This window comes from Rubrivirga sp. SAORIC476 (assembly GCF_002283555.1).
GTDB lineage: Bacteria > Bacteroidota > Rhodothermia > Rhodothermales > Rubricoccaceae > Rubrivirga.
The window spans coordinates 681950-912635 of record NZ_MVOI01000006.1; the positions used below are offsets into that span (position 1 = coordinate 681950).

General features: G+C 71.3%; 185 protein-coding genes and 1 tRNA gene (2 of these 186 cut by a window edge). 99 read left to right on the top strand and 87 right to left on the bottom strand.

What is annotated here, in order from left to right:
* A protein-coding gene (locus B1759_RS14445; RefSeq protein ID WP_095515761.1) for a BamA/TamA family outer membrane protein crosses the window boundary here: on the bottom strand, positions 1–418 show its 5' portion. 3341 nt of this gene lie to the left of the window's left edge; 418 of the gene's 3759 nt are visible here — the first part of the coding sequence; its start codon is at positions 416–418; the stop codon falls past the left edge of the window.
* Between the two features lie 5 nt (positions 419–423).
* The gene (locus tag B1759_RS14450) at positions 424–1251 is read right to left on the bottom strand and encodes an SdiA-regulated domain-containing protein (RefSeq protein ID WP_095515762.1); all 828 of its coding nucleotides are present in this window, start codon (positions 1249–1251) and stop codon (positions 424–426) included.
* 234 nt (positions 1252–1485) lie between these two features.
* On the opposite strand from B1759_RS14450, the gene B1759_RS14455 reads away from it, so the two are divergent.
* From B1759_RS14455 to B1759_RS14465, 3 genes are read left to right on the top strand one after another with little or no spacing between them, the layout of a single operon-like run.
* Complete coding sequence (locus tag B1759_RS14455; protein ID WP_095515763.1) at positions 1486–2265, top strand: YebC/PmpR family DNA-binding transcriptional regulator; 780 nt, start codon at positions 1486–1488, stop codon at positions 2263–2265.
* Between the two features lie 42 nt (positions 2266–2307).
* Complete coding sequence (gene ruvC / locus B1759_RS14460) at positions 2308–2859, top strand: crossover junction endodeoxyribonuclease RuvC (protein WP_158225279.1); 552 nt, start codon at positions 2308–2310, stop codon at positions 2857–2859.
* A gap of 4 nt (positions 2860–2863) precedes the next feature.
* Positions 2864–3394, top strand: coding sequence for a DinB family protein (locus B1759_RS14465; RefSeq protein WP_198948899.1), 531 nt, complete (start codon positions 2864–2866; stop codon positions 3392–3394).
* A 2-nt stretch (positions 3395–3396) separates the two neighbouring features.
* Here the strand turns inward: B1759_RS14465 and B1759_RS14470 are convergent, their stop codons facing one another.
* Entirely contained in the window at positions 3397–3678 is a 282-nt protein-coding gene (locus tag B1759_RS14470) for a DUF4290 domain-containing protein (RefSeq protein ID WP_095515765.1), read from the bottom strand.
* 91 nt (positions 3679–3769) lie between these two features.
* On the opposite strand from B1759_RS14470, the gene B1759_RS14475 reads away from it, so the two are divergent.
* Entirely contained in the window at positions 3770–4063 is a 294-nt protein-coding gene (locus B1759_RS14475; protein WP_095515766.1) for a hypothetical protein, read from the top strand.
* 28 nt (positions 4064–4091) lie between these two features.
* Here B1759_RS14475 and B1759_RS14480 read toward each other — a convergent pair whose 3' ends face one another.
* Positions 4092–4667, bottom strand: a complete 576-nt coding sequence (locus B1759_RS14480) for a hypothetical protein (protein ID WP_095515767.1) — start codon at positions 4665–4667, stop codon at positions 4092–4094.
* Positions 4668–4767: 100 nt separating this feature from the next.
* On the opposite strand from B1759_RS14480, the gene B1759_RS14485 reads away from it, so the two are divergent.
* From B1759_RS14485 to B1759_RS14515, 7 genes are all read left to right on the top strand, one after another.
* Positions 4768–5703, top strand: coding sequence for an ABC transporter ATP-binding protein (locus B1759_RS14485; protein ID WP_095515768.1), 936 nt, complete (start codon positions 4768–4770; stop codon positions 5701–5703).
* 82 nt (positions 5704–5785) lie between these two features.
* Entirely contained in the window at positions 5786–7057 is a 1272-nt protein-coding gene (locus B1759_RS14490; protein ID WP_095515769.1) for an ABC transporter permease, read from the top strand.
* Between the two features lie 235 nt (positions 7058–7292).
* Positions 7293–8258: a hypothetical protein gene (locus tag B1759_RS14495; protein WP_143537402.1), complete on the top strand. Its 966-nt coding sequence runs from the start codon at positions 7293–7295 to the stop codon at positions 8256–8258.
* A gap of 160 nt (positions 8259–8418) precedes the next feature.
* A complete protein-coding gene (locus B1759_RS14500; RefSeq protein ID WP_095515771.1) occupies positions 8419–12240 on the top strand; it encodes a multifunctional oxoglutarate decarboxylase/oxoglutarate dehydrogenase thiamine pyrophosphate-binding subunit/dihydrolipoyllysine-residue succinyltransferase subunit in 3822 nt (1273 codons plus the stop codon).
* A 5-nt stretch (positions 12241–12245) separates the two neighbouring features.
* Complete coding sequence (locus B1759_RS14505) at positions 12246–12785, top strand: hypothetical protein (RefSeq protein ID WP_095515772.1); 540 nt, start codon at positions 12246–12248, stop codon at positions 12783–12785.
* A gap of 16 nt (positions 12786–12801) precedes the next feature.
* Positions 12802–13911, top strand: coding sequence for a glutamate 5-kinase (proB, locus tag B1759_RS14510; RefSeq protein WP_095516005.1), 1110 nt, complete (start codon positions 12802–12804; stop codon positions 13909–13911).
* Complete coding sequence (locus B1759_RS14515) at positions 13911–15197, top strand: glutamate-5-semialdehyde dehydrogenase (RefSeq protein WP_095515773.1); 1287 nt, start codon at positions 13911–13913, stop codon at positions 15195–15197. The genes proB and B1759_RS14515 overlap by 1 nt, the downstream gene beginning before the upstream one ends.
* Before the next feature lie 96 nt (positions 15198–15293).
* Here the strand turns inward: B1759_RS14515 and rpsU are convergent, their stop codons facing one another.
* Positions 15294–15485 carry a 30S ribosomal protein S21 gene (gene rpsU, locus B1759_RS14520; protein WP_233134428.1) on the bottom strand — a complete coding sequence of 64 codons (192 nt, stop codon included), beginning with the start codon at positions 15483–15485 and terminating at the stop codon, positions 15294–15296.
* Positions 15486–15701: 216 nt separating this feature from the next.
* Between rpsU and rdgB the strand changes: the two genes are divergently transcribed.
* The 8 genes from rdgB to atpG all read left to right on the top strand — a co-directional run bounded on the left by rdgB (position 15702) and on the right by atpG (position 22253).
* Positions 15702–16298, top strand: a complete 597-nt coding sequence (rdgB, locus tag B1759_RS14525) for an RdgB/HAM1 family non-canonical purine NTP pyrophosphatase (protein WP_095515775.1) — start codon at positions 15702–15704, stop codon at positions 16296–16298.
* A gap of 170 nt (positions 16299–16468) precedes the next feature.
* Positions 16469–16777, top strand: coding sequence for an ATP synthase subunit I (locus B1759_RS19375; RefSeq protein ID WP_143537403.1), 309 nt, complete (start codon positions 16469–16471; stop codon positions 16775–16777).
* A gap of 5 nt (positions 16778–16782) precedes the next feature.
* Positions 16783–18027, top strand: coding sequence for a F0F1 ATP synthase subunit A (atpB, locus tag B1759_RS14530; protein ID WP_143537404.1), 1245 nt, complete (start codon positions 16783–16785; stop codon positions 18025–18027).
* A gap of 91 nt (positions 18028–18118) precedes the next feature.
* On the top strand, positions 18119–18346 hold the full coding sequence (gene atpE / locus B1759_RS14535) for an ATP synthase F0 subunit C (RefSeq protein ID WP_095515777.1): 228 nt from the start codon (positions 18119–18121) through the stop codon (positions 18344–18346).
* Between the two features lie 113 nt (positions 18347–18459).
* Complete coding sequence (atpF, locus tag B1759_RS14540; protein WP_095515778.1) at positions 18460–18969, top strand: F0F1 ATP synthase subunit B; 510 nt, start codon at positions 18460–18462, stop codon at positions 18967–18969.
* Positions 18970–19044: 75 nt separating this feature from the next.
* Positions 19045–19596 (top strand): ATP synthase F1 subunit delta, encoded by a 552-nt coding sequence (gene atpH, locus B1759_RS14545; protein ID WP_095515779.1) that lies wholly within the window; start codon positions 19045–19047, stop codon positions 19594–19596.
* Between the two features lie 85 nt (positions 19597–19681).
* Entirely contained in the window at positions 19682–21274 is a 1593-nt protein-coding gene (atpA, locus tag B1759_RS14550; RefSeq protein ID WP_095515780.1) for a F0F1 ATP synthase subunit alpha, read from the top strand.
* A 55-nt stretch (positions 21275–21329) separates the two neighbouring features.
* The gene (gene atpG, locus B1759_RS14555; protein ID WP_095515781.1) at positions 21330–22253 is read left to right on the top strand and encodes an ATP synthase F1 subunit gamma; all 924 of its coding nucleotides are present in this window, start codon (positions 21330–21332) and stop codon (positions 22251–22253) included.
* A gap of 114 nt (positions 22254–22367) precedes the next feature.
* Here atpG and B1759_RS14560 read toward each other — a convergent pair whose 3' ends face one another.
* The 3 genes from B1759_RS14560 to B1759_RS14570 form a co-directional block, all read right to left on the bottom strand.
* Positions 22368–24206 carry an ankyrin repeat domain-containing protein gene (locus B1759_RS14560; protein ID WP_095515782.1) on the bottom strand — a complete coding sequence of 613 codons (1839 nt, stop codon included), beginning with the start codon at positions 24204–24206 and terminating at the stop codon, positions 22368–22370.
* 23 nt (positions 24207–24229) lie between these two features.
* Entirely contained in the window at positions 24230–25123 is an 894-nt protein-coding gene (locus B1759_RS14565) for an ankyrin repeat domain-containing protein (RefSeq protein WP_095515783.1), read from the bottom strand.
* A gap of 105 nt (positions 25124–25228) precedes the next feature.
* Positions 25229–26518, bottom strand: coding sequence for a Xaa-Pro peptidase family protein (locus B1759_RS14570; RefSeq protein WP_095516006.1), 1290 nt, complete (start codon positions 26516–26518; stop codon positions 25229–25231).
* A gap of 157 nt (positions 26519–26675) precedes the next feature.
* On the opposite strand from B1759_RS14570, the gene B1759_RS14575 reads away from it, so the two are divergent.
* Positions 26676–29957: an amidohydrolase family protein gene (locus B1759_RS14575; protein WP_158225280.1), complete on the top strand. Its 3282-nt coding sequence runs from the start codon at positions 26676–26678 to the stop codon at positions 29955–29957.
* 11 nt (positions 29958–29968) lie between these two features.
* Here the strand turns inward: B1759_RS14575 and B1759_RS14580 are convergent, their stop codons facing one another.
* Both B1759_RS14580 and B1759_RS14585 read right to left on the bottom strand, forming a co-directional pair.
* Positions 29969–31708: a T9SS type A sorting domain-containing protein gene (locus B1759_RS14580; protein ID WP_095515785.1), complete on the bottom strand. Its 1740-nt coding sequence runs from the start codon at positions 31706–31708 to the stop codon at positions 29969–29971.
* Between the two features lie 75 nt (positions 31709–31783).
* Positions 31784–32686: an MORN repeat-containing protein gene (locus B1759_RS14585; protein WP_095515786.1), complete on the bottom strand. Its 903-nt coding sequence runs from the start codon at positions 32684–32686 to the stop codon at positions 31784–31786.
* 156 nt (positions 32687–32842) lie between these two features.
* On the opposite strand from B1759_RS14585, the gene B1759_RS14590 reads away from it, so the two are divergent.
* The 5 genes from B1759_RS14590 (at position 32843) to B1759_RS14605 (ending at position 35457) form a co-directional block, all read left to right on the top strand.
* Positions 32843–32931: transfer RNA gene (locus B1759_RS14590), tRNA-Ser, on the top strand.
* Positions 32932–33151: 220 nt separating this feature from the next.
* Positions 33152–33586 carry a hypothetical protein gene (locus B1759_RS14595; RefSeq protein ID WP_095515787.1) on the top strand — a complete coding sequence of 145 codons (435 nt, stop codon included), beginning with the start codon at positions 33152–33154 and terminating at the stop codon, positions 33584–33586.
* Between the two features lie 75 nt (positions 33587–33661).
* Complete coding sequence (locus B1759_RS14600) at positions 33662–33991, top strand: hypothetical protein (RefSeq protein ID WP_143537406.1); 330 nt, start codon at positions 33662–33664, stop codon at positions 33989–33991.
* A gap of 91 nt (positions 33992–34082) precedes the next feature.
* Complete coding sequence (locus B1759_RS19790) at positions 34083–34229, top strand: hypothetical protein (RefSeq protein ID WP_158225281.1); 147 nt, start codon at positions 34083–34085, stop codon at positions 34227–34229.
* Positions 34230–34416: 187 nt separating this feature from the next.
* Positions 34417–35457, top strand: a complete 1041-nt coding sequence (locus B1759_RS14605) for a YbaY family lipoprotein (protein WP_095515789.1) — start codon at positions 34417–34419, stop codon at positions 35455–35457.
* A gap of 55 nt (positions 35458–35512) precedes the next feature.
* On the opposite strand, the gene B1759_RS14610 is transcribed toward B1759_RS14605, so the two are convergent.
* Positions 35513–36115: an MSMEG_1061 family FMN-dependent PPOX-type flavoprotein gene (locus B1759_RS14610; protein WP_095515790.1), complete on the bottom strand. Its 603-nt coding sequence runs from the start codon at positions 36113–36115 to the stop codon at positions 35513–35515.
* A gap of 185 nt (positions 36116–36300) precedes the next feature.
* Between B1759_RS14610 and B1759_RS14615 the strand changes: the two genes are divergently transcribed.
* Positions 36301–36654, top strand: a complete 354-nt coding sequence (locus B1759_RS14615; protein WP_095515791.1) for a hypothetical protein — start codon at positions 36301–36303, stop codon at positions 36652–36654.
* Between the two features lie 15 nt (positions 36655–36669).
* Here the strand turns inward: B1759_RS14615 and B1759_RS14620 are convergent, their stop codons facing one another.
* Entirely contained in the window at positions 36670–37608 is a 939-nt protein-coding gene (locus tag B1759_RS14620) for a DUF5996 family protein (protein WP_095515792.1), read from the bottom strand.
* 70 nt (positions 37609–37678) lie between these two features.
* Entirely contained in the window at positions 37679–38926 is a 1248-nt protein-coding gene (locus B1759_RS14625) for an aminoacetone oxidase family FAD-binding enzyme (protein ID WP_095515793.1), read from the bottom strand.
* 296 nt (positions 38927–39222) lie between these two features.
* On the opposite strand from B1759_RS14625, the gene B1759_RS14630 reads away from it, so the two are divergent.
* From B1759_RS14630 to B1759_RS14700, 16 genes are all read left to right on the top strand, one after another.
* Entirely contained in the window at positions 39223–40185 is a 963-nt protein-coding gene (locus tag B1759_RS14630) for a LacI family DNA-binding transcriptional regulator (protein WP_198948901.1), read from the top strand.
* Positions 40186–40241: 56 nt separating this feature from the next.
* Positions 40242–42200 (top strand): T9SS type A sorting domain-containing protein, encoded by a 1959-nt coding sequence (locus B1759_RS14635; RefSeq protein ID WP_095515795.1) that lies wholly within the window; start codon positions 40242–40244, stop codon positions 42198–42200.
* Positions 42201–42301: 101 nt separating this feature from the next.
* A complete protein-coding gene (locus B1759_RS14640; protein WP_095515796.1) occupies positions 42302–45061 on the top strand; it encodes a TonB-dependent receptor in 2760 nt (919 codons plus the stop codon).
* 79 nt (positions 45062–45140) lie between these two features.
* A complete protein-coding gene (locus B1759_RS14645) occupies positions 45141–48407 on the top strand; it encodes a hypothetical protein (protein WP_095515797.1) in 3267 nt (1088 codons plus the stop codon).
* A 5-nt stretch (positions 48408–48412) separates the two neighbouring features.
* Positions 48413–49414 (top strand): PorV/PorQ family protein, encoded by a 1002-nt coding sequence (locus tag B1759_RS14650; RefSeq protein ID WP_095515798.1) that lies wholly within the window; start codon positions 48413–48415, stop codon positions 49412–49414.
* A 131-nt stretch (positions 49415–49545) separates the two neighbouring features.
* A complete protein-coding gene (locus B1759_RS14655) occupies positions 49546–52374 on the top strand; it encodes a glucoamylase family protein (protein WP_158225282.1) in 2829 nt (942 codons plus the stop codon).
* Entirely contained in the window at positions 52374–54695 is a 2322-nt protein-coding gene (gene bglX, locus B1759_RS14660) for a beta-glucosidase BglX (RefSeq protein WP_095515799.1), read from the top strand. The genes B1759_RS14655 and bglX overlap by 1 nt, the downstream gene beginning before the upstream one ends.
* A 22-nt stretch (positions 54696–54717) precedes the next feature.
* Positions 54718–54861, top strand: coding sequence for a hypothetical protein (locus B1759_RS19795; RefSeq protein WP_158225283.1), 144 nt, complete (start codon positions 54718–54720; stop codon positions 54859–54861).
* Positions 54858–56393, top strand: a complete 1536-nt coding sequence (locus tag B1759_RS14665) for a sulfatase (protein WP_095515800.1) — start codon at positions 54858–54860, stop codon at positions 56391–56393. The genes B1759_RS19795 and B1759_RS14665 overlap by 4 nt, the downstream gene beginning before the upstream one ends.
* Before the next feature lie 80 nt (positions 56394–56473).
* Complete coding sequence (locus B1759_RS14670) at positions 56474–59032, top strand: glycoside hydrolase family 2 TIM barrel-domain containing protein (RefSeq protein ID WP_158225284.1); 2559 nt, start codon at positions 56474–56476, stop codon at positions 59030–59032.
* Positions 59033–59034: 2 nt separating this feature from the next.
* Entirely contained in the window at positions 59035–61182 is a 2148-nt protein-coding gene (locus B1759_RS14675) for a glucoamylase family protein (RefSeq protein ID WP_158225285.1), read from the top strand.
* A gap of 48 nt (positions 61183–61230) precedes the next feature.
* Positions 61231–62508, top strand: a complete 1278-nt coding sequence (locus B1759_RS14680) for a sugar ABC transporter substrate-binding protein (protein ID WP_095515802.1) — start codon at positions 61231–61233, stop codon at positions 62506–62508.
* Positions 62509–62603: 95 nt separating this feature from the next.
* Positions 62604–63485 (top strand): carbohydrate ABC transporter permease, encoded by an 882-nt coding sequence (locus tag B1759_RS14685; protein ID WP_095515803.1) that lies wholly within the window; start codon positions 62604–62606, stop codon positions 63483–63485.
* A 52-nt stretch (positions 63486–63537) separates the two neighbouring features.
* A complete protein-coding gene (locus B1759_RS14690) occupies positions 63538–64359 on the top strand; it encodes a carbohydrate ABC transporter permease (protein ID WP_095515804.1) in 822 nt (273 codons plus the stop codon).
* Between the two features lie 75 nt (positions 64360–64434).
* Complete coding sequence (locus B1759_RS14695; protein WP_095515805.1) at positions 64435–68190, top strand: GH36-type glycosyl hydrolase domain-containing protein; 3756 nt, start codon at positions 64435–64437, stop codon at positions 68188–68190.
* 48 nt (positions 68191–68238) lie between these two features.
* Positions 68239–69030 carry an endonuclease/exonuclease/phosphatase family protein gene (locus B1759_RS14700; RefSeq protein WP_095515806.1) on the top strand — a complete coding sequence of 264 codons (792 nt, stop codon included), beginning with the start codon at positions 68239–68241 and terminating at the stop codon, positions 69028–69030.
* 52 nt (positions 69031–69082) lie between these two features.
* On the opposite strand, the gene B1759_RS14705 is transcribed toward B1759_RS14700, so the two are convergent.
* The 3 genes from B1759_RS14705 to B1759_RS14715 all read right to left on the bottom strand — a co-directional run bounded on the left by B1759_RS14705 (position 69083) and on the right by B1759_RS14715 (position 71790).
* Positions 69083–69862 carry a hypothetical protein gene (locus B1759_RS14705; RefSeq protein ID WP_095515807.1) on the bottom strand — a complete coding sequence of 260 codons (780 nt, stop codon included), beginning with the start codon at positions 69860–69862 and terminating at the stop codon, positions 69083–69085.
* 64 nt (positions 69863–69926) lie between these two features.
* Positions 69927–70358, bottom strand: a complete 432-nt coding sequence (locus tag B1759_RS14710; protein WP_158225286.1) for a DUF2262 domain-containing protein — start codon at positions 70356–70358, stop codon at positions 69927–69929.
* 4 nt (positions 70359–70362) lie between these two features.
* Positions 70363–71790, bottom strand: coding sequence for a GH1 family beta-glucosidase (locus B1759_RS14715; protein ID WP_095515809.1), 1428 nt, complete (start codon positions 71788–71790; stop codon positions 70363–70365).
* Between the two features lie 196 nt (positions 71791–71986).
* Here B1759_RS14715 and B1759_RS14720 point away from each other — a divergent pair, with 196 nt between their 5' ends.
* The 3 genes from B1759_RS14720 to B1759_RS14730 all read left to right on the top strand — a co-directional run bounded on the left by B1759_RS14720 (position 71987) and on the right by B1759_RS14730 (position 75004).
* Positions 71987–73795 (top strand): hypothetical protein, encoded by a 1809-nt coding sequence (locus B1759_RS14720; protein ID WP_095515810.1) that lies wholly within the window; start codon positions 71987–71989, stop codon positions 73793–73795.
* A 143-nt stretch (positions 73796–73938) separates the two neighbouring features.
* Positions 73939–74637 carry an SDR family oxidoreductase gene (locus tag B1759_RS14725; protein WP_095515811.1) on the top strand — a complete coding sequence of 233 codons (699 nt, stop codon included), beginning with the start codon at positions 73939–73941 and terminating at the stop codon, positions 74635–74637.
* Between the two features lie 91 nt (positions 74638–74728).
* Positions 74729–75004, top strand: a complete 276-nt coding sequence (locus tag B1759_RS14730) for a GNAT family N-acetyltransferase (RefSeq protein ID WP_095515812.1) — start codon at positions 74729–74731, stop codon at positions 75002–75004.
* A gap of 33 nt (positions 75005–75037) precedes the next feature.
* Here the strand turns inward: B1759_RS14730 and B1759_RS14735 are convergent, their stop codons facing one another.
* Both B1759_RS14735 and B1759_RS14740 read right to left on the bottom strand, forming a co-directional pair.
* Positions 75038–75358, bottom strand: a complete 321-nt coding sequence (locus B1759_RS14735) for a hypothetical protein (protein WP_095515813.1) — start codon at positions 75356–75358, stop codon at positions 75038–75040.
* Between the two features lie 145 nt (positions 75359–75503).
* Complete coding sequence (locus tag B1759_RS14740) at positions 75504–77345, bottom strand: CocE/NonD family hydrolase (RefSeq protein ID WP_095515814.1); 1842 nt, start codon at positions 77343–77345, stop codon at positions 75504–75506.
* Positions 77346–77533: 188 nt separating this feature from the next.
* On the opposite strand from B1759_RS14740, the gene B1759_RS14745 reads away from it, so the two are divergent.
* The gene (locus tag B1759_RS14745; protein ID WP_095515815.1) at positions 77534–77746 is read left to right on the top strand and encodes a hypothetical protein; all 213 of its coding nucleotides are present in this window, start codon (positions 77534–77536) and stop codon (positions 77744–77746) included.
* Positions 77747–77830: 84 nt separating this feature from the next.
* A complete protein-coding gene (locus B1759_RS14750) occupies positions 77831–79210 on the top strand; it encodes an AAA family ATPase (protein ID WP_095515816.1) in 1380 nt (459 codons plus the stop codon).
* Between the two features lie 37 nt (positions 79211–79247).
* On the opposite strand, the gene B1759_RS14755 is transcribed toward B1759_RS14750, so the two are convergent.
* The 3 genes from B1759_RS14755 to B1759_RS14765 form a co-directional block, all read right to left on the bottom strand.
* Positions 79248–81056: a histidine kinase N-terminal 7TM domain-containing protein gene (locus B1759_RS14755; RefSeq protein ID WP_095515817.1), complete on the bottom strand. Its 1809-nt coding sequence runs from the start codon at positions 81054–81056 to the stop codon at positions 79248–79250.
* A 124-nt stretch (positions 81057–81180) separates the two neighbouring features.
* The gene (locus tag B1759_RS14760) at positions 81181–82953 is read right to left on the bottom strand and encodes a histidine kinase N-terminal 7TM domain-containing protein (RefSeq protein ID WP_095515818.1); all 1773 of its coding nucleotides are present in this window, start codon (positions 82951–82953) and stop codon (positions 81181–81183) included.
* Between the two features lie 92 nt (positions 82954–83045).
* The gene (locus tag B1759_RS14765; RefSeq protein ID WP_095515819.1) at positions 83046–83627 is read right to left on the bottom strand and encodes a DUF4126 domain-containing protein; all 582 of its coding nucleotides are present in this window, start codon (positions 83625–83627) and stop codon (positions 83046–83048) included.
* Positions 83628–83774: 147 nt separating this feature from the next.
* Between B1759_RS14765 and B1759_RS14770 the strand changes: the two genes are divergently transcribed.
* Positions 83775–84944 carry an AraC family transcriptional regulator gene (locus tag B1759_RS14770; RefSeq protein ID WP_095515820.1) on the top strand — a complete coding sequence of 390 codons (1170 nt, stop codon included), beginning with the start codon at positions 83775–83777 and terminating at the stop codon, positions 84942–84944.
* 135 nt (positions 84945–85079) lie between these two features.
* Positions 85080–87416, top strand: a complete 2337-nt coding sequence (locus B1759_RS14775; RefSeq protein WP_095515821.1) for a TonB-dependent receptor — start codon at positions 85080–85082, stop codon at positions 87414–87416.
* Positions 87417–87446: 30 nt separating this feature from the next.
* On the opposite strand, the gene B1759_RS14780 is transcribed toward B1759_RS14775, so the two are convergent.
* On the bottom strand, positions 87447–88610 hold the full coding sequence (locus B1759_RS14780) for an aromatic ring-hydroxylating dioxygenase subunit alpha (RefSeq protein ID WP_198948905.1): 1164 nt from the start codon (positions 88608–88610) through the stop codon (positions 87447–87449).
* Positions 88611–88844: 234 nt separating this feature from the next.
* On the opposite strand from B1759_RS14780, the gene B1759_RS19800 reads away from it, so the two are divergent.
* Positions 88845–88991, top strand: coding sequence for a hypothetical protein (locus B1759_RS19800; RefSeq protein ID WP_158225287.1), 147 nt, complete (start codon positions 88845–88847; stop codon positions 88989–88991).
* 69 nt (positions 88992–89060) lie between these two features.
* Here B1759_RS19800 and B1759_RS14785 read toward each other — a convergent pair whose 3' ends face one another.
* A complete protein-coding gene (locus B1759_RS14785; RefSeq protein ID WP_095515822.1) occupies positions 89061–90236 on the bottom strand; it encodes a zinc-dependent alcohol dehydrogenase in 1176 nt (391 codons plus the stop codon).
* Between the two features lie 158 nt (positions 90237–90394).
* Entirely contained in the window at positions 90395–92257 is a 1863-nt protein-coding gene (locus B1759_RS14790; RefSeq protein WP_095515823.1) for a T9SS type A sorting domain-containing protein, read from the bottom strand.
* A 214-nt stretch (positions 92258–92471) separates the two neighbouring features.
* Between B1759_RS14790 and B1759_RS14795 the strand changes: the two genes are divergently transcribed.
* From B1759_RS14795 to B1759_RS14805, 3 genes are all read left to right on the top strand, one after another.
* Entirely contained in the window at positions 92472–93398 is a 927-nt protein-coding gene (locus B1759_RS14795) for an MBL fold metallo-hydrolase (RefSeq protein WP_095515824.1), read from the top strand.
* A gap of 227 nt (positions 93399–93625) precedes the next feature.
* Positions 93626–97264, top strand: a complete 3639-nt coding sequence (locus tag B1759_RS14800; protein ID WP_095515825.1) for a S8 family serine peptidase — start codon at positions 93626–93628, stop codon at positions 97262–97264.
* 257 nt (positions 97265–97521) lie between these two features.
* Positions 97522–98148 carry a YbhB/YbcL family Raf kinase inhibitor-like protein gene (locus B1759_RS14805; protein ID WP_095515826.1) on the top strand — a complete coding sequence of 209 codons (627 nt, stop codon included), beginning with the start codon at positions 97522–97524 and terminating at the stop codon, positions 98146–98148.
* Between the two features lie 64 nt (positions 98149–98212).
* On the opposite strand, the gene B1759_RS14810 is transcribed toward B1759_RS14805, so the two are convergent.
* Positions 98213–100330: an amino acid permease gene (locus tag B1759_RS14810; protein WP_095515827.1), complete on the bottom strand. Its 2118-nt coding sequence runs from the start codon at positions 100328–100330 to the stop codon at positions 98213–98215.
* A 131-nt stretch (positions 100331–100461) separates the two neighbouring features.
* On the opposite strand from B1759_RS14810, the gene B1759_RS20030 reads away from it, so the two are divergent.
* A complete protein-coding gene (locus B1759_RS20030; protein WP_095515828.1) occupies positions 100462–102090 on the top strand; it encodes a T9SS type A sorting domain-containing protein in 1629 nt (542 codons plus the stop codon).
* Between the two features lie 178 nt (positions 102091–102268).
* On the opposite strand, the gene B1759_RS14820 is transcribed toward B1759_RS20030, so the two are convergent.
* Positions 102269–103009, bottom strand: coding sequence for a hypothetical protein (locus tag B1759_RS14820; protein ID WP_095515829.1), 741 nt, complete (start codon positions 103007–103009; stop codon positions 102269–102271).
* A gap of 193 nt (positions 103010–103202) precedes the next feature.
* On the opposite strand from B1759_RS14820, the gene B1759_RS14825 reads away from it, so the two are divergent.
* Together B1759_RS14825 and B1759_RS14830 are read left to right on the top strand one after the other, a co-directional pair.
* Positions 103203–106133 carry an FAD-binding and (Fe-S)-binding domain-containing protein gene (locus tag B1759_RS14825; RefSeq protein WP_095515830.1) on the top strand — a complete coding sequence of 977 codons (2931 nt, stop codon included), beginning with the start codon at positions 103203–103205 and terminating at the stop codon, positions 106131–106133.
* 116 nt (positions 106134–106249) lie between these two features.
* Entirely contained in the window at positions 106250–107299 is a 1050-nt protein-coding gene (locus B1759_RS14830; protein ID WP_095515831.1) for an endonuclease/exonuclease/phosphatase family protein, read from the top strand.
* 87 nt (positions 107300–107386) lie between these two features.
* On the opposite strand, the gene cysS is transcribed toward B1759_RS14830, so the two are convergent.
* Together cysS and B1759_RS14840 are read right to left on the bottom strand one after the other, a co-directional pair.
* The gene (gene cysS, locus B1759_RS14835) at positions 107387–108940 is read right to left on the bottom strand and encodes a cysteine--tRNA ligase (protein WP_095515832.1); all 1554 of its coding nucleotides are present in this window, start codon (positions 108938–108940) and stop codon (positions 107387–107389) included.
* A gap of 76 nt (positions 108941–109016) precedes the next feature.
* Positions 109017–109691 carry a hypothetical protein gene (locus B1759_RS14840; protein WP_143537407.1) on the bottom strand — a complete coding sequence of 225 codons (675 nt, stop codon included), beginning with the start codon at positions 109689–109691 and terminating at the stop codon, positions 109017–109019.
* A 167-nt stretch (positions 109692–109858) separates the two neighbouring features.
* Here B1759_RS14840 and B1759_RS14845 point away from each other — a divergent pair, with 167 nt between their 5' ends.
* Positions 109859–110863 (top strand): DNA topoisomerase IB, encoded by a 1005-nt coding sequence (locus B1759_RS14845; RefSeq protein WP_095515834.1) that lies wholly within the window; start codon positions 109859–109861, stop codon positions 110861–110863.
* Between the two features lie 4 nt (positions 110864–110867).
* On the opposite strand, the gene dxs is transcribed toward B1759_RS14845, so the two are convergent.
* Complete coding sequence (dxs, locus tag B1759_RS14850; RefSeq protein WP_095515835.1) at positions 110868–112808, bottom strand: 1-deoxy-D-xylulose-5-phosphate synthase; 1941 nt, start codon at positions 112806–112808, stop codon at positions 110868–110870.
* A 401-nt stretch (positions 112809–113209) separates the two neighbouring features.
* On the bottom strand, positions 113210–113473 hold the full coding sequence (locus tag B1759_RS14855; RefSeq protein ID WP_095515836.1) for a hypothetical protein: 264 nt from the start codon (positions 113471–113473) through the stop codon (positions 113210–113212).
* A 126-nt stretch (positions 113474–113599) separates the two neighbouring features.
* On the opposite strand from B1759_RS14855, the gene B1759_RS14860 reads away from it, so the two are divergent.
* Positions 113600–114157 carry a hypothetical protein gene (locus tag B1759_RS14860; RefSeq protein WP_095515837.1) on the top strand — a complete coding sequence of 186 codons (558 nt, stop codon included), beginning with the start codon at positions 113600–113602 and terminating at the stop codon, positions 114155–114157.
* A 65-nt stretch (positions 114158–114222) separates the two neighbouring features.
* The gene (locus B1759_RS14865; RefSeq protein ID WP_095516008.1) at positions 114223–114498 is read left to right on the top strand and encodes a hypothetical protein; all 276 of its coding nucleotides are present in this window, start codon (positions 114223–114225) and stop codon (positions 114496–114498) included.
* A 154-nt stretch (positions 114499–114652) separates the two neighbouring features.
* Here the strand turns inward: B1759_RS14865 and B1759_RS14870 are convergent, their stop codons facing one another.
* From B1759_RS14870 to B1759_RS20545, 30 genes are all read right to left on the bottom strand, one after another.
* On the bottom strand, positions 114653–114904 hold the full coding sequence (locus B1759_RS14870) for a hypothetical protein (RefSeq protein WP_095515838.1): 252 nt from the start codon (positions 114902–114904) through the stop codon (positions 114653–114655).
* A 35-nt stretch (positions 114905–114939) separates the two neighbouring features.
* Positions 114940–115086, bottom strand: a complete 147-nt coding sequence (locus tag B1759_RS19805) for a hypothetical protein (RefSeq protein ID WP_158225288.1) — start codon at positions 115084–115086, stop codon at positions 114940–114942.
* A 155-nt stretch (positions 115087–115241) separates the two neighbouring features.
* Positions 115242–117647 (bottom strand): hypothetical protein, encoded by a 2406-nt coding sequence (locus B1759_RS14880; RefSeq protein ID WP_095515840.1) that lies wholly within the window; start codon positions 117645–117647, stop codon positions 115242–115244.
* The gene (locus B1759_RS14885) at positions 117647–120316 is read right to left on the bottom strand and encodes a hypothetical protein (protein WP_095515841.1); all 2670 of its coding nucleotides are present in this window, start codon (positions 120314–120316) and stop codon (positions 117647–117649) included. Before B1759_RS14885 ends, B1759_RS14880 begins: the two co-directional genes overlap by 1 nt.
* A complete protein-coding gene (locus tag B1759_RS14890) occupies positions 120313–122640 on the bottom strand; it encodes a phage tail length tape measure family protein (RefSeq protein WP_095515842.1) in 2328 nt (775 codons plus the stop codon). Before B1759_RS14890 ends, B1759_RS14885 begins: the two co-directional genes overlap by 4 nt.
* Before the next feature lie 3 nt (positions 122641–122643).
* Positions 122644–122925 carry a hypothetical protein gene (locus tag B1759_RS14895; protein ID WP_095515843.1) on the bottom strand — a complete coding sequence of 94 codons (282 nt, stop codon included), beginning with the start codon at positions 122923–122925 and terminating at the stop codon, positions 122644–122646.
* Between the two features lie 32 nt (positions 122926–122957).
* Positions 122958–123380 carry a hypothetical protein gene (locus B1759_RS14900; protein WP_095515844.1) on the bottom strand — a complete coding sequence of 141 codons (423 nt, stop codon included), beginning with the start codon at positions 123378–123380 and terminating at the stop codon, positions 122958–122960.
* Positions 123381–123426: 46 nt separating this feature from the next.
* A complete protein-coding gene (locus B1759_RS14905; RefSeq protein WP_095515845.1) occupies positions 123427–124269 on the bottom strand; it encodes a hypothetical protein in 843 nt (280 codons plus the stop codon).
* A 2-nt stretch (positions 124270–124271) separates the two neighbouring features.
* A complete protein-coding gene (locus B1759_RS14910) occupies positions 124272–124745 on the bottom strand; it encodes a hypothetical protein (protein WP_095515846.1) in 474 nt (157 codons plus the stop codon).
* Positions 124742–125098, bottom strand: a complete 357-nt coding sequence (locus tag B1759_RS14915; RefSeq protein ID WP_095515847.1) for an HK97-gp10 family putative phage morphogenesis protein — start codon at positions 125096–125098, stop codon at positions 124742–124744. The genes B1759_RS14910 and B1759_RS14915 overlap by 4 nt, the downstream gene beginning before the upstream one ends.
* 4 nt (positions 125099–125102) lie before the next feature.
* Positions 125103–125435 (bottom strand): phage head closure protein, encoded by a 333-nt coding sequence (locus B1759_RS14920; protein ID WP_095515848.1) that lies wholly within the window; start codon positions 125433–125435, stop codon positions 125103–125105.
* Positions 125432–126016, bottom strand: coding sequence for a phage head-tail connector protein (locus B1759_RS14925; RefSeq protein WP_095515849.1), 585 nt, complete (start codon positions 126014–126016; stop codon positions 125432–125434). Before B1759_RS14925 ends, B1759_RS14920 begins: the two co-directional genes overlap by 4 nt.
* Positions 126016–126321, bottom strand: a complete 306-nt coding sequence (locus B1759_RS14930; RefSeq protein WP_095515850.1) for a hypothetical protein — start codon at positions 126319–126321, stop codon at positions 126016–126018. Before B1759_RS14930 ends, B1759_RS14925 begins: the two co-directional genes overlap by 1 nt.
* An 11-nt stretch (positions 126322–126332) precedes the next feature.
* Positions 126333–126734: a hypothetical protein gene (locus tag B1759_RS14935; protein ID WP_095515851.1), complete on the bottom strand. Its 402-nt coding sequence runs from the start codon at positions 126732–126734 to the stop codon at positions 126333–126335.
* 66 nt (positions 126735–126800) lie between these two features.
* On the bottom strand, positions 126801–128423 hold the full coding sequence (locus tag B1759_RS14940) for a phage major capsid protein (RefSeq protein ID WP_095515852.1): 1623 nt from the start codon (positions 128421–128423) through the stop codon (positions 126801–126803).
* Between the two features lie 52 nt (positions 128424–128475).
* Positions 128476–129201: an HK97 family phage prohead protease gene (locus tag B1759_RS14945; protein ID WP_198948907.1), complete on the bottom strand. Its 726-nt coding sequence runs from the start codon at positions 129199–129201 to the stop codon at positions 128476–128478.
* A 69-nt stretch (positions 129202–129270) separates the two neighbouring features.
* The gene (locus B1759_RS14950; RefSeq protein WP_095515853.1) at positions 129271–131592 is read right to left on the bottom strand and encodes a phage portal protein; all 2322 of its coding nucleotides are present in this window, start codon (positions 131590–131592) and stop codon (positions 129271–129273) included.
* On the bottom strand, positions 131589–133310 hold the full coding sequence (locus B1759_RS14955) for a terminase large subunit (RefSeq protein WP_095515854.1): 1722 nt from the start codon (positions 133308–133310) through the stop codon (positions 131589–131591). Before B1759_RS14955 ends, B1759_RS14950 begins: the two co-directional genes overlap by 4 nt.
* Positions 133303–133776 (bottom strand): phage terminase small subunit P27 family, encoded by a 474-nt coding sequence (locus B1759_RS14960; RefSeq protein WP_095515855.1) that lies wholly within the window; start codon positions 133774–133776, stop codon positions 133303–133305. The genes B1759_RS14955 and B1759_RS14960 overlap by 8 nt, the downstream gene beginning before the upstream one ends.
* Positions 133769–134419: a hypothetical protein gene (locus B1759_RS14965; RefSeq protein WP_095515856.1), complete on the bottom strand. Its 651-nt coding sequence runs from the start codon at positions 134417–134419 to the stop codon at positions 133769–133771. Before B1759_RS14965 ends, B1759_RS14960 begins: the two co-directional genes overlap by 8 nt.
* Complete coding sequence (locus B1759_RS14970; RefSeq protein ID WP_095515857.1) at positions 134395–134679, bottom strand: hypothetical protein; 285 nt, start codon at positions 134677–134679, stop codon at positions 134395–134397. Before B1759_RS14970 ends, B1759_RS14965 begins: the two co-directional genes overlap by 25 nt.
* A gap of 68 nt (positions 134680–134747) precedes the next feature.
* Positions 134748–135125 (bottom strand): HNH endonuclease signature motif containing protein, encoded by a 378-nt coding sequence (locus B1759_RS14975; protein WP_143537408.1) that lies wholly within the window; start codon positions 135123–135125, stop codon positions 134748–134750.
* Positions 135126–135221: 96 nt separating this feature from the next.
* Positions 135222–135467: a hypothetical protein gene (locus B1759_RS14980; RefSeq protein WP_233134423.1), complete on the bottom strand. Its 246-nt coding sequence runs from the start codon at positions 135465–135467 to the stop codon at positions 135222–135224.
* 130 nt (positions 135468–135597) lie between these two features.
* Entirely contained in the window at positions 135598–136038 is a 441-nt protein-coding gene (locus tag B1759_RS14985; RefSeq protein ID WP_095515860.1) for a cupin domain-containing protein, read from the bottom strand.
* A complete protein-coding gene (locus B1759_RS14990; protein ID WP_095515861.1) occupies positions 136035–136373 on the bottom strand; it encodes a hypothetical protein in 339 nt (112 codons plus the stop codon). Before B1759_RS14990 ends, B1759_RS14985 begins: the two co-directional genes overlap by 4 nt.
* Complete coding sequence (locus B1759_RS14995; protein ID WP_095515862.1) at positions 136373–137155, bottom strand: D-Ala-D-Ala carboxypeptidase family metallohydrolase; 783 nt, start codon at positions 137153–137155, stop codon at positions 136373–136375. The genes B1759_RS14990 and B1759_RS14995 overlap by 1 nt, the downstream gene beginning before the upstream one ends.
* A 176-nt stretch (positions 137156–137331) precedes the next feature.
* The gene (locus tag B1759_RS15000) at positions 137332–137523 is read right to left on the bottom strand and encodes a hypothetical protein (protein ID WP_095515863.1); all 192 of its coding nucleotides are present in this window, start codon (positions 137521–137523) and stop codon (positions 137332–137334) included.
* Between the two features lie 93 nt (positions 137524–137616).
* On the bottom strand, positions 137617–138339 hold the full coding sequence (locus B1759_RS15005) for an ion transporter (protein WP_095515864.1): 723 nt from the start codon (positions 138337–138339) through the stop codon (positions 137617–137619).
* Positions 138340–138344: 5 nt separating this feature from the next.
* Positions 138345–139289 (bottom strand): hypothetical protein, encoded by a 945-nt coding sequence (locus tag B1759_RS15010; RefSeq protein WP_143537409.1) that lies wholly within the window; start codon positions 139287–139289, stop codon positions 138345–138347.
* Between the two features lie 177 nt (positions 139290–139466).
* Positions 139467–140285 carry an SH3 domain-containing protein gene (locus B1759_RS20545; protein WP_095515866.1) on the bottom strand — a complete coding sequence of 273 codons (819 nt, stop codon included), beginning with the start codon at positions 140283–140285 and terminating at the stop codon, positions 139467–139469.
* A 694-nt stretch (positions 140286–140979) separates the two neighbouring features.
* Between B1759_RS20545 and B1759_RS15020 the strand changes: the two genes are divergently transcribed.
* From B1759_RS15020 to B1759_RS15085, 16 genes are all read left to right on the top strand, one after another.
* On the top strand, positions 140980–141312 hold the full coding sequence (locus tag B1759_RS15020) for a hypothetical protein (RefSeq protein ID WP_095515867.1): 333 nt from the start codon (positions 140980–140982) through the stop codon (positions 141310–141312).
* Positions 141313–141841: 529 nt separating this feature from the next.
* Entirely contained in the window at positions 141842–142096 is a 255-nt protein-coding gene (locus B1759_RS15025; RefSeq protein WP_095515868.1) for a hypothetical protein, read from the top strand.
* Positions 142093–142317, top strand: a complete 225-nt coding sequence (locus B1759_RS15030) for a hypothetical protein (protein WP_095515869.1) — start codon at positions 142093–142095, stop codon at positions 142315–142317. Before B1759_RS15025 ends, B1759_RS15030 begins: the two co-directional genes overlap by 4 nt.
* Complete coding sequence (locus tag B1759_RS15035; RefSeq protein WP_095515870.1) at positions 142314–142514, top strand: hypothetical protein; 201 nt, start codon at positions 142314–142316, stop codon at positions 142512–142514. The genes B1759_RS15030 and B1759_RS15035 overlap by 4 nt, the downstream gene beginning before the upstream one ends.
* 15 nt (positions 142515–142529) lie before the next feature.
* Positions 142530–142778 carry a hypothetical protein gene (locus B1759_RS15040; protein WP_095515871.1) on the top strand — a complete coding sequence of 83 codons (249 nt, stop codon included), beginning with the start codon at positions 142530–142532 and terminating at the stop codon, positions 142776–142778.
* The gene (locus tag B1759_RS19810) at positions 142775–142951 is read left to right on the top strand and encodes a hypothetical protein (RefSeq protein ID WP_158225291.1); all 177 of its coding nucleotides are present in this window, start codon (positions 142775–142777) and stop codon (positions 142949–142951) included. Before B1759_RS15040 ends, B1759_RS19810 begins: the two co-directional genes overlap by 4 nt.
* On the top strand, positions 142948–143187 hold the full coding sequence (locus B1759_RS15045) for a hypothetical protein (RefSeq protein ID WP_095515872.1): 240 nt from the start codon (positions 142948–142950) through the stop codon (positions 143185–143187). The genes B1759_RS19810 and B1759_RS15045 overlap by 4 nt, the downstream gene beginning before the upstream one ends.
* Positions 143184–144155, top strand: coding sequence for a hypothetical protein (locus B1759_RS15050; protein ID WP_095515873.1), 972 nt, complete (start codon positions 143184–143186; stop codon positions 144153–144155). Before B1759_RS15045 ends, B1759_RS15050 begins: the two co-directional genes overlap by 4 nt.
* A gap of 13 nt (positions 144156–144168) precedes the next feature.
* On the top strand, positions 144169–146976 hold the full coding sequence (locus B1759_RS15055; RefSeq protein WP_095515874.1) for a hypothetical protein: 2808 nt from the start codon (positions 144169–144171) through the stop codon (positions 146974–146976).
* Positions 146969–147436, top strand: a complete 468-nt coding sequence (locus B1759_RS15060; protein ID WP_095515875.1) for a DUF6884 domain-containing protein — start codon at positions 146969–146971, stop codon at positions 147434–147436. Before B1759_RS15055 ends, B1759_RS15060 begins: the two co-directional genes overlap by 8 nt.
* Positions 147433–147807: a hypothetical protein gene (locus tag B1759_RS15065; RefSeq protein WP_095515876.1), complete on the top strand. Its 375-nt coding sequence runs from the start codon at positions 147433–147435 to the stop codon at positions 147805–147807. Before B1759_RS15060 ends, B1759_RS15065 begins: the two co-directional genes overlap by 4 nt.
* Positions 147808–147810: 3 nt before the next feature.
* The gene (locus B1759_RS19385; RefSeq protein ID WP_143537410.1) at positions 147811–147990 is read left to right on the top strand and encodes a hypothetical protein; all 180 of its coding nucleotides are present in this window, start codon (positions 147811–147813) and stop codon (positions 147988–147990) included.
* Positions 147991–147993: 3 nt separating this feature from the next.
* Positions 147994–148344 carry a hypothetical protein gene (locus B1759_RS15070; RefSeq protein ID WP_095515877.1) on the top strand — a complete coding sequence of 117 codons (351 nt, stop codon included), beginning with the start codon at positions 147994–147996 and terminating at the stop codon, positions 148342–148344.
* 37 nt (positions 148345–148381) lie between these two features.
* On the top strand, positions 148382–149641 hold the full coding sequence (locus B1759_RS15075) for a site-specific integrase (protein ID WP_095515878.1): 1260 nt from the start codon (positions 148382–148384) through the stop codon (positions 149639–149641).
* Between the two features lie 120 nt (positions 149642–149761).
* A complete protein-coding gene (locus tag B1759_RS15080; RefSeq protein WP_198948909.1) occupies positions 149762–150256 on the top strand; it encodes a low molecular weight protein-tyrosine-phosphatase in 495 nt (164 codons plus the stop codon).
* Positions 150256–150864: a hypothetical protein gene (locus tag B1759_RS15085; RefSeq protein ID WP_095515879.1), complete on the top strand. Its 609-nt coding sequence runs from the start codon at positions 150256–150258 to the stop codon at positions 150862–150864. The genes B1759_RS15080 and B1759_RS15085 overlap by 1 nt, the downstream gene beginning before the upstream one ends.
* A 6-nt stretch (positions 150865–150870) precedes the next feature.
* On the opposite strand, the gene B1759_RS15090 is transcribed toward B1759_RS15085, so the two are convergent.
* A complete protein-coding gene (locus B1759_RS15090; protein ID WP_095515880.1) occupies positions 150871–152832 on the bottom strand; it encodes a sensor histidine kinase in 1962 nt (653 codons plus the stop codon).
* A 180-nt stretch (positions 152833–153012) separates the two neighbouring features.
* Here B1759_RS15090 and B1759_RS15095 point away from each other — a divergent pair, with 180 nt between their 5' ends.
* The 6 genes from B1759_RS15095 (at position 153013) to B1759_RS15120 (ending at position 161746) form a co-directional block, all read left to right on the top strand.
* The gene (locus B1759_RS15095) at positions 153013–153918 is read left to right on the top strand and encodes a fructosamine kinase family protein (RefSeq protein ID WP_095515881.1); all 906 of its coding nucleotides are present in this window, start codon (positions 153013–153015) and stop codon (positions 153916–153918) included.
* A 91-nt stretch (positions 153919–154009) separates the two neighbouring features.
* Complete coding sequence (locus tag B1759_RS15100) at positions 154010–155032, top strand: endonuclease (RefSeq protein WP_095515882.1); 1023 nt, start codon at positions 154010–154012, stop codon at positions 155030–155032.
* A 25-nt stretch (positions 155033–155057) separates the two neighbouring features.
* Positions 155058–156599, top strand: a complete 1542-nt coding sequence (locus B1759_RS15105; protein WP_095515883.1) for a hypothetical protein — start codon at positions 155058–155060, stop codon at positions 156597–156599.
* 191 nt (positions 156600–156790) lie between these two features.
* Positions 156791–158311: a hypothetical protein gene (locus B1759_RS15110; RefSeq protein ID WP_095515884.1), complete on the top strand. Its 1521-nt coding sequence runs from the start codon at positions 156791–156793 to the stop codon at positions 158309–158311.
* Positions 158312–158396: 85 nt separating this feature from the next.
* A complete protein-coding gene (locus B1759_RS15115) occupies positions 158397–160007 on the top strand; it encodes a hypothetical protein (protein WP_095515885.1) in 1611 nt (536 codons plus the stop codon).
* 212 nt (positions 160008–160219) lie between these two features.
* Complete coding sequence (locus B1759_RS15120) at positions 160220–161746, top strand: hypothetical protein (protein ID WP_095515886.1); 1527 nt, start codon at positions 160220–160222, stop codon at positions 161744–161746.
* A gap of 3 nt (positions 161747–161749) precedes the next feature.
* Here the strand turns inward: B1759_RS15120 and B1759_RS15125 are convergent, their stop codons facing one another.
* Positions 161750–162430, bottom strand: coding sequence for an HAD hydrolase-like protein (locus tag B1759_RS15125; RefSeq protein WP_158225293.1), 681 nt, complete (start codon positions 162428–162430; stop codon positions 161750–161752).
* Positions 162431–162637: 207 nt separating this feature from the next.
* Here B1759_RS15125 and B1759_RS15130 point away from each other — a divergent pair, with 207 nt between their 5' ends.
* Together B1759_RS15130 and B1759_RS15135 are read left to right on the top strand one after the other, a co-directional pair.
* Complete coding sequence (locus tag B1759_RS15130) at positions 162638–165820, top strand: DNA polymerase I (protein ID WP_095515888.1); 3183 nt, start codon at positions 162638–162640, stop codon at positions 165818–165820.
* Positions 165821–165924: 104 nt separating this feature from the next.
* Positions 165925–166638 carry a hypothetical protein gene (locus tag B1759_RS15135; protein WP_095515889.1) on the top strand — a complete coding sequence of 238 codons (714 nt, stop codon included), beginning with the start codon at positions 165925–165927 and terminating at the stop codon, positions 166636–166638.
* Between the two features lie 25 nt (positions 166639–166663).
* On the opposite strand, the gene B1759_RS15140 is transcribed toward B1759_RS15135, so the two are convergent.
* Positions 166664–169675, bottom strand: a complete 3012-nt coding sequence (locus B1759_RS15140) for a response regulator (RefSeq protein WP_143537411.1) — start codon at positions 169673–169675, stop codon at positions 166664–166666.
* 155 nt (positions 169676–169830) lie between these two features.
* Between B1759_RS15140 and B1759_RS15145 the strand changes: the two genes are divergently transcribed.
* The 3 genes from B1759_RS15145 (at position 169831) to B1759_RS15155 (ending at position 172851) form a co-directional block, all read left to right on the top strand.
* Positions 169831–171291: a M28 family metallopeptidase gene (locus B1759_RS15145; RefSeq protein WP_095515891.1), complete on the top strand. Its 1461-nt coding sequence runs from the start codon at positions 169831–169833 to the stop codon at positions 171289–171291.
* Between the two features lie 114 nt (positions 171292–171405).
* Positions 171406–171861 (top strand): hypothetical protein, encoded by a 456-nt coding sequence (locus tag B1759_RS15150; protein ID WP_095515892.1) that lies wholly within the window; start codon positions 171406–171408, stop codon positions 171859–171861.
* 3 nt (positions 171862–171864) lie between these two features.
* Entirely contained in the window at positions 171865–172851 is a 987-nt protein-coding gene (locus tag B1759_RS15155; protein WP_095515893.1) for an NAD(P)-dependent oxidoreductase, read from the top strand.
* 44 nt (positions 172852–172895) lie between these two features.
* On the opposite strand, the gene B1759_RS15160 is transcribed toward B1759_RS15155, so the two are convergent.
* From B1759_RS15160 to B1759_RS15170, 3 genes are all read right to left on the bottom strand, one after another.
* On the bottom strand, positions 172896–173945 hold the full coding sequence (locus B1759_RS15160) for an isoaspartyl peptidase/L-asparaginase (protein ID WP_095515894.1): 1050 nt from the start codon (positions 173943–173945) through the stop codon (positions 172896–172898).
* Positions 173946–173987: 42 nt separating this feature from the next.
* The gene (locus tag B1759_RS15165) at positions 173988–174845 is read right to left on the bottom strand and encodes a M15 family metallopeptidase (protein ID WP_095515895.1); all 858 of its coding nucleotides are present in this window, start codon (positions 174843–174845) and stop codon (positions 173988–173990) included.
* 88 nt (positions 174846–174933) lie between these two features.
* Positions 174934–175494, bottom strand: coding sequence for a hypothetical protein (locus tag B1759_RS15170; RefSeq protein ID WP_095515896.1), 561 nt, complete (start codon positions 175492–175494; stop codon positions 174934–174936).
* Positions 175495–175593: 99 nt separating this feature from the next.
* On the opposite strand from B1759_RS15170, the gene B1759_RS15175 reads away from it, so the two are divergent.
* The 3 genes from B1759_RS15175 (at position 175594) to B1759_RS15185 (ending at position 180769) form a co-directional block, all read left to right on the top strand.
* Positions 175594–177558, top strand: a complete 1965-nt coding sequence (locus B1759_RS15175; protein WP_095516011.1) for a sodium:proton antiporter — start codon at positions 175594–175596, stop codon at positions 177556–177558.
* Positions 177559–177643: 85 nt separating this feature from the next.
* On the top strand, positions 177644–178936 hold the full coding sequence (locus B1759_RS15180) for a DUF4010 domain-containing protein (RefSeq protein ID WP_095515897.1): 1293 nt from the start codon (positions 177644–177646) through the stop codon (positions 178934–178936).
* 153 nt (positions 178937–179089) lie between these two features.
* Positions 179090–180769 (top strand): NAD+ synthase, encoded by a 1680-nt coding sequence (locus tag B1759_RS15185; RefSeq protein ID WP_095515898.1) that lies wholly within the window; start codon positions 179090–179092, stop codon positions 180767–180769.
* A gap of 50 nt (positions 180770–180819) precedes the next feature.
* On the opposite strand, the gene arsS is transcribed toward B1759_RS15185, so the two are convergent.
* Positions 180820–181980 (bottom strand): arsenosugar biosynthesis radical SAM (seleno)protein ArsS, encoded by a 1161-nt coding sequence (gene arsS, locus B1759_RS15190; RefSeq protein WP_198948911.1) that lies wholly within the window; start codon positions 181978–181980, stop codon positions 180820–180822.
* A gap of 128 nt (positions 181981–182108) precedes the next feature.
* Positions 182109–182441, bottom strand: a complete 333-nt coding sequence (locus tag B1759_RS15195; RefSeq protein WP_095515899.1) for an arsenosugar biosynthesis-associated peroxidase-like protein — start codon at positions 182439–182441, stop codon at positions 182109–182111.
* A gap of 156 nt (positions 182442–182597) precedes the next feature.
* On the opposite strand from B1759_RS15195, the gene B1759_RS15200 reads away from it, so the two are divergent.
* From B1759_RS15200 to B1759_RS15240, 9 genes are all read left to right on the top strand, one after another.
* Positions 182598–183770: a hypothetical protein gene (locus B1759_RS15200; protein ID WP_095515900.1), complete on the top strand. Its 1173-nt coding sequence runs from the start codon at positions 182598–182600 to the stop codon at positions 183768–183770.
* 103 nt (positions 183771–183873) lie between these two features.
* Positions 183874–185094 carry an acetate/propionate family kinase gene (locus B1759_RS15205; protein ID WP_095515901.1) on the top strand — a complete coding sequence of 407 codons (1221 nt, stop codon included), beginning with the start codon at positions 183874–183876 and terminating at the stop codon, positions 185092–185094.
* Between the two features lie 74 nt (positions 185095–185168).
* A complete protein-coding gene (locus B1759_RS15210; RefSeq protein WP_143537413.1) occupies positions 185169–185948 on the top strand; it encodes a DUF6503 family protein in 780 nt (259 codons plus the stop codon).
* 120 nt (positions 185949–186068) lie between these two features.
* Positions 186069–188324: a PAS domain S-box protein gene (locus B1759_RS15215; protein ID WP_095515903.1), complete on the top strand. Its 2256-nt coding sequence runs from the start codon at positions 186069–186071 to the stop codon at positions 188322–188324.
* A 75-nt stretch (positions 188325–188399) separates the two neighbouring features.
* A complete protein-coding gene (locus B1759_RS15220) occupies positions 188400–189767 on the top strand; it encodes an acyclic terpene utilization AtuA family protein (RefSeq protein ID WP_095515904.1) in 1368 nt (455 codons plus the stop codon).
* Between the two features lie 223 nt (positions 189768–189990).
* A complete protein-coding gene (locus B1759_RS15225) occupies positions 189991–190746 on the top strand; it encodes a response regulator (protein WP_095515905.1) in 756 nt (251 codons plus the stop codon).
* Positions 190747–190877: 131 nt separating this feature from the next.
* Positions 190878–192692, top strand: a complete 1815-nt coding sequence (locus B1759_RS15230; protein WP_095515906.1) for an ABC transporter ATP-binding protein — start codon at positions 190878–190880, stop codon at positions 192690–192692.
* Positions 192693–192825: 133 nt separating this feature from the next.
* Positions 192826–193767, top strand: coding sequence for a PD40 domain-containing protein (locus tag B1759_RS15235; protein WP_158225294.1), 942 nt, complete (start codon positions 192826–192828; stop codon positions 193765–193767).
* A gap of 8 nt (positions 193768–193775) precedes the next feature.
* A complete protein-coding gene (locus B1759_RS15240; protein ID WP_095515908.1) occupies positions 193776–196313 on the top strand; it encodes an Ig-like domain-containing protein in 2538 nt (845 codons plus the stop codon).
* A gap of 77 nt (positions 196314–196390) precedes the next feature.
* Here B1759_RS15240 and B1759_RS15245 read toward each other — a convergent pair whose 3' ends face one another.
* The 8 genes from B1759_RS15245 to nagB all read right to left on the bottom strand — a co-directional run bounded on the left by B1759_RS15245 (position 196391) and on the right by nagB (position 209725).
* Entirely contained in the window at positions 196391–198202 is a 1812-nt protein-coding gene (locus B1759_RS15245) for a family 10 glycosylhydrolase (RefSeq protein WP_158225295.1), read from the bottom strand.
* Between the two features lie 78 nt (positions 198203–198280).
* On the bottom strand, positions 198281–199678 hold the full coding sequence (locus B1759_RS15250; RefSeq protein WP_095515910.1) for a T9SS type A sorting domain-containing protein: 1398 nt from the start codon (positions 199676–199678) through the stop codon (positions 198281–198283).
* 76 nt (positions 199679–199754) lie between these two features.
* Positions 199755–201020: an IPT/TIG domain-containing protein gene (locus B1759_RS15255; RefSeq protein WP_095515911.1), complete on the bottom strand. Its 1266-nt coding sequence runs from the start codon at positions 201018–201020 to the stop codon at positions 199755–199757.
* A 50-nt stretch (positions 201021–201070) separates the two neighbouring features.
* Positions 201071–201886, bottom strand: coding sequence for a PorV/PorQ family protein (locus tag B1759_RS15260; protein WP_143537414.1), 816 nt, complete (start codon positions 201884–201886; stop codon positions 201071–201073).
* A 12-nt stretch (positions 201887–201898) separates the two neighbouring features.
* Positions 201899–202105: a hypothetical protein gene (locus B1759_RS15265; protein WP_095515913.1), complete on the bottom strand. Its 207-nt coding sequence runs from the start codon at positions 202103–202105 to the stop codon at positions 201899–201901.
* A gap of 22 nt (positions 202106–202127) precedes the next feature.
* The gene (locus B1759_RS15270; protein WP_143537415.1) at positions 202128–204305 is read right to left on the bottom strand and encodes a hypothetical protein; all 2178 of its coding nucleotides are present in this window, start codon (positions 204303–204305) and stop codon (positions 202128–202130) included.
* Between the two features lie 43 nt (positions 204306–204348).
* Positions 204349–207564 carry a TonB-dependent receptor gene (locus B1759_RS15275; RefSeq protein ID WP_095515915.1) on the bottom strand — a complete coding sequence of 1072 codons (3216 nt, stop codon included), beginning with the start codon at positions 207562–207564 and terminating at the stop codon, positions 204349–204351.
* Between the two features lie 166 nt (positions 207565–207730).
* Positions 207731–209725, bottom strand: a complete 1995-nt coding sequence (nagB, locus tag B1759_RS15280; protein WP_095515916.1) for a glucosamine-6-phosphate deaminase — start codon at positions 209723–209725, stop codon at positions 207731–207733.
* 291 nt (positions 209726–210016) lie between these two features.
* Here nagB and B1759_RS15285 point away from each other — a divergent pair, with 291 nt between their 5' ends.
* Positions 210017–212959 (top strand): xanthan lyase, encoded by a 2943-nt coding sequence (locus B1759_RS15285; protein WP_095515917.1) that lies wholly within the window; start codon positions 210017–210019, stop codon positions 212957–212959.
* A 61-nt stretch (positions 212960–213020) separates the two neighbouring features.
* Here the strand turns inward: B1759_RS15285 and B1759_RS15290 are convergent, their stop codons facing one another.
* The 11 genes from B1759_RS15290 to B1759_RS15340 all read right to left on the bottom strand — a co-directional run.
* A complete protein-coding gene (locus tag B1759_RS15290) occupies positions 213021–213923 on the bottom strand; it encodes a GNAT family N-acetyltransferase (RefSeq protein WP_095515918.1) in 903 nt (300 codons plus the stop codon).
* Between the two features lie 74 nt (positions 213924–213997).
* The gene (locus B1759_RS20035) at positions 213998–216217 is read right to left on the bottom strand and encodes a hypothetical protein (RefSeq protein WP_198948913.1); all 2220 of its coding nucleotides are present in this window, start codon (positions 216215–216217) and stop codon (positions 213998–214000) included.
* Between the two features lie 145 nt (positions 216218–216362).
* Positions 216363–217970 carry a glycoside hydrolase family 10 protein gene (locus B1759_RS15300; RefSeq protein ID WP_198948915.1) on the bottom strand — a complete coding sequence of 536 codons (1608 nt, stop codon included), beginning with the start codon at positions 217968–217970 and terminating at the stop codon, positions 216363–216365.
* Positions 217971–218144: 174 nt separating this feature from the next.
* Complete coding sequence (locus B1759_RS15305) at positions 218145–219053, bottom strand: serine hydrolase (protein ID WP_095515920.1); 909 nt, start codon at positions 219051–219053, stop codon at positions 218145–218147.
* Between the two features lie 55 nt (positions 219054–219108).
* The gene (locus tag B1759_RS15310; protein WP_095515921.1) at positions 219109–219477 is read right to left on the bottom strand and encodes a hypothetical protein; all 369 of its coding nucleotides are present in this window, start codon (positions 219475–219477) and stop codon (positions 219109–219111) included.
* Between the two features lie 59 nt (positions 219478–219536).
* Positions 219537–220388, bottom strand: a complete 852-nt coding sequence (arsN2, locus tag B1759_RS15315; protein ID WP_095515922.1) for an arsenic resistance N-acetyltransferase ArsN2 — start codon at positions 220386–220388, stop codon at positions 219537–219539.
* The gene (locus tag B1759_RS15320) at positions 220372–220707 is read right to left on the bottom strand and encodes a helix-turn-helix transcriptional regulator (protein ID WP_095515923.1); all 336 of its coding nucleotides are present in this window, start codon (positions 220705–220707) and stop codon (positions 220372–220374) included. Before B1759_RS15320 ends, arsN2 begins: the two co-directional genes overlap by 17 nt.
* 294 nt (positions 220708–221001) lie before the next feature.
* A complete protein-coding gene (locus B1759_RS15325; protein WP_095515924.1) occupies positions 221002–223779 on the bottom strand; it encodes a T9SS type A sorting domain-containing protein in 2778 nt (925 codons plus the stop codon).
* Between the two features lie 137 nt (positions 223780–223916).
* A complete protein-coding gene (locus B1759_RS15330; protein ID WP_143537418.1) occupies positions 223917–226889 on the bottom strand; it encodes a choice-of-anchor Q domain-containing protein in 2973 nt (990 codons plus the stop codon).
* A 220-nt stretch (positions 226890–227109) separates the two neighbouring features.
* Entirely contained in the window at positions 227110–230100 is a 2991-nt protein-coding gene (locus B1759_RS15335; RefSeq protein ID WP_095515926.1) for a choice-of-anchor Q domain-containing protein, read from the bottom strand.
* A 303-nt stretch (positions 230101–230403) separates the two neighbouring features.
* A protein-coding gene (locus B1759_RS15340) for an ABC transporter ATP-binding protein (RefSeq protein ID WP_095515927.1) crosses the window boundary here: on the bottom strand, positions 230404–230686 show its end. It continues 1610 nt past the right edge of the window; only the last 283 of its 1893 coding nucleotides appear in the window; its start codon lies beyond the right edge, outside the window — the gene reads right to left on this strand; its stop codon occupies positions 230404–230406.

The window sequence follows — 230686 nt, forward strand, 5'->3', positions numbered from 1 at the left end:
CTTCGAGGCGCTTGAGGCCGTCCTCGCCCTGGCGCCAGTCTCGGTCGCCGGGGACCACGATCACATCCCCCTGCACGCCGTCGAGCGCGGCGATGAGGGCGCGCACAGGCGCCTCGGCTGCGGCGCGGGCCGGGTCGTCGTCGGCCGGGATGCCGTCGGCGGTCACGTCGCCCAGGAGGGCGATGGTGGCGTTCTCGCCCGCGGCGCGGGCGTCGGTGGCGAAGGCGCGCAGGACGGCCTCGGAGCCACCGTCGGCGAGGTCGCCGGTGTTGCCGGTCAGGAACACGCGGTGCGCGATCTCACCGCCGGGCAGCGGCGGCACGGGCTCGGCCCGGCGCTCAGGGGCGACGTAGGTGGCGGTCGTCGCACACCCGCCGACGAGGGCGAGGAGCGTGAGGAGAGGAAGCAGTCGGCGCATGCAGCCTAGCGGGTGGGAGCGAAGCGGAGGAGAGTGCCGGGACCGGTGGTCCCCTCACTGGAGATGTACAGCGTGCCGTCGGCCGCGAAGGCGATGCCCTCGGGCTGGGGCGCGGCGTCGAGGTGGAGGTCGGCGACGCCGAGCAGCGTGCCGTCGGGGTCGAGAACGGCGATGGCGCGGCGAACGGACGAGAGCACGTAGATCTGCCCCGTCGCCGGGTGAATCGCGAGCGCGGACGGCCGGAAGCGAAGGTCGGTGTCGACGGCGGCCTGGTCGAGGAGGTAGACCGGCCGCTCGGCCATCGTCTCGGTGGCGAGGTCGAAGGCGTAGATCGCGCGGACGTCGTCGAGGTCGTGGCCGGGCCACTCCTTGCAAGCGACGAGGAGGCGGTGATTGGCCGCATCGTAGGCCAGCCCCTCGGTGTCGTTGCGGCTCTTGAGCGGCGTCTCGACCTTGCGGGCGGTGGGGGTGCCGGTCGAGTCGCGGGCCAGGCGGAACAGGTCGCCGTCGCTGCGGAGCGCCCAGACGGCGTCGCCTGCCAGTTCGAGTCCCTCGAAGTCGCCGGCGCCGTCGAACACGAGCCGGTCGACGACGGCACCGGTCGCGGGGTGGATCTCGTAGAGCGTCCCGGTCTCGTCCTGGAGGGTGCCCAGCCGGCCGCTCGGGAGGACCGTCAGCGCGGATGTTTCCGTCAGCTCGCCCGACAGAGCGATCACGGCGTCGGGCGCGTCGAGGCGGTAGGGGAGGACGTCGGGCTGCTCGGGCCCTGGCGCAGTGCGGGTGGCGTCGGCGCAGGATCCGAGAGCGAGGAGGGCGAACAGAACGAAGCGCATAGACAGTCGTGAACGCGAGGAGACTCCGACGGTTCATCCGGCCCTGTGCGGGGGCGTGGAATTCGCCCTCCGACTCTCCCGGCAGTGGACGCGTCTCTGCGTGCTCGTGTCTCTCCAGTCTCCGATCCCGACGGTTCGCGAGGCAGAAAAGGGGAACGCGTGGCGCGCGCTGCGGCTCGGGAGCAGTGCGGGCGCTCCGTACCTTCGGAGCACCGACACTCAGCAGCATTCGACATGGCAGGCCACAACAAATGGTCGAAGATCAAGCGCAAGAAGGGCGCCGCGGACGCGAAGCGCTCCAAGGTCTGGGCCCGCATCACGCGTGACATCATGATCGCGGCGCGGGACGGCGGCGGCTCGCCCGACATGAACGCCCGGCTGGCGCTCGCGGTCGACCAGGCGAAGGCGGCCAACATGCCCAAGGACAACATCGAGCGGGCCATCAAGCGCGGCACCGGCGAGATCGAGGGGGCCGACTACGAGGAGGGCACCTACGAGGGCTACGCCTCCAACGGCATCGCGGTCTTCGTCGAGACGCTCACCGACAACACCAACCGCACCGTTGCCGACCTCCGGAGCCTCTTCTCGAAGGCGGGCGGTAACCTCGGGACCTCGGGCTCGGTCGCGTTCCTGTTCGACCAGAAGGCGGTCTTCGAGATTCCCGTCCGCGCCGACGAGGGCGACGCGCCGGTCACCGAGGACGATGTGTTCCTCCTCGTCGCCGAGGCAGGCGCCGAGGACCTTCGCCGCGATGAGGGCGAGGAGGGAGCGGTGTTCGTGGTCGAGGCGCCCGTGGAGGCCTTCGGTGACGTGCAGGCGGCGCTCGCCGAGGCGGGCATCGAGACCTCCGAGGCGGGCCTGGTCCGCATCCCCACCACGACCACGGCGCTCGATCCGTCGGACGCCGCCAAGGTCCTCCGCCTCCTCGACCAACTGGACGACCATCAGGACATCCAGGCGGTCTACTCGACGCTCCAGGTCGACGACGCCGCACTGGCCGCCTACGAGGGGTAGCGGGCGCGAGGCGTTCGCCTCATGTCCCACGTCTCGTGCCTCTTGCCCCTCTCCTCCATGATCGTCCTCGGCATCGACCCCGGCACACGCACGGCGGGCTTCGGCGTGATCGAGATCGAGAACCGCAACGAGCGAGCGCTCGACTTCGGCACCATCGACCTGCCGGACGGCATGGACCACACACTCCGGCTGCGGACCATCTACGACCGCATCCTCGAGTTGGTGGACCGCCACCTGCCCGACGAGGTGGCCGTCGAGGTGCCGTTCCTGGGCCAGAACGTCCAGTCGCTCCGCAAGCTCGTCCGCGTGGAAGCGACGGTGATGCTGGCCGCGATGCACCGCGAACTGCCGGTCGCGCAGTACGCGCCGGCGGAGGTCAAGAAGGCGGTCACGGGCAAGGGGCGGGCGGCCAAGGAGCAGGTCGCGTTCATGGTCCGCGCGATCCTCACGCTGGAGGACTCCGGCGCGCTTGACGCCTCGGACGCGCTGGCGGTCGCCCTCTGCCACGCCCGCCGCGCGACGAGTGGGGCCGCCTCGGGAGCGCCGAAGGACTGGGCGGCGTTCATCAAGGCGAACCCCGGCCGCGTGCGCTGACGCCGTGTCGCAGATCCCCTTCCGCCTCGACGCCGTCGTGGCCGCCCTCGCCCGCACGCCCGCCGTCCTCGACGCACTGCTGAGGACGCTCCCCGACGAGTGGGTCGACGGCACCGAGGGGCCGGGCACGTGGAGCCCGCGGCAGGTCGTCGCCCACCTCGTCGATGGCGAACGGGTCGACTGGACGGTTCGCGCGAGAGCGATCCTGGCGAAGGAGACGCCGACCTTCGCGCCGTACGACATCGGCGGCTCGGTCGAGCAGGCGACAGACCGCCCGCTGACGGCGTGGCTCGACGCCTTCGCGGACGCGCGCGCCGAAAACCTCGCGTGGCTCCGGTCCGCCCACCTCACCGAGGTGGACCTGGAGCGGACGGGCATCCACCCGACGTTCGGCCTCGTCACGCTGCGGCAACTGCTGGCGACGTGGGTCGTGCACGACCACGGGCACATCGTCCAGATCGCACGGACGCTGGCCCGGCAGTCCCGCGACGAGGTCGGGCCGTGGACCGCGTTCCTGTCCGTGTTCGACGGGTAGCGCTACGCAGCGCCGAGCCCTCGCTCTTCGTCGCGCACGCGGACGACGTCGGCCACCTCGGTCGGGTCGAGGGTCCGGTTGCTGAGCGCCACGGCCAGCTCGGCGACCTGCTGCGGCTTCTGTGGCGCCTGACTCCACTCCGGGTGGGAGTTCTCGATGAGCGCGACCAGAATGCGGACGTAGGGGAAGCGCTCCTCGGCGGAGGGCAACGCGCCCGTCGCCTCGGCGAAGAGCTGGGCGTTGCGGCCGACCTGGCGGTCGAGAATGCGGCGGTCGTAGACCATGGAGAGGGGAGGGGAGAGGGGACCCCGAGAGGAGCGACCCCTATACTACCGTGCGCCGTCGGCAGTTCGGTGGCGCCCCGATCGGACTTCGATGCCTGCCCCGACCGCCCCCTCGCTCCCGAACCCGCGCCCGCCGTACCGGCTGGAGCTGCTGCCGGTTGTGCCGCCGTTCTTCAAGCGCGCCCGGGCGTCCGAGGTCCAGACCGGCGAACTGGTGTACTACGGACCCGCGCCCGCCTTCTACGGCATCGGCGAGGTGGTCAGCCAGACCGAGAAGCACGTCCTCGTCGACTTCCGGGGCACCGGCCAGCTGGGCGTCCACCAGGAGACGCTGGCACCGCAGTACGTGCTCCCCATCCCCGACGACCGGGTAGGCCTGATCTGAGCGCGCGAGGGGGAGTCGGCTCGGCGCCTCAGATGCCCAGATCCAGGCCGAGGCGGCGGAAGACGGACGGCGGCTCGTAGCGCGCCTCGAAGGTGCCGCGCGCGTTGCCGTCGACGGACCGGTTCGGCGGGGCCGCCATGACGCCTCGGGCGTCGAACTGGAAGGAGCCCGTGATGAAGCCGTAGCCGTCGATGCGCGTCAGCGCCAGCGTGCCGCCGACGCCGTTGAGGATCGCGCCGACCGCGTCGAGCGGCTCGTCGGCCTCCTCGACGCGGGCGATGGTCGCGCCGAACGCGCGGGTCGGGTCGTCGTCGATGGCGTACGCGCCGACGCCGGGGCGGTCTCCGGGGCGGCGGAAGAGCACGTAGTCGTACTCGTCGAAGTCGCTGTCGTAGAGGTCGCCGACGAACAGCCCGATCACGAACTCGGGACCGTAGGGGCCGTTGACGACGGTGTAGACGGCCTCGCCGTCCACCACGCGCGCCTCGGGGCCGACCGCGATGCGGCCCTCGAACTCGCCGAGGAGGCTCTCCTCGGAGTCGCACCCCGCGGTGCCGAGAGCGAGGACGGACAGGAGGGAGAGAGAGAAGAAGAGGCGCAGCATAGGAGGGGAAGGGTGCAGCGCCCGGGGGGACGGAGTAACCTCCGCGAACCCGGACCGTACCGCGTCCTTCTCGCTCCGTTCCCTGCGCCCGCCGACTCAAATGACTGCCGCGCTCTGTCTCGAAAACGTGACCAAGCGCTATGGTCAAACGGTCGCCGTGGACGGCGTCTCGTTCACGGCCGAGCCCGGACGGCTGTTCGGGCTGCTCGGTCCGAACGGCGCCGGCAAGACGTCCACCATCCGGATGGTGACGAACATCACGACGCCGGACGAGGGCACGATCACGCTCGGCGGCACCCCCGTCGGGCCCGCCTCGCAGGCGCGGATGGGCTACCTCCCCGAGGAGCGCGGCCTGTACCGCAAGCTGAAGGTCGGCGAGCAGCTCGTCTACCTCGCGCGTCTGAAGGGCATGACCGAGGCGGACGCGACGGCCTCCGTGCGCCGGTGGCTCGACCGCTTCGACGGGCTGGACTGGGCAGGCAAGAAGACCGAGGAGCTGTCCAAGGGCATGCAGCAGAAGGTCCAGTTCATCTCGACGGTCGTCCACGACCCGACGCTGGTTATCCTCGACGAGCCGTTCTCCGGGCTGGACCCGATCAACGCGGACCTGCTGGTCGAGGTGATCGGCGAATTGCGTGAGGGAGGGCGGACGGTGCTCTTTGCGAGCCACCGCATGGAGTCGGTGGAGGCCCTCTGCGACGACCTCTGCCTGATGGCCCACGGCCGCGTGGTGCTGGCGGGCCCACTCCGCGAGGTCAAGCGGCGCTTCGGTCGCGACACGGTCTCAGTGGCGTTCGACGGCGACGGCACGTGGCTGGACCCTCTCGTCGATGCCAACGCGGTCCGGGTGCTGAGCCGGACCGGCGGCCTCGTCTCGGTCCGCCTCGCGGGCGCCGCGCCGCGCGACGTGCTAGCCGCGGCGCTGGCGGGCGGCGTCGAGGTCGACCGGTTCGAGGTTCACGAGCCGCCCCTCGTCGACATCTTCCGGCAGGCCGTCGCGGGGGCTGGGATCGCCCCGGTCGAGTCCGCCGCCTGATCCGTATCGCGTGTCGCGGACGGCACGGTCGAGCGACAGGGCTCGGGCGGGCGACGCAGCACGAACCACGCCACTGCACTCCATGAACAAGACCCTCCTGATCGCGACCAGCGAGTACCTGCGGCGCGTCCGCTCGGTGTGGTTCGCCGTGGCCACGCTGGCCGTGCCGCTGCTGTCGCTGGCCGTCTTCGCGCTGCCCATGCTCGCGTTCTCCGACGACGGCGACGTGGACCGCATCGCCGTCGTGGGCGACGCGGCGTTGGGCACGGACGTGGCCCGGTCCCTCGGCGACGCCGCCGACGTGAGCGTTTCCGACGCCCCGCTGGACACGCTCCGCGCACGCGTCCTCGACGGTGCGCTGGATGGGGTGCTGGTGCTGCCGGACGGACTCGTCGCAGGAGAGGAGGGCGTCCGGGCGCGCTACTTCGCACGAGGCGGGCTCGACTCGGGCGGCGGGGTGAGCGGCGCCACCCGGGAGGCCGTCCGCCGGGCACGGGCCGAGGCCGCCGGGGCGAGCCCCGAGGCGGTCGCCGCGTTCTCCTCGGACGTGCCGCTCGACCGCGTGACGGTCTCCGAGGACGGCGACCAGGCCGACGATGCGATCGGGCGCTACCTCCTCGCCAACCTCCTCAGCCTGCTCCTCTACATCGCCATTCTGGTGTTCGGCATGATGGTGATGCGGGGTGTGATCGAGGAGAAGGCCAATCGCATCGTCGAGGTGATCGCGTCCAGCGTCCGCCCGTTCGAGCTGATGATGGGCAAGGTGCTCGGGATCGGGGCCGTGGGGCTGTCGCAGCTGCTGGCGTGGGGCGTGCTGTCGTTCGGGCTGAGCCTCGCCGTGGGGCCGCTGCTGCTCGCGCTCGCCCCGGAGGCGGCCGCCAGTCCGGCGCCCGATGACGTGCCCTTCGGGCCGGAGATGCTGGCGGGCATGCTCTCGCCCGACCTTCTGGTCGCTTTCGTGCTGTTCTTCGTCGGCGGGTACATGCTCTACTCCAGCGTGTTCGCGGCCGTCGGGAGCGCGGTGGACCAGGAGGCCGACGCGCAGAGCCTCCAGGCGGTCGTGGTGATCCCGATCATGATCCCGATCCTCTGTCTGACGCTCGTCGCTAACAATCCCGACAGCGGCCTGAGCCTGTTCCTGTCGCTCTTCCCGCTGACCTCGCCGATCCTGATGGTGGTCCGCATGGCGATCACGGACGTGCCCGCGTGGCAGATCGGGCTGTCGCTGGTGCTGCTCGCGGGGGCGTTCGTGGGCATGATCGCGCTCGCGGCGCGGATCTACCGGGTCGGCATCCTGAGCTACGGCAAGCGGGCGTCGTTCGCCGACCTCTGGCGCTGGGTGCGGACGGCGTAGGGCCACGGAGGGTTCGGGACATGGCCGAGAGCGCCTCCGCCTCGGCGCCGAGGTCGGGGGCATCGCGGCAGTCTTCGGTCCTCGGACCCGGGCTTCCGTCTCGAACCGGCCGCGATTGTAGCGGAATGGTGTCGGGTGTCCGTCGGTCGTGCGGCATCGGGATCGGGGCAGACGAACCGGGGCTGGGGGAGCGTACCGTCCCGGCAACTGCATGTCCCCCCACTTCCCCCCGACCATGACCCGCTCTTCTCAGTTCTTCCGCCGCGCCGGACTCGCCGTCCTGATCGGCCTCGGCGTGTCCGCCGCCGACGCCCAGCCGCGCGGCCTCGACGCTCGCCTCGACCGTCTCACGGATGGCCTCACCCTTTCCACTCAGCAGAGCGCCTCGCTGGACGCCCTCGCCACCGAGTACGCCGAGGCAGACCGTGCCGACCTCTGGGCCGCCGCCGCCGAGGTGTCGGCCGTTCTCACGGACGCCCAGATCGACCAACTCCAGGAGGCTCGCACCGCCCGCCGCTCCGAGAGTGGCGCTCGGAGCGGGGAAGGCCGCCAGGGCCGACGCGGGGACCGCGCGACGCGCGGGGATCGCCAGGACCGTACGGCTCGTGAGGGTCGCCAGGAGCGCGGCAGCCGGCAGGGCCGTGCCGACCGCCTGACGCTGACCGACGAGCAGCGCGACGCGCTCCGCGCCATCCGCTCGGACGTACGCGCCCAGGCGGAGGCGCTGGCCGACCAGCTCCGCGACGGTGCGATCTCCGACGAGGCCTTCCTGGCACAGACGCGCGCACTCCGTGAGGAGGGCGTTCGCCGCAGCGCCGAGGTACTCCCGGCCGACGTCGCCGCAGAGAGGGCCGAGCGGCAGGCGTCCCGCGACGCGGCCCAGGCGGCGCGGGAGCAGGCCCTCGGCCTGACCGCCGCGCAGAAGCAGCAGATGGAGGCCCGCCGCTTGGACCGCGTCCGCAACGCGCCCGAGCCGCTCGACATGCGTCCGTACCTCGACGCTGACGGCCGACTCGACCGGGAGGCTTTCCGTGAGGCGCAGCGCGCCCAGCGCGAGACGATGCGGGAAGCCCGCGGCGAACGCGACGACGTGCTCACCGAGGACCAGAAGGACATCGCCTTCGTGTACTCCGCGCTGGCCGGTGGTGGCGACGGCCAGGGGCGCCGAGGCCGTGGGCACCGCGGCGGCCGGGGCCGCTAGCCCCCTCGCCCCTCGCTTCTGCGGGCCGTCCCCTCTCACCGGGGGCGGCCCGTCCGCGTTTGGGGCCTCGTCGCGTCTTCAGGAATCCGTCCCGCGTGGGGGCGCGTACCTTCGCGTGCTGCCCTCCGTCCCCCTTTTCGGCCTGCATCGGCCGCCCAGCATGTTTGGATTCAACAGCGGTTACGTCGAGGATCTCTACGCCCAGTACCGCCAGGACCCCGCGTCCGTCAGTGAGAGCTGGCGCGAGTTCTTCGCCGACTTCGACCCCGGCCCGAGTTACTCGGCCTCCCTCGGCGCCGAGGCGTCCGAGACGGACGGCAAGGTGCGCATGATCCTGCCCGAGGACCAGCCCCGCGCGGCCGTCAAGGCCCAGGGCGACGGGGCGCCGACCCGGCCCGCCTCGGCCACGTCGAGCGAGGCGTCGGCATCCTCTGCGCCCGCCCCGAGGCCGACGGCCCCGGCGTCGAACGGCGCGTCCGGCGATGGGGCGGCGCTGCCGGCCCGGCTGGAGGCGCCCGAGATCTCGTTGCCCGAGGGCGCCGAGTCCAAGGCCATCAAGGGCGTCGGCGCGCGGATCGTGGAGAACATGGAGGCTAGCCTCACGATCCCGACCGCCACGTCGGTGCGCGAGATCCCGGTCAAGCTGCTCTCCGAGAACCGGCGCCTCATCAACCGCCATCAGCGGAAGACCGGCGGCAACAAGGTCACGTTCACCCACCTGATCGCGTTCGCCATCGTGCGCGCGATGGAGGCGGTCCCGGCGATGCGAAGCGCGTTCCGCGAGCAGGCAGGCACGCCGGAGCGGATCACCCCGGCCTCGACGGCCTTCGGCCTCGCCATCGACATCGAGAAGCGCGGCCAGCGCCAGCTGCTCGTGCCCAACATCAAGGACGCCGGCTCGATGCCGTTCGCGGCCTTCCTCGGCGGCTACAACGACATCGTCAAGCGCGCCCTCGGCGGCAAGCTGACGCTGGAGGACTTCGCGGGCACCACCGCCACGCTGACCAACCCCGGCGGCATCGGGACCCAGATGAGCGTGCCGCGGCTGATGCCCGGCCAGAGCGTCATCGTGGCGGTCGGCGGCATCGGCTACCCGCCCGAGTACGCGGGCATGGACGCGAGCGAGCTGTCCCGCCTCGGGCTGTCGCCGGTGATGACCATGACCAGCACCTACGACCACCGGGTCATCCAGGGCGCCGAGTCGGGCGAGTTCCTGAACCGCATCGCGTCCTTGCTCGACGGCGACGACGGGTTCTACGACGACATCTTCCAGAGCCTCGGCCTCCACGTCCCGGCATTCACCGGCCGGTCCGACTCGACGCCCTCGCTCGGTAAGGCGGCGCTCGGCTCCGGTGCCAAGGCCACCAAGGTCGAGAAGCAGGCCCGCGTCTACGAGCTGATCCGTGCGTACCGCGTCCGCGGCCACCTGCTGGCCGACACCAACCCGCTCGGCTACGAGCCGCGCAACCACACTGAGCTGGACCCGGCTTCCTACGGCCTCACCGTCTGGGACCTCGACCGGATGTTCTTCACCGGCGGCATGGCAGGCGTCGGCGGCGGGCTGGGGGGCAACCCCCGCATGACGCTCCGCGACATCCTGGACACGCTCTGGGACACCTACACGGGGCACGTCGGGAGCGAGTTCATGCACATCTCCTCCCCTGCGGAGAAGCGCTGGCTGATCGAGCGGATCGAGCCGCAGCAGTTCCGCGAGCCCATCGACACGGCGCGCAAGAAGCGCATCTTCGAGAAGCTCAACGAGGCCGAGGCCCTGGAGCAGTTCATCCACACGAAGTACATCGGCCACAAGCGCTTCTCGCTGGAGGGCGCCGAGACGATGATCCCGCTGCTCGACGCCGTCCTCTCGGACGCAGCCGACCAGGAGACGGAGGACGTGGTGATCGGGATGGCTCACCGCGGTCGCCTGAACGTGCTCACCAACATCATGGGCAAGCCCTACGACCGCGTCTTCGGCGAGTTCGAGGGCACCGTCGACCCGGACGCGGTCCAGGGCTCGGGCGACGTGAAGTACCACATGGGACAGACCGGCACCCACACGTCGCCCAACGGCGCGACGACGCGGCTCACGCTGGCGTCCAACCCGAGCCACCTCGAAGCCGTCAACCCGGTGGTGGAGGGCATGGTGCGGGCCAAGCAGCAGCGCGTGCTGGAGGCGCACCCCGACGCGAGCGAGAAGCTGCTCCGCGACCGGGTGCTGCCGATCCTGCTCCACGGCGACGCCGCGTTCGCGGGCCAGGGCGTGGTCGCCGAGACGCTCAACCTGAGCCAGTTGGAGGGCTACCGCACGGGCGGCACGGTCCACCTCGTGGTGAACAACCAGATCGGGTTCACGACGCTCCCGATGCACTCGCGCTCCTCGGCCTACGCGACCGACATCGCGCGCATGATCCAGGCGCCCATCTTCCACGTCAACGGCGACGACCCCGAGGCGGCCGTCCGCGTGGCGCGGCTGGCGCTGGACTACCGCAACGTCTTCAACAAGGACGTGGTGATCGACCTCGTCTGCTACCGCAAGTACGGCCACAACGAGGGCGACGAGCCGTCCTACACGCAGCCGCTCATGTATGAGGAGATCGGGACGCACCGGTCGGTGCGGAAGCTCTACCTGGAGCTGCTGCTGCGCCGCGGCGAGCTGACGCCCGAGGAGGCCGAGGGCATCCTCGACGACTTCAAGGGCATCCTCGACCGCGCCTTCGAGGAGACCAAGGACCTCGCCGAGCAGCGCAAGGACCTCCAGCCGGTCTCGGTCCCCGTGGCCGCCGACCCCAACGCCGACGTGTCGACGGCCGCCTCGCGCGAGGCGCTGGGCACGGTCGTGGACGCGCTCGTCTCGCTGCCGGACGACTTCCAGGTCCACAAGAAGCTGGGCCGCCTCGTGGTGGACCGCCGCCGGAAGCAGTTCGAGGAGGGGACCATCGACTGGGCGCTCGCGGAGGCGCTCGCCTTCGGGACGCTCCTGCTAGAGGGCACGCCGGTGCGGCTCTCGGGGCAGGACTCCGGGCGCGGCACCTTCAGCCAGCGCCACGCGATTCTCTACGACCAGGGCGACGCGCACCGCTACCTGCCGCTCAACCACCTCACGCCGGGCGGCCCGGGCGACGGTCAGGCACGCTTCCAGGTCTACGACTCGCTGCTGAGCGAGTACGCCGCGCTCGGCTTCGAGTACGGCTACACCGTCGCCGACCCGTCGGCGCTGGTGCTGTGGGAGGGCCAGTTCGGCGACTTCGTCAACGGCGCCCAGATCATGATCGACCAGTTCATCACGGCGGCCGAGGCCAAGTGGGGCCAGACGTCGTCGCTGGTGATGCTGCTGCCGCACGGCTACGAGGGACAGGGGCCGGAGCACTCGTCGGGCCGTCTGGAGCGCTTCCTCCAGGCGTGCGCCGAGGACAACCTGATTGTGGCCAACTACTCGACCCCGGCCAACTACTTCCACGCGCTGCGCCGCCAGGTGCTGCGCGACGCCAAGAAGCCGCTCATTCTGATGACGCCCAAGTCGCTCCTGCGTCACCCGCAGGCCGTGACGCGTGTCGAGGACCTGGCCGACGGCGCCTACCAGCCGTTCATCGCCGGCGACCAGCCCGAGGCGGACCGCCTCGTGATCTGCTCGGGCAAGGTGGTGTATGACGCGATCAAGGCGCGCGACGAGTCTGGCGCCTCGGCGTCGGTGGCGCGGCTGGAGCAGTTCTACCCGTTCCCTGAGGCCGCCGTCCGCGAGGAGCTGGCGCGGTTCGCGGGCAAGCCGGTCGTCTGGCTCCAAGAGGAGCCTGCCAACATGGGCGCGTGGACCTTCGTGCGGCCGCTGTTCGACGACCTGCTGGAAGCGGCCAACGGCGACTGCTCGAATCGCATCCAGTACGCCGGTCGCCGCGCCGCCGCCAGCCCGGCGACGGGCTCGGCGCGCGTCCACGCGGCCGAGCAGGCGGCGATCCTCCGGGGCGCGCTGGGACTAGCCGACTAGTCGCCGTGTCCGAACCGTCCTCGCTCTACGCGCGCTTCGCGATCCGTCCCGCGGCCTACCAGGCGTTCCGAGCGTCTCCCGTCTCCGCCCCGGCCGACTTCCCGGACTGGGTGGAGTGGGCCGCCACGCGCCCGATGCATGGGGAGCCTCCCTCCGCCGCGGCACTGGCCGAGATGCGCGGCAGCGGGGAGCCGACGGGGGCCGTGCTCGATCAGTGGCTCGGCGAGGACGAGCAGCCGGTCGAGGGCAACGTCCGGCAGGAGCGAGACGACGAGACGTGGACGCTCTCGGTCGCGCTGTTCTCCGAGAACTACTTCGAGTGGATGGTCTTCCTCTCCGTCCTCCGGGGGATCGCGCCGTACCTGGAGGACGGGGGCGGAGCCGTGGTGATCCACGACTACCTCTGGGGCGACACTGACACGGACGTGGCGGTTCTCTTCTCCGAGGGGGGCAGCACGCTCGTGGACACGATTCCCGCCTTGCTGCTCGCGGAAGCGCGACGGCACCTGGGCGCGCAGGTCGCAGAGATCGAAGGCGGTGGCTGACTCCCAGGCCGTCGCTTTGCGCCTCCGTTCCCCTCGACGCGTCGTGATCAAGGTGGGCAGCGCACTCGTGGCGCCGGACGGGCCGCCGAGTGACCGCTACCTCGGGGCCATCGCGGCCTTCGTGACCACCAGCCGGGCGGCGGGGCGCGAGGTCGTGGTCGTGTCGTCGGGCGCGGTCGCGGCGGGGCTCGCGGCGACGGGCGGGCGTCGGCCCCGCACCATCCCCGAGAAGCAGGCGCTCGCGGCCATCGGCCAGCCCCGCCTGATGGCGCTCTGGGGAGACCTGCTGGACGCCCCCGTCGCTCAGGTGCTGCTCACGCACGACGACCTCGTCCACCGAGACCGCTTCCTGAACGCCCGCGCGACCATGGCCGAGTTGCTCGCCCGCGGCGTCGTGCCGGTCGTGAACGAGAACGACACCGTCGCCGTGGACGAGCTGAAGGTGGGCGACAACGACAACCTCGCCGCCCACGTGGCCGTCCTTACCGAGGCCGACCTGCTCGTGATCTTGTCGGACGTGGCCGGCCTCTACGACGCCGACCCGCGCTCGTACCCCGATGCCCGCCTCGTGCCCGTCGTGGACCGTGTCGACGCGGCGGTGCGCGCGATGGCGGGCGGGGCCGGGACCGCTGGCGGCACCGGGGGGATGCGGACCAAGGTGCAGGCCGCCGAGAAGGCGACGGCGCGAGGCATCGACACGGTACTGCTGGACGGCACCGCTGCGACCCGTCTCGGCGCACTCGCCGAGGGTGTATTGCAGGGGACGCTCTTCCGCGCCCTCGACCCGCCCATGCCCGCGCGCAAGCACTGGCTTCTCCACGCTACGCCTGTCGCCGGGCGCCTCACCGTGGACGACGGCGCCGCCCGCGCCCTCCGCCAGTCCGGCGCCTCGCTGCTCGCCTCGGGGCTCGTCACGGTCGCGGGCGAGGTCCACCGCGGCGACCCGGTCGAGGTCGCCACCGAGTCGGGCGAGGTGTTCGCGCGCGGCGTCTCGCGCTACGCCGCCCATGAACTGATCCGCATCCAGGGCCGCCACAGCGCCGACGTGGAGGCCGAACTCGGCTACGCCGGTCCCGCCGCCGTCATCCACCGTGACGACCTTGTGCTCGTCGACCCTCCTGCCTGATGTCCGATCTCGACCCGTCCCTCTACGACCTCGTGTCTGCCTGCAAGGCGGCCTCGCGCCAGGCCGCCTCGCTGTCCACGGAGGCCAAGAACCGCGCCCTCCGTGCGATGGCGGAGGCCCTCCTGGGCCGCCGGACCGAGATCTTGGCCGCCAACCGACTCGACCTCGACGCGGCCGCCGAGCGCGGCCTGTCGGACGCGATGACCGACCGCCTGACGCTCACGCCCGAGCGCATCGACAAAATGGCCGACGCGCTGCGCGAGGTCGCCGGGTTCGACGATCCGGTCGGCCAGATCGCCGACGTCCGGCGCCGCCCGAGTGGCATCGAGGTTGGCCGGATGCGGGTGCCGCTGGGTGTGATCGCGATGATCTATGAGGCCCGTCCCAACGTCACCTCCGACGCTGCCGGGCTGTGCTTCAAGGCCGGGAACGCCGTCGTCCTCCGGGGCGGCTCCGAGGCCATCCACTCGAACCGCGCCGTCGCCTCGGCGCTCCACGAAGCGCTGGCGCACGAGGGCATCGACCCGGCCGTCGTCACCCTCGTGCCGACGACCGACCGGGAGGCGATCAAGGACCTCATTCGGATGAACGAGCACCTCGACCTCGTCATTCCGCGCGGCGGCGAGGGGCTGATCCGGTTCGTCGACGAGCACAGCCGCGTGCCCGTCATCAAGCACTACAAGGGCGTCTGCCACCTGTTCGTGGACGAGACCGCCGACCTCGGGGTCGCTCTCGACCTGCTGCTCGACGGCAAGCTGTCGCGTCCGGGCGTCTGCAACGCGCTCGAAACGCTGCTCGTCCACGCGTCCGTCGCAGAGGCTTTCCTGCCGCGTGCCTTCGCCGAGATGACCGCGAACGGCGGTCAGCTCCGTGGGGACGACCGCACCCGCCAGATCCTCGGCGACACGGTCCCGCAGGCGACCGAGGCGGACTACGAGGCAGAGTTCCTGGCGCCGATCCTGGCCGTCCGCGTGGTCGACGACCTCGACCAGGCGCTCGACCACGTGGCGACGTACGGCTCACTCCACACCGAGGTCATCGCGACCGAGAGCGTCACGAACGCCCGCCGCTGGGTGCGTGAGGCCGACGCCTCGGTGGTGCTCGTCAACGCCTCGTCACGCTTCTCCGACGGCGGCGAGCTGGGACTGGGCGCCGAGATCGGCATCTCGACGACCAAGCTGCACGCCTTCGGGCCGATGGGCCTGGAGGCACTCACGACGCAGAAGTTCGTCGTCCACGGGGCGGGGGAGACGCGGCACGCCGTTCCGCCGCGCGCCGACGCCTGACCGCACTCGGCCGACGCAAAACACCCGCCCCGGACCGAGCCCGAGGCGGGTGGCGACCCGTCAGCGGCGTCCGCCGACGAGGCTGTAGCTCAGTGCCTAGTACCGGCGGCGGTTGGCGCGGCGGGCCTTCTTGGCGGCCTCCTTGCGCTCCTCGCGCTTCACAGCCGACGGCTTCGTGTAGGCCATGTTCTCGCGGTACGTCCGGAGGACGCGGGCGCGGTTGACGGTCCGCTTGAAGCGGCGGAGGGCGCGGTCGATGGACTCCTTGTCGCGTACTTTGATGCCGATGGCCAAGGCGATACCTGTCTGTGAGTGAGGGGTGCGGGCGGGTGCGGAGCGCAGCCGATAAAGCTAGGAGGTCAGCGCGCTCCTACCAAGCACGCCCGGCCGAGGATCGGTGAATAGCGGGTGGAGGGTGCGACGCTCGCCACACGGTTCCGGCTCGCGACGGTGGCGTAGAAGGGAGAAGGGTGTCAGATTCCCTCCGTGCCCCCCTCTCCTCCGATGCGCCTCGTCCTCGCCACCCGCAACCCCGGCAAGGTCGCCGAACTCCAGGCCCGCCTCGGCCCGCTCAGCGTGGACCTCGTCTCCGCCGCCGACCTCGGCGCGCCCGAGGTGGTCGAGGACGCCGACACCCTCCGCGGGAACGCGGACAAGAAGGCCCGCGCGCTGGCCCGTCACACGGGGCTCCCCGCTCTCGCCGACGACACCGGCCTCGAAGTCGACGCCCTGGGCGGGGCGCCCGGCGTCTACTCGGCGCGCTTCGCGGGGTCCGATGCCGACGACGCGGCCAACCGCCACAAGCTGATCGCCGACCTCCACGGCGTCGCCGACCGAGCCGCGCGATTCCGCACCGTGCTCGTGTTCGTCGACAGGGACGGTCAGGCGCTCGCGTTCGACGGCGTCTGTGAGGGCGTGATCACCGAGGGAGAGGTGGGCGACGGGGGATTCGGCTACGACGCGCTGTTTCGTCCGGCAGATGGAGACGGACGGACCTTCGCGCAGATGTCGACGGCCGAGAAGAACCGCATCAGCCATCGAGGCCGCGCGCTCGACGCGTTCGTGGCCTGGCTGGCTGGGCAGGACGACCGCGGTGCGTAGCCCCAGAACCACGCGGGGATGAGCAGGTGCGGAAAGCCTGTATAGGGGTCCACTTTGCCCCCTCTTCACCCTCCGGGCTGCCGGTCTTCACCCCGGCTTGGGGGAGCCTGCCAGAGCGGCTGACTAGCTTTTGAGACCCGCCATACCTCCGTCCGGATCTCGCCGTCTCGATGACCGTCACTGCCAGCCTGCTCCTCGGTGCCTTCGTTGGCGCGATCAACGCGGTGGCAGCGGCATGGACGGCGCGTATCGCGATGGCCGGAGAGCCCGGCAAGGCCCTGCATCTCGTGCTGGGTGGCATGGTGGTCCGGATGGTCGTCATCCTCGGCACTGTGGCGGCGGTGCTCGCGCTGTTGCCCGTGCACCGGGGCGCGTTCATCATCGGCCTCGGTTTCCTCTTCGTGTGCGGCCTCCTCGCCGAGATCGCCATCGTGTTCAGCCGCTCCTCCGGCACCTCCCAGCCCCCAGCCGACGCCTAGCTCCGATGCGAATCGCTCGTCTCGCCCTGCTCCTGTCGGTCGCCCTCAGCGTCTCCTCTCCCGCGTTCGCCGCGGGCGATGGCGAGACGCTCGACGCTGTCCATCACACGTCCGACGGCTACTACCTCGACTTCTCGCCGATCGGCAAGGTCGAGCTGCCGCGCCTGTTCGTCACGCGTCGCGACGGCTCCATCGGATTCGACTTCTACGGCTCGTCGACGGCCGCCGTGGCGTCGGGCGAGTACATGATCGAGGCGCACGAGGAGGGCGAGCACGCGGACGAGGCCCACACGGAGGAGGGCGCGCTGACCGTCGAGGGACTGGAAGAGGCGAACCGCGAGGAAATCCTCGGTGAGGGCGTGACGGCGGACGCGCCCTACGACGCGCACCTCGTCGCGACCGGCGGAGCCGAGATCCTGGTCGACATGTCCATCTCGCGGCATCTGGTGTTCATCTTCCTCGCCATCGGCGTCCTCTTCCTGCTGTTCGTCCCGATGGCAGGCAAGTACAAGAAGGGCGTCGGGCGGACGTCCGCGCCGCGTGGCCTGCTCCAGAACATGCTGGAGGCGATGGTGATCTACGTCCGCGACGAGATCGCCCGTCCCAACCTGGGCGCCAAGACCGACCGGTACCTGCCGTACCTGCTGACGGTCTTCTTCTTCATCCTGATCTGTAACCTGCTGGGGCTGATGCCCTTCGGCGCGACGGCGACGGCCAACATCACGGTGACCACCGTGCTGGCCCTGTTCACGTTCGTGCTGACCCAGGCCGCCGGAACGAAGGACTACTGGATGCACATTCTGTGGCCCCCCGGCATCCCGTGGTTCGTCAAGCCGATTCTCGTCCCGATCGAGATCCTGGGCCTGTTCACCAAGCCGTTCGCCCTGGCCGTCCGTCTGTTCGCCAACATGACGGCGGGCCACCTGGTGATCCTGAACCTGATCGGTCTCATCTTCATCGTGGGCGGCTTGAACGAGGCGGCGGGCTACGGCACCTCGATCCCGGCGCTCGGGCTGACGCTCTTCGTCTACGCCCTCGAGCTGCTGGTGGCCTTCATCCAGGCCTACGTGTTCACGATCCTCTCGGCGCTGTTCATCGGGATGGCGACCGCCGAGCACGAGCACGACCACGATCACTCGGAGGACCACGGCCTGACGACGCACGACATCGCGGTGTCGCAGTCGAACGGGTTCCACGAGCCTCACAAGATCAGCGAGCGGACCGTCGGCACGGAAGCCGCCCTCGCGTAACCACACCCCGCGGCATCCGCCGCAGCGGCCTCGGCCGCACTCCCGGGCGTCTCGCCCTCTTCTAGACCACACCACCCAACCCTCTCGACTCATGGAGTCCATCGCTCTCGGTTACCTCGCCGCCGGTCTCGGTGCCGGCCTCTGCGTCCTCGGTGCCGGCCTCGGCATCGGCCGTCTCGCCGCCGCCGCCCTCGAAGGCTCGGCCCGTCAGCCCGAGGCTGCCGGTGACATCCGGACCACGATGATCATCGCCGCCGCGCTCATCGAGGGCGCCACGTTCTTCGGCCTGATCGTCTGCATCCTCATGGCGATCGCCTAGGTCGCCCCGGGCCGCCGCCTCAGTGGCCCGACCGACCGTGCCCGGGAGCACGGCCCCGCCAGAGAGCGGGGCCGTGCATCATGCCCGACCCTACCCCTTAGACCGCTCTCCCGATGGCTCTCGTCCTCGCCGCCAGCCTGCTCTCGGCCAACTTCGGCCTCGCGATCTGGCTCGGCATCGCGTTCCTGCTCCTGATGATCTTGCTCCGCAAGTTCGCCTGGGGCCCGATCACGTCTGCCCTGGAGGAGCGTGAGAGCACGATCGAGGAGTCGATCACCCGCGCCGAGCGCGCCCTCGCCGAGGCGAAGCAACTCCAGGCCGACAACGAATCGGCACGGCGCGACGCCGAGCGGCAGGCGCAGTCCATCCTCGCGGACGCCCGCGCGGAGGCCACGCGTCAGTCGGAGGCCGCCACGGCGTCCCTCGACGCCAAGCTGGCCGAGCGCCAGGCCAAGGCCGAGGCCGACATCGACCGCCAGAAGCAGCAGGCGCTCTCCGAGCTCCGCGCCGAGGTGGCCGCCCTGGCCGTCGGAGCCGCCGAGAAGATCCTCCGCAAGGAGATCGACGCGGACCAGCAGCGCGGCCTCGTCGACCAGTTCATCGCCGACCTGCCCCAGAACTAGTTCCGAGTTGAGAGTCCAGGGTCCAGAGTTCGCCTCTGACGACCCCGAGCTCTGAACCCCGAACTCCGAACTCCTATGGACCCCGTCGCTCGCCGCTACGCCCAGGCCCTCACCGAGGAGGCCCAGTCCATGGGCGCCCTCGACGCGTCCGACGCCGACGTGGCGCTCCTCACGGAGACCCTGTCCGGCTCGCGGGACCTGCAGGTCGCGCTGACCAGCCCCGTCGTCTCGCACGACAAGAAGCTGGCCATCCTGAGCCGCCTCTTCGACGGCAAGGTCTCCGACCTCACGTTGCGCTTCCTGAAGCTGCTCGTGTCTAAGCAGCGCGACGGCCAGATCCCGGCCATCCTCGACGCCTACCGCCAACTCCGCGACGAGCGGACGAACACGGTCGAGGCGCTCGTCCGCACTGCGACCCCGCTGTCGCCGGACGCGGCCGACCGCCTCAAGGCGGCACTCGAAGCCCGCTCCGGCTCGACGGTCCGCATGGACCTCCGCGTCGACCCGTCGCTCATCGGCGGCCTCGTCGTCCGGCTGGGCGACGTCGTCTACGACCGCAGCGTCAAGCACCAGCTCGACACCCTCCGCGGCCAGCTCGCTGAGCGCGCCGCCGTCAGTCTGAACTGATTCCTGTTGCGTATTGCGTGCCGCGTCCTCAGCGTCGCCACGCGGTACGAAACACGCAACACGTAACACGAAACACGCACCCCCCATGGCAACTGCGATCCGCCCCGACGAAGTGACCGGCGTGCTCCGCGAGGAGCTCGGCAACTTCTCCTCCGAGACCGACACCTACGAGGTCGGCACCGTGCTCCAGGTGGGCGACGGCATCGCCCGGCTCTACGGCCTGAGCAAGGTGCAGGCCGGTGAGCTCATCGAGTTCCCCCAGACCGGCGTGACCGGCATGGTCCTCAACCTCGAAGAGGACAACGTCGGCGCGGTGCTGTTCGGCGGTGCCAACGAGGTCAAGGAGGGCCACGAGGCGCGTCGCTCTGGCCGCATCGCCTCCATCAAGGTGGGCGAGGGCATGCTCGGCCGCGTGGTGGACCCGCTCGGCAACCCGCTCGATGGCAAGGGCCCGATCACGGGCGAGACCTTCGAGATGCCCATCGAGCGCAAGGCGCCGGGCGTCATCTATCGTGAGCCGGTCACGGAGCCCCTCCAGACGGGCATCAAGGCCATCGATGCGATGGTGCCGATCGGCCGCGGCCAGCGCGAGCTGGTCATCGGCGACCGCCAGACGGGCAAGACGGCCGTCCTGCTGGACACCATCCTGTCGCAGAAGACGACCCACGCCGAGGGCGAGAAGCCGGTCTACTGCATCTACGTCGCCATCGGCCAGAAGGCGTCGACGGTGGCCACGCTCCAGGCGGCGCTCGAGCGCTATGGGGCGATGGAGTACACGGTTATCGTGAGCGCGCCCGCCTCGGCGCCCGCGCCGCTCCAGTTCATCGCGCCGTTCGCCGGCGCCTGCATCGGCGAGCTGTTCCGCGACACGGGCCGCCACGCGCTCTGCATCTACGACGACCTCTCGAAGCAGGCCGTCGCCTACCGCGAGGTGTCGCTGCTGCTCCGCCGCCCGCCGGGCCGCGAGGCGTACCCCGGCGACGTGTTCTACCTGCACTCCCGCCTGCTGGAGCGCGCGGCCAAGATCACGGCCGACGACTCGATCGCGCGAGACATGAACGACCTCCCGGAGGCCCTCCAGGGCAAGGTCAAGGGCGGCGGCTCGCTGACGGCGCTGCCGGTCATCGAGACGCAGGCCGGTGACGTGTCCGCGTACATCCCGACCAACGTGATCTCGATCACGGACGGCCAGATCTTCCTGGAGTCGAACCTCTTCAACTCCGGCGTCCGCCCAGCCATCAACGTCGGCATCTCGGTGTCGCGTGTGGGTGGCAACGCGCAGATCAAGGCGATGAAGAAGGTCTCCGGCACCCTCCGCCTCGACCTGGCGCAGTACCGCAACCTGGAGGCGTTCGCCAAGTTCGGCTCCGACCTCGACCCGGCCACGCAGCGCCAGCTCAACCGAGGCGCCCGCCTCGTGGAGGTCCTCAAGCAGGGCCAGTACGAGCCGGTGCCGGTCGCCGAGCAGGTCGCGATCATCTACGTGGCCGGCCAGGGCCTCATCGACGACGTTCCGGTCGAGCAGGTGCGCGCCTTCGAGAAGGACTTCCGCGAGGCGCTTCGCCTGAAGCACGCCGACGTGCTCACGGCCGTCGCCACGACCGGCAAGCTCTCCGACGAGGCCACGGCCGCGTTCGAGCAGGAGGCCGCCGACCTGTCGGCTCGCTACACCGCGTAATCCTGACGTGGGGGCGTGTTGCGATACGCCCCTCTCCTGACGCCCCCTTCCACGCATGGCTTCTCTTCGCGACATCCGCAGCCGGATCGGCTCGGTCCAGAACACGCAGCAGATCACGCGCGCCATGAAGATGGTCGCCGCGGCGAAGCTGCGGAAGGCGCAGGAGCGGATCTTCGCCGCGCGCCCCTACGCGTTCAAGATCCGAGAGATGATCGGACACCTCCGCCAGCGGCTCGACGTGGCGACGCACCCGCTCTTCGAGGAGCGCGAGGGCGTCGGCGGCGCGCTGCTGATCGTGGTGACGAGTGACCGTGGGCTCGCAGGCGCCTTCAACGCCAACCTCCTCAAGGTGGCCGAGGCGACCATCGCCGAGCGCTTCCAGGCGCAGCGCGACGCGGGCACGCTCCGCATCGTCGGCGTCGGGCGCAAGGCCCATGAGTACTTCTCGAAGCGCGGCTTCGAGATGGTGGGCGACTACCAGGGCGTCTTCAACGATCTTCGCTTCCCGCTCGCGGGCGAGATCGTGGACCTTGCCGTGGAGGGCTTCGTCGACGGGGAGTGGGACGTGGTGGAGGTCGTCTACAACGAGTTCAAGAACACGATCACGCAGAACCGCGTCGCCGAGCAACTCCTCCCGATCCCGGCGGAGACGTTCTTTACGCCGGTCATGGAGGACGCGGCGGATGTCGACACAGACGGCGGCGAGGTCTCGGAGGTCGAGTACCTCTTCGAGCCCTCGGCCGACGTGCTGCTGGAGCGCCTCATCCCGGAGTATCTCCAGTACCAGCTCTGGCGCGCCTTCCTGGAGTCCAACGCCTCCGAGCAGGGCGCCCGGATGGTGGCCATGGACGCTGCCACGACCAACGCGGGCGAGCTCCTCAAGGACCTCAAGCTGACGTACAACCGCGTCCGTCAGGCGGCCATCACGACGGAGATCATCGAGATCTCGTCCGGCGCCGACGCCCTGGCCGCGCAGTAGCGCGACCCTCTCGGGCCGACCCCTTCGACCGCCCCGGTTCTCGCGAGCCGGGGCGGTCGTGCGTTGAGGCTCTTCGCCTCGGGTCCCTGCACCTCGACACCGAGGCGGGCGGGGTCAGGGAGCGTCCTCAGACAGGAGGGCGATCGTCTCGGAGTCGCCGTACTCGAGGGCCCAGTCGAGCGGCGTCTTGCCGGACTCGTCGGTGGCCGAGGCGTCGGCGCCCGCATCCAGCAGCACGGATACGAGCGGGCCGAGGCCGTCGGCGGCGGCGTAGTGGAGGGGCGTCATGCCGCCGCCCTCCGTCGCGTTCACGTCGGCGCCTGCGTCGACGAGCAGCGGGACGAGGTCGGGCTCGAACTGGAGCGCGTACCAGGCCCCGGCGAGGAAGTCGGTCGGGGGTGTCTGGCCGAGCGCGAGCAGCGCGCGCATCAGGGCGGTGTTCTGGTCATTCGAGGCGGTGCTCCAGGCGCCTTCCGGCCCGTCCTCGGCGAGGAGAGCCTCGGCCTCGGCCTGCGCCATCTCGGCCGTCGTCTGGCCGCCGCGGGTGCGGAGGAGCGCCTCGACCTCCGGCCACCCCCGCTGGATCGCCACGTCGAGCGCCGTATACGGGTTCTCGCCGACCTGCCCGGTCTCCATCCCGGCGTCCAGCAGCGCGCGGACCGTCTCGAGGTGACCGAAGTGGACCGCGAAGCCGAGCGCGTTGTAGCCGTAGCCCATGCTCGCGTTGGTCGAGTAGTCGGGCGAGGCACCTGCGTCGAGCAGCATCTGGACGGCCCCGGCCTCGCCCGCCGCTGCGGCCCAGTGGATCGGCTCCATGCCGAGGAAGGGGTGCTCAGTCGTGCTCTCGGGAGCCGCGCCCGCGGCTAGCAGCGCGGCGAGTGTGGCGGTGTTTCCCCGCTCGGCGGCGACCTTGACGGCCGGGTGTCCGGCGCCGTTGACCGCGTCGAGCGTCGCCCTGCCCTCAGCGAGGACCTGGATCACCGCCTCGCTCGCGCCCACGTGGGCCGCGAGGTGGAGGGGGCCGCCGTCGTCGACGAAGTCGTCCGAGTAGAAGTCGTCGCCGCGGACGCCCGCGTTCGGGGGCGCTCCCGCTGCGAGCGCGGTGCGGACCGCCTCGGCGTCGTCGTCGAGGATGGCGAGCAGCAGGTCGGCCTGGGCGAGCGTCTGCGCCTCGCCGACGTAGAAGGAGAAGATGCGCGCCGCGCCGCGTTCGTGGGCCAGTTCGCCCGGCGTCTGTCCCTGGTTGTCGCGCGTGCCCGTGTCGGCGCCGCGGTCGAGCAGGAGGGCGGTGACGAGCAGCCCGCCCGGCGTGTCGCTGATGGCCCGGTGGAGGGGCGTCTGGCCACGATCATCGGAGACAGTCGGGTCGGCGCCGCGGTCCAGCAGTAGCGCCACCGTGGTCGCGTTGCCGAACGAGTCGCCGAAGGTGCGGATGGCGCGACTGAGCGGCGACCGGCCACCCGGCCCGGGTCCCTCGATGTCCGCCCCAGCGTCGAGCAGGACCGTGACCACGTCGTCGGCCCCTTTGAAGACGGCCCAGCCGAGCGGCGTCGTGCCCTCCTCGTTGCGCGCCTCCAGGTCGACGCCAGCCTCGATGAGGAGACGGGCGGATTCCGGGCTCAGGCCCTCGGCGCTGTAGCGGAGCGGCGTGTTGCCGGTCGAGTCCGGCAACATCGGGTCGGCGCCGCGCTCCAGCAGCAGGCGGACCGCCTCGGGCCGGTCGTTCGCGGCCGCCCCGATGAGCGGCGTCCAGCGGTCCAGCCCCATCCCGCGCCCGACCGCGTTCGGGTCGGCCCCGGCATCGAGGGCGCGCGCGAGCGCGTCGGTCCGGCCCTGCTCGGCGAGGCGGACGACAGCGTCGGGCGCGGGGGGCGTCGGCTGGGCCGTCGCGACGGGAGTGGAGCCGCAGCCTGCGAGGAGGCCGGTCAGGAGGGTGAAGCAGAGAAGGCGCATGTCGATGACGGAGAGGTGTGGGGTTACCGAGCCGACAGCAGGGTGGCGATCTCACGCAGCACCGGACGCGCCTCGTCGTCGGTCCAGTCGGCCTCGGCAAGGTCGGCGGCGAGGTCGGCGGGAGTCTGGCCCTCGGCGGTCGGCGCCGTCGGGTCGGCGCCACGGTCCAGCAGCAGGCGGACCACGTCGAGGCGCCCTCCGTAGACCGCGGAGACGAGCGGCGGTGAGGTCATGCCCTGGGCATCGGTGGCGTTGGGGTCGGCGCCTGCGTCCATCAGGAGGTCGATGAGGTCCGCGTGGCCCGCGTCCGCGGCTTCGTGGAGCGGTCGGTAGAGCGTCATCGTCATCTGGTAGCCGCCTCCGTCGGTCCCGGCCATCGCGTTCGGGTCCGCGCCCGCGTCGAGCAGCATGCGAGCGGCAGCGAGGTGCCCGGCCGCGGCGGCGACGTGGAGGGCTGTCCGGTAGCTCGCGTCCTGCCGATGCACGGCGCCTTCGTCCGCGGTGAGCGCGGCTTCCAGAGCGGCGAGATCGTCGAAGAGGGCGGCTTCGTGGAGCGAGAGCGGGAGCGTCGGCGCCGCGACCAACTCGACCGAGAGCGCCTCGACCCTCTCATCCTCGCCCAGGAACGTGGTGGTCCAGGTGCCCGGCTGGGCGTCCGGGACGACGCGGGAGGTCCCGGTGGTGATGTAGAACGACACGCCCGGCTCGTACTCCTGCTCGTCCAGTACTGCCCCATCGGGCTGGACGATGGCGACGGGGACGGCGCTCGACGCCGGGCCGTACCGGTGGTTGGCGACCCGGATCAGCAGGGCGTCGCCTGCGGAAACCTCGACCGTGTGGGGTTCTCCGCGCGCCGTGTCGACCGGCTGGGCGAGGGCAGAGCCTGAGAGGAGAAGGGCGAGGAGGAGCGGGCGCATGGGGAGCCGGAGGGCAGGAAGGAGGCGGCAGCCTACCGCCCGGTCTGCCGTCGCGCCTCCCCGTCGTGGGGGAGTGCCCTCACCTCGGCGCCGAGGCGGGCGGGGTCAGCGGGAGCGAATCAGGATGAGGTCTTCCTGCGGCGGCGTCAGCCACTCGGCGCCCGTCTCTGTGATGACCACCATCTCCTCGACCGAGATCGTCTTCGTGTCCTCGCCCTCCAGCGGCCACGCGTGGAAGCCGTCGAAGGCGAACGTCATGCCGGGGCGGAGGACGTCCAACTGGGCACCTGCAGGCGTCCGCCCAGCCTGCCCGCCGCCGAGGCTCGGCCCAGAGTCGTGCGCCCAATAGCCGACCGGGTGGCCGGTGCTCCACATGACCGGCAGCGACCCGTTGGCCTCCATCACCGCCCGCTGCGCGCGGTCCACGTCGACGCCGCGGACGCCGGGGCGCATGGCGGCAAAAGCCGCGCGGCTGCCGCGCTTGGCGGCCTCCCAGCGTGCGAGCGCCTCCGCGGGCGGCTCGGTCTCACCGGGCGCCAGCACGTACGCGAACCGCTGGATGTCCGTCACCCACATGTCCCCGACGCGGATGCCGAAGTCGGTCTGGATGAAGTCGCCCGGCTGGATGACGCGGTCGGTCGGGTGCGAGTGGCCCCGGTCGCGCCCCGAGTTGACGGCCGGGTTCTGGTCCGCCGCCCACCCGTCCCCGACGCCCGCCTCGGCCATCTTGGCCTCCAGGAAGTCGGCGATGTCTCGGTCGGTGGTGACGCCGGGCACGGCCGCGGCGTAGGCCAGCTCCTGCCAGAGCGCCGTGAGCGAGGCCGCGCGGCGCATGAAGTCCACCTCGGCGGGTGTCTTGACGGACAGCCACTCGGAGATGAGGCGCTCGGCCGAGACGGTGAACGCCATCCAGTCCGGCCCGAGGCCCTCCTGCATCCGCTCGTACTGGGTCGACGAGAGGCCGTCGGCGATGGGCGTGCGGCCGCGGTTGATGGCGATGTCGACCGGCGCGTCGTCGTCGATGAGCGCGCGGACGGTCGGCCAGACCGACTCGCCGCGTGGGATCTCGATCACCTCGTGCAGGCCGATCTCCGCCAGCGCCGTCGCCTCGCCGGAGGGGGACACCGCGACCGAGCGAACGCCCTCGACGGTCCGGAAGAACACGACGGCCATCTCGCCGCCTGCGTTCTCGCAGCCCACGTGCCGGGCCATCGGGTCGTTGTCGTTCTCGCGGCACAGGATCAGCCAGGCCTCGACCCCCGCGCGGTCCATCGCGTCCGGGAGGAGCGTCGCGATCCGCTCGGCGCGAATGGCGGGCCAGGGGTCCGACGCGTCCGACTGCGCCTGGACGGTGGGGGCGAGGAGGAGGACGAGGGCGGCAGCGAGGGGGCGCATCGGCAGGGGAGAGACAGGGGCCGAGAACCTACGTCGGCCCATCCCCGAAGGCGAGGCTGCCCGCCTCGGCGTTCCTTCGGCGGAGGAGGCAGGAAGGCCCGCCTCTGCCTGCCCGGCGGTGGTTTCTTGCGCTTCCGTCTTCCCTGCCCGACCGCCCGTGCTCCGCCTTCTCGCGCTCTCGCTCGTCCTCACGCTCAGCGCCTCGGCGCAGCACGCGCCCCTCCAGCCCGCCGCCGCTGCGCCGCCCGACACCACCGCCGAGGTGTCGGACACCTGGGACGTGTCCGCGCCCCACGGCCCCACGAAAGCCGTCCGCTTCACCACCACCGAGGGGACGTGGATGAACCTCGACGTGAGCCCCGACGGGCGGACGATCGTGTTCGACCTGCTGGGTGACCTGTACCTGCTGCCCATCGAGGGCGGCACCGCGCGGCGCCTCACGTCCGGCCCCGCGTTCGACCTCCAGCCGCGCTTCTCGCCCGACGGCACGCGCCTCTCGTTCACGTCCGACCGCGCGGGCGGCGACAACATCTGGACGATGGCGGCCGACGGCTCCGACCCCCAGCAGGTCACCGAGGAGGACTTCCGCCTGCTCAACAACGCTGTCTGGACCCCCGATGGCGAGTACCTGATCGCGCGGAAGCACTTTACGTCCGGCCGCTCGCTGGGCGCGGGCGAGCTGTGGCTCTACCACCGCTCTGGCGGCGCAGGCCTCCGCCTGACCGAGCGCCGCAACGACCAGCAGGACGCGGGCGAGCCCGCCGTGTCGCCCGACGGCCGCTATGTCTACTTCTCCGAAGACCTGACGCCGGGCCCGAGCTTCGAGTACAACAAGGACCCCAACGCCGGCATCTACGCCATCCGCCGGCTGGACCGAACGACGGGCGAGCTGGACACGATCCTGCAGGGGCCCGGCGGCGCCGCGCGCCCGCAGCCCTCGCCCGACGGTCGGCGCCTCGCCTTCGTGCGCCGCGTGCGCGACGAGACGGCGCTCTTCCTCTACGACACCGAGACGGGCGCCGAGACGCCGCTCACGGGAGGCCTCAGCCGCGACCAGCAGGAGACGTGGGCCATCTTCGGCGTCTACCCCAACTTCGCGTGGACGCCGGACGGCTCGGCGCTCGTGCTCTGGGCCAACGGCGGCCTCCACCGCGTCGACGCCGCGACGGGCGCGATGACGGCCATCCCGTTCTCGGCCGAGGTGGACCAGACGGTCACCGAGGCCGTCCGCAGCACGCGCCCGGCGGCCGAGGACCGGCTCACGGTCCGCATGATCCGCGACGCGGCGACCTCGCCGGACGGGCGGACGCTCGTCTTCAGCGCCCTCGGCCACCTCTGGCAGACGCGCGACGGCGGCTCGCCCCGGCGCGTCACCGAGGCCGAGCACTTCGAGTACGACCCGGCCTTCTCGCCCGACGGCCGCTTGCTCGTCTACACGACCTGGAGCGACGGCGACCTCGGCGCCGTCCGCCTGCTCGACCTCGGCAGCGGGCGCTCGCGCGTGCTCACGACGCGGCCCGGCCACTACGAGACGCCCCGGTTCTCGCCCGACGGGCGGCAGATCGTCTACGAGCGCAGCGGCGGCAGCGGCCTTCGTGGCGGGCTCCACACGCTCGACACCGGCCTCTACGTGATGGACGCCGACGGCTCCGACGCGCGCCGCGTCACCACCGGCGGGCGCGACCCGCGGTTCTCCGCCGACGGCACGCGGCTGATCTACCTCACCGGCGGCGGCCTCTCGAAGCAGGTCCGGAGCATCGACCTGGATGGCGCGGACTGCCAGCCTCAGGAGTGCGGCGAGCGAACCCACTTCACGCTGGAGTACGCCACCGACCTCGTCCCCAGCCCCGACGGGCGGTACGTCGCCTTCGTGGAGGCGTTCAACGTCTACGTGGCGCCGTTCCCGCAGACGGGCGGGCCGGTGGCGCTGAGCAAGGACACCGGAGCCATTCCGGTCACGCGCGTCAGCCGCGACGCGGGGACGGACCTCCACTGGACCGACGCGAGCACGCTGCGCTGGCTGATCGGCGAGGAGGTGTTCACGCGCTCCCTCGACGACGCCTTCGCCTTCCGCCCCGGCGCGCCGGACGACCTCCCGGCGCCCGACTCGACGGGCACGCCCATCGGGCTCGTCGTGGCCCATGCGCAACCTGAGGGCACGGTTGCCTTCGTCGGTGCCCGCATCGTGACGGTCGAGGGCGACCGGGTGATCGAGGACGGGACGGTCGTGGTGCGCGGCAACCGGATCGAGGCGGTCGGCCCGCGCGCCGAGGTGGCCGTGCCACGCGGCGCCGAGGTGATCGACGTGGCCGGGGCGACGATCATGCCGGGCATCGTGGACGTCCACGCCCACGGGCACTTCGGCAGCGGCCCGCTCCCGCAGGCCAACTGGATCTACTACGCCAACCTGGCCTTCGGCGTGACGACGATGCACGACCCGTCGGCCTCGACAGAGCTGGTGTTCAGCCTGTCGGAGATGGTCAAGGCGGGCGCGACCGTCGGGCCGCGCGTCTTCTCGACCGGCTCCATTCTCTACGGCGCCGACGGCGACATCCGCGTCCAGATCAACGCCCTCGACGACGCGCGGAGCCACCTCCGGCGGCTCCAGGCCGTGGGCGCCTTCTCCGTCAAGAGCTACAACCAGCCGCGCCGCGACCAGCGCCAGCAGGTGCTCGCGGCGGCTCGCGAACTCGACATGCTCGTCATGCCCGAGGGCGGCTCGACGTTCTTCCACAACGTCAACATGGTGGTTGACGGTCACACGGGCATCGAGCACGCCGTCCCGGTGGCGCCGCTCTACAACGACGTGCTGACGCTCTGGGGCGAGACCGACGTCGCCTACACGCCCACGCTGATCGTCGGCTACGGCGGGCTGTGGGGCGAGAACTACTGGTACGCCGAGTCGAACGTGTGGGAAAACGAGCGCCTGCTGCGGTTCACGCCGCGTGGCACCGTCGACGCGCGCTCGCGGCGGCGGACGCTCGCGCCGGACACCGAATGGTGGCACCCGACCCTGTCCGCCTCGGTGAACGACCTGAGCCAGCGGGGCGTGGGCGTTCAACTCGGCGCCCACGGTCAGCTCCAGGGGCTCGGCGCGCAGTGGGAGCTGTGGATGATGGAGCAGGGTGGCATGAGCCCGCTGGAGGCCATCCGGGTCGCCACGCTGGGCGGCGCCGAGTACCTCGGCATGGAGGCCGACCTCGGCTCCATCACCGCGGGCAAGCTGGCCGACTTCCTCGTGCTCGACGGCGACCCGCTCGCCGATCTCCGGCAGACGCAGAACATCCGCTACACCGTCGCCAACGGGCGCGTCTTCGAGGCCGAGACGATGGACCAGGTCTGGCCCGAGGCCGTCGCCCGGCCGACGTTCTGGTTCGAGCGCCTGGGCGCGTCGGACGCGATGCTCTGGCAGTCGGGCCACGGGCACGGCGAGGAGTAACCCCCCGCCCCCTACCGCACCACCGTGAGGGGCGTGGCGATCCGCTCGCCATCGCCCGCGACGCGAACCGAATAGACCCCGCTCGGCAGGTCACCCACGTCCACCGTCACCGTCCGCGACCCGGCCCCCTCGCTCACCAAGCGGACGCGGCGGCCCAGCGCGTCGACGATCTCGACCGTCACCGCCCCCGCCGCCTCGATGTCGATGCGGACCGAGTCGCGCGCCGGGTTGGGGGACATGGAGAGCATCGGCACGATGGAGGAACGGGCCGAGCCTCGGTGCAGAGCAGGATGGGTGCCGCGCACACGGCGCGTCCGCGTGTCGATCTGGAGGAAGCGGTATTCGGCCGCCGGTGCGAGCACGTGGAGGCGCGCGTTCACCAGCGCCGCTGAGCGCACGCCGTAGCGGTTGACCGTCGGCGCGAGCCCCTTGTGCGTCATCGTCGACCCGTCGACCACGATCGTTGCCATCTCGCCGGCGGGGAAGAGGCGGTCGGGCGTGGACGAGCGGCGCGTGAGGGCGCCCGCCGCCGCACCGTCATACGCATCGAACAGGAGCACGCCGAGGGCCTCCGGGTGGTCGTAGAGCGCCCGGAAGAGGGTCTCCTGCCGGTCGCCCCGGTGCCCGTCGTTGACACCCGCGCCCGTGAACCCGACCGCGTCGCGCACGACCACGGAGGCCGTCGACGGCGTCAGCGTGTACGGGCTCGGGTCGTGGGTGGCGACCCAGGCGAAGGCGTCCGCGCCGTTCGGGTCGTCGCCGAAGATGCGGAGCGGGCCGCTGTTGGCGCCGCCGGGCGCGAAGGAGACCGCCTCGGCGCCCTCGGGGAGCGGGTCGAGGACGGGCCGCCGCCGCGCGAGGTGGTAGGCCCAGCCGTCCGTCAGCCGGTCCAGCCGCAGGTGTGTGTAGACGAGCGGCTCGCCCGCGTCGCGGACGCGCAGCGTCTGGCCGGTAGGGCGGACGAATGCCACGGCGCCCTCACCGTGGACCGTCGCCACGCCGTCGCGGATCACCACGCCCGTCTGGCGCTCCACGCCGACGGCCAGGACGGCGTCGGTGCCCGCCTGCTCGGTCGTCGCCGCGAGCACGCCCAGCATGCGCCCGAGGCGGCCGCGCTCGGTATAGTGCGTCTCGACGGTCACGCCCGGCAGCACGCCCAGGAAGTCGCTGTGGATGCCCGACGTGCCGGGCTCGGAGGCGTCGTCCATCCAGTCGGTGCGGGCGTTCTTCATCACGTCGGCCGAGATGAGGTCGCGCCCGCCGCAGAGGCAGTGCTCGGCGAGACTCATCGCACCCGCGCTCGTCCCCCCGACGGCGCCGCCCCCCGCGACCAGCGCGCGGACGTGGGCCTCGACGAGCGTGTCGTTCCACAGGTCGTAGTACGCGCCCTGGTCGCCGCCCTTGAGGAAGATCACGTCGGCCGTCGCCAGCGTCGCCGTCGCCGTCGGGCTGTTGGCCGTGCCGCGCGACGAGACGCGCACGTTCGCGGCGTCGACCGTCAGGCCGCGCTCGGCGCCGAGCCATTCGAAGTAGCCGGGCAGCCACTGCGTCTCGGCGTTGCGCGAGACCACCGCGACCCGGATCACGCCGTCGCCGTCGGTGTCGCCGTTCTCGACGAGCGCGCCGTAGAGGCCGTAGGACCACGCCGCCGTGTCGCCCGCATCGCCCTCGCCGCCGCCGCCCGCCAGCACGACCGTCTGGGCGCCCGCGAACGGCGCGAAGAGAAGCAGTGTGAGAAGGCGAAGCGTCACAAGGGTCGGCAGAAGACGCGCCAAGCTACCGGCGCAGGCCCGTCCGACGGACAGTGGAGCCCACGCCCGCGGCCCCTACTCCGTGCGGACGAACTCGCCTCCTTCGAAGCGAACGGGGTACGGCTCCCCGTCGAGAGGGATCAGCGTGCCGTCCACGGGGGCGTCGTCCACCCAGGTCCCGTCGAAGCGCTTTCCGTCTGAGAACGTGAAGACGCCGGTCCCGTGGCGTTCGCCGGATGCGAACTGCCCCTCGTAGCGCCGCCCATCGGGCCATGTGAACACGCCGATGCCCTGGCGCGTGCCGGACTCGAACTGCCCTTCGTAGCGCCGCCCGTCGGGCCATGTGAAGAGGCCCTCGCCCTGGCGCTCGCCCGATACGAACAGGCCTTCGTAGCGCCGCCCATCCGGCCAGGAGTGGACCCCGCGGCCGTGATACGCGTCGTCTTGCCAGGCTCCTTCATAGCGCCGGCCGTCGGCGAAGAGAAAGACGCCGAGGCCCCAGCGCTTCCCATTGGCGAAGGCCCCCTCGTAGCGGTTCCCGTTGGCGAACGTGTTGACCCCCTGGCCATGCAGTTTCCCGTTTCGCCAGCCACCTTCGTAGCGGTCCCCGCTCGGGTAGTCTGCTCGGCCCTGTCCGTGCGGGACGAGCGGCCCCAGCGCGTCCGGGTCGGTTTCCAGCAGGCCTCCCTGGTAGCGCCAGCCGCTGGTCCTGACGACGGATCCCTCGGCGCCCCCCTCGCCGTCGAAAGTGGCCTCGATGCGGGTCCCGGATTCGAGCGTCAGCACGCCCGAGCCGAACGGGCGTCCTTCGCGAAAGGAGCCCCGGTAGGTATGGCCGTTCGCCGTCGCCACGCCTGTCCCGTTGAGGCATGTCCCCGCGAAGCAGCCGACGGCCTCGTGCGACGTGTGTGGCTGCGAGGTCGCCGGGAGGGCGGTCGCGACGGCGACGGCGACGGCGAGGAGGAGGAGAGGACGCATCGACACCGAGGGAGCGTGTCCGATACTACGGCAGCGGCTCTGACTGAGAGTCTCCGGCTCTGGGGCGGACCGTCACGCTCATTTCGATTGCCGGGCGTCGCGGCACGCTCTTATCTTCGCGACCCGGCCCGCGGCTCCTCGCTGACGGCCGGCACCGGAGAGGTGGGTGAGTGGCTGAAACCACCGCTTTGCTAAAGCGGCGTGCGCCGAAAGGTGTACCGGGGGTTCGAATCCCCCCCTCTCCGCATAGGACGTCGAGGCAGTCCTCGGCGCCAGGGCTCACGTTCGGAGGGAACGTCGGCGACCGGGGCGGGACTCTAGGGGAGTTCCTTCACGAATCCGGTGCAACCGAGTGGTCGCGGTGCCGTCGAGCGCTGCCATGGGCTCTCGATGGTCGAGGCGACGGTATCCCATGAGCCCGTTCGCCTCGATGCGACGTTTCTCACTCGTACATGCTAGACTTTTGTGATCGACTACATCATCCTTTCCGAGCAGCGGCTCATTGTCGAGCGGCTCCGGGGGCACGTCTCGTTGACCGAGGTGGAGGAGATCACCGAGCGAATCTGGCAGGACCCTGCCTACGATAAGTCGTTCAGCATCATCGCCGACATACGGGAGGCCGACCTCGGTTTAAACAGGCAGGGCATCCAGGCGCTCTCGGACATGATCCTGTCGTCCGAGGATGCGAGCCAGGGAGCGGTCGCAATCCTGTCGACCAAGCCTGTGGAGACGGCGATGAGTTACCTGTTCTCCAGGCGGCTGGCGACGAAGAACCCCGTCGCGGTGTTCAGCACCTGGGACGCGGTGGGCCGATTCGTGAGCCTGTCCCCATCGATGCTGGAGATCATCGCGGACGACCAGGCGTACGACGCGCTGTTCGAGACGGAGCAGAACCTCTAGAGGCAACTTCACCTCGCAGCGAGGGAACGCCCGGCGGGATGAATCGTGGGAGCGCGGTCCACGCCGCTCCACCTCGTGACTGCTCGCCTCGGCCTGCTCGTCGGCCTGCTGGCCCTCGCTTCGGCGACGGGCCAGGCGCGCACGGTGCACGCGGACGCCCCGCCGGAGAGCGGGCAGGTGACGCGTCCTGGCGGCCCATCGGCCGTCTCCATCGAGCCTGCGCTGAGGCCTGCCCTGACCGGGCAGGACGAGAGGGGGCCGGTGCTGCGTCTGTTGCCCCGCCCCGGCGCCGATGGGCGGCGGCCGGTGGATGTCGAACGCGACTTCGCCATTGCGGCGTGGGAGGGCGGCTGTGGGCCTCGGCTCGTCGCGGACCCCCGGCGTGGAGATGTTCTGAGACTCTGAGGAGACGAACCGCGCGGTCGCGCGGGAGGCACTGCCTCCATCGTCTCGCCCGGCCTTCCCGGGCGTTCCGTCCTCCTCGTCTCCGGTTGTCATGCCTACCCCCGTTGGCCCCACTGTGGGCCTTCCCACCCCCACTCCGACTCCGTCTCGGAAGGGAGACACCGTCGCGCTCTTCTTCTTCATCGTCCTGGTCGTCCTCGGGATGATCGCCGCGGGCCTCTCGTTCGCTCGGATGTAGCCGTGCCTCGGTTCGTGGACGCCCCGTCGGCTCGCGCTGGCGGGGCGTCGCTGTATCGCACGGAGTCTCTGCCGGAGCGGAGAGCCGTTGCATGGGGCTCCACACGGGATTCCTCCGCGCGTGACATGGAGACTGACGGACGAACGTTGGACACGCTCGACTCTCTTCTCGCTGTCCCCTCGTCGCCATGCGCCTCCTGTTGCTGTCTCTTCTCCTCGCCACCGTCGGCTGCGCCTCCGTTCAGCCCGTGCCCGCGGGGGCCGACCCCGCACTGACGGGCACCGTCACGTACCTCCAGCGCATCGCGCTCCCGCCTGACGCCGTCGTCACGGTCCGCCTGCTGGACGTGAGTCTCGCCGACGCGCCCTCGGTCACGCTGGCCGAGCAGACGATCCGCCTTGGGGGCCGCAACGTCCCGATCCCGTACGCGCTCTCCTACGACCCGGGCCGCGTCGACGCCCGGCACCGGTACGTGGTGCGGGCCGAGATCCGCGACGGCGCAGGCTCGCTCCTCTGGACCACCGACACGGCCATCCCGGTCCTCACGAACGGCGCCCCTGCCGACGAAGTCGAGATCCGCGTCGTCCAAGTCGGCGAGGCCCGCGCGACTCCCGAGGCCGACGCACTGGTCGGCCCCGAGTGGCGCTTGGTTGAGATGACCCTACCCGACGGCACCCCGCTGCGCCCGGAGCCGGGGGCCGAGCTGACGCTCACGTTCGACGCCGAAGGCCGTGTCAGCGGCCGGGCGGACTGCAATCGCTTCGGTGGCTCTTTCACCCTGGGCGCGGAGGGTCACATTCGCCTCGACCAGGTCGTCTCGACGCTGATGGCGTGTCCGCCGCCGTCGCAGGGAGACACGTTCCTGCGCCTGCTCAATGGCGTCGACCACGCGTCCGTGGCGGGCGGCCAGTTGTCGCTTCGAGGCGGGGCCGGCGAGATGCTGCTCGCCCGCATGGACGACCTCGGCATGGCGCCTCAGCCCACCGGGCGCACGCTCGTGTACGGCTGCGATGGCGGCGGCTTCACGTTCCGCATCCGGACCGGACCGGGCGAGGTCGCGCTCTGGCTGCCTGCGCGCTTCGGGAGCCGCTACCTCGTGCTCGGCCAGGTCCGCGCCGCCAGCGGGGCGAAGTATCAGGACGGCGACGTGACGGTCTGGACGAACGGCGACGAGGCGCTCCTGGAAGTGGACGGCGAGACGTTCACCGGCTGCCAACTCCAGCGCTGACCCGTCCCACCTCGGTGCCGAGGCCGGAGGTTTCGGTGCGAGGGCGGAGGTGGGCTTACAGGTCCGGCGCGTAGCGGGCGACCATCTCCGCCTGCGTCTCCGGCGGCTGGGCGATGCCGGTGTGGTCGCTCAGGATGGTGCGGGTGGGGGGCAGCGCCGACCGCTCCTGCCGAACGTCCGGGTTCCACAGCTGCGACCGCATCAGCGCCTTGGCGCAGTGGAGGTAGGCTTCCTCGACGGTGATCTCCAGCACCACGCGTGGCGGCCGGCGCTCGTCGGCGAAGGTGGCCAGCGCCTCGTCGTCGGCGCGGACGCGGGCGGTACCGTTGACGCGCAGCGTCTCGTCGATGCCGGGCACGAGCACCAGCACCCCCACCCGGCCGACCTCGGCGACGTTGGCGAGCGAGTCGAGGCGGTTGTTGCCGGGCGCGTCCGGCAGCCACAGGGTGTGGGCGTCCACGACGCGGACGAAGCCGGGGGCGCCGCCTCTCGGCGACGCATCGTGCCGTCCGTCCGCGCCGGAGGTGGCGAGAACGACGAACGGCGACAGCGCCAGGAACTCTCGGCAGTGGGCGTCCAGGTGATCGATGGACTTTCGCAGCGCGCGGTCGGTGGGCGTCGGGAAGAGCGGGCGGAGGGCGTCGGGCGACTCGATCATCCAGGGCGCGGGGCAGTCTGGGAGAACGATACGGCGACCGCGCTCGGCGTCGGCACGATCTCCACGAACCGCCTATCGCGCACGAGAACAGGTCGTTGGGAGGAGGCGCTTTGCAGCACGGACGGGGGCTGGGGATCCGACCGGAGCCATCGTCGTGTGACAGCGCTCCTTCCTCTCCCGACTCCATGTCCCGTTTCCTACTCGCCCTGTCCCTCACGTTCGCCTTCGGCACCGCCACGGTCCTGACGGGCTGTGAGACCGAAACCCAGACCGAAATCGAGTCCGACGGCGACGTCGACACCGACACCGAACTGACGCTCGACGACGAGGTCGAGGCTGATGCCGAGGCCGCCGCCGCCGACGCCGAGGCGGGCCTCGACGCGCTCGGCAACGACATCCAGGAGGGCGCCAACGCTGCCGGTGAGAACCTCCGCGAAGGCGCCGCTGAGGCGGGCGCGGCCATCCGGGAGGGCGCCCAGGACGTCCACGACGCCGTCGACAGCAACGTCGACCTCGGCGACAACGCGGAGAACCAGTAGGCTCCCGCCGCTGGGTCAGCCGTCCGGCCCCCTCGTCGCGTCGTCGGCGAGGGGGCCGTTCCATTCGAGGGCGTCGCGGTCCCAGTCGCCGAGGTCGGCGGCGGCGGCGTAGGTGGTCTGCAGGAAGGCGAGCAGCGCCGCGTCCGGGTCCTCGGCCGTGCGGACGGCCTCGTACGGCAGGATGAACTCGCCCAGCTCGGCGTGATAGAACGCCGCCTCGGGCTCGACGGAGGCCGCGCGGTAGCCGTCGGGCTCCGGGTAGGCGTACGAGTAGAAGGCCGGTTCTCCCAGCCCCTCGCCCGGCCAGAAGCCCGCGCTCGACACCTCGTGCGAGTAGGCCTCCGCCATCACCCAGTCGGCGAGGTGAGGGGCGCCGCCGGGGTGCGTCGGCGCCGTCCGTCCGGAAAAGCGTGTCACGGCGAGGTCGAACGCGCCCCAGAAGAAGTGGACGGGGCTGACCTTGCCCGTGAACCCGGCTCGGAAGCGCGTCAGCACGCGCTGGACGCTCACGAGCACCTGCCAGAAACGCGCGACGGCCTCGGGGTCGTAGGCCGCGTGCTCGGCGTCGTCGGGGAACGGCGTGACCGGGTCCGGGATCTCGACCGGCATCGGCCACACGTCCGCCTCGATGCCCACCTCGGCGAGGGCGCCCATCAGGAGATCGTGGAACGCGGCGACGGTCATCGGGCGGAGCGCGAACGAGCGGCGGTCGCCCCCGGTGGTCTCGATCCGCAGCCGGTGATCGACGAGGTCGAACGTGACCTCGAACCCGCCGTCGGCCATCGGAACGAGCGAGGTCGACAGCCCTCTCGCGGTGACGTAGAGGGGTACGTGCCAGGAGTGGTTGACCCAGGGCGCGTAGGCCAGTCGCACCTTGCCGACGAGTTGAGCCCAGCGGTGGAGCGTGGCGACCGTGTCGCGCCAGTCGTCGAGGGGGAGGGAGGGCCAGGGCATGGCGGTGCGGAATGGGGACCGCAGAGTACGGCTCGTCCTCTCGCCTCCATGCCGAGGCGGGCCGGGTCGGTCAGTTCGTAGCGGCGCCGAGGCCTGCGAGCCGCCCCGTCGCCCAGGCCCAGAAGAAGTTGTAGCCGCCGATGGGACCGAACGCGTCGAGCACCTCGCCCGCGAAGAAGAGCCCGGGCTGGCGATTGCTCTCCATCGTCCGCGGGTTTACCTCCCCCAGGCCGACCCCGCCGCCCGTGACTTCGGCCTTCTTGTAGCCCTCGTCGCCGGTCCACGGCAGGGCATACGCCGTCAAGGCATCCAGGAGGCGACGGCGCTCGTCCTTGCGGAGGTCGGCGCGGGCGCGGTCGGGCGGTACGCCGGCGTCGGCCAGGAGGCGGTCGGCGAGACGAGCGGGGAGGGCGGCGCGGAGCGTCGCGGCGACCAGCCCACGGCCGGGCTCGGTGAGCGCGGCCTCCCAGTCGGCCGCCGACGTGTCGGTCCAGGCGACGTGGACGGCGGGAGCGTCTCCGCGCGCACGTCCGAGCGCGGTCAGGTGCGACACGTTGAGGACGGCCGGGCCGGAGTAGCCGCGGTGGGTGAACAGGAAGCCGCCGGCGGTCTCGAAGGCCCCCTTCGTCAGCGGCACGCGGACCTGCGCGTCGGGCACCGAGACGCCCGCCAGATCGGCGTGTGGGGCCAGGTCGGCGGTGAGCGGGGCGAGGGCGGGGTAGGTCGGTTCCATGCGGTGGCCCGTCGTCCGCGCCAGCCGCAGGCCGAAGCCGTCGCTGCCGGTCTTGGGCACCGACAGGCCGCCGGTCGCGACGATCACGGTGCGAGCCGAAAGCGTCGGGCCGTCGCGGAGCGTCGCCGCCCACCCCTCGTCCGCGGGAGAGAGGGCCGTCACGTCGGCCCCGGTGCGGATCTCGACCCCGGCCGCCTCGGCGGCGCCGACCAGCGCGTCGCGGACATCGGAGGCGCGGTTGGACACGGGGAACAGCTTGCCCGTCTCGGGCTCCAGGGCCAGCGGTACGCCGAGGTCGTCCTCGAAGAAGCGGCGCTGGTCGGCCAGCGGCCACGACGCCAGAATGCGGCTCATGAGCCGCCGCGACGAGTCGGTCACGAACACTCGCTCGTCCAGCACCGACGGCAGCACGTTGCACCGGCCGCCGCCGCTGATCACGATCTTGGTCCCCACCCGGCGCGTCTTCTCGAGGAGCACGACGCGCGCCCCGGCTCGGCCCGCCGTCAGCGCCGCCATCAGCCCGGCTGCGCCGCCGCCGAGGACGAGCACATCGGGAGGAAGAGAGGGGGGAGGGAGGCGCGCCATGCCGCAAGAACGCCCCGGCCGGGGCGCGTTTCCGAGAGAAGAGGAGAAGAGGAGGGCTCCGGTCCGCAGGCCGCGGCTTCGCGGGGGCGCTCGGGGCCGCGGTGCGCTCTTCGTCGGGGAGCAGCCGAGTGTCGGGGCGGACTGATTGCACGAGGCGCCCGCTCGTCCCTTGACAGGCACACCGGAAGGGCTTACGTTGAGACTGTAACCGGTTACATCGCTGTTTCCGGTCCGGACGGGTCGATAGGTCATTTCTTTTCACTGGATTCGGTAGCGCTTCCATCATGGCGGTCACCATGCGCGACGTTGCTCGGCAGGCTGGGGTCTCGGTCGCGACCGTGTCGCGCGTGCTCAACGCGAGCGGGCCGGTGGGGGAGGGCACGCGCCGCCGCATCCTGAAGACGGCCGGGGACCTCCGCTACGTCCCCAACGGCACCGCGCGGAGCCTGACCACCAGCACCACTGAGACCATCGGCGTGCTGCTGCCGAACCTCTACGGCGAGTTCTACTCGGAGGTCATCCGAGGCATCGAGGGCGCCGTCCGCGCCCATCGCTACCACACGCTCCTGTCGTCGGTCCACGACGGCCCCGACGAGCTGGTCTCGGCGCTCCGGACGCTCGTCGGCCGCGTCGATGGGCTCGTGGTGATGTCGCCCGACATCGAGGCCGACGTGTTGCGGGCCAACCTTCCGGCCGACCTCCCGGTGGTGCTCCTCGGCAGCGCGCTCACGGGCCACGCGGCCGTGACGATCGACAACGAGGAGGGCGCTGCCGCGATGGTCCGCCACCTTGCCGGCCTCGGGCACCGCCGGATCGCCCTCATCGGCGGCGCCGCCGTCAACACGGACGCGCAGGCGCGGCTGGCGGGCTACCGCCGCGCGGTCGCCGAGGGCGGCCTCGACGCCGACCCCGCGCTCGTGGTTGGCGGCGACTTCACCGAGCAGTCGGGCCACGCCGCCGCCGCGACGCTGCTGGCCCTCGCCGACCGGCCCACGGCCGTCTTCGCGGCCAACGACTCGATGGCCATCGGCGCCCTCCGTGCGATCCGCGAGGCGGGCCTGGACGTGCCCCGCGACCTCGCGCTGGCGGGCTTCGACGACATCCCGGTCGCCCAGTACGTCACGCCCGCGCTCACCTCGGTCCACGTGCCGATCCACGAGATGGGCACCCGCGCCGTCGAGGCGGTCCTCTCCGACGCGGCCTCCCAGACCACCACGCTCCCCACGCGCCTCATCGTCCGCGAGTCCTGCGGCGCCTGACCCCCTTCGTTCCCCCACCCCGGCCCGGCCGGTCCTCCCCACAACCCCACCTCTCCATGCAACGCTTCGCTACCCTCTCCGTGCTCGGCCTCCTGCTGGCCGGCACCGCCATTGCCCAGCCCGACCGGGTGGGGCAGGACGTCATGTGGGCCCGAGACATCGGCTCCGCGACCATCGCCGTCGACGGCAACCTCGACGAGGCCGTCTGGGCCCAGGCCGAGACCTACACCATCGCCTGGGACGGCGTCCACCCGCTGCCCGGCAGCGGCCAGTCGATCCGGGACAACCCGGCCGGCCTCGACGCCCCCCTCGACCCCACCAACGCGACCGTCTACTTCCTCCGCAAGGGGAACGAGCTGTACCTCGGCCTCCAGGCGCAGGACGCCTCCATCGGCGGCGACCGCGGCTTCTTCGTCGGCGACGGCCTGATGATGACGCTCGTCCGCCCGCTCGACCGTCCGACGACGTTCACCGACCGGGATGACTACTTCGAGTCCTCGGCCGTCCGCGAGGAGATGTTCTACGGCTGGCAGCACCCGAGCGACACGACCGCCACCGGCGGCCAGGTGCCGGGCATCGCGCCGAAGGCGTGGAGCACCGACTTCGGCTACACCGCGGGCGACATGATGTCCGCCACGCCGCGTAGCCCCGAGGCCTGGGAGTTCGCCGCCGTCGTCGACGGCGTCGCCAACGACGACTACAACGGCGGCAGCAGCTTCGTGGCCGACAACGGCTACACGTTCGAGATGCGGATCCGGCTCGACTCGCTCGGCTGGGACCTCACGCAGCCGATGGCGCGCATGCCGCTGACGATGTCCATCATGGACCGCGACTTCTCGTGGCCGATCGACGCGGAGCGCTTCATGCGCCACTGGACGTGGTGGCAGGGCCGCTGGTTCAACAACTTCAACGAGGGCATGGCCTTCATCGCGGGCGACCCGAGCGTGACCGTGTCGTCCGGCCCCGTCCCGGCCTACACCGAACCCGAGTTCACGGTCCCGAGCGGCATGAACACGCCCGCCCCGACCATCGACGGCGTGCTGGACGAGCCGGTCTGGAGCCTCGTCGACCCGCAGTTCAAGATCAAGTACCAGGCCACGGCCGAGGAACTCGACGCCGGCCTCCCGGGCGCGGCCGCCCCGAACTACACGTTCTACTTCCACCCGGACGCCAACCCGGTGCTCGACCCGACCGAGGGCCGGTTCCACATGTACTACCGGGAGAACATGCTCTACATCGGCCTCGACACCGATGACCAGGCGGTCAACGGGTCGGAGTCGGAGAACACCCGCGACGGCTTCCGCTTCACGATCGCGGCGCGCGACAGCCTCAAGGACGGCCTCGGCGGTTCGCTGGCCGGCGTTCAGTTCGACTTCTCCGTCGACTCGACCGGCACGGCCCGCCTCGGCAACTACGCGGCCACGCTCGCCGAGGAGAACCCGTCCGCCATCATGGCGGGGGTCTCGATGAAGAACGGGTCCACCCCGGCCGACCCGTCGGACATCGACGCGGGCTACCAGATGGAGGTCGCCATCGACCTGACGGCGCTCGGCTTCCCGGCCAACCTCGACGACGAGCAGATCTACATCGCGCTCAACTACTTCGACGGGGACTCGCTGGAGGACGACGCGCAGAGCTACGGCACGCGGACGTGGGTGATCGGAGAGCGGAACAATGGGGCGAGCCTCTACGGCCTCCTGAGCTCGTCCGCGCTCGTCAACACGGCCAGCGACCGCGGCCCCGAGAGCGACGGCCTCCGCGCCCTCGGCACGGCGCCGAACCCGGCCACCGACCGCACGCAGGTCCGCTTCTCGCTCGACCGCACCGCCGAGGTGACCGTCGAGGTGTTCGACGTCCTCGGCCGTCTCGTGCAGACGATCGACGGCGGCGCCCAGGTTGCGGGTGAGCGCGCCATCACCGTCGACACGGCGGGCCTGAGCACCGGCGCGTACATCTACCGCGTCCGTCTCGACGACGGCGCGGCCGTGACCGGCCGCATGATGGTCGTCCGCTAGGTGACCCGGGCCGGGGGCACGCGCTCCCGGCCCCTGTTCGATTCGATCCGGGGCGGGCGTGGTGCCCGCCCCGGTGTTCGCGACTGCCCTCCGTGATTCCCATGACCTCTCGGTTCTCCCTGCTCTCCCGTCTCACGACGCTGGCGCTCGTCTCCCTCGCCTTCCTGGCGACGGCCGCGAGCGCGAGCGCCCAGACCGGCAAGCTCTCCGGCCGCGTGGTCGACCAGGACGGCCAGCCGCTCATCTCCGCCTCCGTCCTGGTCGTCGGCACCACGTACGGCGCCGCGACCGACCTCGACGGCGTCTACAACATCCTCCGCATCCCGCCGGGGACCGTCTCGGTGCGCGTCAGCAGCATCGGCTACCAGACGCAGCTCATCGAGGGCGTCCAGATGGCGTCCAACACCACCACCACGCTCAACGTGACGCTGGTGGACGAGACCGTGCGCGGCGAGGAGGTGGTGGTCACCGCCGACCAGCCCATCGTGGACGTCACCCAGACGAGCACGCTGGCCACCATCGGCCGCGACGAGATCGCGGCGCTGCCCGTCCAGGAACTCGGCGACGTGGTCAACCTGCAGGCGGGCGTCGTCGACGGCCACTTTCGCGGCGGACGCATCGGTGAGGTCCAGTTCCAAGTGGACGGCGTCTCGGTCAACAACCCCTACGACAACACGTCCACGCTGACGCTCGACCGGAGCGTGCTCCAGGAGGTGCAGGTCATCTCGGGCACGTTCGACGCCGAGTACGGGCAGGCGCTCTCGGGCGTCGTCAACGCCGTCCTCCGCAGCGGCGACCCGAGCCGCTACGAGGCCTCGTTCGAGATCTTCGGGGGCGACTTCATCAGCCCCGGCAACGACTCGACGCAGGTCCGCACGTTCATCGGCGGACGCGACTCAGTGGCGACGGTCGCCCAGATCCCCTACATCAGCGACGTCGATCCGATGTCGCGGCTGAACCTGCAGGCGAGCCTGAGCGGCCCGGTCCCGGTCGTGCCCAACACGACGTTCCTGTTCAACGGCCAGCGCTTCCGCAGCGAGTCCGAACTGGCGGGCGTCCGCACGTTCGTGCCGACCGACTCCAGCAACTTCGAGAGCAACGTCTTCCTCCCGACCGGAGACGGCGCGGTGGTCCCGCTGGGCTTCAGCGAGCGGTGGTCGTACCTGGCGAAGGTCCAGAACACGTCGATTCGCAACGTGCGGATGGACTACCAGGTCATCGGCAGCGTCCGCGACGGGCAGAACGCGAACTACGCCTACCGCTTCAACCCGGACGGGCAGCGGCAGCAGCACGAGGTCTCGTACGTGCACGGCTTCGGCCTGCAGCACACGCTCTCGAACAACGTGTTCTACGAGCTGAACCTGCGCCAGAACGTCTTCAACTTCGCCGACTACCGCTTCGAGAGCCTGGGCACGCTGCCCGAGACGGGCACCCGGTTCGCGCTCCCGGACGACTCGCCGTACGCCGCCGCGGGCCGCCCGATCGGGTCGCAGAACTTCGGAAATGGCGCCATCATCCAGGGCAACGACCTCGGGCGCTTCGTGCAGCGGACGAACGCGCTCGTGGCGAAGGGCGCGATGACGGCGCAGGTCACGAACGTGCACCTCATCAAGGGCGGCTTCGAGGTCCAGCGCTCCGACGTCGAGTTCGGCACGCCGGGCTCGGTCCGCGCGCTCGTCATCGACGGCGTGCAGCGCCTCGGCGTGCTGCGCGACACGCTGGGCGCCCAGGTGATCGACTTCCAGCCCGTCCAGGGCGCCGCGTTCGTCCAGGACCGCATCGAGTGGGGCGACCTGCGCGTGCGGGCCGGCCTGCGGATGGAGTTCTTCGACGCCAACGCGACCGTCCCGAGCGACCTCCAGAACCCGGCCAACTCCATCGACGGCGCCCCCGAGTCGGTCCCGGTGGACACGACGCCGAAGGTGGTGTTCGCGCCGCGCCTCGGCGTCTCATTCCCCTTCCTCGACCGCGCCTCGCTGTTCTTTTCGTACGGCCACTTCTACCAGCTCCCCGGCCTCGGGACGTTCTTCAACAACGCCGACTACTCGGTGCTGCGCGACCTCCAGCAGGGCAACGAGGGCAGCCAGGGCATCCTCGGCAATCCGGACCTCGACCCCGAGTTCACGGCCCAGTACGAGTTCGGCTTCAAGAGCCAGGTCACGCGCGACCTCGGCCTCGACGTGAGCCTGTTCTACAAGGACATCCGGAGCCTGCTCGGCGTCGAGTTCATCCAGACCTACACGGCGGCGCAGTACGCCCGCTGGACCAACGTCGACTTCGGCAACGTGCGGGGCTTCACGGTCTCGGTCAACCAGCGCAACCTCGGCCCGCTCTCGACGACGCTGGACTACTCGTTCCAGATCGCGACCGGCAACACGTCCGACCCGCGGGAGACTTTCAACCGTGTCCAGGGCGGCGACGACGCGCTCCCGCGCGTGGCGCCGTTCAACTGGGACCAGCGGCACACGCTCAACGCGACCGCCATCCTCTCGCAGCCGAACAGCTACAACGTCACGGGCATCCTGCGGATGGGCTCCGGTCAGCCCTACACACCCTCACTGGGCACGGGCTTCGGCGCCAACCTGGAGCCCAACTCGGGCCGCAAGGACCTCTCGGTCACGGTCGACCTCCGCGCCGAGAAGGTGCTCAGCATCGGGCCGGGCGGGGGCTCCGCCTTCCTCCGCGTCTTCAACGTGTTCGACAGCTACTACCAGAACGGCTTCGTCTACGCCGACACCGGCAGCCCGTACTACACGCTCAACCCCGAGACGCAGCTCAATCCCAACCCGGGTCGGTTCGCGGCCCCGCGCCGGATCGAGATCGGCCTCTCCGTCAACCTCGCGCGTCCCACCCGCCGCTGAGCGGGGAGCCTGGCCGAAGCCCGAGGACGGTCGTCCTCGCTGCCTCCGCCGCGCCCCCCTCCCCCCACACTCTGATCGGATGAACCGACTTCTCCCCGTCCTCCTCCTGCTCGCCTCGGTGGCCGTGAGCGCGCAGACGCCCCTGCCCGTCACGCCGCCCGAGTTCCGCGGCAGCATCAACGCCGAGCGGCAGGGCCTCCACGACGCCAACCGCATGCGGACGTTGTTCTACAACTACGGCATGGTGGGCGACTTCCAGGGCGGCGCCGACCTGAGCGTGTTCCACTCCGTCGAGGTCCCTCGTGGGATCGGCCTCAACTACTCCGACGGCATCACGCCCTACGTGCTCGCGAAGGTCACCCAGGCCAACGGGACCCAGGCCTACATCATGCTGACCGGCTTCCGCGAGCGGCAGGCCACCAGCCCCATCTCCAGCCGCATCATGCGGTTCGAGCCCCGCCCCGGCTACGCCGAGGCGGACCCGACCATCAACGCGGGGCGCTCGACGGCCATCTCGAACGACTTCCGGACGTGGCCCGGCGCGGCGGCCCCAGGTGGCGTCTTCGATCCCGCCTCCGACCCCACCGAGTGCTGGTACGACAAGCGCGACGACCCGGACGATCCGGGCTGGTGCGGCTCGTGGAACGGCTTCTTCGGCAAGCGCCCCAACGCCGACCAAGAGTCGTTCTACGTCATGGACGACAACCTCTACGACGCGTTCGGCTTCTTCCCGGACAGCCGCGACCGGACGCGGCGCGGCCTCGGGCTCCGCGTCGAGGTCCGCGGCTTCCAGTGGTCCAACCCGCAGGCGCAGGACGTCATCTTCTGGCACTACGACATCGTCAACGAGTCGACGACCCAGTACGACGACATCATCTTCGGCCTCTACATGGACTCGGGCGTGGGGGGCTCGGGCATCTCGTGCGACGGCGTCGCCGAGAGCGACGACGACAACGCGCGCTTCGTGCAGAACGTCGAGGGCCGGGACCTGGACCTCGTCTACACGTGGGACGAGGGCGGCAACGGGGTCAGCCTCCGGTCCAACTGTGAGAAGACGGGCTACCTCGGCTACGCCTACCTCGAAACCCCCGGCGACGCCACCGACGGCATCGACAACGACGACGACGGCATCATCGACGAGCGCCGCGACAACGGGCCCGGAGACCGGATCGAGGGCCAGGAGAACATCCGCGCCGCCATGCTCGCGCGGGGCTACGACCTGAGCCAGTTCGAGACCGAGTACGGCGCCCTGGAGACCCGCCCGGCCTATGTGGCGGGCGTGTGGTGGACCGGCGACGAGGACCTCGACTGGACCGCCGAGTTCTCCGACACCGGCCGCGACGGCGTCTACGCCGACGACGCCACGTTCGGGTCGGGCGTCCCGGACACCGGCGAGAACGACGGCATGCCCACCGACGGCGAGCCCAACTTCAACCAGACCGACATCACAGAGTCGGACCAGATCGGCCTGACGGGTTTCAAGCTGAACCGCATCCGAGGGGCCGGCGAGACCGACGGCATCGTGTTCTTCACCAACGAGCAGAACTGGCCGGAGCGGCTCTACAACCAGTTCTCGAACCCCGACCCGAACGTCGCCTTCGACCCGACGATCGTCAACAACTACAACGTCGGGTTCCTCTTCGCCTCGGGGCCGTTCACGCTCGACATCGGGCGCCGCGAGCGCTTCAGCCTCGCGCTGGCCTACGGCTCCAACCTGACCGACCTGCAGGACAACGTCGAGGTGGTCCAGTCGATCTACGACGCCAACTACCGCTTCGCGACGCCGCCGCCGCTGCCGACTGTCCAGGCGTTCGCCGAGGACGGCAAGGTCACGCTCGTCTGGGACACGCGCGCCGAGCGTTCCATCGACCCGGTGACAAACCTCAACGACTTCGAGGGCTACCGGATCTACCGGTCCACGGACCCCAACTTCCTCGACCCGCAGGTCATCCTCGACGGGCGCGGCACGGGCCCGCTGGGCAACGGCCGGCCCGAGGCCCAGTTCGACCTCGCCAACGGGATCACCGGCTACTCGAACATCTCCGTCAGCGGCATCCAGTACTACCTCGGCAGCGACACGGGTCTGACCCACCGCTGGACCGACGACGACGTGGTCAACGGCCAGACCTACTACTACGCCGTCACGTCCTATGACAGCGGCTCGGAGGCCTTCAACTTCTACCCCTCCGAGAGCCCGATCACGGTCTCGCGGACGCTCCGCGGCGGCACCATCCTGCCGCCGAACGTCGTGCAGGTGCGCCCCAACGCGCGCGTGCCGGGCTACGTCGGCGCGACGGCCAGCGAGGTCACCCAGACCTCCGGCACCGGCACCGGAACGGTCAGCGCGGAGATCGTCAACTCGGATGACGTCCCGGAGGGCCGCTTCCGGGTCGAGTTCCAGGGCTCGGCCGACAGCGTCGCCGCGCGGACCTACTCGCTGATCGACCTGTCGACCGGCGAGCCGGTCTTCGAGGGCGGCACCGACTTCAGCGGCGAGCGCACCGGCCCGATCGCGTTCGGCATCCAGCCCATCGTCACGACGCTCGACGGCGTCCAGGTGGAACCCGACGCGAGCGGCTTCACCTCGGGCAGCACGTCGACGGTACTGCTGGGCAGCCACACGGGGTCGATCCCGCGGAACCTGATCCGCGAGGGGTACCCCGAGGACGTGATCCTGACCTTCGCCGACACGCCGATCTCGACCTCCCGGGCCGCCATCGGCCAGCCCGCGACCCCGGCCAAGTTCAAGCCCGTCGGCGCCACCTCGGGCTTCGAGTACGAGTTTTTCTACCGTGAGCTCAACGGCGACAACACCCTGAGCGCGAGCGGCGAGTTCATCGACCTGCTCACGCGCAACGCCAGCGGGGCCCTCCGCCCGACCTGGCGCATCGAGTGGGTCGAGGGCGCCGACGCGCCGGGCCAGGGCGATGTCTACCGCCTCGTCGTGCTGACGCCGTTCGGGCCCGGCGACGCGTTCGAGTTCACGACCTCGCCCGCCTTCGTCGACGCCGCGCGGGCGGCCAACCAGTTCGAGGAGCAGGAGCCGTACGTGGTGCCCAACCCGTACGTCGCCGCGGCCTCGTTCGAGCCGGAGCGCTTCGCGACCGCCGGGCGCGGCCCGCGGCGGATCGAGTTCCGAGCCATCCCGGCGGGGGCCACGATCCGCATCTACACCGTCACCGGCGACCTCGTCCAGACGCTCCAGCACGACGGGTTCACGACCGGCATGGTGCCGTGGGACCTCCGCTCGAAGGACAACCTGGAGGTCGCGCCGGGCCTGTACCTCTTCCACGTCGACGCCCCCGACGTGGGCGAGTCGGTCGGCCGGTTCGCCATCATCAAGTAGCCGCCATGACACGCACGCTTCTCCTCCTGGCGGCCCTCGTCGCCGCGGCGCCTCTGAGCGCCCAGACCAAGACCGGCACCACGTTCGGGCAGTTCTTGCAGATCGAGCCCAGCGCCGCACTCGCGGCGCAGGGCAACGTCGGCGCGACCGCCCGGACCGACGTGATGTCGGCGTACTACAACCCTGGCGCGCTCGGCTTCCAGACCGGCTCCAACGCGGGCTTCTCGCACAGCTCGTGGCTGGCGGGCATCGACTACAACTATGCCGCGGTGGGGCTCAAGATGGGCTCTGCGACGACGGTCGCCCTCTCGGTGTCGTCGCTGAGTTCGGGCGACATCGACGTGCGGACGGCCGAGCAGCCGCTGGGCACGGGCGAGCGCTACTCCGTCGAGGATCTCGCCATCGGCATCGGCGTCGGGCGGCAGTTCACGGACCGCTTCGGCGCGGGGGCGACCGTCAAGTACGTCCAGGAGACGATCTGGCGCAGCTCCGCGCAGACGATCGCGCTGGACGCGGGCGTCATCTACGAGCTGCCCTTCCAAGCCGTCCTCGGGGCCAGCATCTCCAACTTCGGCGTCCCAGCTTCCTTCGACGGCACCGACCTGCGGATCCGGTACGACCAGGACCCAGACGTCTTCGGCGACAACGACAACCTCCCGGCCGCCCTGGTGACCGAGGAGTACGCGCTGCCGGTGTTCTTCCGGGTCGGCATGAGCGTGCCCGTCCGCATGGGCGACAGCCAGCTCACGCTCGCCGCCGACGCCTACCAGCCGAGCGATAACAGCAACAGCATCAGCGTGGGCGGCGAGTGGACGTACGCCAACCTGATCTCGGCACGCGCGGGCTACCAGGACCTGTTCCTGGAGGACGGAGAGGGCGGCCTTCGCCTCGGTGGCGGCGTCGCCTACCGCGTGAGCGGCTTCGATCTCCAGTTCGACTACGCCTGGGCCGACCACGGCAGCCGCCTCGGCGCCACCCAGCGCTTCACCCTCGGCCTCGGCTTCTAGGCGCGGTCCCTCCTGCGACGCCTTCCCCCCGAGGGGGAGGCAGAGGGAGGAGATCGTCTGAGGCCCAGCCCACCGAGTTCACTCCCGTCCCCTCCTGTTCGGAAGGGGACCTCTTCAGGCTCCCCTCTCTTGTGATCCGTCGGTCCGCCTTTCTCCTCGCCGCCCTGCTCGCCACTGCGGCGGGTGCCCAGACGGCGACGCCGATCTTCGATGAGGACGACGGCGGAGATGGCGGGGTCTACGAGGCGTCGGACGGAGGTGCGGTGGGGAACGCGACGCTCGACCTCGTCGATGGTCGGATGCCCCTCGCCTCGGGTCCCGCCGCCAGCGGGACGGACGTCGGGGTGCTGACTTACGCGTCAGGTGACGGCGGCAGGTGGCAGATCCTCGTCGGTGCGCCCGGCTTCGCGCCGCTCGACCTGACTGAGGCGGACAGCCTCGTGCTCTTCCTCAACGGGCCGGTCGGTGTGCCCGGCGTGGCGCTGCCGCAGGTCCGCCTGCAGGATGCCGACGGCGACCAGACGGCGGCGCTTCCGCTCGACTTCGGCACGCAGGTCGGGTTCGCGGCGAGCCGGAGCGGTTTCCTAGACGGCTCGGCGACCGATCTCGCGGTGTCGGTGGACTACCTCGACGTGCTCCCGGCCGACCTCGCGCGGCCCGGCTATCCGGAGTCGATCCGCATCACGTTCTCGAATCAGGTCGTCGCCACCTCGAGCCCTGCCATCGGCGTTCCGGCGGTGCCCGCCAGGTTCACCGTCGCCACGGAGGGCGGCCTGGAACTGGCGTTCCGGTTCGTCGACACGGACGGCGACGGGACGCTGAGCGCCAGCGGCGAGTACATCGAGGTGCTGACCGAGGAGCCGGCGACGGGGCGGCTCCGCCAGACGTGGCGCGTCCAGGTGCAGGGCACGCCCGCCACCCCGCCGACGCTCGGCGACGCTTACCGGCTGGCCGTCTTCACCAGCGGCACCGACGACGACCCGGCGACGTGGCAGCGGCGCGCCGTCTCGATCCGCGACTTCGGCCCGCTCGGCACGGTCGGCCTCGGGCAGATCGCGGGCGTGGTCCTGGAGAGCACCGAGGCGGGCTCGTCGGAGCGCACGCTCTGGATCGACGCGGTCTCGGCGCGAGCCGACACCGGCGTGCCCGATGGCCCGGCACCGCCGACCGGCCTCACCGCCGAGGCGGGGGACGAGACGGTCTGGCTGCGGTGGGCGCCCGCTCCCGGAGCGAGCGGCGTGGTCGTCTATCGCCAGTCGCTCGCGGGCGGCCCGTTCGAGCGGATCACACCCGACGTGGTCCGGCGGGACGCCTTCTTCGACCTCACCGCCGAGAATGGCGAGGCGGTTCGCTACGTCCTACGGTCGGTCCAGAACAACGGCCTCTCGGCCCCGATCCTGGGCGCGGACTCGGAGGCGGTCGAGGCGACGGTAGGGGGCGCGACCGATCCTTACATCGACGAGACGGCGCGGCGGGCGTTCGAGTTTTTCTGGCGCGAGGCAAACCCGGCCAACGGGCTCGTCAAGGACCGCAGCACGCCGGGCTCGGCGTCGTCCATCGCGTCGGTCGGGTTCGGGCTGTCGGCCATCACGGTCGCCATCGACCGGGGCTGGATCACGCGCGAGCAGGGCGTCGCGCGGACGCTCGCGACGCTGGACTTCTTCGCGACGTGCCCCCAGGGCAACGCGGCGTCGGGCACGTGCGGCTACAAGGGCTTCTTCTACCACTTCCTCAACATGCAGACCGGGGAGCGGCAGGGGACGAACGAACTCTCGACCATCGACACGGCGCTGCTGCTGGGCGGCGTCCTCCACGCGGCGCAGTACTACGACGGCACCGGCGACGAGGCGACGATCCGCGCGCGTGCCGACCTGATCTGGCGGCGCGTCGACTGGCAGTGGGCCGCCAACCGGGCGCCGCTCGTGACGCTGGGCTGGAAGCCCGAGGAGGGATTCAACATCTGCAACGGCAATCTGTGCGACTGGAATGGCTACAACGAGGCCATGCTCCTCTACATCCTGGGAATGGGCTCCCCGACGTTCCCTCTGGCGGACGACGCCTGGGAGGCGTGGACGGGCGGCTACGGCAGCCAGTGGCAGACGCAGTACGGCTACACGTTCCTCACCTTCCCGCCGCTCTTCGGCCACCAGTACAGCCACGTCTGGGTCGACTTCCGCAACATGCAGGACGACTACATGCGGGGCCGGGGCATCACCTACTTCGAGAACAGCCGCCGCGCGACGCTCGCCAGCCGCAACTACGCCATCGCCAACCCCGGCGGCTACCCCAACTACTCGGCCGACGAGTGGGGATTGACGGCGTCCGACGACCCGTTCGGGTACCGCGCCCACGGCGCGCCGCCCGCCCAGAGCGACAACGGGACCATCACGCCGACCGCCGCAGGCGGCTCGTACGCCTTCACGCCCGATCTCTCGCGCGCAGCCCTGCGGACGTTCTACGAGCGCTACTACGCCCGCCTCTGGGGTGACTACGGCCTCCGCGACGCCTACAACATCCAGGAGAACTGGTTCGCGAGCGACGTACTGGGCATCGACCAGGGGCCGATCGTGCTCATGATCGAGAACGACCGGACGGGCGCCATCTGGGAGTCGTTCATGACGCACCCCGACGTGCGCGTCGGCCTGGAGCGGGCGGGCTTCGACGTGCCTGCCGTGGCTGACGAGCCCGGCCCCGAGGCGACCGTCTCGCTGGCCCTGCCCGCGCCCAACCCGACCACCGGAAGCGTCCGCCTCGGCGTGTCGCTGGCCACCGCCGGCCCCGTTCGCCTGACCGTAGTCGACGTGCTCGGCCGCGAGGTCGCCCGCCTGCTCGACGGCGAGCACCCGGCAGGGGCCGCCACCGTCGACTGGAATGCCGAGGCGGTGGCCTCTGGCATCTACATCGTCCGTCTGGAGGCCGCTGGCCTCGTCCGCACCCGCACCCTCGTCGTCGCCCGCTGATGCTGATTCGCCGTTCCGTACTCGCCCTCGCCTTGCTGACCGTCGCCGCGAGCGCCCAGCCTGCGCCGGCCTTCTACGCGGGCTACGACTGGGACGCCGAGGCGGCCCTCGTCGAGGACCTGCTCTCCCGGATGACGGTGGAGGAGAAGCTCGGCCAGCTGACGCAGTACACTGGCCAGTGGGCCGTGACCGGGCCCGCCGTCACGCAGGGCGGTGAGGACGTGATCCGCGCGGGCGGCGTGGGCTCGTTCCTCAACGTGTACGGCGCTGAGGCCACGCGCCGGGCGCAGGAGGTGGCCGTCGAAGAGTCCCGCCTCGGCATCCCGCTGATCATCGGCTACGACGTGGTGCACGGCTTCCGGACCGTCTTCCCGGTGCCGCTCGCGGAGACCGCCAGCTGGAACCTGGACGCCGCCGAGCTGGCCGCCCGTGTCGCCGCCCGCGAGGCCGCGGCGGCCGGCATCCACTGGACGTTCGCGCCGATGGTCGACATCGCCCGCGACGGACGCTGGGGCCGGATCGTGGAGGGCGCGGGCGAGGACCCGTTCCTGGGCAGCCGCTTCGCCGAGGCGCGCGTGCGCGGCTTCCAGGGCCACACGCTCACGGACCTCGCCTCGGACACGACGCTGGTCGCCACCGCCAAGCACTTCGCGGGCTACGGCTTCGCCGAGGGCGGGCGCGACTACAACACGGCCGACCTGAGCGAGCGGACGCTCCGCGAGGTCGTCCTGCCTCCGTTCCGTGCCGCCGTCGATGCCGGTGCGCAGACGCTGATGTCGGCCTTCAATGAGATCGGCGGCGTTCCCTCGACCGGCGACCACGCGCTGTTCACCTACGTGCTCCGCGGTGAGTGGGGCTTCGACGGCTTCGTCGTGGCCGACTACACCGCCGTCCGCGAGCTGATGTGGCACGGCATCGCCGCCGACAGCGCCGAGGCAGGGCGCCGCGCGCTGGTCGCGGGCGTCGACATGAGCATGGTGGACGGCATCTACGCCCGCAACCTGCCCGCGCTCGTCGAGAGCGGCGCGTTGCCGATGGACGTGATCGACGAGGCCGTCCGCCGCGTGCTCCGCGTCAAGCGCCGCGCCGGGCTGTTCGAGGACCCATACCGGTACTCCGACCCCGACAAGGAGGCCACCGTCCTGTTCTCGGACGCGCACCGCGCGATCGCCCGAGACGTGGCCCGCCAGTCGATGGTGCTCCTTAAGAACGACGCCCGCCCTGGAGCGGCGGGACCCGTGCTGCCGCTGGCCCGCGACCTCGGCTCGGTCGCTGTCATCGGCGCGCTCGCGGCCGACTCGGTCTCGGCGATGGGCTCGTGGGCGGGGGCGGGCCGCTGGCCCGAGACGACGCCCATCCTGCCCGCCCTCATCGAGGCGATGCCGAACACCGAGGTCCGCTACGCGCCCGGCTACCCCGTCGTGCCGCGTGGGCCGTTCCTCCAGATGGTCGAGACGGCGTTCTCGATGGACACCTCCGGCCACGACGAGGCCGTCCGCCTCGCGGAGACCTCGGATGCGGTCGTGCTGGTGCTCGGCGAGCACCGCGAGCTGACCGGCGAGGCCGCCAGCCGGACCGACACGCGCCTGCCGGGCGCGCAGCTGGAACTGGCCCGGCGCGTCCTCGACGCGGCCGGGGACAAGCCGGTCGCGGTGCTGCTCACGAATGGTCGGCCGCTCGCGCTCACCGACCTCGACGCCATCGCGCCGTCGATCCTGGAGGTGTGGCACCTGGGCAGCGAGATGGGCCCCGCCGTCGCCGACGTGCTCCTCGGGTACCACAGCCCGTCGGGCAAGCTGCCGGTCACGTTCCCGCACGTGACCGGCCAGGAGCCGCTCTACTACAACCATCGCCGCACCGGTCGCCCGCACGACGTGCCCGGCGCCAGCGACAAGTACGTCTCGCGCTACCTCGACGCGCCCGTCGAGCCGCTCTACCCGTTCGGCCACGGCCTGAGCTACACCACGTTCGGGTACAGCGCGCCGCGTCTCAGCACCCCCCGCCTCGGGCCCGAGGCGGGCGAGGTCGTGGTCTCGGTGGACGTGACCAACACGGGCGAGCGTGTCGGCGTGGAGGTCGTCCAGCTCTACGTCTGGGACGAGGCCGCCAGCGTCACGCGCCCCGTGCAGGAGCTGAAGGGCTTCGAGCGGATCGAGCTGGCCCCCGGCGAGACGCAGACCGTCGCGTTCTCCCTCACGCCCGACGACCTCCAGTTCTGGGGCGACGGCGAGTGGACCGTCGAGCCCGGCTGGTTCACGGTCAGGGTCGGCGGGTCGTCGGCCGAGACGCAGGCCGCCCGCTTCGAACTCGTCGCCGAGTAACCCATCCTCACCTTCCGGACTCATGTCGACTGACGCCGCCAACACCTTGAAGAAGTGGGGGCAGGCCCTCGAACGCCTGCTCCGCGGCCTCCTCGGCAAGGACGACGAGCCGCAGCCCGTGCCGGTGCGCGTCCGCCGGTTCACCCTGCCCGGGATGGACTCATGAAGCGTGCCCTCTGGATCCTGCTCGCGGTGCTGTCCATTCCCTTCGTGGGCAACGCCCTCGTGGACCGGGTGAAGCGAGCCCTCGTGGTCGCGCTGGCGGTGCTCGCCTCGGCGTCCGCGTGGGCGCAGCCCCGCATCGCACAGCGACCCGCCCCGCGAAACGTGGTCGTCATCCTGACCGACGACCACCGCTACGACTTCATGGGCTTCCACCCGGACGCGCCCGTCTTCCTGCGGACGCCCAACCTGGACCGCATGGCGGTCGGGGGCGCCCACCTCGCCAACGCGTTCGTCACCACGAGCCTCTGCTCGCCGAGCCGCGCGAGCATCCTGACCGGCCAGTACGCCCACACGCACGGCGTCGTGGACAACACGAGCCCGATCCCGGAGGGGACGCGCTTCTTCCCCGAGGACCTCCAGGAAGCGGGCTACCAGACGGCGTTCATCGGCAAGTGGCACATGGGCGAGGACGACGACCGCCCGCGCGACGGCTTCGACCGCTGGGTCAGCTTCCGCGGGCAGGGCGCCTACACGAACCCGCTCCTCAACGTCGACGGCACCCAGATCCCGCACGACGGCTACACGACCGACATCCTGACCGACTACGCGGTCGACTGGCTCCGCGAGGGCCGCGACGGCGACCAGCCGTTCTTCCTGGAGCTGTCCCACAAGGCCGTCCACGCCGAGTTCGAGCCCGCGCCGCGCCACACCGGCGCTTACGACGACGTCACCATCCCGTACCCGCCGACGATGTGGCTCACCGAGCGCAACTACCTCGGCAAGCCCCACTGGGTCCGCCAGCAGCGCGGCTCCTGGCACGGCGTCGACTTCATGTTCCACGGCGACCTCGGACCGGGCATGGACGGGTTCGACAACTTCTACCGCCGCTACGCCTCCACGCTGCTCGCCGCCGACGAGTCGGTCGGCCGCGTGCTCGACACGCTCGAAGAGCTGGGGCTGGACGAGACCACACTCGTCCTCTACCTCGGCGACAACGGCTTCCTGCTCGGCGAGCACGGCCTGATCGACAAGCGGAACGCCTACGAGGAGTCGATCCGGATCCCGATGCTCGCCTGGGCGCCCGGCTGGATCGAGCCCGGCACGACCGTCGACGGCCTCGTCCGCAACCTCGACATCGCGCCGACGATCCTGGAACTGACCGGCACGCGGTCGGCCATCGACATGGACGGCACCTCGTTCCTCGACCTGCTCCGTGGCGGCGACGGCGGCGCGGGCGACCGCGAGTTCCTCTACGAGTACTACTGGGAATACGCCTTCCCCCACACGCCGACGACCTTCGCGCTGCGCGGCGACCAGTACAAGTTCATCACCTACCACGGCGTCTGGGACACCGAGGAGCTGTACGACATCGTCGCCGACCCGGAGGAGCGGACCAACCTCGTGGAGGCGCTGCCGCAGGTAGCCGCCCAGATGCGCAGCCGCCTCTACGACCGCCTCGCGGCCGACGACGCCATGCGGGTCCCGATGCGCCGCGGCTCCTGGAAGGCAGGCGAGCGGCTGGTGTACGACTGATGCGAACCGGGACGCCCGCACCGACGATGAGGTCTCCCGCGAGGGGGTACCGCAGTCCGGCTCTGCTCGGCCTGCGAGCGGTGGCGCTTCTCCTCTGCTCGGGTCTCGTCCTGCCCGCGCTCGCCCAGCGGACGCAGGTCTCGGTCAACGACGGCTGGCGCTTCTGGAACGACGACTCCCCCGGCGCCGACGCCCCGGCCTTCGACGACGCGAACTGGGAGCAGGTCGACCTCCCGCACACCTGGAACGCCGAGGACGCCTTCGACGACGTGCCCGGCTACCGACGCGGCATCGGCTGGTACCGGCGTACCCTCCACCTCGGTGCCGAGACGGGCAGCCCCGGCCGTCGCCGGTTCCTGCACGTCGAGGGCGCCAATCAGGTCGCCGAGGTGTGGGTGAACGGGCAGCCCGTCGGCGGCCACGTGGGTGGCTACACCGCGTTCACGCTCGACGTGACCGACGCTGTACGGCCCGGCGACAACACCGTCGCCGTGCGCGTGGACAACCGCCACGACGCCGACATCCCGCCGCTCGATGCCGACTTTACGTTCTACGGGGGGCTCTACCGCGACGTGTGGCTGGTCGAGACCGACGCGGTCCACCTGAGCACCGCGTGGGGCGCCTCGGGCGTCCGGCTGGACACGCCGGCGCTGGCCGACGGCGACACGCGGGTCCGCGCCCGCGCCGGGGTGGTCAACGACGGCCTCGAGGCGGTCCAGGCGATGGTGACGCACACGCTCCGCGACCCGGCCGGTGGCGTCGTAGCGGTGTGGCAGCAGACCGCGGCAGTCGGGGCGGGGGAGACGGTCGAGGTCGAGGCGTGGAGCGAGGCGATCTCCGACCCGGCGCTCTACACGCCCGAGACACCCGCCGTCTACCGCGTCGAGACGCGGGTCACGGCCGGGCGGCACCAGGACGCGGTCACGAGTCCGCTTGGCTTCCGCTGGGTCGCCGCCGACGGCGACGGGTTCATGCTCAACGGCGTCCGTCGCCAGCTCCACGGCACGAACCGCCACCAGGACTGGGCGGGCCTCGGCAACGCGCTCTCCGACGACCAGCACCGGCGCGACGTGCAGATCGTGGAGGAGACCGGCTTCGACTTCCTCCGCCTGGCCCACTACCCGCAGGACGAGGCCGTGCTCGCCGAGGCCGACCGGCTGGGGCTGCTCGTCTGGGAGGAGATCCCGGTCGTCAACACGATCACGCAATCGGAGGCCTTCGCCGCGAACGCCGAGCGGCGACTGCGTGAGATGGTCCGCCAGCATTACAACCACCCGTCCGTCGTGATGTGGGGGTACATGAACGAGATCCTGCTGCGAATCCCCGAGGACGCGCCGCCGGATTACGTCGACGACGTGCGCACCCTCGCCGAGCGGCTGGACGCGGTCGCCCAGGCCGAGGACGCCACGCGCCTCACCGCGATGGCGGTTTCGTTCAACGAGGCCGCGTACCGCATCGCCGACGCCGCCGACGTGTTCGCCTTCAACCTCTACTTCGGCTGGTACCACGACACGTTCGCCGACCTCGGCGTCTTCCTCGACAGCCTCCACACGGCGCACCCGGACGTGCCGCTGATGCTGAGCGAGTACGGCGCAGGCTCCGACGAGCGGATCCACAGCGACCGGCCGGTCCGCTTCGACTTCTCGACCGAGCACGCCGAGGACTTCCACCGGGCGTCCCTGCGGACCGTCCTCGACCGCCCGTGGATGGTCGGCAGTGCGGTCTGGAACCAGTTCGACTTCGGCTCGGCCGGGCGCCAGGACACGAAGGACGGCATCAACCAGAAAGGGCTCTTCTTCTTCGACCGGACGCCGAAGGACGTGGCGCACCTGTACCGGGCGATGCTCCGCGACGATCTCGTGATCCATGTCGAGCACGACCACCCGCACCGGTCCGGGCCGCACCGCCAGCGCGTGCGGGTGTTTTCGAACGCCGACGAGGTGGGGCTGACAGTCGGCACGAAGATCATGGGACCCGCCGTGCCGGAGGATGGGCTCGTGGTGTTCGAGGTCGACCTCGTGCCAGGGGAGAACCCGCTCCAGGCAGTCGGCCTGTCGGGGGATCAGGCCGTGTTCCACGCCACCACGCTCCACTACGCCGACCTCGGCGCGTTCTTCGAGGGGACCGCCGACGCCCCGCCCGCCGTCGCCCTCAACGTCGGCGCCGACCACTCGTTCGCCGACCCGGCGGGCCTCGTCTACGTCGCCGAGGCGGACTGGCCCGGCCCGATGCCGGTGGGGGAGGCCCGCCGCACGCACCACCGCATCGACGGGACCGAGGAGGACGCCCGCTTCCAGTCCTTCCGCGAGATGCCTGCGGTCTGGTCGCTGCCGATGCTGCCCGCCGGGACCTACGACCTCACGCTCGGTGCCGCCCGCGCGGGGGGCGAGCCGGGGACCGTTACGGTACGGCTCGGGGATGCCGCGTGGGGCCTCCAGGCCGAGCACGCCGCGATGGCGCGGAACCACGTCCCGCTCGGCCCCGCCCTCGGGATGCTCCGCCTCGACCTCGCCGATCCCTGGTGGGCCGTCGAGAGCCGCGTCCGGTTCACCCTCGCCCAGCCGACCGCGCCCGTCCTCGCCGTCACCGGAGACGGTGGGCGTCCGGTCCTGTCCACCCTCGTCCTCCGCCGCCTCTAGTCATGGCCCGACTCCCTCTGCTCCTCGCCCTGCTGGCCGTCGCCGCGTGCGCGCCGTCCGCCCCGTTGGCTCCGCCCCCCTCGGTCGCCGAGGTGGAGGGCGTCGCCTACACGATGTCGGCCGAGGAGGAGGCCTTCCTCGACACGCTCCAAGCGCGCACCTTCCGCTGGTTCTGGGAGACGACCCCGGAGAACGGCCTCACGCACGACCGCTACCCGAGCCGCGACTTCTCCTCGGTCGCTGCCATCGGCTTCGCGCTCCCGGCCTACGGCATCGGCGCCGAGCGCGGCTTCGTGACGCGCGCCGCCGCCGCCGAGCGGACGCTGACGACGCTCCGCACCCTCTACACCGCGCCCCAGGGACCCGAGCAGGTCGGCACGGCCGGCCACCGCGGCTACTTCTACCACTTCCTGGAGTACGACGACGCGACGCGCTTCCGCAACGTCGAGTTGTCTACCATCGACACGGCGCTGCTCATGGCGGGCGTCCTGTTCTCGCGCGAGTACTTCGACGGGACCGCCGAGGCGGAGCAGGACATCCGGGCCTATGCCGACTCGCTCTACCAGCGCGTCGAGTGGCCGTGGTTCCGCAAGCCCGGCGACACGCGCCTCACGATGGGCTGGCACCCGGAAACCGACTTCCTGCGCGCCGACTGGCGGGGCTACAACGAGGCGATGATCCTCTACCTCCTCGGCCTCGGTTCCCCGACGCACCCCCTCGACGCGTCCGTCTGGCCGACCTGGACGAGCACCTACGAGTGGGAAGACTTCTACGGCTACGAGCACGTCAACTTCACGCCGCTCTTCGGCCACCAGTACAGCCACATGTTCGTCGACTTCCGCGGCATCCAGGACCAGTGGATGCGCGACCGATCGGCCGAGGAGGGCGAGCCCATCGACTACTTCGAGAACAGCCGCCGGGCGACGCTCAGCCAGCAGGCCTATGCCATCGACAACCCGGGCGGCTGGGCCGACTACTCGGCCGAGATTTGGGGCCTCACGGCCAGCGACGGTCCCTCTGACGCCGCCGTCGAGGTGAACGGCGAGGAGCGCCAGTTCCACACGTACTGGGCGCGCGGCGCCAGCACGGACCACGTCAACGACGACGGCACGCTCACGCCGACGGCCGCGGGCGGCTCGATCCCGTTCGCGCCCGAGATCACGATCCCGACGCTGATGGCGATGGCCGAGCGCTACCCCGCGCTCTGGACCGACGACTACGGCTTCCGCGACGCCGTCAACCCGACGTTCACCTTCGAGGACGTCCAGATCAAGCGCAACTCGGAGGTCACGCCGTACGGCTGGGTGGACCACGACTACCTCGGCATCGACCAGGGCCCGATCCTGATCATGGCCGAGAACTACCGGACGGGGCTCGTCTGGGAGACGCTCAAGCGCAGCCCCTACCTCGTTCGCGGCCTGCAGCGCGCCGGCTTCGAGGGTGGCTGGCTCGACGGCGCCCGCGCCGAAGCCGTCGAGGCCCTCGACCTGCCCCCCGCCCGGGTGGCCGAGGGCCCTGGCGCCGACCGCCTGCTGGTGGTGGTCCTGGGCTCCTCGACGGCCGAGGGCACTGGCCCGACGCACCGCGACAGCACCTGGGTGAATCGCTTCCGCACCCACCTGGAGGGCGTCGACGCGCGGTTCGACGTGCTCAACCTCGCCCGCGGCGGGTATGCGACGTTCCACCTGATGCCCGGCGGGACCGTCGCTCCTGACCACATCCGGAACGCGCCCGACCCGGCGCGCAACATCGACGCGGCGCTCGCCCGCAATCCGGACGCCATCGTCATCAACCTGCCGTCCAACGACGCCGCCTACGGGGTCGATGCGGCGACGCAGATGTCCAACTTCGACGCCATGATCGCGAAGGCCGACGCCGCCGGGGTCCCGGTCTGGATCACCACGACGCAGCCGCGCGATTTTTCTGACCCCGAGCAGGTCGCGGTCCAGCGCGCCGTCCGCGACCAGATCCGGGCCCGCTACGGCGACCGCGCCATCGACTTCTGGACCGGCTTCGAGGACACCGACGGCGGCCAGGACGCCGATTGGGGGTCGGGCGACAACGTCCACTACAACGACGCCGCCCACCGCGTCTTCTTCGAGCGCGTCCGCGACGCCGGCGTCGCCGCCACCGTCCTCGCCGGCAACTAGACGAAGGGGGGCTGGGCGACTCCGCCCAGGCCACGCCCACACGCCACCATGACCGTCCGCCTCCTCCTGCTCCTCGGCCTCGGCGTCGCGCTCGGCCCCCTCGCGGGCTGCGCCGAGGCGGACGCGGACGAGGTGGTGCTGGAGTTCTGGGCGATGGGCGCCGAGGGAGAGAAGGTGCAGCCGCTCATCGAGCGGTTCGAGGCCGAGCACCCCGGTATCCGCGTCGAGGTCCAGCAGCAGCCCTGGACCTCCGTCCACGAGAAGCTGCTGACGGCGTTCGCGGGCCGCTCCACGCCCGACGTGTCGCAGTTCGGCAACACGTGGGTCGCCGAGATGGAGGCGCTCGGCGCGCTGGAGGACCTCACGCCCTACGTTCGCCGGTCGGCCGTGGTGGACGAGGCGGACTACTTCTCCGGCGTATGGGACACCAACGTGATCGACGGCCGGCTGTGGGGCGTCCCGTGGTACGTCGACACGCGGCTGCTCTTCTACCGGACCGACCTGTTCGCCCAGGCGGGCTACGACGCGATGCCGGACACCTGGGACGGGTGGGTCGAGGCCATGCACGCCGTGAAGGCGGTCCAGCCGGAGGGCGGCTACCCGATCCTGCTCCCCGTCAACGAGTTCGAGCCGCCGCTCATCCTCGGCCTCAACACCGCCGACGTGCTCCGCGACGGCGACCGCTACGGCAACTTCCGCAGCGACGGCTTCCGGCGCGCGTTCACGTTCTACGTCGACCTCTTCCGCGAGGGGCTGGCGCCGGCGACCTCGGGGACCGAGATCTCGAACCTGTACCAGGAGATCGACCGCGGGCGCTTCGCGAGCACCATCACTGGCCCCTGGAACATCGGCGAGTTCCAGCGCCGCCTGACCGAGCACCCGGACGACTGGGGGACGGCGCCCATTCCCGGCCCGGACCCGGGCACGCCGGGCGTCTCGGTCGCGGGCGGGGCCAGCCTGGTCATCTTCGAGCGGTCGCCCCACAAGGCCGAGGCGTGGCTGCTGGTCGAGTTCCTCTCGCGGCCCGACATCCAGGCCGAGTTCAACGCGCTCACGGGCGACCTCCCGCCGCGGGCGTCGGTCTGGGAGACGACCGGCCTCGCCTCCGATCCCTACGCGCGGGCCTTCTTCGAGCAACTGGCGCACGTCCGCCCGACCCCCAAGATCCCGGAGCAGGAGCGCATCGCGCAGACCATCCGCCAGTACGCCGAGGCGGCGGCGCGCGGCCAGCGCACCATCGACGAAGCGCTCGCCGCGCTGGACGCGGACGTGGACCGGGCCCTCGAAAAGCGGCGCTGGCTGCTGGACCGCGAGGTGGGGCGATGAGCACCGTCACCCATACCGACGCCGACCTCGCGGCGACCGTCGGCCCGCCCGCTGTGCCCACCTCGGCACCGAGGCGGGTCCGGTGGCGTCCGCGGATGCCGCAGACGGCCGCCAGCCGGGCGGCGGCGCTGTTCATCGCGCCGTCGCTGCTGGTGATCGGGCTGTTCTTCTTCCTGCCGGTCGCCGCCGCGCTCGCGCTGAGCCTGACCGACTTCGACCTCTACGCCCTCGCCGACCCCAGCACGGCGCGGTTCGTGGGGCTGAAGAACTACGCGGAACTGGCGCAGTCGGCTGAGTTCTGGCAGGCGCTCCGGAATACGCTCTACTTCGTCGTCGTCGGCGGCCCGTTGTCGGTGGCCGTGTCGCTGGGCACCGCGCTGCTGGTTAGCTCGAAGCTGACGCGCTGGAAGGGGCTCTGGCGGACGGTCTTCTTCGCGCCCGTCGTGACCACGCTCGTCGCCGTCGCGGTCGTCTGGCGGTACCTCTACAACGGCCAGTACGGGCTGCTCAACGCGGCGCTGGGCGCGGTCGGCATTGAGGGCGTCGACTGGCTGGGCGACCCGGCCTGGGCGATGCCGGCCATCATCGGGCTGGCCGTGTGGAAGAACTTCGGGTACAACATGATCATCTTCGTGGCCGGGCTCGCGGGCGTCCCCGAGGAACTCTACGAGGCCGCGCGGATCGACGGGGCCGGGTGGTGGGCGCAGTTCCGCCACGTAACGCTCCCAGAGCTCGCGCCGACGTTCCTGTTCGTCGGCGTGATCACCATGATCGGCTACTTCCAGCTCTTCGCCGAGCCCTACGTGATGACCGAGGGCGGCCCGCTCAGGAGCACCGTCAGCGTGGTCTACCTGATGTACGAGGAGGGCTTCAAGTGGTGGAATCTGGGCTACGCCTCCGCCGTCGCCTTCGTCCTGTTCGCGATGATGCTGGTCGGGACGCTCGTGCAGCTTCGCCTGCAGCGAGGGGACCCATGAGCGCCACCGACATCGCCCGCCTCGGCACCGAGGTGGAGGCACCCGCCACCCGATGAACCGACGCCTCACCACGACGCTCCTCCACGTCGCGCTCCTCGGGGTCGCGGCCGTGACGGCGTTCCCGCTGCTGTGGATGCTGTCGGCGTCGTTCATGCCGAGCGGCGAGGCCAGCACGTTTCCGCCGCCGCTGCTGCCGTCGACGCCGACGTTGGAGCACTACCAGGCCCTGTTCGCGCGCGCCGACATGGGCCGCTACCTCCTCAACAGCGCGCTGGTGGCGACGGCCGTCACCGTCGTCTCGCTGTTCATCAACTCGCTGGCCGGGTACGCCTTCGCCAAGCTCCGCTTCCGGGGGCGGGAGAAGCTGTTCCGCTCGCTGCTGGCCGCGCTCGTGATCCCGGCGCAGGTGGCGATGCTGCCGCTGTTTCTGGAGATGCGCGCGCTCGGGCTGGTCAACTCGTACGCGGGCGTCATCGTCCCGGCGGCGGCGAGCATCTTCGGCATCTTTCTCATTCGCCAGTTCGCGCTCTCGATCCCGGAGAGCCTGCTGGAGGCGGCGCGCATCGACGGGGCGACCGAGTTCGAGATCTACTGGCGCATCGCGATGCCTCTCATGCGCCCCGTCCTCGTGACGCTGGCCCTGTTCACCTTCATGGGGTCGTGGAACGACTTCATGTGGCCTCTGATCGTCCTCACCGACGACGACCTGTACACCCTGCCCGTCGCGCTGGCGACGCTCACGCGCGAGCGGGTGCAGGACAACGAGTTCATGATGGCGGGCGCCGTCGTGACCACGCTGCCGGTGCTCGTCGTCTTCCTCGCCCTCCAGCGCCACTACGTCCGCGGCATCATGCTCGGCGGCGTGAAGGGGTAGGGGCGTGAGGGAGGGGCCCCGTCGACGCAGCTCCTCCCTCACCCCGCCCTCCCACACACCCAGCCTCCTCTCCCTGTGGAACTCGCAGTCTCCACCCGCTTCACCACCGCGGACCTCGCGCGGCCCGTCAGTCCGATGCTCCTCCTCGGCGGAGGCGGGCTGACGGCGGCCCTGTCGGCCGCGGGCACGGGCGTCGTCACCTCCGGCGGCTCCGACCTGACCCGCTGGCGAGCCGACCGGGTCGAGGACGCCGACGGACTGGCCCTCTTCCTCCGCGACCTCGACACGGGCCACGTCTGGACCGCCGGGTGGCGGCCGGGCGACGAGGCCTACGAGGCGCGCTTCGGCGTGGGGACGGTCGAGATCGTCCGCCAGGATGCGGGCGTCGAGACGCGGCTGTGCCTCGCCGTGGCGCCTGAGGGCGCGCTCGTGGGGCGCCTCCAGCTTCGCTCGCTGGACGGCCGGGCGCGGCGGATCGAGGTGACGACGCTGGCAGAGGTCGTTCTCCACGACCGCTCGGCAGATGCCTCGCACCCGGCGTTCTCGAAGCTGTTCGTGCAGACGGAGCGCCTCGACGATCGGCCGGTGCTCCTCGCCAAGCGTCGCCCGCGGACGCCCGAGGACCCCTCGGTGTGGCTCGGCCACTGGCTCGACGACGCGGCCGCGGCGGTGTCGTGGGAGACCGACCGGCTCCGGTGTGTCGGCCGCGGGCGGCGGCGGACCGACCCGGCGATGATGGACGCCTCCGGCGACCTCGGGGGCACGGTGGGGGCGGTGCTCGACCCCGTCGTCGCGCTGCGGACGGTGGTCGCGGTCTCCGCCGAGGGCGTCGCGACGCGCGCGTTCGGGCTGGCTGGTGGTGCGTCCCGCGAGGCCGTCTCCGCCCACGCCGGCGCGCTGGGCGACCTCGGGGCCGTCGACCTGGCCCTCCGGGCGGCCTCGGACGCCGAGCAGGCCCGCCGCGACTGCCTCGGCCTGGACGATGCCGCGGCCGACGCCGCCCAGTCGCTCATCGGGCCGTTGCTGATGGGCGACCCCAGCCTCTGGGCGCCCGCCGCGCTCCGCGCGGCTGCGACCGACGGCGACGCGCTCCCCATCGACGGTGCCGGGCCGCTGGTGGTCGTCCGCGTGCGGACCGAGGCGGGCGTGGGGGCGGTCCGCCACCTCGCCGCGTGGCAACGCTACTGGGCCGACCTCGGGCTGCCCGTCCGCCTCCTCGCCGTCGCCGACGACCCCGACGCGCTCGCCGAGGAAGGCGGCCCGGTCGTCGGCGCGGACCGGGAGGCGCAGGCGGCCCGGCTCGCCGACGTGTGGGCGGACGACGCGCTGCCGGTTGCGTCCGCCAAGCCGGCCATGCTGGCCGAGGGCACCCGCCCCGCTGTCCCCACGGGCGACCTCGCCCTGGACGACGCCGACCTCCGCGAGTTCAACGGCACCGGGGGCTTCTCGGCCGACGGCACCGAGTACGTGATGCACCTCCGGCCGGGGACCGACGGGCGGCTGTCGCTCCCGCCGCTGCCGTGGGCCAACGTGATCGCCAACGAGCACGGCGGCTTCCTCGTCACCGAGCGCGGCGCGGCGTCGACGTGGAGCGCCAACAGCCGCGAGAACCGCGTCACGCCGTGGGGCAACGACCCCGTCGAAGACCCCGGCGAGGCGCTCCACCTGCAGGACCTCGACGCCGGAACGCTGTGGTCGCCCACGGGCGGGCCGACCCCCGCCGCCGCGCCGGTCGAGGTGCGCCACGGCTTCGGCTACTCGACCTGGCGAACGGTGGTCGAGGGCATCGCGCAGCATACGACGATGTCGATCGCGCCCGACGCGAGCGCGAAGCTGACCGTCCTCCGCCTCACCAACGTCGGAGACACGCCGCGCCGACTCGCCGTGACGGCGAGCGCGCAGCTGACGCTCGGTCCGCGCGAGACGCCGCGGGACGTCGTGACCGCCCGCGTCGGGGAGGTCCTGACGGCCCGTAACACAGCCCGGGGCGAGTTCTCGGACCGCGTTGCCGTCGCCCGCGCCGTGGCGCCGGAGGGCGCCGAGGTCTCGCTCACCGCCGACCGGGCCGCCTTCCTCGGCCGGTTCGGGACGCCCGAGGCGCCTCGCGCACTGGTGGCAGGCGGGGCGTTGGACGGGGCCGTCGGCCCCGGCCTCGACGCGGCCGTGCACCGGGTCGCGCTGACGCTCGCCCCTGGCGAAACCCAGGAGGTCGCGTTCGTGCTCGGCGAGGCCGCCGACCCGACCGAGGCGGATGCGCTGGCCGCCCGGTTCGCCCATCTCGGTGCCGTCGCCGACGCCATCGCCGAGACGCGCGCCTTCTGGACGGAGACGACGGGCGCGCTCCAGATCCAGACGCCCGACCCGGCGCTCGACCTGATGGTCAACGGCTGGCTGCTCTACCAGAACCTCTCCTGCCGCCTCTGGGGGCGGACGGCGTTCTACCAGAGCGGCGGCGCGTACGGCTACCGCGACCAACTCCAGGACACGTCGGCGCTCGTCTACGCGCGGCCGGACCTCACGCGCGCCCAGATCCTCCGCAACGCCGCCCACCAGTTCGAGGAGGGCGACGTGCTCCACTGGTGGCACCCGCCGCTGTCGAAGGGCATCCGCACGCGCTTCGCCGACGACCTGCTCTGGCTCCCGCTCCTCGCCTCGGCCTACGCCGAGACGACCGGCGACGACGGCGTGTTCGACGAGGAGGTCCGCTTCCTCACCGCCCCGCTGCTCGAAGAGGGCCAGGACGAGGTCTTCCTCCAGCCCACCGAGGCGGGCACCTCGGCGAGCGTCTACGAGCACGCCGCGCGCACCATCGACCGGTCGCTGGCGGTCGGCGTCCACGGCCTGCCGCTGATGGGGACCGGCGACTGGAACGACGGCATGAACCGGGTCGGCCGCGAGGGACGGGGAGAGAGCGTCTGGATGGGCTTCTTCCTGGCCTCCGCGCTCGACGCCTTCCTGCCGCACGTCGAGGCCCGCGGCGACGCCGACCGCGCCGCGCGCTACCGCCAGCACCGCGCCCACCTCCAGTCTGCGCTCAACGCCGACGGCTGGGACGGCGACTGGTACCGCCGCGCGTTCTACGACAACGGCGCCGTGATGGGCTCGGCCGAGAGCGACGAGTGCCAGATCGACGCGCTCGCGCAGGCCTGGGCCGTCCTCTCGGGTGTCGCGCCCGCCGACCGGGCCGCCCAGGCGCTCGACGCGATGGAGGCGCGGCTCGTGGACGAGGACGCGGGCATCCTGCGCCTGCTCGCGCCCGCCTTCGACGTGACGCCCAACGACCCGGGGTACATCAAGGGCTACGTGCCGGGCGTCCGCGAGAACGGCGGCCAGTACACGCACGCGGCGCTGTGGGCCGTCCGTGCGCTCGCCGAGGCGGGGCGCTGCGAGCGCGCGGCGCCGTTGCTGGGGATGCTCTCGCCCGTGCGCCACGGCGACTCGCCCGAGGCCGTCGCCGTCTACAAGACCGAGCCCTACGTGATCGCGGCCGACGTGTACGGCGTCGCCCCCCACGTCGGCCGCGGGGGGTGGACGTGGTACACCGGCTCGGCCGGGTGGATGCTACGTGTGGCTGTCGAGTCGGTGCTCGGCTTCGGCCTCGACCGCGGCGAGGCGATCACCCTCGCCCCCTGCATCCCGGCCGACTGGCCCGGCTTCGCGATCCGCTACCGCCTGCCCGACGGATCGGGGACGGTCTACACGATCACCGTCCAGCGCGGCGAGACGCCCGGCCTCACCCTCGACGGCGCGACCCTGCCCGTCCCGCACACGGGATGGCGGGTGCCGCTGGTCCGCGACGGCGCCGTGCACGAGGTCCAGTTGACGATCTGAGTTCGGTAGGGGCACACCGCCGGTGCGCTCCTACGCCTCTCCTCACGCATGCGGCTTCTCGTCCTCCTGCTCTTCCTCGTGGGCTGCACTGCCGCGCCGCCCGCCCCGGCGCCGACGGTCGACGTCGTCACGCTCAACCTCTGGAACGACCAGGCCGACTGGCCCGCGCGCCTCGGCGTCATCGCGGACACGCTCGGCGCGCTCCGCCCAGACGTGATCGTGCTCCAGGAGGTGCTGCAGGACTCGGCGAAGGGGCTCGCGAACCAGGCCGAGACGCTGGGCGACCGCCTCGGCTATGCGGTCGTGTTCGCTTCCGTCGACGGCCCCGATCGGGCGAAGCGCTACGGCAACGCGATCCTGAGCCGTCACCCGGTCCTCGACACCAACTGGGTCCGCCTTCGCCCGCTGACCGACTACCGCGTCGCCGCCCACGCCCGGCTCGACATCGGGGGCCGACCGCTCGATGTGGTCGCGACCCACCTTCACCACACGATGGAGGGCGGTGCGATCCGCGCGGAGCAGGTCGCCGACCTCCTCGCGCTCCTCGACCAGACCGCCGGCGCGCGCTGGGTCGTCGCGGGCGACTTCAACGCGCCCGCCCACGCGCCCGAGCTGTCGCCGCTGGCCGACCGCGCCGCCGACGCCTTCGGCACCCTCCACCCCGGCGCCGCGGTGTCGACGCTGGTGGAAGCGCTCGGCCACACGCCGCGGCGCATCGACCACGTGCTCGCGGGCCCCGGCCTCACGCCCGAGGCCGCCCGTCTCGTGCTGGCGGAGCCCGTCGGGGGCGTGCAGCCGTCCGACCACCGGGGCGTCTCGGTGCGGCTGCGGTGGCCGTAGGCCCGCCTCGGCGCGAAGGCGAGGAGGCAGGCCGGGGGCACGCACCGCCCGGCTACGGGCTCGGGCGGTCGTGCATCGCCTCCCACGCGAACTGCTCCTCGACGTCTGTGAAGAGCGAATCCCACAGCGCATACGATCCCGTGTCGGAGGGGTCCTCTTCTCTGAGTGCCGTGCTCCCGACGACCTGGAGGGACTCCGCGTAGAGGCCGTGATCATGCGCGGCGATCCAGTAGAGCGACGCGTTTCCCTTCCAGAGGTGGTGGGTCAGGTGGAGCCAGTCGCGCCGCTCGAACACGCCGGGCTCGGGCGCGGATGGCGCGTGGTAGCGGAGGACGCCGATGAGGTTGTCGCCCTCCTTGGAGCGTCGCGCCGCCAGCACGACGGCGGCTCCGAACGCCCCGTCGTCGAGCCGGAGGGACAGGCAGTCTCCGGCCGCATAGACCGCATCGCGGAGACGGCGCCCCTGGCGGGAGCGCGGCGCCTCGGCTGGAATGCGGATCCGGGCCAGAAACGCCTCCAGCGCCCGTTCGCGCGGTCGCAGGTGCGCCGGTCCCGCCTCGTGCCACCGGTCGAGACCGCGCCCGCTGGCGACGATGTCCTCGACCTCGGCGAGGACGGCCGGGTCGAGCGCGCCGCATTCCCACTGGGCCTGGGCCAACGCGAGCCAGAAGACGGGGCCCTCGTCCAGGTCGCTCCGCGGCTCAGCGTAGGTTCGGTGCAACGCGCGGGTGATGGCGGCGACCGTCTCGCCCGCGTCGTAGCGGGCGAGGAAGTCGCTGTGAACGTCCGCCGCCAAGTCGTCGGAGAGGATCTCGGGTCCCCAGGTGCCCATTCGTCTCGGAAGGGTGTTGTGGAACGCGGGGCAACGTAGCTATGGACTGGGGGGGCGGCCGATGTTACCCGGCGATGTCGGCCTCGTCCCACGTGCCGTCCGCCGCGCGGTCGACCAGGATGGCGTGGCCCCAAAACAGGTCGCCATCCTCGAACGAGAACGTCACCACGCCGTCGGGGGCGAGCCCGACCGACTCCAGGCGCAGCTTCGCCCGGAAGCTCTCGGCCGTCTCCGCCCCCTCGCCGTCGTCCTCGTCGAGCCACTCCTCGTTCTTGAGCGCCAGCAGGTCGGCGACGGCCTGCGCCTCGGCATCCTCGCGGAGCCGGTCGAGGTCGGCCACGACGGCCGCGAGGGCGTCGAAGGCGGGCGGCCCCTCGTCACACGACAGGGTGAGGGCGACGGGCAGGCCGCGCGACTCCGTCTGGCCCTGGTACCAATGGAGGTCGGGGTCGTAGGTCATCCGTCCCAGGACGGGGTGGTCGACGGGGGAGGTCATGGCGTCAGGCATTCGAGGAGGCGGCTTCCTGCAGCGACGACGCCGTCTGGTGCGCCGACGCCACCACCGCCTCCGTCGTCGGGATGCGGGGCGCGTCCGCGAGGCAGGCGCCGTTTGAGTCGATCACCTCGCGGTAGAAGGCCGCGCTCTGCTTGGGCGTCCGCGCGAGCGTCTCGAAGTCCACGTGGACGAGGCCGAAGCGCTTCGTCGTGCCCTGGCTCCACTCGACGTTGTCCAGCAGCGACCACGCGAAGTAGCCCCGCACGTCCACGCCCGCTGCGATGGCGTCGCGGACCGCGAGCAGGTGGTCGTGCAGGTACGCGATCCGCATCGGGTCGGAGACCTCGCCGCCGACCACCTGCGGCGGGTCGTAGAACGACGCCCCGTTCTCGGTCACGTACTGCGGGATGTCGCCGTAGCGGTCGCGCACCCAGACCATCAGGTCGCGGAAGGCGGGTGCGTACACCTCCCAGCCCATCTCCGTGTACGGGTGCCGCGGCTGGCGGACGCGCCGGGCGCGCTCGGGCGCGTCGTCGGGGTCGTCCACGCACACGGCCCGCGTGTAGTAGTTGATGCCGAAGAAGTCCGTCTCGGTCCGGATCTCGTCCAGGTCGGCGTCCGCGAAGGTGGGCCACGAGGCGCCGAAGACCTCCGGCAGCTCCTCCGGGTAGCGGCCGTGGACGATGGGGTCCAGGAAAATGCGGTTCATGTAGGCGTCCGCCCGTGCCGTCGCCGCCACGTCCTCCGGTTTGTCGGTCGCTGCCACCTTCGGCTCCAGGTTGACCGCGATGCCGACGTTCCCGGCGCCCTCGGCGCGGAGCGCGGCCGTCGCGCGGGCGTGCGCCAGCAGGAGGTGGTGCGCCACCATGGCCCCCTCGGCGTGGACGCGGTGTCCCGGCGCGAGCCCGCCGCGCACGTAGCCGCCGTCCATCACCACCCACGGCTCGTTGAGCGTGATCCAGCGGCTCACGCGGTCCCCGAGGCGGGCGTGGACGGCCCGCGCGTAGTCCGCCAGCCAGTCGGCGACGTCGCGGTTGAGCCAGCCGCCGCGGTCGTCGAGCGCGGCGGGGAGGTCCCAGTGGTAGAGCGTCAGCATCGGCTCGATGCCCGCCTCGGCGAGGCGGTCGACCAGGCGGTCGTAGAAGTCGAGGCCGGGCCCGTTGACGGCGCCCGTGCCGTCGGGCAGCACGCGGCCCCAGTTGACGCTGAAGCGGTACGCCTGTAGGCCGAGGCGCTGCATCAGCGCCACGTCCTCCGGCATCCGGTGGTAGTGGTCGCAGGCGACGTCGCCGGTCTCGCCGCCGACGGTGAGGCCGGGCGTGCGGGCGAACCGCTGCCAGATGCTCGGCCCGGCGCCGTCGGCCAGGGGCGAGCCCTCGATCTGGAACGCGGACGTGGCGGCGCCCCACAGGAAACCGTCGGGGAAGGACATGCGCAGGGAGGAAGGGGAGGGAGACGTACCCGCCTGGGCCGCGCGGGTGCCCGGCGAGGGGTGGGAAGGGGAGACGGGGGCGCCCACAGACGGCCGACCGCCGGTGCCGCGTTCCGGGTCTCCCCAGAGAGCCCCGCGACGCCCTGGCGCGTCGGCTATCTTTGCCGCTCCCACCGTCCCGGGCTGACGTCCCCCCGTGCCCCCTCCCGAGACAACAACCGACTCCGCGCCGGACGCCACCCCGGACGCCACCCCCGAGGCCGCTGAGGCTCTGGAGACGACCGACCCGCCCGCCGAGGGCGAGGCGGTGGAGGAGCCCTCCCTGCGCGCCCATCTCGTGGAGCTGTGGCACCGGGTCCCGTTCGCCGTCCGCTGGGGGGCCGTCGGGGCGGTCGCGCTGCTGCTGGCGCTCGCCGTCGTGCCGCCCGTCCTCGACGCCGCCGAGGGGCCGACCGACGAGGAGCGCCTCGCCGAGGCCGCCCGCGAGCGCGCCATGTGGGCCGCTGCGCTCCGCATGGACCCGGCCGAACTGGACACCGCCATCGTCGCCAACGCGCTCGGGCCTGGCGACGCCGAGCGCGCCGACGACCGCTACGCGGACTACTACGTCCACGAGGCCGACAGCGTGGCCTTCTCCGTTCTCGTCACGTCGAGCGACTTCGCGCCCGACCTCGCGGTGCGCCTGCCGGACGGGCGCGAGCTGGCGGCCTCGGACCTGCTCCAGACCGACACGCGCGCCGAGATCGACGGCCTCCAGGGGCCGGGCCGCTTCGAGGTCGTCGTCACGTCGCGCGACCCGCGCGCGCGCGGCGCCTACGAGCTGGCCGTGCTCCCCGCCCGCCCCGCCGACTCGCTCTACGTCGACGACGAGGCCCGCCTCGACACGCTCGGCGGCGGGGCCCGTCGCGCAGGCCGCTTCGAGCGGATGTATGGCCTCGCCACGGACACCGACCTGCCCATCGTCATCCGCGTGGTGTCGTCCGCGTTCCGTCCGCGGATCCAGTTGATCGGGCCGAACGGGCAGGTCCGCGACGCGTCGTGGTCGCTGGAGACCTCGGCCCAGGGCGACAGCCTCTTCGGCGCCGTGGCGCGCTACATGCCCGGCTGGGAGGCGCCGTACCGCCTGCTGGTCAGCTCGGAGACGCCCGGCGCGCGGGGCGCCTTCGCGCTCGACGCCCGCAGCGTCCCCATCCGCGACCTCGCCGTCAACTCGTCGGGCATCCGGCGGACGCTCGGCGACGAGAGCTGGCTCCAGGACGGCCACTACCTCGACACCTACCGCATCCGCATTCCCGAGGACCGCAAGACGACCGTCCGCGTCACGTCCGACGCGTTCCCGCCCGCGTTCCGACTCTGGCGCATCGAGCGGCAGGCCCGCGCCGAGGTGGCCGAGGCGCTCAACGCCGCCGGGGCCAACGCCGCCCAGTACGAGGGCACGCTGGACGCCGGCGAGTACTACGTCGAGGTGACCTCCGGCGGACGGGCCGAGGATGACGATCCGCCGGAGATCCCGCTCGGCGGGGAGTACGGGCTCGTCGTCCGTGCGGAGTCGCTGGAGCCGGCACCCGCCCCGCCCCATGCCGACGACGGCGAGGACCCGAAGCCGTCGGGCTCGAAGGTCTTCTCCACCGAAGTCCGCCGGACCGGTCAGAGCGGCGGCAGCAGCTTCGAGGTGGGCGTGACCAACGTGGCGATCTCGTACCCCGGCAGCTCGCGCACGCGGGTCCAGCTCAGCGTCACCGTCCGCTCCATCGACTACACGGGCAACTGGGCGCCGTGGGCGAGCTTCGCCGGCCAGGCCTACGTCGTGGACGACCGGGGCCGCCGCTACACGGTGTCGCAGAACGAGAGCAGCAGCCCCTCCGGCTCGTCCGCCGAGCCGGGGACGGCGCGCCGCGGCGTGGTCGTGTTCTACCATCCGAAGGCCGTCGGCGGTCTGGAGCGCCTCGTGCTGGTGGCGTCCGTTGGTGACGAGTCGGTTACGCTTCCGATTCCGGTGCCGTAGCGGGTACTACGCTCGCGAGGGGGAGGGGACGGGTAGAGGGAAATCCGGTGGCACCCGGTGCCCGAGGTGGACATCTTCTCAGTCCTCAGTCCTCAGTCCTCAGTCCTCAGTCCTCAGTCCTCAGTCCTCAATCCTCAGTCTCCATGTCCCTCGTTCTCGTCACCGGTGCCTCCCGTGGGATCGGCGCGGCCGTCGCCGAGGCGTTCGCGGCGCGCGGCGACCGCCTCGCCCTCGTCGCCCGTGATGCCGACGCGCTGGCCGAGGTCGCCCGCCGCTGTGCCGAGGCGGGCGGGGACGCGCGGGTGTTCGTGTGCGACGTGACCGACGGCGCGGCCGTCGACGCGCTGGCCGCCTCGGTGCGCGACTGGGCCGGGACGCCGGACGTGGTGGTCAACAACGCCGGGCTGTTCGAACCCGGCGGGATCCTGGAGACCTCGCCGGAGGCCTTCCGGCGACAGATGGAGGTCAACGTCGTCAGCGCCTTCCTCGTGACGCGTGCCTTCCTCGCCGCGATGCGGGCGCGCGGCTCCGGGCGCATCCTGATGATGGGCTCCGTCGCGTCGATCCGCGGCTACCCCGGCGGCGCGGCGTACGGCGCGGCCAAACACGCGCTGCTCGGGCTGGCCCGGTCGGTCCGCCAGGAGATGCTGGGCACCGGCGTCTCGGTGACGACCCTCCTACCCGGCGCCACGCGCACCGGCTCCTGGGACGGCACCGATTTGCCCGACGACCGCTTCATGCCGCCCGAGGACATCGCACGCGTCGCGGTCGAGGTCGCGACGCTGTCCGGGCGGACGGTCGTCGAGGAGGTCCTGCTCCGGCCGGACGCGGGGGACATCTAGGGCGCTCGCGGGAGACAGGGAACGGGTGAATGGCGAGCATCGTCGCCGATGGATTCGTAGCCCCTCGGCCCTGGCCCCCTCTCCTCGACTCATGCCTGACGTCCATCACGACCCCGACCACCACCTGTTCTCCGCCGACGTGGACGGCGGCACCGCTCAACTGGAGTACCGCCAGAAGGACGATGTGATCGCCTTCGTCCACACGTTCGTGCCGGAGCCGTCGCGCGGGCAGGACGTCGGCGAGGCGCTGGTGGAGGCCGGGCTGGCTTTCGCCCGCGAGAACGACCTGAGCGTAATTCCGCAGTGTCCGTTCGTCCGGCACTACGTCGAGACGCACCCCGAGACGCAGGATCTGATCCAAGGCTGACGCCCGCCTCGCTGCCGAGGCGGGCGGTCAGGGTTACGAGCAGCCCACGGGGCCGCGCCGCGCGTCGCGGACGTCCTCACGTCGGTCGCGCCGGTCCTCGGCGCGGTCGCGGACATCCTCACGCCGGTCGCGGCGGTCTTCGAGCCGGTCGAGCACGCCCCCTCGGTAGCGCGCGTCGCGGACGTCCTCGCGCCGGTCGCGGCGGTCTTCGGCGCGGTCGCGGACATCTTCGCGGCGGTCGCGGACCTGCTCGGCGCAATCCGCGAGGACGCGGGCGGCGCGGGTGGGGGCACGCTGCGCGGAGGCGGGCAGCGCGACGAGAACGAGGAGCAGGGCGGGGAGGAGGAGGCGCATGGCCGGAGTCAGTTGGTGAGCCTCCAAGAGACGACGCCCCCTGTCGCGCCCGATCACGGCGCGTCGTCGGCTCTGCGTCCGATCCGTGGCGGATGTGTGTCGGCCGCCTCGGTGCCGAGGCGGGCCGTATCGCGTGCGTCGGTCCTTACTCCAGCACGCGGACGGACAGGTGCGACGGGTGCTCCGGCGACACAAACACGCGGTGCGTCGCGGCCTGGAAGTCCTCCTCGGTGGCCTCGTGGATGGGCATGAACCGCTGCGGGTTGCGGTCCACCATCGGGAACCACGTGCTCTGGATCTGGACCATCATCCGGTGGCCGCGGCGGAACGTGTGGGCCACGTCCTGCATGTCGAACGTCACCTCGGTCACCTCGCCGGGCACGAACGGGACCGGGGCTGAGAAGTCCTCCCGGAACTTGCCCCGCATCACCTCGCCGCGAACGAGCTGCTGGAAGTGGCCCATCGGGACCGAGCAGTCGCCGTCGGGCAACTCGCACGCGGCGTCGCCGGGGTACACGTCGATCAGCTTGACGATGAAGTCGGCATCGGTGCCGGTGACGGTCACGAACAGCGTTGCGCCGAGGTCGCCGGTCAGCGTCACGTCCTCCTCCAGCACGGGCGATTCGAACACGAGCACGTCCGGGCGGGTGCTCGCGAAGCGCTGGTCTTGCGTCACGTAGCGGTCGTCCCGGCGGACGACGATCTGGGGCGTGTGGGGGACGGGCTTGAAGGGGTCCGAGACGTACTCCGCGAACAGGCCCGCCTCGGTGGGGGCGTCGGAGCCCAGCCCGCCGCCGGGCTGGAGGTAGAGGCTCTGCTCGCGCGAGGCGCGGGGCGGCCACGCGTCGAAGAAGCGCCACTGGTCGGCCCCGGTGACGAAGACGGACGCCTCGTGGAGGTCGGGGTCGCCGTCGCCCTTGAGGTGGGCGTCGAAGAAGCGGGCCTCCAGGTTCTCGCGGTAGAAGACGGAGGTGTTCTGGCCGAACCAGAGGTCGCCGTAGCGGTCGCCGTCGCCGCGCGCCCAGCCGCCGTGCCACCACGGCCCCATCACGAGGTAGGACTCGGCGTCGGTCTCGTCCTGGATCGTGTGGTAGGTCTTGAGCGGGCCGTAGAGGTCCTGCGCGTCGAACCAGCCGCCGGTGACGAGCACGGCCGGGCGGACATCACGGAGGTGGGGCAGCGGCGTCCGCGCCTGCCAGTAGGCGTCGTAGGTGTCGTGCGTCAGGATCTCCTGCCAGAGGTCGTTGGTGCCGCCGAAGAAGCGGTCGTTCACCTCGCCCAGCGGCCCCAGGTCCTGGTACCAGCGGACGCCGTCGGGCGTGCCGTAGTCGCTGTAGCTGGGCTCGCGCTCGGTCGTCGGCTCGGGGCGCGGGACGCCGTACGACGAGACGAAGCTGAAGGTCGCCTGGAGCTGGAAGGCGCCGTTGTGTCGGCGGTCGTCGCCCAGGAACCAGTCGGTCACGGGCGCCTGCGGCGAGACGGCCTTGACGGCCGGGTGTGCGTCGATGAGCGCGTGCGTGGCGTAGAAGCCGGGCGCCGAGATCCCCCAGACGCCCACGCTCCCGTTGTTGGGGGTGTTCGCCAGCAGCCACGCGACCGTGTCGTAGGCGTCGGAGCTCTCGTCGATGTCGCGCGGCCCCTTGTCCGGGTTGTGGGGACGGACGGCGACGAACTCGCCCTCGGACATCAGCTTGCCGCGCACGTCCTGGTACACGACGATGTAGCCGTCGCGCATGAGCCGGTCCGACGGGCCCAGGCTGGACCGGTAGGCGTCCGCGCCGTACGGCCCGACGCCGTAGGGCGTCCGCTGGAGCAGGATCGGGTGCGGGCCGGGCGCCTTCGGGACGTAGATGGACGTGAACAGGCGGACGCCGTCGCGCATCGGCACCATCGCCTCGGTCTTGTCGTAGTGCTGGCGGACCCAGTCGGCCTGGGCGTCGGCGGGGGCGGCCATGAGGAGGAGGGCGAGGAGCGGAGCGAGGCGCATCGGGTGGCGTCGGGAGGGACCGCAAGGTAGAGGCGCCTCCCGTCGGCCGGCCCCGCCTCGGGCAGTCGGCGGGCGGAGTCGGGACCAGCAGGGAGGGACAGGGCGAGTCGGGACGGGCAGAGGCGGGGCGGGCGTGGAACGGAGCGCGGCGGGCGGTCGTCCGCGGCTCCCTTCTGCCGCCTGCTGCCATGACCACCCGCACCCTGCACGACGCCGACGACACCGAGTGGACCTTCGCCGAGGCTCTCGTGGGCACCGACGCCGAGCGCGACGACGACGACACGGTGCCGGTCGTAGCGACCCCGAGCGGCAGCGCCCAGTCGGTTCGCCTGGAGCTGGCCCCGGACTGGGCCTCGGCCGACGAGGCGGCGCTGCTCGCGGCCCTCGCCGACGCCCGCTGACGCCGTCCGGCGCGAAACGTCCGAGGGCGCCCGCCGACTGCCCGAGGCGGGGCCGGCGGCCTCTGCCCGCCGGTAGTTTGGGGCATGCCCGACGACCTCTTCGGCGCCGCCGCGACGGCCCGCCTCCGCGCCAACGCCCCCCTGGCCGACCGCATGCGGCCCCAGACGCTCGACCAGTACGTCGGGCAGGGGCACATCCTCGCGCAGGGCTCCCTGCTCCGCCGCGCCATCGAGGCCGACCGCGTGACGAGCCTCATCCTGTTCGGCCCGCCCGGCACGGGCAAGACGACGCTCGCGCGCATCGTCGCCAACACGACGCGCAAGCACTTCGCGAGCCTGAACGCGGTGCTGGCAGGCGTCAAGGACATCCGCGAGCAGATCTCGGCCGCCCAGGAGCGGCTGCGGCTCCACGGCCAGGGCACGATCCTGTTCGTCGACGAGGTCCACCGGTTCAACAAGAGCCAGCAGGACGCGCTGCTGCCGCACGTCGAGAACGGGACGGTGACGTTCATCGGGGCGACCACCGAGAACCCGTACTTCGAGGTCAACAAGGCGCTGGTCTCGCGGAGCCGCGTCTTCGAACTCCGCACGCTCACCGAGGCCGACCTCCGCGGCGTCGTCGCGCAGGCCCTCGCCGACGAGGCGCGCGGCTACGGCCGTCTCGATGTGGCCGTGGACGAGGACGCGCGCGACCACCTCGTCTCGACCGCCAACGGCGACGCGCGCTCGCTGCTCAACGCCCTCGAACTGGCCGTCGAGACGACCGAGGCGGACGAGGACGGGACGGTCCGCGTCACGCTGGCCGTCGCCGAGGAGTCCATCCAGCAGCGGGCCGTCCTCTACGACAAGGACGGCGACGCCCACTACGACACCGTCTCGGCGTTCATCAAGTCGATGCGCGGCTCCGACCCCGACGCGGCGCTCTACTGGATGGCCAAGATGATCTACGCCGGCGAGGACCCGCGCTTCGTGCTCCGGCGGATGGTCATCTTCGCGTGCGAGGACGTGGGGCTGGCCGACCCGAACGCGGTCCGGCAGGCCGTCGCGTGCCTGGAGGCGTTCGAGTTCGTGGGGATGCCGGAGGGGCGGTTCATGCTGGGGCAGCTGTGCGTCTACCTCGCGATGGCGCCCAAGTCCAACTCGGGCTTCGCGTTCTTCAGCGCGCTGGAGCACGTCGAGAAGGAGCGCTCGGAGGACCCGCCGAACGCGCTCAAGGACGGCTCGCGCGACAAGAAGGGGCTGGGGCACGGGGTCGGCTACAAGTACCCGCACGCCTACCAGGACCACTACGTCCCGGAGCAGTACCTGCCGGGCGGGATGCAGGGGACGTACTTCTACGAGCCGAGCGACCAGGGCTTCGAGGCCAAGCTGGCGGCCCGTCTGGAGCACCTGCGCGCCCGCGACGCCGACGAGTCGATCGAGAAGCGCGTCCAGCGCTACGCCGAGGACGCCGACGGCGAGTAGGCCCGCCTCGGCGCCGAGGCAGGCGCGGGCGCCCGGCTCAGAGGGAGACGTGCGGGGCCGTGCGCGGGCTCGTGCCCCGACGAGCCCGCGGCGGGGCCTCGGGGAGAGACGTGTCGGAGGCCAGCGGAAGCTCGAACCAGAACGTCGTGCCCCAGGTCGGCGCGCTCTCGACGCCGCACGCGCCCCCCAGCCGCTCGCTGATCCGGCGCACGATGGAAAGCCCGAGCCCGTGCCCCTCCGCGGCCCCCGACCCGACACGAGCGAACGGCTCGAACAACGCCTGCTGCTGCTCGGGCGTCAGCCCCGGCCCGTCGTCGTGGACCCAGAAGCGGGCCTGGCCGGTCGCGGTGGTGTCGGCCCCCAGCGTGACGGTCGGGCCGCCGTACTTGGCGGCGTTGCTGAGGTAGTTGACCCAGACCTCCTCGACCCACGGCGCGTGGCCCAGGGCGACGGGCCACTGGGACGGGACCGTCACCGTCGGAGCCGCACCGGCATGTTGGAGGCGGCTCAGGGCCTCGGCCACCACCGCCCCCATCTTCATCGGACGCGGCTCGACGGCCGTTTTGCGGACGCCCGCCAACAGCAGCAGTTCGTGGATGATGGTCCCCATCTTGTGTCCCACGCTGACGACCCCGTCGGCGGCCTCGTGGTGCTCCAGGGGGGAAAGAACGGCGCCGTCGTCGCGCAGGATCTCGCCCCAGCCGATCACGCCCTGGACCGAGTTCTTGAGGTCGTGCGCGACGGTATGGGAGAAGGCGTCGAGCTCCTCGTTGCGCGCCTGGAGCTCCTCATTCCGATGCTGGAGCTCCGCGTTGACGCGGTGAAGCTCGGCTTGCTCGCGACGGCGGCGCGTCACGTCGTGCAGCAGCACCAGGGAGCCCGTGGGCTCGCCGTCCTCGTTGGAGAGCACCGAGATGCGGAGCTCGACGTAGCGTGCCTCCTCGCCGTCGCCTAGCTGGAACGCCTCGCCCGGTGCGGTTTCGATGGCCTCGGCCAGCGCGGGGGCGGTGTCGCGCAGCGGACGGCCGCGCACGGCGGCGTCGGCGCCCAGCACCTGCAGGCACTCCGGGTTGGCGTCCGCCACGCGGCCGGTGGCGTCGAGCACGAGCACGCCCTCGCGCAGGTTGTCCACGAGCGCCTCGCGTGCGACCGGGAGCAGGTCGAGGAGTTTGTAGCGGGTCAGCCCCAGGGCGAACGCGCCTGCCGAGACGGCGAGCGCGAGCGGCGTGAAGTCCTTCCCGTACGGCCCGATCTCGAAGACGAAGACCACGTTGGCGAGGAGGGGCACGAGCACCCCAGCGACGATCCAGCGCATGAGCACGCGCTGCTTGGGCTCGGCCGTCGCGAACTCCCACAGCGCCAGGCCCAGCGATGCCGCAACCGTGACCCAGGACAAGGCCATCTGGATGAACGACAGGGGAGCCCGCTCGAAGATGACATCCAGGAAGGGGCCGTCGTAGAACGTCTCCGTGCTCGTCCAGACCCAGTGGTGGGCGTCGTTGGTGAGGCCCAGCGCGACGAACACCGCGGTCCAGGACGCGAGCAGCCCGACGCCCCATCGGGCCGCGCGGGTGAGCCGCCCGGTGTAGCTCAGCAGAAACGCGATCCACGCGACGCTGGGCAGGGCGCTGATCGCCGCGGCCGTGCGGGCCAGCCCGAGGGTCGCCTCCGTCCCAGGGACGAGGAGACTGAGCGCATCGAAGGTGAGCCAGCTCGCCGCGGTCACGCAGATCACGGCCAACTCCTGCCCTCCGGGAACGGGCCGCCGCCGCCACGCCACGACGCCGACCGCCCCCATGAGGGTGAGGGCGAACGGGGCGAGCGCGATGAAAACGAAAGACTCCACAGGATGGCAGCAGCAGTCCGTCAGGGTATCGGCGGCGTGGCACGCGTCGATAACCTCCCCCCTGGAGCCGAGGCGGGCACCCTCCGTCCGGTAGGGTCAGACGGCCGTGGTCAGTCCGTCACGGTCAGGCGACCGCGGTGAGCGCGAGGGGCGCCCGGGCCGAGGTCTCCGAGGCGCAGGGAAGCGCAAACCAGAAGCGTGTCCCGGTCTCGGGGCTGCTCTCGACGCCGCACGTCCCGCCCAGGCGCTCGGTGATCCGGCGGACGATGGACAGGCCGAGGCCGTGCCCCTCGACGCCCCCCGTGCCGACGCGGGAGAACGGGACGAACAGGGAGGCCTGGGCCTCCGGCGTCAGCCCCGGACCGTCGTCGTGGACCCAGAACCGGGCCTGGCCGGTCGCGGTGGTGTCGGCCCCCAGCGTGACCGCCGGCCCGCCGTACTTGGCCGCGTTGCCGAGGTAGTTGGCCCAGATCTCCTCGATCCACGGCGCGTGACCGAGCGCCACGGGCCAGTCGGCGGGCTGGACCGGGGCGAGGGCATGGGCCAGGCGGACGCGTGCCATCGCCTCCTCCACGACCGCGCCCATCGGGACCGGCAGGATCTCGACGGCCGCCTGCCGGACGCCCGCCAGCAGCAGCAGCTCGTGGACGATGGTGCCCATCTTGCCGGCCGAGGTCACCACGTCGCCCGCGATCTGGCGGAGTTCATCGGCCGCGAGGTCGGGGCCCTCGTCGCGTAGGATCTCGGCCCAGCCCAGCACGCCCTGGATGGAGTTCTTGAGGTCGTGGGCGACGGTGTGGGCGAACGCGTCGAGTTCGTCGTTGCGGGCCTGGAGCTCGGCGTTGGCGTCGTACAGGTCCGCGTTGGCGCGGTGGAGGGCGGCGCGCTCCAGGCGGCGGCGGGTGACGTCGTGGAGCAGCACGAGGCGCCCGGAGTCCTGGCCCTGGCGGTCGGTCAGGGACGAGACTCGGAGATCGACGTACCGGGCGTCGGCACCCTCCCCGAGGCGGAACGTGGCGTCGGGTTCCGAGGCGATGGCCTCGGCCAGTTCGGGCGCGGAGTCGCGGAGGAGGCTTCCGAGGGCGACGCGGGACGCGCCGAGGGCCTCCTGGGCCGCCGGGTTGACGTCGGCGACGCGCCCGCGGGGATCGAGCACCAGCATCCCCTCGCTGAGGTTGTCGACGAGCGCCGTCCGCGCGATGGGCAGCAGGTCCAGGAACTGGTAGCGCGCCAGCCCGACCGCGAACGCGGCCGACGAGACGGCCATCGCGATGGGCGTGAAGTCCTTCTCCAGCGGCCCGAGCCCGACCAGGAACGACACGCTGAGCGCCATCGGCACGAGCGCGCCGGCCACGATCCAGCGCGACAGGTCCCGTGACCGGGCGCCGGTCCCGGCGTACGCCCACAGGAGGACGCCGAGCGAGATCGTGACGGCCGTCCAGGCGAAGACGGTCTGCGCCCACCCGAGCGGGCCGAGCGTGTAGGCGATGCGCGACAGCGAGCCGTCCGGGACCACCTCCCACGTGTCCCACACCAGCCGGTGCGCGTCGTTGGTGAGCGCCATGAGCGCGTACACCCCGGACCACGCCGAGAGCGCGACGATCGCGAGGCGCGCGGTGAGGGTGAAGCGCTCGGTGTAGCTCAGCACGAACGCCAGCCACGACACGCCCATCAGGGGGCCGAACAGGCAGGTGACCTTGACGATCCACACCGTCGACGCGGGCGTCGGCGCGAGCAGGGCCAGCGCGTCGAACAGCAGCCACCCGAGGCCGGAGGCGGAGAAGGCGAACAGCGCCCAGCCGCCCGGCGCCTCGCGGCGGCGCCACGAGACGAGACTCACCACCATCATCAGGACGATGGCGAGCGGAGTGAGGGCGATAAAGACGAGCGACTCCACGAGGCCAGGGAGGGTACCCCCTTGGAATCGGTCAGCCTGGATGCCGCTTAATCATCCGTCGCCGGATCGGGGGATCCCACGAGAGGCCGTCGCTACGCCGGGCCTCGGCGGAAGAGGCGCCGGATGCCGCGGGCCAGTTTCGGCAGCACCAGCAGCGAGCCGAGGAGGGCGAGCGTCACGAGCACGATCGCGACGACCGGCAGGAAGAGAGCCGTCAGGATGGCGCCGAACGCGATGCCGTCCTCGGCCGTGCTGACGAGGACGTTCGAGACCGGCTCCGGCGACGCGTTGACCGCGAGCCGCGTGGCGGCCTTCGTGCCGTGGGCGCTGAGGGCCGCGCCGCCCCCGAGCAGGACCGCCGCTGCCTGCCACGCCGGGTCGTAGTCGCCGAAGGCGAGCGCGGCCAGCGCCGCCCCGGCGGGCACCCGCACGAACGTGTGGATGGCGTCCCACGCCGAGTCCACGACGGGCACCTTGTCGGCCACGAACTCGACCACCAGCAGCACGACGGCCAGCCCGATCACCCAGGGCGTCTCGACGACGGCCAGCGCGCCGGGCAGGTCCAGCCCCGCGAACCGCCCGAGCAGGCCCAGCGTGGCGACGGCCGCATAGAGCCGAAGGCCGGACGCCCAGGAGGCGCCGAGGGCGAGGCCGAGCGTCGAGACGAGTCCCATGTCGTGAGCGGCGGGTGGGCCTCGAAGGTAGGCGCGAGGGCCCGCCTCGGGGCCGAGGCGGACCGGGCGACGTCTGCGCGCGCTCGCCTCCGAGGCATGGCGGCGCCGGTACTTTGCGACTGACGCTCGCCGCCTCCCTCGACGCGAATGGACAGCCCCACGTTCTCCGACGGTATAGCGGTGCTCTGCCTCCTAGGGGCCGTGCAGGGCGTGTTCCTGGCCGCCGTGCTGGCGAGCCGTCACCGAAACGCAGTGCCGAACCGGCTCCTGGCGGGCCTCATGCTCGTCTTCTCGCTCGACCTCGCGATGGCGGTCTACCACGCCTCGGCGGTGAGCGTCCGGGTCCCCGCGCTGATCGGGCTGGACCTGCCCATCGCGTTGCTCTACGGGCCCCTGCTGTACCTCTACGTCCGCACCCTCACGTCTGAGCGACCGGCGCTGCGCCGCGCCGACCTGTGGCATCTCGTGCCGTTCGCCCTCGTCACGCTGTTCCTGGTCCCCTTCTTCCTCCGGTCCGGTGCCGAGAAGCTGGTGTTGATGCAGGACCCGAGCGGGAGCCTCCAGACGCGGGCGCTGGCCGTCCTCAGCCCGTTCAAGCTGACCCACGGGTGCGTGTACCTGGCGCTGGTCGTCCGCCGCTTACAGCGGCACCGGCGGCGCGTGCTCGACGGCGGGTCCGAGGCGGAGCAGGTCATGCTCGGCTGGCTGCGGACCCTGACCGCGGGCGTGGTGGGGCTGCTCGCGATCTCGGTGGTGCTCTACGTCGTCGGCGCGCGTGGCCGTGCAGCGGTCGTGGGCATGGACCCCACCGGGATCTACGACGACCTGACGCTGCTCGGCGTGACGGTCTTCGTCTATGCCTTCGGGTACGTCGGCCTGCGCCACCCGTCGCTGTTCGCGCCGACGACCGACGAGGGCCCGGCCTCGGATGCCGTCCCCTATGCGCGTTCGGGGATGCGGCCGGAGGAGGCCGCGCAGCACCGCGACCGCCTCGTCGCGCTCATGGAGACAGAGCACCTGTACCGGCGTGGGGACCTGACCCTCCAGGACCTCGCCGACGCGCTCGGCATCTCGGGTCACAACCTGACCGAGGTGCTCAGTACCCAGCTCGGGCAGAGCTTCTACGAGCTTCTCAACGGCTACCGGGTTCGCGAGGTGCAGGCCCGGCTGCTGGACCCGGCGGACGCCCACCTGACGGTGCTCGCGATCGGCATGGAAGCGGGCTTCAACGCCAAGTCGTCGTTCAACGCGGCGTTCAAGCGTCACACGGGGATGACGCCCTCGCAGTACCGCCAGCGGCAGCGAGAGGCGGTCTAGGAGGTCCAGACCCGCGGGCGTGGACCTGGACGGTGGTCCCGGCAGGCGGGCACGGTCGATACCGGGCGGGCGAGCGAGATAGGCTGGCCGACGCGTGCCGACCCCGGTCCGCGTCATCTACCCCTGTCTCTCGCGATGCGTCTCTCCTCTGTCGGGTTCGTCCTGGTCCTGCTGCTCGCTCCTTCTGCTCTGGCGCAGGGCGGCGGGCAGACCGTCCGCGGCGTCGTGATGGACGGCGACACGCGCGTGCCGCTCGTCGGCGCGACCGTCGTCGTAGCGGGCTCCGAGCCGCTGATCGGCGCGGCCACGGACGCCGAGGGCCGGTTCGTGCTCCGGGCCGTCCCGCTGGGTCGGCACACGCTTCAGGTCCAGAGCCTCGGCTACGCGCCGCGGCGGCTGCCCAACGTGCTCGTCCAGTCCGGACAGGAGACCGTCTTGGAGGTCGCGCTCCGCGAGGCGGTGCTGACCGGCGACGAGGTGGTGGTCCGCGCCGCGGCGCGCGATGGGCAGCCGCTGAACGACATGGCGGCCGTGAGTGCGCGGTCGTTCTCTGTCGAGGAGAGCCGACGCTACGCCGGGGCCGTGGACGACCCTGCCCGGCTGGCCGCGGCCTTCCCCGGCGTCGCCGCGACGGGGACCGGCGTCTCCGACAACGCGCTCGCCATCCGGGGCAACGCGCCGCGCGGGGTGCTCTGGCGGCTCGAAGGCGTCGAGATCCCGACGCCGAGCCACTTCGCCGGGCTGTCGGTCGCGGGCGGCGGCGGGCAGACGCTGTTCAGCAGCCAGCTCCTCGCCGACTCCGACGTGTTCACAGGCGCCTTCCCTGCCGAGTACGGCAACGCGCTCTCGGGCGTGTTCGACATGCGCTTCCGGACGGGCAACCCGGGCCGGCGTGAGCACACGGCGCAGGTCGGCCTGCTGGGCCTGGAGTTCGCCTCCGAGGGGCCGTTCCAGCGCGGCGCGCCGTCCACCTACCTGGTCAACTACCGGTATTCGACGCTCGGCCTGTTGATGCCGCTGCTCCCGACCGACGGCGCGACGACCTACCAGGACCTCTCCTTCAAACTGGCGTTTCCCACGCGCCGCGCCGGACGGGTCGAGGTGTGGGGGATCGGTGGGCTCGATGGTCAGACGCTCGCCGAGACCCCGGACTCGTCCGCCTGGGAGTTCGACTTCTGGGACCGGACGCGGATGGACTTGACCCTCGGCGTCGGGGCCGCGGGTGTGTCGCACCACCTCGTGCTCGGCGGCCGGACGTACCTGCGCACGAGCGCTGCCGTCACCGCCCAGCGGACGGTCTGGGACCAGCAGCGCCTCGCCGACGACCTGACGCTCCGGCCCGACTTCGCGCTCCGCAGTACGAACGGTCGCGCCAGCCTCGGTGCGACGCTGACTCACAAGCTGAGCCCGCGCCACGTCAGCCAGTCCGGGGTGAGCGTGCAGCAGCTGGTCTACGACCTCGACCTGCGCGCAGCACCCGATCACGTCCCGCCGCTGGTATCCGTGGCCGAGGGCGACGGCAGCAGCACGCTCGTCCAGGCGTTCACCCAGTCGCGCCTGATGCCCGCGCGCGGCGTCGACCTGACGCTGGGGCTGCACGCCCAGCACCTCGCACTGACCGGCCACACGGCCGTCGAGCCACGGCTCGGCCTGACGTGGGCGGTGTCCGGTCGACAGGAGGTGCGCCTGGGCTACGGGCTCCACAGCCAGATCGAGGACCTGCGGATCTACCTCGTCCAGCCCGACGGGACGGCGCAGCCGAACCGGGACCTGGACGCGGCGCTGGCCCACCACCTCGTGGTGGGGACGACGCGGCAGCTCTCCGAGACCCTGCGCGTGGGCGTCGAGGGCTACGTGCAGCGCCTGTTCGACGTGCCGGTCGTCGCCGATCGCTCCTTCTCGCTCCTCAACGTTCGTCAGGACTGGACCTTCGCCGAGGCGCTGGTGAACGAGGGCGCGGGCGAGAACGTGGGCGTCGAGGTCACGCTGGAGCGCCCGCTGCGGGACGGCGTCTACGCGCTGCTCACCGGCTCGCTCTTCCGGTCGCGCTACCGCGGGGGCGACGGCGTCTGGCGCCCGTCCCGGTTCGACCAGCGCTACGCCGTCAACGCGCTCGTGGGGCGCGAGGTGCGGGTCGGCGCCCGCAACCTGCTGGGCCTCAACGTGCGGGTCGCGGCGCTCGGCGGCGAGCGGCGGAGCCCGATCGACGAGGCGGCGTCGGCGCAGCGCGAGGAGGTCGTGTACGACGAGACGCGCGCCTTCGAGGACCGCGCGCCGGGCGTCTGGGTGGTGGACCTGACGGCGACCTACCGCATCAACGGCCGCCGCGTTTCCCAGGTCTGGGCGCTCCAGCTCAAGAACGCGCTCGGCGCGACCGACTCGGCGCTCGACTACAGCTTCCTGCGGGATGCCGTGGTGGACGTCGACGAGGGCTTTCCGCTGCCAGTGCTGAGCTACACCGTCGAGTGGTGACGGTCCGCCTCGGGGCCGAGGCGGGCGGGGTCAGGCGGGGCGCAGGCCCGGTGGGGCCGCGGGCGGGTCGCCGGTGTTCCAGATGCCGTCCGCGACGGCGCGCTTGAGGAGCGCCTGGAAGTGGTGGACGCCCGCCTCGCACTCGACCGAGAAGCGGCCGCGGTCGTAGCCGCGCGACGCCAGGCCGCGCTGGACGGCCTCACAGATCTCGATGTCCTCCTGCTGGACCGCGTCGCTGAAGGCGAGGTCGCCCGCGATCTGGTCCGGGGCCGTGCCGTCGGCGTAGAAGAAGTCGAACAGGACGCGGCACCGGCCGGGACCGTCGGGCAGGACCACGTTCGTCTGGAGGCGCCCCGGCAGGATGTTGAGCATCACGTTGGGGAAGACGAAGTAGTAGAACGCGTCGCCCTCGCCGTAGACGCCGCCGTCGGGCGTCTCGCGGATGGGGCTGTGCTGCAGGCTGTGCCACTCGAACGTCTCGGTGACGTAGGCCGACACGTCGAGCGTCTTGCACAGCTCGGGGTGGACGAGCGGCAGGTGGTAGCCCTCCAGGAAGTTGTCCACGTAGACCTTCCAGTCGCAGGCGACGGCGTACTCGACGCGCGAGTGGAAGCGGACGCCGGTCAGGTCCTGGGGCGCGATCCGCTCGGCGATGCCGTCGAGCGTCACCGCCAGCGGGAGGGCGGGCTCACCGACGCAGACCCAGACCAGCCCCTCCCACACGTCCACGGCGACCGGCACCAGGGCGAAGTCGGCGCGGTCGAATAGCTCGGTCCGGTCGAAGCGGGGGACGCCGCGCAGAGCGCCGTCGAGCGTGTAGGTCCAGCCGTGGTACCGACACTGGAGCATCCGGCACGCGCCGTGGTCGTCCATCGCCAGCGGGCCGCCGCGGTGGCGGCAGACGTTGTAGAACGCCCGGATCTCGCCGTCGGCGTTGCGGACGACGATGATGGGCTCACCCGCGACGGTCGCGCAGACGTAGTCACCCGCGTTCGCCACCAGCGACACGTGGCCGACGACCTGCCACGAGGGCCGAAACACGGCGCGTTGCTCGAAGGGGCCCAGGCGTGCGTCGGTGTACCAGCTCGACGGGATCGTGTCGGCCCGTTCGAGCGGGTCCACGCGGAGCGTGTCCGGGGTCAGGTCGGGGAGGAGCCCGTCGGGGCCGGCCGAGAGGGGCGTGCGTGTCGTCACAAGCGCGAGGGGCCCGCGGGGACCGTCGAGGCCGGCAAGGTACCGTCGGGGCCTGCGGACGGTCAGCCCGGCCCCTACCGTTCGTCGGCTAGCGAGCGTGGAAGCCCTCCCGGAAGCGGTTCGCTGTTAAGCTGTTGTGCAGGAAGGGCTTTTGGTGGCGACGCCAGGCGACTTCTGGCGGGTCGGCACGTTGGGTGGAGTGACCGACTCCTGACCTCCCGACCCCGATCTGCCATGCTGATCCTCAGCATCCTCCTCTTCCCCCCGTTCCTGTTCCTCCTCCTCGGCTTGGCCGTGCGGGGCCTGCAGGCCGTGGGCGACCTGCTGACCTCGCTCGCCGGGCTCAACGAAATGCCGACCGGGTCGACGCACAGCTTCTGACGGCGCGACCGCGTCGGACGATGAGGGCGTCCGCCTCGGGGCACCGAGTCCCCGAGGCGGACGGAGGCGTCAGGGCTTGAGGACGACCTTGATGCAGTCGTCCTTCTTGTCGCGGAACGTCTCGTACATCTGGGGCGCGTCGTCGAGCGGCGCCGTGTGTGTGATGATGAACGACGGGTCGATCTCGCCGTCCTGGATCTTCTTCATCAGCGGGTCGAGGTAGCGCTGGACGTGGGTCTGGCCCATCTTGAACGTCAGCCCCTTGTTCATGGCCGCGCCGAAGGGGAGCGTCAGCGTCTTGGCGTAGACGCCCGGCACCGAGACCGTGCCGCCCTTGCGGCACGCCATGATGGCCTGCTGGAGCGCGTAGCCCTGGTCGCTCTGCAGGTGGACGGCCTGCTTGGCCTTGTCGAGCAGCGCCTGGGCGTCGTTGGCCGCGTGGGCCTCCGCGCCGACGGCGTCGATGCACCGGTCCGGGCCGCGGCCGCCGGTCATCTCGATCAGGTGCTCGTGGACCGGCCCGTCGATCTCCTCGAAGTTGACCGTCTCGGCCTTCGAGTTCTCCTTCGCCATGCGCAGCCGCTCGGGCTCGCGGTCGATGGCGATCACGCGCCCGGCGCCCAGCATCCAGGCGCTCTGGATGGCGAACTGGCCGACCGGCCCGCAGCCCCAGACGGCGACCGTGTCGCCGGGTTCGATTTCGGCGTTCTCGGCGGCCATGTAGCCCGTCGGGAAGATGTCCGAGAGGAAGAGGACCTGCTCGTCGGTCATCCCGTCCGGCACGACGATCGGGCCCACGTCGGCGTGGGGGACGCGGAGGTACTCGGCCTGGCCGCCGGGGATGCCGCCCAGCAGGTGCGAGTAGCCGAACACGCCGGCCGGGCTGTGGCCCATCGCGTCGCGCGCGTTCTCGGGCTTGGGGTTGGTGGTGTCGCAGAGCGAGTACATCGTCTGCTCGCAGAACCAGCAGTGCCCGCACGAGATGGTGAACGGGACGACCACGCGATCGCCCTTCTTGAGGCGGGTGACGCCGCTTCCGACCTCCTCGACGATGCCCATCGGCTCGTGGCCGATGATATCGCCTTCCTTCATCATCGGGACGAAGCCGTCGAAGAGGTGGAGGTCGGAGCCGCAGATGGCCGTCGAGGTCACCTTGATGACGATGTCGGTCGGCTCTTGGATCTCAGGGTCGGGATGGGTGTCGACGCGGACGTCGCCTTGGCCGTGCCAGGTAAGAGCTTTCATGGAGAGAGGGGAGAGAGAAGGGACCGCGTCCACCGGCGCCAGGGCCTGGCTGTTCCGTCCCGCGCAGAGATGGGGAAAGGCTTGATGGGTCGCTCAGGCCGGAGGAGGGCCCACTCCATGGCGTCGGTTGAGCCTGGCACTTCGGCCGACGCCAGACCTCAGAGCCGGGTCACGAGGTGGGAGCGCACCGCTGCGGCGGTCTCGACACGGACCACGTAGACGCCTGCCCCGAGACGGCTCAGGTCGACCTCGCTCGTCGACGCTGCCCCCAGCCGGACATCTCGTGGGGGCAGGACCTGACGGCCGAGGGCGTCGAGCACCGTCACCCGGGCCTCGACCGGCGCCGAGGACGCGAGGCCGATCCGCACGCGGCCTGCCGTCGGGTTCGGTCCTACCCTTAGCGCATCCTCTGCCGCCTCCGGCGCGTCCTCGGAGGCGACGAGGACCCACGCCGGGGTGCCGGTCACCTGGCCGCCGATCTCGGCGTAGACCAGCTCGTCCACCCATCCGTCGGCCTGCTCCTGGCGCACGAGCCCGAGGCCGGCAGCATACGTGAGCGTGCGAGGCGCGTACGAGGGGCCGTTGCGGAACTGCGTCACCGACCAGACCTCGGCGGTCCGGGTCGGGATGCCGGCGAGCGTGTCGCTGCCGATGACCACCGTGTCGTTCGGGGTCACGGTCCACGTAATGCCCTGGCTCGCGTGGTACGGGGCGGAGGCGAAGGGGGGGCACACCGGGCTGACGCCGCCGGGGCCGTTCAGCGGACAGGGGGTGGGCGGAAGGTCGATAGCGTAAACATCGGCCGGGGAGTAGGGGGCGTTCGCGCCCGCCTCCACGACCGTGCGGAGCCCGGCGTCCTGCCGGAGCGTGCGTTGGTAGACCACGTCGGTGGTGCTCAGCCAGGACCCCGTGCGCCTGACCGCAGGCTGTCCCTCGTCGTCGACGGTGGCGGACAGCCGGAACAGCTTGTAGTCGACCGAGGCGTCGCAGTCGGTGGAGCCCGGGCACCCGGGCGGGGTGCTGCGGTAGTGCCAGACGTCGCCCGGGGCGAGGGGCGCATAGGCCCGCCAGTCGGTCGGGTCGAGCACGCTGGCGGCGCCCTCAGAGAGGCCCGAGACGGAGATCGTCGCGTGGTCCACCACGGCCTCGTCGAGGGCGGTGATCGAGACCTGGTGGACGCCTCGCTGGAGCGAGAAGGGCTCTGAGACGGCGGCCCACGCCCCTTCGCCCGACGAGCGGCCGGGGATCTCGCCCAGGGCGGCACCGTCCAGCTCCATGGCGAAGCGCGCCCCTTCGGGCGCGCGGTACACCGCAGTCAGCAACGCGGGCCAGGCGATGGCCTCGCTGCCGGGCCAGTCTGGGACCTCCACCGTCCACGAGATGCGGGTGCCGGGCGCGAGCCGGAGAGAGGTGCCGTCGAGCACGTCGCCTGTGTCCCAGTCGAACCGGGCGTTGAGGACGCGGGCCCGGGCGGCCGGCAGGACGGCCAGGACGGCGCCCGCCTCGCTCACGAAGCGGACCGCCGAAAACGCCTGCCCGGCCTCGTTCTCCCTGATGTCGACCGTCCAGTACGCCGCCTCGGTCGGGTCGACGCCGAAGTCTGCCTCGACGGGGCGGACGGCCAGTCCGTCGGCCCGGGACATCGGTGCCGGGCAGGCGGGAGCGGCAGCCGTGCAGAAGCGAAGCGGGCCGCCATCGTCCGGGTCGGCGATTGTGGCTCCGTTGACTCTGAGAGTCTGGCGCCGGTCTGGAGTCCCGCGCAGGTCCGTGACGATCTCCAGCCGGGCGACCCCGGCGGGCACGAACACGGGGTCCCAGGTGATCCACCCGACCCCATTCTGCGAGTGATCGAAGGTCAGGACCCCCACGGGCACCGACTGCCGCTCTGCCGGAGCCGTCAGGGTGGTCGTCTCGGCTTCGAGGACCGTGCGTGGGTACTGGACCTCCTGAGGCGCGGGTTGGGCTCGCGTGCCGAGGGCGAGCAGCACCGGGACGACGAGTGGAGCCCAACGATGGTTCATGGTCGGTTGCAGAGGGATCGCGCCCATGATACCTCTCGGCTCCTGCAGGCAAATCAGGAGGGGCGGTGCATGGCCGCCGGGACCGGGACCAGGCGATCGAGGAGCCCACGGGCTCGGGAGCCGACGGGACATTCCTGAGTGACGGCGGAGGGCCAGCGTCGGGGAACGCTGATGGTTGTTACAACGTGTTTTTGACTCCTCACACGCTCCTCCCATGTCTGCTTCGTTCTCCCGCCGCGCTGCCCTTCGGGGCCTCGGGGCTCTCGGCCTCGGCGCCGCGCTGCCGGCCACGGCCGCCTCCATGCCGACGCCCGTCCGCCGGGACCACCACACGCTCACGGCCCACACCTTCTCCGTCGGCGACGCGACCGTGACGGTGATCCGCGACACCGGCTTCCAGTTGCCGCTCGGCGCCATCGGCGTCAACGTGGACTCGTCGCGGGTGCTCGCCACGCTGCGGGAGTACGGGCTGCCGACGGACAACGTCCCGGTGGACGTGAACCAGCTCGTCATCGACCACGGCGATGTGCGGACGCTCATCGACACGGGCACCGGGCAGGGCCACCTCGTGTCCACAATGGGCGCGCTCGGCATGGACCCCGGCTCGGTGGATCGTGTCGTGGTGTCGCACCATCACGGCGATCACATCGGCGGTCTCTCGATGGACGGCACCCCGACGTTCCCGAACGCGAGCGTCCACATCGGCGCGACCGAGTTGGCGTTCCTGGACGGCTTCACGGGTGAGAACGGGCAGGTGACGGCGGCCCTCGCCAAGCTGGCGCCCGTCCGCGACCGCCTCCAGACGTACCGCTCGGGCGACGCGCTGATGCCGGGCCTGACGGCGATGGCGGCGTTCGGCCACACGCCGGGCCACATGGCGTTCCAGCTCGCCTCGGGCGGCGGCAAGCTGATGATCGTGAGCGACGCGGTCGCCCACCCGGTCGTGTTCTTCCGCCACCCGACGTGGCTGTTCGGCTTCGACATGGACGGCGCCACGACGGTGAACACCCGCCGCCGCCTGCTGAGCCAGGCCGCACGTGAGGGGACGACGCTGTTCGCCAGCCACATGCCGTTCCCGGGCACCGGCCGCGTGTCGGTGGACGGGGCGGGCTTCCGATACACACCGTTCCCGATGGGGTAGCCGTCCGGCCCCCTCCGCCTCGGTGCCGGTGCCGAGGCGGGGGCGCAGGACGAGAGTCCGGGCGCGGTTCGGGATGCACGAACGGCGTGCGTGTGTGGAGACGTCGTGTAGGACGATGCCGACTTGGGCGGGGGGGCGGGTCCGACGGGGACTCGGCGGGCGGTCCGCTTCCGGAAGTCGAGGCGGACCGGGAGGTTGGGGGTCTCTCTCCCAACCCCGTTCCACCTGTGAGACATTCTCTACTGCTCCGGCCCGCGCTTCTGCTGCTGGCCCTGTTCCTGACCGCCGACCTCGGCCTCGCGCAGGCCCGCCTCGGGCCCGGCCTCCTCGACGAACTCGGCGCGCTCGCGCCCGGCCAGACGACGACGGTCGTGGTGACCTTCGACAGCGAGGGGCCGCTAACGGCGGCTCAGCGGTCGCTGCTGACCGGCCTCGGCATCACGCAGGGCATGACGTTCCAGTCGCTGCCCATCGCGGGCGTGCTGGCGACCCCGGCGCAGGTGGCGTCGCTCCAGAACACGGCAGGCGTCGTGTCGATCTGGCCCAACCACGCGCTGACGTACTCCAACGCCGACGCGACGGAGCTGACGGGCGTGGACGGGGCGCGGACGAACGCGCAGTTCCGGAACCTGAACGGCGGGCTGCCGATCTCCGGCCGCGGCGTCGGCGTGGTGGTGAACGACTCGGGCATCGACGGGCTGCACCCGGACCTGACGTACGGGCAGAACCTCGTCCAGAACGTCCTCGGGTCGACCAACCTGAACGCGTACTCGGGGCTGCTGCCGATCACGTACCTCGGGGATCAGCCGTCGACGGACACCAACTCGGGGCACGGCACGCACGTCGCGGCGACGGTCGGCGGGACCGGCGCGGCGAGCGGCGGGCTCCATGAGGGCGTCGCGCCGGGCGCGGACCTGATCGGCTACGGCTCGGGCGGCGTGGTGCTGGTGCTGGACGGCATCGGCGGCATCGATTACGCCATGACGCACCAGTTCCAGTACGGCATCCGGATCGTGACCAACTCGTGGGGCTCCTCGGGCGACTTCGACCCGGCCGACCCCATCAACCAGTCCTCGTACCGCGCGTACCTGCGCAACATCTCGGTCTTCTTCGCGGCGGGCAACGACGGCCCCGGCGCCGACACGCACAACCCGTATGCCCAGGCGCCCTGGGTGATGTCGGTGGCGGCGGGCAACAAGGACGGCGAGACGCTGGCGGACTTCTCGTCGCGCGGCGTCGACGGCGAGTCGGGCACGTTCACGATGTTCGACGGGACGACGTGGACGTACCGCAACGAGCCCGTGATCACGGCGCCGGGCGTCGGGATCATCTCGGCGTGCGCGACGGGGTCGCCGATCTGCGCGACCGGCATCCAGCCCGACAACCCCCGCTACGCTTCGCTCCAGGGCACGTCGATGGCGACGCCCCACGTGGCGGGCGTCGCGGCGCTGATGTACGAGGCCGACCCGACGCTGACCCCCGCGGAGGTCCGCACGATCCTGGAGGAGACGGCGACGGTGCTCGACTACGAGGCCTGGGAGGCCGGCTCGGGCTACGTGAACGCGTACGCGGCGGTGGCCGTGGCGCTCGGCCTCGACCCAACGCCCTACCTGCGGACGATCGGCGAGGGGGAGGGCGAGACCCCGCTCCCGGCGGGCGTCGTGCTCGTGGACGACGCGGGCGACACCGACCAGGCGGGCACCGACATCCTGGACGTGTCCTTCGCCGAGGTGGACGCGAGCGCGTTCACGGTGACGCTGCGGGTGGCGGACCTCGACCAGGCGACGCCGAGTTCGCTGCTCGCGGCGGGCTTCCAGATCGGCGCGATGCAGGACTACGGGGTCGAGTTCGACCTCCAGAAGGCCGACCTGCCGACGGTCCGCTACTCGCTGACGGCGCGGCGGACGCTGGCGACGGTCGGGCTGGGCACGGTCGGCTTCGACGAGCCCTCGTTCGACTACGGCGTCCGCGCGGCGGACGGCGCGGGGCGCGGCATCGGCGACGTGGCGGGCACGTGGGACAGCGAGGCGGGCACGATCACGTGGACCGTCCCGGTGGGCGTGCTCACGGTGGCGGCGCCCCCGGCGGACCTGACCGGCGACATCGACCAGACCGGGCGTCCGGCGCAGGCGGGCGACAAGCTGGCGGCGTTCGGCGCCGACGTGGCGACCTCGGTGTGGGGCGGCGTCGTGGGCCTCTCGCCCGCGCAGACGCAGTACGACACGGCCTCCGGCACGACCCGGACGACGCTCGGCGGCGACTCCGGTGAGGAGGAAGAAGAGGAAGAGGAGGAAGAAGAGCAAGAGCCCGGCGAGTCGGGCGCGCAGGTGGTGGTGTCGGTGATCGACTCCGGCATCAACCCGTACCACGCCTTCTACCATGCGGGCAGCGAGATCTATCCGACCGACGCTCCGAGCGCCGTCACCCCGGCGATCAAGGAGCAGTTCGGGATCGACGCGGCGCACACGCTCTCGCTGACGCGCACGGGCGACTTCAACGCCGACTTCGCGGCGGACGCGGCCCAGTGGGCGAGCGTCCAGCCGGGCGAGGTGTACTGGGTCGAGGGGACCAACATCCTGGCGGTCTCCTTCGACCCCGGCACGCGGATCCTCATGCCGGACGACGAGGACGACACGCACGGGGTCGGGACGAGCGCGGCGGTGCTGCGCGCCAACCCGGAGGCGGTGATGCTCTTCGTGGAGGGCATCACGGACGCGTCCGAGACCTTCGCGTTCACGCACCCCTCGGTCGACATCGTGTCGACGTCGTACGGGGCCATCGGGAGCCTGCCGCTGCCAGGCCACATCAACGACAGCTACACGGGCGTGGTGACGAACGGCAAGCTGCACCTCGGCGCGGCCGACAACTCGCCGTCGACGGCCATCCAGGACGGCACCGCCGGCCCGTGGTGGAGCATCGGCGTGGCGGGCTACGAGGAGGAGACCTCGGAGGGCAAGCAGCTCGTGAGCGGCACGCTGCCCGACGTGGTGGCCGACTTCACGCAGACGCTGCCGTACTGCGCGTCCTGCGAGGACGGCCAGCAGAGCGTCGGCGGGACCTCGTTCGCGACGCCGCGCACGGCGGGGACGCTCTCGGCGATCCTGCTGACCGCGCGCCGCGAGGCGGGCCACCTCGGGCCGATCGCGGACGTGGACGGCGTGATGACGATGGCGGCCGGCAACGGCTTCTCGATCACGAACTGGGACCTGCGCCGCGCCATGGAGGAGGCGGCCTACATCCCGACGCTCGACGAGTACGACCCGGTCGAGGGCGCCTTCGACACGATTGGGCTGCCGGTGCCGCCCGCCGGCGCCTACGCGCTGGTCGGCTGGGGCGCCATCACGACGGACCCGGCGCACGGCGTGGTGACGGAAGCCCTCGCGCAGCTCGGCATCGGCGACGCGCCGACGCGCTCGAAGTCGGTCGACACGTGTGAGTTCATGGCCTCGGTGGTGACCGCCCGGCACGTGTACTGGGACAACCTCAACGTGGGCAGCCAGAGCTTCCTGATCGGGGGGCCGGACGACTACCGGTACTGCAACGCGACGGACGGCGGGGCGTCGGTGCTCGGCGGCGGCGCGGCGCTGACGGCGTCGGAGGCGGGGGCGCTCTCGCTGGGCCTGCCGTTCCCGAACCCGGTGCGGTCGCAGGCGACGGTGGCGTTCGAGCTTCCGGCCGACGGCGCGGTGCGGCTGGCGGTCTACGACCTGCTGGGCCGCGAGGTGGCGGTGCTGGCCGAGGGCGTCCGCCCGGCGGGCGCGCACACGGCGCGCGTGGAGGCCGGGTCGCTGGCGAGCGGGGTGTACCTCGTGCGCCTGGACGCGGCGGGCCAGGCGCTGACGCACCGGATGACGGTGGTCCGCTAGGCGGCTCGTTCCAGCCCCGTACGGCTGGAGAGTGGGGGCGTCGGCCGAGAGGTCGGCGCCCCGCTTTTTTGGCGGGGTGAGGGGCAGCCTCGGGGAGGGGGGGGCGCCCTCCCCCTGTCCCCCTCCCGCTGGGAGGGGGGACGCGGGCTGGTGGGTGAGTCGGGCGGTGTGCGGACCGAGGCGGGCGGGGTGAGGGGGGCGATCCGGGGCGAGGATGGGGCGTAGGAGGGGACACCCTTTCCCTTCCCCCGCCTCCGATGCATCTCACCAGCACCTCGCTGGCCGACGGCCAGCGCTTCGACCCCGCCTTCGTCTTCTGCCAGCCGTCTGCGGAGGGCCACACCACCGACGGCGGCAACCGGAGTCCGCACCTCGCCTGGGGGGACGCGCCGGGCGGGACCCGGTCGTTCGCCGTGGTCGTCCGCGACCCGGACGTGCCGGCCGACGCGAGCGACGCCAACACGAAGGGCAAGACGATCCCGGCCGACGCCGCGCGGGTCGACTTCTTCCACTGGCTGCTGGTGGACGTGCCCGCCTCGGTGTCGGAGATCACGGAGGGCGTGGCGTCCGACGGCGTGACGGCGGGCGGCAAGGCGCCGGGGCGGACGGTGCTGGGCCTGGAGGGCACCAACACGTTCACGGACTTCCTGAAGGGCTCGCCGCGGGAGGGCACCTACGGTCGCTACGACGGCCCGTGCCCGCCGTGGAACGACGAGCGGCTGCATCACTACCACGTGACGGTCTACGCGCTCGACGTGCCGACGCTGGGCCTCCCGGAGGACGGCTCGTTCACCGGCGCCGACGTGCTGGCCGCCATCGAGGGGCACGTGCTCGGGCAGGCAGAGATCGTCGGGACGTACAGCACGAACCCGGACGTGCGGTAGGCTCGGCCTCCCCCGCCTCGGTGCCGAGGCGGGGGGCACCCGTCACGATGGCCCTACGGCCTGCTCACCCGCGCATCCGGGCCTCCAGGGCCGCGATGCCCGCCGGGTCGCCGAGGATGGTGAGGCGGTCGCCGCGGCGCAGGACGGTGGCGCCGCTGGGGACGGCCACGGCGCCGTCGCGGTGGACGAGGGCGACGAGGACGCCGCGGGGCAGCGGCACGTCCTTGAGGGCGCGGCCCACGAGGTCGGCGGTGGGGCCGTCGCCGGTGAGGGCGAGGGCGAGGAGGCGGTCGTTGTGGAGGAGGACCTCTTTGAGGTCCTGCTCGGTGTCCGCCGCGCGCCAGTCGTCCATGAAGGGCGCCTCGTCGATGCGGCTGGCGATGCTGGCGAGGGTCCGGAGGTGGCGGCCCGGCGGCTCCTTGGGGCTGAGCAGGAAGAAGACCGCGTAGACAGTGTGGTCGGTGTCGGGCCGCTCGTCGCCGACGGTGTCGACGCCGATCGAGAGGCCGCTCTGGGAGCGGACGATGACCAGCTCGGGGCGGTCGACCTCGGGGAGGCGGAGGTGGGGGAGGGCGACGCCGCGAGAGACCGGCGTGGCGCCGGTGCGGGAGCCGTCGAGGAAGGCCGTCTCGAGGCGGGCGGCGGGGAGCCCGGCGCGGGCGGCCAGGCTGGCGGCAGCGCGGCGGGCGACCGACTCGAAGGAGGCGTCGGCGTCCACGTCGAGCACGGTCGAGCGCGTGACGAGGTGCTCGAAGGGCGTCTCGTCGGGGAGGCCCTTGTCCTTGAGGATGGTCCGCAGCTCGGAGTCGAGGCCCTCGTAGCGGGAGCGCCCGAGGCGCTCGAAGAGGTGGTAGATGGCCCCCTCGCGCTCGACGCGCGGGTTGTCCTTGACGTACCAGACGTACCACGCCACGCCGCCCGCGATCATGACCATCGACAGGAAGATGGCGAAGCCGCCGAGCTGCGCGATGAGCACGATGGGCAGCAGGATGCCGACGATCTGGACCCACGGGTAGAGGGGGCTCCGGTAGCCGGGCACGTAGCTCGGAATCCGGCTCTCGCGCATCACGATGACGGCCACGTTGAGCAGGCCGAACAGCAGCAGCTGGAAGGCGCTCGCGAGCTTGGCGATGCCCTCCACGTCGAGCGCCACGATGACGAACACCATCAGCGCGGAGGTCACGACGACGGCCGTCGTGGGCGTGCCGAAGCGGCCGAGGACGCCCAGCTTCTGGGTCACGAGCCCGTCGCGGGCCATCGCGAGCGGGTACCGGCTGGCCGAGAGGATGCCCGCGTTGCCGGTGGACGCGAACGCGGCGATGGCGGCGGCCACGATCAGGCCCAGGCCCCACGGCTCGGGCAGCCAGGTGAAGAACTTCTCGGCGGCCGTGGCGACGGGCGTCAGGTCGCTCCGCAGCTCGGACGGGTCCAGCACGGCGATCATGATGAACACGCCGACGCAGTAGATGGCGGTCGCGGTGGCCAGCGAGAGGAACATGCCGAGCGGCAGGTTGCGGTCGGGGTTCTGGACCTCCTCGGCGACGCTCGCCACCTTCGTGAGCCCGGCGTAGGACACGAACACGAGGCCGACGGTCGCCAGCAGGCCCTCGACGCCGAACGGGCTGAACGGGGTGAACTGCTGGGCGAGGTTGTCGCCCCCGAGGCGGCCGACCTCGACGAGCCCCTGGACCACGAAGAACGCCAGCACGCCCACCAGCACCGTCACGAGGACGCGCTGGAGGCCGCTCGTCTCTTTGGCGCCGACCACGTTGAGCACCGCGAACGCGACCGTCAGCGCGACGGCGAGCGGCTTGACGGGGATGTCGATGAAGAAGACGAGGTAGGCGCCCATGCCGACGAGCGCGAAGGCGCTCTTGAGCACCAGCGCCAGCCACGTGCCGATGCCGCCGACGGTGCCCGCGAGCGGCCCGAGGCTGCGGTCGAGGAAGTAGTACGCCCCGCCCGCCTTCGGCATGGCGGTGGACAGCTCGGCGGCGCTGAAGAGGGCGGGCAGGATGAAGACGCCCGCGAGGAAGTAGGCCAGCACCGTCGCGGGGCCCGCCTGGGCGGTCGCGAGGCCGGGCAGGAGGAAGAAACCGGAGCTGAACATGGCCCCTGTGCTGATCGCGTAGACGTCGAACAGCGTCAGCTCTTTCTTGAGGCGTGGGGCGTCGGCAGGCATAGGCGGGCGATGGGGGAAGGCCCCCAACCCGCGCCGGGCATTCTGGGGTCCCCGGGTGTCCCCGCATCCGCCGCCGGACCCCATCGGCGTAGGTTTGCGGACGCTCTCTTCGTCCCGCCACCCGTCTCCGTATGCGTCGCTTCGTTCCGTTCCTCCTCGCTGTTCTCGTCCTTGCACCCGTCGCCCTCGCTCAGTCGCTGTCTACCGACGCACCCACGCGGGCTTCGTTTATGCGCTCCGCTACGTCTTTCGCTCCGGGCGATACGACGTACCTGACCAACATCCCCCCAGGGACGACCTCCATCTCGACGTTCTCGAATGGCAACGGTGACTTTCTCTTCGGGACCGGGGGACCCAACATCGGAGTCGATGCCTTTGGCGCGGGCTACGTCTTGCCTGATGACGGCGCGGTCTATGAGATCATCGGGGGCACGCTTTTCGTAACTGCCACGCCGGACGAAGCTGTCCCCGGACAGACATTTGAGGTGCTCGTGTACGAAGGGACGATCCAGGACGGCCCCCAGGGCGACCCGGTCTATTCGGAGGTGTTCCCGTCCAGCACGGTTCCTCCCGTGTCCGAGGCAGGTGTGGCGCCGACCGAGACGTTTTTCTCAGAGCCAGTTTCGGTCAGCACGTCCGCCTTCTTCATTGCCTACAATGTCGACGGGATCACGACCCAGTTCGGTGGGGGCTCCACGAACATCCTCCCGAACCCGACTCCGGAAACAGTTTTCTTGAGCGACGGCGACTGGCTCCGGGTGGATGAGGAGTTCTCGACTGGCGGTGAGAACCCTCAGGCAATCCAAGTCCAGTTGTTCTCGGAGGCAGTCATCCGCCAGTTCGATCCGGACGGCAATCTGTCCACCATCGGCGAGGCGCGGGCGGCGGGCGACGGCGCCACGGTGACGGTCGAGGGCGTCGTGACGCGCTCCGCCGGCGCGTTCACGTACCTGCAGGACGAGACGGGCGGCCTCGCGATCCGCCAGACCTCGGGCGCCTTCTTCGACGAGGTCCAGTCGACCAGCATCCGGCCGGGCCGCATCCTCCGCGTGACGGGCACGCTGTCCGAGTTCAACGGCCTCCTCCAGATCAACGGCGGCGCGCTGGAGAGCTACGCCATCCGCGGGGCGACCGCCGAGCCCCTGCCGCAGGAGGTCACGCTCGCCGAGCTGGCGAGCAACGGCGAGGCCTACGAGAGCGAACTGGTGCTCGTCCCGGACGTGACCTTCACCGACCTGGCGGACAACGCCCCGTTCGAGGCCGCGACGACCTACGCGGTCTCGGACCCGACCGACGCCTCGAACGCCGTCTCGGTGCGCGTCCCGAACGCGGAGGACTCGGACGCCGACGGGACCGACTTCACGGGCAGCCCGGCGCGCGTGCGCGGGGTGCTCGGGCAGAACTCGGCGGGCGCGGCGGACGTGGGCTACCAGATCCTGCTGATCCGGGGCGGCGACGTGCAGCCCAACGCGGTGGCGGTGGGCGAGAGCCCGGAAGGCCGCCTCGGGCTGAGCGGCGTGGCGCCCAACCCGTCCGCCGAGGCGGGCACGGTGACGGTCTCGCTGGCCGCGGCGGGTCCGGTGACGCTGACGGTGGTGGACGTGCTCGGCCGCGAGGTCGCCCGCGTGCTCGACGGTCCGCTGGCGGCGGGCGCCCACCCGGTCCGCCTCGACGTGTCGGCGCTCCCGGCCGGGACCTACCTCGTGCGGCTGACGGCGGACGGCGCGACGGCGGTGCGGCCGTTCACGGTCGCGCGGTAGACGCGGAGCGTCGGGAGGGTATCGAAAACGGCCTCCGGCGCGGTGCCGGAGGCCGTCAGTGGCCGTCCCACGTGTCCCGGATGTCATCGGGATGCGCGAAAGGAACGGCGCGGTAGAGGCGCGCGCCTCCCCCGAACGGGGGAGATTGCAGGTCAAACATGATCTCGGTCGGTGCCGCCTAGCGCACCGGGTAGAGGCCGTCCGCCTCGGGCGCCACGCGGGCCGAGGCGGGGCGGGTCGCGGTGGTGAGGTCGTACCGGACGAGCGAGACGGGCGTGAACGTGGAGTCGGTGACTGTCCCGAAGCGGACGTACGAGACCTCCAGCGCGACGGGGCCGCGCTCGGGCGAGAACAGGTCTTGGGTCACGGGCATCGGGTCGATGGGGCCGCGGACGACCGGGTTGATCACCAGCCGCTTCCAGGTCCGGTCGTACTGGCGCACGGTCGCGGGGCCGGAGGGGAGGTCAGCGGTGGCGTCGTCGTCGGTCAGCACGGCCGTGACGATGTTGGTCGTGAGGAAGGGTGTGCCGTCGGGGACGCCGATGGCATAGACACGCTCGGCGTCGGCGGTGCCCTCCGGCCCGACCTGGAGGCGGTAGAGGCCGTCCGCACGGTTGGCGAACCAGCCTCCGCGGCGCGTGAACACGCAGTGGTCGGCGGTGGACTCGACGAGGAACCACGTCTCGCCTGCGACGACCGTGTCCCGGGGGATGGTCAGCGAGAGGCCGGGCCGGTCAGCCCGGGTGGTGTCGAGAAACGCCCCTTGCTCGTCGTACTCGAGGGTGTACGACCGGGCGAACGTCCACTCGGCGCCGACGGCGAGGGGGAGGACGGGGGCGATCTCGGGCGGCGTGACGGCCGGTGTGCTGTCACAGCCGGCGGCGACGACGAGGAGAGCGAGGAGGCTAGCGGTCCGCATGGTGTGTGTCGGAGGGTGAGCGGGGGAGTAGCCTCGGTCGAATGGCGTCGGGGTCGGATCGGCGGGGGAGTCGGGAGATACGGCGAGGCGAGGGGGCGGGCAAGGCACCTGGCGTTCCCTGGGGGGAGCCCCCAGGGAGCACTCGGGCGAGAATCGGCAGGCCGGTCGTCGGCCGCGGGCGGTACCATTCGGGATGCAGATCGACCGCCCTCGCCTCGACGCGTTCGCCGCCGCCGTCCGCCCCCGGATCGCGGGCGACCTCCGCCTCGACGCCCTCTCGACCGCCCTCTACGCGACCGACGCGTCGCTCTACCGCGAGCCGCCGCTGGGCGTCCTGGTCCCGCGCCACGCCGACGACATCCAGGCGGCGCTGGAGGAGGGCGCGCGCTACGGCGTCCCCATCGTGGCGCGCGGCTCGGGCTCCAGCCTCGCGGGCTCGGCGGTGTCGGGCGGGCTCGTGGTGGACACGACGAAGCACCTGCGCGACATCGTCGCCATCGACGCCGAGGCGCGCACGGCGACGGTCCAGCCGGGCGTGGTGCTGGACGACCTCAACCGCGCCGCGGCGGCCCACGGGCTGACGTTCGGCCCGGACCCGGCCTCGTCCAACCGCGCCACGCTGGGCGGGATGCTGGGCACGAACGCGACCGGCACGCACTCCATCCAGTACGGCGCCGTGGTGGACTGGGTCGAGGCGGCCGACGTGCTCCTCGCCGACGGCACGCCCGCGAGGTTCTCCGCGCTGACGCCCGACCAGTGGGCCGCGAAGGTCGGCGCGACGGGGACCGAGGGCGAGATCCTGAAGCGCGTCGACGCGCTGCTCAAGGTCCACGAGCACGCCATCCGCGCGGACACGCCGCGGTGGTGGCGCCGCGCGGGCGGCTACCGCCTCGAACGCATGATCGAGGCGCCCGAGGTGGACCGCGGGCCGGGCCGGGCCTGGGACGGCACGCGCAACCTCGCCCAGCTGCTGGCGGGCTCGGAGGGCACGCTGGCGTTCGCGACCGAGATCACGGTCGGGCTGACGGAGCGCCCGGCGCACGCGGCGCTCGGCGTCGTCCACTTCCCCTCGCGGGCGTCGGCGCTGGAGGCCGTCGCGGGCATCATGGAGACCGACCCGACGGCCGTGGAGCTGTTCGACCGGATCGCGCTGGCGCGGGCGCTCGACGTGACGGAGTACGCCCCGAAGCTGCACTTCGTCCAGCGCGGGCCGCACGGCGAGCTGCCCGGCGCGCTGCTGATCGTGGAGTACAGCGGGGCGTCGATGGCCGAGGTGCGCGACGGGCTGGCCCGCCTCGGTCGGCACCTGGGGCCGTCCGCCGTGATCACGCAGCTGGAGGAGGAGGCGCGGATGGCCGACGTGTACGCGGTCCGCAAGGTGGGGCTGGGGCTGGCGATGAGCGCGCGGCTGCCGGTGCAGGCCGCCGCCATCATCGAGGACGCGGCGGTGCCGGTGGAGCACCTGCCCGCCTACATCCGCGAGCTGGAGGAGGTGATGGCCGAGTGGAACGTCGAGGCGGTCGCCTACGCGCACGCAAGCGCGGGCTGCCTCCACGTCCGCCCGTTCCTCGACCTCCGCGAGCCCGCCCAGGTCGAGGCGCTGGAGGCCGTCGCGCGGGGCTCGGCGCGGCTGGCCCGGAAGTACGGCGGCGTGATCGCGTCCGAGCACGGCGACGGCCGGGCCCGCGGGGCGCTCGCGGAGGACTTCTACACGCCCGCCCTCTACGCGGCCTACCAGGCCACCAAACGGGCCTTCGACCCGACCGGCCAGCTCAACCCCGGCAAGATCGTCGACGTGCCGCCGTTGACGGAGGCGCTGCGGATGGGGCCGGACTACCACGCCCGCTCGGTGTCGACGGCGATGACGTTCCCCGACGTGACGGGCCGCGACGTGGGCTTCCTGGAGGCCGTCGAGGCGTGCAACGGCTCGGCCGTCTGCCGCAAGACGGACGTGGGGACGATGTGCCCGCCGTTCATGGCGACGCGCGAGGAGAAGGACGCGACGCGCGGCCGGGCCAACGCGCTCCGCGAGGCGCTCTCGGGCGGCCTGCCGTCGCTGACCGGCCCCGAGGTGGCCGAGGCGCTGGACCTGTGCCTGTCCTGCAAGGCGTGCAAGGCCGAGTGCCCGGCGTCGGTGGACATGGCGGCGCTCAAGTCGGTCTGGCTGGAGCAGAAATACAAGGAGGCGGGGCCGAGCGCGCGGGCGCGGCTGTTCGGGTTCATGCCGCAGATGGCGAAGCGCGTGGCGGGTCCGCTGGCGGCCATCGCCAACCGGGTCAACGCGCTGGCGCCCGCGCGGGCCGCCTTCGCCCGCCTCGGCGTGGCCCCCCAGCGCCCCATGCCGACGTTCTCGACGAAGCCGTTCAAGTCGTCCGAAGCCGGGGCGGCCCCCGCATCCCCCGAGGCACCCCGGGTCGCGCTCTACGTCGATACGTTCGGGCGCTTCCAGGAGCCGTCCATCCCGCGCGCGGCGCTGGCGGTGCTGCAGGCGGCAGGCGCCCACGTCGAGGTCCCGGCGTACCGCTGCTGCGGGCGGACGTACCTGTCGAAGGGCTTCGTCCCGCAGGCCGAGAAGCTGGCCCGCGAGCTGGTCGCGACGTACGCGCCGCTGGCGAAGGCGGGCGTCGTCATCGTGGGGCTGGAGCCGTCGTGCATTCTGACGCTCCGCGACGAGGTGCCGCGCCTGGTGCCGGGGGACGACGCGAAGGCGGTCGCCGCCGCCGCGGTCACCTTCGAGGAGTGGTGCGATGCCCACGCCGACCGCCTCGCCGCGCTCGACTGGCAGACGCCAGCGGGTGAGGGGAACACGGCGCTCGTGCACGGCCACTGCCACCAGAAGGCGCTCTCGCGGATGTCGGCCAGCCACGCCTGCCTCGGCGCGGCCGGGCTGTCGGTGACGGAGTCGGGCGCGGGCTGCTGCGGCGTCGCCGGGTCGTTCGGCTACGAGGCCGAGCACTACGACGTGTCGATCGCCATCGCGGAGGACCGGCTGGCCCCGGCCGTCCGCGCGGCGCCCGAGGCGGTCGTGGTCGCGGCGGGGACGAGCTGCCGCGAGCAGATCCACCACACGACCGGGCGGACGGCCCTCCACCCGGCCGAGGTGCTGGCGGCGCGGCTGGGGTAGGCCCGCGTCAGGAGACCGTCTCCGCTTCGTCCGAGGAGCCCGCGGCTGGTACAGGAGACACAGGCGGGGGCGGTCTCGATGGCCGATCTTCCCGGTCTCCCACTCCGCTTGCTTCCATGCGCCGACTCTCCCTGGCCCTGTGCGGCCTCGCCCTCCTCGCTCTCTCCACCGGCTGCGATTCCAGTGGCACCACCGGCACGGTCCGCGTGATGAGCCAGAACCTGTACCTCGGGGCCGACCTGTTCCTGGTCGCCAATGAGCAGGACCCCAACATGATCCCGGTGCGCGTGGCGCAGCTCTACGGGAGCGTCCAGGCGTCCGACCCGGCGGCGCGGATGGCGGCGGTGGCGGCCGAGATCGCCCGCGTCAACCCGGACCTCGTCGGGCTCCAGGAGGTCACGACGTACTACGTGCAGTCGCCGGGCGACAACCTGCCGGGCGCCGCCAACACGACCGCGACGACGGTCACCTTCGACTTCCTCCAGTTGCTGCTGGATGCGCTCGCCGACGAGGGCGTCTCGTACACGGTCGCCGCGCGGGCGGACAACGCCGACGTCGAGTTCCCGGCTACCACCGACGGCATGACGTTCTTCGACGTCCGCTACCGTGACGCCGACGTGATCCTGGCCCGGTCGGACGTGCAGACCTCCGGAGCCGTCAACCAGGAGTTCCAGACAGTCCTGACCATCCCCGTCGGGGGCGTCGACCAGACGTTCACCCGGTCCTACCAGTCGGTCAATGCCACCGTGGACGGCTTTCCGCTGACGTTCTTCAACACGCACCTGGAGGTCGGCGGGCCTGCCGAGCCCATCCAGCGGATCCAGGCGGCCGAGCTGGCCACGGAGGTCCGCGACACGGGCGGCTCGGTGATCCTGGTGGGCGACATCAACTCGGACGGCAACACCGGCGGGACGAGCTACCAGGATCTGACGGTCCTCCTGCGGGACGCCTTCCCGGTCGGCTCCGCGGCGACGTGCTGCCAGGCCGCGGACCTCGGCAACGCCACCTCCCAGCTCCAGACCCGCATCGACGTGGTGCTCTCGCGCGGCTTCGACACGACGGTCGCGGGCGAGGTGGTGCTGGACACCCCGGCCGACCGTGTCGGCGGGGTCTGGCCGAGCGACCACGCGGGCGTCTGGGCCGAGCTGGAGGGCGTCGTCAATTAGGACGGCCCGCCCGGCCTCCGTGGCGAGGCCGGGCGACCCGGTCGGGTGGGGGCACGCTGCCGGTGTGCCCCGACCTCGTTGGAGGGGTCAGTGTGTCCGCCGCCACTCCGGCCCGGCGGGCGTGTCCACGACCTCGACGCCGAGGGCGGCCAGTTCGTCGCGGATGGCGTCGGCGCGGGCCCAGTCCTTGGCCGCGCGGGCGGCGGTGCGCTGGACGACGAGCGGCTCGACCTGTGCCGCGAGGTCATCCGCCGCCTCGGCGGCGTCGGCGGGGACCTGGGCGTGGACGATGCCGAGGAGGGCGTCGATCCGGTCGAGGTAGGCGTCGGCGGCGCGGGCCGAGGCGCCGGAGAGCGGCGCCTCGCGGTGGGCCTTGAGGATGGCGGCCGCACCCCGGAGCCCGGCCGCGAGCGCGATGGGCGTGTTGAGGTCGTCGGCCATGGCCGCGAGCGCGTCGGCGTAGGCCGCGTCGAGGTCGGCCGAGAGGCCATCGTCGCCGGGTCGGTCGGCCTCGGTGCCGAGGCGGGCCGCCTCGACGGCGTCGCGGTAGCGCTGGAGGTTCTTGGCGGCGTCGGCGAGCGTCTTGCGGGTCAGGTTGAAGGGCTTCGCGTAGTGGCCCGAGATGAGCGCCAGCCGGAGCGCGAGCGGGTCGAGCGGCGCGGCCCAGTCCTCCCGGCCGCCGTCCTCTGGGGCGGCCGTCAGGTCGCGGACGGTCAGGAAGTTGCCCTTCGACTTGGACATCTTCTCGCCCTCGACCTGGAGGAAGCGGGTGTGCATCCAGTAGCGCGAGAAGGGCTGGCCGGTGAGTGCCTCGGCCTGCGCGATCTCGCACTCGTGGTGCGGGAAGCGGAGGTCCTCGCCGCCGCCGTGCAGGTCGATGGTCTCGCCGAGGTACTTCTGCGCCATCACCGAGCACTCGAGGTGCCAGCCGGGGAAGCCCCAGCCGCCCGCCTCGCCCTCGACGAACGGCGAGTACCACTGCATGAGGTGCCCGGCGTCCTTCTTCCAGAGCGCGAAGTCGCGCGGGTCGCGCTTGCCGTCGTCGCGGACGACCTCGCGCGTGCCCTCCACCAGCCCCTCGGCGTCGGTGTTGCCGGAGAGCTTGCCGTAGTCCGGGAAGCTGGGGACGTGGAAGTACACGCCGTCGGCCGTCTCGTAGGCGTGGCCGGACGCCATGAGCGCCTCGACGGCCAGGATCTGCTCGCGGACGTGCTCGGTGGCGCGCGGCCGGATGTCGGGCTCGATCAGGTTGAGCAGGTCCCAGTCGCGCTTGAGCGCCTCGGTGTAGTGGCGCGCGAGGTCCCAGACGGTTTCGAACGCCTCGCCGTCCTTCGACGCGAGGGCCTTCGCCATCTTGTCCTCGCCCGCGCCGTCGGCCACGTCGTCCTCGGTGAGGTGCCCCACGTCGGTCACGTTGGACACGTAGCGGACCGCCCAGCCCAGCGCCTCGGCCGTGCGCACGACGAGGTCGGCCGTGAGGAACGTCCGGAAGTTGCCGATGTGGGCGTAGCTGTAGACCGTCGGGCCGCAGCTGTAGAAGCGGAGCAGCGGCCGCCCGTCCGGGGTGTAGGCGACGGGTGTGACGGTCTGGACCTCGCGGGCCAGCGTGTTGGTGAGGCGGAACGGCGGGGACTCGGGCATCGGCGCGGGGGGCGAGGCGCCAAGCTACCGAGTCCAGCGGTGAGCGAGGAGGCAGGAGCGGTGAGGACCGCCCGCCTCACCACCTCCGCTCCGACACCGTAAAGCCGACCAGGAGGCTCGTCCGCGGGCCGTCCTGGCCAAGCACGACGGCGAGGTTCACCGGGATGCTGATCTCGCCAATCTCGTTGTTCATGCCCACCCCGATGGCGTATGCGGCCCCGCTCAGCGACAGGTTCGGTCCGACGCCGAACTCGAAGCCGCTCGGGGCGCGGATGCCCGCCAGCAGGGTCAGGCTGGGCAGGAAGAGGCCCTGTTCGGCGCCCCCGACCAGCAGCACCCACTCGGTGACGCCCGTCAGCCCGGACTCGGTCTGGAACATCCGGTTCTCGAACTGCCAGCCGAACTGGGTCACGACCGGCACGGACTCCGAGAGGCGCGGGTTGTCACACGGCGAGTCGTAGCACCCGTCGAAGGCCTCGTTGATCTTGCGGACGGTCTCCTGGCTGAGGAGCGTCAGGCCGGTGCGGGGGCCGCCGAGGCGGCGAGGCCCGTACGTCCGGATGTCGGCGCGCACCGTGCGGACCTCGACGGGCGCGCGCGCCGGGGCCGGGCTCGCCGGGGGGGGCGCCGGGCGCGGAGCGGGCGTCTCCGCCTCGGTCTCGGCGTCGCCGGTCTCGGGCTCGAAGGGGATGCCCTGGGCGGCGGTGGGGAGGGCGAGGAGGAACGCGAACAGCGCGAGCAGGCGGGACATGGCCATTGGTGTGTGTGGACGCCGACAACCTCCCCCGATCTCCGGCTCTGGCCGTGGTGCGGGCGCGGGGCGCGTCTGGTACGATCGGATCAGGCGCTGCCCGGTCTGGTCGCCTCGGGGGACCCCGCCGCCCGGCCCGCCGTCCCACGCGGCCCTTCTGCTCTGTCATGACCGACCTGCCCGACACCCTCCGCTACGTCGACGACGCCCGCCCCGGCATCACGCGCACGCGGCGCGGGACGGGGTTCTCGTACCGGCAGCCGAACGGAGAACGGGTGTCGGACGCCGTCCGCGCCCGCATCGAGGCGCTGGTGCTCCCCCCGGCCTGGGAGGACGTCTGGATCTGCCCGACTGCCAACGGGCACCTCCAGGCGACAGGCCGCGACGCGCGGGGCCGCAAGCAGTACCGCTACCACGCTGACTGGACGGCCCACCGCAACCGAGTCAAGTTCGGCCGGATGGTCGGCTTCGGGGAGATGCTGCCGGGCCTCCGCGCCCGCGTCGAGGCGGACCTGGGCACATCCGGCCTCGGCCGCGAACGCGTGCTCGCGCTGTGCGTCCGCCTGCTGGACGAGACGCTGATCCGCGTCGGCAACGCCGCGTACGCGACCGAGAACGGCTCCTACGGGCTCACGACGATCCGCGACAAGCACGTCGCCTTCGACGGGGCCGAGGTCCGGTTCTCGTTCGTCGGCAAGAGCGGCAAGGAGCAGGAGCTGTCGGTCCGCGACCGGCGGCTGGCGCGGCTGGTCAAGGCCTGCCGCGACATCCCCGGCTACGAGCTGTTCCAGTTCTACGACGAGCGCGGCGACAAGCAGGACGTGGAGAGCGGCCACGTCAACGGCTACCTCCAGGAGACCACCGGGGAGGACTACACGGCGAAGGACTTCCGGACGTGGGGCGGCACCGTCGCCGCGGCCGAGGCGCTCGCGGCGCTCGACGAGGTCGAGGACGCCGACGCGTGCATCGTGCAGGCGGTCAAGGACACCGCCTCGGTGCTGGGCAACACGCCGGCCGTCTGTCGCCAGTACTACATCCACCCGGACGTGCTGGACGCCTTCCGTGAGGGCGACCTCCGCGACCGCGTCCGGCGGCGCAACGCGGGCAACACGCCCGCGGGCCTGCGCCCACCCGAGGCCGCCGTGCTGGACCTGCTCCGCGAGCGGAGCTGAACGGCTACGCCGCCTCGGCCTCGGCGCCGACCAGCGCGCGGGCGGCCCGCACGAGCCCATCCGGCCCGATGCCCACCTCGTCGTGGAGCTGCCGCTGGGTGCCGTGCTCCACGAACCGGTCCGGCAGCCCGAGGCGGACCACCTGGGTGGCGTCCAGCACGCCTGCGTCGGACGCCCACTCCAGCACCGCCGAGCCCGCGCCGCCGTCGCGGACGCCGTCCTCGACCGTGATCACGCGGCTGTGGCGCCCGAAGACCTCCGTCAGCAGCGCCGCGTCGAGCGGCTTGACGAACCGCAGGTCGTAGTGCGCCGCGTCGACGCCCTCGGCCGCCAGGCGGTCGCAGGCCTCGATGGCGTACTGGCCGATGGCGCCGTACGTCACGAAGGCCACGTCGGTGCCGTCGCGGACCTTGCGCCCGGTCCCGATCTCGATGGGCTCGAAGCCCTCGCGCAGCGGCATGCCGGTGGCGGCCCCGCGCGGGTAGCGGACCGCGAACGGGCCGTCGTACTGGAGCGCCGTGTAGAGCAGGTCGCGGAGGTCCTGCTCGTGCAGCGGCGCCGCGCAGACGAGGCCCTGGACCGCCCGCATGTAGGCCACGTCGAGCGCGCCGTGGTGCGTCGGGCCGTCGGCCCCGGCGACGCCGGCGCGGTCCATGCAGAACACGACGGGCAGGTTCTGGAGCGCCACGTCGTGCACGACGCCGTCGTAGGCGCGCTGCATGAAGGTCGAGTAGATGGCCGCGAATGGGCGCATGCCCTGCGTCGCGAGGCCGGCCGCGAACACGACCGCGTGCATCTCCGCGATGCCCACGTCGAAGGCGCGGTCGGGCATCTGCGCCATCATCTTGCCCAGGCTCGTGCCCGACGGCATCGCCGCGGTCACGCCCACCACGCGCTCGTCGGCCTCGGCCAGCTCGATCACGGCATCGCCGAACACGTCCTGCCACTTGGGCGGCTTGGTGCCCGCGGCGGTCGGCGCGGCGAGGCTCTTGCCGGTCAACTTGTCGAAGGGGCTCGACTGGGCGTGCCACTTGACCTGGTCCGCCTCGGCGGGCGCGAAGCCCTTGCCCTTGACCGTGAGGGTGTGCAGGAGGATCGGGCCCGGCAGGCCGCGCAGCTTCTTGAGCTGCGTCGCCAGGGAGACCACGTCGTGCCCGTCGACCGGCCCGATGTAGCGGAAGCCGAGCGCCTCGAACAACATGCCGGGCGTGAGGACCGCTTTCAGGCCGTCCTCGACGCGCGACGCGAGCCGCTGGAGGTGGCCGCCGCCGAGGCCCTTCATCTTGTCGAACAGCTCCCAGACCTCGCCCTTGAGCGCGTTCCACGAGCCCGACGACGAGACCTTGGCGAGGTACTCGTGCAGCGCGCCGACGTTGGGGTCGATCGAGATCCGGTTGTCGTTGAGGACCACCAGCAGGTCCGCGTCGCTCGCCCCGGCGTTGTTGAGGCCCTCGAAGGCGAGCCCGCCCGTCATCGAGCCGTCGCCGATCACCGCGACCACCTTGCGGTCGTTGCCGGTCAGCTTGCTGGCCGTCGCCATGCCGAGGGCGGCCGAGATCGACGTGCTCGCGTGCCCCACGCCGAACGTGTCGTACTCCGACTCGTCGCGCTTCGGGAAGCCTGACAGCCCGCCGTACGTCCGGTTCGTCGGAAACACATCCCGGCGGCCGGTCAGGATCTTGTGGCCGTACGCCTGGTGCCCCACGTCCCACACGAGCTGGTCCTCGGGCGTGGCGTAGGCCCAGTGCAACGCCACCGTCAACTCGACGACCCCCAGCGAGGCCCCGAAGTGGCCGCCGTGCACCGACACGATGTCCACGATGTACTCCCGGAGTTCGTCGCAGAGCTGCGGCAGGCGCTCGGCAGGGAGGGCCCGCAGGTCGGCGGGCGAGTCGATGGAGGCCAGCAGGGGGCCGGGTGTGAGGGTCGGGGCGACCGGGGGCATAAGCGAGGCGCAGAACGGCCGAAGATACCGGGGCTCGGTGTGACCCCGAGGCGTCCGCGCGGTTTCGGGAAGAACCGGAGGGGGCGCTGGCTGGGGCGTGGGGCCGGGAAATGGGGAAATGGAAGGAGGATCCTGACGTGCGGTGGCGCCGGGGGGCTGGGCCTGTCATCTTCCGCACTCCTCCACTCTACCGGCTTCCCCGTGCCCGACCGTCCCGTCCGCGTCCTGTTCGTCTGCCTGGGCAACACGCGAAGGGTAGTCGGGACGACGGCCTGAAAACAGCCAGCAGGGGAGGGGACGCCCGAACTGGGCGAGGTACAGCCGACGTGCTGGAGACGGGGTTTCAAAATCCTCCCCAATCGGGTCCGGATTGATGTGGTACGGGGTGAGGCGGAGCGACCTCAGGCGTCACGATCGACGTCGAGATCGACCAGGCGGTAGACGGTCTCGGCACCGAGCCCGGCGTAGTACTCGACCACCCGAGCGTTGACCGTCGGGAGGTCCTCCGCACCGGAGAGCGCGCGGCTCATCGTGCTCCGCCCGACGCCGACCTTCGCGGCCGCCTGGGACTGGTTGTCGGGGGAGTCGTCGATGAGGCGGCCGGCGAGCTGGCGCAAGTCGTCAGACGTGAGGATGTCGCCAGCGGCGGGAGAGTCGGGAGGCATGGAGGTGGGGATTAGGGAGCGCGCGAGAAGACACGGCGCCGAGCCCTTTTGTTTCGGAATCGCGGAACTCGGTCCGCTATGTTCCGTAGATACGAAACAACAAGCCAGCCGACCACGGCACCCACGATGAACGCTCTCGACGCCGCCGCCCGCTCCCTCTCCGACGCTCAGTTCGAGATGGCGCACGCGACCACCCGCTTCGACCTCGCCTCGGCCGCCTTCCAGGCCGACCCCACCGAGCGCAACGCCCGCCGCCTCCGCAACGCGACCAGCCTAGCGACCGCCTGCCGTCAGGTCCTCGATGCCGCCGAGCGCAAGATGGAGGCCGCCGAGGCCGACGCGGTCTTCGAGGCCGACTGGGCCGCTGCCGTCGCCGCCACGACGCCCGCCCCGTCCGTCCGGCTGGTTCGCCTTGATGAGACCGGCCCGAGCCCCTGGGAGAAGATGCGCCGCCTCCTCAACGCCCGCTGCGGGGAGGCCGCGAAGCACTTCGACGCCGACCACGACAATCTCCGCCACGCCGCGGCCGAGTTCGCGTCGAACGGCCGCACCGACTCGTCGATGAAGCTCACCGACGCCGAGATGGGGCAGGCCGTCAGCTACGTCGAGGAGGTCCTGCGCGTGCTGGGCTTCGACCTCGACAAGGCCGACGCCGAGTACGCTGCGCGCCGCCTCGCGGCCTGAGTCCGGCAGATCCTAGATCCGCCCCGCCTCGGATGACACCCGAGGCGGGCACCTCCCTCGACTCCATGCTCCGTCCTCTCTTCGACCTCGGCCGCACCCTCGCCACGCCCGGCGCGCTCTCGCTGGCCTCCCGCGCCGGGGTCTCCATCCCGGCCCTCCTCGAAAGGCACGCCGTCGGCGACTGGGGCGACATCGGCGTCGGCGACCGGCTCGCCAACGAACTGGCGCTGCCCGGCGGCGCCCGCCTCCTCTCCGCGTTCCAGACCGACGCCGGGCGCCTCTGGATCATCACCGAGGCCGACCGCTCCAGCACGACGGTCCTCCTGCCCGACGAGTATTGAGCCCCGAGACCGGGCCACACGAATACGCCGGAGCCGGGTGGGGCGGCTCCGGCGTACGGCCTGTGCAGTGCTGTACCCCGCACAGAGGCACTCGCAACGGGCCGACGTTCGACCTGTTCCGCCTGCGCTGAAGACAAAACTGGGGCGGACGGTGCTACGCCGTCGAGGGCTGCGGCGCCCTCGACGGCGCCGCGGGCACCTCGAACGCTTCGTAGCACTTCTCCAGGTCGAGGCCGGGGTCGGTCACCTGCCAGGTCTCGCACGGGTGAGGCGGCGGCGGTCGCTCCAGCACGCCGGTCGCGTAGCCCAGTTGCAGCAGCAGCGCGCCGACGATGATCAAGAACCCGATCACGACGCCAAAGCCGAAGAGCGGCGCCTCGAAATCCGCAGGGGAACGGGTGTCCATGTAGACATAGACCCGCGAGAGGCGAAGATCTAACCTCAGTACAGCTCCGGTCGCCCGCGCTCCACGTCGCGCGAGGTCCGCACCGGGATCTCGCCGACCACCATGCCGACCTTGTCGGCTGGGATGATCGCCGACATGCGATGCCGCCCGAAGAGGTCGCCCCAGTCGTCCGGATGGATCACGACGATCAGCGGAGGGCGTCCGTTGTCGTCCTCGAGTCGGCGAGCAGGGTGCGGAGCATGTCGGTCGGGCAGGTGGCCGCCCAGAGTCACGCTCGCCCGTGCCGACTGCCGTGTCACCAGCCTCGGCGCCTACGTCGGCATCAAGGTCGGCGAGATCAAGTCGCCAGCGCGTAGCGATGTCGCAGCGGGAAGATGTCTCCCCGGCGGAAGTCGCTGACCGTCGGGACTGTAGGCCAGCGCGTTGCCGGGCGTCGCTGCCCGACGCCCGACGCCGACAGATCTGTCCCCGACACATAGGCCCGGCGGATGCGCGCGTCGCCGCTGTCGAGAATGTCCAGTGCCGCCTCGGCGTCGGCGCCCGTCAGCACGACCGAGTGCGTGTCCTGCCCCGTCGCCGCCTGGAGTGCGGCCAGCGACGTGTAGGTCGTCCCGTTGACGGCCCACCGCGTCAGCGTGCCGAGGAAGAGGTAGAGGTTGTAGTCGGAGATCAAAGTGCCCGTCACGTTGAACGCCTGACCCTCGCTCCGGAACACCGAGTAGAGCGCTGTCAGCCCCGAGGGCGCCCGAACGCACCCGAATCCGCCTGTGTCGTCGATCGTGCATCGGTCGACCGAGAGCGCGACACCCGTGGGTGGTTGGATGGGACGGATCCCACCCGTGCGGATGTGCATCTCGGACATCGTCCACGTCCCCACCGAGACCCCCGACGGCAGCACGGGCGCCAAGTTGTCGGACCCGTCGCTGCGTACCACCATGCCGACTGTCACCAGCTCGGCCGTCGTCGGCTGGAGCGGCGAGCGGACGTTCTCGACGTAGAGGCCCTCCACCTCGACGCGGTCAGCAACACAGTACACGCCGCCGTCGCAGTCTGCCACGAGCCCGCCGACCACCCGAGCGAGGCCGGGGTTCGGGCTGCCCGGGGCGAGCGCAGCGTGAGTGTAGAACGCCCGTGACGCGTCTTGGGTGTAGTCGCCCGCCGCCGACGGCATCCCGAACCCCGCGTACACGTTGCGCTGGAACAGCGCGACCGCGTCCTCGGCCGTCGGCGTGGCGATGGTGTAGACGAAGCCGCGCCCCTTTCCGCTGTCGGTCGCTGGCACCATCTCGAACCCCAGGCAGTCCCGGATGACCGCCTGCTCGGTAAGGTCCACGATGGTCACGCCGTGGACGGGCATCCGCCGGAACTGAGCGCGCTCGATCGTCACGTTGCCGGTGCCCTCCAGCCCGTTCTCGTGGACGTAGCCCTGCGCGGCCAGGCCGGACACCAAGGCCCGCTCGCCCGCCCGGATCGGGTTGCGGTAGTGGCTGTAGGTGAAGAACGCCTCTCCGAGCGTGGGGTCCTCCGCACCGGTCGGCTGGAGCGTGATGGTGACCGTGTGGGTGCCCGGACCCGTCCCCGACGAGTAGTCGACGTGGTAGGTCCCGGCCGTCACCGAGGCCGCCGCGTCCACGCGCCCGTACTGGTCGAACGAGGGAGACAGGTTCGTCGCCGAGGGCACCTCCCAGACCTGCACAAGCCCCTTGTCGGAGTTCGTGTCGTCGATCGTGACGGTGGCCTGGTAGCGACCGCCCGAGATGGCCGACCAAGCGCCCGCCGGGATCGCGAGCATCCCGGTGAGCAGCGGGAGAGGGTCCGCCGAGTCCTGGCCGCCCTCGAGCACGTCGGAGATCTGCACGCCAGCCGTCACGGCGTCGGAGAGCGTGCCTGTGGCCCTGTAGCCGCGGGCCAGCGCGAGGACGTGATTCGTCGCCAGCGTCGGCAGCGCGTCGCTACCGCGGAGGCGCGTCGGGGCGGCCTGCCCGCGGACGTGGTCGAGCATCCGTGCCACCACGTCGGGGTCAGCGGCCAGGTCGCCCGCCGCGTCTGCAAGAGGCGTCACCGGCTCCAACTCGGCGGCTGCATCCTCAGCGGCCTGGATGCGCCCCCCGAACGTCGCGACATCGGCGCTGGCCTCCTCAGCCTCGGCTGATGCCTCGGCCACCAGGGTCCGCTTGGTCAGAGCCCGCATCGAGAGAGGGAGCGCGCGCGCGATCGTGGTGAAGGAGTTCAGCCCGGCCGTGAGCTGCGACCAGTCCACCTCGGCCGTTCCGCTGACACCCGAGGAGTTCTCCGGGTTGATCGTCACGAGTGACGGCGGGTCTCCCGACGCCAGGTAGAACTGAGCCGCCAGCGTCCCCGCATCGAGGTCGGCGAACTTGACCGACGACACCCCGCTCACCTTGTGGTCGACTCGGTACACGCCGATCCGCTTGCCGACGGCGCCGTCCAGCGAGAGGTCCACCAGTAGCCTCTCGATGACCTCGTAGAAGTCGAGTGTGGCCTGAGGGACCGTCGGCAGGAGGTCCTCCTTGGCCGCGGAGTCGACCCACTGCGGCGCCCGCGCCTGCCGAACCGCCGCGGCGCCGTCGAACGAGATGGTCTCGGCCGTCTCCTCTGCGGTGTCCGCCGCCGCTTCGGCGCGCGCCGCGCCTGAGTTGGCGGCGTCCTTTGCAGCGGTGAGATTGGCCAGCTCTGCCGCCAGCGCGGCGTCGCTAAAGCTCTGTCCGGGTCGGGATCCCATTATCCGAGGGTGCTCTGGACGGTCACGCCGTCCGTGTACAGGTCGAGGCCCGACGCGTCGATCGCGATCGTGCCCTGGAGGAAGTCGCGGCCGAAGGCATCCCACCAGTAGTGCCGGTCCACGTAGAGGCGGTCTCCCGGAGCGATGCCCACGCCGAACGCAGACGAGATCGTCACCAGGTAGCCGAGCGACGTCGGCTCCACGTCCGCCACCGTGCGATCCGTCACCGTCCCGTCGCCGGCGACGTGGCGGAGGGTGCCGCCCACCCGTGGCGCGACGTAAGTCTCCAGCATCGTGCTGGTGGCCACCACCGCGTTTCGCACCGTGGTTCGTGGCCAGTGGCGAATGACCTGGTGAGGATGCAGCTGCCGAGCGCCAGCGGCGGTCCCGTCGCCCTTCAGCTTCAGGGTGCCACGCAGCGCGGTTGCGCGCGCCGCCTGGCGGACGGCCTCGATGGCGTCGAGCGCGTCGATCGTGTCGCCGCTGGAGGGCGCGCCCGACCCATAGGCGCCCACCGTCCATCCGGTGTTGTCGCCCCACGTCGTCGTCTGCCAGGCGAACGCCCCGTCCTGGACGACGAGCGCAGTGTCGGACTCCGCCACCGGTCCGTCCCCGATCTCGTGCGCCTCGGCACGCCCGGCGAGCGCACCCGGCACGCCGCCCGACAGCATCGCCGCCGCGCCCGTCTTCGAGGCTGGCCGGGTGCGCCCGTCCTCGGCGACCAGGTAGCCCACCTCGACGCGGTCGATCGACCAGACTTCGGACCCTTGCTCGGCATTGGCCACCGGCACGCCCGACGCCAACGCGAGGCGCGCGCCCTCGAACCAGGTCACGAACGCCCCGTCGATGGCGAGGCCGTCCGGTGTCACCGCGTAGGTCTGCACGTCCATGTCGATCGGCGCCGTCGACTCACCGGTCTCGTCCAGGAGCCGGATTGCCGTCCGGTCGAGGTCCTCCGAGAAGTAGTAGAGGGCCGCGGTCGCGCCGCTGTCCAGGTCGTCCGAGATGTCGCCCTCCAACTCCGTCGCGCCCACCACGACCGCCTTCGTCAGGGTGAGGACCGGAGACGCCGACGCGTGGGTACCGCCGACCGGGTTCGAGAAGCGGACCTTGATGCCGGCCGGCACGATCGCCGTTCCGTCGACGTGGTCGGGGTAGCTGGCTAGGAACGGGTCGATGGGGATCCGGACGCTGTCGCCGGGGAGGCTTGGGGCGGTCGCTGTCACGACGCTCCGCTTCACCGAGTACGTGTCTCCGTCGCGCGTCTCGACGCCGACCGCGAGGTAGGCCGGTCGCGCCTGCTTCGTGTCGTCGAACGCGCCCGTGTAGGGCTGCCACTGGAGGCGCGACCGGAAACGGATCACCGCGTTCGGGTCCGAGGGGATGCGCACGACGCCGCCCTGAGCGATCACCGGGCGCGATGGCGTTGCGCGGTCGTCCGAGAACCGAGCGGCCCACACGTCGCCAGCCGTCGGCTGGAACGGGGGCGTCCCGGTCGTGAGGCTGAACCGCTGGCAGACCGTCGGCCCCGTCGCCGAAGTCACCCCTCCGGAGCCAGTCCCTCCGCCGGTCATGCTCCATCCCTGCGCAACGGTCGCGCCTGCTGAGCCTGCCGTCTCGAACGACCCGTTCGACATCAGGTCGTCCAGGTCCGGCCGGAAGTCGTACTCCACCTCGACGCGTCGCATCGGCACGCCGCCGCTGTCGTCCGGCGCCCCCTGCCAGTTCCAGCCCCACGTGTCCACGACCGGATTCCGTGCGGCGGCGGTCTGCGCATCGTTGTCGATCGCCCCGGAGTTCGCGTCGTACGCGAACTCCGGAATGGTACCCGCCCCGCCGCTGGCGAGGGCGCGCGCCAGAGCCGAGCGCTGGGTCATGTACCAGCGCCCCTCGCTCTGATACAGCCTCGCCTGGAGGCGCCGAGCGATCGTACGGACGGCGTCCCGCTCCGAGACGCTCGCGCCGTCCACGAGCCACGCCCGTTGCCGGGCACCCACCGCGCGCACCGGGTCCACTGAGGCCGGGACATGGGTCGTCGGCACCCACGGCCTCCAGTCGACGCAGGTCGTCAGCCCGGTCCACAGGTCGTCCGCCGACCCGATGGCCTGGAGGATGCGAGCCAGCCCCGTCTGGAACCGCTCGATGGTGTCCAGGTCGTCCGAGTCTCCGAACGCCCCGGCCGGCGCCCCGCTTCCGGCGAACGCGCGCCCGGCCGACACATGCAGCCCGCCTGCGAACCGCAGCTGCAGCGCGTCGGAACCCGCGTAGGTCCTCGCGTCGACGGACTCCGGGAGCAGGAAGCCAGCGAACTGAGTCGTCCAGCCGCTGTCGTCGAGGCCGTACGACACGCCCGGCGTGACTGTCGTGGACCTCTGGATCGCGAGCGCCACGAACCCGTCCGGACGCCCGGCGAGAGGCAGCGTCATACCGGCCTGCCCGAAGCCCGGCGCCTGGCGGAGCATGAGCTGTGCCGCCGCCGGAGCCGCCGGGCCCAGCGACGGCACGCCACCCGACTCTCCCATCGACCACTCTGCGACGCACTGGAGGCACGGCAGCACCGTCGTCCCACCGAGGTAACCCGCCACCAGAACGAGCGCGCGGTAGAGCGGCCCGTCCTGGCCGACCCATTCGGCTGCCAGCGCCGTGCCGTAGGTGGTGCTCGGTGTCACTGGAGCACCCCCGGCCCGGAGCCGATCCGAAGCTCCTCCTGGAGGCCCGTGCGTACGCTGGCCACACTCACCTGGTGCGGAATGAAGATGCCGCCGGGCACAGCTCGCGCGCCGCCCGTGGACACGTTGACGCTGATCGCCGGGATCAGGCCACCGGCCGAGACGCCGCCGCCGCCCGCGACTGCGTTCGACAGCCCCGCCCCGCCCGCGATCGTCGCGATGGCCGAGCCGATGAACCCGCCGATCCCACCGGTGCCGGCGTTGAAGACCGCCGAGAGCCCCTTGAGGATGAGCGCCTTCGCGATGGCGGCCGCGATCGAGGCGGCGACGTCGGAGAACACGCCGATGATGCCCTGTCCGAGCGAGACGGCGGCGGCCTTCAGCGACTCCAGCGGGTTCCGGAACGCGACCATCTCGCCCACGGCGTCTCCCACCGCCTGGGCGACGCCGACGACCGCATCCTCAATGGCGACGAACGCCGTCCGGTACGCGTACGCCATCTCCAGCTGGCTCTCGTCGAGGCCCGGCGCCTGCTCCCTCGCGAGCCGAGGCAGACGAAACCGTCCGACCACGTCGTCCGCGGCCAGCTTCGGCGCCCGGCGCTGGATCAGGTCGAACGCCGCCGTCTGCTCCGCCATCATCGAGCGGAACTCGTCTGCGTAGCGACGGAACGCCGCGGCCCCGTCGCCGCCCGCCACCTGCGCAGCCGAGGCCATGGCTCCACGCAGCGCATCGAGGCGAGCACGCCCGGCATCCAGGGGCGTCATCTGGCCCGCCTCGGTCATGCGCTCGATGCCCAGCAGCGTCGTCCGGAGCGAGTCGCGGATGCCGTCGAGCTGCGACCGCGTCTCGGCCGTCGCCGTCGACACGTCACCCGCTGCCGCGGCGACGCTCTCGCCCACCCCGGACCCGAGGTCATCCATCGTGGCCATCGCCCCGGCCACCGCCGATCGTGCGTCCGCGGTCGCGGCCGCCAGCTCGGCGCGGATGGAGCCCCCGGCTGCCTGGAACGTGTCCCCGATCTTGTCGCCGGCGGAGCGGAGGTCGGCCGAGAGCCGCGCCACGTTGGCCGCACTGGCCGCGACCGCCTCCGGCGAGACGATGTTCTCGATGCGCGCCTGCACGCCCTCGATCGTCGACGCGACGTCGTCCGCTCCGAGCGCCTCCGCCACGCGCCGCGCGGGCTCCAGGAGCTTAGCCCCCAGGCCCGACATCGTACGGATCAGACGCAGGAACGCGCCCTCGACGCGCGCCTGCACGAGCCCCATCGCGGCCGTCGTCGCGGAGACCACGCCCTGCCAGAGGTCGCGGAAGAAGGCCGAGATCCCCGCCCAGTTCTTGTAGATCAGGTAGGCTGCCGCCGCGAATGCCGCCACCACAGCCGTGATCGCGATGATCTTCGCCGTGAGGATCAGCGTCGATCGGTTCACCGCCAGCAGCGCCGCGCGGATCTTCGGCAGCACCACCAGCAGCGTGCCCAGCGCGACCAGGAGCGGACCGGCCGCCGCCGCCAGGCCTGCAACCACCAGGATGCTCGCCTTCACCGGCACCGGCAGGGCCTGGAATCGCAGCGTGAGGTCGTTCAGGAGGTTGATGACCGGGTTCAGCGCCACCAGGATGAGCTGCCCGAACTGCTCCGAGAGGTCGCCGACGTTGTTCGTGAACTGCTTCAGCGGACCCGTGCCCGCCCGTGCCGCCGCGGCCGCCGTCCCGCCGTACTGCACCTCGAGCTCGTCGAGGATGAGGTTCTGCGCCTCCGCGATGCGTCCCGTCTCCGCGAGGTTCTTGATCACCTCCTTCTGCGAGTCCGAGAACTGGACACCGGCGCGAGACATCGCCGTGATGCCGCGGACCGGGTCGTTGAGCGCCTTGCCCACCATGATCGCCGAGCTCTGCAGGTCCGTCCCCAGCTTCGCCGAGAGGTCCAGCACCGCGACCTGCGCCCGGTCGAACTGGTCGCCGGCCACCTTGCCGAACGTCAGCATCTGCTGCGTGACCCCGGTCAGGATCTCCTCGTCACCGAACAGCGAGGTCTGCTGCAGCTCCGACGCCTGCGCCGTCAGCTGCTCGATGGTCCGACCGGCGACGCCTCCCGTAGACCGGATGCCGTTCTCGACCGCCGCGATCGCCTTCGCCTGCTTGTCCCATGCCCGCACCGAGAGCGCGCCCAGCGCCACGATCGGCGCCGTCACGTAGGCCGACATGCTCTTGCCGACGCCCTGCATCTGGCGGCCGAGGCGGACGACGTCGCCGTTCGCCTCTCGAAACGCCTTCCGCATCGACGAGAGGTCGGCCCCGATCCGGACTTTCAGTTCACCGAGCATGGTCTACGCGAGGGCCGGTGGTGCGGAGGAGGCATCCGCTGGAGGGAACCAGTGAGGGTGACGGCGCCGGACGGCCGCCGCGTCCCCGCCTCGGGGAGCGGTCGGGGCGACGAGCCCGAGCATGGGTCCGGCCGCCTCGGCCTTGCCGGCGAGCGCGTCGGCGACCATCCCGGCGCGGATGCGATCTGCGGCGAGATGGCCCATCACGGCGTCGAGGTACTGGCGGAGGCTGAGGAAGTCGAGGTCGGCGTCGGTCGGTCGGTAGCCCAGCAGCCCGAAGCACATCCTGTCGCGGACCGTCCGCGACAGGAACTGGCTCAGCGCGGGCGCTTCCGCCGGTCGGCCGCGGACTGCGTCTTGCGTTCCGCGGCCGCCGACTTTCCCTCCGCCTCCTCCTCGGCCAGACCCTGCAGCGGCGCCATGATCTGGGGCAGCAGGCGCCCGAGGTCGCCGAACGAGATCAGGTCGGTCACGTCCTCCTCGACCAGGTCCTCGTCGAAGGGCAGCATCCCAGCGTAGACGAGCTGCCCGACCTTGCCGAGCATCGGCGCGAACGCCTCCATCCCGGCGTCGTCACCGAGGCCGTCGAGGTCCTCCAGAATCCTGGGGATGTCGATCCCCTTGGCCGAGGCCAAACGGAACGTCACGTTGCCGAGAAACCACGGGTGCTCCTCGTGCAGGATGGTGAGCCGGACCGTGTCCGGGTGCTGAAGCAGGCGCTCTGCGCGGGTCTGAGGCATCGAGGGAAGGTTTCTGTGGAAACGTCTGGGCGGACAGGCGCCCGGGTCAGGTGGTGGCCTGGCGGGTGAGGGCGCCGGTGCCCTCCAGCGTCGCCGACACGGTCACCTGCCCCGCGTAGGGGGCCGTGATCGAGACTGAGGCGGGGTAGGCCGAGCCGGTGTACTCGCTCGCGTCCACCGTCTGCGTGCCCAGGAGCACCGTCAGCGGCGTCGCGGCATCCGTCGCCAAGAAGGCCGAGAGCAGTCCCGCGAGGCCGGTGCCGAGGCCGCTGGAGTTGTTGATGACAGGGCCATCGGCCACCAGCGTGACGCCCGTCTTCACGATGTCCTGCGCCGACTTGGTCAGGCTGGTAGTGGTCGGGCGCGCGTCGAACGTGAACGACAGGCCGCCGACGCTCACGACCACCCCCAGCGGCTCCGTGCTCACGCCGAGAACCGTGTCCTGGATCGCCTTGAACGCGTCCGAGCCCGTCGCCAGCGGGTCGTAGTAGTCGAACGAGAGCGACAGTTCGAACGACCGCGTGTTCGGGTCCAGGGTCCGGCTCATGCCAGACGTCGCGTTGACCACGTCGGTCAGGTTGAGCGAGAACGACAGGCCTGCCTCCGTCAGCCCCTTCAGCGGATCCGTGTCGATCGTCACGGTCAACGGCGCACCGGTGGCGTGTCCCGTGATCAGGTCGCCGCCGCTCGCGTCGACGAGGCCATCAGCTTGCACCGACCAGGAGCGCACGCCGTCGGTCTTCGCCATCCAGTTGGCCAGCCCGTCGTGCACCGCGTCATCCAGCGCCTGGCTCACGGTGAGCGTGCCACCGGTCGTGCAGCCGATCATGTTGCCCGCCGCGAGAAGCGCCAGGTCGAGGGAGGGGAGCGTCGTCGTGGGAGCGGGCATGGTTACTCGCCGGGAGCGGCGGGCTGGTAGAGCGTGTAGCGGAAGCGGATCGGGATGCCCCACGGGCGCGCACCCGGAGGCGGCTCCCGGAAGGGGTCACCGTTGAGGTCGAGCGTCGCGGCCGTCATCTGGATCTCGGTTGCGGAGGTCCCCTCCGCATCGTCCGGCACGGCGAACCGCCGCCCCAACTGGTTCACCAGGACCTGCACGATGGCCTCGGCACCGGCGAGCGTCGAGGCCCGCGCCACCATCGAGAGGGTGGCCGTCACCGAGCGCGTCGTGTCCGAGCGCTGGGTCTCCACCTCGGTTGCACCCTGGACCTCGACGTAGGGCAGGTCCGAGCCCTGCTCCGGATCGACGGCCACCCCGCCCGCCGCCGGACTGGCGACGCCGGCGGCCACGAGCGCAGCGGCGCCCGCGCCCGAGGTCAGGCGCGCGATCGCGGCGAGGCGGAGCGGAGGAGCGGTGGAGGTCACGAACTCAGGATGCGGCGGAGGCCGTCGTAGTAGGCGCGGGCGTGCGCCTCGAAGGCCGGGAAGAGGAAGGGGTGTGCCGAGAGGCGCTTGGTGCCGTGCTCCACGAACCGCGCGTAGAAGACGCCGGCGACGACGTCCGCGACCAGGTCGGTGAGCACCCGCGTGAGGTCGACCTTGACGGAGTCGCGGAGCGTGCCCGAGCGCTTCGGCGCAGCGGCCGCGGCGTCGCGCTCGATGTCGGCCGCGATCCGGCCCAGGAGCGCCTGGATCTCCAGACGCTTGCGCTGCTCCCAGAGCTTGAGCGCGCCCGCGAACTCCTCCTCGCCGTCGAGATCGACTGTGAAGGTGGGCACTGCATCACGCGCCCCCGTCGCTGTTGAGCAGGCACAGGAACTCCCGCCCCTCGCGCCGCCGGATCTCGCGGATCGACTCGATGTCGAGGATCCTCCCGTCGGGCAGCACCAGCCGGTCCGTCGGCGTGAGCGCCTCCGTGTCGGAGTAGCGCGCCGTCACGACCACCGGCTGGCGGCTGTCGACCTGGCCGGCTCGGATCTGCTCGCGGCCCGTTGCCTCGTCGACGGACGCCCAGAACGGCGTGCCGTCCGACCACGCGTCCGTCGACTCGCCCGCCGACCAGGTCGGCGTCGAGGACTGAGGCGTCACGAGCGTGTCGAGGCGGCCGACGTTCACGAGAGGTGGAGGCGGTAACGGTAGCGGTGCGAGGCGGTCAGGAAGTCGTAGCTGGCGGGCACCGTCGAGACGGTCGTGCCCGCGACCGCCAGCCCGCGCATGTCGTACAGGTGGAGCGTGAGCGCCTTGATGGCCACCAGAAGGTTGTCCGGGATCGGCTCCCCGCCGTCGGCACCGAGGCCGCAGGTGTAGACCACCTCCACCGAGCCCGGCCGCCCGTAGTGCGTCGGCACCGAGCCCGTCAGGCAGACCGCGCCGGGGCTGCCTGGGATCACCGAGTACTCCTCGGCCGCCAGCGTCTGCATCACGCCGTCGAAGTCGGCCACCTTGACCGACTGGACCGACAGCAGCGGCGGGCTCGGGATCTCCAGGACGCCGCTGCAGGGCCACCGCTCGATGGTGAGCTTGCGCCGCTGCTCGCCGAGCGCGTAGCCGGTCGTCTCCTCGACCCGGAGCCGCGCGGCCGTCACCAGCTGCTCGATGAGCGAGTCCTCGGACGTCGCCGTCACACGCAGGTACGCCCGTGCCTCAGCGAGAGACACGGGCTCAGCCTGCGACGCTTGGACGACGACGATCTGCATCAGTCGGAGGACTTCGCGCGCTTCGTCTTGCGGACGGGCTTCGGGTTGGCGTCCGCCGTCTCAGGCGGCGTCACGGTGGCGGTCTCGACCGTGGGGCCGGCGGCCTTCTCGGCAGCGGCCTTCTCGGCAGCGAGGCGGTCCGCCATCTCCGGCCACTCGGCCGTGATCTCCTCGCCGTCTGCGACCTCGGCGTGGCCCGCCTCGATCCAGTCGCGGGCGATGTCGTCGGTCACGTCCAAGACGCCACCAGGACGGAGGGAGAAGTCGACACCGGCGAGAGCGGTCTTGCGTCGGATGCGAGTCATCGAGTCGGGGGCTAGGTGACCGGCTGCGTGCGCGCGTCACCGCGGAGCACGAGAGCCGAGATGGGGATGGTGGGGCTCGTGCCCGACACCGACGGGATCGTGACCCGCAGGAACTGCTTCGAGCCCGAGTAGCCGCGCCGGATGACCGCCGCGTCGTTGCTCGTGTCGAAGGCCGGGAGCGCGCCCCCGATCAAGTCCTCCGGGCCGACGTTGCCCCACGCCGAGCCGTCGGCCGACTCCTGGATGCGGATGTTGGCGCCCGGCGTCGTGCCCCCGAACGTGCCCAGGTTGATGACGATGGTCGCCGACTCGAAGCCGGTAAGGTCGACGCTGACGCCGGTGACGGCGCCGGCTGCCACCTGGGGGACGAGAGAGGAGGCGGGGCTGAGGCCGCTGGATCCGTCGTAGAGCATCGCGGGAGGGGCTGGAAAAGGCGCCGACCCGGACTCCTCCAGGTCGACGCCGTGTCGGTCCGCCGGTTAGGACGGCGTGTTCTGGAAGGACTTCACTGCCGTCGTGTCGAGCAGCGTGCCGTCGTGGCGGCTGAAGCCGAGGAAGCCCACCTGCAGCTGGTTCATGTACTTCTCCCGGAAGATGACCAGCTGCATGCCGAGCACGTCCCGGATGACGTACTCCGCCATGTCACCGAACACGATCGACTTCGCGCCGGCCGCCATCACCGGCATGTTCTGGTTGATCGTGTAGCGGTAGCTGAGGATCGTGTCCGGCTCGCGGAGCGCGATGCCCGGCACCCACAGCGGACGGCCGTCAGCGTCCTCCAGCTTCTTCAGCGCGCGGAGGGTCGTGTCGTGGAACTGCCACCCGGTGGACGGCATGCCGCGGTAGTCCGGATCGACCGAGTGCTCCAGGTCGACCAGGTCGCCGTAGGTCACCGAGGTAGCCTGCCCCGAGCCTGCCACCTTGCCGACCGCCGCCGCTGTCACCAAGCCCTTCGGCTGGCCGCTACCGGTCCCGGTCGTGAAGAGTCGGGACGTGATCCGCCCGAGACGCTTCGAGATGACACCCTCCAAGAACGTCTCCAGGTCGAACGCCGAGTCCTGCATCAGCTGGATCGACACCCGGATCAGCTTCGAGCTGAACATGTACGCGCCGAGCGTCTCCTGGCCGAACTCGACATCCTGCTCGCCGGCAGCGGCGTTCTCGGCCAGCAGCTCGCCCTCGTTCGACGTGTCGTCCGAGGTCGGGATCGGGATCTTGTTGCCCGACGCCGTCGACATGATCGTGACGCCGGACTGACGGATGCCGCCGAACGCCTTCATATTCTCGACGATGCGGTTGTAGAAGCCCTCCGGGACGGTGTAGCCGCCGGCGGTGTCCGTCCCGACCGAGAGGGCACGCTGCTCCGGGGTCAGCTGCTCGAACCGCTCTGCCAGCAGCTGGCGGTCCTCCGTCGTCGCCCGGCCTCGCAGGTGCCGCCCGAACGCTTCGCTGTAGCGCTTCTCGGCAGCCTGCGCCTCGTCGCCCGAGATCTCGCGCGACTCGATCTCGCCCGAGGCCGTCCGGCTGCGGACCTCCTGCGGTGCGTCCATCTCCGCCTGGAGATCCATCTGGCGCTCCTCGTTGTCGATCTGCGTCCGGAGCTCCTCCACCTCCGTGTGGATGGCATCGAACCGCGTCTGCTCCTCGGCAGACAGCGCGTCTCGCTTCTCCTCCTTGGCCTTGTCCAGAATGCCGCGCGCCTCCTCGGCGAGCGTCGCCCGCTTCGAGCGCAGCTCCTTGATGCGCGCGACCGGCGCCGCCGCCAGCGCGAGCCCGACCACGTCGTGGTGCAGCGCGGTCGCGACCAGGTCGACGATCGCGCCCGTGCCGCCGGCGTCACCGACCAGCGTAGCCACGCCGACGGCCATCACCGCGCCGACCGCCAACGCCGACAGTGCCCCGGCCGAGCCCGAGGCGGACGCCCGGGGCGCAGGGCCGACGGGACGGCCGTCGGTGTGGTCGGTCCAGCCGGTGTAGTTCTCGACCGGCACGGTGAACGCGTCCGGAGCGTAGGGCTCAGCGCCGAACGTCTGGGCGTGCACACCGGCGGTCACGAGGAGGAGCCCGATGAGGGCTGCGAAGAAAGAGCTGAGCGCTCGCATGGATCCGGGGGGATGGAAGAAGGCTGCGCGGGGAACCGCGCGGTTAAGGCCGCTACGCTGAGGCCTGGCGGAGCTCGCGCTCCAGCGTGTCGATGGATCGGCCCGCCGGGGCCGAGATGCCGGCGCCCGCCAGCAGCGCGTCCAGCGCCGCGCGGGAGTCGTCTGAGAGGTCGCCCGAAGCGCACCGCGCCTCGACGAAGGCCTCCAGGTCGCGGACACCGATCTCGGTGTCGTCGTAGGCCGGGAAGGTCACCGGGCTCACGTCGTAGAGCCGGACCGAGAGCAGCTCGCGGAGCACCGTCCGGACGCTCCGGCCCTCGGCATCCTCGGAGACCTCCTCGGTCCAGCGCTCCTCGATGACCACGAACGCGAACGACATCTGGTCGACGTCGCCGCGCTCGATGCTCGTGCAGAGGTCGCGCGCCAACTGCGTGTCAGGCAGCGTGATCTCCACCTTCAGCCCGACGGCGTCCTCGCGGAGCGTGAGCGTGCCGCTCTTCGTCCGGCCGAGGACCAGGTTGACATCGTGGTTGAACAGCGCCCGGACGTCGTCGCCCTCGTCGATGGCCACCGAGAACGCGCCCGCGCGGATCACCTCGGTGAAGTAGCGGAGGTTCGACGGCTTGTCGAACTTGGCCGCGTAGCCCACCAGCACCTTCGGACCATCGTCCTCGCCCGCGCGGGTCTCCAGGCCGGTCACGACAAACCGGCGCTCGACGAGCGGGTTCGTGCGGCGGAGGGCTGGGCGGTCGCCGGACGTGCGCGTTTCGGGGATCACGAAGGGGGGAGCCTGTGAGCCCACAGGATCTCCCTTGGCTGGATCAGCCTGTGGCCATCGTCGTGGCCATCACGATGTGCCGATGCGGCGGATCTGCCGTTCGCCGATCGTCGCCCACCCTTCGGCCTCCGCGTTCCGGGTGATGTAGTCTTCGATGTGGGCGATAGCGGGACCCATCCCAATGCTCTCGACGAGTGGGGCGTAGGTCCGGCGGATGTAGGCATTCCGAGCCGCATCGGGGTTCGGCTCCCTCGCGCGCCGCGCTTGCGCCTCCATCCCGGCCGATGCCAAGAGCCCTCTCCATAGGTCCCGCACCTCCGCCTCTGTCGGCCGAGAGCGAGCGCCGGTACCCGGCATCATGATGCAGTCGCACCCGTCGTGGATCGGCGGATGCGTCACCCGGCCCGACACGTCGAGGTCGGCCACTGTGTCGCCGTCCGCCGCGAACGACCCAGCGATCCGCGACGTCCGCCCGTCCATCTCGTTGCAGATCGGGCAGCTCTTGCCGACGGTGCGCCACGTCAGCGTGGCCACGCCCAGCACCGCCCACACCGCCCGCGTCATCGCGTTGCTGGAGCGCTGGCGCTCGCGCCGTGCCGTTGTCTCCGCCCGGCCGTCCTCCCACTCCGCCAGGCGCTCGGCGACCGCGTCCGCCTCGGTGCCCGCCTCGACCTCCTCGACGAGCCCGAGGATCTGCCCGCGCATCGAGCCCGCGTGCCGCTTCGCGAACACCTTCGAGTACTGCCGCACGAACGCGTCGATCTCGTCGCCGGACACGTCCTCGTCGAGCTCCGCGCCGGCAGCCTCGACCATCGCGTCCGCCATCGCCTGGAACACGGGCCGCATCCGGCCCTCCGTCCAGGTCTCGTGCTCGCCCGCGAACGTCACGAGCCACTCGCCGAACCCGGCGACGTCCGGCTCGTCGCCCGCCAGGCGCTCGTCGACGGCGCCGCCGATCTCGCTCACCTCGCGCGCCACGATCTTCTTCAACGCGGCCCGGAACGTCGTCTCCAGCGCCTTCGCCGTGCGGTACCGGTCCGGGAGCGCACGGCGCTCGATGGAGCGGCGAGTCTCCCCGCCGACCGGCCGGAAGCGTGCGGAGAGGTCCTCGTCGCCGGCGGCCATCGGGTCGGTCCCCGCCTCCACCATGTTGAGCGGCTGCAGGTAGATGTCTCCGCCGTCGACGGGGTTCATGTCCTCGCTCTCTCGGATGTCGTTGACCGAGAGCCATCCCCAGTTTCGACCCACCGCGTACGCCTCGTTCCGGCTCTTCACGTCGCCGCGGAGGAGCGCGTCGACGGAGTGCTTCACGAACAGGTCCGTCTCGTCCTCCAGCAGGCTCGCCTCGATCTCCTGCTCAATGCGGACCAGCCACGGGCCAAGCGTGTGCATCACGAACTCCAGCCCCTGATGCTCGATGTTGGAGAACGTCGCCCGCTCCAGGTCCCCGACCATGTGGGGCGGCACCCGGTAGATCGCCGCGACGTCGCGTGCCTCGAACTTCCGCGTCTCGATGAACTGAGCGTCGCCGGGTGGCAGGCCGACCTGTGCGACGTCCATCCCCTCCTCGAGGATCTTCACCTTCCACGCCTTGTCGACGCCCTGGTGGCCGTCGGCGAAGTCCCGCTTCAGCCGGTCATAGGCCGTGTCGCTGAGCTGCTGAGGGTGCTTGACGTAGATCCCCGGCCTGGCGTCGTTGGCGAAGAACTTGGCGCCGTACTTCTGCGCCGAGATCGCGATGCCCAGCGACTCACGCATCAGCTGGATGGGGCTCTTCCCCACGTAGCCGTCGAACCCGAGCCCTGCGATGTGGACGATCTCATCCTCCCGGAACGGGCGGCTCACCCCTTCGACGCGGTACGTCTTCGTCGGGCGGATCTTGTCGGAGCCCTTCTCCACCCGAACGCACCGAGGCGGAAGGGGCCAGAGCCCGACCACGCGCCCGGCGCCGTCGAGCTGCTTCTCCCAGTACGCGTTGCCCCAGAGCGCCAGGTGAACCATGGTCACCTCGCGCAGCTGCATCGCCGTCATCAGCGGGTTCGCGCGCCGGTGCAGCACGCCCGCCAGCGGATGGTCCGTCACCCGCTCCCGGGCCCGGCCGTTGCGGCGGTACAGCTTCAGGGGGAGCATCGACACGCCTTCCGCCAGCACGCGAACGCACGCGTAGACGGCCGTGAGGCGCATCGCGTGCTCCTCCGTCACCGCCTGCCCGGACGCCGTCGGTACCGCGCCGAGCGCCGACCGGAGCCAGGCCGACGGCTCCGCCAGCGTGCTGGTCGCGCCCGAGGAGCGTTCGTCCAGGACCAGCGTCCCGCCGGCCTCGGCGAACGCCTTGAGGTCGATCGGTGCGCCGGACGTGGTCCGGGTGGTCTGCGCTTGGGTGGTCGTCATAGCTCACGGAGCCCTCGCTCCTCGTAGACGCTCTTCGACTCCACGCCACCGCGGCGGGCCACGTAGAGCGCGATGATGGCCGCCACGGCCCCGTCGATCTTCTTGTCCGCCGTCGCCTTGCGCGGGAAGACGTTGTCGTTCGGATCCGACTTCGCGATCACGTTCTCGACCATCCACGACATCGCCGGATTCCCGTCGTGGTGGAGCCGCCCGCCGAGCACGAGCGCCTCGAACCACTTCATCGCGTCCGAGAGGTAGGCCACCGTCTGGCGCACCTCCAGCGTGTCGATGCCCGACTGCTCCAGGCGCACGGCCAGGTCGGTCGCGTTCCACGGGTCGTAGCCCAGCGTCACGACGCGGTACGCCTCCGCGTCCGCCTCGAGGTCGTCCTGGATGAGCTGGTGGTCGATGATGTCGCCGTCGGTCGCGATCAGGTGCCCGTCGGCCGCCCACCCCTGGTAGTGCCGACGGTCCGGATCCTCGACGCGCGCCTCGGGCAGGTAGTGTTTCCCGTACAGGTCGATGTGCTCGACGCCGTCGACGTCGCGCCGGAAGACCTTGACCGCGCTCGCGACATCCACCTTGCTCGCCAAGTCGAGCCCGATCCAGCACGGCTCGCCCTCGTGCGACTCGATAGGCGGCGCGTCGGCCTGGCGGTTCCACGCCTCCATGTTCATCCAGGACGTTGCGGCCGACACCCACACGTTGCAGTGCTTCGTCTTGACGACGTTCTGCTTCCGGGCGCTGTTGACGGCCTCCCGCACGCGGGCCGCGATGAACGACGGCTTGACCGAGACCCCGAGGTTCGGGTTCGCCTTGATCCACACCTTCGGATCCGTCCAGTCGTCGCCGGGTGTCTCGGTCCCGTCGGCGTCCTTCACGGGCCCGTCGAGCGTGTAGATCACCGCGAACAGCTCGTCGTCCTGGACCGTGCCCTGGAGCATCGAGACGGCGTCGCTGCGGAGCGCGTAGCACGGCCCGGCGGAGTCGCTGCCCGCCGTCGTAATGATCCACATGAGCGGCTGCTCGCGCGCGCCCATGCCGGTCAGCATCGTGTCGTACTGCTCGTCCGACGCGTGCTCGTGGTACTCGTCGATGATGGCCAGATGCGGCGAGTCGCCGTCGCCGGGCTTGCCGATGACCGTCTCGAACTTCGAGCTGGTCGCAGGCACCGAGATGTTGGAGGCGAACACCTCGACGCCGAAGGCCTCCCGGTACGACGGCGTCCGCTTCGCCATCTGCGACGCGACGTCGAACACGATCTTGGCCTGCTTCTCCGTCGTCGCGCCGCAGAACACCTCGGCGCCCTCCTCGCCGTCGGCCGCGAGCATGTAGAGCCCGACCGGCGAGGAGAGCGCCGACTTGCCGTTCTTCCGCGCCACCTCGATGTAGGCCGTCCGGAAGCGGCGGAGCCCGTCGGCCTTGCGCAGCCAGCCGAAGACGCTGGCCACGATGAACACCTGCCACGGCTCCAGTACGATCGTCTCCCGGCGCCGGGCCCACTCGCCCTTCGTGTGGGGCATCAGCTCGACGAACCCGCACACGCGAGCGGCCGCGTCTGGGTCGAAGACGAACGGGTACCCGTCCTCCTGCTGGCGGTCGAGGTTGTCCAAGTGACGCTGGCACGCCTGGATGACCAGGCGGCACGCCAGGGTGTCGCCGGCGACGACGTCCTCGGCGTAGCCCCGCGCGATCGCAGCGTAGTCGCGCTCAGCCATTCCCGAGCCTCGCGAACGGGTTGGTGTCCGCGGTCTTCGGCGTCTCCGCTGCCGACACGCGCGTGCGCGCCGCCGGCGTCAGCCCGAACTCGACCAAGAACCGCCGCATCGTGTCGAGCGCCTTGTCTCGCATCGCCACCTGTGGCCGCGCGCTCTCCAGCCCGGAACGTGCGTTCAGCTGGACGTCGCCGTTCTCGTCGATGTCGCGCTCCATCCGCCACCAGGTCGCGTACGCCTGGCAGTAGGCCGCGAGCGCCGCGCGGTCCACCTCCGCCAGCAGACCGAGGCGGACCAGCTCGGGGACGATCCGTCGCCACTCGCGCTTCGCCTCCTTGTGCAGCCAGGTCGGGCACGAGGGCGGCTTGACCTCCGGCGTCGGCTCGTTCGCCGCCGCCCGGTCTTTCCGGTGCGTCCCCTGGAGCAGCTTCAGTGCCGAGGGTTTCGGAGCAGGGCCGCGCTTACCCATGCGGCAACCCCTTGGAATCGCTCGGCCGCTCTGCCACTTCAGCACCGAAACCTGACGGCGTAAAAATCTCACTGCCCCCTCGGTCCCGGGGGCCCTGGGGGGCAGAGATCGGACCCGCCCCTCCCCCCGCCTCGGTGCCGATGTGGGAGACCAGGTCGAGCGGGCGGACGGCGTAGAAGCTCTCAGGCTCGCCCACGAGACCTCCGCCGCCCGGGTAGGGGTCGTGGGCCAGCGCGTACGTGCAGTCCGACTGGCGCGCGTACACGACGGCGTGTCCGATCTCCCTGCCGTCGGGTCCTGGCGAGCGGGATGAGAGGCCACACGCGATGACGTGGGCGTCCTCGATCGGTCGCGACGGGTCCGTGGGATCCACGTCCACCACCTCGAACCCCAGCATCCATAGCCAGCCCTTCGTTCCGACCCAGTAGCCGAGGGGCGCGTCGTCGTTGTAGGCGTCGATGAGGTCCGCGCCGATGCCGTCGTTGAATCGGGGCCCAGCGAAGTGGGGGACGGCCGCCTCGGGCAGATCCAGCACGGACGCGAGGCACGCGCTCCAGCATGTGCCGTAGCCGTCGCGGTCGACCAGCTTGCTCTGGGGGACGGGCGTCATCGTCGCAGTCAGGTGGTCCGCGACGGAATCCATCCGCCATCGGTCTCCACCACGAAGTCGGCACCAGGCCGCACCCCGAAGCGAAGGATCTCCCCGCTGTCCTCGTCCACCTCGACATGCAGGCGCCGTCCTGTCATCGCGTAGACGACGGCATTGATGAGGCCCAGAGCGCGCACGACCTCACCCTCGGACTCAGGCGCGACGAAGCTCGGACCGACCACCACCAGCGTGTCGTCGCCCAGTGCGTTCGACGTGCACGGCACCTCGTGACGCAACAGCTCCTTCACCGCCACCGGGTCAGCGATCAGAGCCGCATTGAGAGCCGCGACAGCGGGCGTAAGCCAGGTTGCAGGGACGCTTGTCATTGCGTACGTCGGGCGATGCGGCCGCCGGCACCGCGGTTCTCAGCCGCCGTCTTGCGGCTGTGGCAGGACTTGCAGAAGGGCTGGAGGTTGGCCCACTCATTCGTCCCGCCGTCGGCGAGCGGCGTGATGTGGTCTACCTCGGTGGCCGGGCGGCCACAGCGGGAGCCCTCGACGGTGCCGACGCACACCGGATGTTTCCGCAGAAACATGGCCCGGACGCGGCGCCACTTGGCGTCGTAGCCACGGGACGCCGCGCTGGGGCGCGCGACGGCGGGCTCGTGGGAGGGGCGCGCGTGCGCGGCACACGAGTAGGCCCCGCGCTCTGCCGAGGCGGGGCATCCGGGGTACTGGCAGGCGCGGCGGAGCGTGGGCACGGGCGAGGGGTAGACGGCGGCCGCGGCACGCGTCCCCGTCGCGAGTTGCACCTCCGCAGACTGGGACGACGTGCGGCAGGCTCGCCGCCATGTGGGTCAGGCGGGGTCCGGCGTGCCGGGGTCGATCCAGTCGGCGACGGCGCCGACCACCTTGGTAACCGCCTTCTCGACGAGCTTGCCCACGAACGGGCGAAGCACACCGGGCACGGCCGAGAGCGCGAGACGGGTGAAGGCCGGCGCCTCGGCTCGGAGGGCAGCCGCGATCTGGCGGCGCTGCTCCTCCAGGAGGGCGGAGGTGTGTGCCGTCACGGTAGGGCGAAGAACGGAGGGGAGGGGAGTCACGAGGACGCGGGATTAGAGGGCGGGCGCGAGGACGCCCAGGACGAGGCCGACGAGTGCGGCCAGGGCCACCAGCGCGAGCGCCAGCGGGTCGAACGGAGCCGGGTCGGGTGGCGCGGTCACCGAGGCGGGGTCAGTCTGCGAGAGGAAGCGGCGGGTGGTAGGCGCACACGATGAGCGTCGGGGCCAGCGCGCGACCGGAGTGCTCTACCCGAGCCCCGATCGTGATCGACTCGCCAGAGGTCAGCACGTAGGGCACGCCTTCGATCACGACCTCGCAGCGGCCGTGCAGCACGTGGATCGTCTCCTGCTCCCGGTGGACGTGACTCGGGAAGGCGCCCGTCCAGTAGAACACGGTGGCGCTCACGTCGTCGGCGAGCGGGCAGTCGGGCGGCAGCGGGCAGTCGCGCCCGACGATGCCGTCCACGCCGGGGATGCCCGTCCACTCGTCGCCGATGCGCGCCAGCTCGACGGCGGGTGTCTCGGACGGGCCGAACGCGAACAGGCGCCGGATGCGACGGCGGTACTGCTCGGCGGGCTCTCGGAATCGGTCCACGGTCGGGGCGGTCGTCATGGCGAGGAGAGTCGGGCGACCTGGTCGCTCACGTGGGAGCGCATCTGGTCGAGGTTGTCGCGCATCGCGATCGTCATGCGGCCGTCGTGGTCGCGCACGTCGACGTGGACGCGCTCCAGCACGCCGGCCACGTCGCGCAGCACCTCGCGGTCGCGGTCGCGCTCCGAGATGCGCGCGTCGTTCAGGCGGCGGATCTCGGCCAGGTGCGCGGCGACCTGCTCCTGGAGGTCGGCCCGAGCCTTGACGAGGTCGCGCACCACCCAGGCCCCGCCCAGCAGCAGAATGGCCAGGATGGGGGAGAGCTTCTCCAGGAGCGCGAGGAAGGTGGTTTCCATCAGCCTCGCCAAGCGGCAGCGACGCCGCGCGCGTCGCCGTGCACGAAGGTCTTGTAGCGCCCGATGCCGCCGACGTAGGTGTAGCTCGCCCGGTCGGGGCCGGCTTCGAATCCGAGCTCACTCGCTGAGAACGGCTCACCGAAGACCGATTCGGAGAACGCCGGACCCAGGCTGTAATCCTTGGCCACGGAGGCAAGGACGCGAGCCTGGTCGGCGCTCAGGTCGACGTACAGCCGACGGAGGGCAGCGTCCACCTCGGCGAGACTGCGGACCGAGCTGCCAACCGGCGCGCGGTCGCGGGCCGTACACGCACGGTGCGCAGACTTCGACGCACCGCCGATGGCCGCGTTGTACGGGCCATCCCTGTGGATGCTGTTGAAGCGAAGCGGGACGCCCAGATGGTCGCGGACCTTCTGGTCGTACACGAGAAGCGCCAGCAGCCGGTAGAGGCCCCACGGCGGCGGGAGTCGGTTCTTGACGCCGCCGCGGGTCGTGCGGGCGTGGACGGCGACGATCTCGCGTCCGGAGATGTTGGGCAGGCGGAGGGCATCCACTGCCTGGGCGACGTAGGTGCCGTAGGCCGCGCGGTCGTCAGGCGCGGGGGGGCCGAAGACGGCGCCGACGCGGCGGATAGCGTCTGCGTGACGCTCGGCACGGGCGAGGCTGGCCGCAGCGTCCACGGAGAGGGCGGATTCCTCCAAGCCCTCGTTTTCGCCAGCGTCCACGGCGTCGAGTGGGAGGGCGTCGAGCTGGAGCCCGGCGAGGTCGATGAGGGAGGCCATAAACGCAGAAACGGCCGGCGCACCGCTCCGGGAGGAACGGGGCACCGGCCGAGGGCAGGTGGGGAGGCCCGGCTGGATGTCTCTCCAGCGCGCCGCCGAGGGCGGGGGCTCAGCCTGCAACGTAGGGCCGCGAACACGGGTTCGCAAGGGACGCACTGCCTCGGCGACGACTTCCGCTACACCTTCGGAATCGGCAGGCCCTTCGTTACGCGTCGGACCACCACGATCGGGCGACGGTCAGCCGCGATCTCCACCGACAGATCCCGGACCTCACCTCGCGCCATGCCGATGGCGGCACTCAGGATTTCGCGGACGATGTCATCGCCGAGGGCGGCACCGGCGCCGGCGGCGAGCTGGTCGAGGGACAAGCGGCGGGCTCACAGCAACGGTGAGCATGGGGGGATACCCCATGATACAAGACTCGCTCTCATTCTGCCCCTCGGAGAACTCTCGTGCAAGACTCAGTCCTCATGCTCCTCTCTAAGCACCTCTGTGAGTGACGATGCTACGAGAGCAGTCGGCACCGCGACGACACCAAGCCCGACGATTAGCACGAGAACGGTGAAGGCTCTTCCGCCCGCTGTCACGGGCACGACGTCACCGTAGCCCACCGTCGTCAGTGTTGCGACAGCCCACCACATCGCATCGAATACAGACGTGAACGCATCTGGCTGGGCCTCGTGCTCGAACTGGTAGATCCCAACCGAAGCCACGTAGACCGCCACGAAGCTGCCGAGAAGGTAGAGCGTGAGTTCGGCTCGGATCGCTCCAAACGCCATGCGATACCTCCGCATCGCCCGACTGTATCGCAGAAGCTTCAGCATGCGAACCAGTCGAAGCAGCCGAAAGGCGCGCACAGCCCGCATGTCGAACCCCAGCCCGAGCACGAACGGGAGCACAGCTACTAAGTCGACGACACCCAGAAAGCTCCTGGCGAACTCAGTCGGCCGCGGCGCCGAGTAGACCCGAAGGCCGTACTCGACAATGAATACCACCATGGAGGCATGCTCGAACCACCTCAGCGCCTCGTGGGCCTGTGCAGAGATGGTTGGCAGCGTGTCGACTGCAGACGCGACGAGTGAGGCGACGATCAGCCACTGGATGCTGAGGTCTACTGCTCTTCCGACCTGCGTCTCCGTCTCAAACAGAACGCGGTAAATCGAGGCTCTGCCTGGGCGTTGCAAACGTCTCAACCCAGCTCGCCAAGGCCAGGGATGTCAGACCGCTTAAGGGGTTCTACACGGTCGAACCCCTTGGTCTTCTTGAACGACATCCGATGCATGAAGTTGGCGAGGGCGTCCGAGGCATCTGCTCCAGCCAGATTCAGTCGATCCATCGTGGTCCGAGGCGTGTAGGCCGAAAGAAGGGCCGTCTCCTCGATGTGACCCGTCGACGGGTTGAGCATCTGGTCCGTTGCTGTCACGATCACGTGGTCGACTGGAAGAAGGGCCAGGGTCTCCGAAGCGACCCGAAGCACACAGCCCGCCACGTAGTCCTGGTGTATCTCGTTGTACATGCTCGCTGACATCTGGCGGCGTGACAGCTTCCCGCTCTGCAGCAGCGAAAGTCGCTCTTTCGGCAGGATGTCCTGGCCATGGACTTGAACACTGATGCTGAGGAGCACGTCGTCCAGTCCTCGGTCGTCTGCACGCGTGAAGCCGAAGGCGACCTCGGTACCGAGGTCGCCGATCTCAGAGAAGGGGTTGAGAGAGGTCAGAGCATCTCGTATGGCCTCGAGGTCTCCCGCCAGAACGCGCTCTGCCAGCGCGACGTCGCGGTCGATCGCGGCTGCGTCGGCCTCGTACTCTGCGACTGCCTGGTCGTGCCGTTGGTGAGCTTCCCGTACGGCGCGGTCGTGGGCTGCGTCATCCGCGCGCCTCGCTTCCTGCACGGCGAGCTCGAGCCGAGTCTGCTTCGACTCAGCCCGGCCCAGCACCCGGTCGAGGATTCCCGGCTCGTAGGACGCGAGGGCCTGCAGCGCCTGATCCTCCCGGTCTGTAGTCCTCTCCGGGATCGACAAGCGTGGCGACTTCGGAGGGCGCGACGCGGCGACAGCGTCCCATTCGATCCGCGACGTCGATGCCCGACGATGTACGGAGGTCAGCGTCTCTACGAGGTCCTCGAACGCGGCCACGGTTTCGGCAGCATGAGCTCGATCGGCCTGCTGCATGAGCAGTCGATAGTGTTTCTGCTGCTCGCGCTCGCGTCGCCGGGCGTCACGCTCAGCTGCACGTGCGGCGGCCTGTAGAGATCGGACAGTTCCCTTCCAGCCCATGCTTCCCCTTCAAGTTGATGTTGCCTGTCGGACAGTTCAGCAGCCGTAAGTCCTGTTGCCGTTCGAGTTGATGTAGTACCGCCCGCCGCGTGGGCCGGTGTAGCACGTCCTCGTGGTCGCCGCTCGTCGAGCGCGAGGGGCGGGTCTGGCTCTCCACGTCGACTCGCAGGCGTCCCCGTCGCCATCCCGGTCGAGGCGGCGCAGGCCGATCGGGTCAGCATCGTAAGCCGCCTGGGCAGCCGACTCGCTGGAGAACGATGCGCACGTCCGGCTGTCTGTGCTCGGGACTCGCGACCCTGACGAATACGAGCGCCCCGATCGCGCAAAGGCTGCCCGAGCGGCGGGGGACGGATCCTCGTGCAGAAGGGGCTCCGATACGTAGCCGTCTGACCATCCGTCTCCAGCCCCGGAGACTCGGCACCACCCATCGTGGCAGACCTGCACCTGGACGAAGTCGTCACGCTCCAACTGCCCGATCCGGCTGTTGGACGTTCCTGCCCCAGAGCGGACGTTGACGCGGCCGTGTGCGTAGCGGGTAGCTCCCGTAGCCCCTGGCTCGACAGCCCACGGGTCCGGCTGCGCGATCCCAAACGCTGCCGCGTCGGTTCGGTGGTAAGGAGCTGTGCCGGACTCGCTGAAGTAGGCCAGGTATCGACCGCCTTCATCTGAGAGCCGGGAAAGCGTAAACGAGTCGCCGACCTGGAACTCGATGGGTGCTCCAGCACCAGAAGCTGGGAATGCCGTGCTGGACAACACGGCCGTGATGCGATCGCCGGAGTCAGGCTGCGAGAAGGCAGCTGCCGCTAGCAGGAAGGAGAGCAGGAGGGGTTTCATGGTCAAGTGGGAGCCGGACATCGGCTAGGTGACTGTAGCGTTTCAGAGTTGCCCAAGCCCGACTGACACCAACAGATGCTGCTGTCCGGCTTCGAGTCTTGCGAAGTATGGGCCGACGAACTGGGCGGTAAAGGAGCCCGAAAACCCAGATCCCGTACCTATCCGATAGCCAGCTCCGAAAAGGGCCGCTCCGCCATTCGCGGGGATGCGGACCCCCACTTCAGGAGTCAATGCCAAGTATGGAGTCCCTGCACACCGTTCCGAGTTCGCGAACTGGCCATTCGCTGTATCCCTGCAGATGCCTCCGCTCTCTAAGACATACCTGTCGTCTCCTTCCCCGAACGTCAGGGACGCCCGAGCACTTGCAAATGCCGTAACAGTGCCTCCAGTGTGAGTTTGCACCAAGCCGCCGACGCCGAATGAAAGACCGCGTCCGTTGTCTCCTACCACGATGTCAGCACCTCCAGTCGCGCTTTGTGCCCGAACATCGGAGACACCAAGCAAGCAGAGTCCCGCGAGGAGCGAGGCGGCCGCGACGATGTGTCTGGGAAGTTGCAATCGCATGCCAGAACCTACGTACGTAGGATGTCGAGAATCCAATGCAGTGGCATCGTGATTCCGAATCGCTCTCACTTCGGCGGACCTGTCGGTCTCGGCAGAAGCGGCGGCGCCTATGACACGATTAGCTGTCACCCCGGACGCGGAGTCTGTCGCCATGCTCGACATCCCAGACCACGACGGCAGACCGACGGGCGACCTCGAAGACGCGTTCCGGCGCATCGACGCGGATCGGAGGCTCTACCTGGTGGACGGGGACCGGCGGGTGTTCCGAGCGGCGGCGGCCTGGGATGCTGGCAGCGCGATGGGCGTCCACCGCGAACTCGCGCTCTCCGTGGCCGACATCGCGGCGCGGCTCCACATGGACGACTGGGAAGTCCGGAGACTGCTTATGGGGCCAGAGGACTATGTTCTTGGCGAGGCTCAGCGGATCCTGTACCCACCGCGGAGGCGCGGAGGACGCTCCGGCGGGGGGTCGGGGCGGCCATGAACTGGACGCGGACGGCCATCCGGACCTCGCCCGTGGCCGGGTCCACCAACTCGTAGTCCCACGCCTCGCCGACGACCCCGAGGTGGGCGTAGCGGTCTCGCTCAGGTCGTTCCGGGACCGACACCGCGTCGGCGACCGACCTGCCGAGGAGCGGGCCTGGCTCGGACGTTTCTGTGGAAACGTGCTTCGCTCCCTTTCCAGTGCGAAGCCATTCTGAGTGCACACCGAGGACCGGGACAACTGACTCGACAACTGCGCCTTCTCTCGGAGGCTCCTCTCGGTCCAAGTAGCGATCAAGCGTTCGTTTGCTGACCCCAGCGAGCCTAGCCAGTGACCCTGTATCGAGTCCCTTAGCGTTCAGGGCCTGCTGGAGACGGGAGCCAAATGCTGGCATCAAGTACGGGCTGGGCCCAGGCAAGACAAAAAGACACGAGACAGCTGGCAGGCTGTCATTGACAGCTGCGTGACAGCTGGCGTACCCTACGGGTGGCACTCGCCAAAAGGTTACGTCGCCCCTCCACCCCCTGCAATGACCGACGCCACCCGGGCCCGCATCGACGAGCTCCGCGCCCTCAAGTCGAAGTATCCCGCCCTCACGCACGGCGAGATCGCCGACGCCTCCGAGTACACCGAGGCCTACGTGAAGGCGGTCCTGAACCACCGCAACGTCCCCGTCGAGCCTGCGGACACCCTCGCCGAGATCGAGCGCGCCATCGGCGTCGCCCGCGCGGCACGGCTGCCCATCGAGGACCGAGAAGGCCGCGGCCACGCGGTCGCAGGATGAGCGGCCGCCCCCGCTGCCTCGCCTACCGCGACGCGCTCGCTAAGCAGGCCACCGCGCACGGCATCGTCAAGGGCCTCCGGGAGCAACTCCGGGAGCAACTCCGCCCGGACGCGGGCCAGACTCAGCTCGTCTTCGACCTGCTGGACTCGGCCGACACGCTGCTCACGGACTCGGCCGAGGTCATCCTCGGCCTCCAGAGCACAGACGAGACGCCGACATGAACGGCGACCCCTCCTTCGGGCCCAGCGTCGCGCTCTCCATCCTCGCCGCCCTCATGGTGGCCATGGCCATCTGGGGACCACCCGGCATGCTCCAGGCCCGTCCAGCTCGCCGCGGCCGACGTCGCGACCCCACCTGCGAAGCCCTCGACGCGGTCGGCGCCGGCCGCGGCTGCTACGCGCTCATCTCCCTCGTCTAGCCCACGAACCCCGCCATGCGACGACTCCTCCAGCACCTCGCTCTGCTGCTGTTCGCCGACCCGCCCCGGCCGTCGGCGCCGTACGCCGACCGCGATCGACACGGTTACCTCGACGCGCGCGACTACCGCGTCGACGTGTCCGGCATCGTCGCGGGCCCGCGCCCGGCCGGGCGGCGCGAGGGTGCCTGGCGGCTCGTGTCGCCGCCGCCCCGTCCCGCCTCGGTCCGCCGCGCGGACGTGTGGCCAGCAGGAGCCGCCCGATGACCGCCCTCGCCTTCCTGCTCGGCGTGCTCGTGGCCGCCGTTCTCCTTCTCACCGCCGCGCTCGTCGCCACCTCTCGCCGCGCCGGCGCCGAGGCGGACCGACTGGAGCAGGCCGCCCTCGACGCGCGCCGCCTCCGCGAGTGGCGCGACGAGATGCTCCCCCTCGACTCATGAATGGATACGCCTTCTACCCCGGCTGCGACGCCTCTGGCGCCTGGCGGAACCGCCTGGTCCGGGTCCACCAGCGAGGCCTCGACAACGCCTCGATCGAGACCGTCCGCGAGGGGCAGCGCGCCTACCCCGAGTTGCGCTTCGCGGCATCCGTCGCCCGCGCGGCCTTGACTGCCCTGGCCACAGCGCACGCCAGCGACCGCCTTCCCGCAGGACACCCCACCCGGAGCGCCCGATGAGTTACAAGGTTGCCCGCAGGGTTCGCGAGTCGTCGACGGTCGAGGGGGGCGCCCACGCCGTGCTGGTGGCCATCGCCGACGCCGCGCACGAGGACGGCGTCCTGGCCGACCCGCGCGTCACGGTCGCCGACATCGCGCACTCGGCACGCGTCTCGCCGCGGACGGCGAAGCGCGCCTTCGGAACGCTCACCCAGGCCGACGAACTGCTCTACTTCCGCGGCACCGGCGCAGGCCGCGTCGGCGTCTTCGGCGTCCTGGTCGGCCTCGGCCCCGACGACCGGGAGCGGGTCTACGAAGCCGCCTGGACGCGCGTCGCCATCCACGGCGGACGCTTCGATCTGCTCGACGCCGGGACCCACCAGACCGACCCAAAAGGGTGTCGTGGTGTCACCCTTTTCACCGGGCGAAAGGGTGACACCGTGACCAAAAAGGGTGTCGTGGTGTCACCCTTTTTCTCCTATAAGGGATTCTTCCCGGTATCCCGGTATCCAGAAGAAGAAAGGGCTGGAGGGGGGAAGATGCCGAGCGCCGACGTGTCGCCAGCGGAGTCGACGGGGCCTGCCGTGCTCAGCGGCCACCAGCTGGAGCTGTTCCAGCAGCTCGTCGGGCTCGGTGTCTACGACGCCCCGGCGCAGGCCCTCGTGATGGCCGAGGATCCCGAGCACCTGGCCCAGGCCATCGAGGCCGGGCGCCTGCTCCGAGCCCGCGGCAACACCCCCCACCTCGGTGCCGCCGTCGTCCGGATGGCGCGAGGGCAACAGCCGCTGCCCGCCGTGGCTCCGCCCGCCGCGTTGCCTCGTCCGGCTCCCGAGCCTCCGCCTCCCCCGGTGGTCGCGAGCCCCGTCGACTGGGACGCCCTCGCGGCCGAGACCGGCTGGCGCCTGGACCCGACCCTCGCCGCCCGTGCCGCGGGTGGCCCTGCGCTGCGCTCCCTGCCCGATCGCCCCGCCACCGATCCATCCTCCTAGCCCTCCTGTGTCCATGCGTGTCTTCGTCCCCGTCGTCTCCGACCGCGACCTCACCGTCCAGAGCCCGTTCCAGTCCCGAAAGCACTACGATGAGGGCAAGCTCCTGGAGCTCGTCCAGTCGATCGAGGCCGTCGGCCAGATCGCCGACCCCAAGGCCCGGCTCGTCAACGCGAACCTGCTCGGCCTCGAGCTCACCGACGAGACCGAGCGCGCCTACTCCGGCTTCCCAGACTGCAGCATCGAGAACGAGCTGCGGACATCCGGGTGGCGCGTCCAGTTCGCCGTCGGGCACCGCCGCCGGGAGGCCTGGCGGCGCGTCTGGCAGCGCCACGCCGAGAGAGCGCGTGACCTGGTGGAGGGCGCCGGCGTCGTGGGCATTGAGGGCGTCCCCGTCGGCCACATGCCCGTCGACCTGGAGCCGCTGAACGTCGAGGAGATGGCTCGGATGGAGCAGGACGAGAACGACAAGCGCGAGCCCGTTTCTGCCGTCGAGCGCGCGGAAGGGTGGGAGGCCCGGATCGAGATCCTCGGGATGACGCACGACGACATCGCCGACGAGTACGGCTACAGCCGCCCGGCCGTCACCAACACGATGCGGCTCTTGAAGCTGCCCGAGCAGGTCCGGCAGATGGTCCGCGACGGGCGGATCGCATCCGAATCGAAGGCCCGCGCCCTGGTCCCGCTCTGGAGCCTCGACGGGGAGGATGAACGGATCGCGAGGGAGGCCGACCTGGCCTGCGACGGCACCGACACCCGGCTCGGGATCGCCAAGGCTGCCATCGAGGCCACCAGCGCGGCCGACGTGACGGTGCTCGTCGAGGCGTTCCTGCGCGACGTCGAGCTCGCCGCCGCGGAGGCCCAGCGCGAGCGCGAGCCCGAGATCTTCCAGCCCGAGGAGACGGAGCCGGTCGACCAGGTCGGCCCGGAGAGCGGGGCGCCCCACGGCGACATCCTCGACGAGTGGTCGGAGGAGCTGGAGCGGGTCCGCCAGGCCTACACGACCGCCGACGCCTGGCGCTCCCAGCCAAGCGACGTCCAGGAGGCGGGGCTCGTCGTCCTGGCCTCCACCATCGACAGGCTGCAGCGGGCTGCCGCCGACCTGCGCACGCTGGAGGAGACCGCGCCCGCGTCCCTCACCGAGAACCAGCGCGGCACGCTCGGCCGGGTCCGCCGCGGCATCGAGACGGACCTGCAGACCTACCGCGCCGAGGTCGATCGCCGCTCCGCCGCCGCGAGCGCGCCCGCCGCGAGCGTCCCGGCCGACGAGTGGGACGACGACGGCGCCGGCCTCGGGCGCGTCGTGGAGACGGTCGGCGCCGACCTGGGCGTTGCGCCGATGGCCACCGACGATGCGCCCACCCCCGGCCCGCTCCCCGAGGCGGACGAGGACCTCGCCATCGAGGAGCGCACGTCGCCGGCGACGGGCGTCCCCGCGGTCGAGGTGGAGGGGGACACCCTCGTCGAGCCCGAGCCGGCCACCCTCGCTGACGCCCTCCGGCTGCCGTCGCCTGTCCTCGACGAGCCGCACCTGTGGAGCGCACCCCGGCCGCGCTGGCCAGAGGGACACGAGCGGGACGGGAAGCAGCTCCTGAGCCGGGAGATCTATGACCTCCTGGAGGCCTACCACCTGCCGACCCTCGACCGCTACGGCGTCGATGCCGTGTCGAAGTCGAGCGTGAAGGAGGACATCACCTACTCGGCCCGCCGCGCCGTCCAGCACGTCGCCAACCTCCGGTGCGCCTACGTCCTGACCACCCCGCAGCTCGACGCGCTGGCGGCCTGGGCGGACGTTCAGGTCGCCGCATGGAAGGGCGGGAAGACCTACGAGTGGGACTGGTTCAAGTCGTCTCCGGTCGCCGCGGGCGAACGGCCGATGGCGGTCGCGGCCATCCGCGTTCGCGACGAGATGCTCCGCGTCCAGGCCGCAGGCATTCTGGAAGGGGACGCGCTCGACCAGTTTGAGGCCAGCATGCTGAGGACGCTCGCGTCGTTCGTCTACCACCTGTTCCACGCGTCGACGCAGGAGACGCCAACGGACATTGGTCAGGAAGCGGAGCCCTCCGGGCCTGTGGGGGAGGCCGCTGGCGTTCCGGCGCCAGACAGGCAGAGTGACTCCGCCAGTGGTGGCACCTCCCAGGCGATAGCAGGTCGCCATCCGGAGGGCTCCGCGCCCGATGAGGGTAGCGAGGATCCGGGACCCGCCGACGGCGCCGAGCACGAAGCGCACGAGGCTACCGACGAGACGCACGAGGGCGTCAGCCGCGCTCGCGCCTTCGAGGGCGTCGCCCGCGTCCCGGTCCAACTCGGCAACGGCTTCACCGAGTTCGGTGTCGAGCGCTTCTTCGACCACCTCGGTCACCAGTGGGCGGTCGTCCCGGCCACGGGCGCCGCCGCCGACGCTGCCGAGGATCTCCTCTGGAACGTCGCCCACACCGGCGCCGGGATGGGCCTGAGGATCGCTGCGGAGTCGCCTGGGGAGGCCGAGGCGGCCGCGCGGACGCTCCTCGATGGGAAGGGGCGGGAGGCCATCGACACCGCCATCGAGAGGTGTCGCTCGCGGTTCGGAGTCCCCGTCGAGACAGAGGATGTTTCCACAGAAACGTCCGGTGCTGCCGACGTCGTCGACGAGGCCGCGTTGAGGGCGCTCTTCGCCGGCGACGCGAGCCACGTCGGGACCGTGAGCCTGGCCACGCTGATCCGCTTCCGTCGCAACCCCGACCAGGTGCGCGTCGACCCCGATGTCCACGAGCGCGTCGTCCGCGAGATCCGCCGCCGCGAGGCAGCCGAGACCGTCCCAGAGGTGGCCACCGTCGATGCCTGACCGCGTCTACCTGGTCGGCTGCGGCAAGAGCAAGCTCGACGACGAGGCGCCTGCTCGTCGCCTCTACACGAGCTCTCTGTTCCGCAAGTCGTTCGACCTCGCACAGCGCCGCGCCGAGGCGGACGGCGCGTCCCTCTACATCGTCTCCGCCTTCTACGGACTCGTCGATCCTGACGAGGTGCTGCAGCCGTACGAACGGGCCCTCGGCGACCTCGCGCCCGAGGACCGGCGGGATTGGGGCGTGCGCGTGGCGCGGTCGCTCGCCGCCAAGCTCCAGCCGAAGCGACTCGCCGATGTCGACCTAGTCGTGTTCGCCGGCCGGGCCTACGCGACCGCGCTCCGGTTCGGCGTCGTCGAGGTGACAGGGGCCGCGGTGCGCATCGACCAGCCGCTGGCCGGGCTCGGCACCGGGCAGCGGCTCCAGTGGCTGACTCGCAACCTCCGCTCCAGCGACCGATGAGCAGCGTCGCCGACCCTCTGGTGCTCATGAAGCAGTCCGACCCGCACCGGTCGGACGGCAAGCTCCAGAAGTGCGAGCGCTGCGGCATCCCGGTCCGGATGCTCCGCACGATCGGCAGCCGCCGCGTCGCCGTCGCGCCGTTCCCGATGCGTGGGAACTGGACCCGCCCGCTGGATGGCTACGGCGAGGGCCGCGCCGACGGGAAGCCTGCAGACACGGAGCCTGTGCTGTACGTCTTCCCGCTCAGCCAGGCGCGAGCGGAGGCGTCTGGATGGACCGGCGGCGCCGTCGTGTTCGAGAACCCCCCGTCCACCGTCACGGGCTACCGGCCCCACTCTGTGGACTGCCCGGCCTCGTCGCCGACCTCCTGAGCCATGCGCCGCAGACACAGACCCGATCCCCAGGTGCTCCTCGACGAGCTGAGCGAGAGCGCGGCCGAGGTCGTCCAGCTGCGCGCCGAGGTAGCGCGCCTGGAGCGCCGGCTGGAGGACGCCCGCGCTGAGCTCTCTTTTCTCCGCTCCGCCCGCCTCGGCACCGAGGCGGACAACCGGTAGCCCGTGCCCCCTCAGGACCTCGACCGGCTCAGCGACGCGCTCGGCATCCAGCCGAGCGCTCTGGTCGCTGCGTTCTCGGCTCTCCGCGCGATCGTGCGCGAGGAGGTGAGGGAGGAAGTTCGAGAAGCCCATCGGCTGGAGGGCATCGACGAGGAGACGATCTACACCGTGGCCGACCTCGAGGAGCGCCTGCCCTGGAGCCGGGCGACGATCGACAAGATGGTGACCCGCCGTCAGATCCCCATGGTCAAGGTGGAAGGGCGGTGGATCATCACCGCTGCCGCCTTCCGGGCTGCAGCCGCTGCAGGCTTCCCCATACCCGCCGGGCGCGTCCGGACTCGCCGAGCCGCGTAAGGGCGACTCGCCCATCGTACCATCCCACTCCCGCCCGATGGACACCACGGACATGGCCCGCACCCTCAAGCGACGCTCGGTCCGGATCGGCCCCGGATGTCAGGCCGTCCGGCTCCCGACCGGCTGGTGGCACCTCCGGTGGTACGACCCGGCCAGGACGCCGACCCAGAAGCAGCACGCCCTCGACACGGACGACGAGGCCATCGCGCTGTCGCGTTCGCGTGAGAGGTTTGACCGGCAACTCGCTGGGCTCTACGATCCCTGGCGAGGATCCGGTCGCGCCGTCTCGGCTGAGGAGGCGGTTCGGGTCTACGAGGCAGACCACGCCGACCGACACCGCCCGAAGAGCATCCGGGTGGCCGCGGCGTCGGTTCGCGCGCTTGCCCGCTCCGTACGTCCAGGACCTGAGGGGCGATGGGATCCAGCCGTGGCCGACTCGGGATGCGACCCGTCCGACATCGGCATCCGAGAGATCACGTCCGACCATGTGCGGCGGTTCGTGTACCGGCCCGACCTCTCGCGCGCCTCGCAGCTCTCCTACTGGCGCCGCTTCCGCGCCTGGTTCGGCTGGGCTGCCGACCGCCAGCTCGTCGACGCGAACCCCGTCGACGACGTGCCGCGCCCGTCAGCGGTTCGGGCCGGGATGAAGCACCTGTCACGGCCGGAGATCGAGCGGCTGCTCGTGGCCATCGAGCATCACCACGGACCCGACGGCCCGGTGCCTCCCCACGTTCGGAGCCGAGACCGCTACCCGCTCTGGGCGCGCGATGCGTTCGACCTCTACGCTTCGACTGGGCTCCGGAGAGGGGAGGGGATCGCGCTCCGCTGGCGCGACGTCGTCTACCCCGAGGACTCGGCCTGGGGCGTCGGGTACATCCGTGTCGAGGACGAGGGACGGGTCAACGGTCGGCGGACCAAGACGGGCCGGTCCCGCCGCGTCACCATGATCCCCCGGGCCGAGGCGCTCCTCCGCCGCCTCGAGGCCGAGACCCGTCGCACCTCGGATCCGGACGAGCACATCTTGAAGGGCGCCGACGGCATCCGCGTCGTGAGCGAGCACACGCTGTCTCACAACTTCCGCCGGTACCGCCAGCTGGCGAAGCTGCCCGATGTCCCTCTCCATGGCCTCCGCCACTCGTTCGCTGTCGAGCTACTGCTCCGGGGAGCGTCGCTCATCCAGGTGCGCGACGAGCTGGGGCACGCGACCGTGCAGACCACCGAGCGGTACCTGGAGCTTCTCCCGGCCGAGCGGGCCCGCGCGACGGCGGCGCTGTTCGCCGGAGAGCTTGGAACGTGATGCGGGTTTCAAAAATGTCCCAACAGAAGTACGAACGGGTACGAATGGGTAGGAACCTGTCCCGTCGTGAATCCCCCCTGTAGCCCCAGAATGATGCCGAATCCGCTTTCTGACCGTCCGGTGCGAGTTCTCTTCGTCTGCCTGGGCAACATCTGCCGGAGCCCGCTCGCCGAGGGCCTTTTCCAGGAGAAGGTGGTCGCCGCGGGCCTCGGCGGCGCCGTCGAGGTGGACTCGGCCGGGACCGGCGGCTGGCACGTCGGGGCGCCGCCGGACCGCCGGATGACGGCCACCGCGGCTCGCCGCGGCACCGACCTGTCGCAACTGAAAGCCCGCCAACTCGTCCGCCACGACCTGGATGACTACGACCACGTCTTCGTGATGGACAAGGCGAACCTCCACGACACGCTCGCGCTCGACCCGGACGGTGACCACGGCACGCGCGTCCGCCTCTTCCGCGAGTTCGACCCCGAGCCGGGCGACTACCAGGTGCCGGACCCGTACTACGGCGGGCCGGAGGGCTTCGACCACGTGTTCGACATCGCGGACCGGACGACGGACGCGATCCTGCAGCGCCTCGCCGAGGTCTACGGCTGGGACCTCGCCTCCTCGTCCTGATGCAGTACCCGCTCACGCTCTCGTTCAAGCTCCTCGCGCTCTCGCCGCAGGTCCGCGTCACCGACGCCACCGGCGCGCCGGTGCTGTTCGTCCACCAGAAGGCGTTCAAGCTGAAGGAGGCCGTGACGGTCTACCGCGACGACACCCGTCAGACGCCGCTCTACACGATCGGTGCGGATCGCATCCTCGATTTCAACGCGGCCTACCAGATCCGCGACGGGCTGGGGCGGGAGGTCGGCACGCTGGCACGGAAGGGGCGGCGGTCGATCTTCCGGGCCCGCTACGACATCCTCGATCCTGAGGGCAACTCGGTGTTTCGGGTCCACGAGGACAGCGCGATGGTCAAGGTGCTGGACTCGCTCCTCCAGCAGATCCCCCTCGTGGGCGCCTTCGCGGGCTACTTCTTCAACCCGACCTACAGCGTCGAGGCGGACGACCCGGCGACGCCCGAGCGCGAGGGGGCGCCCGTGATGACGCTCGCCAAGCAGCCCGCCATGTGGGAAGGCACGTTCACCCTCGACCGCGTGGGCGACCTGATGATGCAGCATGAGGAGATGGTCGTGGTCGCGCTCCTGATGATGGTCCTCCGCGAGCGGATGCGGGGGTAGCCCCGGCTACTGCCCGACCTCGGCCTCGACCGACGCCTCGGCGCAGTCCGCCGGGGGAGCCGCTGAGGCGGGGACCACGACGCTGAAGCGCGCTCCGTCCCCCGGCGCCGAGTCCACCTCGATGCGGCCGCCGTGGAGGTCGACGATCTTTTTGGCGATGGACAGCCCCAGGCCGGTCGAGGGCTCGTCTCCGGTGGGGGAGGCGGAGAGGCGCACGAAGGGCTGGAAGAGGCGTGCGCGGTCCGCCTGGGTGATCCCCGGCCCGGAGTCCCCGACGGTGAGCCAGACCTCCTCTGGAGTGGCGCGGACCTCCACCTCGATGGCGCCTCCGGCGGGGGTGTACTTGACGGCGTTCGAGAGCAGGTTGTCCACGACCTCGTGGAACCGGTCGGGGTCGAGGCGGGCCCAGCAGTCGGGCCCGACGCGGAGGGCGAGGTGCTGCTCCTTCGCCTCGGCCAGCAGGGCGAACGGGCCGAGGGCCCGTTCCACGAGGGCGCCGAGGTCGGTAGGGACAGTCTCCACGTGGACGTGGCCACCGTCGAGGGCCGCCGTCACCAGCAGGTCGTCGATGAGCCGCAGCAGTCGTGTCGCCGAGGTCTCGATGGAACGCCCGCAGCGGGTCACCTGGGCCGGGTCGGTGGCCTCGCGCTGGATGATCCCGGCGTAGCCGAGCACGTTGGCGAGAGGGCTCCGGAGGTCGTGCGCTGCAAAGCCGAGCAGGCTCGACCGCAGACGCAGGGCGTCCCGGAGGGCGACGTTCGACTCCTGGACCTGGCGCGTCGCTTCGATGGCTTCCACCTGCTCCGAGCGCAACCCGCGGACGCGCATGCTCAGCGCGAGGGCCATCAGGAGCGCTTCGAAGGCGATCCCCGCCTGGACCATCTCCATCGCCCACTCGACGCGCGGCAGGCCGAACCGGGGGCCCAGGAAGCCCACCGTGCTGGCGGCGAGCACCCCGAACGCGATCAAGAGCAGGCCGGCAGGCGCGAACCCGGCGCGCCACGCGCGCACCATCGCCACGAGGCTGAGCCCGCACAGGGCCAGGATCAGCGCCGAACTCCAGTACGAGCCCGCCAGCCAGCCGCCGAGGGCCGTCACGATCAGGCCCACGCCCATCAGCGCGGCGCTGGCGAGCAGGAGGCGGTCCAGCGTCCGCCCGAGGCGGGCGGGCCCGAGGAAGCTCCGGATGAAGAGCGCGTAGCCCGCCGGCCCCGCGTGCGCGGCGAGCGTCTGGAGCAGGGGCGACCACGTCGCGGTGGCGGGCCAGAACGCGTCGAACAGGAGGCGGTACGTGGTCGCGAAGAAGAGCCCGACTCCCGCCACGTACATCCCGTAGTACAGGAACGCCGGGTCCCGAAAGCCCGCGTAGAGGCTCAGCGTGTACAGCACCAGCGCGAGCAGGAAGCCGAAGAAGAGGCCGGTCGTGATCCCCAGCGAGCGGCTGTCGTGCGAGGCCACCGCAGCCGGCTTCAGCCGGAGCACCTGCAGGGTGGGCGTCGCCTCGGACCCGTCCGGGTCGTGGAGGACGCGTGCCCAGAGGGTCCGGACCTCGCCGCCGTCGAGCGTCAGCAGAACCGTGGCCGGGTAGCCCTGGTCGACGGCGCGCTCGGCCTTCGGCACGTCGATGCCCGCGACGCGCGTCTGGACGATCCCGTCGCCGTCGGCCCAGTGCATCTCCATGCGCTCGGCGGCGGTTTCGAGGGCCCAGGCCGTTGGCGGGCCGTCTGGAGCCTGGAGCGTCAGGCGGAGCCAGAAGGCTTCGGGCTGCATCTGCGCGCGGGTGAGCACCGGGGCAGTGGCCGAGAAGTCCGCCTCGCGTACGTCGTCGAGCGTCAGCACCGCCTCCGGGTCGACGAGCCAGCCGAGGTGCCCATCCAGGGGGATCTCCTTCGCGGTAGGCTCAAGGCGAATAGATGATTGCGCCTGCACGCCTGAGGCGACCAGAAGGAGGAGGAGAACATGTCGCACAGTGCTGAAGGTCGCCGGGAGACAAATCGGTTCGTGGGATGATATTCCAATCCTGCATCAGGGGAGCACTGAAGGTGGGGCGCAGTAGGCCTTCAATACCAGAGGTCAAACTACAGGCGCCCGCTGGAATGGAAACGAGTCAGGCCTGAGGCGTAGAGTCGAGACTCACCGCTCCGCCCGATGTCATTCCCTCCGTCTGTCCATGCCGTACTGGTCTCCGTCGCCGGGCTCGTCCGCTCGGCGGTGCCGGTCGGGGGAGGGGACGTGTCGCAGGCGGCGCGCGTCGAGACTGAGGCGGGTGCGGTGTTCGTCAAGTGGGCCGAGGGCGCAGCGGGGCAGACGTACGCGGCTGAAGCCGCGGGGCTGGCGGCGCTGGCCTCGTGCGCGGGGGAGGCGGGGGCGGAGCTGGCGGTGCCGTCGCCCCTCGCGTTCCGGGCTCCAGACCGCGGGACGCCGGGGGTGCTGGTGCTGCCGTGGCTGGACCGGGGGCGGCCGACGCCCGCGGACTGGCGCCGATTCGGTGGCGCGCTCGCATCGCTCCATCGCGTCGACGCCGGGACGGCCTACGGATGGGAGGCCGACAACTGGATCGGGAGCAAGCCGCAGCGGAACGGCTGGGAGGCCTCCTGGCCGCGGTTCTTCGGAGAGCGGCGCCTGCGTGCGCAGGCCGAGACCGTCCGTCTGCGGGGCGCGTGGGACCCGGCGTGGGACGGCCCGCTGGAGCGTCTCCTCGCCAGGCTCGGCGAGATCCTGCCCGAAACGCCGCCGCGCTCCCTCCTCCACGGCGACCTCTGGGCGGGCAACGCCCTCCCCACGGCCGAGCCGGGCGATCCGCGGACGGGAAGCCGCTTCGCGCTGATCGACCCCGCCGTGTCGGTCGGGCACCGCGAGGCGGACCTCGCCATGACGGAACTGTTCGGCGGCTTCGCCGAGCCGTTCTACGACGGCTACCGCGAGGCGTGGCCGCTGGAGCCGGGCTACGAGGAGCGCCGCGAGGTCTACAACCTGTTCCACCTCATCAACCACCTGACGCATGGCCCGGGCTACCGAGCGCCCGTGGAGCGGACTCTGCGACGGTTCGCGTGACGCCGGGAGGAAATCCGGTGCGATCTGGTCGTGCCCTCCCGCCCGCGCCTACGACGACCGAAGTTGAGGCCTTCCTCGGTCCCACCACGCCATGCGTTTCGTCTCTGCTGTCTTCCTCGCCGGTCTCCTCGCCCTCTCCGCCCAGGCGCAGACCGAACTCTACCCCGGGCTCCAGGGAGACGCGCTCCTCAGCGCCATCCGCTCGGACTACACGCCCAACCAAACGCTCGGCTACGGCCCGGCTCGCGACGTGCTCTGGGCCTACACCGACGATGCGGACGGCGCGCTGTGCGGGGTCTACACCGGCTTCTGCGTCCAGTTGACGCCGGGCGCCGACCCGTCCTCGGACGCCTTCAACAAGGGCCTCAATGCCGAGCACACGTGGCCGCAGTCCCTCGGGGCGGGCAACGAGCCTCAGCGGAGCGACATGCACAACCTGTTCCCGACCCGCGTGCAGGTGAACTCGGACCGTGGCAACGACCCCTTCGGGGAAGTCGCCGACGCATCCGCGCAGCGCTGGTACCGCGGCGCGGTCATCCAGTCGGGCGTGCCGACGACCGACATCGACGAGTGGAGCGAGGACACCAGCAGCCGATTCGAGCCCCGCGAGGATCACAAGGGCAACGCCGCGCGCGCGGTGTTCTACTTCTACGCCATCTACGACAACGCCATCAGCGGCAGCGGCGACTCGTTCTTCGCGGGCATGCTCGGCGACCTCCTGGCGTGGAACGAGGCCAACGACCCCGCCGACGACCGCGAGCGGGCACGGAACGCCTTCATCGCGACGCGCCAGGGCAACGAGAACCCGTTCATCCTGGACCCGACCCTCGCGCGGCGCGCCTTCGCCCCGGCCACGGTCGACGCGGAGCGCGGCCCCGATGGCCTCGCGGTGTCGGTCTTCCCGAACCCGACGGCGGGCCGCCTCGTGGTGTCGCTGAACGAGGCGCGCGACGTGCAGGTCGAGGTGGTGGACGCGCTCGGGCGGCGCGTGCAGAGCGCGGCGGGAACCGGCCGGCAGACGCTCGACCTCGGGAGCCTGCCGCTAGGGCTTTACCTTGTCCGCGTGACCACCGAGGCGGGCACGGTGACGCGGCCGGTGTCGGTGCTCCGGTAGCCGCGGGCGCGGGGTACGTTGCGGCATGCCGCGCGTCCCCGTTCGTCTCCGTCGTCGGCTGAGCGCTCTGGCGCTGGCCGCGCTCGCATGGGGCGCGCAGGCCCAGACGGAAGACCTGTCTCCGGTGCACCTGGACCTCGTCCGGCCGCACATTCAGGCGGGGCGCTGGGTCTGGATGGGCGACAGCTTCGCCGTCCCGACGCGGCGGCGGGTGCCGTTCGCGTCCCTGCTGACGTGGCCGCTGGAGCGGGTCGGGGCGGTGGCGGTGGGCCCGCAGTCGACGCTCGCGATGGCGACGCCGGTGGACGGCACGGCGCGCTGGATCCGCTCGGAGGACGGCTACGTGCTGGGGCGCGGGACGAGCCGGGAGGAGCCGATGGGCGTGCCTGTCTACCGCCTCCTGGAAGCAGATCTTCCGGTCGGCGACACGCGATTCGCGCGACTGATCGTCGACCGCGAGGCGCTGGCGGACGGCAACGCGGGGGCCGCCGGTCGAGCGCTGTCGGGCGACGCGACGGTTCGCCCGCTGCTGTTCGAGCAGGACGAGGCGGACGCCCGCGGGACGGTCCGCCTCGGTGAGTCGGCCACGCCCCTCGGCACGCCCGGCTTTCGTCTCGGGCGTCCGCTCGGGCTGGGCTTCGGCTCTCGCCTCGCGTCCGACCTCCGTGCCGACCTTTCGGCTCCCGGCCTCGCTCACCTGGCCGGAGTCGTGGTGGCCGGGCAGCCCGGTCACACGGCCCAGTTCCTCGCCGACGTGTCGTGGAGCACTACCGGCTTCGCGACCGACGACGCCCCAGCCCCTCCCGACCGAGTCAAGCAGTTCCGCACGGAGCACTTGGCGAACTACCTCCAGGCGACCACGCTCGATCCCGCGCAGCCGTCGGTCGTGGCGTTCTACCTCGCCCCGGAGCCGCGACCGGCCGAGGGCGTCGCCGAGACGGTCCGGGCCGTGGTCGCTCGGGTCCGGGATGCGTTCCAGAAGGCCGGGCTGCCGCGGCCGGTCGTGCTGCTGGTCCACTCCCACGCGGTCGAGACGGAGAGCGTGGCCCAGGCCGAGACCGTCGCGTTCGGGCGCGGCCTCCGCGAGGTCGCGCGGGCGGACCCGGAGGTGGCCTTCGTGTCCCTCTACGCCTCGACCGGAGGCGTGGTGTTCGACGGGCGACCTGAGGCGGTCGCGTGGCTCCAGCGGGAGGGCTGGGCCGAACTGTCCTACGGCACGCACACCGACGGCCGCGACGGGCCGCTCCGCCTCGTGGCCGACGAGCGTGGCGCCCTGCTCGACGACCGACGCCTCCACCCGACGGAGGCAGGAGCGGCTTTTTTCTCCGCCGTTCTCTATCAGACGCTGACTGCCGAGTCCCGTGCCCGGGGTGGGGTCGCGGTCCGGACCGTGCTCTTTCCCAACCCGGCCTTCCGGGGGGCTCGCGTGGCGGGAGCGGGCTCGGACCTGCCGATCTACGACATCCTCGGACGGCTCGTCGGGCGGACCGGCGTGGACGGGACCTTCTCGGCGCCCCGGGCAGCCGGGGTGTACATCGTCGGACGGACACCCCTGACAGTACAGTAGGGGGAGGATCTCAGAAGCGAGAGCGTGCACGACGGGCCGAGGAGTGGGCGTGTGAATTTGGGAGGGCTCCGATGAGCGTGGAGGTGGGTTGGGTGAGTCGTGATATCTTTTTGGCCTCTCTCCTCAGTGCTCTGGTGTCCCCGTCTGTGAGATTTTCAAAGGGTCGTTATTTTTGTCTAGTGCTCGGGGCCATGGTGGGCGCCGCGGCCACGTCCGCTCAGCCTCAGGCCGACCTGTCGCCGGTCCACCTGGACCTGCTCCCGACGCGGGTGCAGACCGGGCGCTGGGTCTGGATGGGGGACAGCTTCACGGCGCCGTCGCGCGCCCGGGTGCCGTTCGCGTCGCTGCTGACGTGGCCCCTGAACCGTCTCGGCGCCGTCGCGACGGGATCGCTGGCCCGCATGTCGCGGCTGGTGCCCGGCCCGCTCGGCCGGGAGATCTCCGACGACGACGCGTTCGTCCTCGCCCCGGGCACGCCGCTGGAGTCGACGATGGGGCTCCCCGTCTACCGTCTCGTCGAGTGGGACCTGCCGGTGGGCGTCACCGACCTCGGCGACCTCGATGTCTTCCCGACCGAACTCTCGGACGGGCGCGTTGCGGACCACGGGGGGCTCTTCGGCGGCAACATGACCATCCGCCCGATCCTCTACGCCCAGCCCGGCGCCGAGGCGCGCGGCACGGTCCGCATGGCGGAGATCGGGAGCGCCGACACGCCGATCCCGCTGGACGGCTTCGCGCTCGGGCCGCCCGCCGCCGTCCGCTCTGATCGCCGCCGGAGCGTCACGGTCACGGCCGACCTCACCGCGCCGGGCTTCGTCCACCTCGCCGGGATGGTGCTCTCCGGCGCGCCCGGCCACTACGCTCAGTTCCTCGCCGATCGGCGGTGGAGCATGTCTGGCTTCGGCGACGACGGCGACCCGACCCCGCCCGACGACATCCAGCGGTTCCGCACGGCGGACCTGGCAGGCTACCTCGCCGCCACCACGCTCGACCCCGCGCAGCCGTCGGTGGCGGTGCTCCACCTCGCCCACGAACTCCGCGACCCGGAGGTGCTGCGTCTGCAGGTCGAGGCGGCCGTCGCCCGCGTCCGCGCGGCGTTCTCGATGGCGGGTCTGCCCACGCCCGTCGTGCTGCTGCTCCACGCGCAGGCTGTCAACGCGCCGACGGTCAACACGGTCGAGGAGAACGAGGCCGACGGGATCGTGATGCGCGCAGTCGCCCTGGCGGACCCCGGCGTGGCCTTCATCTCGCTCTACGACGTGACCGACGGCGTCGTCTTCGACGGGCGCCCGGAGGCGCAGGAGTGGCTCGTGGCCAACGGGTACTCCGAGCTGACGTACGGCACCCACCGGGTGGGGCAGGACGGTCCGGTGCGGCTGCTCACCGACCACCGGGCGAACCTCCTCGACGAGAACAGCCTCCATCCGACCGAGGCGGGCGCGGCGTTCTTCGCTTACCTGCTCGGCCAGGTGGTGACGGAGTACGCGGTCTCGGGCCACGTCGGCACTGAGGCGGCGCCGGGCGCGCGCGTCGCGCCGCTGGTTCCGAACCCCGCCCGCCCCGGTGCTCGCGTGCGCGGTGCCGACGCGGGGGCCCCCATCGTGGATCTGCTGGGGCGCCACCTCGGTGTCGTCGCGGACGACGGGTCGTTCGCTGCTCCTCGCACGGGGGGCGTCTACCTCGTCGGCCGCACGCGCCTCGTCGTCCAGTAATCCGTTCGCGCGGGCCCGGGGGGTTCGCGATCGTCCTCGACTTCGCGCACGTCGGTGCGGAGGTCTCGCTTCGTCTCGCTGCTTCATGCTCTGCTCTGTCTGGTCTCGCTGTTTCATCGGTTTCGCCCTGCCTCGCCACGTCACGCTCGCCGCGCTCCTCGTGCTCTCGGGAGGAGCCACAGCCCAGAGCAACTCCGAGCCACACCCCGACCTGTCGCCGGTCAACCTCCACCTCGTCACGACTCGCATCCAGACCGGCCGGTGGATCTGGGTGGGCGACAGCTTCGCGGTGCCGTCGCGCAGCCGAGTGTCGTTCTCGTCACTGGCCACGTGGCCGCTGGAACGGATCGGGGCGGTGACGGTGGGGTCGGGCGCCCGGACGGCCCGCTTCGTGCCCGACCCCGAGGTCGGCCGTGAAGTGATCTACGAGGAGGGGTACGTGATCGCGCCGGGGACGCCCCTCGAGTCGACGATGGGGCTGCCGCTGTACCGCCTCCTGGAGTGGGACCTCCCGGCCGGGCCGACCGACCTGGGCACGCTCGACGTGTTCCGGGCGGAGTTGGACGACAGCCACGCAGCGGCCCACGGCGGGCTCTTCGTCGGCGGCGCCTCGATCCGGCCGCTGCTCTACGCCCAGCCGGGCGCCGAGGCGCGCGGGGTGCTGCGCATGGCGGAGACGGAGGCGGCGGAGAGCCCCCTGCCCCTGGAGGGCTTCGCGCTCGGCGAGCCCGCGCCGCTGGCGACCGTCCGCCACTCCGAAGTGTCGGTCACCGCGGACCTGACGGCGCCGGGCTTCGTCCACCTCGCCGGGTCGGTGCTGAGCGGAGCGCCGGGCCACTACGCTCAGTTCCTCGGCGACGCCTCGTGGAGCTACTGGGGCTACGCACAAGACGGCGACCCGGCGCTACCGGACTCCGTCAAGCAGTTTCGGACGGCCCACTTCGCGGACTACCTCCAGGCGACCACGCTGGACCTGGCGCAGCCGACCGTGGTCGCGGTCTACCTCGCCCAGGAGCGGCGCATCATGCCGGTCCTCCAGGAGGTGCTTCAGGGCGTCGTGAACCGCACACGGGCGTCCTTTCAGCAGGCGGGACTGCCGGAGCCGGTCATCCTGTTCATCCACCCGCACGCCATCGAGACGGTGGTCGTCAACGACGTAGACACGAACACGCGCGCGGCGGTCGCGATGCGCACCATCGCCCTGAGCGATCCCGGCGTCGCGTTCGTGTCCCTGTACGACGCCACCGACGGGGTCGTCTTCGATGGGCGGCCCGAGGCGCTGTCCTGGCTCCAGAGCCACGCCCTCGACCGGCTCTCGTTCGGCACCCACGTGGAGGGTCAGGACGGTCCGATCGGCCTGATCGACGAGTACCGGGGCAACCTGCTCGACGACAACCGGCTGCACCCGACCCAGGTGGGCGCGGCCTTCTACGCCTACGTCCTCGGCCAGGTGCTGACCGAGTTCGCCGTGTCGGGCAGCACGAGCACCGCCGACGAGCCCGAGCAGGGACGGGGGGGGAGGCTGGCGCCCAACCCGGCGCGTCCGGGCACGCGCGTGCGCGGTGCGACGGCGGGGACGCCGGTGGTCGACCTCCTCGGCCGCCATCTCACCGAGGTGGAGGCCGACGGGACGTTCGCCGCGCCAGCGGTGCCTGGCATCTACCTCGTCGGTCGTCAGCGCCTCGTCGTGGGCTGACCGAGCCAGAGAAGAGAACCGGAGAGGCCCCTCTCGGAGGGGCCGGACTGTCCCCGGCAGGGTGGGGGCAAATGGGAGTGGACTGCCGGAAAGGGTGCAAGTGAGTGGGTATTCTAATCATGTGTGTGAGGACTTTCATCTCGCCTGTGATCCATCCCGTTTGCTGAGAGACGATGCGGCTGCCAGTGTTTACAAGGGTTTGGGTCCTGATCATGCTGGCTTCTGGAGGTGGGGCTGCACAGACCCTCTCCAATCCTCCGGACCTGTCGCCGGTCGACGTCGACCTCGTCCGGCCCCTGATCGCGGAGGGACGCTGGATCTGGATGGGCGACAGCTACGCTGTGCCGTACCGGTTGCGCGTCCCATTCGCGACGCTGGTGACGTGGCCGCTTTCGCACGTGGGCGCGGTCTCCGTCGGCCCGAAGTCTCCGCTCGGGCGTCAGGTGCCGGCCGAGATTCAGCCGCAGGTCGTGGCCGACGGCAACGGCTTCGTGCTGGCCGCCGGGACACCGACGGAGGACCGCATGGGGCTCCCGCTGTACCAGATGCTGGAATGGGACCTCCCGGCAGGCGACAGCGACCTGGGGAGGATGTACCTGGGCTTCTCCTACCTCCTGGACGGGTACGCGGCGCTCGACGGGACCCCGTTCAATGGACCGACCGAGGCGAGGCCCCTCGTGTACACCCGCCCCGGGGCAGCGAGCCCGAGTCGCCTGCGCTACTCGGACACCTCAGAAACGCCGTCGCCCCGCCTCGTGGGAGACGCCGACGGGTTCGCGCTGGGACAGGGCACGGCCATCGAGACCTCGCGGGACCGTCTGGTCCCGCTCCGGGCGTCCCTCGACGTGCCCGAGGTGGTCCACCTCGCGGGCACCGTGATCGCGGGCGAGCCCGGCCACTACGCCCAGTTCCTCGGCGACGAGTCGTGGAGCTACTGGGGGTTCAGTTCCGACGCCGACCCGGTCCCGGACTCGCTGAAGCGGTTCCGTACCGATGACCTGGCCGGGTACCTCGCCGCGACGACCCTGGACCCGGCGCAGCCGTCGGTGGTCGCCATCCACCTCGCGCACGAGCGTCGCCCGGAGGCGCTGCTCCGGACCACACTGGAGCGCATGGTGGCCCAGACCCGCGACGCCTTCGACCGGTCAGGTCTCGGCGCGCCCGTGATCCTGTTCGTCCACCCCCAGGCGATCGACACGGCCATCATCGACACGGCCGAAAAGAATGAGCGGAACGGAGTCGTGATGCGCGAGATGGCGCTCGCTGACGACCGGATCGCATTCGTGTCGCTCTACGATGCCACCGACGGGGTCGTGTTCGACGGGCGCCCGGAGGCGCGCGCCTGGCTGGAAGCTTCCCCCTACGCATCCTTCTGCTTCGGATCGCGGTGCCGCGGCCGCGCCGTCGAACTCCTCGCCGAGTCCGGGGGCAACCTGCTGGACGCGAGGCGGCTCCACACGACCGAGCACGGCGCCCTGTTCTTCTCCGCCCTGCTCGGCGAACTCCTCACCGGCCGACCGGTGGCCTGCGACTGCCCGACCGAACCGCCGCCAGCGAGTGGCCTGCTGTTCCCCAATCCCATCCGCACCGGCGACTGGGTGTCGGGCGCGCTCCCCGACGAGCCGGTCTACGACGCCCGGGGTCGCCGCGTCGGCCGGACCGACCCTGCCGGGAGGTTCGTCGCGCCGTCGGTGCCGGGCGTCTACTTCGTCGGCGGCGCCCGGCTGGTGGTGCAGTAGGCGCTACAGCCGGTCGAGCGAGAAGCCCTCGAGCGTGTCCAGCACCAGATCCGCCTCGCGGAGGTCGTCGGCCGAGTAGTAGCCGGTCGCGACGGCCACCGCGACCGCGCCGACGGCCCGGGCGCACGCGATGTCGCGCGGTGTGTCGCCGATGATGACCAGTTCCTCGTGCGCCACCTCGCGCCCGAACCGCTTCGAGGCGCGCTGCGCGGCGATCACCGGCAGCGTGTTGCGGTCGGCGTGGTCGCTGCCGAAGGCGCCGAAGGGCAGCTCGGCCGCGCTCAGGTCGATCCGCTCGATCTTGCGGTACGCCAGCGGCTCCAGGTTGCCGGTCAGCATGCCCATCTCCGCGCCCTCGGCGGCGAGGCGGCGGACGAGCGACACGGCGCCGGGCAGGTCCTCGACGGTCGCCTCGGGCAGGTTGGCGTGCATCCGGTCGGCGTAGAGCGACAGGAAGGCGTCCGTGTGCGAGCGGTCCACGGGCAACCCCCGCTCGGCTGCGGCGTCGAGGATCTCGCCGAAGATCTGAGGGTCGGTCTTGCCCGAGAACGAGATGTCCGAAAAGTCGAACGTCTCACCTGCGAGGTCGGTCAGCGCGGCATTCACGGAGCGGCGGCCGACGCCGTGCGACTGGAGCAGCGTGCCGTCGATGTCGAAGAGGAGGACCGGGGAGGAAGTGGGCACGGGGATCGAAGGGTGGGGGACAGGCCGTCGGGGAAGACGCGGAGTCGGAACAACACCTGGGGAGCGCATCGGCTCCGTTTTGATTCTGTGAGGGGGCCACTCGGGGAATCTCCCGACATCGGGCCGCGCCCACTTCACGCGAGCGACAACCCGTCGGCACCGGGCGGCGTTACCGTGCCTCGTCCGCTCCGACTCCCTCTGCTCCCGATGGCCGACCAGCCTTCCCTCTTCGACGACGACGACCTCTTCGACGGCCTCGACGCGCCCGACGACCTGACCATCACCGCGCCGCCGACGCCGTCCGCCGACGCACCGTCGCTCTTCGACGCGGGCGCGCCGCCGGAGGCCGACCTGACGGTCACGCTCCCCGACGACCGGGATGACCCCGAGGCCGTCCCGAACGACCTCGACGGCATCGAGGGCGATGAGGCCCGCGAGACGCTCTTTCTCGCCGACGCGATGGCGCTCGCCTACCGGGCCTTCTTCTCGATGAAGAACGCCTCCCTGACGGCCCCCGACGGCACCGACACCCGCACGCTCTACGGCTTCGCGACGGCCCTCCTGAAGCTGCTGGAGGACGAGCGCCCCGAGCACATCGCGGTCGTCTTCGACGCCATCGGCGGGCAGCCGACGTTCCGCGACCAGCTCTACGACGACTACAAGGCGCACCGGCCGCCCATGCCGCCTGAGATCAAGTCCAACATCCCGCTCATCAAGCGGCTCGTCGAAGCCTTCGACATCCCGGTGCTCGAAGTCGCGGGCGTCGAGGCGGACGACGTGATCGGGACGCTCGCCAAGCGCGCCGAGGACGAGGGCGTCGACGCGGTCATCTTCTCGGCCGACAAGGACTTCCGCCAGCTGCTCTCCGACCGCGTCTCGATGCTCCGGCCGCCCTACATGGGCGAGGTGTTCAACCGCGAGACGCCCGAGACCTTCCGGGAGAAGTACGGCGGCCTTGAGCCGGCCCAGTTCATCGACCTGCTGGCGCTCATGGGCGACTCGGCCGACAACGTGCCGGGTGTGCCGGGCATCGGCGAGAAGACGGCCATCAAGCTCATCGACGAGTACGGCGACGTGGAAACGCTCATTGAGCACGCCGCCGACCTCAAGGGCAAGCGCGCCCGCGAGGGCATGACCGACCACGCCGACGACGCGCGTCTCTCGAAGCAGCTCGTCACCATCCGCTGCGACGTGCCGCTGAAGGGGGCCGACGGCGAGCCGCTCGACTGGCACACGCTCCGCCGCACCGACCCCGACCTGGACGAACTGGAGGCGCTGTTCGACGCCGTCGGCTTCGGGTCGCGGCTGCGGACGCGCGTCCGCACCTACGCCACCGGCCGCAGCACGCGCAGCCGCAAGACGTTCACCACGCTCCCCGAGGACGACCCGTCGCTCAGCTTCGACTTCGGCCCCTACGAGCCCGTCACGGCCATGGACGCCGACGCGGTGACGTATGCGACGGTCTACGAGGCCGACGACCTCGACGCGGCCGCGGACGTGGTCGAGGGCGCCGAGCGGCTGTCCTTCGACACCGAGACCACATCCACCGACGCCATGCGGGCGGCCCTCGTCGGCGTGTCGCTGGCGAAGGCCGAGAAGCGGGCCGTCTACGTGCCCACGCCGCTGCCCGACGGGACGCCCCAGGACGCCGCGCTCGCCCCGATCCGCGCCGCGCTCGAAGACGCCGACCTCCTCAAGGTGGGCCACAACGTCAAGTACGACCTCAAGGTGCTCGCCCGGCACGGCGTCACCGTCCGCGGCCCCGTGTTCGACACGATGGTGGCGCACTACCTCCTCGACCCCGAGGCGAGCCACAAGCTGGACGACGTGTCCAGCTTCCACCTGAACTACCGTCCGCAGCCCATCACCGACCTGATCGGGACGGGCAAGAATGCGCTCACGATGGATCAGGTGCCGGTCGAGGACGTCGGCCCGTACGCCTGCGAGGACGCCGACATCGCGCTCCGGCTGGTGCCGGTGCTCACCGAGGCGCTCAAAGCCGTCGACGACGGCCGGGGGCGGCTGCTGGAGATCGCCGAGGCCATCGAGTTCCCGCTCGTGCCGGTGCTGGCGGCGATGGAGATGGCGGGCGTCAAGGTGGACGAGGCCGTCCTCGCCGACATCAGCCGCCAGTTGGACGGGCAACTGACGGAACTGGAGGCGGAGATCTACGGCCTCGCCGGGCGCGAATTCGGCATCGGCTCGCCCAAGCAGATCGGCGAGGTCCTGTTCAACGACCCGCCGACGGACGAGGAGCGGGCGGCCTACGAGACGTGGGTCCAGGACGTCAAGGACAACGAGGCGGGCGAGGTCGCAGGCGACCCGGACGCCAAGCCCAAGACCAAGAAGCAGCTCGCGGAGGAGGCGCCGACGTTCGGGCTGGGCCTGCAGCCGCTCGGCAAGACCAAGACGGGCCAGCCCAAGACCGACGAGCGCGTCCTGAGCGAGCTGGCCCAGGAGCACGCGCTCCCCGCCCTTATCCTCGACTGGCGGAAGGTGTCCAAGCTGAAGTCCACCTACGTCGACAAGCTGCCGGAGCTGATCCACCCGGACACGGGGCGCATCCACACCGACTTCGCCCAGACCGTCACGGCGACCGGGCGGCTCTCGTCCACCAACCCGAACCTCCAGAACATCCCGATCCGCACGGACTTGGGCAAGGAGATCCGCAAGGCGTTCGTCGCCGAGCCGGGGCACCGACTCCTCGCGGCCGACTACGCCCAGATCGAGCTGCGCATCATCGCCTCCATGTCCGGTGACCCCGACATGACGCGGGCGTTCGCGGAGCAGCAGGACATCCACACGGCCGCCGCGGCGCGCGTCTTCGACGTGGACTACGACGCCGTCACGCGCGCCCAGCGCGACCGTGTCAAGCAGGTCAACTACGGCATCCCGTACGGCATCTCGGCCTTCGGGCTGGCCCAGCGGCTCCGCATCGGCAACGGCGAGGCGCAGGAGCTGATCGACCAGTACCGGGCCTCGTACCCGCGCGTGATCGAGTTCCTGGACGGGCTGGTGGAGGACGCGCGACGCAACGGCTACGTGGAGACGCTGCTCGGGCGGCGCCGCTACCTGCCGCTGATCACGGCGCGCAACCCCAACGACCGCGCCTTCGCCGAGCGCGTGGCCGTCAACATGCCCATCCAGGGCACGCAGGCGGACATGATCAAGAAGGCCATGATCTCGATCCACGACGGCCTGGGCGCGGTCTCGGCAGGCGCCCGCATGATCCTCCAGGTCCACGACGAGCTGGTGTTCGAGGTGCCCGAGGCGGACGTGGAGGCGGTCTCGACGTTTGTCCGCGAGGAGATGGTGACGGCGTTCCCCCTCGGCGACGTGCCGGTCGTGGTGGACGTGGGGATCGCGGACAACTGGCTGGACGCGCACTGATCCCGGCTTCGCCAGGAGGCATGGGGGATGCGGCAGGAGGCATGGGGCGTCGCCCCGGCCTCGTGCCGTCCGGCCTCGGCGCCGAGGCGGGGTAGGTTGGGCGCATGTGGGTGCTCCTCCTCTCCGTCGGCCTCGCGCTGGTCCATCTGATGGCGGGCGGGCTGCGGTTCCTCTCCGTGGAGCCCCGGAGCCGGTGGCTGTCGCTGGCGGGCGGCATCTCGGTGGCCTACGTGTTCGCGCACCTGCTGCCCCAGGTGGCGGCCGGACAGGAGGCGCTGGCCGAGGTCGACGCGGCCCGGCTCGTGGTGGGGGAGGGGCACGTGTGGCTGCTGGCCCTGCTCGGGCTGGTCGTGTTCTACGGCCTGGAGCGGGCGGCGCTGGTGTCGCGCGCAGACGACGCGGACGACGAGCCGAGCGCGGGCGTGTTCTGGATCCACATGGCGTCGTACGGCCTCTACAACGCGCTCATCGGCTACCTGCTGACGCACGGGGAGGCGCAGACGGGCACTGAGCGAGGCCTGTTCTGGGTAGCGATGGCGCTCCACTTCTGCGTCAACGACGCGGGGCTGCGGGCGCACCACCGCGACACGTACGACCGCGTCGGACGGTGGGGGCTGGCAGCGGCCGTGGTCGCGGGGACGGCGGTGGGTCTCGGGACGGCTGTCCACCCGGCCGTGGTGGCGGGGCTGGTGGCCTTCCTGGCGGGCGGCGTCGTGCTCAACACGCTCAAGGAGGAACTGCCCGAGGAGCGCGCGAGCCGGTTCTGGCCGTTCGCGCTCGGCGCGGCGGGCTACGCGGCCCTGCTGACGGTGCTCTGAGCCATCGCCGCCGCGGCGGGCGGGGTCAGGCGGTGCCCTGGCCGGCCGGGATCGACGAGAGGGCCGCAGGGACAGTGGGCTCGGCGTCGGAGGGGAGGACGGCGTCGAGGCGGTCGATCATGGCGCGCGCCTCGGCGTAGAGCGGCAGGAACGCGCGCACGGCGTCGGCGAGGAGGCCGCGGTCGGCGGCGTGCTGCGTGGCGACGCAGTGGGCGTCGAGGGCGGCGGCGTCCAGCAGGCCCGCGACCGACTTGAGCGTGTGCGCGGTGCGCCCGGCGGTGCGGAGGTCGTCGGCGCGGAGGGCCGTCTTGATGGCGTCGAGGCCGCTGCCGATCTCGTGTCGCGCGTCGGCGAGCAGGTCGAGGAAGAGCGACGGCGAGCCCGCGGCCATCTCGGCGAGTGTGGGGAAGGCCGCTGCGGCCCGGTCGAGGCCGGTCTCGGCGGCCGTCGGCTCCGGAGCCTGGAGCCGGAGGATCGGCGCGGGGAGGACGGGTGCGGCGGCAGTGAGCGTGTCCAGGGTGCGGGCCAGCGCGTCCCGGTCGATGGGCTTGCCTAGGAAGCCGTCCATGCCCGCGGCGATGCACGCCTCGCGGCGGTCGGCCGTCACGTCGGCCGTGATGGCGATGATGTGCGGCTGGGGGAGGCCGGCGGCGTCGCGGACCGCGCGGGTCGCGTCGAGGCCGTCCATGCGCGGCATCCGGAGGTCCATCAGGACGACGTCGAAGGGGCGCCCGGCATCGGCGGCCTGCTGGAGCGCGGGCAGGACCTCGTCGCCATCGGCCACCATCTCGGGCCGGTAGCCGAGGCGGCCCAGCGACAGGCCCGTCACACGCTGGTTGACGGGGTTGTCCTCGGCGACGAGGATCCGGAGGGACGGCGACGTCTCGGGCATCGGGGCGGCAGGGGAGAGGGCGGGGGTGTCGAGGCGTGGCGCACCGGCCGTCGGGGAGTCGGAGGCGGCGGGGGAGGGCGCCTCGGCGATGGCGTCGAGGACGACGCGGCGCAGCAGGGCGGGCTTGATCGGCTTGTGGAGCGACGCCATCAGTAGGCCCGGCGGCGTGGCGGGCGACTCGTGGATCGAGGACAGCAGGACGAGCGGGAGGTCCGGGCGGCGCATCCGGAGCGATGTCGCGAGCGTGACCCCGTCCACGTCGGGCATCTGGTAGTCGAGGATGGCGACCGCGAACAGGGCCCCCCTGTCCACGGTGGCCAGGGCCTCGGCGGCCGAGGGGACGGCGGTCGGGATGAAGCCCCACATGCGCGCCTGGACCTCCAGGATGCGGCGGTTGGTGGCGTTGTCGTCGACGATCAGCATCCCCTGGCCGGCGAGTGCCGCCAGGGCTGCGCTCCCGTGGTCGGGCGCGGGATCGGTCCCCGGAACGACGTCGGCCGGGATCACCACGTGGAAGGTGGTCCCCTCGTCGGGCACGCTCTCGACCCAGATCCGCCCGCCCATGGCGTCGACGAGCCGGTGGGAGATGCTCAGCCCGAGGCCGGTGCCGCCATACCGCCGCGTGGTCGACGCGTCGGCCTGGGTGAAGGGGTCGAACAGCGCCTCGACGCGCTCGGGCGCGATGCCGATGCCCGTGTCGCGGACGGTCAGGTGGAGGCCGGACGTGCAGTCGTCGAGGCGGCGGAGGTGCGCTGGGACGGCGTCCGGGTCGCAGGGGGCGACGCTGAGCACAACCTCGCCCGTGTCGGTGAACTTGACCGCGTTGGCGAGCAGGTTGACGAGCACCTGCCGCAGCCGGGTCACGTCCCCGACGACGCGGGTGGCGACGGTGGGGGCGATCTCGTAGGCCAGGTCAAGGCCCTTCGCCGAGGCCCGGTACGCGACCAGGTCGAGCGCGTCCTCGGCGCACCCCCGCACGTCGAACGGCCGCGCCTCCAACTCGATCATGCCCGCCTCGATCTTCGAGAAGTCCAGCACGTCGTTGATGACGCCCATCAGCGCCTCGCCGGACGAGCGGACGACGCTCGCGAACTCCCGCTGCTCCTCGGTCAGCGGGGTATCCAGCAGGTGCCCGGTCATCCCGATGACGCCGTTGAGGGGCGTCCGGATCTCGTGGCTCATGTTGGCCAGGAACTCGCTCTTGGCGAGGCTGGCCTGCTCGGCCGCCTCCTTGGCGGCGACGAGGGCCTCGTGGCTCTGCCGGACCTCGGTCACGTCCTGGGCGACGATGACGAGGCCGCCTCGGTGGTCTCCGCACCCGGGCAGCTTGGCGGCGGAGATGCGGACCGGGATGCGCGTGCCGTCGGCGTGCTCGAAGCTGGAGTCGAGGCCGGTCACCGTCTCGTTCCCGGCGATGGCCGCCCCGAAGGCGAACGCCTCCTCCGGCTGGTTCGCCATCAGCACGCGTGCATCGGCTCCGACGAGCTGGTCGACGGGCACGCCCACCATCGCGGCGCCTGCCCGGTTGACGCGCTGCACGTAGCCCTCGCCGTCGACGACACAGAGGGCGTCGGGGATGGACTCGATGATGGTGTCGAGGTGGGCGCGGGAGACCGTGCTGGTGGCGAGCGCGTCGATGGTCGCGTCCAGCGTCCGCGCGAGTTGCCCGATCTCGTCGGACGAGGTGTCGTTGATGCGGGCGTCGAGGATGCCCTGCCCGATGGCCTCGGCGCCCGCGCTGATACGCTTCAGCCGCCGACCCAGCGTCTGCGCGATCCCGACGCCCAGCAGCAACGCCAGCACGAACGGGACGACGAGCAGGGCGAGCCCGACGGTGCGGACCGGCCGGAGCGTCTCGCGTGCGTACCCGAGGTTGACGGCGGCGGGCTCGGACGTGCGAGCGAGCATCTGCGTCAGCAGGCGGCGCGTCTCGGCGCCTGCGGCCGACGAGTCGGCCTGGAGCGCGCCGAGCGTGTCGCGAAGGTCGGCGGCCGTCGCTTCGGCCGCGCGGTCGGCTCTCCAGGCAGCGCGCTCGGCCGCTGTCTCGGCGGCGATCTCGGTGGCCTTCACGACGACGCCTCCCATGGCCGACACCACGATGGCGGCGCCGCAGAAGGCGAGCATCAACTTGGGAAACAATTTCATCGTGCAGGAGATGTCGTAACACGGGGCCGCGTCGGCCGGGCCGTGAGAGGGGACAGAGGCCCCCCGCCAGAGGGATCGTGGGGCGATCCCTGAGGAGTCCAAGAGCGTGCCGCACGCGTACCATGCGCTCCCCCCGATCCTGCCTCGTGCCATCCATGCGCCCGCTCGTTCTCGCACTGGTGTTCCTCGCGCCCGCTCTGCACGCCCAGCCGGGCGTCGAGCGCGGGCGCACCGCCGACCTCGCCTGGCCCGACTCCCTCGTCGGGGAGGCCGCGCCGCCCTCCACGGTCCAGGCGCTCTACGGCGTCGCGGCGGACGTGTCGGCGGCGCGCATCGAGGCCGACATCCGGACGCTGGCGGGGTTTGGGACGCGGCACACGCTCTCGGACACGGTCAGCGACACCCGTGGCATCGGCGCGGCGCGGCGGTGGATCCGGGCCGAGTTCGAGCGCATCTCGGCGGCCTGCGGCGGGTGCCTGGAGGTCGTCGAGCAGCGGCGCGTGGTATCGGGCGAGCGGCGCATCCCCGAGCCGACGGAGGTGGTCAACGTGCTCGCCATTCAGCGCGGCACCGCCGACCCGACCCGCTACGTGGTCATGAGCGGCGACATCGACAGCCGCGTCTCAGACGTGATGGACGCGACCTCGGACTCGCCCGGGGCGAACGACAACGCGTCGGGCATGGCGGGGGTGCTGGAGGCCGCGCGGGTGCTCAGCCAGCACTCGTTCCCGGGGTCGATCGTCTATGCCGGGCTCAGCGGCGAGGAGCAGGGCCTGTTCGGCGGCCAGATCATGGCCGAGGCGGCTCGCGCCGAGGGCTGGCGCATCGAGGCCGTGCTCAACAACGACATGATCGGCAACACGTGCGGCATCGACGGGGTGTGCGACAACACCTCGGCGCGCGTCTTCTCGGAGGCCACGCGGCCCATGGAGACCGCTCGTGAGGCGCGGACCCGTCGCTTCACCGGCGGCGAGGTGGACGGCCCGGCCCGCAACCTCGCCCGGTACGTGGACCGGATGGCGGACCTCTACGTCCGCAACCTCGACGTGATGATGATCTACCGGCTCGACCGCTTCGGGCGCGGCGGCCACCACACGCCGTTTACGGACGTCGGCTACCCGGGCGTGCGGATCATGGAGACGCACGAGCACTACGACCGCCAGCATCAGGACCTCCGGACGGGGACCTATCCGGACGGCTCGCCCCGACACTTCGGCGATACCGTCGAGTACGTCGACTTCCAGTACGCGGCCAAGCTGACGGCGCTCAACGCGGTGACGCTGGCCGGGCTCGCGGGGGCCCCGGCGCCGCCGTCGAACGTCGCCATCTCCGGGGCCGTCCAGCCCTCGACGACGCTCGCGTGGGATCGGCCGGACGGCGTGCAGAATCCGCAGTTGGCGGGCGTCCGCATCTGGTGGCGGCTGACCACCGAGCCGCAGTGGCAGCGCTCGGTCTTCGTGCCGGACTCCGGCGCCGACCGCCAGGAGTACACGCTGGAGAACGTCGTGATCGACAACTTCTTCTTCGGCGTCTCGGCCGTCGCGGCGGACGGAAGCGAGAGCCCGGTCGTGTTTCCGGGCGCCGTCGGATCGTTCGACTACGTGCCGGAGGAGTAGGATAAAACGGGACATCCGCTGGGTTCCGACTCTGGAAACGCTCCCCCCCGTCCCCGTCGCCGGGATCGTCCTCGCCTGCCGCGCCGTAGACCGAGCCCTGGCTTCCCCTCTCCGATGTCCCGTCTTCTCCTCGCCGCCCTCCTCCTGACTGCCGTCGGGTGCGCCTCCGAGCCGTCGGACGAGATGCCCGACGGGCCGCCGCTCTCCGGAGACGTGGAAGTCCAGTCCAACGAGACGCCGGACGCCGCCGAGCCCGCGCTCGCCGCCGACGCCGACACGACGGGGCCGGCGCGTGTCGAGGTGGGCGGCGAGACCGTCCCCGCGCGCGGCGTCGTGACCGACATGCAGAGCGGCGACGTGTCGTGCTACCTCACCGTCCGCACCGACGACGGCGCCTCGGACACGGTCCACGCCGACTACTCGGTGTGCGACTCCAACGTGATCCTCGGCCGCCGCGTGCAGATCGAGTACGCCCAGGGCGACGTGCTGGCGGACTCGTGCGAGGGCGACCCCGAGTGCCTCGACACGGAGACCGTGGCCCTGGCCATCGTGGCGCAGCCGATCGACTAGCGCGTGCGCGCGGTCGTCACCGGGTCGAGCGGCTTCCTCGGCCGCGCCTTCGCCCGCCACCTGCTCCGCCTCGGCGCCGAGGTGGTGGGCCTCGACCTCGTGCCGGGGCCGCCCGAGTGGGAGACGCGCCTCGCCGACCTGTCGCGTCCGGGCGACTGGACCGGTGCGCTCGTGGGGGCCGACCTCGTCGTCCACACCGCCGCCCGAGTGGGGGAGGTGGGCACCTCGGCCCAGTTCCGCGCCCAGACCGTCGAGTCGACGCGCCGCGTCGTGGCCGCCAGCGCCGACGCCGGGCGGCTGCTCCACCTGTCGTCCATCGTCGTCCACGGCCGGGCGTTCCCGGACCCCTGCCCGGAGCACCACCCGGTCCAGCCGACGGGCAACCCCTACACCGACACCAAGATCGCGTCCGAGCACGCGGTGCTCCAGGCGATGGCCGCGGGGCGCGTCCGTGCCAGCGTGATCCGGCCGGGCGACGTGTACGGGCCGGGCAGCCGCCAGTGGACGGTCCGCGCGGTCGAGATGCTCAAGGCGGGCACCTTCGCGCTGGTCGACGGCGACCGCGGCGTGTTGTCACCCGTGTTCGTGGACGACGTGGTGGGCGGCGGGCTGGCGGTCGCCGACCACCCGGCCGGGCGAGGGGACGTCTTCCACGTGACGGGCGGCGTGGGCGTGACGCCGCGGGACTTCTTCGGCCACTACGCGCGGATGGCGGGCGTCCGCCTGCGGTCGGTGCCGCCGGGCGTGGCACGCGCCGCGGCCCCGCTGGTCGCGGGCGCGTTCAAGCTGGTAGGCAAGGCGCCGCCGCTGTCGGGGCGGACGCTGGAGTACGTCACGCACCCGGGCACCTACTCCATCCAGAAAGCCGCCGACCTCGTCGGCTGGCGCCCCGAGGTGGGGCTGGACGAGGGGATGCGGCGCACGGAGGCGTGGCTTCGGGCCGAGGGACTGCTAGAGGCGAAGAGGGATTCGGGAGGTGGAGGGGATTGAGTGCATGGGGGCCGCATTCCTCCATGCCGCATCCCCACTATCGCTCACAGCACGGACGGTGCCTCGACGGTGAACAGCACGCCGCCGTCGATCGGCTGGCGGTTGGTGACCGTGCCCTCGGCGTCCGGCGCCGGGTCCGAGCCCGGGCGGGCGACGACGTAGACGAAGCCGGGCTGGAGGCCGAAGGCGCCCACGCTCCCGTCCGGCCCCAGCGCCAGCACGCCGACCTGGATCATGGCGGGGTCGGCCGGGGTGACGCGGGCGACGCGCTCGACCAGCGACGCCGCAGCGTCCTGCGCCGTCCGCCCGTGGCGCATGGCCTCCACGACCGCGCTGGCGCCCGCGACGCGGATGACCTCCTCGCCGTGCCCCGTCGCCACCGCTCCGCCGACGCCGCCGTCCACGAAGAGGCCGCCGCCGATGATGGGGCTGTCGCCGACCCGGCCGCGCATCTTGTAGGCCAGCCCGGACGTGGTGCAGGCGCCGCACAGCCGCCCGGCGGCGTCGAGGGTGAGCACGCCGATGGTGTCGTGGTCGTCGGCGTGGCCGCTCGGCCGGTCGCGGCGCTCCGTGTTGATGCCCGGCGCATACTCGGCCGTCTCCCGCCACTCCCGCCACGCGGCCTCCGAGGCGGGCGTGAGGAGGTCGCCCATCTCCAGCCCCTCCGCCTCGGCGAGCGCGCGGGCGCCCTCGCCGACGAGCATGACGTGGGGCGTGTTCTCCATGACGCGCCGCGCGAGCGTGACCGGGTGCAGCACGTCCTCGACGGCAGCCACGGCGCCGCAGCGATGGCGCTCGTCCATCACGCAGGCGTCCAGCGTGACGCGCCCGTCACGGTCCGGCCGGCCGCCCAGTCCGACCGAGGTGTCCTCGGGGTCGGCCTCGGGGATGCGCGCGGCGGCCTCGGCGGCGTCGAGCGCGTAGCCGCCTGCGCGGAGCACGTCCCAGGCGGCCGTCGCAGCGGCCCGGTTGTCCCACGTCGCGAGGACCACGGGCGTCGCCGGGCGCGGCGCGGCGGCGGCGACGCGCGGAAGAGCGGCCAGCGCGCCGAGCGCGGCGCCAGAACGGAGGAGGTCGCGACGGGAGAGCGGCATGGCGGGCTCGCAGTGGGGAGCCGCCAATCTATCCGCGGGCCGCTACTCGACGGGGAAGTCGAAGTAGGTGCGCGGGTGAGGCTCGTCGCGGAGCGAGAAGTGCCACCACTCCTTGGAGTAGTTACGAAAGCCCGCCACGCTCATGGCCGCGCGGAGGCGGTCGCGGTTGCGCCGAGCCGCGGCCGTGATGCCGCCGCTGTCGGTCGAGGCGAGGTGGGTGAAGCAGTCGTAGGCTGTGCCCATGTCGAGGTCGCCCTCGTCGAGCCGCCCGTCCGGGCCGAGGGGTTGGTCGCAGCGGGGGAGGGGGCCGTCGGCCGTCGGGAACGTCGTGAGGACGGACGCTGTGGCGGGCAGGCGCACCAGCGTCAGGTCGACCGTCGCGCCCCGGCTGTGACCGCTCCGCGTCGAGATGTAGCCGCGCGAGAACAGCGAGCCCTTGGGCTCGGCCGGGTAGAAGGCCTCCTTCATCGACTGGTCCGGGACGCCGGTCCAGCGCGCGAAGTGGTTGACGGCCGTCTGCGGGCGGTAGCAGTCGTAGACCTTTAGCCCGAGCCCGCTGCGGGCCAGCGTCTGCGCGACGCCCGCGAGCGCCGTCGCGGCCTCCTCGGCCAGGATGCACTCCGGCGCGAGGTAGCCGTCGATGGGCTCGCCGATGAAGTTGTAGGCCGTCGCGTAGCGCATCTCCTGCGCGATGCCCGGCGCCACCTCCCGCAGGCGGACGAACCCGTCGGGCAGCGGCGGGAGCGGGGCGGGCGGCGGCGGCGCGACCGTGTCGGCGCGGACGGTGTCGGCGACGACCACGGCCTCGCGTGCCGGGGTCGCCTCGGACGACTGGCAGGCCGGGGCCGCCAGCGCAAACGCGGCGGCGAGGAGCCAGGGGAGAGCAGACGAGCGGAGCATCGGGGTGGGGGGGACCGGAGGCAAGGTAGGACGGACCCCAACGGCCCGACCTTCCCCGATCCTGTGCAGCGCCGCCCCGCGTCCCGGATCAGCCCAGCATGAGGACGTGCGTCATGCCCTCGGTCGCCTCGACGCGCTCCTGGGCCACGGTGCCGTCCTCCCACTCGGAGCGCATCACGTAGCAGCCCGGCACGGCGAGCTCCAGCGTGGCCGTGTCGCCTGCCATCAGGACCTCGTCGCCGAGGTAGTCGGTCGCCCACGTCTCCATCGCCGCCCAGTCCTCGCCCTCCGACTCGCCGCACCCGGCGACGTGGAGCGTGACGAGCACCATGCCGGTGTCGTTGAGCACCGGAAGGCCGCTCTCCGCGTAGAGGGGCGCGGCCGGCCGGTCCTCCGGCGGACCAGCCGCCGGGACCGGGTCAGGGTCGGCCAGGACCGATGCATCTGCAGGGTCGATCTCGTCCACCGCGCCGTCGTCCACCGCGCCGTCGGCCGCCTCGTCGGCGGTGGGCTCGTCGGCGACCGGCTCGGCCGCGACCGGCGCCGCCTCGGTGGACGTGGTGAGGGGGACGGGCGCGTCGTCCGGCGGCGTGTCGGAGGCGCAGGCGGCGAGAGACAGGGCGAGGGCGAGGACGGAGAGCAGGCGCATCGGAGGGAGGGGAGTCGACGAGACGCAAAACCTAGCCGGGATCCCGCGGAGAGGCATGGTCCCACGGGACCGTACTTTCGAGGCTCCCCAGTGCTCATCATGCCCACTCCTCTCGTCACCATCGCCGCCGTCGTGGTCCTCGGGATCGGGGCGCAGTGGCTCGCCTGGCGGACCAAGTTTCCCTCGATCCTGCTGCTGCTCGGGTTCGGGTTCCTGGCCGGGCCGGTGACCGGCTTCCTGCCGCAGGACGCGCTCCAGGGCGAGTGGCTGTTCCCGTTCGTGTCGCTGGCGGTCGGCATCATCCTGTTCGAGGGTGGGCTGACGCTGCGGTTCGACGAGTTCCGGGAGGTCGGCAAGAGCGTCGTCAACCTGATCACCATCGGCGTGCTGGTAACGGGCGTGCTGGCGACCATCGGGGCGCACTACCTGGCAGGGTTCTCGTGGGAGGTGGCTGTGGTCCTGGGTGCGCTGCTCACGGTGACCGGGCCGACGGTCGTGCTGCCGCTGCTGCGCCACGTCCGCCCGGCGGGGCGGGTGGGGACCATCGCCAAGTGGGAGGGCATCACCATCGATCCCATCGGCGCCATCCTGGCGGTGCTGGTGCTGGAGACCGTCATCCTCCTCAACGAGCCCGCCGAGGTGGCAGGGGCGCACGGGAGCGTCTGGGGCGCGCTGGCGCAGGGCATCGCGTTCGAGATCGTGGTCGGGGTCGGGGTGGCGGTGCTCGCGGCGGTGCTGCTGGTGTTCCTGCTGCACCGGCGGCTGGTGCCGGACTGGCTCCAGAACCCGGTCGCGCTGATGGTGGTGGTGGCGGCGTTCGCCATCTCGAACACGCTTCAGGAGGAGGCGGGGCTGCTGGAGGCGACGCTGCTGGGCATCATCATGGCCAATCAGCCCTACGTCTCGGTCCGCCGGATCGTCGAGTTCAAGGAGGACCTGCGGGTGCTGCTGATCTCGCTGCTGTTCATCATCCTGAGCGCGCGGCTGGACCGGAGCGCCTTCGAGATCATGCTGGCGCCGGGGCCGCTGCTGTTCCTGGCCGTGCTGATGCTGGTGGTCCGCCCGCTGGCCGTCTGGCTGTCGTCGCTGGGCACGGGGCTCAACTGGCGCGAGCAGGCGTTCCTGTCGTGGCTGGCGCCGCGCGGCATCGTGGCGGCGGCGGTCGCGAGCCTGTTCTCGTTCCGCCTGGAGGAGTTTTTCCCGGCCGAGGCCGGCCGGATCGTGCCCATCGTGTTCCTCGTCATCGTGGGGACGGTGGCCGTGTACGGGCTGACGATCTCGCCGCTGGCGCGCTGGCTCGGGCTGGCCCTGCCCGACCCCCAGGGGGTGCTGTTCATCGGCGCGCAGGGCTGGGTCCGTCGCGTGGCCAAGGCGCTCGATGGGCTGGGGATCCCCGTGCTGTTGATCGACGCCAACGCGCGCAACGTGCGGCAGGCGAAGAAGGCCGGGCTGCCGGCGCAGCGGGCCAACATCCTGGCCGAGGGCGTCATCGACGACCTCGACCTGAGCGGCATCGGCCGCCTGCTGGCGGTCACCCCGAACGACGAGGTCAACGCGCTCGCGGCGCTCCACTTCGGCGAGGTCTTCGAGTCCGACGAGGTCTACCAGCTGCCCATGCGTGCCGACGGCCCGAAGAGCCCGGCGACCGAGATCCCGCGCCACCTCCGCGGGCGCCCGCTCTTCGCCACCGACGCCACCTTCACGGCCCTCGACGAGCGCCTCAACGCGGGCGCCTCGATCCACGTGATCCACATCACCGACACGCGGACGCTCGCCGCCCTCCGCGACGAGGTCGAGACCGACGACGGAGAGGAGGGCCTGATCCCGCTTTTCCTGGTCCGCGGCGAGAAGGTTCGCGTCTACGCCGAGGACGCCGACATCACCCCCCAGCCGGGCGACGCGCTCGTGGTGCTCCTCGACCAGACCGTCGACCCCGGCTGGCTCGCCGAGTCCGCCGACCTCGACGCGGACGGCCCCGACGACCTCCCCGACCGTGCGCCCGAGGTGGGGCGAGCGGCTGCGGGCGACGGGATGCCGGGCCGCGCCATCCCCCCGGACGCATAGGGAAGAGACCGTCGCGCGGCCCTCGGCCTCCGGCTGAACCTCCGGTCGGTCCTCCGGTACATCGCAGGATTCCGTCTTCCGTCCCATGCCTGACGACCCCGTCGCCCTCCTCGGTCGCTTCGGAGCGGCCCTCGCCCTCGGCCTGCTGATCGGCACCCAGCGGGCGTTCCACGACCGCCGAGAGGATCAAGAGGCCTCCTCGTTCGCGGGCATCCGCACGTTCCCACTGCTGGCCCTCGCAGGCGCGCTGAGCGCTTACCTGGCGTCGTCGCTGGGGAGCCCCTGGGTCGTGGTCGCGGTGCTGGCCGTCGTGGGCGCGTTCGCCGTCTCGGCGTACCGGGCGGGCACCGAGCGCGGCAACCTCGGCATCACCACCGAGGTGGCCACGCTGGTGACGACGCTCGTCGGGGCCCTCTGCATGACCGGGACGCTGGGGGTGGTGGTGGCGGTCGGCGTGGCGGTCGCGATCCTGCTGGAGGTCAAGCCCGAGACGCAGCGGTTCGTCAAGGCGCTCCGCGAGGACGAGTTGGAGGCGGCGCTCAAGTTCGCCGCCGTGAGCGCGCTCATCCTGCCGGTGCTGCCGGACCAGACGTACGGGCCGCCGCCGTTCGACGTGGTGAGTCCCTTCAAGGTGTGGCTCATGGTGGTGTTCATCTCGGGCATCTCGTTTCTGGGCTACGTCCTCACCAAGGTCGTCGGCGCCACGCGTGGGGTCGGGCTGACAGGCATCGTGGGCGGGCTGGCCTCGTCCACGGCGACGACGCTCTCGTTCGCCGAGCGCAGCAAGGCCCGCGAGACGATGTCGGGGGCGCTGGCGATGGGCGTGTTCGCGGCGTGGGCGGTGATGTTCGCCCGCGTGCTGGTCGAGGCGGGGGTGGTGAACCGGGCGCTGCTGGGCGCCGTGTGGCCGTCGATCACGGCGGGCGGCGTGGCCGGGCTCTCCTACGCGGCGTTCCTGTGGATGCGAAACCGAAAGGCTGAAGCCGACAGCGAGGACAAGGATGAGGGGAAAGACGCCTTCTCGAACCCCTTCGAACTCAAGAGCGCGCTCGCCTTCGGGGCGCTCTACGCCGTCATCCTGGTCGGCTCGAAGGCCGCCGAGATGTACCTCGGTACGGCAGGCCTGTACGCCTCGGCCGTCGCCTCGGGCCTGGCCGACGTGGACGCGGTGACGCTCTCGATGGCCGAACTGAGCAAGCCCGGCGGCTCGGTCTCGCTCGACACGGCGGCGACGGCGGTTGCCCTGGCGGCGGCCAGCAACACGGTGGTCAAGGGGGGCATCGTGGTAGCGACGGGCGCGGCGGCCATGAAGAAGGCCATCCTGCCTGGGACCGGGCTCGTGCTGGCAGCCATGCTCGGCGTCGCGCTGCTGGTGTAGAGGGGAAACGAGGGCGACCTCCTCTGCCTCGGTCCCGAGGCGGGGCGGGGCGGCGCGAAGAGTGAAGCCGTTCTGGGCCCCGGCGGATCTTCATGTCCCGTTCTGCCATTTCCCCGTCCCTCTCCCACTGCCCGCGAGCGACGCGAGCCACCCATGCGGATCGCCCTCTGCCAGATCAACACCACCGTCGGCGACCTCGCCGGGAACGTCGAGCGCATCCTTCGCGACGCCCGCCGCGCGGCCGACGCCGGGGCCGACCTCGCCGTCTTCCCCGAGCTGGCCGTCACCGGCTACCCGCCGCAGGACCTGCTGGACCGGCCGGCGTTCCTCGACGCCGTCGACGACGCCGTGGCCCACTTGGCGCGCGAACTGCCCGCGGGCCTCGGCGTGCTCGTGGGCGCGCCGGTGCGGAACGAGACGCCCGTCGGCAAGCGGCTCTTCAACTCGGCCCTCCTGCTGGCGGACGGCGCCGTGCAGGACGCCGTCTCGAAGACGTTGCTGCCGACCTACGACGTGTTCGACGAGTACCGCTACTTCGAGCCCGCCGCCGAGCGCCGGGTGATGACGTTCCAGGGCGTCCGGCTGGGCGTCCACGTCTGCGAGGACATGTGGAACAACGAGGAGCAGGCCCCCTACCACCTCTACGCGGCCAACCCGATCGACGAGCTGGCGGCCCTCGGCATCGACCTGTTCGTCAACCTGTCGGCGAGCCCGTACACGGTCGGCAAGCCGATCGAGCGTCGGCTGCTGATCCGGGAGAGCGCGCAGGAGCACGGCGTCCCGTTCGTCTACGTCAACCAGGTCGGCGCCAACACGGAGCTGATCTTCGACGGCGACAGCCAGGTCCAGAACGCCTCGGGCGAGGTGCTCTACCACGCGCCGCTGTTCCAGGAGGCGTTCCACGTCTGGGACACCGAGGCCCCCGGCGAGCCCGTCGAGGTGGAGGCGGCGGGGACGACGGCCGAGATCCACGACGCGCTCGTGCTCGGCGTGGCCGACTACGTGCGCAAGACGGGCGAGGGTGTCTTCGAGAAGGCGCTCATCGGGCTGTCGGGCGGCATCGACTCAGCGGTGACGTGCGCCCTCGCGGTCGCCGCGCTGGGGGCGGACCGCGTCGTCGGCGTGACCATGCCGTCGGCCTACTCGTCCTCGGGCTCCGTCGACGACAGCCGCGCGCTGGCCGAGAACCTGGGCATCGAGTTCCACGAGGTCCCCATCCTGCCCGCCGTCGACGCCTTCGGCGAGATGCTGGCGCCGCTGTTCGAGGGCACCCAGGAAGGTGTCGCCGAGGAAAACATCCAGGCCCGCGCCCGCGGACTGACGCTGATGGCGATCTCGAACAAGTTCGGCCACCTCTTGCTGACGACCGGCAACAAGTCCGAGATGGCGGTCGGCTACGCGACGCTCTACGGCGACATGTCGGGCGGGCTGGCGGTCCTGTCGGACGTGTTCAAGGAGGAGGTCTACCGGATCGCGGAGTACGTCAACGCGACGGCCGGGCGCGACCTGATCCCGCGCAACACGATCACCAAGCCGCCCTCGGCCGAGCTGAAGCCGGGGCAGGTGGACCAGGACTCACTGCCGCCCTATGCCGTCCTCGACGCCATCCTGCAGCGCTACGTCGAGGAGCACGAAGCGCCCGCCGGGATCGCCCGCGAGTTGGGCTTCGACCTCGCCCTCGTCCAGCGCATCGCGCGCATGGTGGACCGCAACGAGTACAAGCGCCGCCAGGCCGCGCCCGGCTTGCGCGTCACCGGCAAGGCGTTCGGGTCGGGCCGCCGTCTCCCCATCGTCATGCAGCGCACGGAGGTGCCGGCTCCCGTCGACGCCTGACTCTGCCCGCCTCGGCTCCCTTGCCCGACTCGGCCCCGAGGCGGAGAGACCTACGCCGTCGCCCCGCCGCAGGACGAGCCCGCGCCCGCCGTGCAGCCGTAGCAGTGGCGTTCCGTCTTGACGGTCCGCGCCTGCCACGCCCCCAGGTCGAAGTCGCCGATGGTCGCGAACGGCACCGCCGCGTCCATCTCCAGCTGCTGGTTGAAGTCGCAGTCGTACACCTTGCCGTCCCAGCCGACGGAGATCGTGTTGCGGCACATCAGTCCGTCCAGCGTCGCCGGGTTGAAGGCCCCCAGCAGGCGGTCCATGTAGGCATCCAGCTGGCCCTTCTCCAGGAGCCACTCCAGGTAGCGGCTCATCGGCATGTTGTTGAGCGCGAAGAGGCGGTCGAACGAGACGCCGTGGTTGCGCTCCAGCGCCGCCTTCCACTCCGCCTCCAGCGACTCCTGGCTGCCCGCGAGGAAGCTGCCGACCGGGTTGGTCACCAGCGTCAGGACCTTGTCCGGGTCGCCCTGTCCGTAGCCGACCTCGTTGAGCATCCGGAGCGCGCGGATCGACTTCTCGTACGTCCCGTCGCCGCGCTGGGCGTCCGTGCCGAGTTGGCGGTAGTGCGGCAGCGAGCACGCCACCTCGACGCCGCGCTCGGCCATCCACCCTGCGAGGTGGGCGTAGCGGCGGACCGTCAGGATGGTCAGGTTGCACCGGTCGATGACGTGCAGCCCGCGCGCCACGCACGCATCGACGAGGTACTCGAAGTGCGGGTTGAGTTCCGGCGCCCCGCCCGTCAGGTCGACGGTGTGCAGCGCGCCGCCCTGCGGGTGCGCCTGGATGTGGTCGATGGCCGCGAGGCACGCGTCGACCGCGGCCCGGTCCATGTTCTCCGCCGTCCGGTCCGGCCCGGAGTCCACGTGGCAATGCCGGCACGTCATGTTGCACAGCTTGCCGATGTTGATCTGGAAGATCTCCAGCGGCGCCGGCGTGAGGCCCTGCTCCCAGCCGCTCGCCACGAGGTCGCGGTGGAAGCGGCCCGTCCCGCTCGGCCCGAGGTCCAGGGCCACGGCGTCGAGCGCAGCGATCTGCGCGGCGGGCTCCGCCAGCGGCGTGCGGCGGGCGTACAGGCTCGTGGTCCGCTTCGGGCCGTCCATCACGTCGGCCAGGAGTTCGGCCGAGAGGACGGGGAGGGAGATCGCGGAGCCGTCGCCGTTGGACATCGGGGAAAGGGGGAGAGTCTGAGGGGTGAACCACGATGTGCCGGGCACAGACCTGTCCCACGCAGGGATCAGCGGTCGTCCGACACGACGAAAAACGTCGGCGGGGCAAGGCCCGCCGATCGGAGGAGCTACATCGTCTGTGCCTTGACACCGTCCAGCATCTGGAGGCCGTGCACCAGCGACGCGCCGCCGCGGATGGCCGTCGCCACGTGGACCGCCTCGGTCATCTGCTCGAGGTCGGACCCCTTCGCGAGCGACTCCTGCGTGTAGGCGTCGATGCAGTAGGGGCACTGGACGGTGTGAGCGACGGCGAGGGCGATCAACGCCTTCTCGCGGGCCGTCAGCGCGCCGTCCTCGAACACCTTGCCGTAGTAGCTGAAGAAGGCGTCGGCGAGGGGCTTGGAGCCCTCGGCGATCTCGCCGAAACGGGGCAGGTGCTCGGGCTTGTAGTAGGTCTCCACGGAGGTCGGATGAGGGGGGGAGGGGTGAAACTAGGCGTGAGGCTCGGCGCGTGCGCGGCGGACGAAGAGCCGTCGGGGCGGTTGTGGAGTCTCCGTCGGGCAGATACCTTACTGGATTCGCGTCCGTCCTCTCTCTCGCGGCTCGGCTGCTCTCCTGTGTCGTTCGTCGGCTGGTTCCTGCTCCTTCTCGTCATCGCCGTCGTCGGAGGGGCGATCGCGTGGCATCGGCAGCAGTCCCTGCCGCCGCCGCCGGTTCCGTACGGCGACCCGCACGACCTGTCCACCCTCGGCCTGACGCCCGCCCGCCCCCGCCCGGTCGGCGTGGACCTGGACGATCCCGACCCGTACGCCGAGTCGCACGGCAGCCGCGTGCCCCTGCCCGCCGTCCCCGGAGGCCCGACTCGGACGCCGACCACCGCGACGGCCCGGCCCGTCGAGCGGCCTGCCCCCGCCGCCGTTCCGTCGTCCTCCGCGCGTCCCCGCCCCCCGGTGACCGCGCCCGACTCGCCCTGGGCCGCGCCCGCGGTCGCACACCTGCTCGCCTCGCTCGCCGCCCACGTCGGCGGGACCGTGGCCGTGGTGCGCCACGACGGCGAGCGCCACCTCATCGAGGCGCGGACCGACGGCAGTGCGATGGCGCCCGTGGATGGCCCCGCGCTCGCGCTCGACGGTCCGATGGACCTCGGCCCCGGTGCTCTCGGTGCCCTGTCGAGTCTCGTCAGCGGCTTCGCCTACGCGGTCCCCATGGGAGCGCGCATCCTGCTCATCGGCGGCGATGGGGACGGTGAAGGCACCGCGCGCTACCTCGACCTGCTCCACGTCCTCGGCCTCGGCGGTGCCCCCACCGAGCCGGAGCGCGGCGCTCTGCCCGCGGACGATGCCGAGGAAGACGAGGTCCACATGGCGGAGGAGGGGGGCGCCCGCCCGACGCCCCGCGCCGAGATCATCGCGGAGGAACAGCGGGCCGCCCGGGAGGCCGACCGACCCCTCGCGTTTGCTCTCGTCACCCTCGCCGACGCCGAGGAGCGGCTGACGACGCACCCGGACGAGGAGGTGACGCTGGCCGAGGGCGACCTCCGGGATCGTCTGGAGGCCGCGGCGGACGTGCGCCGCATCGAGCCGTTCGGGGACCTGCTGTTCGGCGTCTTCCTGGACCTCGACCCGGCCCGCGCCGCGACGTGGTGCGACCGGCTGGCCTCGGGCGAGCCGCCGCTCTTCATCGGCGCCGTCGCCCCGGCGGACGGGGACCCGGAGGGCATCCGTGCCGCCGCCGTCGCCGCGCTCCGCGACGCCTACGACCAGCGCCGGGCGCACATCGTGGAGGCGTAGGGCCGGCGGAAGCGGGTTCTGGGGATTGCGGGTGAGCCTGACGGGATCGGGGAGCCGGAGGGATCCGTCGCGCGTCCCCGACTCTCACTTCCCATTCCTCACGATGGTCGTCCTCGTCCTCAACGCCGGGTCCTCGTCGCTCAAGATCGACCTCATCGATGCCGAGGCCGGGCAGACGCTCGCGGCCGGACAGGTCGAGCGCATCGGCGCGGTGTCGTCGCTCGCCTCGTTCCGCCTCGGTGACGCCAAGGCCGAGCGCGTCTCGCTCCAGGCGCCCGACCACACGACCGCCCTCGGCCACCTCCTCGACCGGATGCGCGAGGCGGACGGGCCAGACCAGGACATCCTGCCGCCCATCGAGGCGGTCGGACACCGCGTCGTCCATGGCGGCGAGCAGTTCGCCGAGTCGGCGCTGGTCGACGGCGAGGTGATCGACGCCATCCGCGATGCCTTCGACCTGGCGCCGCTCCACAACCCGGCCAACCTGCAGGGCATCCGGGCCGCCCAGAAGGCCTTCCCCGACGTGCCCCACGTGGCGGTCTTCGACACGGCCTTCCACCAGACCATCCCGCCGGAGGCCTACCTGTACGCGCTCCCGAACCGCCTCTACCGGCGCCACAAGATCCGGCGCTACGGCTTCCACGGGACGAGCCACTACTACGTCTCCCGCCGCCTCGTAGACCTGGTCGGCCTCGATCTCCAGGCGAGCCGCGTCGTCACGATCCACCTCGGCAACGGCTGCTCGATGGCCGCCATCCGTGACGGCCGGAGCGTCGACACGTCGATGGGGATGACGCCACTGGAAGGCCTCGTCATGGGCACGCGCTCCGGCGACCTCGACCCGTCGATCGTGTTCGAGATCGCCGAGAAGGAGGACGCGCCGCTCTCGGAGGTCCACACGCTCCTCAACCGCTACTCGGGCCTGCTGGGCCTGAGCGGCTACGCGGCCGACATGCGCGACCTGCTCGCCGAGGCGGCCGACGGCGACGTGCGCTGCCAGCAGGCCATCGACGTGTTCTGCTACCGCGTCAAGAGCTACCTCGGCCGCTACCTCGCCGTGCTCGGCGGCATCGACGCGGTCGCCTTCACGGCCGGCATCGGGACGTTCGCGGCACCCGTGCGCGCCCAGATCCTGGCCGGGCTGGACGGACTCGGCATCACTGTGGACCCGGCCGCCAACGCCGCTGCCGACGGCACCGAGGCCCGCATCACGACCGACGCGAGCACGATCCCGGTCTGGGTGGTGCCCACCAACGAGGAACTCGTCATCGCGCAGGACACGCAGAAGCTGGCTCGCGCCGCTCGCCAGTCGCCGTTCGTGTGAGGCGCCCCGTAAGCCCGCGCTCCGCCTCGCCGTCTACCGGCTGATCGCCGAGGCCTCCACACACCGTCGCACCCGTGCCTGCTCGCTCCATCGTCATCTCCTTTACCCTGGCTCTCGTGCTGGTCGCCTGCGAGACGTCTGCTCCCGCACCCCAGGGCGACGCCGAGGCGCTGGCGCTGCTCGACCGCGCCCGCCAGCACCATGGCTCGGCGACGCTGGAGGGGGCGGAAGTCCGGTTCACGTTCCGCGGCGTCCCCTTCACGGCCCGTCGCGACGGCGGCGCGTACCGCTACGCGCGGACGCTGACCGACAACCTCGGGCGGACCGTCGAGGAGGTCGTCGACAACGAGGGCACGCACCGGTTCATCAACGGCACCGAGGTGCCGCTCGATGCCGCCGAGGCGGCGCGGGTCCACACGGCCGTCAACTCGGTCGTCTACTTCGCGCTGCTGCCCGCCCCCCTGGCCGATGCCGCCGTTCGCGCCCGGTCGCTCGGGCCAGACTCCGTCGGCGGGCAGCCGTACGACCGGGTCGAGGTGACCTTCGCCCGCGAGGGGGGCGGCGTCGACTTCGAGGACCGCTACGTCTACTGGCTCCGCCCGGCCGACGCCCAGATCGGCTACTACGCGTACACCTACGAACCGTCGCCGGGCGACACGTCGCGCACGGAGACCGGCACGCGCTTCCGGGTGCCCATCGGGGAGGTTCGCGCCGAGGGCGTCCTCTTCCAGAACTGGCGCAACGTCACCGCCGACTCGCTGGCCGACATCGCGGACTTCGGCGCGGCCTACGACGACGGGCGGACGTTCGAGGTCTCGGAGGTCGTGCTGGACGACGTCCGCGTCGCGCGCTGAGGCCGGGCTGGGAGGCGGCGTCCGGTGCGGCCTGTGTGAGTAGTATGCGCCCCGCCGATACGGCGCGCAGCCACGGACGGCCTGCCGACGCGCCAATCGGCCTTGTTTTCCCCCGGTCGCATGCCCAACCCCCCCGACGCTCCTCGCTTCCTGTTCGAGGGGCAGGACGCCTTCGACGCCCTCTCGGCCTCGCTCGCCGACACGGTCCTCATCCTCGAGCCCGACGGCGTCGTGTCGTACGCCGCGCCCGGCGTGGTGGCCATCCTGGGGATCACCCCGCAGGTGTTGGAAGGTCAGCCGCTGCTGGCGTTCGTTCACCCGGAGGACCGGGTCCACGAGGAGGCGGGCGGCTTCTGGCAGGCGCCGCTGCCGTTCGAGCGCGAGTTTCGGATGCGCGGAGTCGGCGGAGACTGGGTCTGGGTGCGTGTGCTCTCCGGGGCGACGGACCGCTCCGGCGAGCGGCTCGCCTCGGCCGATCGCATCCTCGGAGACCGCACGCTGCTGCTCCTGCGCGACCGCCGCTCCGATGCCCAGGTGCGCGATGCCGACGACCTGCTGCACCGCGCCTTCGACGCGGTCAACAACCTCGTCGTCGTGACCGACATGCGGCTGCCGGGCAACCCGCTCGTGATGGTGAACCAGAACTTCGTCGACGCGACCGGCTACCCGCGCGAGGAGATCATCGGGCGGAACTGCCGGTTCCTCCAGGTCCGCCCGGACGGCACCCGCGACAACACGGACGACGGGCAGGCCGAGGCGCTCGATGAGATCCGCCGGGCCATCGCGAGTGGGGCCTCGACCCACGCGTTGCTGAGGAACTACCGCAAGGACGGCACACGGTTCTACAACCGCCTCTACCTGACGCCCATCCGCACCGCCGCAGGGGAGCTGACCCACTACGTCGGCGTGCAGAACGACGTGACCGCCGAGATCGAGCAGCGCGACGAGGCCGAGCGCCGGCGTCGGTTGCTGAGGGCGTTTTTCGACAGCGCGCCGTTCCTGATGGGCGTCGTCGAGGACCGGGACGGGGAGGTCCGACACCAGACGGCCAACGAGGCCGCCCTCGACCTCTTCCGCTCCGCCGGGGCGCAGGCCGATCGCATCGAGGGCGCCTCCCTCACCGCCCTCGGCTTCTCCGCCGCCGAGGCCGACCTCTGGGAGCGGCACGTCCGGACGTGCGCCAAGACCGGCGAGCCCTCGCACTTCCGGACGGTCTTCCCGTGGGGCGCCCATCCCGATGCCCCGGACGTCCGGCTCTTGGACGTGGTCGTGAACACGGCCGAGCGGGGCGAGCCGCCGCTGTTCTCGTACGTCGCCGAGGACGTGACCGAGCGGCGCCGGTCGGACACGGAGCGGCGGCTGCTGGCAGCGGCGGTCGAGCAGGCCGCCGAGCCCATCGTGGTGACGGGCATCGGGGTCGACGAGCCCGGCCCGCGCATCCTGTACGCCAACGAGGCGCACGCGCGCACGTTCGGCTACACCGTCCCCGAGATCATCGGCCGGTCGCCGCGCATGTTCCAGGGGCCCAAGACCGACCGGGCCGTGCTGGATCGCGTCCGCGCGCGGCTGGAGGCGGGCGAGCCGGTCCAGGCCGAGGCGATCAACTACCGCAAGGACGGTAGCGAGTTCGTGCTCCAGTGGGAGATCGCGCCGGTCCGCAACGACGCCGGCGAGGTGGTCAACTGGGTCGGCACGCAACGCGACGTCACCGAGCGGCGGCAGCTGGAGCGCGAGATTCTGGAGGTGGCCGCCCGCGAGCAGGAGCGCATGGCGCGCGACCTCCACGACGGCCTCGGGCAGGTGCTCACTGGGGCCGCCTTCCGCCTCCAGGCCCTCTACTACGCGCTCGACGGGACCGACCAGGCGGACCTCGCGGCGGACGCGCTCCGCACCCGCCAGCTGGTGGAGGGCGCGCTCGAGCAGGCCCGCGCCATCGCCCGCGGCCTGTTCCCCATCAACATCGAGCCGGACGAGATCCACGACGCGCTCGCCCGCCTCGCCGCCGACGCCGCCATGGCGTTCGACATCACCTGCTCGTTCGAGGGCGACGCGACCATCACCGCCCCGACGCGCGAGCACGCGGCCCACCTCTACCGGATCGCGCAGGAGGCACTCGCCAACGCGGCTCGCCACGGACGCGCCAAGACGATCGAGGTCGGGCTCACCCGCGCGGGCGACCACGCGATGCTCACCGTCCGCGACGACGGCATCGGCATCTCGGACACCGCGCTGGCAGGCGGAGAGGGCCTCGGCCTGCGCACGATGCGGTATCGCGCCGATCGCGTGGGCGGCGAGTTCGAGGTGCGCCACCGGGAGGGCGGGGGCACCGTCGTCGCGGTCACCTTCGAGCCTGCTCAGGCCGAAGAAGAGGAGTAGAGGCCCGGCGCGGGGACCGGCCCGCGGGTCACCGCGTAGCTTCCGAAAGCGGTTCCAGTCTCCCCCTCGCTCCTCATGTCTGCTCCCCTTCGCATCGCTTCCGGCCAGGGCTTCTGGGGCGACCTCCAGCGCGCCCCCATCGACCAGGCTCGCCTCGGTCCCATCGACGTGCTCGTCATGGACTACCTCGCCGAGGTGACCATGTCGATCCTGCAGAAGCAGAAGCTGCGCGACCCGTCGAAGGGCTACGCCCGCGACTTCGTGGAGGTGGTGACGGAGCTGGCGCCCGACATCGTGGAGAAGGGCTTCAAGATCATCTCCAACGCGGGGGGCGTGAACCCCGTCGCCTGTGCCGAGGCCATCGTGGAGGGCGCGCGGGCGCGCGGCGCGACCGGCCTCAAGGTGGCCGTCGTCACCGGCGACGACCTGCTGGAGCGCCTCGACGACCTCCTCGCGCGCGGCGTCGAGCTGAAGCACATGGAGACCGGGCAGCGGCTCGCGGAGGTCCGCGACCAGATCGTGAGCGCCAACGCCTACCTCGGCGCCCAGCCCATCGCCGAGGCGCTCGCGATGGGCGCCGACGTGGTGGTCACCGGGCGGACCACCGACACCGGCCTCACGCTCGCCCCGCTCGTCGACCGCTTCGGCTGGGACTGGACCGACTGGGACAAGATGGCCGCGGGTACCGTCGCCGGCCACATCCTGGAGTGCGGCGCGCAGTCGTCCGGCGGCAACTTCACCGACTGGCGGGCCGTGCCAGACATGGCGCGCATCGGCTTCCCCATCGCCGAGGTCTCGGCCGACGGCACGTTCGTGGTTACGAAGCACGACGGCACCGGCGGGCTCGTCAGCCGCGGCACGGTCGCCGAGCAGCTCCTCTACGAAATCGGCGACCCGACGGACTACATCACGCCGGACGTGGTGGCGGACTTCACCAGCATCCAGCTGGAGGACGAGGGCGACGACCGGGTTCTCGTGAGCGGCATCCGGGGCGCCGAGGACACCGAGTTCCTCAAGGTCTCGGCCGCCTACGCCGACGGCTGGAAGGCGACCTCGACGCTCGTCTACGCGTGGCCGGAGGCCGCCGCGAAGGCCCGCGCCGCGGCGCAGATCCTCAAGGACCGCCTCGACGCGCTCGGCCTGGAGTTCGAGGAGTACCGCGCTGAGATCATCGGGCTGAACGCGCTTTCGGAGACCGAGTCGGTCGACGCGGTCGCCGAGGCGGACCTGGACGAGGTGCAGCTTCGGGTCTCGGTGCGCGGGCAGGACAAGGCCGCCGTCGAGCAGTTCGGGCGCGAGATCGCGCCGCTCATCCTGACCGGCCCCAGCGCTGTGACGGGCTTCGCGGGTGGGCGTCCGCGCCCGAGCGAGGTCGTCGCCTACTGGCCCGCGCTGATTCCGAAGAGCGAGGTCCAGACGGAGGTCCGGCTGCTGGAGGTCTGACCCCAGGCCTACCCGTCGCCGTGCCCGACCGGCGGGGCGGGGAGCGACGGATTCTGCCTCCCCAATCCCGTGGCCCGTTCTCCCGATCGGCTGCCGACGACCGTGTGGCCGATGTGTGCGGGAGGACTGCGCCGCCCGTCCCCTTTAACCTCTGCGCACGTTCCGGCGATACCGGGTCGGTCCCACCGCGACACGTCTGCCGTTGCCCCTTTCCTCGGGTCCTATGTCCGCGCCCCTGGCCGTCCTCCTCGTCGAAGACGACCCGACCGCCCAGTCCATCGCGCTCTCCATGCTTCGGCACCTCGGCATCGAGGCCGACGTGGCGTCCGACGGGGCACAGGGGGTTCGGGCGGCGGCGGAGCGGGCGTACGACCTGATCCTGATGGACATCCAGATGCCCGTGATGGACGGCGTCGAGGCACTGCGTGCGATCCGGTCCGCCTCGGGCGGCGCTTCGCCTCGCATCATCGCGGTGACCGAGCACGCGCAGTCCGGGCTGGAGGCGCGCATGGTGGGAATCGGGTTCGACGGGGTCGCCCCCAAGCCTTTCACGGTCCCGGTTCTCCAACAGGCCGTGAGCCCGCTGCCAAAGGCGACCCCGACCGCGGCGCCCGCGACCTCCAGCGACGAGGGCGTCGAGCGACTCCTGCGCGACATCCGCGCCCACGTCCGCGGCTTGCTGGGGGAGGACGACGAGGCGTTCGTGGCCGACCTCGTCGACACGTTCGCCGACTCGACTCGAAAGGCCCTGCACCTCCTGGACCCCATCGTGGCGGACCGCGACTTCGACGCGCTGGCCCGCATGGCCCATGCGATCAAGGGGAGCGCTGCCAACGTGGGCCTGGCGACGCTCGCCGACGCGTGGTGCCGCATCGAGGAGGCCTCGCGCAACGTCGACGCCACCGTCTTCGCCGAGCCCCTCGCTGCGGCTCTCACTCAGACCCGCCTGGCCATCGGCCTCGTGACGGTCGAGGCGTGAGCCCGGGCGCCTGTGGAAGGCGCCTCTCCCGCTGCCTCGGCACCGAGGCGGACCCACTTGCACTCGAGGGGCTGAGACGGGGGACCTGTGCGGAGTGCGGGACGTAGGTTGCGCGCTGCCCTCCCGACCGCATGGCCTCCCCGCTTCGCCGCCTCAACGCCGACCTCTGGCGCTACCGCTGGACCCTCGGGCCGGGACTGCTCTGCGCGCTCGTCTCGGCGCTGTTCACGCTGTTCATCCCCGGGCTCGTCCGCGAGGCCATCGACGCGATCCCGCGGATGGTGGCCGTGCAGGGCTACGCCGCCGGGTCGGCCGCCGGGACGATGCTCTACGACGACTTCCGCTGGGCGCTGGTGCTGCTCGGTGGCATGATCCTGGGGCTGGCGGCCCTCTCGGGGGTGTTCATGTTCCTCATGCGGCGGCTAGTGGTCGTCGCAAGTCGCTACATCGAGTACGACCTCCGCAACCGGCTCTACGCCCACCTCCAGCGGCTCTCGGGCGCTTTCTACCACCGCTTCCCGACGGGCGACGTGATGACGCGCGCCACGAGCGACATCGAGAAGGTGCGCCGCTACGTCGGCCCGGCGCTGATGTACCTCTCGCGGGCCATCGCGGCCATCGTGATGGCGCTCACGTTCATGCTCGCGATCTCGCCGACGCTCACGTTCTGGGCCGTCCTGCCGATGCCGGTCCTGGCCGTGTCGGTGTTCTTCGTGAGCCGGCTGGTTCACGTCCGCACGGACCGCCAGCAGAAGGCCTATTCGGGCCTGACGAGCCGCGTGCAGGAGGCGCTCTCGGGGATTCGCGTGGTGAAGGCGTACGCACAGGAGGAAACGTGGGGCAAGCGCATCGACGACGCCAGCGAGGACTACCAGGCGCGCGCGCTCGACCTCGCGCTCGTGGACGCGGCCTTCCGGCCGGTCCTGATGATCCTGATCGGGCTGAGCACGGTCCTCGTGGTGGGCGTCGGCGGGCGTCTGGTGATCGCGGGGCAACTCTCGCTAGGCAACATCGCCGAGTTCATCATCTACGTCGCCAACCTGACGTGGCCGGTGGCCTCGTTCGGCTACGTGGTCTCGATGGTCCAGCAGGCGTCGGCGTCGATGAGCCGCATCGAGGAGATCCTGGAGACCGAACCCGCCGTGGGCGACCCGATGGCGGACGCCGCGCCGGACGCGCTCGCCGTGGAGGCCGTCGCCGGGCGCATCACGTTCGACGACGTGACGTTCCGGTACACGCCGGACGGCCCGCCCGTCCTCGACGGCGTCTCCTTTGAGGTGCCCGCCGGCTCGTCGGTCGGCATCGTCGGGCGGACCGGCGCGGGGAAGTCCACGCTCGTGGAACTGATCCCACGGCTGATGGACCCGACCGCCGGCACGGTCCGCGTGGACGGGACCGACGTGCGGGAGATGCCGCTGCGAACGCTCCGCGCGGCAGTCGGCTACGTGCCGCAGGAGGTGTTCCTGTTCTCCGACACCATCGGCAACAACATCGCCTTCGGCGTGCCGGAGGCGGAGGCGGAGGCCATCCGCGAGGCGGCGCGCGAGGCGGACCTGATCGGCAACGTGGAGGGCTTCCCGCTCGGCTTCGAGACGCGCGTCGGCGAGCGTGGCATCACGCTCTCGGGCGGCCAGAAGCAGCGCACGGCCATCGCCCGCGCGCTCATCCGCCGCGCGCCGATCCTGCTCTTCGACGACGCCCTCTCGGCGGTCGATACGCGCACCGAGGCGACCATCCTGGAAAACCTGCGCGCCCAGTTCGGCCAGCGGACGGTGCTGGTGGTCAGCCACCGTGTTTCGGCCGTGCAGGACGCCGATCAGATTCTGGTGCTCGACGATGGGCGCGTGTCCGAGCGCGGCACGCACGCCGAACTGGTCGCCGCGGGTGGCGCCTACGCCACGATGGTCCGGAAGCAGCAGCTGGAGGCCGAACTGGCGGGAGCGTAGGTCAGCCTGCCTCGGCGCCGAGGCGGGATGGGGGGATGCACGAGATACGCCAGGCAGCCGGGAGCGCTCCGTCTGGCACCCGGGGGAGGAGCGGCCGGGCGGTAGTTTGCGGACCCGCTTCCTAACGCTTCCTGTGCGCATCCTCTCCTTCGGCCTCGCTGGCCTGCTCGCGCTCGGTGGCGCGGCTCCGGCGCTGAGCCAGTCGCTCCGCCCCGACGGTCCGCCCGTCCGCCTGTACTCCGACGCCACTCCGGCAACGCATCCCGTGTGGTCGCCCGACGGGGCGCGCGTCGCCTTCACCCGCGACCAGTACGTCGGCCTCTGGGTCGTCGGCGCCGACGGCGGCGCGGCGCGGCAACTCGCCGACGCGCCGGGCGCGGGCTTTGGCTTCAGCTGGGCACCCGACGGGCAGGCGCTCGTCGCGCGGACGGCCCGCGTGGACGGCCTCTATCGCCGCCACACGGTCTCGATGGTCGGCCTCGACGGCGCCGTGACCGACCTCGTCCAAGAGCGGTCCCAGATGACCGGCCTGCCGCACTGGGCGGGCCCGCACCACGTCGCCCTGCTGGCGGACGGCGCGGCTGAGGTGATCCCCGTCGACGCCGAGGCCCGGACGACGGTCCCCGAGGAGGTCGTGCTGGCGAGCCCCCGCGGCGGTCTGGTCGTGACCGACCCCGCCACCGGCGGCCTCCGCGCGCTCCCCCAGTTCCGCGACGCGATGCTGCTCAACCTGACGCCCTCCCCGGACGGGGCCCGCGTGGCGTTCGAGGTGTACGGTGGCAACCTGTTCACGATGCGCCTGGACGGCTCGGGCCTCGTCGACCTCGGCCCCGGTGCCCGCCCGACGTGGTCGCCCGACGGCCGCTGGGTGGCCTTCATGGTGACCGCCGACGACGGCCACGACATCACGTCGTCCGACCTCGTCGCCGTCCGCGCCGACGGGTCCGAGCGGGTCGCGCTCACGCAGTCTCCCGACCGGCTGGAGATGAACCCCTCGTGGTCGCCCGACGGCCGCGCGCTCGCCTTCGACGACGCCGTCGACGGCGCCCTGTACCTCCTCTCCGTCTCTGAGTAGCCCCCACCATGACCAAGTTTCTCCCCCTGGGGCTCCTCGTCCTCGCTCTCGCCGCCGCGCCCCGTGCGCAGGAGGTGACCGGCCTCTCCGACTGGAGCCTCTTCCTCGACCCCGGCCACAGCACCACTTCCGAGAACGTCGGCATCTACGGGTACTCCGAGCCCGAGAAGGTGCTGCGCGTCGGCCTCGCGCTCCGCGAGATGCTCCTGACGCGGACCGACATCGACACGGTCTACATGTCGCGCACCAACGACACCGAGGTCGTGAGCCTCTCGCAGCGCACCGACCGCGCCAACACGCTCGGCGCCGACTTCTTCCACTCCATCCACAGCAACGCGGGTGGCCCGTCCTCCAACAACGTGCTGATGCTGTACGGCGGCTGGCGCTCCGGCGGCCAGACGGTCGAGAAGACGCCGGTGGGCGGCGGGCTCATGGGCGACGAGTACGAGGAGGCGCTCTCGACGGCGATGCGGCTCCCCACCATCGGCAACTACGCCGACCGGACGTTCTACCAGGGCTTCCCGGACAACCACGACAACCAGTTCCCCTACCTGTTCGTCAACCGGACGTCGAGCATGGCGTCGGTGCTGAGCGAGGGCGGCTTCCACACGAACCCAGTCCAGAACCCGCGCAACATGAACGCGGAGTGGAAGCGGATGGAGGCGCAGGCCTTTTACTGGGCCATCCTCGACTGGCACGGCATCCCGCGCTCGGTCCACCGCATCGCGGCGGGCTTTATCACCGACGCCGAGAGTGGCAGGACGCTCAACGGCGCCACCGTCGAGATCGACGGCCAGACCTACACGACCGACACCTACGAGTCGCTGTTCTTCCGCTTCACGTCCGACCCGGACCTGCTCTCGAACGGCTTCTACTACCTCGAAGACCTCTCGCCGGGCACGCATACCGTCACCGTCTCGGCGCCCGGCTACGCCGATGCGACGGCCGAGGTGACGATGCTCGACACCGAGATCTCGTTCACCGACGTGGCGCTCGTGTCCACCGTCCCGCCGGTCGTGACGGACGCGAAGCCGGAGGAGGGCGATCCCAGCTTCCCGATCACCTCGCCCATCGAGATCACCTTCAGCCGCCCCCTGGACGCCACGACGCTGGACGGCGCCGTCACGCTGGTCCCGACCGGCGGCGACGATCCGGTCGCGGGCGTCGCGACGCTGGAGCAGGACGGCTACCGGCTCGTGTTCACCCCCGACGCGCCGCTCGCGCCCACGACGGCCTTCACGCTCACGCTCGCGGGCTCTCTGGCGACGTCCAACGGCAGCGTCCTCGACGGCGACGGCGACGGCACCGGCGGAGACGCGTTCGTGCTCACGTTCACGTCCAGCTTCCCCGACACGGTCGCGCCCCGCCTCGCAGCGAGCGACCCCGCTCCCAACGCGACGGGTGCTGAGCGGCGACCCGTCGTCACGGTCGTGTTCACGGAGCCCGTGGTTCCGGAGACCCTCGACGGCCGGGTGACGCTGGAGACGACCGCTGGCGTCCCCGTAGCCGGGACCTTCACCCACACGCTCGCGGGCGTCGTCGGCGAGGATCCGGAGCCGGTCAGCACCGTCAGCTTCGCGCCCGACGCGCCGCTGGACGCGGAGACGCGCTACCGGTTCGCCATCGAGCCGGGCGTCGAGGACCTGTTCTCCAACGCGAGCACGGGCCGGTACGCCTTCACCTTCACGACCACCGCCGGGACCGAGGACGTCCGCGTGATCGAGGACTTCGAGGGCAGCTCGATCGCCGACGACTGGTGGCTGCCCCAGCAGAGCGGCTCCACCGCCGGCATCGTGACCGACTCGACCGATGTCACGGCGGTCCCGCTGGCCTACCCGCTCGGCGGGGACACGGCCATGCGGATCGACTACGGCTGGGACGACCTCGCCTCGTCGTGGCTCATCCGCGAGTGCTTCGGCGGCTGCTCGCCGAGCCACTCGTTCACCGACCAGGCCACGCTCCGCATCCGCGTCTTCGGCGACGGCACCGGCACCCTGTTCCGCTTCGCCGTCGACGACGGGACGAGCGGCATCGAGGTGAGCCCCTGGACCGCCGTCGACTGGCTCGGCTGGCGGACGGTGACGTGGGACCTCGACGCCGACGGCTTCGGCTCATGGATCGGGAACGGCGCCTGGAACAGCCCCACATCGCTCCGGATGGAGTCGCTGCAGCTCGGCTACGACGGCTCGTCGCCCCGCTTCGGCGCGCTCGTCGTGGACGATCTCGACGTGGTCACCCTCGTCCCGCCGGTCGCCACGGACGGCGGGCCCGGCGACCGCGAACCGCTGCGGCTCGCGGCGGTCCGGCCGAACCCCGTCCGCTCGTCGGCCGAGATCCGGTTCGCCCTCGGTGCTCCGGCGACTGTTCGCGCCGAGGTGTTCAACGCCATCGGCCAGCGCGTCGCGGTCCTGGCCGACGGCGCGGCGCTGGGCGCCGGTGAGCATGACCTCACATGGTCCGTCGAAGGCGCCGCCTCGGGTGTCTACATCGTCCGGGTGACCGCGGGCGAGGCGAGGGCCTCCACCTCGGTGGTCGTCGCGCGCTAGCAACGGACCCCTGCACCAAACGAAAGGGCCGCCCCGTCACGACGACGGGGCGGCCCTTTCGTTTGGTACAGGGTGAACTACCGCACCACCACGACCGGGCGGACGGTGCGCTGGCCCTCCGCGTCCAGCACCACGAGGTAGGTACCCGGCGTCCGGGCCTGCCACGTGACGGTCTGGCGGCCGCTCTGCGGCTCGTCGTCGGCCAGACGGGCCACCTCACGGCCCAGCACGTCCACCACCCGGAGCGTCACCGCGGCGGGGACGCCGAGGCGGTAGGAGAGCGTGACCGGGCCCGCGGACGGGTTCGGCCGCGGCGCGTCGAGCGCGAGCAGGGCCGTCGGTCCGCTCGTCTCCGCGTCGGTCGACTCGAAGACGACGGTGTTGCTGGGCGCGCTCTCGACCGAGTTCGTGCTGACGGCGGTCACGACGTAGGTCAGCCCGCTGCCGTCGAGGCGAACATCCGTGAACGTGGTCTCGCCCGTGACGCCGATGAGGTTCTCGGCCCGCTCCAGCGCGGCGTCGAGGTCGCCCGCATCGGCCTCGGGCACCCGGTAGACCGCGTAAAAGCGGGTGTCGGCCGCGCCGTCAGCCGGGGCCGTCCATGTGAGCACCGTCGCGCCGGGCTCGCCCTGCGGGTCCGGGACGGCGTCGAGGCCGGTCGGGGCGCCGGGCGCGTCCAGGCTCTTCCACGGCATGACCGGGGGAAGGGCGCGCGTCGCATAGAGGTCGGTCCGGAGCGAGTCGCTCAGGCCGCGGTCCGACTGGAGCACGCCCGCGTTCGCGCGGAAGAAGATCGAGCCGTCGATGCCCTCCCGGCTCCGCGTGATTCGGATCTGGTCGGGGATCTCGCTCGTGTCGAAGCCCGCCTGCCCGGTGCGGTACGCCGCCAGCCCCGGGTACACATGCCGGTCGTTCCGGACCGATTCCCACCACTGGGCGAGCGCCCCAAACGGCTGGCGATTAAATGACCCGTTGATGATCGCATCCGACGACCAGTACAACTGCGGAGCGAGGTAGTCGATCGTCTGCGCGTCGAGCCACGCGGTCGCGTCGGCGTAGATCACCTCGTAGGCGTCGAGGCCGCGGACGCCCGACGGGACGTTGTTCTTCCAGATGCCGAACGGGCTCACGCCATGGACCGCCTCGGGGCGGACCGCCTGGAGCGTGTCCTGGATCTGGGCGACGAGGAGGTTGACGTTGTCGCGCCGCCAGTCGCCCTGGTCGGTAAAGCCGCGCGGGTGAGTGGCGAACGTCGCGGCGTCCTCGTCGGTGATGCCGGAGAAGCCGGTCCCCGGGTAGGGGTAGAAGTAGTCGTCGTAGTGGACACCATCGACATCGTAGCGCCGGGCGATGTCGCCGACGATCGAGGCGACGTGGTCGCGGACCTCGGGCAGGCCGGGGTCGAGGATCTTGATGCCCGTCGAGAACGAGAGGATCCACTCCGGGTGCGCCCGGGTGACGTGCGACTCGTCCTTGACGTAGTCCGAGCCGCGGTCGGCCCGGTATGGGTTGATCCAAGCGTGGAGCTCCATGCCGCGCGCGTGGGCCTCGGCGGTCGCGAACGCGAGGGGGTCGTAGTACGGCGCCGGGGCCTGGCCCTGCTGCCCGGTCAGCCAGTACGACCACGGCTCGAAGGGCGAGTCGTAGAGCGCGTCGGACTCGGTCCGGACCTGGAACACGACGGCGTTCACACCGACCTCCTGCAGGCCGTCCAGGATGTCGATGAGGTCTTGCTTCTGCACATCGGACGAGCAGCCGGACGTGCAGCTGGGCCAGTCGAGGTTGGCGACGGTGGCGATCCAGGCTCCGCGGAACTCGTACTTGTCAGACTGGGCGCGTCCGGGGGCCGCCAGGACAGCGAGCAGGAGAAGGGAGAGGAGCGTGCGCATGGGTGGGAAGGGGAGATAGAAAGGGGGCGCTGGGCGGGTGCCCAGCGCCCCCATGACGAGGGTCGTCGGACGATCGGACTAGCGGACGACCGTCATCTGGCGAGACGTGCCGAAGCCGTTGACCTCGACCGAGTAGATGTAGACACCCGCCGAGAGGGCGGAGGCGTCGAAGTCGACCGAGTGCGTCCCGGTGGCAAAGGCCCGGTCGGCGACGGTCGCGACCTGACGGCCGGTCGCGTCGAACACGCGGATCCGGACCGTGCCGGCCTCACGCGTCGTGAACTCGATCGTGGTGCGATCAGAAACCGGGTTCGGCGTGTTCTGGAACACGTCCACCACGGCGACCCACTCCGGCGTGCCCTCCGAGGCCACGCCCAGCTTGATGAACTTCTGCGTGGCGGGGGCTCCCTGGTTGAACTGGCCGACGTAGGCCGTCTCGCCGTCGGCGCTGAACGCGAGGGCGCGCGGGCGGCCCTCAGAAGCCTCCTCGTTCCACGTGATGCTGTCGCGGGGCGTCGGCATCTCGATCGTGGCCGTGATGTCGCCGTTGCCGTCGAACACGAAGAGGTCCTCCATCGCGAAGCCGTACCAGGTGTTGATCTGCCAGGGCGTCCCCGGAGCCGGCGCGTCGAGCGGGCTGCCCGCGCTGAACCAGAGGTAGTCCGTGACCGGCTGGATCGCCGCCGACTCGATGGCCATGCCCATCGGGGTCACGCCGAGGGAGTCGAAGTCCGAGAAGTCGTCCGGACGGTACCAGACGGAGGGCATGAGCGTCGTGTAGCTGAAGTCCCACACGGCCACGCCGCCGTCGCCGCCGCCGTCATCGACCGCGAGAGTCGCTCGGTTGAACGACCGGTTGTTGCCGAAGTCGCCGAGGTCGCTGAGGTCGGGGCCGAGGATCTTGTAGCCCAGCGCGCCCTGCCCGACGACCTGCGAGATGTAGAAGTTGCCCGCGTTGTCCGTACCAGCGGAGATCATCGAGCCCGAGAACGGCTGGGCCTTGGCCAGCAGGCGAACCGTGTTCGGTGCCGCGCCAGCGCCGCAGGACGTGTGGTCCACCTTGAAGAGGAGGTTGCCCTGGGTGATGAGGACATCGCCGTTCACGTCGGCGCGAAGGCCGCGGCCGGTCTGCGTCTCGAGGTTGCCCGAGGCGTTGGTCGCGATGCCGAGCGTGTCGGTCACGGCGCCGGAGGCGTCAGACAGGAACCGGACGGGCGAGCAGGCGGCCTCGGTCCCGTCAGGCGAGAACACGGTGACGGTGCCGCTGGACAGGTATTCGCCCGCGACCTGGACGCTGTCGACGGTGCCGAAGGGCTGGACCCAGATGAGGCCCTCGCCGTCGACGGCAAGGCCGTGGGTGCTGCTGAACTGGCGGTCTTCAGCCGCCGGGAAGTTCGAGTCGTACTCCCAGTATCCGCTCTGCGCGCTAACGGCGAGGGGAAGGGCGAGCACGAGAGTGAGTAGCAATCGCTGCATGATGAGGGGGGAAATGCTGCGGCGGACGCCGCGAAAGCTCCCGCGGATGCGGGAGGGGACTGGGAAACTACGGGGACTACAGCCCGGCAAAAGGTCCGGGAATCCGGGCCTGGAGGCGGTAGAGGTCGAGGAAGCCGCCCGTGGGCGATTCGACCTCTTCCGGCGTCAGGCCCTGGAGGAGGTAGAGCACCTGCCCCGTCCCCCACGCCAGGTCGACGAGCGGGGAGGGCAGGATGCCAGGGTAGATCAAGGCGGCCTCGCCGGAGGGCGAGATCGTGATGAGCGGGTCGGGGGCGTTCGTCGCGACGAACACGGTTCCGTCGGCCGCGACCGCCAGGGCGTTGGCGCCGACGCCTGCGCCGAACTGGGCGGTCACGTCGAGGAGGACCTCGCCCGGCCCGAGGCCGTCGGGGGTGAAGGGGAAGCGCCGGACCTTGCTGTCGACCACCGAGCCCGCGTCAGAGGTTGCGGAGGCGACGTAGAGCGCGCCGTCGGCGACGGTGAGCGACGTGACGGGCTCCGCGAACGGGACCGTCGCGGTGACCGTCCCGTCGGCCGTGAACCGGTAGAGCGCACGGGCAGTGACGTTCGTGTTGGTGCCGCCCGTCCAGTACGTCCCGTCGCCCACGGCGGCCACGTCGCGGAGGGTGCCGGAAGGGATGCTGCGGACGGTGACGTCGCTCGACGATCCGGCTGGGATCGTGTACACGCCGCGGTTCTGGCGGACCCCGAAGAGCGTGCCGTCGGCCGCGGGCGCCAGCCCGGTCCAGAGGACGCTCTCCGTGGAGTAGGGCGACCGACTGCCGTCGGTCCCGAACCGGATGATCCCGGCAGCGGAGTTGTTGACGTAGAGCGTGACGTAGAGCGAGCCGTCGGTCCCGTTGCCGAGCGCGCGCGGGCTCTCGCCGAGGTTGGGCACGATGGAGTCGACGAGCGTGAACGCGGGCGACAGCGGCAGGTCGACGGCGTTGCTGTACTCGGGCGAGCCGATGACGGCGACGCGCATCCGGAGCGCCGGGTTGATCAGGTTCGGGACCCGGACCTCCAGTTGCGTCGGGCTGGCCGAAAGGACGGTGCCGGAGGCCGAGTTGCCCTGCCCGTCATCGAACACGACGATGTTGTCTTCCGGGGTGGCCGAGAAGTTCTGGCCGTTCACGGTGACCACGTCGATGCCCGCGAGCACGACGGAGAACGGAGCCGAGACATCGGTCACGACCGGGGCGCTGTTGCGCTCCGCGTCGGGGTCGTAGAGGCTGCTGCCCTCGAAGTCGCACGCGCTGAGCGTGGCGAGCAGCACGAGGGCGGTGACGAGGCGGAACCGAAGGGTCGACGGGGTCAGCATGGACGGCCGGAATCGAGAGAGGGGAGAGGCCTTCAGGCAGGTCGCGAGGCTCACAGGTCGAACCGGATGGCGACACGGTGGACGGGGTCGAACACGTCGTAGGCGCTGTACGAGTAGTCGGCGCCGAAGCCGACGCCGCCGAGCCGCTGCTGGATGCCTGCCCCGACACTGAAGCTCTGCACGTCGGACGGGAAGAGGTAGCCGGCCCGGAGCGCGAGGGTGTTGGCGAAGGTGTACTCGCCGCCCGCCTCGATCTGCCCGGCGTAGTCGTACGGGTCCTCCGCGTCGACGGACAGGACCAGGCGGTGGACTGCGGGGTCGAGCCCGGTCAGGCCGCGTGTGTCGAGGGCCGCGCCGATCTGCAGCGTCAGCGGGAGCTGGAAGCTCTCGCCCTCGCCGAAGGCGGCCTGCTGCGAGAAGTTGCGGGCGCTGACGGCGAACGCGAGGCCCGGGAACGGGGTGTCGTACATGACGCCGAAGTCGTAGGCGAGCACGGTCTCCGAGACGTCCTCTCGGTTGAGGTCGCCCTGGTCGTTGGCCGAGACCGCGATCGCTCCGAAGTCCTCCGTCACCAGCTTGACCTGGCCGCCGACCGAGAACCGGTCGGTGACCGTCCGGCCGTAGCCGAGCCCGATGGCGAAGGCCGTTGGCGAGAACGTGCCGACGTCGCGGTAGCCCGCCTCAGTGCTCGCGTCGAAGACGGTCTCCTGGAGTTCGCCGTAGTCGACCGCCAGCACGGAGACGCCCAGCGTCCCGAACCGGCCGCCGGCAGGCCGGAAGGCGACCGCAGCGTGGTTGTAGTTGATGTCGGCGATGAAGCTCGTCTGGCCCAGGAAGACGCCCGTGGTGGCATCCCCTCGGGACAGGCCCGCGGGGTTCTAGAACAGGGCCTGCGGCCCCGTCGAGAGCGCGGTCGAGGCGCCGCCGAGCGCCGCTACGCGGGGGTCGGCGCTGACACTGAGGAACTTCATCCCCGACTGGGCGAGCTTCTCGCGGTCCTCGACCTGCTGGCCGAACGCGGTCGGCACGAGGAAGAGGGCGAGCAGGGCGAGTCGAGCGAGGCGGGCGAGCGCGGGCGTCGGCATGGGAGGGGGGGAGGAGTCGGCGCTAGCGGACGATGACGAACTTGCGGAAGGCCTGCTCTCCGGCCTGGAAGAGGGTCTCCCCGGTCGCGAGGTCCACGACGTCTTCGGTGACCGTGATCACGGCGATGTAGAGGCCGCTGGCGACCACCTGGCGAGACGACGTGGTGTGGTCCCAGAATTCGTCGCCGCTCCCGTCGGTGTGCTCGAGGGTGTCGATCAGCTCCCCGAGCTCGGAGTAGATGTCGATCCGGCAGACGCCCGGGATGTTGTAGAAGGCGAGCTTGTCGCTGCGGTCGCTGAATCGGAGGGGCGTGTCGCCGCCTATGCCCTGGCTCGCGCCCACGTAGAAGGGGTTCGGGACGACGCGAATCGCCTCCATCGCCTCGCCCTGCTGCCGCTTGAGCGTGGCTCCGTCGTAGGTCTGGGTCGCGTACCGGGAGCTCCGGAGGTCCCGCCCAGTCGGGGTCAGGCCGCGGCCGTCGTTGGCGGCTCCGTCGCGGACGGCCTGAATGTAGTAGAAGTAGTTGATGCCGCGAACCGGCGTCGTGTCGTCGAAGCTCGTCTCGCCCGGTCCGGCGGTGTGGATCAGGGTGTAGGCGCTGTCCCGACGCGTCGAGGTCCGGTAGATCTCCCAGCGGTCGGGCTGCGGGCCGTCGGCGTTGGGCTCCCAGGCGAGCGAGATCCGGTCGCCGCCCCCGGCCACGTTGAAGGTGATCGGCGGCGCGGGCGGCGCCGGGATGTCGTAGCCCGCGTCGTAGTTGGCGAGCGCACGGCGGAAGGTCTGGAAGAGCGAGTCACGGCTCGTGAACACCCACTCGTTCTTGGTCTTCGTCTCGCCGTTGAAGGTGAGCCCGGCCGCGCTGTTGTTGCCGGACGCCTTGAACTGGGCCCCGAGAATGCCGTTCGCCTCATAGCTGAGACCCGCGCTTCCCTCGGCGACCACGAACCGGACGCTCTCCCCTGGGGCGAGCGTGTAAGGCCCGAACCCGTTTCCGAACGAGTAGCCGCCCGAGTTGGCCTGGCCTTCGGCGGCCGACGGGTCGCGGGACGGGTTGAGGAAGCCCGGAAGGCCCGACGGCTCCACGGCGAGCGCGTGACGGGGCGACTTGTGCCCCTGCGACATGACGTTGTACTCCGTCGACATCCGGCCGATGCTGAACGGGTCGTTGTTCGACAGGTAGGCGTCGTCCGAGCCGATCCAGTTGGTCGTCGCCGGCTGGCCGGGGTCGTCGGAGTCGTCGGACGCCGAGGCGTCGGCGTGGAGCGTCACGACGCCCGCGAACGCGCTCGCCCCGAAGCGCCCGGTCGTGTCGGCGGGTGCGCTGTTGTTGATCGCCGAGATCTGGAGCGACCCGCCGAGGTTGTCGTAGGGCACGGCGCTGCCGGGGAAGAAGCCATGCCATGAGAACTGGGCCCGGAACTGCTCGCCTTCTGGGTCCGGGAGCAGGCCGTCGCCGCGGGCGTCGTTCATGGTGTTCTTGCCCCACCCGGTCGGGTTGCCGATCATGTACCGTGTCTTGGCGGCGACGGCCATGCGGTACTGGAAGTAGGCGATGACCCCTTCCAGAGTCTGGTTCGGGAGCTCGATCTCGTCGTCGTCGTCGGTGTTGCCCGTGTTCGTCAGGACGTACTCGATGACGTGGTAGTTGTCGTGGAACTCCTGGCTGAACTGCATGACCCGCCGCTCCATCGTGACGCCGAGCAGCGTGTTGATGCGGCTGATGAGCATGAAGTCCGGCGCCATGTCCGGGTCGACGCGGTCGACCACCATCGAGGCGGACGCGAACGACTGGTTGCCGTCCACGGTCACGACCGTGAGGGGGTACTTGCTCACCAGCTCGAACTGGACAGGGAACATCTCGCCCACGCCGGTCACGCGCGGCCCGACGTGCACCACGCGGGCGGGGTAGGAGGATCCGGACTCGTCGACGACGTTCTGGGCGCCGATCCACAGGCCCTTGGCGGCCTGCATGTCCTGGAAGTCGTAGACGCCAGGCCACCGCCACCCATACTGCTGCTGGGCGACGAGTCCCTCCTCCTTCTCGCTGCCTGCGGAGGAGTACCAGTTGTGGAACGACCCGCCCGCGACCCACTTCGTCTGGAACTGAGCGCGGGCATCCGGCGCGCCCAGCAGGATCAGGGCGCCGACGGCGAGGAGAGAGAGGCGGGCGGACGAGCGCACGGGCATGTCAAGGGGCATGAGTCAGAGGGCGACCGGCAGAGTGGAGAGCCGGGGAGCGGACCTAGAGGCTGATCCGGACGCCGAAGAACACGTTCCGGGGGTTCAGGAAGTTGAGGTACCCCTGGTTCGGCATGTCGATGTAGGCCTTCGTCTCCAGGACATCGGAGACACGGCCGGCGTCGGCCGGCGTCCAGGCGCCGTTCTCAAAGACGATGTACGACTCGCTCGCGCGCTCGTAGTAGATGGTGCCAGCGACCCCATCCGCCTCGGCGCGCGACTGGATCGCCTCCATCGGCTGGTACGGGACGTCCTCGGAGCGGTAGGCGCCGACCACGTCGTCGCCGGGGATGTTCGAGTAGTCGTCGCTCGCGGGGAAGTGGAGGCTCGAGAGGTACTCGATCTGGTCCTGCCCGTCGTCGACGCCATAGAAGAGCGCCATCTCGCGACGGTTGAGCGCGTTGAGCACGTCGGCGTAGAAGGAGACCTCCCGGCCGGCGACGCTGAACTGGCGCTGGAAGCGGAGATCGAGCGCCCAGCGGTCCCGGATCTCGACGTTCCGGGAGACGCCCGGCTCGGCGACGCCATTGTCGCCCCAGGTGTAGAGGCCGCCGTCGCGCCACTGGCCCAGGAACGAGGTCCGCCAGCCGCCGAGCAGGCTCACGCCCGCAACGCTCGGGCCGAAGTCGTCCGGCGTGAAGAAGTCGAGGTTGAGCCGCGCGAAGGGACGCGGGACCGGACGCGAGGAGGCCAGGCGGCGGAGGGCATCGCTCTCCTCCTGCTCGCGCTGCGTGGTCGAGTTCTGGAAGACGTCCCGGAAGCCGAAGTAGCCGGACTGGCGGACGTCATACGTGTAGTTGAAGAACCCCCGGAAGAACTCGCCCCGGGACTTCTGGAGCGTGAACTCGAAGCCCCGAATGTCGGCGTAGCTGTTCGGCTCCGTCCGGTCGTAGTCGATGGTGCCGTCGCGGCTCAGGTACGTCACGAGCCGGGGCTCCAGCGAGATGTCCTTGTAGTAGCCCGCGATGCGTGCGGTGAACTGGTCGAAGAACGACTGCTCGTACCCGAGTTCGTAGGCGATCGTCCGCGGAAGCGGGTTGTTTGGGTCCGCGATCTGGGTGATCTGGCCGCCCACCGAGAACGCGCGCACGACGTAGAGTTGGTCGGAGTCCGGGACGGACCGGAAGTGGCCGTAGTTGAAGTAGAGCTTGCTGGCCTGCGAGACCGGGAACGACACGCCGAGCCGGGGGCTAAGCGTCACGATCTGCCGGGATGGGGAGGTCGTGAGGAGCGTGTCGAGCGCCGCCCGCGGCGTGCCGTCCGGCCCGAGCTGGACGCCGGCCAGGACCGGGTCGAAGAGGTTGTAGTCGTACCAGTTGCCGCCCGCCGTGAAGTAGTCCAGCCGGAGGCCGAGGTTGGCGATCATGCCGTCGAGCTCCAGCTTGGTCTGGCCGTAGGCCGCCGCCCGGATGGGCGTCTCGTCCCAGACCGTCCGCGCGTTCGTGCTCGTGAACGCCGAGTCGATGCGGGCGTAGTTGATCTGGCTCCGCGTCAGGTTGTACTCGAAGCCGGTCTTGATCTCGGCGAACCGCGTGAGCTGGTTGGTGTAGTCGCCCTGGAGGTTGTAGACCGTCACGCGCGACGAGTCGCGGGCGTTCGACATGCCGACGCCGATCCGGATGTCGCCGAGGCCCGTCGAGCCGTCGAGGCCGGCGACGTTGAACGGCTGCCACCCGAACGGGGCCTCGTTGAAGCCGTACCCGCCAATGGTGACGACCGTCGTGGTGTCGCGCCGCGGGCCGGGGTTGGTGTCGTACCGCGACTGGAAGCGGTTGGCCCGGATCTCGTAGTACGACGTGGGCGATAGCGAGTGCGAGAACTGCGCGCCGACCTGGTCATAGGTCGTCTGGGAGGGGCCCCAGTAGTCTCCCGAGAACGTCCGGCTGTCGATGAAGCTGGACCCGATCGGGCTCACACCCGAGAGGAAGTTCGCGATGCCCTCCGGGGAGCGGAAGATGCTGTTGTAGCCGGTCGAGACGGCGCCTGAGCGCGAGGAGCCGGTGCCCTCCTGGATTCCGAGCCGGCCTTCGACACTGAGCTTCATGCCCTGCGCCACGTCGCTGGTCAGCTTGATGTGCCCCGTCTGCTCGGCGTACGTGCGGGTGTGGAGCGGAATCAGGTAGGCGTTCTCCTCCCGGCGGAAGGACCCGAAGAAGCGGAGGTTGCCGAGGCGCTGGGCGCCTGGAATCGGACCGCCGATGCCGAGGTCGATTTCGTAGTCGGGCGTGGTGACCTCGAAGTCCTTGCGGCGCTGGAACATGAACGCGTCCATGAGCGCCTGGGGCGTGAGATCGTTGGTCGGGTCCGCATCGGAGAGGAGGCCCGCGGAGACCGAGTTCCAGCCCTCGAAGCTGGGGTACTGGTCCTGAGTGGCCTGGTCCCAGGCCCCGTTGTCGGTGCCGGTGAAGGCGACCTCCGGGTCGGTGAACGGGCGGATCCAGTAGGCGTCGAGGTCGCTGGCGAGGCCGCCGAAGTTCTTCTGGGTGGGCGGGCTGTAGCGGGTCCGGATGTCGGCCTCGTAGCGGTCGCGGTCGCCTTCCTTGGTGACCACGTTGACGACGCCCGAGCGGACGTTGCCGTACTCGGCATTGAAGCCGCCCGTCTGGACCTGCACCTCCTCGACGGAGGCGAGGCTGATGTTGGTGAAGGGGGCGTTGTTGCGCTCGTCGCGCAGCGTCAGGCCGTTGACCTGGAACGCGATCTCGTCGGCCCCGGAGCCGCGGACCACGAAGCCGTCCTGGACGCCCGCCTGGAGGGCCACCACGTTCTCGATCGAGGCCACCGGCAGCGCGGCGATCTCCTCGCTGCCCACGTTCGTGCGAGAGTTCGACACGTCGACCTCCACCGGAGGCCGCTCGGCGCGCACGATCACCTCCTCGGTGGTGGTGGTCTCCGGCTGGAGGGTCGCGTTGAGCGTCGTCGTCTGGCCGATGTCCACGTTGACGTTCTCGGTCAGCTGGGTGCTGTACCCGATCGACGAGATGCGGACGCTGTACGTGCCCGCGGGCACGTTCAGGATCGTGTAGTACCCGTCGACGTCGGCCGTCGCGCCGCGCGACGTCTCGACGATGAACACGGTCGCGCCGATGATGGCCTGACCGCTCTCGTCGACGATGCGTCCGGAGAGCTTGCCCGCCGTCTGCGCCGTGGCGACCGACGCGCCGAGGCCGACGAGCAGCAGGAGGAGGAGGGGGATGCGAAACGCAGTGGCAAAGGTCATCGGCGGGCCGGCAGTGACCGGGGTTGGAAGCGCTTTTCTGAGCCGTGTCTGGCTTCTGAGGCGCGTGGCATCGGTGGGGAAGATGGCGCAGTCGCAGGGACTCTGCAAGGTCAATCGGCGCGCCGGCCACGACCCAAATCGGGCCGGCGCGCGCGATTTTTTAGACTTAGGGCATCTCGTGAACGGTCACAAAAGCTTCGGCGGCGTAGCACTCGGGGAGGCCGAGCGCATCGAGCGCCGAGGCCGTCTCGGTGTTGCGGTCGCGGGCCCGTTCCCAGAACTCACGGTCGTCGTAGGCGCCGGGGAAGAGGGCACGGTCCTTCTGGCTCTCGTGCTTGTAGATGGCCTCGATCTTGAGGTCGAGGTCTGCCTTCGAGAGCGGCAGGAACACGTCCGCGCGGTCGATCTCCCACTCCTGCCACGCGCCGCGGTAGAGCCACACGAGCGGGCGGGGGTCGGCGGCCTTGCTGCGGCGCTTCTTGGCGGGTGCCCCGTCGCCGCCGGGGTCCACCTCGGTGAGCGTGTCGCCGTAGCGGCGGACCGCCTGGTCGATGGCGCTGTAGCACATCCGGTGGGTGCCGTGGGGGTCCGAGAGGTCGCCCGCGACGAACAGGTGCGTCGCGCCGGTCTCGGTGAGCAGGTCGAGCACGATCTGCACGTCGGCCTCACCGATGGGCGCCTTCTTGACGCGGCCCGTCTTGTAGAACGGCATGTCGAGGAAGCGGGCGTTCTCGGCGCCGAGCCCCATCACCTCGATGGCCGCGATGGCCTCGGTGTAGCGGATGAAGGCCTTGATCTTCTGGACCTCGTCCGTGTCCACCTCGGCGGGCTTCTTCTTGTCGATGTCGCGCAGGATGGCCGCCACCTTGTCCTTGACGGCGTCGCCGCCCTCGGGCGCGAGCACGTCCTGGCTCATTTCGATGAACTGCAGGTGGCGGCGCACGTCCTGGTCGAAGACGGCCACCGACCCGTTGGTCATGTAGGCCACCGTGACGTCGTTGCCGTTGCGAACGAGCGCGTGCAGCATGCCGCCCATCGAGATCACGTCGTCGTCCGGGTGGGGGCTGAAGACGATCACGCGCTGCTTCTTGGGCAGCTGGTCGCGGTAGATGACGCGCTGGCGGAGGTCCTCGAACACGGTCTGGCAGAGCTCGTCGACCCCGCCGGAGCCGTGGACGAGGTCGTGGAGGTGATGCCGGTGGAAGTCGCCGGCGTCGAGCCGGAGGATGGCCTTGCCGGTCTCCTTGGACAGCCAGATGACGGCCCGCTTGGAGGCCTCGGGCGTCCACTCGACGCGCTTGACCAGCCAGGGCGTCTTCTCCCGCGTCAGCTCGGAGGCCGCCGCGCGGTCGACGTAGATCGACGCGTTGCTGTGGAGCTGGAGGTAGGTCGCCGAGACCTGCTGGTTCGGCGCCTCCTCGACGGCCTGGCGCACGATGGGCGCCTTGTGCTCGCCGGTCGCGATCAGGATGATCTCGCGGGCGTCCAGGATGGTGCCGACGCCCATCGTGATCGCTTCGCGGGGGACGTACTTCTCTTCGAAGAAGTCCGACGCGGCGTCCTTGCGCGTGATCTCGTCGAGGACGATCAGGCGCGTCCGGTCCTCGGGCGTCGAGCCGGGCTCGTTGAAGCCGATGTGGCCGCTGCGCCCGATGCCGAGCAGCAGCAGGTCCATGCCCCCCGCGCGCTGGATCAGCCGCTCGTACTCGGCGGCGTGGGCCTCGATCTCCTCCGGAGCGAGGTCGCCGCGCGGGATGTGGATGTTCTCCGCCGGCACGTTGACGTGGTCGAAGAAGTTCTCCCGCATGAACCGGTGGTAGCTCTGCAGGCTGTCCGGCGCCATCGGGACGTACTCGTCGATGTTGAACGTGACCACGTTCGAGAAGTCGAGCCCCTCCTCCTTGTGCATCCGGATCAGCTCCTGGTAGACGCCGATGGGCGTCGAGCCGGTGGGCAGTCCCAGCACCGCCGTGTCGCCGGCGCTCGTCTTGGCCTCGATGAGGGTGCGGACCTGCCGGGCGGCCTGCTTGGCGAGCGAGCCGGGGTCGTCGAAGATGAGCACCGGCAGGCGCTCGACGCCGTGGGCACGCCACGGCTGGCGCGTGAACGAAGGCTCGGAGGACGGGAGGGTACGGGGCGCCGTACCGGCGAAAGCGGGCATGACCGGGGAAAGACGGGGTGTGGCCTGCCGCGTTCTGAGCGATGGAACCCGGCCGGGCCGGGAGCCCCATCCCCAGAAGCTGCGCACGTCGCGGCGGGCTCTGGATGAATGGAGCCGGGAGTGTACCGCCGCTCTGCTGCACCGGGGGGGTCCTTTTTGCGCCGTCAGGCCGTCGGGATTCAACCTAGGGGTATTCCCCATGGGGTGGGGGCCGGGCGGGGACCCTGGTCGCGAAGGGATGGACCGACGTGCTGAACAGGCGTACCGTGGGCTCTCTCCCGCCCGCCACCGATGGTCCGCCGCCTTTCGCTTTTCTCCGCTGCCCTGCTGACGCTCGCCGGGTGCGGTGCCTCCGCGCCCGTCTCGGTGCCGGAGGCGCCTCCTCCCGTCGTGACCGCGCCTCCCGTGACGCCAGCCGTGGGGAGCGCAGCCCGCGACGCACAGGCGATGGCGGCTGTCCGCGGCGTCCTCGCTCGCTGCCGCGCGGCCGACTGCGGCTTGCCCGTCGGCCGGGGCGTCGAGGTGGACACGGTCGCGGTGGTGGACGGTGTCGCAGTCGCTCGCTTCTCGCAGGACCTCGGCGACGCACCGGTGCGCCCGGCTTCGGCGGCGGCATTTGAGGCGGCCGTGGCCGAGGCGGTCCGCGGCGCCTACCCCGGTGCCGCGGTCCGGGTCGAGACGCGTGGCGTGGCGCTGACCGCCCTCATCCCAAACGCCGACCGCGTCCCCGCCGACCGTGACTCCGACCGGCTTTTCGCACCGCCGGTGGCCACTCCGCCGTTGGTGCGCCCTGCGGACGAGGACCGGATTCCGACGGCCGGGCTGGCCGGGCGCCACGTCGCCCTGTGGCCCAGCCACGGCTGGCTCTACAACGCCGACGCCCGCGCCTGGGGCTGGCAGCGCGCCCGTCTGTTCACCACCATCGAGGACCTGCTGACCGTCGGCTTCGTGACGCGTGAACTGACGCCGATGTTCGAGCGAGCCGGGGCCGTCACGCTGCTGGCGCGTGAGCGCGACACGGCCCCCGAGGTGATCGTGGACGAGGGCTCGCGCGGCTACGCCGAGACGGGCCTGTGGGGCGACGGTCCGACGGGATTCGGCCTTCGCGCCAGCTACGGCGACGGTGAGAACCCCTTCCGCCTCGGCCGATCGAGGGAGGCGGTCGGCGGGGCGCGGGCGCGTCACACCGCGACCTGGACGCCCGACCTGCCTGAGGCCGGGCGCTACGCCGTCCATGTGAGCTACGCCGCCGGGGCGGACCGCTCCGAGGCGGCGCGCTACACCGTCGTCCACGCGGGCGGCACCACCGACGTGCTCGTGAATCAGAGCATCGGTGCGGGGACATGGGTGTACCTCGGCACGTTCGAGTTCGAGGCCGGGTCGCGGGGCCGCGTCACGCTCGTCGTGGGCACCGACGGGACCGTCTCCGCCGACGCCGTCCGCTTCGGCGGCGGGGAGGGCGTCATCCGGCGCGGCGCCGGGACCAGCGGGCGGGCGCGGTGGATGGAGGGCTCGCGCTACTACCAGCAGTTCGCGGGCGCGCCCACCTCGGTCTACAACATCACCGACGACCCGGGGAACGACTACACCGACGACTTCCGCAGCCGCGCCGAGTGGGCGAACTGGCTCCGCGGCGCGCCGTTCGGCCCGAGCGACGCGCCCGACCTGCCCGGCCTCGGCATTCCCGTGGACGCGGTCCTCGCGTGGCACACCGACGCAGGCATCGACCGCGACGGCACCATCGGGACGCTCGCCATCTACAACGTCCCCGGCATGGACGAGTCGGGTGCCTTCGCCGATGGCACCTCGCGCCTCGCCAACCGCGACCTCGCCGACGGGGTCCAGACGACCCTGGTGGACGACATCCGTCGCCTCTACGCGCCGTCGTGGTCGCGCCGCCAGCTCTGGGACCGCAGCTACTCGGAGTCGACGCGGCCCGCGGTGCCGTCGCTCCTGCTGGAGCTGCTCTCGCACCAGAACTTCCGCGACATGCGCTTCGCGCTCGACCCGCGCTTTCAGTTCGACGCCGCCCGTGCGGTCTACAAGGGCTACGGCCGCTTCCTCGCCGCCCAGCGCGGCGACCGGTTCGTCCCGCAGCCGCTCCGACCGACGCACGTCTACGCGCTCCTCGAGGGCGACCGCGTCGCGCTCGGCTGGCAGCCCCAGCCCGACCCGCTGGAGCCGGACGCGTTGCCGACGGCCTACGTCGTCTACACCCGCGACGGCGCCATCGGCTGGGACGAGGGGACGCGTGTCGAGGGGACCTCGGTGCGGTTGCCCGCGCCGCCAGCGGGGATCGTCCGCAGCTACCGGGTCGCGGGCGTCAATGAGGGGGGAGAGGGGCGGCCCTCCGAGGCACTGGCGGTCGGTGTGGGGGAGCCGGGCGCGTCCCCGGTTCTCGTCGTGGATGGCTTCGACCGCGTCGCCCCGCCCGACGCCGTCGACGTGCCGGGCAACGCGGGATTCGTGGACCCGGTCGGCGTGCCCGAGGGCATCGGGGTGATCACGGTCGGGGCGCAGCGCGTGTTCGATCCGTCGGCGGAGTACGTCAGCGACCCGCAGCCGGGCTGGGGGGCGAGTGGGTCCGAACTGGAAGGAACGCTCATCATGGGCAACGACCGCGACCACGCGGCGGTCCACGGCCGCGCGCTGCTCGCCGTCGGGCGCTCGTTCTCGTCCGCCTCCGACGAGGCCGTCGCCGACGGCACAGTCGACCTGGCGGACGTCGCCGTGGTCGACCTCGTGCTCGGCCTGGAGCGGCGTACGGCGTGGCCCGACCCGGCCGATCCGCGCTCGCCAGCGTTCGAGGCGCTGCCGGAGCCCCTCCGCGACCGCCTTGGGATGTACCTCGACGGCGGCGGCGCGCTGGTCGTGTCGGGGGCGCACTGGGCGAGTGACGCAGCGAGCGACTTCGCGTCGGCCGCCTGGGTTCGCACCCACCTCGGCGTCCGGGCGGACGGACGTGCCGATGGGGTGCTGGCCGTCGCCCTCGGCGGCTCCGCGGTGCCCTTCGGGACGGCCTACGGGCCGAGGCGCTATGCCGTCCGCTGGCCGGACGTGCTGGCCCCCAGTGGCATCCGCGCCGAGATCGTGGGCCGCTTCGGGTCGGGCGAGGTCGCCGCCGTCGCCCACGGGCGGACACTCAGCCTGAGCGTCCCGCTGGAGTCCGTGTTCGACGCCGAGGCGCGCGCGGGACTGATGGAAGAGGCGCTCCGGCGGGTGCTGGGCGAGTAGCGGCAGGGAGGCGGCGGGCGACGGGAGCGTCCCCGCCTGATCTCCCCACGGTCCGCATGCTCTACAGCGCTCGTTCGACCCGGCGGAAGCGGTGCGAGACGGTCGCGCCGACAGCCTTCTCGTAGAACGGCAACGACGCGGCCCAGGCGATGGTGGCCTGGGCGTGCCCGGCTTCGCGGAGGTCGGCGAGGCAGTGCCGCAGGAGCACCGCGCCGACGCCCAGGCCACGTGCGGCGGGGGCCGTGCCCATCGGGCCGAACCACGGCATCCCGGCATGGCTGGAGCTGTGGGCGGCGAAGCCGAGCACGTCGGCTCCCCGTACGGCGAGATGGACGCTCGGCGGGTCGTTGGACAGGGCGCGGGCGACCTCGGGGTGCCACGCGGGCCACTCGGCGTCCAGCAGGCGGGCCAGCGGGGCGTGGTCGGGAGGAGTGGCGCGTCGAACCGTGACGCCCGCTTCCGCGAGCCGCGCTCCGTCCGCCTCGGTGTCCGTGTCGAGGGGGCCGAGGGCCACGCCCAGGTGGACGGCCTCGCCGATGGGCGCGAAGCCGCGCGCGTCCGCGAACGCCAGCCCGGCCGCCTCGCGCAGGTCGATGCCGGGCGTGAGGTAGACGGGCGCACCCTCGCCCAGGCGGAGGACCGTCGCGCCGTGCTGCCCGAGCGCCTCGGCGACAGCGTCGAGGAGGGCGGTGCCGAAGCCGCGCCGCCGGTGCGCCGGGTCGACGGCCAGCAGGCGGACGCTTCCGCGCATGCCGTCCGCGACGGGCCACCGCGCGCCGACGGCCAGGCCGACGACCTCCTCCTGCCCGTGGGCGGCGCCTCCAGCCTCGGTGGCGACGAGGGCGACCTCGGCATCGACCATCTCGGCCCACAGGGCGGGCGTCATGGGCCACAGCGGGACGCTCCGGTTCCAGAGCGCGCGGGCGGCGTCGGCGGGGTGGAGGGGGCGGATGGTGTGAGACATCGGGGCTCGGTAGGGGCGGCGCGCGGTCCGGCCCTCCGTGAGTCGTGCGCCCCGGCGGGGGCGGCAGCGTCGCGTCAGGCGGCGGCCTCCGCCTTCTTTTTGCCGAAGGTCGGGTCCACCTTGATCCGCAGCGCGACGAGGAAGCTGGGGATGGTCGCGATGAGCACCCAGACGAAGAACTGCTCGTAGCCGATCAGGTCCTCCAGCCAGCCGGAGAACATGCCCGGGATCATCATGCCGAGGGCCATGAACCCGGTCGCGATGGCGTAGTGGGCCGTCTTGCGCTCGCCCGTGGCGATGTAGATCAGCACCATCAGGAAGGCCGCGAAGCCGAACCCGTAGCCGAACTGCTCGACGGCGATGGCGACGTTGACCCAGACGAAGCTCTCCGGACGGAAGATGGCCAGCAGCAGGTACGCCGCGTTGGGCAGGTTGATGGCGACCACCATCGGCAGGAGCCACTTGCCGAGGCCGTCCCGGGCGATCAGAAGGCCGCCCAGGATGCCGCCGACGGTCAGGCTCGCCACGCCGACCGTCCCGTAGGCGATGCCCACCTGGGCCGTGGTCAGCGCGAGGCCGCCCGCCTCCGGGGAGTCGACCAGGAAGGGGATGACCAGCTTGACGACCTGCCCCTCGGCGAAGCGGTAGAGCAGCACGAACGCGACCGCGATGCCGATCTCCGGCTTCTCGAAGAACGTCGTGATAGCGTCGGCCAGGGGGCTGCCGGAGAAGGGCAGCGCGCGGAACATGCGGCCCCAGGGCCCGGTGGTGCGCGGCGCGACGATGCCGGAGATCATCATGGGGATGATGAGCACGGCCAGCAGCACGACGAACAGCGCCAGGAAGACGAGGTACTGGAGCACACCCTCGACGCCGCCGGTGCCCTCGACGCGGGGCGCGTCGGCGGCGGGGCGGGGGAGGGCGAACAGGTGCCACGCCATCAGGGCGAGGAACACGCCCGCGATGACGAGGAACGTGATGGACCACGCGAGCGGGATGTTGCCGCTGAGAGCGCGGAAGGAGGCCTGCGCGGGGGCGTCGAGGTTGCGATCGAGCTGCACGACGGCCGCGTAGGGGCGGTCCCAGTTGTCGGCCGTGAACACGAAGCGCTCGCCCTCGACCAGCTTCAGGCTCTCGTCGCCGTCGCTGTGGGTGAGGGTGACGGCGACCTCCTCGCCGGGCGGCGGGGGGCCGGAGAGGCGGAACGGCACCACGCCGACGTTGCCCGCCGTGGCGGCGACATCGGTGGGGTCGTCGCCGAAGAGGGCGGTGATGGCGCGGCCGAGGGGGCCGGAGATGGTGCGGGTCCACCACGAGGGCGCGTCCTCGGCCGGGGCCGCGGCGACGGGCTCGTCGATGGCCTCGGGGGCGATCGTGTCGGTGGGGTCGGCCGCGGCGGTGCCGGCGAGCGAGTCGGAGGGGGCGAGGGCGTCGAGCGAGTCGGCTGGGGGCGATGCCGAGGCGGGCGGGGGGCGGGGGGCGACGGGGCCGCCGTAGAAGCCGTTGGCCTCGTTCTGTGCGCGGGCGGCGTCGAGGAGCGCGGACACCTCGTCGGTCGGGCGCGCGGCGATGGGGATGGCGGCGTCGCCCGCGATCACCTGAAGCTGGTCGCGCGTCGCGTCGGGCGCGGCCGTGCGCTCGGTCAGGTCGAGGGGCACGGCGTCGGTGCCGATGAGCGCGTCGCCGGTCGCCGCGGGCGTGGCTTCCACGGTCACGACGACGGGCTCCAGGCCGGTGGACGCCTCCAGCGACCCGGCCAGGATCGGGATCAGGCCCTGCACCGCGAAGATGGCCGCGCGGTACGCCGTGCTCCGCCAGCCGACCCACCACGCCTGGTCGTGCTCGTCGAGGGCGAGCATGTAGAAGCCGTCCGCGGCGATGTCGTGGGTGGCGGACGAGAAGGCGAGCAGCCAGAAGAACGCCAGCGTGGCTTGGACGAAGCCCGAGGCGGGGATGGTCAGCGCAACGCCGGCCAGGCCGCCGCCGATGAGCACCTGCATGGCGACGATCCAGAGCCGCTTGGTCTTGATCATCTCGACCAGCGGCGCCCAGAACGGCTTGATGACCCAGGGCAGATACAGCCAGCTCGTGTAGAGCGCGATGTCGGTGTTGGTCAGCCCGAGGCGCTTGTAGAGGAGCACCGAGAGGACGGCGACCACCATGTAGGGGATGCCCTCGGCGAAGTAGAGCGAGGGGACCCAGCGCCAGGCGCCGGGCTGGCCGACGGGCTCGGCGATGTCGCGGTCCGGCGGACCGGGGGGCGGCATGGAGGGGCGGGGGTCGGCGTCGGCCATTGACGAGCGGGGGGAGGAGGCCGCATGGTACGCACAGGCCTCCCCGCCTCGGAGGCGGGGGGCGGGGTTCAGGGGAGGGATGGGGCCAGCCTCCGTCGCTCCCCTGTGGCGGCTCGGCCCGCCTCGGTGCCGAGGCGGGCGGGGCCTACGGCGTTACCTCGACCACGCGGGCCGGGCCCTCGTTGCCGGTGCGGTCGATGCCCGACACAGCGACGGCCTCCACCGGTCCGTCGTCTCCCGAGAGCACGTACGTGCCGACGCCCACAGGCACGGTCTCCCAGGTCCAGACGCCCGCGCGGCGGGCGCGGACGACCCACTGGCGGACCGGGTCGGCGTCGCCGGGGAGCGCGATCACGTCGGCGTCGTCGCCGCGGCGGGTGACGGCGAGGCGCGGCGCGGCGGGCGGGGCGTCGGCGAGCCAGGGGGAGGGCGGTACGAGCGCGGGTTGGGCGTAGGGACCGGTCGCGAGTTGGTCGCCGAGCGACGAGAACCGAGGCCAGAACGCCTTGATGGAGAAGTGGATGGTGCCCGTCGACTCCGCGTCGTCGCGGACGAGCAGGACCTGATCCAGGATCTCGCGTGGGCGGTAGCTGTCCAGCTCCGGCAGCGTCCGGCTGTCGTAGAGACCCGGCCAGAGGTGGCGGCCCTGGACGTTCTCCTCGCCCCACCAGTCCAGCAGCGCCGGGAAGCTCTGCCCGCGGCTGGCGATGGACCAGTAGAGCTGCGGCGCGAGGTAGTCCAGCCAGCCCTCGCGCAGCCACTTCCGGGCGTCGGCGTAGATCTCGCCGTACTGGTCGAAGCCGGTCACGGAGGCGGGGTAGCCGGGCCGCCAGATGCCGAACGGGCTGATGCCGACCTTGACATGCGGCTTCTCGGCCTTGACGCTGTCGTAGAGTGCCTCGATGAAGCGGTCCACGTTCTGGCGCCGCCAGTCGTCGCGGCCGAGCGTCTCGCCGGCGGCCTGGGCTCGCGCGTAGGACTCGGCGTCGGGGAACTGGACGCGCCGCCCCCGGGCATTGACCGGGTAGGGGTAGAAGTAGTCGTCCATGTGGATGCCGTCGATGTCGTACCGGCGGACGATGTCCATGATGACGCGCAGCGAGTGCTCGGCGGCCTCGGGCTCGCCGGGGTCCAGCCAGAGGTAGTCGCCGTAGCGGCGGACGAGGTCGGGGCGCTGGCGGGTGATGTGGGTGATGTCCTTCGCCTGCGGTCCGGCCGGATGGCTGGCGCGGTACGGGTTGACCCAGGCGTGCAGCTCCAGACCACGCGCGTGGGACTCGTCGATGGCGAACTGGAGAGGGTCGTACCAGGGGCTCGGCGCACGGCCCTGCTCGCCGGTCAGGAAGGCGGACCACGGCTCCAGGGCGGAGAAGTAGAGCGCGTCGGCCATGGGGCGGACCTGCAGCACGATGGCGTTCAGGCCGACCTCGACGGACCGGTCGAGCAGGGCGACGAGTTCGGCGCGTTGCTGGTCGGGCGTCAGGCCGGGCTCACTCGGCCAGTCGATGTTGGCGACGGTCGCCATCCAGGCGCCACGGAACTCGCGCGTCGGGCCGGGCAGGGTGGCCGCGTCCACCACCTCGCCTCCGAGCATCGGGTCGGGCGGCGGCGCGGGCGTCGGGGCGGGGGGAGGCGTCGGCTCCGGGGCGGCGACCACGACCGGCGGCTCGGGCACGCGGACGGGCTCGGGGGCGGAGCAACCGGCCATCCACAGGGCGACGGCGAGACAGGCGAGGGCAGAACGGAACGACACGGGGACGACGGCAGGGCGAGCGGAACGGGGGGCGAGGAACGTACCGCCACTCGGCCCCGCGGCGTCTGAGGGATCTGCTGGGTGTCGGTGAGAAATGGCACAGGAGCCCACGCACGCCGGAACGGCGGACGGTACGGACCGCCTCTGATGCGTCCCCGACGGCGGCGCGCGTGGCTACCTCGCGGCGCCCGTCACGGAGGCGTGGACGGCCCGGGCTACCTCGGCGCCGAGGCGGGCGGACTCGTCGTGGTCGGCGAGGCCCTCGGTCAGGATCACGAGCACGTACGGCTCGGCGCCTTCCGGGTAGACGATGGCGGCGTCGTGGTGGATCTCGGTGATCCAGCCCGTCTTGTGGGCCACCCGCGTGCCCGCCGGTAGGCCGGCGGGGATCATCTCGTTGAACGCCTGGTCGTCCAGGATGTCGACCATCTCTGCGTCCGCGGCGGGGGAAACGGCGCGGCCGTCGCGGATCGCCTCCAGCACGGTCGCGAGCGCGTCGGCGGTGGTGGCGTTGCTGAGTCCGGCTTCGAACGCCTTCAGGTCCTCGACGCCCCGCAGCACGCGCAGGCCCGGCGCTCCCAGGCGGTCCATCGTCGCCTGCACCGATTCGGCCGTGACGAGGCCGATGAGCAGATTGGTGGCGAGGTTGGACGAGGTCGTGATGGCGCGCTCGGTCAGGGTGCGGAACGTCACGTCCCGGCCTTGGAGCGCGTAGAGGCCGTCGTCCGAGTCGTCCGTGATCTGGTACTCGGTGCCGTCGACGATGGAGCGGAACCGGTTCTCGACGCGGACCGGGTCGTCCCATGCTCTCCGGCCAGCCTGCACCTGCCGGAAGGCTTCGATCATCACGCCCACTTTCATCGTCGAGGCGGCGTGGAAGGTGCGGTCGGCCAGACGGTCGAACCGGCGGGACGGGCTGCGGACGGCGACGGCGACCGTCGCGCCGGGGTACTGCGCCACGATGGCGTCGACGGTCTCGGCCAGCGGGTCGGGGGAGGCGGTCACGAGCAGGGGGCCCGGGCACCAGATGCAGCCCGAGAGGGCGACCACGGTGGCGAGCAGGCCGAGGCGGACGGTCAGCATGGGGCTACGATACGCCCGGCGGATCGGCGCGCGGCGCGCCTCTCGCGCTGACTCGTCAGATACGGCCCGAGATCTCGGACTCCAGCCAGCGGGGGAGGACGTTTCCCTGGGGGTAGACCTGCGCCCGTGCCGTGAACTCCTCGATGTCGGTCTGTTGCACCCGGATCTGGGTGTAGCCCGCCGGGTCGAACCGCCCGACGACGGTCACGATGACGCCGTCGTCCTGGCTGCGGACCGACTCGACCCGGATGCCAGACTGCTGGAACGTCTCCCCGATCGCGTTCACGACCTCCTCGGGCGAGCCCTCGAAGTACGACCAGTCGAAGGGGTCGGGGCGGCCGTAGGCCTCGGCGATGGAGGCGTTGGTGCAGCCACCCAGTCCGAGGGTCAGGAGGAGGGCGGTGGCGAGGAGCGGGAGGCGCATGAGAACGGGGAGGACGTGGATGGACAACGCTCTCTGCCGCGCGCCGGTGCCCGGTCGTCTCATGGGGACAGCGCTTTGCCCAGGCACACCGCCGATGCGCAGCACGTGCCCTGGAACTCACTCGACTGGCGGACGCCCGCGGGGGCCTCGGCACGGTCCATCGGGGCGTAGCCGCGAGCCTCGAAGAAGGGGGCGGCGGTCGTGGTGAGGAGGACGAGCGAGCGAAGGCCGTCGGCGTGGGCGCGCGCCTCGGCGGCTTCTACGAGGCGGGAGCCCGCCCCCGTCCCGCGCGCCTCGGGCGCCACGGCCAGCGACCGGAGCAACCCGGCGTCGCCGTACGGCTCGACGGCCACGCTGCCGAGCACGACGTTACCAGGGCGGACGACGAGGAAGCGGTCGGCTTCGGGCAGGTCGCCGACTGGCAGAGCCGCAGCCTCCAGAAGCGCCCGGATGCCGGGGAGGTCGGCCTCGGTAGCGGGTTCGGGCGTCCCGAACGCGCCATCGATCCAGGCAGCGATCTCGTCGCGGACGGTCGCGAAGGCCGCGCGCCGGTCGTTCTCTGTGCCCTCCACCGCCGACGGGTCCCGGAAGCTGTGGTGCACGTTGCGGACGCGCGCAGGCAAGTACGGACACGCTTCGAGGGCGTTGTCGCACACGGTCACGACGATGTCGAAGTCCTGGTCGCCCAGGTCGTCGATGGTCTTTGAGCTCTGGGCGCTCGGGTCGATGCCCGCGTCGCGGAGCGCTTCGACGGCCAGCGGGTGTACGCCGCGCGCGACGGTCCCGGCACTGAATGCTTCGTAGCGGTCGCCGTGACGGGCGCGGAGCAGCCCTTCGGCCAGCTGCGACCGGGCCGAGTTGTGGGTGCAGACGAAGAGGACGGAGGTCCGGGGGTCAGCAGCAGCCGTCATCGCAGGAGCACGAAGAGAGGCCCTCGAAGAAGACGCCGAGGGAAGCGGAGATGGAGGCCAGCGCACCTGCCTTGAGGCAGTAGCAGGAGCGTTGGCCGTCGGGCGTGCCGGAGATCAGTCCCGCCTCGCGAAGCACCTTGAGGTGCTGCGACACGGTCGATTGGGCCAGCCCGACCACCTCGACCACCTCGCCGCAGACGCACGACCCTCGCGCACCGAGGGTGCGGAGGATGGCGATGCGGGCGGGATGGGAGAGAGCCTTCGCCCAGGTCGCGAGCGTCGCGTCGTCCGGGAGGGTGGCCGGCGGGGAGTCGGTCATGGAAAACGAACCGGCGGCGGAGCGAGGCCCCACCACCGGGGGTCGGGTCAGCAGCAGCAGCACCCGCAGTCGCAGGCGCCGTCGTCACAGTCACAGTCGCAGCAGGCGTACAGGATCATGGGAGTGGGGGTTGGTGGAACAGGTTCATCGTCGATCGACGATGAACGATACGCGTTCGCCAGCGACCTGTCAACCCCCGGCCTGAAAGGGAGCGCGGCCCCCGGTCTCTGGAGCGGGGGCCGCGCGCGCCTGTCCGCCTCGGCGTCATCACCGAGGCGGGGCGATTCACGCAACTCAGCGAGCGACCGTCACCTGGCGCGTCGACCGGACCGTCTCGCCCTGGAGCACGAGCACGTACACGCCCGCGGCCAGCGACCCGCCATCGACCTCCACCGTCACTGGCGTCGCCGCCTGCGTCGGGCCTGCGAACACCTCCTGCACGCGACGCCCCATCACGTCGTAGAGCGTGACGGTCACCACCTGCGCCTCGCTCACGATGAACGTCGCACGGGCATGACTGTCGAGCGGGTTCGGAACCACGGTCAGCGGGTCCATTTCGGCCGTCGACAGCGACGTGGAGGCAGCCACGGCGAGGAGGTCGCCCGACGGCGTCGCGCCGACCTCGAACGCGCCCACGTCGTCCATCCCGTCCGCGCGCACGTAGCCGCGCTGGTCGACCGTCAGGTCCGTGTCGCCCGTGTCGATGGCCGGGCTGCCCGGGAGCGGGGCGCGCGTCCGCGTCGGGCCGCCGTTGTCGGCGAGGGGGCCGAGCATCGGGTCCGTGTTGATCCGGTCCGTGGGCTCGGGGTCGAAGCCGAGCGGGGCGTCGTCCACGATGTTGAAGCCGCCGGACACGGGGGTGCCCAGGAAGCTCGGCCCGTCGTTCGGGTCGTCGCCCTCGACGGTGTTGCCCGCGACGATCGTGCTTCGGAGTCGAACGTGGTTCGGGCCGGTCCGGAGTCCACCGCCCTCCCTGCCGGCCTGGTTGTCCGTGAGCGTACTGCCCTCGACCAGCGCAAAGTTGGCGGAGCCGAGGGCGAAGAGACCACCGCCACGCAGTGCCGTGTTGCCGTGGATCGTCGTGTTGAGGATGGAGAGCGATCCGTCACTGGCGTCGATCCCACCGCCGTTGCCCGTCGCGGAGTTGCCCCAGATCAGGCTCTCGCGGATCGTGACGTCGCTTCGGCCAAGCAGGAGGGCCCCGCCCGCATCCTGCGAGCCGCGAAGGCCGGTCCGGTTGTCCGACAGTACCGACGTGCTGATCTCCAACGTGCCACCGAAGGCGTAGAGCCCTCCGCCGCCAAACACGCTGAAGTTGCCGGTGACTGCGGATCCTTCGATGGTGAGTGGCGCGACGGAACTGAATCCTCGAAGGGCGACGATCGCTCCTCCGCTGGATTGGGCCTGGTTGTCGATGAACTCTGAGGTCGAGATCGTGACGGCCGCCTCGCCGACGACCGCAATCGCGCCCCCGTCCACCTGGCTGTCGTCGGCGTATCCGGACGCGCGGTTCTCCGAGAACCGGGCCTGCTCCACCACCACCTCGCCGTGCCGAATGGCGACGGCACCGCCCCGGCAGGTGTGTGCCCGGTTGCTGGTGAACATGGACTCGGTGAGGTCAACAGTGCCTCCCCCGACGTAGACGGCGCCGCCGCAGAGGAACGGAGTCTGGCGGGCGAGCCCGCGGGCCGTGTTCTCGCTAAACACCGAGCCGTGGTCGGTCAGCGTGGCCCCGGCCGCGACCCAGAGCGCGCCCCCCTGGTTTCGGGCGTAGTTCCTGGAGAACGTGGTCGAGGCGAGCGTCAGGGTGCCGTCTGCGAGGTGGACGGCTCCTCCGTCGCCGGGGCTCGGGGCCGCATCGTTGTCGGAGAACTCGGCACCGGAGATCCCCACCTCGGCCCCGCCCATGACCTCGATGGCTCCGCCAGACCGCTGCGCCCGGTTGAGACGCAGTGTCGCGTCCGTGAGGGTGGCGGACCCGCCGTTGACGAAGATGGCGCCCCCCGAGGCGGACGCCCCCGTCGCACGGTTGCCGGTGAACATGGCGTCCGTGACCGTGAGCGTGCCGCCGTCGACGTAGACACCGCCGCCGCCCTGGTCGGTGCCTGCGCCCTCGGCGATGTTGCCGTCGAGAGTGACGCCGGAGAGGGACAGGGTGCCGTCGCTGCTGATCCAGAAGGCTCCACCCTCGGTCGCCCGGTTCTGGGTCGCCGACCCCTGGAGGATCACCACCTGGGCGCTGCCCCCACCGTGGACGGCACCGCCGTTGCCGGGGTTGGGCCCGGTCGTGTTGCCTTCGAAGGTCCCGTTGGTCACCTCGGCGTAGCCGCCGACGGTCTCCACGGCGCCGCCTGCACGTTGCGCGCGGTTGCCGGTGAACGTGGTGTTCTGCACGAACATCGCCGCGCCGTTCGGATTGAGGATCGCGCCTCCGGAGCTCGAGGTCCCGAGCGCGCGGTTGTCCGTGAACGTGCTGGAGAGGACCGTGATCGAAGCGCCGTCCGTGTAGATGGCGCCGCCCCCGGCAGAAGCCGCATCTCCGCGCGCCTGGTTGCCGACGAAGTCGACGCCGCTCACGTTGAGGCCGTTGCTGTTCGCGCTGACCCAGATGGCTCCTCCTGACCCAGGGGCTGCGTTCCCGATGAACGCGCCGCCTGTGACGTTCACGAAGGAGTTGCCCGATATGTAGATCCCGCCGCCATCCCCCCGTCCATTTCGGAAGGTGACATCGAAGAACTGGATGGAGAACCCGAACAACCCATCCGCCTCGACGACTCGGCTGCCCGGGGCGGCTGTGAGGGTAACGGGGCCTCGCACGATGACATCGGAGAAGAACTCGATCTGGCCCTGCGTCAGCGTGACGCTGGAGACGGAGAAGCGGATCTCATCTCCCATGTTGTCCCCGGCCGCGCAGCCGCCGACGGGGTCGTTCGAGTCGGCCGACTGAGCGGCTTCCCGGAGGGTGCAGCCGACGCCGTCGTCTGTGCTGGAGTCGACGATGATGATCGCCGCCTGGGTGGGGAGCGCGAGTGCCAACGCGAAGGCGAACGTAGAGAGGAGTCGACTCCGCATTGGCATACCGAAGAGATGTATGTGAGTATAGGGCGGAGAGGAGACACGACAAGGCGCGGCCCCCCGCTCCGAAGAACGAGGGGCCGCGCCGTTGGTCTGCCCCGGCGCCGTCGCCGAGATAGGGAGACTCACATGGCTCAGCGAGCGACCGTCACCTGGCGCGTCGACCGGACCGTCTCGCCCTGGAGCACGAGCACGTAGACGCCCGCGGCCAGCGACGAGCCGTCGACCGACACCTCGATGGCCTGCTCGGCCTGCGCCGCGCCGCTGAAGACCTGCTGGACCTGGCGGCCCATCACGTCGTAGAGCGTCACCGTGACCGCCTGCGCCTCGGAGACCGCGAACGAGGCGCGGGCCGAGCTGCGGAACGGGTTCGGCACCACGTCCAGCCGGTCGAGTGTGAGGGCCGACTGCGTCGCCGAGGCGAAGGGTGCCGCCGACACCAGGACGGGCGAGTACGTCCCGATCGGCCACGGGTTGGTGGCCGAGCCCTGCGTCGTGTCGTCGTCGTTGGCCTGCGGGCCGCTGTACGTGAAGTTGTTCAGGACGAAGGTCGTGCCGTCGGGGCCCGTGCCGTCCTTGCGGTAGACCCAGCCGTCCTCGTACTCCCAGGGCTGGCCGGTGCCGTCCGTGTCGATGTCACCGAAGACGTCGACCACAGCGCCATCCTGGAACAGCTCGATCGCGTCGTCTCCGTTGTTGCCGGCCGCGCTCGACGTGTAGTCCGGCGCGAAGCCGAAGAACGACGTGAAGCCGGTCGTCTCCGAGGCGATGTAGATGTAGTCGCCCGCGCTCGCGGCGACCGCCGGGAACGTGAACTCCTGGCCGTCGGTGCCGCCACCGTTGTTGGCCGAGCCCAGGCCGTAGACCGAGAGGTCGGCGATGTCGTCGAGGACGTAGACCTCGATGGCCTTCGGCAGGCCCCCGGTGAGGTTGCCGTCGAAGATGCCCGTGAACACGAGCGCCGGGCCCGCTGCGGCATCGCCGAACTCGACCGCGCCGACGTCGTCGGGCTCGGTGCGGGCCACGCCGCGCTGGTCGATGGTGAGCGCCGTGCTGCCCGCGTCGATGGCGGGGCTGCCGGACAGGAGGGCTGCCGTCAGCGTCGGGCCGCCGTTGTCGGCGAGTGCGTCCAGCATCGGGTCGGTGCCCGTCTGGTCCGTGCCGGTCGCCGGGAAGGTGGCCGCGGTCGGCGTGGTGCCGATCACGTTCCATCCGCCGGAGCCGTAACGCCCGGAGAGGTTGGCGCCGTTGGTGGCGCTGTTGTCGGCCACGATGGAGTTCGTGAACGTGACGAAGGGCGTGCCTGCGTTCTGCGTGTTCTGGTTGTACAGACCGCCGCCGGCGAGCGCCGCCGAGTTGTTGGCGATGGTGGCGCTGTCGAAGCTGATCGCGCCGCTGAGCGAGACCACCCCTCCACCGAGGCGGGCGGAGTTGTCGTACAGCGTCGAGTTCTGGACCGTCGCGCTGGCGTCCGCGCGGACGGCGAGGCCGCCACCCAGGTCCGAGCTGTTGCTCAGAAGGAGCGTCTGATCCAGCGTCGCGGTGCCGTCGGCGAGGTGCACACCGCCTCCGGCGGAGCCCTGCCCGAACGTCCGGTTGCCACTGAGCGTCGTGCGCAACACGGTCGCCTCGCCCCCATTGACGAAGAGGCCGCCACCGCCCGCGGCGCCACGCGCGGCGTTCGAGAGCAGGTTGCTGTCGCGTAGGAGGAGCGTGGTGCCTCCGTTGATCCAGAGGCCGCCCCCTTCATTGCCCGCCTCGTTGTTCGAGACGGACGCATCGAGGACCTGGAGCGTGATGACGCCCCGCGTGGTGTGGATCGCGCCACCGTTGCCCGGCGCCGTGCCGGTCACGTTCTGCGTGAACGTCGAGCCGACGAAGGCCGCCAGCACGATCTCGCCTTCACCAGGAGCCGTCACCTCGACGGCGCCCCCGGCGCGCTGCGAGCGGTTCTGGTCGAACGTGGTGCTGAACACCGTCGCCGAGCCGCCATTGACGAGGATCGCTCCGCCGGAGCCGGATGCTCCCGAGGCACGGTTGCCGGAGAAGACCGAGTCTCCGGTGCCGGAGTCTACGTTGAGCACGCCGCCGTCGACGTAGACGCCGCCGCCGCCCTGGTCCGCACTCGCGCCCTCGGCGATGTTGCCGGTAACGGTGACGCCGAGCAGCGACAGCGTGCCGGAGGCCGAAATCCAGTACGCGCCGCCTTCGCTGGCCCGGTTGCCCGTCGCCGCCGCGTCGGTGACCGTGACGTTGGCCGTGCCGCCGCCGTGGATGGCGCCGCCGTTGCCGGGGTTGGAGCCCGCCGTGTTGCCGACGAACGAGCCACCGGTCACCATCGTGGCACCGCCGACCGTCTCGATGGCGCCGCCTGCGCGCTCGGAGCGGTTGTTGGTGAAGGTGGAGGCCTGGATGTTGAGGCTCGCCCCGTTGGGGTTGAGGATCGCCCCGCCGGAGCCGGACGTGCCGAGGGCGCGGTTGTTGGTGAACGTGGCGTTCTGGACCGTGAGCCCACCGCCGTTCGTGTAGATGGCGCCGCCTCCCTGGTTGGCCGCGTCTCCACGAGCCTGGTTGTCGGTGAAGGACGTGCCGTCGATCGTCAGGGTCCCGGCGGCCGAGAGGTAGATCGCGCCTCCGGACAGCGGCGCGTTGTTCTGGTTGAACGCGCCGCCCGTCACCGTCACGGTCGTCGCCCCCGTGATGGCGAGGGCACCGCCGTTGCCCCGGCCGCCCACGAAGGTGACACCCGAGAAGGAGACCGAAGAGGCGGGACCGACGCGCACGATGCGCTGACCGGGCGTCGCCGTGAGGGTCACCGGGCCCGTCACGATCAGGTCCTCGGAGAGGTAGAGCTGGCCGCCGGTCAGCGTCACCGCGCCGACCGAGAACTGGATCTCATCGTTCACGTTGTCACCGGCCGCGCACCCACCGACGGCCGTGTTGGTGTTGGCCGCCTCGACGGCCTCGCGGAGGGTGCAGCCGACGCCGTCGTCGGCGCCGGAGTCGACCGTGATGACAGCCGCCTGGGCTGTCAAGGAGACTGCCAGCGTGAGGGCAGCGAAGAGAGAGGGTCGGGCCAGTCGGCCGAGAGGGAGCAAGCGTCTCATGAATGCAGAGAGTGGAGGGAGCGCGGCGTCGGGGGAGCCAGGGAGAGCCGCGTGAGAAAGAACATATCGACGCGAGCAGAGAGAATCGTCAACAGGGCGTGACCTCTCGCCCGCCGAGTCGATGGCCCCGAACGCAGCGCGGCCCCCCGCTCCGAAGAACGAGGGGCCGCGCCGTTGGTCTGCCCCGGCGCCGTCGCCGAGGCAGGGAGACTCACATGGCTCAGCGAGCGACCGTCACCTGGCGCGTCGACCGGACCGTCTCGCCCTGGAGCACGAGCACGTAGACGCCCGCGGCCAGCGACGAGCCGTCGACCGACACCTCGATGGCCTGCTCGGCCTGCGCCGCGCCGCTGAAGACCTGCTGGACCTGGCGGCCCATCACGTCGTAGAGCGTCACCGTGACCGCCTGCGCCTCGGAGACCGCGAACGAGGCGCGGGCCGAGCTGCGGAACGGGTTCGGCACCACCGTCAGCGCGTCGAGCGTCGTCGCGAGCGCGGCCGTCCGCGTCGTCGGCGCCACCGTCATCGCCGGCGCGTACGTGCCGATCGGCCACGGGTTGGTCGCCGTGTCCTGGCTCGTGTCGTCGTCGTTGGCGTCGACACCGCTGTAGGTGAAGTTCTCCAGCACGAACGTGTCGCCGTCCGGACCGGTGCCGCTCACGCGGTAGGCCCAGCCGTCGACCGTGTCCCAGGGCTGGCCGGTGCCGTCGACGTTCACGTCGCCGTAGACATCGATCACCTCGCCGTTGAAGAACACCTCGATGGCGTCGTCGCCATTGATCGAGGCGGCGCCGGAGACGTAGTCCGCGTCGAAGCCGAAGAAGGCCAGGAAGCCGGGCGCCTCAGCGGAGACGTAGATGTAGTCGCCCGCGCTCGCGGCGTCGGCCGGGAACGTGAACTCGGGCGAGCCGGTGGGCCCGCCGCCGTTGTTGGCCGACGAGACGCCGTAGGCGCTCAGGTCCGCGATGTCGTCGAGGACGTAGAGCTCGATCACCTTCGGGTTGCCACCCGAGAGCGGACCGTCGAAAACGCCGGTGACGATCATCGACGCCGTGGCCGGGGGAGCCGCGTCGCCGAACTCGACCGCGCCGACATCGTCGGGCTCGGTGCGGGCCACGCCGCGCTGGTCGATGGTGAGCGCCGTGCTGCCCGCGTCGATGGCGGGGCTGCCGGACAGGAGGGCTGCCGTCAGCGTCGGGCCGCCGTTGTCGGCGAGCGCGCCGAGCATCGGGTCGGTGCCGAGCTGGTCGGAGGCCACCGCGGCGAAGGTGAGCGCGTCCGGCGTCGTGCCGATCACGTTCCACCCGGCGGACGTGTGCCGTCCCTTCAGGTTGGCCCCGTTGGTGGCGCTGTTGTCGGCCACGATGGTGTTCGTGAGCGTGACGTACGGCGTACCCTGGTTGGGGGTGTTCTGGTTGTAGAGCCCGCCGCCGCCGATGGTGGCGCTGTTGGACGCGATGGTCGCGCTGTCGAACGACAGGAAGCCGCTGCCCGAGAACCCGCCGCCGCCGAAGCGCGCCGTGTTGCCGTAGAGCGTCGAGTTGTGCACCATCACGGTGGCGCCATTCAGCGAGGCGACGCCGCCGCCGTTGCTGGCGTAGTTCTCCGTGAACAGGCTCTGCATCACCGCGGTGGTGCCGCCGACGGCCAGGAGGCCACCACCGGGGACACCATCGGCGTAGGTCCGGTTGCCGCTCACCGTCGAGGTGAGGACCGTCAGCGAGCCGCCGTTGTTGAACAGCGCGCCGCCGCCGTTGTCGGCTGCGAGCCCGCGGGCGGCGTTGCCCGTGAAGGAGCCCGCGGTGACGGTCGCCGTCGTGCCGGTGTTGATCCAAAGGCCACCGCCCTCGCTCCAGGCTTCGTTGCCCGAGAAGTTGGCGTTGTCGATGGTCATCGTCAGATCGCCGGTGGTGGTGTGGATGCCACCGCCGTTGCCGGGCGCGCGGCCGGTGATGTTGTTCGTGAACGTCGCGAAGTCGATCGTCGCCGTCATCGGGGTGTCCGAGGCCGGGGCCGTGAACTCGATGGCGCCGCCCGCCCGCTGGGCGCGGTTCTGCATGAACACGGTGCCGTCGATCGTGACGGAGCCGCCGTTGACGAGGATGGCGCCGCCGGAGCCGGACGCGCCAATCGCACGGTTGTCCGAGAAGGTCGACTGGCCGGTCACGTTGGTCACCGAGAGGGTGCCACCGTCGACGTAGACGCCGCCGCCACCCTGTTCGGCGCTGGCGCCCTCGGCGATGTTGCCTTCCACGATCACGTCACCGAGAGCCATCGTGCCAGCGCTGGAGATCCAGTACGCGCCGCCCTCGTTGGCACGGTTGCCGCGCGCCGTCGAGCCGAAGACGGACACGTCGACCGAGCCGCCGCCGTGGATGGCGCCGCCGTTGCCGGGGTTGGTGCCCGCCGTGTTGCCCTCGAAGTTGCCGCCGGTGACCTGGGTCGAGCCGTTGACCGTCTCGATGGCGCCACCAGCCCGCTGCGAGCGGTTGCCGGTGAAGGCCGAGTCCGTGATGTCCAGCGTGGCGCCATTCGGGTTGAGGATCGCGCCGCCGGAGCCCGAGGTCCCGAGCGCGCGGTTGTCGGTGAAGGTGGCCTCATTGATGTTGACCGTGCCGCCGTTCGTGTAGATGGCGCCGCCGCCCTCGTTGGCCGCGTCGCCGCGGGCCTGGTTGCCCGTGAACGAGGTGCCGTTGACCGTGAGGCTACCGCTCGCGGAGACGTAGATCGCGCCGCCGCGGACCGGAGCCGCGTTCATGTTGAACGCGCCGCCCGTGAGCACCACCGGTGCCGAGTCCGTGATGAAGAGCGCGCCGCCATCGGCCTGGCCGTTCTGGAACGTGACGTCCGAGAACGAGACGACCTCGCTGCCGTCGATGCGGAAGATGCGGCTGCTGGCCGCGGCCGTGATCGTGACCGGCCCGGTGACCGTCACGCCCTCGGTGATCGCGATCTGACCCGCCGTCAGCGTGATCGCCCCGACGGAGAACTGGATCTCATCGGCGATGCCGTCGCCCGCGGTGCAGCCGCCGACGGCGGAGTCCGTGTTGGCCGACTGGACGGCTTCGCGAAGGGTGCACCCGACGCCGTCGTCGGTGCCCGAGTCGACCGTGATGGTCGCGGCCTGGGCGGTGAAGGTGAAGGCCAGCGCGAAGGCGACCAGAAGGGCGGACCGTGTGAGCAGTCGGCCGAGGGTAGTGGAGGGTCTCATGAGCAGAGAGGGGGAGAAAGAGATGGTCCGATTCGGCGACACCGTCGTCGCCGCAGACTTGGGGGGACGTGCAGTGCCTGATAGTAGAAGCCCCCCCAAAGTGTTCCATTACCGAACAGTGACGACGGGAAGTGGGCAGCCCCGGGGCAGGGGAGGACACCCTGTCGCTACCCCTGACTCCGCCCATGGTCAGCCCAGAGCGTCTGCGGCTCGGACATGTCGCCTTCTTCCTACACCGGCTCAGGCCCCTGTCCTACACCGGTTCCGTCGAGGGAGGACGCCCCTCTCAGTGGAACCGCCCGGCTAGGCGGTGGCTCGCTCCTGGTCGGCGTACTGCAGTTCGTACAGGCGGCGGTACAAGCCGTCCGCGACGAGGAGCGCCTGGTGGTCTCCGCGCTCCCGGACCTCGCCCTTGTGCAGCACCAGGATCTGGTCGGCGTGCTGGACGGTCGAGAGGCGGTGCGCGACCACGAGCGCCGTCCGCCCCTCCATCAGGACGTCGACGGCGCGCTGGACCATCTCCTCGGTCTCGGTGTCGACCGACGAGGTCGCCTCGTCGAGCACGAGCACGGCCGGATCGTAGAGG

What these genes read in the sequence shown, in the direction of transcription:
- B1759_RS14895 (WP_095515843.1), bottom strand. Translation starts at nt 122,925, where the DNA reads ATGTGCTTCGGGCTGCTGGGCTACCGACCGACCGACGCCGACCTCGAC.
- B1759_RS14480 (WP_095515767.1), bottom strand. Translation starts at nt 4,667, where the DNA reads ATGCTGCGCCTCTTCTTCTCTCTCTCCCTCCTGTCCGTCCTCGCTCTC.
- B1759_RS15150 (WP_095515892.1), top strand. Translation starts at nt 171,406, where the DNA reads ATGTCCCGTCTTCTCCTCGCCGCCCTCCTCCTGACTGCCGTCGGGTGC.
- B1759_RS14685 (WP_095515803.1), top strand. Translation starts at nt 62,604, where the DNA reads ATGCCGCAGACGGCCGCCAGCCGGGCGGCGGCGCTGTTCATCGCGCCG.
- B1759_RS15160 (WP_095515894.1), bottom strand. Translation starts at nt 173,945, where the DNA reads ATGCCGCTCTCCCGTCGCGACCTCCTCCGTTCTGGCGCCGCGCTCGGC.
- B1759_RS15045 (WP_095515872.1), top strand. Translation starts at nt 142,948, where the DNA reads ATGAATGGATACGCCTTCTACCCCGGCTGCGACGCCTCTGGCGCCTGG.
- nagB (WP_095515916.1), bottom strand. Translation starts at nt 209,725, where the DNA reads ATGCCCGCTTTCGCCGGTACGGCGCCCCGTACCCTCCCGTCCTCCGAG.
- B1759_RS14565 (WP_095515783.1), bottom strand. Translation starts at nt 25,123, where the DNA reads ATGCGCCCGCTCCTCCTCGCCCTTCTCCTCTCAGGCTCTGCCCTCGCC.
- B1759_RS15115 (WP_095515885.1), top strand. Translation starts at nt 158,397, where the DNA reads ATGCTCTGCTCTGTCTGGTCTCGCTGTTTCATCGGTTTCGCCCTGCCT.
- B1759_RS14650 (WP_095515798.1), top strand. Translation starts at nt 48,413, where the DNA reads ATGACACGCACGCTTCTCCTCCTGGCGGCCCTCGTCGCCGCGGCGCCT.
- B1759_RS15130 (WP_095515888.1), top strand. Translation starts at nt 162,638, where the DNA reads ATGGCCGACCAGCCTTCCCTCTTCGACGACGACGACCTCTTCGACGGC.
- B1759_RS15185 (WP_095515898.1), top strand. Translation starts at nt 179,090, where the DNA reads ATGCGGATCGCCCTCTGCCAGATCAACACCACCGTCGGCGACCTCGCC.
- B1759_RS19800 (WP_158225287.1), top strand. Translation starts at nt 88,845, where the DNA reads ATGCTGATCCTCAGCATCCTCCTCTTCCCCCCGTTCCTGTTCCTCCTC.
- B1759_RS15025 (WP_095515868.1), top strand. Translation starts at nt 141,842, where the DNA reads ATGACCGACGCCACCCGGGCCCGCATCGACGAGCTCCGCGCCCTCAAG.
- B1759_RS14470 (WP_095515765.1), bottom strand. Translation starts at nt 3,678, where the DNA reads ATGGTCTACGACCGCCGCATTCTCGACCGCCAGGTCGGCCGCAACGCC.
- B1759_RS14845 (WP_095515834.1), top strand. Translation starts at nt 109,859, where the DNA reads ATGACCGACCTGCCCGACACCCTCCGCTACGTCGACGACGCCCGCCCC.
- B1759_RS14765 (WP_095515819.1), bottom strand. Translation starts at nt 83,627, where the DNA reads ATGGGACTCGTCTCGACGCTCGGCCTCGCCCTCGGCGCCTCCTGGGCG.
- B1759_RS14890 (WP_095515842.1), bottom strand. Translation starts at nt 122,640, where the DNA reads ATGCTCGGTGAACTGAAAGTCCGGATCGGGGCCGACCTCTCGTCGATG.
- B1759_RS14750 (WP_095515816.1), top strand. Translation starts at nt 77,831, where the DNA reads ATGCCCGACGACCTCTTCGGCGCCGCCGCGACGGCCCGCCTCCGCGCC.
- B1759_RS14790 (WP_095515823.1), bottom strand. Translation starts at nt 92,257, where the DNA reads ATGAACCATCGTTGGGCTCCACTCGTCGTCCCGGTGCTGCTCGCCCTC.
- B1759_RS15170 (WP_095515896.1), bottom strand. Translation starts at nt 175,494, where the DNA reads ATGCGCCTGCTCTCCGTCCTCGCCCTCGCCCTGTCTCTCGCCGCCTGC.
- B1759_RS15105 (WP_095515883.1), top strand. Translation starts at nt 155,058, where the DNA reads ATGCCGCGCGTCCCCGTTCGTCTCCGTCGTCGGCTGAGCGCTCTGGCG.
- B1759_RS14740 (WP_095515814.1), bottom strand. Translation starts at nt 77,345, where the DNA reads ATGCGCCTCGCTCCGCTCCTCGCCCTCCTCCTCATGGCCGCCCCCGCC.
- B1759_RS15175 (WP_095516011.1), top strand. Translation starts at nt 175,594, where the DNA reads ATGCCCACTCCTCTCGTCACCATCGCCGCCGTCGTGGTCCTCGGGATC.
- B1759_RS15145 (WP_095515891.1), top strand. Translation starts at nt 169,831, where the DNA reads ATGCGCCCGCTCGTTCTCGCACTGGTGTTCCTCGCGCCCGCTCTGCAC.
- B1759_RS14985 (WP_095515860.1), bottom strand. Translation starts at nt 136,038, where the DNA reads ATGACGACCGCCCCGACCGTGGACCGATTCCGAGAGCCCGCCGAGCAG.
- B1759_RS14840 (WP_143537407.1), bottom strand. Translation starts at nt 109,691, where the DNA reads ATGTCCCGCCTGCTCGCGCTGTTCGCGTTCCTCCTCGCCCTCCCCACC.
- B1759_RS14560 (WP_095515782.1), bottom strand. Translation starts at nt 24,206, where the DNA reads ATGCGCCTTCTCTGCTTCACCCTCCTGACCGGCCTCCTCGCAGGCTGC.
- B1759_RS15265 (WP_095515913.1), bottom strand. Translation starts at nt 202,105, where the DNA reads ATGCCGACGCCCGCGCTCGCCCGCCTCGCTCGACTCGCCCTGCTCGCC.
- B1759_RS14700 (WP_095515806.1), top strand. Translation starts at nt 68,239, where the DNA reads ATGCGGCTTCTCGTCCTCCTGCTCTTCCTCGTGGGCTGCACTGCCGCG.
- B1759_RS14475 (WP_095515766.1), top strand. Translation starts at nt 3,770, where the DNA reads ATGCCTGCCCCGACCGCCCCCTCGCTCCCGAACCCGCGCCCGCCGTAC.
- B1759_RS14770 (WP_095515820.1), top strand. Translation starts at nt 83,775, where the DNA reads ATGGACAGCCCCACGTTCTCCGACGGTATAGCGGTGCTCTGCCTCCTA.
- B1759_RS14515 (WP_095515773.1), top strand. Translation starts at nt 13,911, where the DNA reads ATGTCCGATCTCGACCCGTCCCTCTACGACCTCGTGTCTGCCTGCAAG.
- B1759_RS14605 (WP_095515789.1), top strand. Translation starts at nt 34,417, where the DNA reads ATGCGCCTCCTGTTGCTGTCTCTTCTCCTCGCCACCGTCGGCTGCGCC.
- B1759_RS15275 (WP_095515915.1), bottom strand. Translation starts at nt 207,564, where the DNA reads ATGACCTTTGCCACTGCGTTTCGCATCCCCCTCCTCCTCCTGCTGCTC.
- B1759_RS15245 (WP_158225295.1), bottom strand. Translation starts at nt 198,202, where the DNA reads ATGCGCACGCTCCTCTCCCTTCTCCTGCTCGCTGTCCTGGCGGCCCCC.
- B1759_RS14905 (WP_095515845.1), bottom strand. Translation starts at nt 124,269, where the DNA reads ATGCCCGCTCCCACGACGACGCTCCCCTCCCTCGACCTGGCGCTTCTC.
- B1759_RS15020 (WP_095515867.1), top strand. Translation starts at nt 140,980, where the DNA reads ATGCTCGACATCCCAGACCACGACGGCAGACCGACGGGCGACCTCGAA.
- B1759_RS15330 (WP_143537418.1), bottom strand. Translation starts at nt 226,889, where the DNA reads ATGAGACGCTTGCTCCCTCTCGGCCGACTGGCCCGACCCTCTCTCTTC.
- atpE (WP_095515777.1), top strand. Translation starts at nt 18,119, where the DNA reads ATGGAGTCCATCGCTCTCGGTTACCTCGCCGCCGGTCTCGGTGCCGGC.
- B1759_RS14795 (WP_095515824.1), top strand. Translation starts at nt 92,472, where the DNA reads ATGTCTGCTTCGTTCTCCCGCCGCGCTGCCCTTCGGGGCCTCGGGGCT.
- B1759_RS14820 (WP_095515829.1), bottom strand. Translation starts at nt 103,009, where the DNA reads ATGCGGACCGCTAGCCTCCTCGCTCTCCTCGTCGTCGCCGCCGGCTGT.
- B1759_RS19375 (WP_143537403.1), top strand. Translation starts at nt 16,469, where the DNA reads ATGACCGTCACTGCCAGCCTGCTCCTCGGTGCCTTCGTTGGCGCGATC.
- B1759_RS14570 (WP_095516006.1), bottom strand. Translation starts at nt 26,518, where the DNA reads ATGCGCCCCCTCGCTGCCGCCCTCGTCCTCCTCCTCGCCCCCACCGTC.
- atpF (WP_095515778.1), top strand. Translation starts at nt 18,460, where the DNA reads ATGGCTCTCGTCCTCGCCGCCAGCCTGCTCTCGGCCAACTTCGGCCTC.
- atpB (WP_143537404.1), top strand. Translation starts at nt 16,783, where the DNA reads ATGCGAATCGCTCGTCTCGCCCTGCTCCTGTCGGTCGCCCTCAGCGTC.
- B1759_RS14940 (WP_095515852.1), bottom strand. Translation starts at nt 128,423, where the DNA reads ATGCGAGCGCTCAGCTCTTTCTTCGCAGCCCTCATCGGGCTCCTCCTC.
- rdgB (WP_095515775.1), top strand. Translation starts at nt 15,702, where the DNA reads ATGCGCCTCGTCCTCGCCACCCGCAACCCCGGCAAGGTCGCCGAACTC.
- B1759_RS14725 (WP_095515811.1), top strand. Translation starts at nt 73,939, where the DNA reads ATGTCCCTCGTTCTCGTCACCGGTGCCTCCCGTGGGATCGGCGCGGCC.
- B1759_RS15310 (WP_095515921.1), bottom strand. Translation starts at nt 219,477, where the DNA reads ATGCGCCTCCCGCTCCTCGCCACCGCCCTCCTCCTGACCCTCGGACTG.
- B1759_RS14455 (WP_095515763.1), top strand. Translation starts at nt 1,486, where the DNA reads ATGGCAGGCCACAACAAATGGTCGAAGATCAAGCGCAAGAAGGGCGCC.
- atpA (WP_095515780.1), top strand. Translation starts at nt 19,682, where the DNA reads ATGGCAACTGCGATCCGCCCCGACGAAGTGACCGGCGTGCTCCGCGAG.
- B1759_RS14690 (WP_095515804.1), top strand. Translation starts at nt 63,538, where the DNA reads ATGAACCGACGCCTCACCACGACGCTCCTCCACGTCGCGCTCCTCGGG.
- B1759_RS14825 (WP_095515830.1), top strand. Translation starts at nt 103,203, where the DNA reads ATGCAGATCGACCGCCCTCGCCTCGACGCGTTCGCCGCCGCCGTCCGC.
- B1759_RS15255 (WP_095515911.1), bottom strand. Translation starts at nt 201,020, where the DNA reads ATGCTGACCCCGTCGACCCTTCGGTTCCGCCTCGTCACCGCCCTCGTG.
- B1759_RS15290 (WP_095515918.1), bottom strand. Translation starts at nt 213,923, where the DNA reads ATGTCTCACACCATCCGCCCCCTCCACCCCGCCGACGCCGCCCGCGCG.
- B1759_RS19795 (WP_158225283.1), top strand. Translation starts at nt 54,718, where the DNA reads ATGTCGACTGACGCCGCCAACACCTTGAAGAAGTGGGGGCAGGCCCTC.
- arsN2 (WP_095515922.1), bottom strand. Translation starts at nt 220,388, where the DNA reads ATGACGGCTGCTGCTGACCCCCGGACCTCCGTCCTCTTCGTCTGCACC.
- B1759_RS15065 (WP_095515876.1), top strand. Translation starts at nt 147,433, where the DNA reads ATGAGCAGCGTCGCCGACCCTCTGGTGCTCATGAAGCAGTCCGACCCG.
- B1759_RS14715 (WP_095515809.1), bottom strand. Translation starts at nt 71,790, where the DNA reads ATGTCCTTCCCCGACGGTTTCCTGTGGGGCGCCGCCACGTCCGCGTTC.
- B1759_RS15055 (WP_095515874.1), top strand. Translation starts at nt 144,169, where the DNA reads ATGCGTGTCTTCGTCCCCGTCGTCTCCGACCGCGACCTCACCGTCCAG.
- B1759_RS14930 (WP_095515850.1), bottom strand. Translation starts at nt 126,321, where the DNA reads ATGACTCGCATCCGACGCAAGACCGCTCTCGCCGGTGTCGACTTCTCC.
- B1759_RS14965 (WP_095515856.1), bottom strand. Translation starts at nt 134,419, where the DNA reads ATGGATTCCGTCGCGGACCACCTGACTGCGACGATGACGCCCGTCCCC.
- B1759_RS14485 (WP_095515768.1), top strand. Translation starts at nt 4,768, where the DNA reads ATGACTGCCGCGCTCTGTCTCGAAAACGTGACCAAGCGCTATGGTCAA.
- B1759_RS14955 (WP_095515854.1), bottom strand. Translation starts at nt 133,310, where the DNA reads ATGGCTGAGCGCGACTACGCTGCGATCGCGCGGGGCTACGCCGAGGAC.
- B1759_RS14625 (WP_095515793.1), bottom strand. Translation starts at nt 38,926, where the DNA reads ATGGCGCGCCTCCCTCCCCCCTCTCTTCCTCCCGATGTGCTCGTCCTC.
- B1759_RS14705 (WP_095515807.1), bottom strand. Translation starts at nt 69,862, where the DNA reads ATGGGCACCTGGGGACCCGAGATCCTCTCCGACGACTTGGCGGCGGAC.
- B1759_RS14830 (WP_095515831.1), top strand. Translation starts at nt 106,250, where the DNA reads ATGCGCCGACTCTCCCTGGCCCTGTGCGGCCTCGCCCTCCTCGCTCTC.
- B1759_RS15270 (WP_143537415.1), bottom strand. Translation starts at nt 204,305, where the DNA reads ATGCCCCTTGACATGCCCGTGCGCTCGTCCGCCCGCCTCTCTCTCCTC.
- B1759_RS15075 (WP_095515878.1), top strand. Translation starts at nt 148,382, where the DNA reads ATGGACACCACGGACATGGCCCGCACCCTCAAGCGACGCTCGGTCCGG.
- B1759_RS14990 (WP_095515861.1), bottom strand. Translation starts at nt 136,373, where the DNA reads ATGGAAACCACCTTCCTCGCGCTCCTGGAGAAGCTCTCCCCCATCCTG.
- B1759_RS19385 (WP_143537410.1), top strand. Translation starts at nt 147,811, where the DNA reads ATGCGCCGCAGACACAGACCCGATCCCCAGGTGCTCCTCGACGAGCTG.
- B1759_RS15110 (WP_095515884.1), top strand. Translation starts at nt 156,791, where the DNA reads ATGGTGGGCGCCGCGGCCACGTCCGCTCAGCCTCAGGCCGACCTGTCG.
- B1759_RS14925 (WP_095515849.1), bottom strand. Translation starts at nt 126,016, where the DNA reads ATGCAGATCGTCGTCGTCCAAGCGTCGCAGGCTGAGCCCGTGTCTCTC.
- B1759_RS14585 (WP_095515786.1), bottom strand. Translation starts at nt 32,686, where the DNA reads ATGCGTCCTCTCCTCCTCCTCGCCGTCGCCGTCGCCGTCGCGACCGCC.
- B1759_RS15205 (WP_095515901.1), top strand. Translation starts at nt 183,874, where the DNA reads ATGGTCGTCCTCGTCCTCAACGCCGGGTCCTCGTCGCTCAAGATCGAC.
- B1759_RS14495 (WP_143537402.1), top strand. Translation starts at nt 7,293, where the DNA reads ATGACCCGCTCTTCTCAGTTCTTCCGCCGCGCCGGACTCGCCGTCCTG.
- B1759_RS15140 (WP_143537411.1), bottom strand. Translation starts at nt 169,675, where the DNA reads ATGAAATTGTTTCCCAAGTTGATGCTCGCCTTCTGCGGCGCCGCCATC.
- B1759_RS14635 (WP_095515795.1), top strand. Translation starts at nt 40,242, where the DNA reads ATGCAACGCTTCGCTACCCTCTCCGTGCTCGGCCTCCTGCTGGCCGGC.
- B1759_RS14710 (WP_158225286.1), bottom strand. Translation starts at nt 70,358, where the DNA reads ATGACCTCCCCCGTCGACCACCCCGTCCTGGGACGGATGACCTACGAC.
- B1759_RS20545 (WP_095515866.1), bottom strand. Translation starts at nt 140,285, where the DNA reads ATGTCCGGCTCCCACTTGACCATGAAACCCCTCCTGCTCTCCTTCCTG.
- B1759_RS15040 (WP_095515871.1), top strand. Translation starts at nt 142,530, where the DNA reads ATGCGACGACTCCTCCAGCACCTCGCTCTGCTGCTGTTCGCCGACCCG.
- B1759_RS15320 (WP_095515923.1), bottom strand. Translation starts at nt 220,707, where the DNA reads ATGACCGACTCCCCGCCGGCCACCCTCCCGGACGACGCGACGCTCGCG.
- B1759_RS14865 (WP_095516008.1), top strand. Translation starts at nt 114,223, where the DNA reads ATGCTCCGTCCTCTCTTCGACCTCGGCCGCACCCTCGCCACGCCCGGC.
- B1759_RS15250 (WP_095515910.1), bottom strand. Translation starts at nt 199,678, where the DNA reads ATGCAGCGATTGCTACTCACTCTCGTGCTCGCCCTTCCCCTCGCCGTT.
- B1759_RS15030 (WP_095515869.1), top strand. Translation starts at nt 142,093, where the DNA reads ATGAGCGGCCGCCCCCGCTGCCTCGCCTACCGCGACGCGCTCGCTAAG.
- B1759_RS14665 (WP_095515800.1), top strand. Translation starts at nt 54,858, where the DNA reads ATGAAGCGTGCCCTCTGGATCCTGCTCGCGGTGCTGTCCATTCCCTTC.
- B1759_RS14775 (WP_095515821.1), top strand. Translation starts at nt 85,080, where the DNA reads ATGCGTCTCTCCTCTGTCGGGTTCGTCCTGGTCCTGCTGCTCGCTCCT.
- B1759_RS14630 (WP_198948901.1), top strand. Translation starts at nt 39,223, where the DNA reads ATGCGCGACGTTGCTCGGCAGGCTGGGGTCTCGGTCGCGACCGTGTCG.
- B1759_RS14735 (WP_095515813.1), bottom strand. Translation starts at nt 75,358, where the DNA reads ATGCGCCTCCTCCTCCCCGCCCTGCTCCTCGTTCTCGTCGCGCTGCCC.
- B1759_RS14615 (WP_095515791.1), top strand. Translation starts at nt 36,301, where the DNA reads ATGTCCCGTTTCCTACTCGCCCTGTCCCTCACGTTCGCCTTCGGCACC.
- B1759_RS15050 (WP_095515873.1), top strand. Translation starts at nt 143,184, where the DNA reads ATGAGTTACAAGGTTGCCCGCAGGGTTCGCGAGTCGTCGACGGTCGAG.
- B1759_RS14675 (WP_158225285.1), top strand. Translation starts at nt 59,035, where the DNA reads ATGGCCCGACTCCCTCTGCTCCTCGCCCTGCTGGCCGTCGCCGCGTGC.
- B1759_RS15100 (WP_095515882.1), top strand. Translation starts at nt 154,010, where the DNA reads ATGCGTTTCGTCTCTGCTGTCTTCCTCGCCGGTCTCCTCGCCCTCTCC.
- B1759_RS20030 (WP_095515828.1), top strand. Translation starts at nt 100,462, where the DNA reads ATGCGTCGCTTCGTTCCGTTCCTCCTCGCTGTTCTCGTCCTTGCACCC.
- B1759_RS14745 (WP_095515815.1), top strand. Translation starts at nt 77,534, where the DNA reads ATGACCACCCGCACCCTGCACGACGCCGACGACACCGAGTGGACCTTC.
- dxs (WP_095515835.1), bottom strand. Translation starts at nt 112,808, where the DNA reads ATGCCCCCGGTCGCCCCGACCCTCACACCCGGCCCCCTGCTGGCCTCC.
- arsS (WP_198948911.1), bottom strand. Translation starts at nt 181,980, where the DNA reads ATGTCCAACGGCGACGGCTCCGCGATCTCCCTCCCCGTCCTCTCGGCC.
- B1759_RS14880 (WP_095515840.1), bottom strand. Translation starts at nt 117,647, where the DNA reads ATGGGATCCCGACCCGGACAGAGCTTTAGCGACGCCGCGCTGGCGGCA.
- B1759_RS14785 (WP_095515822.1), bottom strand. Translation starts at nt 90,236, where the DNA reads ATGAAAGCTCTTACCTGGCACGGCCAAGGCGACGTCCGCGTCGACACC.
- B1759_RS14855 (WP_095515836.1), bottom strand. Translation starts at nt 113,473, where the DNA reads ATGCCTCCCGACTCTCCCGCCGCTGGCGACATCCTCACGTCTGACGAC.
- B1759_RS15240 (WP_095515908.1), top strand. Translation starts at nt 193,776, where the DNA reads ATGACCAAGTTTCTCCCCCTGGGGCTCCTCGTCCTCGCTCTCGCCGCC.
- B1759_RS15095 (WP_095515881.1), top strand. Translation starts at nt 153,013, where the DNA reads ATGTCATTCCCTCCGTCTGTCCATGCCGTACTGGTCTCCGTCGCCGGG.
- atpG (WP_095515781.1), top strand. Translation starts at nt 21,330, where the DNA reads ATGGCTTCTCTTCGCGACATCCGCAGCCGGATCGGCTCGGTCCAGAAC.
- cysS (WP_095515832.1), bottom strand. Translation starts at nt 108,940, where the DNA reads ATGCCCGAGTCCCCGCCGTTCCGCCTCACCAACACGCTGGCCCGCGAG.
- bglX (WP_095515799.1), top strand. Translation starts at nt 52,374, where the DNA reads ATGCTGATTCGCCGTTCCGTACTCGCCCTCGCCTTGCTGACCGTCGCC.
- B1759_RS20035 (WP_198948913.1), bottom strand. Translation starts at nt 216,217, where the DNA reads ATGGCCGACGCCGACCCCCGCCCCTCCATGCCGCCCCCCGGTCCGCCG.
- B1759_RS14900 (WP_095515844.1), bottom strand. Translation starts at nt 123,380, where the DNA reads ATGCCTCAGACCCGCGCAGAGCGCCTGCTTCAGCACCCGGACACGGTC.
- B1759_RS14610 (WP_095515790.1), bottom strand. Translation starts at nt 36,115, where the DNA reads ATGATCGAGTCGCCCGACGCCCTCCGCCCGCTCTTCCCGACGCCCACC.
- B1759_RS14960 (WP_095515855.1), bottom strand. Translation starts at nt 133,776, where the DNA reads ATGGGTAAGCGCGGCCCTGCTCCGAAACCCTCGGCACTGAAGCTGCTC.
- B1759_RS15220 (WP_095515904.1), top strand. Translation starts at nt 188,400, where the DNA reads ATGTCTGCTCCCCTTCGCATCGCTTCCGGCCAGGGCTTCTGGGGCGAC.
- B1759_RS14640 (WP_095515796.1), top strand. Translation starts at nt 42,302, where the DNA reads ATGACCTCTCGGTTCTCCCTGCTCTCCCGTCTCACGACGCTGGCGCTC.
- B1759_RS15120 (WP_095515886.1), top strand. Translation starts at nt 160,220, where the DNA reads ATGCTGGCTTCTGGAGGTGGGGCTGCACAGACCCTCTCCAATCCTCCG.
- B1759_RS14680 (WP_095515802.1), top strand. Translation starts at nt 61,231, where the DNA reads ATGACCGTCCGCCTCCTCCTGCTCCTCGGCCTCGGCGTCGCGCTCGGC.
- atpH (WP_095515779.1), top strand. Translation starts at nt 19,045, where the DNA reads ATGGACCCCGTCGCTCGCCGCTACGCCCAGGCCCTCACCGAGGAGGCC.
- B1759_RS14450 (WP_095515762.1), bottom strand. Translation starts at nt 1,251, where the DNA reads ATGCGCTTCGTTCTGTTCGCCCTCCTCGCTCTCGGATCCTGCGCCGAC.
- B1759_RS15215 (WP_095515903.1), top strand. Translation starts at nt 186,069, where the DNA reads ATGCCCAACCCCCCCGACGCTCCTCGCTTCCTGTTCGAGGGGCAGGAC.
- B1759_RS15225 (WP_095515905.1), top strand. Translation starts at nt 189,991, where the DNA reads ATGTCCGCGCCCCTGGCCGTCCTCCTCGTCGAAGACGACCCGACCGCC.
- B1759_RS15230 (WP_095515906.1), top strand. Translation starts at nt 190,878, where the DNA reads ATGGCCTCCCCGCTTCGCCGCCTCAACGCCGACCTCTGGCGCTACCGC.
- B1759_RS14620 (WP_095515792.1), bottom strand. Translation starts at nt 37,608, where the DNA reads ATGCCCTGGCCCTCCCTCCCCCTCGACGACTGGCGCGACACGGTCGCC.
- B1759_RS15285 (WP_095515917.1), top strand. Translation starts at nt 210,017, where the DNA reads ATGGTCCGCCGCCTTTCGCTTTTCTCCGCTGCCCTGCTGACGCTCGCC.
- B1759_RS19810 (WP_158225291.1), top strand. Translation starts at nt 142,775, where the DNA reads ATGACCGCCCTCGCCTTCCTGCTCGGCGTGCTCGTGGCCGCCGTTCTC.
- B1759_RS14810 (WP_095515827.1), bottom strand. Translation starts at nt 100,330, where the DNA reads ATGCCTGCCGACGCCCCACGCCTCAAGAAAGAGCTGACGCTGTTCGAC.
- B1759_RS14950 (WP_095515853.1), bottom strand. Translation starts at nt 131,592, where the DNA reads ATGACGACCACCCAAGCGCAGACCACCCGGACCACGTCCGGCGCACCG.
- B1759_RS19790 (WP_158225281.1), top strand. Translation starts at nt 34,083, where the DNA reads ATGCCTACCCCCGTTGGCCCCACTGTGGGCCTTCCCACCCCCACTCCG.
- B1759_RS15035 (WP_095515870.1), top strand. Translation starts at nt 142,314, where the DNA reads ATGAACGGCGACCCCTCCTTCGGGCCCAGCGTCGCGCTCTCCATCCTC.
- B1759_RS14860 (WP_095515837.1), top strand. Translation starts at nt 113,600, where the DNA reads ATGAACGCTCTCGACGCCGCCGCCCGCTCCCTCTCCGACGCTCAGTTC.
- B1759_RS15180 (WP_095515897.1), top strand. Translation starts at nt 177,644, where the DNA reads ATGCCTGACGACCCCGTCGCCCTCCTCGGTCGCTTCGGAGCGGCCCTC.
- B1759_RS14490 (WP_095515769.1), top strand. Translation starts at nt 5,786, where the DNA reads ATGAACAAGACCCTCCTGATCGCGACCAGCGAGTACCTGCGGCGCGTC.
- B1759_RS15335 (WP_095515926.1), bottom strand. Translation starts at nt 230,100, where the DNA reads ATGAGACCCTCCACTACCCTCGGCCGACTGCTCACACGGTCCGCCCTT.
- B1759_RS14805 (WP_095515826.1), top strand. Translation starts at nt 97,522, where the DNA reads ATGCATCTCACCAGCACCTCGCTGGCCGACGGCCAGCGCTTCGACCCC.
- B1759_RS15135 (WP_095515889.1), top strand. Translation starts at nt 165,925, where the DNA reads ATGTGGGTGCTCCTCCTCTCCGTCGGCCTCGCGCTGGTCCATCTGATG.
- B1759_RS15085 (WP_095515879.1), top strand. Translation starts at nt 150,256, where the DNA reads ATGCAGTACCCGCTCACGCTCTCGTTCAAGCTCCTCGCGCTCTCGCCG.
- B1759_RS14500 (WP_095515771.1), top strand. Translation starts at nt 8,419, where the DNA reads ATGTTTGGATTCAACAGCGGTTACGTCGAGGATCTCTACGCCCAGTAC.
- B1759_RS14730 (WP_095515812.1), top strand. Translation starts at nt 74,729, where the DNA reads ATGCCTGACGTCCATCACGACCCCGACCACCACCTGTTCTCCGCCGAC.
- B1759_RS15325 (WP_095515924.1), bottom strand. Translation starts at nt 223,779, where the DNA reads ATGCGGAGTCGACTCCTCTCTACGTTCGCCTTCGCGTTGGCACTCGCG.
- B1759_RS14995 (WP_095515862.1), bottom strand. Translation starts at nt 137,155, where the DNA reads ATGGCCTCCCTCATCGACCTCGCCGGGCTCCAGCTCGACGCCCTCCCA.
- B1759_RS15165 (WP_095515895.1), bottom strand. Translation starts at nt 174,845, where the DNA reads ATGCTCCGCTCGTCTGCTCTCCCCTGGCTCCTCGCCGCCGCGTTTGCG.
- B1759_RS14645 (WP_095515797.1), top strand. Translation starts at nt 45,141, where the DNA reads ATGAACCGACTTCTCCCCGTCCTCCTCCTGCTCGCCTCGGTGGCCGTG.
- B1759_RS14935 (WP_095515851.1), bottom strand. Translation starts at nt 126,734, where the DNA reads ATGCTCTACGACGGATCCAGCGGCCTCAGCCCCGCCTCCTCTCTCGTC.
- B1759_RS15060 (WP_095515875.1), top strand. Translation starts at nt 146,969, where the DNA reads ATGCCTGACCGCGTCTACCTGGTCGGCTGCGGCAAGAGCAAGCTCGAC.
- B1759_RS14870 (WP_095515838.1), bottom strand. Translation starts at nt 114,904, where the DNA reads ATGGACACCCGTTCCCCTGCGGATTTCGAGGCGCCGCTCTTCGGCTTT.
- B1759_RS15305 (WP_095515920.1), bottom strand. Translation starts at nt 219,053, where the DNA reads ATGCTGACCGTCCGCCTCGGCCTGCTCGCCACCGTGGTCGCCCTCTCG.